The following is a 224,984-nucleotide window of genomic DNA, read 5'->3' as shown; positions in this document are numbered from 1 at the left end:
GAGCAGCGCGAGACGGCGAGCCAGGGTTTGCAACGCCTCCAGGAATTCTGCGGATCGAGCGGGGTCGAGGATCTTCTCGATGAAGTCGCGGATGCCGTTCTCATACGCTTCATGCGGATTGAGCCAGCTCGTCTCCTCCTTGCCCTCGCGCGCGGCCTTGAGCGCATAGGCCTGGATGCGCTCGACGAAGACGGCATCGATCGGCTCTTGCAGCGGCCAGGCGCCGAGCAGGGTCTGGTAGAGCATGTATTCGAATGTCGCAGACGGTGCGCGGAAATTGCCGTGATGTGTGAGATGCGGCGCGTTCAGCACTTTCCAGCGCGCCACCGCGCTGGTCCACTCGCCGGGAATCTCGCTGAGCGCCGCGATGCGCGTGCGGGCATCCTCACCACGCTTGGTGTCGTGGGTGGCCGTCGCGGTCATGCCGTGCGGCCACTCCCTGGCGCGGGTCTGCATGGCCTGGTGGAAGGCGGGAATGGTGAGGCCTGTGCTCGCGGGATCGCCGCCGACCTCGTTCAGCGCCAGCAGCCGGTGGAATTGATAGAACGCGGTGTCCTCCAGCGACTTCGCCATCATCGGCCCGGTGAATTGCTGCACCTTCAGCGCGAAGCGGCGCACGCGCGGCGTGCTGTGCGGGGGGCGGCCGGGCTTGAGCAGATCCATGGTCAGGGCATCGTGCAGGAAGTCGAAGATGCCTTCGTCCGCGGCGAACCATTCGGCGCGGGCGCGCGCGATGGTGTCCTCGATCAGCTTGCGGTCGTGCGCCGTCGCCCCGGCCGTGGTGAGATAGGTGCGATAGACCGGGAAATGCAGCACATAGAGCTCGAGCGCCTGTCGCAGGCTGTCGGCCGAGTAGTCGCGTGTCGAATAGTGCCCGTTGGCGATGCGCGCGAGCAGGCGCGTCAGCACGGTGAATTCGCTGGTGAGCAGCGTCTCCAGCACGCGCCGCTTGGCATCCTTCACGTAAGGCGCAAGCCGCGGCGGCCGGTTGCTGATCTGCCGCCAGGTCTCGTCCAGCGCCTCCAGCCCCTTGGCGTCGACCAGCACTTGGATGATGACGTTCATCCACTCGTAGCCCGTGGTGCCCTGGACGCCGGCGAAATGCGGCAGGCGCTCGTGCTCGCACAGGATCTTCTCGATCACCGTATAGAAGGGCTTTGTGTTGCCTTGGGCGTCGCGCACCAGCCGGCGCAATCGCTGGCAATATTGTGCGGGGTCACGCAGGCCGTCGATGTGATCGAGCCGGATTCCTTGCAGTCTGCCCTCTGCAACGAGTTGCTTCACCAGCCGGTGCGTAGCGGCGAATGTGCTCGCGTCCTCGACGCGCAGGCCGGCGAGGCCGTTGACGTCGAAGAAGCGGCGATAGTTGATGTCGCTGGAGGCAAGCCGCCAGTGGCCGAGCTTGTAGTGCTGGCGCTCCAGGAGATGATGCAGCGTCAGCGTCTGTGCCGGGCGGTCCTTGCCGGCGCGATAGGCGGCGAGGCCGCCACTGATGATGTCGGCGGCGCCTGCGATCTCCTTGAGCTCGGACTTGAAGCCGGGGGCTTCCTTGCGATTGGGACGGCGCAGTCCCGTGTAGCGGGTCGCGAGCGACAGCAGGCGCTTGCCGGGCTCCGTCTCCGCCGCGTCCGCCTCCTTGACGACCACCCGCAGCACCTCGCCATAGCGCTCCGGGGCGATGGGTAGACGATGCTCGAAATACCAGGCGGAAAGGCTTCCCTCGTCCGGATCGTAGCGTAGCTCGATGTCGCCGCGCTCCAGCGCCTCGCCGTAGGATGTGCCGAGGATCGGCAGCAGCACGCCGCCGCGGGCGCGGTAGGCCAGTTGATCCCAGTCGATGTCGAAGGAGGCCGCGTGCGGCGAGGCCTGGCCCCATTCCAGCACGTCGAGCCACCAGGGATTGTCGGCGAAATGCACGCCGACATGGTTGGGCACGAAATCGATGATGAGACCGAGATCGTGCTGCTGAAGCGCCTCGCTCAGCCGTGCAAAGCCAGGCTCGCCGCCGAGCTCGGGATTGAACTGGCTATGATCGACCGTGTCGTAGCCATGGGCCGAGCCCTTGCGCGCCTTCATCACCGGCGAGGCGTAGACATGCGTGATCCCCAACGCTTTCAGGTAAGGCACGACCGCGGCAGCCTTGTCGAAGTCGAAATCCGCGGTGAGCTGAAGCCGGTAGGTCGCGAGCGGAATCGCAGGAGGCATGTCAACCTCCGAGACGCCAGACCACCGACCAGGGCGGGAGCCGCTCGCCGGCCGCGCCGCCCCAGATCGGCGCGCCCGCGCTGGCATTGGACATGATCTCGTGGTCCGAGAGATTTGCCGTCAAGCGCAGAACCGTGCCGTCGCCCATGCGCCAATGCGCGGTGAGCAGGCCGTCGTCGGCCGCCTCGGCGTCACCGAAGCTCGCGCCCTTCAGCCGCGGCATGATCTCCCTGTGACGGAGTGCGAGCAGGTCCTTCACCAGCGCAAGCCGCGCGTCCTGTTGCGGTGTGCGGCCGGTCCAGTCGAGCACGGCTGACCGCAGCGTTGCCGGGTCGAGCGGATCGGGCACCTCGTCGCCGTATTTTTCGTAAGCCCAGGCATATTCCTGCTTGCGGCCCTTGCGCACGGCATCGGCGAGTCCGCCCTGGAAATCGCAGAAGAACGGGAAGGGGACCGTCGAGCCCCATTCCTCGCCCTGAAACAGCATCGGCACCATGGGCGCGAGCAGGGTCACTGCGAGCGCAGCCTCGATCTGCTTTGGCGATGCCAGGCTTTCCAGCCGCTCGCCAAGCGGACGGTTGCCGATCTGGTCGTGGTTCTGCAGGAAATTGACGAAGGTCGCCGGCGGCAGCGTGCCGCTCGGCTCGCCGCGCGGCTTCTTCCCCCAGAATTCCGAGATCTCGCCCTGGTAGACGAAGCCGGAGGCCAGCGCGCGCGCGAGGTCCATGCGCGGCGTCTGGTAATCGGCGTAGTAACCGGCGAGCTCGCCGGTCAGCATCACATGCCAGACGTGGTGATAGTCGTCATTCCACTGTCCGCGATATTTGCCGTTCGGCGGCTCCTGTGCGGCGTCGAGCAGGCTGGCGCGATTGTCGCCGTTCTCCAGCACGAGATGGATGTGGCGTCCCGTAGCCTTGGCGAGCTCGCCGGCGGCAACGCTGAGGTCCTGCAGCATGGACTGCTCGCCGGGGACAGCCATAATGTGGTTGGCGGCATCCAACCGCAGTCCGTCGAAACGGTAGTCGGTCAGCCAGGACAGCGCGTTCTCGACCGCGAACGCGCGCACCTGCGGCATGCGGTAGTCGATCGCACTGCCCCAGGGCGTATGCGCATCGGTGAAGAAGGTCGGCGCATAGCGGCCGAGGTAGTTTCCTTCCGGGCCGAAATGGTTGTAGACCACGTCGAGGAATACCATCAGCCCGCGCAGATGCGCCTCGTCGATCAGCGTCTTCAGGTCTTCGGGCCGGCCATAGGCGCTGTCGGGCGCATACCACAGCACGCCGTCATAGCCCCAGCCGCGGCGTCCTGCGAAATCGGCCAGCGGCATCAATTCCAGCGCAGTGATGCCGGCCGCTGCGAGATGATCGAGCTTGTCGATCATGGCGCGGTAGGTGCCCTCCGGCGTGAAGGTGCCGACATGGGTCTCGATCAGCACCGTCTCTTCCCAGGGACGGCCGCGCCATTCGCGCGCGCGCCAGGCGAAGGCGTCGTGATCGATCACCTCGCTCGGGCCGACCACGTCCTCGGGCTGGAACGCCGAAGCGGGATCCGGCACGTCGATCTCGTCGTCGATCCTGAACTTGTATTTGCTACCGGAGGGTAGGCCGGCAATGTCGGCGACGTACCAGCCATCCTGCCGGCGCTGCATCGCGTGCCTGCGGTCGAGCAGGAGGTCGACCCGGCGCGCGGCGGGCGCCCATAGCCGGAACGACACGCCGTCCTTCGTCGGCCTCGCCCCGAAGGATGGCCTCATGGCGCCCCCGCGAAGGCGAGCACGGAGCGCGGCGCCGCCTTGCTGTCGCTCCCGGGCAGGAAGTCGATCGTGTTCAGCTTGGCATCGGTCGTGTTCAGGATCTGCTGCCAGCTCTTGTATTCGGTCATTTGCGGCAATTTGAATGCGATCTCTTCGGGAGCGGCGTTCAGGACGATAAAGATCGCAGCCCCGCCCGGTTCCATCGGGCCCATCACATAGGAGAGAAATCGCCCATCCGGGAATGTCCAGTCGCTCTCCGTCATCTCGTTGCCTTCAGGCGTCAGCCACAACGCACCGTAGGAGGCGCCGTCCTTGGGCCGGCCACCGAGCCAGCGATGGCTGCGCAGCTGCGAGAACCGGCGGCGGATGTCGGCGAGATGGGCGACGAAGTCGACCATGTCGTCGCCCTCCTTGCCGAGATTGTCCCAGCCGACCCAGCCGACTTCGTTGTCCTGGCAATAGGCGTTGTTGTTGCCGGATTGCGAGTTGCTGACCTCGTCGCCGGCGAGGATCAGCGGAACGCCCTGCGCCAGCATCAGGCAGGCCAGCACGTTCTTGCGCAGCTGCCGGCGCAGGCTGATGATGTTGGGATCGTCGGACGGCCCCTCGACACCGCAATTGTTGCTGTGATTGTCGTTGGAGCCGTCGCGATTGTCCTCGCCATTGGCTTCGTTGTGCTTCTCGTTGTAGCTGAAGAGGTCGGCGAGCGTGAAGCCGTCATGGACGGTGATGTGGTTGATGCTGGCGCGCGGCCGCCGTCCGTCGTGGTTGAACAGGTCGGACGACGCGGTCATGCGGCTGGAAATGTCGCCGATCAGGCTGCCTTCGCCGCTCCAGTAGCGGCGCATGGCGCTGCGATAGCGGTCGTTCCATTCCGACCATTGCGAGGGGAATGCGCCGACCTGATAGCCGCCGAGGCCGAGGTCCCACGGCTCGGCGACGAGCTTGACGGTCGCCAGTACCGGATCCTGCCGGACCGCGGTCAGGAACGAGCTGCCGCGATCAAAGCCGTTCGGCCCGCCGCGCAAGCGTGGTGGCAAGGTCGAAGCGGAAGCCGTCGACATGGCAGACCTCGACCCAGTAGCGCAGGGAATCCATCACCATCTGCAGCACGCGCGGATGGGTGAGGTTCACCGACGAGCCGCAGCCGGTGAAGTCGTCGTAATAGCGCGGGTTCTCGCGGTTCAGCCAATAATAGGAGGCGTTGTCGATGCCGCGATAGCACAGCGTCGGGCCGAGGTGGTTGCCCTCGGCGGTGTGGTTGTAGACGACATCGAGCATCACTTCGATCCCGGCATCGTGCAGCCGCGCCACCGTGGTGCGGAAGGAATCGAGCGCGTTGTCCTGGGCGTAGCGCGGCTCGGGTGCGAAGAAGGAAAGCGTGTTGTAGCCCCAGTAATTGGCGAGCTTCTTTTCCACGAGGATGCGGTCGTCGACGAAGCTGTGGATCGGCAACAGCTCGACCGTGGTGACGCCGAGCTTCTTCAGGTGCTCGATCATCGCCGGCGAGGACAGGCCGCCATAGGTGCCGCGCAAATTCGGCGGCACGTCGTCGCGCTTCTGTGTCAGGCCTTTGACGTGGGCCTCGTAGATGATGGTGTCTTCCCAGGGGATGTTGGGACGGATCTCGCGGCGGCCCCAGTTGAAGGTCTCGTCGACCACGACGGCCTTGGGCATGCCGCGCGCATTGTCGCGCCGGTCGAAGGACAGGTCTTCACGCGGTGAGCCGGTGCGATAGGCAAAATGCGCATCGCTCCAGACCAGCCGCCCGGCGAGCCGCTTGGCATAGGGGTCGAGCAGCAGCTTGTTGGCGTTGAAGCGATGGCCGTGCTCGGGCTCGTAGGGGCCGTGCACGCGATAGCCGTAGAGCTGGCCGGGCGAGACGTCATTGAGATAGCCGTGCCAGACATCCTCGGTCTTCTCAGGCAGCTCGATACGCTCGAGCTCGCGGCGGCCTTGCGCGTCGAACAGGCAGAGCTCGACCTTCTGCGCGTTGGCGGAGAACAGCGCGAAATTGGTGCCGCGTCCGTCCCAGCTTGCGCCGAGCCGTGCGGGCGATCCAGCGGTCAGGCGCATCGATCAGCTTTCCGGAACGAGGAAGATCGCGGCGAGCGGCGGAATGGTGAGGCGGAGCTCGCCGCTTCCGGCATGAACTTCGCCGATATTACCGACGTTGCTGCCGCCGTAGTGGGCCGAATCCGAGTTGAGCACTTCTTTCCACTTGCCGCCGAACGGCACACGAACGCGATAGTTCTGGTAAACGTTCGGCGAGAAGTTGACGATGACGAGACACCGTGCGTGCTCGTCGAATCCCTTGCGCAGCCAGGCGAACACGTTGCGATTGGCATCATCCGTGATCAGCCATTCGAAACCGGCCTGGTCGCAATCCATCTGGTGCAGCGCCGGCACCGCGCGGTAGAGCCGGTTGAGATCGCGGATCAGCGCCTGGATGCCGGAATGGTATTTGTATTCGAGCAGGTGCCAGTCGAGCGACTGGTCGTGATTCCATTCCCGGCTCTGCGCGATTTCCGCGCCCATGAACAGCAGCTTCTTGCCGGGATGGCCGAACATGAAGCTGTAATAGGCGCGCAAATTGGCGAAGCGCTGCCACTCGTCGCCAGGCATGCGGCCGAGGATCGAGCGCTTGCCGTGCACGACCTCGTCATGCGACAGCGGCAGGATGAAATTTTCCGAGAACGCATAGTGCAGGCCGAACAGGATCTCGCCGTGGTGGTGCTTGCGGTAGATCGGATCCTTGCTGATGTAGCTCAGCGTGTCGTGCATCCAGCCCATGTTCCATTTGTAGCCGAAGCCGAGCCCGCCGAACTCGACCGGGCGCGAGACCTGCGGCCAGGCAGTGGACTCCTCAGCCGCGGTGGTCGCCTGCGGGAAGCGGGCGAACACTTCCGTGTTGAAGCGGCGCAGGAAGTTGATCGCCTCGATGTTCTCCCGCCCGCCATACTGGTTTGGAATCCACGCGCCGGGCGGCCGGCTGTAGTCGAGATAGAGCATGGACGCGACCGCATCGACGCGCAGGCCGTCGATGGCGTAGCGCTCCAGCCAGAACAGCGCATTCGACACCAGGAAGTTCGTTACTTCGGTGCGGCCATAATTGTAGATCAGCGTGCCCCAGTCGAGGTGGCGACCCTGGAGCGGATTGGCATGCTCATAGAGCGAGGTGCCGTCGAAATGGCCAAGTCCGTGCGGATCATCCGGGAAATGACCGGGCACCCAGTCCAGCAGCACGCCGATGCCTTCGCGGTGGCAGGCATCGACCAGTGTCGCAAATTCGTCGGGTGTGCCGAAGCGGCTGGTTGGCGCGTAGAGGCCGGTCGGCTGATAGCCCCAGGAGCCGTCGAAAGGATGCTCGCTCACTGGGAGGAATTCGAGATGGGTGAAGCCCATGTCGCGGGCATAGGCCGGCAGCTGCTCAGCCAGCTCGCGATAAGTCAGCCATTCATTGTTGCCCTTGCGCCGCCACGAGCCGAGATGGACCTCGTAGATCGACATCGGCGCCGACACGGCATTGATGCCATCAGGCGCCGGGCGCGGCCGCGCCAGATGCGCCTCGTCGAACACGATTGAAGCCGTCTTCGGCCGTAGCTCGCTGGCAAAGGCCAGCGGATCGGATTTCAGCGGAAGCAGGTGGCCGTGCGGGCCGATGATTTCGAACTTGTAGTGATCGCCGGCCTTCGCGTGCGGAATGAACAATTCCCAATAGCCGCTTCCGCGCACCCGCATGGGGTGACGCCGCCCATCCCAGAAGTTGAAATCGCCGACCACGGAGACGCGCCGCGCATTTGGCGCCAGCACGACGAAGCCGATGCCGTCGACGCCCTCGAGCCGCACCGGATGCGCGCCGAGCTTGTCGTAGAGGCGCTGATGGGTGCCTTCGCCGAGCAGGTAGAGATCGAAATCGGTCAGGATCGGTGGAAAACGGTAGGCATCCTCGAACTCGACGACGTTGTTGCCGAACTTTGCGCGCAGCTGATAGCGCTTCGAGCCATTGGGCAGGGCGCCGATGAACAGGCCCGCGTCGTGGACGCGGTCGAGCGAAGCGACCTCGCCCTGCTCGCCGACCGCCTCGACATTGGTGGCTTCGGGGAGAAAGGCACGCACCACGCTTCTGCCGCCCTCGGGATGCAGCCCGAGATAGTGGAAGGGATCGGAGTGGCGGCCCTCGATAATTGCATAGGCTTCGGCAGGCAGTTTAGGCATGGGCTTCGCTCTCGGCACTGGACAGAATGCGAAGCAGTCCGGTCAGCGGCGCATGGAGCCCCTCGGGCCGGTGGGACAGCTCGTACTCTACTTCGTCGAACGCTTGATCAAGCAGGAAAAATCTTAACAGGCCTTCCGCGGATGGCCGATCTTCCGGCCACAGCCTCCGATCGGTCATGGCTTCGCGGTAGGCGGACAGGAAGGTCGCGGTGGCGCGCTCGCGCCATTCGTCGAGCGCGGCCGCAAGCCGGTCTTGCTCGTCGGAGGCGCCCGTCAGCGCGCGGTTCAGCGCTGCGTTGACCGAAAGGTCAATCGAGCGGACGAGGCCGGCGACGTCGCGCGCGGCCGGCGCCTTGCGCCGCTTATTGGCCAGCGGCACACGCGGATCGCCGTCGAAGTCGATGATGAAGATATCGTCCTTCACGATCAGAGTTTGCCCGAGGCGGAAGTCGCCATGATGACGGATGTTCAACCCGCCGATCCCGGAAGGCAATAGCGCATTCAGGCGGTCGGACAGGGCCGCGCGGGTCTCCGTGAGCTGATCGATCAGCCGCCGGTCCGCCTCCCGCAGGCCGTCGCGGCTCTCGGTCAGCCGCTCGAAGATCCGCTCGGCACGTGCCTTGAGGTCGGATATCAGGCGCTGAACGTAGGCGGAGCCGATCGGCTCCGGAGCGAGATCGTCCGGCTTTGCCGCGGCCAGCGCGACATGCAGCTCGCCGAGCCGCCGGCCGATCTGCGCGATGAAGTGCAGGTAAGGCGCCTGCTCCTGGGTCTCGCGGAGCGTTTCGCCCGCCGGCAAGACGCGCTGCTCGTCGATATAGCGATCGAGATAGCCCGTCGTCACCGTCCAGCCGTCGCCCTGGTTCTCGACATAGGCATGCAGCACGCCGAGCGCGCTGCGCTGGTTGCCCTCGACCAGCTCGACGCTGCCGAGCAGCGCCGGTGTGTTGGCGAAGCGCGCGACTTCGGTGAGATAATGGCCGATCTCGATCTCGGGACTGACGCCGCTTTCGAGCCGGCGATAGATCTTGGCCACGTATTGATTGTCGACCAGCGCGGTGCTGTTCGACTGCTCGATCGCGCGGATGCGCCCGGGCTCCTTGATGATGTAATCGGCGAAGCGGCTGGTCGCCTTGAATTCCAGCCGCAGATTATTCTCTTCCACGGTCAGGTTCTGCGACAGGTTGCGCAGGAACAGGCCGATGAAGATCTGGTCGGTCGCAACATCGAGCAGCGTTCCTTCACGCGCGCCTTGACGCACGGCGGCGAGCGCCTTCGGGTTGAAGCGTTCGCGGTCGAAGCGCACCCACTCGATCTGTAGCGGCATCACATAGCGTGTCGTCGCCTCACCTTGCCTGGTCTCGAAGAACGCAATCCAGGGTCGGTTGTCGCCGATGTCGCAGAACGGCACCGCCGAGGTCAGCGCGGTCTTGATCTGCTTGGGATTGTGCTCGGGATACCACCGCGTCCGTGACAAGAATCCCGGCAGCACGTCGCGCTCGAACACGCCGCGCTCGCGGGCGAGCGACACCCAGTTCGAGTTCACCGGCACCACCAGCGTCTCGAATTCCGGCACCGCGCGCGGCGTCACCGGCTCGGACTTGTCGCGCTCCAGAAGCTGGAACCAGTAGAAGCCGTAGGGCCCCAGCGTGATCATGTAGGGCAGTTCGCCGATCGCGGGGAAGCGGGTGCGGCCGAGCATCTCCTGCGGGATGCGGTCCTTCCACGGCGACAGATCGAGCTCGGTCGCCTGCGCGGCGCGCGAGAGATTGGCGACGCAGAGGATCACCTCGTCGCGGTATTGCCGGACATAGGCGAGCACGGCGCGGTTGGCCGGGCGGATGAAGGTCATGGTGCCGCGGCCGAAGGCGAGCGTCGACTTGCGCACCGAGATCAGCCGCTTGGTAGCGCTGAGCAGCGAGGACAGGCTGCGCGATTGCGCCTCCACGTTCACGGACTCATAGCCGTAGACCGGGTCCATGATCAGCGGCGCGTAGAGACGGGCCGGGTCGCAGCGCGAGAAGCCGCCGTTGCGGTCCGGGCTCCACTGCATTGGCGTGCGCACGCCGTTGCGGTCGCCGAGATAGATGTTGTCGCCCATGCCGATCTCGTCGCCGTAATAGATGATCGGCGTGCCGGGGAACGACAGCAGCAGCGAGTTCATCAGCTCGATCTTACGGCGGTCGTTGTCCATCAGTGGCGCAAGGCGCCGGCGGATGCCGACATTGATGCGCGCACGGGGATCGTTGGCGTAGGTGGTCCAGAGATAGTCGCGCTCGACATCGGTGACCATCTCGAGCGTCAGCTCGTCGTGGTTGCGCAGGAACAGCGCCCATTGGCAGCTCGCCGGAATGTCCGGTGTCTGGCGCAGGATGTCGGTGATCGGGAAGCGGTCCTCCTGCGCGATCGCCATGTAGATGCGCGGCATCAGCGGGAAATGGTAGGCCATGTGGCACTCGTCGCCACGGCCGAAATATTCCTGCACGTCCTCCGGCCATTGATTGGCCTCGGCCAGCAGCAGCTTGCCCTTGGAATACGCGTCGAGCTCCTGGCGCAGGCGCTTGATGATCGCATGCGTCTCCGGCAGGTTCTCGTTCGAGGTGCCCTCGCGCTCGCACAGATAGGGAATGGCGTCGAGCCGGAAACCGTCGACACCGGCATCCAGCCAGCGCTTCATCACCTGGATGATGGCGCTGACCACGCGCGGATTGTCGAAATTGAGGTCCGGCTGGTGCGAGAAGAAGCGGTGCCAGTAGAACGCGCCGGCCTCGGGATCCCAGGTCCAGTTCGATTTCTCCGTGTCCGTGAAGATGATGCGCGTGCCCTGGTATTTCTGGTCGGTGTCGCTCCAGACGTACCAGTTGCGCGCGCTGGAGCCCGGATGGCTGCGCCGCGCGCGCTTGAACCATTTGTGCTGGTCCGAGGTGTGGTTGACGACGAGCTCGGTGATGACGCGCAGGCCGCGCTTCTGCGCCTCCTGGATGAAGCGCTTGAAATCCTTCATCGTCCCGAAATCGGGATTGACCGCGCCGTAATCGCCGATGTCGTAGCCGTCGTCGCGGCCGGGCGAGGGGTAGAACGGCAGCAGCCACAGCGCGGTGACGCCGAGCTCCTGGAGATAGGGCAGCTTCTCGGTCAGTCCGGCGAAGTCGCCGATACCGTCATTGTTGCTGTCGGCGAAGGCCTTGACGTGGAGCTGGTAGATGATGGCGTCCTTGTACCAGAGCTCATCCACGACCTCGGCAGCCTCAGCCTTCTTGGTATCGACGGAAGACAGAACGTTCATGGCGTGAACCCTTACGCCAGGCAGCGGAACAGAAGCGCCGGATCGCGGTCGGGATCGATACGCAACCTGATCCCGCCCCATTCGATGCGGGACTGTTCGCCGGTGAGGAGGTTTTCGAGTGTCGTCACATGGTGACGCTGTCCACCGGCGTCAACGGTGACGTCGCCGAGCGGGAGCCAGCATTCACGCACATGGCGCGAGAGCGCGATCACGATGACGACCGTGTTGGCCGGATCGGCCGCCTGCTTGGCGAAGGCGATCGTCGCGCCGTCCTCGATGCCGAGGAAGCGCAAATTCGCCGTCTGCTGGAGCGCCGCGTTCTCCTTGCGGATGCGATTGAGCGCGGCAATGTAGGGTTTGATGTTGCCGGGCTTGTCCCAGTCGCGCTGCCTGATCTGGTACTTCTCGGAATCGAGATATTCCTCGCGGCCGGGAATCGCCTCATGCTCCAGCAGCTCGAATCCGCCAAAGATGCCGTAATTGCCTGACAGCGTCGCCGCCAGCGCGATGCGCGACTTGAATGCCCAGGCCTCTCCGCTCTGGAGGTGATAGGGCAACAGGTCAGGCGTGTTGACGAACAGGTGCGGACGATAGAAATCGCGCTCGGGATAGCGCGTCAGCTCGCCGAGATATTGCTCCAGCTCCCACTTTTCCGTGCGCCAGGGGAAATAGGTGAAGGACTGCGCGAAGCCGAGCTTGGCGAGGCCCTTCATCAGCTTTGGCCGTGCATAGGTCTTGGAGAACAGGATCACCTCGGGGTGACGGTGGCGGATGTCGCGGATCAGCCACTCCCAGAACGCAAGCGGCGCGGTGTCGTGATTGTCGATGGCGAAGATGGTCACACCGTGGTCGATCCAGAGCAGCATGGCATCGCGAAGCGCGTTCCACAGGCCGACGCGATCGACCGAATTGAAATCGGGGATGATGATGTCGGAATAGGGGCCGTCCGCCGCCCGCACCGAGCGGTCCGGCCGCCATTTGAACCATTCCGGACGCTGCGTCAGCCAGGGATGGTCCGGCGAGCACTGCACCGCGAAGTCCAGCGCAAGCTCGAGCCCGTACTCGAGACAGGTGGCGACCAGCGCGCGAAAGTCCTCGATGGTGCCGAGCTCGGGATGCAGCGCATCGTGGCCGCCCTCGGCCGAGCCGATCGCATAGGGCGAGCCGGGCTCGCCCTCATTTGCCACCGGCGCGTTGTTACGGCCCTTGCGACTTGTGTGGCCGATGGGATGGATCGGCGTGAAGTAGAGCACGTCAAAGCCCATGGCGGCGATGTCAGGCACGCGCGCGATGCAGTCGCGCAGCGTGCCATGACGGCCCGGCAATGCGCTCTGGCTGCGCGGCATCATCTGATACCAGGCGCTAAAGCGCGCCTTGTCGCGGTCGGCGGTCAGCGGGAAAAGTGGCGAGCGGGTGAGGTCGGGCCGCGACTGGCTCTCGGCCATGGCTTCGCCGAGCTCGGCCGCGAGCAGCGATGTGACGTCGCCGTTCCGAAGATAGTCCTCGCACTGCCTGATGATGACCGCTGCGGCGTCCTGACGCGCGCCATGCGCCTTGGTCAAGAGGCCGGCGCCCTCGATCGCATCGAGGCTGACATCGGCTCCCGCGCGCCGTTTTCGCGCGACCGCGTGCGACCAGGTGGCGAACTCGTCGGTCCAGGCTTCGATCGCATAGACATATCGGCCCGGCTCGACGGGCGTGAACGCGCCGCACCAGCGGTCATTGCCGTGAAGGGTCATCGGCTCGCTCCGCCAGTCGCGGTCCTGCTCGCGGCGCCAGATCAGCGCGGCGGCGATCACCGCGTCGCCGTCGCGGTAGATGTCGGCCCAGACCTCGACCGGTTCGCCCGCGATCCGCTTCACGGCAAAGCGACCGCCGTCGATCAAGGGATAGACGTCCTCGATCAAGAAAGCGCTGCCGGCTGCGGCACTTTCGACAGTTTGAATTGTCTTGTTCACGGTGATGCCATTGACAAGAAAGCAGGAGCCCGTTTCCCTTGTCGGGAACCCACGCTTGGTACCATTATAGAAAGCCGCTTGTGTGTCATTGGTTCCCTTGGGAACGGCAAGCGCAGTTTGCGAGTTACCCCTGACTAACCTCTTCCGCGACCTCGTTAAAATCGATGCCCTTGGCCAAACAATGGCCTGCAAGCTGCGTGCCGAATGGATCTTTTAGCTCAAGCCCGGATCAAGGGCGTTCAGTCCGAATTCATCGATGCTCTCGGCAAGCTGCGGGTCACCGCGCCCGAGGCGCTCAAATCCATCCTCGACGCCCTGCCGGAGAAACGGGTCTATCGCTTCGTCAGCGGGCCGGTCGTGGTGCGTGCGCTCGGACATCCGCGCACGCAATTGGCGGCCATCGGCGCGCCACCGCTGCAATGGAAAATCCTCGGCAACGGCAATGTGATCGCCCAAGGCGAGACGCGCGAGCCCGTCATCGCCTGGCCCGCGGGCCTGGCGCTTGGATACCACCGCTTGACGCTGACCGATGCCGAAGGCGTGTCGGAAGAGGTGCCGATGATCGTGGCGCCCGAGCGCGCCTTCGGGGGCGATTTCGATCGCGGCTGGCTGCTGGCCGTCCAGCTCTACAGTGTCCGTTCGGACCGCAATTGGGGCATCGGCGATTTCACCGACCTCGCAGGTCTCGTCCGGCTTGCCAAGCAGCTCGGGGCCGACGGCGTCGGGCTCAATCCGCTGCATGTCCTGTTCGACGACCACCCGGCCGATTGCAGCCCCTATTCGCCGAACAGCCGGCTCTTCCTCAACCCGCTCTATATCGACGTCGAGGCGATCCCGGAATTTTCCTCCGATCTCGTCCCCGATGCAGCCGCGACCGCCGCGCGACTGCGTGAAGGCGACCGCGTGCCCTATGCCGACATGGCGGCGCTGAAGTGGTTGGCCTTGCGCGCTGCGTTCAACAGCTTCGTGACGAGCGCGAGCGAGGCGCGCCGCAAGGCGTTTGACGCCTTCCGCGCCGCCCGCGCGCCGCTGTTGTCCCGCTTCGCCTGCTTCGAGGTGCTGCGGCATCGCTTCAACGCACCCTGGTGGGAATGGCCGCTGGAATGGCAGCAGCCTAACGAGGCCAAGTGCGCCGAGCTGCGCAACGGTCCCGGCAGGCGCGAGGTCGAGTTCGTCGAATTCGTGCAATGGACGGCCGATAGCCAATTGCATGCCGCCAAGGAGCTCGCCAACCAGCTCGGCATGCGGGTCGGGCTCTATCTCGATGTCGCCGTCGGTGTGCAGTCCAACGGCTTCGATGCCTGGAACGAGCAGACGGCGATTTCCCGCCATCTCGCCGTCGGCGCGCCGCCCGACGTGCTCAACACCATCGGCCAGGACTGGGGTCTCGCCGGCTTCAACGCCGGCGGGCTGGAAGCGCAATCCTTCGTGCCGTTCGCCGACATGCTTGCGGCGTCGATGCGACATGCCGGCGCCATCCGGCTCGATCACGTGCTCGGCTTGAAGCGGCTTTATCTCGTGCCGCGCGGCTTCAAGCCCGACAACGGCGCCTATGTGCAGATGCCGTTCGAGGCGCTGCTGGCGGCGGTGGCACGCGAGAGTGCGGCCCATAAATGCATCGTGATCGGCGAGGATCTCGGCACCGTGCCCGAAGGCTTCCGCGAGATGATGCAGGATTTCGGCATCTGGTCCTATCTCGTCATGATGTTCGAGCGCGACGATGCCGGCCATTTCCGCAATGTCGACCACTACCGGCCCAATGCGCTGGTCACGCTGAACACGCACGATCTGTCGACCTATGCCGGCTGGCGCTCCTTCAGCGATCTCAAGATGAAGCGCTCGCTCGGGCTCGATCCCGGCGAGAACGACCAGGCGCGCTGGGATGCGCTCGGCAGGCTCGACGAGATCCTGAGCCAGAACGGCATCGCCGCCAACGACCTCTATTCGGTGCTCGCCTTCCTGTCGCGCACGCCGTCCCGGCTGCTCGCGGTATCTTTGGAAGATCTGCTGGGTGTGATCGACCAGCCCAACATTCCCGGCACGATCGACGAGCACCCGAACTGGCGCCAGCGGCTGCCGGTTGCGCTCGACAAGATCGCGTCCAAGATCGATCGCGCGGCTTTGAAGGCCGCGACGCGGGAACGTTCATTGCCCGGCGGGAGTTGACAGCCGGAATTCCTAGGCTCGCACCACATTGTCTCAGAGAATCGAGGACTATGCGCTGATCGGCGATTGCGAGACCGCGGCGCTGGTCGGGCGCAACGGCTCGATCGACTGGCTGTGCTGGCCTGCCTTCGATTCCGACGCTTGCTTTGCCGCCATCCTCGGCACCCACAAGAACGGTCGCTGGCTGATCGCACCGCACGGGGACGTGACCGGCATTTCGCGCAATTATCTCGGCAATACCCTGATCCTCGAGACGCGCTTCGAGACGAAGAGCGGTACCGTCGCGCTGATCGACTTCATGCCGCCGCGCGGCAAGGCCTCGGACATCGTGCGGCTGGTCCGAGGCGTCAGCGGCACGGTGAAGATGCGGATGGAGCTCGTTATCCGCTTCGGCTTCGGTGCCGACATTCCCTGGGTGCGCCGGATGGATCATTCGCTGCTGGCCATCTGCGGCCAGGACATGACGGTGCTGCGAACACCCGTCGAGACCCGCGGCGAGGATCTGACGACGATTGCCGAATTCGAGGTCGGGGCGGGCGAGACCGCGCCCTTCGTGCTGACCTACGGCCCCTCGCATATCGAGCCGCCCGGGCCGATCGATCCGGAGGTCGCTCTTCAGGAGACCGAGACATTCTGGCAGGACTGGTGCGGCCATTGCGCCCGCGATGGCGACTACCAAGACCTCGTCTTGCGCTCGCTGATCACGCTGAAGGCGCTGACCTTTGCTCCGACCGGCGGCATCGTCGCGGCGCCTACCACCTCCTTGCCGGAAAAGCTCGGGGGAAGCAGGAACTGGGATTACCGCTTCTGCTGGCTGCGCGACGCGACCTTCACGCTGCTGGCGCTGATGAACTCGGGCTACACCGAGGAAGCCTCGGCCTGGCACAATTGGCTGCTGCGTGCAGCCGCCGGCTCGCCGGCGAACATGCAGATCATGTATGGCATCTGGGGCCAGCGGCGGCTGCTGGAATGGGAGGCGGGCTGGCTCGACGGCTATGAGGGCGCCCGGCCGGTGCGCGTCGGCAATGCCGCGCATGCGCAGCTGCAGCTCGATGTCTACGGCGAGTTGATCGACGCATTCCACCAGTCGCGCATGGCCAAGCTCAAGCTCGACGAGGAGAACTGGGCTCTGGAATGCGCGGTGCTCAATCATCTCGCCGAGGTCTGGGATCGGCCCGACCACGGCATCTGGGAGCGCCGCGGGAAGCCCAAGCACTACGTGTTCTCCAAGGTGATGACCTGGGTCGCTTTCGACCGCGGCATCAAGAGCGCCGAGACCTTTGGCTTCAAGGCGCCGCTCTTGCACTGGCGCACCCTGCGCGAAGCCATTCATCGCGACGTCTGCAACAACGGTTTTGACGCAGAGGAGAATGCCTTCGTCGAGTCCTACGGCACGAAGCTGCTCGATGCCAGCGTGCTGTTGCTGCCGGCGGTCGGCTTCCTGCCGGCGTCGGACCCGCGCATCTGCGGCACCATCGCCGCCGTCGAGAGATGCCTGATGCGTGACGGTTTCGTGCTGCGGCACGACCCGCGCGAGCTGCCTGCCGGGCAGCCGCCGCTCGAAGGCGCGTTCCTGGCCTGTAGCCTGTGGCTCGCCGATGCCTATGTGCTGTCGGGCAATCTCGACAAGGCGCAACTCTTATTCGATCGTGTGGTGGGCGTTGCGAACGATGTCGGGCTGCTGGCGGAGGAATACGATTCCGAGGCGCGGCGCCAGACCGGAAACTTTCCGCAGGCGCTGACCCACATCGCCCTGATCAACACCGCACATAATTTGTCGGCAGCAAGGCTGCGCAGCGAGAAGCCGGCGGTGCAACGGTCGAAGTAAGGCGAGCGCGTAACAATGCCAAGTGTGATGAACAATGCCAAGTGTGATGAATGACGCTTGATCACTGCGACGACGGAGGTGCGCCCCCTCTCCCGCACGCGGGAGAGGGGAAGCAGCCTGCCGCCGCTCAGCCAGCCCCGTTCCGCTTCAAGATCATCTCCATCGCCTCGGCAAAACCGTCCTGCTCATTGCTCGCGGTGACGTGGGTCGCCTCATCCTTGACGTTGTCGGCAGCGTTGCCCATGGCGATCGAGGTGCCGCTGACGCGGAACATTGCGAGGTCGTTCTGCATGTCGCCGATGGTGGCGACGGCGTCGGTCGAGATGCCGAGGCGCTTGGCCATGGCCTCGACGAACGTGCCCTTGTTGAAGCCGGGCGGGGTGATGTCGAGATAATAGGTCTGCGAGCGGACCGCCATCGCCTCGCTGCCAAGTGCTTCTTGCATGACCTTTTCGCAGCGCTCGAGGCCCGCAGCATCGGCGCTGGCGCCGACGATCTTGCAGGCGCTCGTAAGATACGGCACGAAATCAGTGACGATGGTGGGGTCGGCGCGGATCGTGTGCTGCTCGTGGGCGACGTAGCTGCCGCGCGGATTGTCGATCAGCCATTTGTCGGTGGTGAACAGCCAGATGTCGGCGCCGTAGTCGCGGAGGATCTGCAGGGATCGCTCGGCCGCGCGCGGGGGAATCAGGTGCTGCTCGACCGGCCTCATCTCCGGATCGATGATCGAGGAGCCGTTGAAGGGGCCGACCGGCAGCCACAGCGCCAGTGGCTCGATCAGGAAGCGCATGCCGATCGCAGGGCGGCTGGAGGTGATGGTGAAGCCGATGCCGGCCCGGTGCAGTCGCTGCACCGCGCTCCTCGCGCGGTCGGTCAGCGTCTTGTCCTTGGTCAGCAGCGTGCCGTCGACGTCGGACACCACGAGTGAGATTTGCGTCATGGCAGGACCTTGGAATTCATCAGGTTGCCCCGAAAGATTTCTTGCCTCAGCGTTTCGCGCCGCCCAGTTTCAGCTGCCGCACGATTCCGTCCACGATCGCTTCGACGGTCTCGTCGATCGAGACCGTGATCACGTGCTCGCCCGCCTCCGGCGGCTCCAGCGTATTGAATTGGCTCGTCAGCAGCTCGGGCGGCATGAAGTGTCCTTTGCGCTGCGCCAGCCGTTCGGCGATCAGCTCCTTGGTGCCCTTCAGGAACACGAAGCGGACGTCGTCGCGTCCACGCAGCAGCACGTCGCGGTAGGCGTGCTTCAGCGCCGAGCAGGCGATGATGACGTGCTCGCCGCGCTGGCACACAAGCGCGATCTCGTCGGCGATGGCGTTGAGCCAGGGCCAGCGGTCCTCGTCGGTGAGCGGATGACCGGCCCGCATCTTCTCGACATTGCTGGCGGGATGAAAGCTGTCGCCGTCCTCGAAACGCCAGCCGAGCCGCTCGCCGAGTGCCTTCGCAACCGTGCTCTTGCCCGAACCCGACACGCCCATCACGATCAATGCACAAGGTGCTTCAGCGCGGCCCACGAATTTCCTCCGGAAGCGCGGCCCTATCGACCAGCCAGACGGTCTCGCCATTCGAGCGCGCGCGTAAGGCCGGCAGATTCTCGCCATTAAAGAGGCGCGTCAAGATCGGCCGCTTGTCGTGCCCGGCAATCTCGAACAGCATCTCGCGGCAGGAGGCCAGAACGGGCAGGGTGAGCGAGATCCGCGGCACGAACGGCGCGACATTGGCTTTGGGCACGCCAACGACCCAGCGTCGGGTTTCCTCGATCTCGGGATATCCGGGAAACAGCGAGGCGGTGTGCCCGTCCGGCCCCGCGCCCGTCAGAACGAGATCGAACAGCGGGCGCGCCGGATCGAGCTGGTCTGCGCCGTAGACGGCCTGCAGCTCGCGTGCATAGGCTTCCGCGCCGGCATCGGGATTCTCAGCCGTGGTCGGAATCGGGTGGATATGGCCGGCGGGCGCACTGCGGTCGAGAAACGCCGCGCGCGCGACCGCCATGTTGTTGAGGGGATCGGCTTCGGGCACGAAGCGCTCGTCGCCGATGAACCAGTGCACGCGGTCCCACGGAATCCTGCCGCGCCAGGACTCGCTCCCGAGCAATTGATAGAGCTTCTTCGGGCTGGAGCCGCCGGTGAGGCAGATCGCGATCCGTCCGGGATTGGCCGCGATCCGCGCCATCACCCGTTCGGCGGCGGTGTGGGCAAGCGCTTCGGCGTCGGCTTCGACGATCAGCTTCGGCTGGCGGGCCGCAATCACGAGTATTTCCGCCAGCTTCGCCCGTCGCGCCGGAGCAGTTCATCGGCGCAGGCGGGGCCGTCGCTGCCGGCTTCATAGGTCTCGATGCCGTTGGTGCCGGCTTGTTTCCAGGCGTCCAGGAACGGCTGCACCGCCTGCCAGCCGGCCTCGACGCCGTCGGCGCGCTGGAACAGGATGTTGTCGCCGATCATGCAGTCGTAGATCAGCGTCTCGTAGCCGGTCGAGGGATCGGCCCGGAAATAGTCGCCGTAGCGAAACTTCATCTCGACGCCGTCGATGGTGACGCTCGGACCCGGGACCTTGGCGTTGAACTGAAGCTCGATGGTTTCGGTCGGCGCGATGCCGATGGTGAGGAAGTTCTGCGACAGGCGGTCGACGTCGGTGCCCGAGAACATCGAGAGCGGCGCCTGCTTGAACTTGATCGCCACCTCGGTGCGCTTGTGCGCCAGCGCCTTGCCGGTGCGCAAGTAGAACGGCACGCCGGCCCAGCGCCAATTGTCGATCATCAGCTTCAGCGCGACATAGGTCTCGGTGGTGCTGCCCGGCTTGACGTCCGTGGCCTTGCGATAGTCCGGGATCTCCTCATCGCCGATGCGGCCCGCGAGATATTGCGCGCGCACCGAGCTCGTCAGTGCTTCCTCCCGGCTCGGCCGCTGGATCGCGGTGAGCACCTCGGCCTTCTCTGAGCGGACCGAATGGGCGTCGAAACGGCTCGGGGGCTCCATCGCCACCAGCGACATCAGCTGGAACAGATGGTTCGGCACCATGTCGCGCAACGCGCCGGTGGCATCATAGAAGCCGCCGCGATGCCCGACGCCGAGCTTCTCCTCGACGGTGATCTGGATGTGGTCGATGTGGTTGCGATTCCAGATCGGCTCGAACATGCCGTTGGCAAAGCGCAGCACCAGGATGTTCTGCACCGTCTCCTTGCCGAGATAATGATCGATCCGGTAAATCTGGTGCTCGTCCATGATCTTCAAGAGCTCGGCATTCAGCGCGCGCGCCGAGGCGAGGTCGGTGCCGAACGGTTTTTCGACGACTAGCCGCCGCCAGGCGCCGTTCTCCTTCATCATGCCGGTGCGGCCGAGCTCGCGCGCGGTCGGCGCGAAGGCGGCGGGCGGGGTGGCGAGATAGAACAGCCGGTTGCCGCCGGTCTCGTGCGCGCATTCCAGCGAATCCAGGTGCTTGCGCAGGCGGTCGAAGGAGGGCGGATCCTTTGCGTCGGCCTCGACGAAGGTCACGCACTCCAGCAGCTTCTTGGCGATGTCGTCGTCCACGGGCCGCGTCGCGAACTCGCGCAGGCCTTGCATCAGGCTGTCGCGCAGCTCGTCATCCGATTGGCCCCTGCGGGCCACGCCGACGACGCAGAATTTTTCCGGCAACAGGTGCTCGGCCGCCAGATTGTAGAGCGATGGCATCACCAGGCGATGGGTGAGATCGCCGGTGACACCAAAGATGACGAAGGCGCAATTTTCCGGCTTGCGCTTTGCTTGCGGGTCTTTTGTCACGAACTGTCGGCCTTCGCTTGGTTACGCTTACTTTGGCTTCGCCGCGCCCGGCTGCTTCGGCTCCTTGTGGCCGCCGAACCCTGCACGCATTGCAGAGAGAATTTTTTCGGCGAAGGTGTGTTCCTTGCGGGAACGGAAACGTGTGTAGAGCGCCGCGGTCAAGACTTCGGCCGGCACCGCCTCATCGATCGCGGCATTCACGGTCCAGCGGCCTTCGCCGGAATCCTCGACGAAGCCGGAATATTCCGACAGAAGCGGGCTGTCGGCGAGTGCGGTCGAGGTGAGGTCGAGCAGCCAGGAGGGGATCACGCTGCCGCGCCGCCACACTTCGGCGATGTCGGCGAGATCGAAATCGTAGCGATGATCTGCCGGCAAAGCCTCGATATTGGCATTCTTGAGGATGTCGAAGCCTTCGGCATAGGCCTGCATCAGGCCGTATTCGATGCCGTTGTGGATCATCTTGACGAAGTGCCCCGCGCCCACGGGGCCGGCATGGATGTAGCCTTGCTCGATACGGGGATCGCGCCCCTCGCGTCCTTCCGTACGTGGGATGTCGCCGGCGCCGGGCGCGAGCGCGGCGAAGATCGGATCGAGCCGGTCAACCACCTGCTTCTCGCCGCCGATCATCATGCAATAGCCGCGGTCGAGGCCCCAGACGCCGCCGGAGGTGCCGACATCGACATAGTGGATGCCGCGCTCTTTCAGCGCCTTGCCGCGGCGGACGTCGTCCTGCCAAAAGGTGTTGCCGCCGTCGATGATGACGTCGCCGTCCTGCATCACGGCGGCGATCGTCTCGATCGTGGTCTCGGTGATGCGCCCTGCCGGCAGCATCACCCAGGCCGTGCGCGGCCGCTCCAGCTTGGCGACGAACTCTTCCAGCGTCGCCGAGCCGACTGCGCCGTCTGCGGCAAGGCCGGCGACGGCCTTGGCGTCCTTGTCATAGACCACGGTCGAATGTCCCTGGCGCATCAGGCGGCGAACGATGTTGCCGCCCATTCGGCCGAGGCCGATCATGCCGAGTTGCATCTGCATTATTCCCTTAGTTCAGCGCGTCATTGAGCGCCGCGTTGAGGGCCGCGAGACCCTTCTTGAGCCCGCCCTTCAGGTGCACCCGCAGCGCACGCCGGCCCCGCTCGGTGAGCACGTCGAAATCGCCGCGCGCCTGCGCCGCCTTGATGACGCCGAAGCTCGCTTTCTGGCCCGGCACCTGCAGATCCTTGACATCGTCCGCCGTGATCTGGAGGAACACGCCGCTGTCGGGTCCGCCCTTGTAGGCCTGTCCCGTCGAGTGCAGGAAGCGCGGTCCGAACTCGGCGCAGGTCGCGACGTGCCGCTTCTCGCGTACCTCTAACCGCATGGCCTGCAGCGCGTCGGTCGTTGCCTTGTCACGCGCGATGTAGCCGAGCAGGGCGACATAGTCGCCATGGTTCGAGCGGGAGAGATGCGCCTTCAGCCAGGAGCTGAGATCGCCGTTGGCGCCGGCCGCGCGTAACGCCGTCGCGTTGGCTTCATCGGTGTAGAGGTCGGCCTCATCCGTGCTGACCACCGGCTGCTCATCCGGCAACGCGCCGGTCTTCTCGAACGCGGCAGTGAGCTCGCGGGTCTTGATCTTGGCCGCTTCCACGTCCGGCTGGTCGAATGGATTGATGCCGAGGATCGAGCCTGCAACCGCCGTCGCCATCTCGAAGCGGAAGAACTCCTGGCCCAGATGCTCGATCGACTTCATGACGATGCGCACCACGGGATGGCCGGCCGCTTCGATGGCGGCAAGCTTGGAGTCGTGGGCGGCGTCCGCTTCGCCCTCGATGCGGATGTCGATGAAGAAGCGATCATTGCCGTAGACCGAGGGATCGCCCAGCGGCTCGCCCTCGATCGGGATCAGGCCCTTGCCCTCCTTGCCGGTCGATTCCGCGATGAGCTGCTCGGCCCAGGCGCCGAAATCGGCGATCTTCTTCGACGCCAGGATCGTCACCTTGTCGCGGCCTTCCAGCCCGGCGAGGCCCATGGCAAGCCCGAGCTGCACGCCCGGGTTCTCGGATGGCGGCACGTCCGGCCCGCAGGAGCGCGCCATCGCGAGCGCATGCTTGATGAAGGCCTTGACGTCGATGCCCGCGGTTGCCGCCGGCACCAGACCGAACGGCGAGAGCACCGAATAGCGTCCGCCGATCGAGGGCTCGCCGTGGAAGATGCGGGCGTAGTTCAGCTTCTTTGCCGCCTTCTCCAGCGACGAGCCGGGGTCGGTCACGGCGATGAAGCGATGGCCGGTCTTCACCTTGGTCCCGACCGCCTTGGCAACCTGTTCATGGAAATAGTCCTTCATCGCGTTCGGCTCGGTGGTGCCGCCGGACTTGCTGGAGACGATGAAGACGGTGTTGGCGATGTCGATCTTCGCCTCCATCGCCCGCACCTGCGCGGGGTCGGTGGAGTCAAGCACATGCAGCTTCGGGAAACCGGGCTTCTTGCCAAAGGTCTCGGCCAGCACTTCGGGGCCGAGGCTCGATCCGCCCATGCCGAGCACGACGGCGTCGGAGAATTTCTGGCCCTTCACGCGGCCCGCATAGTCCTCGTAATCGGCAATGTCGGCCTTGGCCGGGCTGTCGAGCCAGCCCAGCCATTTGTCCTCGTCGGTGCCGGTCCACACTGACTTGTCGCGCTGCCAGAGCCTGCGAATCTTGGCGGAGGCGCGCCATTCCTCGGAGCTCTTGACCACGGCCTTGCCGAGCCCGTCGCCGAGCGAGAGCAGCTGGCGGTCGAGCGCGGGCCCCAGCACGGTGGCACGCTTGTGCGCGACCGCGCCGTAGAGCTTGTCGGCGGCGTCGGCGAACAGCTTGACGCCGTCCCTGACCAGCTCCTCGGTGATCGCATCGAGCGAGATGCCGGAGCGCTCCAGCTCCTCCAGCACGCGCCTGGCGTCATCGACATTCTCTTCCAGGCTGTCGCGCGGCTTGCCGTGGTCGCGAAACGCATCCAGCGTTGCCGGCGGCATGGTGTTGATGGTGTCGGGGCCGATCAGCTCCTCGACATAGAGGACGTCGCTGTAGTCCTTGTTCTTGGTGCCGGTGGAGGCCCACAGCATGCGCTGCGGCTTGGCGCCCTTGGCGGCGAGCTTCTCCCAGCGCGGACCTGTGAACAGGCGCTTGTAATCCTGATAGGCAAGCTTGGCATTGGCGATCGCGACCTTGCCCTTCAGCGCGGCAAGCCGCTCCTTCTCCGATGGATCGTTGGCGCGGGCGATCTTCTCGTCGAGCTGCTTGTCGACGGCCGAGTCGATCCGGCTGACGAAGAAGCTCGCCACGCTCGCGACATGCGACGGATCGCCGCCGCCGGCGACGTACTTCTCGAGGCCGGCGAGATAGGCTTCGGCGACCTCGAGATAGACTGCCTTCGAGAACAGCAGCGTGATGTTGATGCTGATGCCGTCGCCGATCAGCGTCTCGATCGCCGGCAAGCCCTCGCGCGTCGCCGGCACCTTCACCATCAGGTTCTTGCGACCCACGTCCTTCCACAGCCGGCGCGCCTCGGCGACCGTGCCGGCGGTATCCATCGCCAGATAGGGCGACACTTCCAGGCTCACGAAGCCGTCCTGGCCCTCGAGGCGATCATAGACCGGGCGCAGCACGTCGGCGGCGTTCTGGATGTCCTCGATTGCGACCGCCTCGAACAGGTCGGCCACGGTCCGGTCGCCGCGCTTCAGTGCCTTGCCGATCGAGGCGTCATATTCGTCGGAACTGCCGATCGCCTTCTCGAAGATCGACGGATTGGAGGTGACGCCCTTGACGCCATCGGTGTCGATCAGCCGCTTCAGGTCGCCCTTGGCGATGAAGCCACGGGCCAGGAAGTCCAGCCAGACCGCTTGTCCGTGCTTTTCCAGTTCTTTGAAGGGATTCATGATGTTTATTTCTCTCCAAGCCTGCGGACGAGGGGTTTTCGCGCCGGTCCTGACGCGCTATCCTCTAGCTTACATGCTCCCAGGAGGGAACCAATCAAGGTTATGGGAGTCATACTCTCCAGTGTAACTCCGTCGCGATCATGGCGATCCAGGCGGGCAGTGGCTGTGTTGCGTAAAAGTCGTCGGCCGGAGGGCGCGGCCGAAGTCTCGTTGCGTAATGTCAGGCATCGCGGCTCGTCAGCCTGTGGTTTCGTGGAGTGCCATCGGCGGATTCCGATCCGCGCTGCATCGTGATTAGGCCGCGAATGGCCATGCTGGGGGAAGAACATGCACGCCGATAAGAACGGTCTGGCCGTCGCCGACAGCCAGCAATGGGTTGCGTCGGTAAGCATCGACGCATGCCGCGATCTTGAAGTCGGTCGATGCGTGACGCAGATGCGGCTGCTGGTCGCGGCGGGCTTTGCCATGACCCTGCTGAGTGCAAGCCTTGCCTTCGACTGGTGGGACAGTCTCGGCGATTACGACACGACAGTCGGCTATGCCGGTGTCGTGGTGTTCGGCCTGGTGACCATCTGGCTGATCTGGATGCTTCCCGCCGAGCGAGGAGCGGTGGTGGTCGTCACCCCCTACGGCATCCGCGATCTCCGCATCGGCAAGGAATTTCTGCTGTGGGAGTCGATCGCGGAGATTTCCGCTGGAGAATACCGCGGCCACAAGACGATCGTGCTGACGCCGACGCCGGCATTGCGGCGCCAGCTGTGCGCCATCCCCACCTTGGCCCGTTGCGCGCAGGACGGTCGCATCATCATCCGGTTGGAAGGCTTGGCGACCGATTTTGATACACTGCTGTGCGCCTGTCGCGACTGCCACGCTGCCGGCCGCGCGGGCACCGCATTGCAGCAGGAAGATGAACGCGGCCCCCAAAGCTTCGCCGTACAAGTGTCATAAGATCGCCGCTCCCGGATCGCTATGCTGCATTGCCGGACAGTCACATCCCCGGGAACGCCCGGATGTTGCGACCAAGTGACATTTTCTGGAAATGAGCCAATATAGACAGAGATTCGCACAAATTACAGGCATGTGCCTGTTCGTAACTCATGGAGTGCCTACGTTGTGCGTTGCGTCGTGTTGGCACCCGGGTGTCCAATGATCGTCATGTGCTCACGCTGATTCGAAACGGCCTGAGGAACGGTCCGGTAACTGCTTTCGTTTCAGCTTGTAGCGGAACTCACGCGGAGAGGGATCATGTACAACGATTCTCTATTCAACGCTTTCGCTCGGTCGTTCGAGGCGAGAAGCCAGCACGACATGTCGATGGCGGAATATCTGGAATCGTGTCGAAGCGATCCCATGAAATACGCGAACGCGGCCGAACGACTGCTAGCGGCGATCGGTGAGCCCCAGACGATCGACACGCGCCAAGGACCCACGCCTTGGCCGTATTTTTTTGAACCGCACGATCCGCACCTATCCGGCCTTCGCCGGCTTCTACGGCATGGAAGAAACCATCGAGCGCATCGTCGGTTTCTTCCGCCACGCGGCGCAAGGCCTGGAGGAGCGCAAGCAGATTCTCTACCTGCTCGGCCCGGTCGGTGGCGGCAAGTCCTCGCTGGCCGAGCGGCTGAAGTCGCTGATGGAAGTGAATCCGATCTATGTGCTCAAGGCCGGCGACGAACTCTCGCCCGTGTTCGAGAGTCCGCTCAGCCTGTTCGATCCCGATCAGCTCGGCCCGATGCTGGAGGAGAAATACGGCATCCCGCGCCGACGTCTCACCGGCCTGATGAGCCCGTGGTGCTACAAGCGGCTGGAGGCCTTCGGCGGCGATATCTCGCAATTCCGCGTCGCCAAGATCCAGCCGTCGCGGCTGCGCCAGATCGCGATCGCCAAGACCGAGCCCGGTGACGAGAACAACCAGGACATCTCCTCGCTGGTCGGCAAGGTCGACATCCGCAAGCTCGAGACCTACGCCCAGAACGATCCCGACGCCTACAGCTATTCCGGCGGCCTCAACCGCGCCAACCAGGGCGTGCTCGAGTTCGTCGAGATGTTCAAGGCGCCGATCAAGATGCTGCATCCGTTGCTGACCGCGACGCAGGAAGGCAACTATATCGGCACCGAGAACATCGGCGCGATCCCGTTCACCGGGATCATCCTGGCGCACTCCAACGAAGCCGAGTGGGCGAGCTTCAAGGCCAACAAGAACAACGAAGCCTTCATCGACCGCATCTGCGTGATCAAGGTGCCCTACTGCCTCAGGGTTACCGAGGAGCAGAAGATCTACGAGAAGCTGATCCAGGGCTCCGAGCTCGCCTCCGCCCCTTGTGCGCCTTCGACGCTGGAGACGCTGGCGCGGTTCTCGGTGATGTCGCGCCTGCGCAAGCACGAGAATTCCACGGTGTTCGCCAAGATGCGGGTCTACGACGGCGAGAGCCTGAAGGAATCGGATCCCAAGGCGCGCAGCGTCCAGGAATATCGCGATGCCGCCGGCGTCGACGAGGGCATGGACGGTGCCTCCACCCGCTTCGCCTTCAAGGTGCTGGCTGCGACCTTCAACCACGATCCGCAGGAGGTCGCCGCCGATGCCGTGCATCTGATGTACGCGCTGGAGCAGGCGATCCGCCGCGAGCAGCTGCCGGAGGAAACCGAGAAACGCTATCTCGAATTCATCAAGGCGGAGCTGGCGCCGCGCTACGCCGAGTTCATCGGCAACGAGATCCAGAAGGCCTATCTGGAATCCTACTCGGATTATGGCCAGAACCTGTTCGATCGCTACGTCGACTATGCCGACGCCTGGATCGAGGACCAGGACTTCAAGGATCCCGACACCGGCCAGCTGCTCGATCGCGAGCTTTTGAACCAGGAGCTGACCAAAATCGAGAAGCCGGCGGGTATCGCCAACCCCAAGGACTTCCGCAACGAGGTCGTCAAATTCTCGTTACGGTCGCGGGCCCAGAACGGCGGCAAGAATCCGACCTGGACCTCCTATGAGAAGATTCGCGATGTGATCGAAAAGCGGATATTCTCCCAGGTCGAGGACCTGCTTCCGGTCATCTCCTTCGGGTCGAAGAAGGACGGCGAGACGGAGAAGAAGCACGGCGAGTTCGTCGCACGCATGGTGGAGCGCGGCTACACCGAGCGTCAGGTTCGCCGGCTCGTCGAATGGTACATGCGCGTGAAGCAGGCCGGTTGAGGCGGATGGAAAAGTGCCCATTCACATTATTGACAGGCGCCTGAATCCAGGCGGCAAGAGTCTTGAGAACCGCCAGCGGTTCTTGCGTCGGGCCAAATCCCTGGTGCAGGGCGCCGTCAAGAAGACCTCGCAGGAACGCGACATCAAGGACGTCCTGGAGGGTGGTGAGGTCACGATCCCGCTCGACGGCATGCACGAGCCGCGCTTCCGCCGTGAAGGCGGAACGCGGGACATGGTCCTGCCCGGTAACAAGAAGTTCGTCGAAGGCGATTACCTCCAGCGCTCCGGCCAGGGCAGCGCCAAGGATTCCGGCCCCGGCGAAGGCGACAGCGAGGACGCCTTCCGCTTCGTGCTGAGCCGTGACGAGTTCGTCGATCTGTTCCTCGACGACCTCGAGCTTCCGGATCTCGCCAAGCGCAAGATCGCGCAGACCGAGAGCGAAGGCATCCAGCGTGCCGGCTACACCATGTCCGGCTCGCCGGCCAACATCTCGGTGAGCCGGACGGTGAAGCTCGCGCTCGCCCGCCGCATCGCGCTCAAGCGTCCCCGCAAGGACGAGCTCGACGAGCTGGAAGCCGCGATCGACGCCTGCACGGACGAGGACGAGCGCGCGGAGCTGGTCGCCCAGCTCGAAAGGCTGAAGGCGAAGTCCAAGCGCATCCCCTTCATCGATCCGCTCGACATCCGCTACCGCCGCTTCGAGACGGTGCCGAAGCCCGTCGCGCAGGCCGTGATGTTCTGCCTGATGGACGTCTCCGGCTCGATGTCCGAGCACATGAAGGATCTGGCGAAACGCTTCTACATGCTGCTCTACGTGTTCCTGAAGCGGCGCTACAAGCATGTCGAGATCGTCTTCATCCGCCACACCGACCGCGCCGAGGAGGTGGACGAGCAGACCTTCTTCTACGGCCCCGCCTCGGGCGGCACGCTGGTCTCCAGCGCGCTGCAGGCGATGCACGAGATCGTGCGCGAGCGCTTCAACCCGTCGGACTGGAACATCTACGCCGCGCAAGCCTCCGACGGCGACAATTCCTATTCCGACGGCGAGCTCACGGGTCTGCTGCTGACCGACAAGATCCTGCCGGTCTGCCAGTTCTTTGCCTATCTCGAGGTCGGGGAATCCGGCGGCAGCGCCTTCGATCTCTCCGACTCCTCGCTCTGGGCCCTCTATGAGCGCCTGCGCAACAGCGGCGCACCGCTCTCGATGCGCAAGGTCTCGGAGCGTAGCGAGATCTTTCCGGTGTTCCACGATCTGTTCCAGCGCCGCGAAACTGCCCAGGAGAAGACCGCTCCATGACGGAACGATTGTTCGAAGGCGCCGATTGGGATTTTCACACCTTGCAGCGCATCACCGATGCCTGCGAGGAGGTGGCGTTGAAGGATCTCGGGCTCGACGTCTATCCGAACCAGATCGAGGTCATCACTGCCGAGCAGATGCTGGACGCCTATTCGTCGGTCGGCATGCCCTTGTTCTACAAGCACTGGTCGTTCGGCAAGCACTTTGCTTTCCACGAGGCGTCCTATCGCAAGGGTCTGATGGGGCTCGCCTATGAGATCGTGATCAACTCGTCGCCCTGCATCTCCTATCTGATGGAGGAGAACACGGCGACGATGCAGACGCTGGTGATCGCGCACGCCGCCTTCGGCCACAACCATTTCTTCAAGAACAATTATCTGTTCAAGCAGTGGACCGATGCCGACGGCATCCTGGACTATCTCGACTTTGCCAAGAACTACGTCATGCAATGCGAGGATCGCTACGGCCGCATCGAGGTCGAGCGCACGCTCGATGCCGCGCATGCGCTGATGTCGCACGGCATCGACCGCTATCCCGGCAAGAAGAAGCTCGATCTGCGCGCCGAGGAGAAGCGGGCAGGGCGCCGCCGCCAGCACGAGGAGGAGGTCTTCAACGATCTCTGGCGCACAGTCCCCAAGGGCGCGGCCAAGACCCGGTCCGCGCTCAGCATCGAACGCCGCCGCAAGCTGCTCGGCCTGCCGCAGGAGAATTTGCTCTATTTCCTGGAGAAGAGCGCGCCGCGGCTGGCGCCCTGGCAGCGCGAGCTGCTCCGCATCGTCCGCCACATCGCGCAATATTTCTATCCGCAGAGCCAGACCAAGGTCATGAACGAGGGGACGGCGACCTACGTCCACTATCGCATCATGACCAGGCTGCACGAGCAGGGTCGTATCAGCGACGGCAATTTCCTCGAATTCCTGGGATCGCACACCAACGTCGTGTTCCAGCCCGAATTCGACGACCCCCGCTTCTCCGGCTTCAACCCTTACGCGCTCGGCTTTGCCGTGATGCAGGACATCGAGCGCATCGTCACCAGGCCGGGCGACGAGGACCGCGAGTGGTTCCCCGACATCGCCGGCAAGGGCGATGTCATGGGCGTGCTGCGCGACGTATGGGCCAACTACCGGGACGAGAGCTTCATCGGCCAGTTCCTGAGTCCCAGATTGATGCGGCACTTCCGCATGTTCCATCTGCACGACGATCCCGAGGAGCGCGCCGGCATCCGCGTCGATGCCATCCATGACGAGCGCGGCTTCCGCCGCGTTCGCCGCGAGCTGGCGCGGCAGCACGACGTCGGCTTCATCGACGCCAACATCGAGGTGGTCGACGTCGATCTCTCCGGCGACCGCCGCCTGATCCTGCATCACCACGTCATCAAGGGCTCGCAGCTCAACGAGACCGATGCCAAGCGGGTGCTGCAGCATCTCGCCGATCTCTGGACCTACGACGTCGCGCTGATCGAGGTCGATGCCAACGACAAGGTCCTGCGCGAATACGTCGTCAGCCCGCGCCCGATCGCGGCGGCGGTGGCTTGAAGGCGCAGCAGATCAGGCTATGACGGCATTGAGAGACTAGCACTAGCCTCTCGCCGTCACCCTGAGGTGCGCGTTCAGCGGCGCAAATGCGCCGCTGAACAAGCCTCGAAGGGCGACGGCCCGGCTGCATCTCGGCCGTGCATCCTTCGAGGCTCTGCAAGCGGTGCTGCGCACCACTTGCTTCGCACCTCAGGATGACGGTGATGCTCCGTCATTGCGAGTGCAACGAAATCAATCCGGCGGCGCGCTAGTCCGATCGCTTGGCCGATTTGCCTTTCGCCTTCGACGCATTCAGCTCCACCGCCGCACGGATCAGCGCCTTCAACGCCTTCTCGTTGATCTTCTCGCCTTCGCGAATATCGATCGCGCGGCGCACGTTGCCATCGAGGCTGGAATTGAACAGGCCCGCGGGGTCGTCCAGCGCCGCGCCCTTGGCGAAGGTCAGCTTCACCACTTCCTTGTAGGTCTCGCCGGTGCAGATGATGCCGTCGTGCTCCCACACCGGAACGCCGCGCCATTTCCACTCCTCGACGACGTCAGGATCGGCCTGCTTGATCAGGCCGCGGACCCGCGCGAGCGTCTCGCCGCGCCAGTCGCCGAGCTCCATGATCCTACCGTCGATCAGTTTTGAGGGCGAGGCTGTGCCTGCTTCCTTCGCGCTGCTCTTCTTCACCGTCACGGCCTTCTTCATCATCGCCTCGTTCACGCGTTGCTGCGGCCAAGATAGGGCAACGCGAACAGATAGAGCCCGGTCGCAAGCAGCGGGATCAGCGGGACGAGCGCCAGGAAGCCGATCCACACGGCCTGGACCTGCATGGTCATCGCCACGATGTTGGCAATGACTGCGAGGGTGAAAGCCATCGACAGCCAGCGGTGAATCTGCCGAATCCACATATGCGTGCTCATTGGGACCTCCTTTGAGATTGATCGGAATGGACGCCGGCGGAGCTAGAGCATGATCCGGAAAAGTGTGCAGCGGCTTTCCGAAAAGATCATGCTCAAACGAGAACCTAAAGCGCGATGACGATTCATACTGATCTCATCGCACTTTAGCCTGTGCGCGCCAGCAACTCGTCCAGCTTGGCCAAGAACTGCTTCCAGCCGGCATGCGCGCCGCCGAAAGCCTGCTTCTGTGTCGGGCTGAAGCCCGCCTGCTCGACGCGCAGATGCGTGCCCGCGTCCGTCGGTGTCAGCGTGAAGGTCACCACGCTCTTGAGATCGAAGGCGGCGTCCTCATGCGAGAAATTCCAGGTGTAGGCGAGCGTCTTCTGCGGCTCGATGGTGAGCACCTCGCAGTCCAGAACGCCGCCCCATTCGCCGCGCAGGTTGAAGCGATGGCCGACCGTCGGCTTGAAGTCGTTCTTCATCAGCCATTCCTCCATCAGATGCGGCTGCGTCAGCGCGCGCCAGATCCGTTCAGCCGGAAAGGCAAATTCGCGCTCGATGACGACGGTGCGAGTCTCGGCAGGTTCGTTCATTGGTCCATCCTCTTCAGGAGATCGTCGAGGGCGTCGAGCCTTTTCTGCCAGAACCCGGCCATCTGACCGGTCCAGTCGATCAGCGGATTGAGCGCACCGGGCCGCGCGCTGTAGTGGGTCTGGCGTCCTTCATGGCGGTCGTGCACCAGGCCAGCCTGCTTCAAGGCGCCGAGATGCTTTGAGACCGCCGGCTGGGACACACCGGATCGCGCCGTCAATGCCCCGACGGTCTGCTCCCCCTCGCGGCACAGCCGCTCGAAGATCGCCCGCCGCGTCGGGTCGGCGAGCGTCCTGAACAGGAGATCGTGCGCGGCGGACATGGGGAATCCATAACTCGGAAGTTATGGATGAACTCATAACTGGAGGGTTATGGGTGAGTCAAGTGCAACGGGAGGAGATGGCGCTGGTTGGCGCAGCCCTCTCCACGTCATTGCGAGGAGCCCTTGCGACGAAGCAATCCAGCGTCTTTCCGCGGAAGGATTCTGGATTGCTTCGCTGCGCTCGCAATGACGGAGGAGATGGCGGTGCCTGGAGCGCTGCCCCTACGGCCGCAAATACAAGTACCCTTGCGACTGCAGCTCGGCCAAACGCACCACGCCGCCCTTCTCGGCGCCGACGAAGCCCGGCAGCAGCTCGTTGAGCGTGACGTTCTGCGCCTTCATCGTGTTGCCGCAGGCGGCGAACTCGATGCCGTCCTTGGAGAACTCGACCACGCGCTTGCTGATGTCGGGGTTGGCCTGCGCCGAGTGAAACGCCTTCAGCGCCGGGCCGTGGATCACCAGCGCGATCGTCACATGCTCGGGGCCGCCGACGCCGTCGATGTGGTTCTGGATGTTGCCGAGCACGAAATTGACCTTCTCGGCATCGCTGAGATGGTAGACGACCTTCAGCTTGTTGCTCGCGCCGGCTTCGGTCGCAGCTTTCGCGCTGGAGGCGCCGAGCGCCGCGCCAAGGACCGCGCCAAGGGCCGACACAGCGCTCCACAAGATATTCCGGCGGTTCATGGCGGTCTCCCTCGACTGACTGAGCTCGCGCGACAGATATCACTTGTGGCGCAGTGCGGCGAGTTCCTTGCGGTCAGTCACGAGTGAGGCGCATTCGCGGTTGTCGGTGCGGTCGAGCCGAAAGATCCTGTCGTCGGCGCCGCCCACCAGCGACTGTTCGGCGTCGTCATCGGGCTTGTTGTTCTGCCAGACCCTGACCCGTTCGAGCCGCACGATTGCCGACTTGTCGTCCTTTGACAGCGCCACGCCGATGCCGCCGCCTTCGCAGTCGACGCCGCAGCCGAGGCGGATTTCGGTGCCGTCCTTGGTGAACGCGGCGTGGTTACAGGAGCCGCTGGAATCGAAATCGCCGCTGCGATGGCGATACCTGAAGCCGAGGCGGAACGAGTTGTGGAGCTGCTTGTCCTCCTTGTCGACCTCCGCGGAGACCAGCAGCTTCATCGAGGCCACCTTCTGCTTGGGGTGGCGCGCCAGATGCTCGGCATCGTAGCGACGGACGAAGCAGGCATAGGCCTTGTCCGCGGGCGCCCCCGCATAGAGGCGCGCGTTGAATGCGTCGGCTTCGGCCTTGGTGGTCTCCCGGACCTTGTCCTCATCGGCGCGGGCGACGCCGGTCAGCGCAGCAAAAGTTAGAGCAGCAATGACAGTGCGCTTCATGACGGCCTCGGGCGCGCGATAATTTGACCGCAGCACAACAGTGCTGCTGTCTGTTAGACGCGAGCGAAGTGCAGCGCGTTCAACCTTCGCACGTCGCTCGCGTGACCATCGTGCAGGAGATACGGGCCAACGGCCCCGCGCCGGGCCTTAGTCACAGCTCGGATCAAGAAGGTTCAATGGGAGTGACGCCTTGATTTCTCCGGAACCCGATGCCGGCGATCGCTGCGACATTGTCTCGGTTCGTCAATGTGATAGCCTTCACAGACGACCGCCTTTGGCGGTCGTAGGCTGGGGCTGCCTTGCAAGTTTGTGGAGTCCCCCGCATGGGCGAAATTCGCAACTTCAGATCCGGAAATCAGGATGAGCCGCCGCCGCACAGCGGAATGCCTCGTCGTCTCGCTGCGATCATCGTCGGCGACATTGCCTCCTACAGCCGGTTGATGCAGGCCGACGAGGAAGGCACGCATGTTCGCGTCAAGCGGATCGAGCGGGATCTCATCCAGCCCAGCATCATCGAACACCATGGAAGCTTGGTGAAGACGACCGGCGACGGCTTCATCGCCATTTTCGAGAGTCCCGTGGAGGCCGTTCGATGCAGCATCGTCATCCAGCAAAATCTCGTCGGTCGCAACGCCTCGGTTCCCAGGCATTCCCGGCTCGAATATCGGATCGGCGTCAATCTCGGTGACGTCATCGTGGAGCCGGACGACATCTATGGCGACGGCGTCAACATCGCCACGCGCATCGAGGGCATCGCGGAGCCGGGGCAGGTCTACATCTCCGGCGCGATCTACGAGCAGATCAAGCACAAGATCGTGTGCGGCTATGAGTCGCTCGGCGACCGCAAGGTCAAGAACATCACCGATCCCGTGCGCGTCTATCGGGTGCTGCCGGATGCAGACGCCGTCGGCAGGACCAGAAGCCGGCGCGAAAACGTTCTGCTCTTTCTTCTGATCACGGCATTGCTGGTGATCGCGGGTTACGTGCTTTGGTACGTGCTGGTGCAGCACCGCAGCCGGGTGGGGCAACAGGCTGCCGCTCCTCCGATCGCGGCGCCGTCGGCTTCGCCGACGCCGCAATCCGTTCCCTCGCTACAGAGCCCGGCGGTACCGGCGCCACAAGCCGCACCCGCGGCTTCTCCGTTGCCCGCAACGGCGCCATCGCCCGCAGCATCGCCTTCACCATCTCCGGCATCCAGTCCATCGGCGACGGCGGTCCGAGAACCCGAGATGATCGCCATTCGCGGCGGCAGCTTCGCCATGGGAAGCAATGACGATCCGACCGAGCGTCCCGTCCACCAGGTCACGATCAAGCCGTTCTCGATCGGCAAATATCCGGTGACCGTGCAGGAGTGGAACGAATGCGCCGCCGCAAAGGCGTGCTCCTTCACGGCCACCGGCAAGGACGATGCGCCGGTCAGCAATGTGAGCTGGACCGACGCGCAACAATATGTGGCGTATCTCTCCCAGGCGACGAAAAAGCCGTACCGGCTTCCGAGCGAAGCCGAATGGGAGTATGCGGCGCGCGGTGGAACGCAGAGCAAGTACTGGTGGGGCGACAAGCTCCAGCCCGGTATGGCCGGCTGCAAGGATTGCGGCAATCTCGGGACCGACCAGCCGGCGAAGGTCGGCAGCTTCAAGCCAAACCCGTTCGGACTATACGACATGGGCGGCGCGATCGACCAGTGGGTCGAGGATTGCTGGCATAAGAGCTATCAAGGCGCGCCTGGCGACGGCTCAGCATGGACCGGCGGCGATTGCTCCTCGCACGTCCTGCGCTCGGGCTCCTGGAAGAACGATTCGCGATATGTGCGGCCATCCAACCGCGATGGTTACGACACCAATGTCCGTTACCCGACGCATGGATTCCGTGTCGCGCTCAGTCCTTAGAGCTGGAGTAGGTTTGATGAAAATCATTCGCTGCGCCGCGCTGACGGCGGCGCTCGCATTGCTGCCAGGTGTTTTGCTGCCAAGTGTTTTGCTGCCAAGTGTTTTGCTGCCAAGCGTTGCGTACTCTCAGGGCAAGACAGCTCCCAAAGATGCAAAGCTCTATTTCATCACCCCGCAGGAGGGGCAGAAGATCCGCGGCGGGTTTTGGGTCCGGTTCGGTCTACGCAACATGGGCGTGACGCATGCTGGCGACGACTACCAGAACGCCGGTCATCATCATCTGCTGGTCGACGTCAACGATCCCATCGATATCAAGGAGCCGATTCCGCAGGACAAGTCCCATCTGCATTTCGGAGCAGGGCAAACCGAAACGTTTCTCGAGCTTCCGCCCGGCACGCACACGCTGCAATTGGTGCTGGGCGATGCGAAGCACTATCCCTTCGATCCGCCCGTCGTGTCTGACAAGATCACCATACGAGTGAGGCAGCCCGGTTCAGTCCGGCGCCGTTGATCACCGCAGGCTGGCGTTGATCTTGTCCAGCACCGCCGAACCCGGGCACAGCGTGTCCGCTTCCAGCGTGTTGAGCGGGGTCTCGACCGTGTTGAGGTGCTCGTGCAGGTCTTCGGCGTCCGGATCGACGTACAGAAGCCCGGTGACGATCTGTCCCTTCGCGGCGTGCCGCGCGAGAAAGGTCTGAGCGCCGAGACGGTCATGCGGATCGTAGTCCGCATCGATCTTGCGCAGCGCGATCTTGCTGCCGTCATGCTGCTCGACCACCTGCACCGTGCCCGGCGCGTAGTCGACCGCGATCGGATCGCGGCCGACCAGCACGTCGAGCCGGTTCACGGCGTCATTGTGCTCGCGGACATAGTCGAAGCTCTTGGTCGAGCCGGCGTGGTTGTTGAAGGCGATGCACGGGCTGATGACGTCGATGAAGGACGCGCCCTTGTGGCGAATCGCGGCCGCGATCAGCGGCACCAGCTGGGTCTTGTCGCCAGAGAACGAGCGGGCGACGAAGGTCGCCCCCAGCTGCAGCGCGATCGCGACGAGGTCGATGGCGTTGTCGGTGTTGGTGACGCCCTTCTTGCTCTTCGAGCCGCGATCGGCGGTGGCCGAGAACTGGCCCTTGGTCAGGCCGTAGACGCCGTTGTTCTCGACGATATAGGTCATGTTGACGGCGCGCCGGATCGAATGAGCGAACTGGCCGAAGCCGATCGAGGCGGAATCGCCGTCGCCGGAGACACCGAGATAGATCAGGTCGCGGTTGGCGAGGTTGGCCCCGGTCAGCACGCTGGGCATGCGGCCGTGCACGGAGTTGAAGCCGTGCGAATTGCCGAGGAAATAGTCCGGCGTCTTCGACGAGCAGCCGATGCCGGAGATTTTTGCCACCCGATGCGGCTCGATCGAGAGCTCGTAGCAGGCCTCGATGATCGAGGCCGTGATGGAGTCGTGGCCGCAGCCGGCGCACAGCGTCGAGATCTTGCCCTCGTAGTCGCGGTGGGTGTAGCCGAGCTCGTTCTTCTTCAAGCCCGGATGATGGAACTTCGGCTTGGCAATATAGGTCATGACACGGCCTTGCGGAGCGGGGTCACCTTGAGGTGATCCTGGTGGTCGCCAATGGCTTTTGCGATGAAACGGGCGGTGATCGGGGTGCCGTCGTAATGCACGATCGGCACGAGCCGCACCGGATCGATGCCGTTCTCGTTGACGATGAGCTGGCGGAGCTGGCTGTCGCGGTTCTGCTCGACGACGTAGACGAAGTCGTGCTCGGCGAGGAAGCTCGCGACGCTGGAGTGGAACGGGAAGGCGCGGATGCGCAGGCGGTCGAGCTGATGCCCGCGTGCCTCTAACAGGCCGATCGCCTCGTCCATCGCCGGCGAGGTCGAGCCGAAATAGATCACGCCATATTTGGTCGGCCGTTCCGCATTGGCCTGCAGCGGCCGCGGCACCAGGTCCTGCGCGGTCTCGAACTTGCGCACCAGGCGCTGCATGTTGTCGGCATAGACGGTGCCTTCCTCGGAATAGCGCGCATAGCGGTCGCGCGAGGTGCCGCGGGTGAAATAGGAGCCTTTGGTCGGATGCGTGCCGGGATAGGTGCGGTAGGGGATACCGTCGCCGTCGACGTCGAGATAGCGCCCGAAGTCGCGGCCCTCCTCCAGCATCTCCGCCGTCATGATCTTGCCACGGTCATATTGCCGGGCGTCATCCCACTTCAGCGGGCGGCAGAGCCGGTGGTTCATGCCGATGTCGAGGTCGAGCATCAGGAAGATCGTGGTCTGCAGCCGCTCGGCGAGATCGAAGGCGGCAGCCGCGAACTCGAAGGCCTCGGCCGGATCTTCCGGGAACAGCAGCACATGCTTGGTGTCGCCATGGGAGGCATAGGCACAGGCGATGATGTCGCATTGCTGGGTGCGGGTCGGCATGCCTGTGGAGGGGCCGGCGCGCTGGATGTTCATGATCACCGCCGGGATCTCGGCGAAGTAGGAGAGGCCGATGAACTCCGTCATCAGCGAGATGCCGGGGCCTGAGGTCGCGGTGAAGGCGCGGGCGCCGTTCCAGGAGGCGCCGATGACGATGCCGATCGATGCCAGCTCGTCCTCGCCCTGCACGATGGCGTATTTCGCCTTGCCCGTCTCCGGATCGTGCCGGTACTTCTTGCAATGGGCGGTGAAGGCCTCCGCGACCGACGATGACGGCGTGATCGGATACCACGCGCACACGGTGGCGCCGCCATAGACGGCGCCGAGCGCCGCGGCGCTGTTGCCCTCGATGAAGATGCGGTCGCCGACCTTGTCGGACTTCTTCACCCTGAGCCCGATCGGACATTTCAGGTTCTGCAGCGCCCAGTCGCGGCCGAGATGCAGCGCGTGGACGTTGGAGGAGAGCAGCTTCTCCTTGCCCTTGTACTGCTCGCCGATCAGTTGCTCGATCAGCTTCGGGTCCATGTCGAGCAGCGCGCTGAGCGCGCCGAGATAGATGATGTTCTTGAACAGCTGGCGCTGGCGCGGATCGGTATAGGTCGAATTGGTGATGGCGGTCAGCGGCACGCCAATCACGGTGATGTCGTCGCGGAATTTGGTCGACGGCATCGGCTTGGTGGAATCGTAGAACAGATAGCCGCCCGGCTCGATGCCGGCGACGTCCTTGTCCCAGGTCTGCGGGTTCATCGCCACCATCATGTCGACGCCGCCGCGGGCGCCGAGATGGCCGGCTTCGGTGACCCGCACCTCGTACCAGGTCGGCAGGCCCTGGATGTTGGAGGGGAAGATGTTGCGTGGGGACACCGGCACGCCATGGCGCAGGATCGCGCGCGCGAACATCTCGTTGGCGCTGGCCGAGCCCGAGCCGTTGACGTTGGCGAAGCGGACGACAAAGTCGTTTACGCTGCTGATCGGCTTTTTGTCGGACATGTCGAACCCGCGTGAGTCATCTCGATGAAATATTTCTGCATGTCCCAGGCGCCGGTGGGACAACGCTCGGCGCACAGCCCGCAATGCAGGCAGACGTCCTCATCCTTCACCATCACGCGTCCGGTCTTGAGATCCGAGGAGACGTAGAGATCCTGGTCCGGATGCGCCGAGGGCGCTTTCAGCCGCTGGCGCAGATCGCTTTCCTCGCCGTTGCCCGTAAAGGTGATGCAATCCATCGGGCAGATATCGGCGCAGGCATCGCATTCGATGCAGAGCGAGGTCGAGAACACGGTCTGCACGTCGCAGTTCAGGCAGCGATGCGCCTCGCCGAGCGCGAGCTTGACGTCGTAGCCCAGCTCGACCTCGGCGCGGATGTCCTTCAGCGCGATCACCTTGTCGCGATGCGGCACCTTGAAGCGCTTGTCGTTGGAGATGTCGTTGTCATAGCTCCATTCGTGGATGCCCATCTTCTGCGAGGAAATTTGCACCTCCGGCAGTGGGCGCTCGGTGATGTCTTCGCCCGACAGCATCTTGTGGATCGACAGCGCGGCGTCATGGCCGTGCGCGACCGCCCAGATGATGTTCTTCGGCCCGAACGCAGCGTCGCCGCCAAAGAACACCTTTGGATTGGTCGAGGCGAAGGTCTTGGGATCGACCATAGGCATGTGCCATTTGTCGAACTCGATGCCGCAATCCTGCTCGATCCAGGGGAAGGCGTTCTCCTGGCCGACCGCGACCAGCACGTCGTCGCAGGGAATGGTCTGATCGGGATCGCCCGAAGGCACCAGATTGCGGCGGCCTTTGGCGTCGTATTCGGCTTTGACGTGCTGGAAGGTGACGCCGATCAGCTTGCCGGCGACATGCTTGAATGCCACCGGCACCATGTAGTTGAGGATCGGGATATCCTCGTGGAGCGCGTCTTCCTTCTCCCAGGGCGAGGCCTTCATCTCCTCGAAGCCGGAACGCACGACCACCGTGACTTTCTCGCCGCCGAGGCGGCGCGCGGTGCGGCAGCAGTCCATCGCGGTGTTGCCGCCGCCGAGCACGATGACGCGCTTGCCGATCTTGTCGGTGTGGCCGAACGACACGTTGGCCAGCCATTCGATGCCGATATGGATGTTGGCGGCTGCCTCTTTCCGGCCGGGAATGTCGAGCTCGCGGCCGCGCGGCGCGCCGGAGCCGACGAAGATCGCGTCGTATTTATCCGCGAGCAGCGACTTCATGCTCTCGATGCGGTGCCCGCCCTTGAAGTCGACGCCGAGACCCAGGATGTAGCCGGTCTCCTCGTCGATCACCGAATTGGGCAGGCGGAATTTCGGGATCTGCGTGCGCATCATGCCGCCGGCTTCGGGATCGGCATCGAACACCGTGCAATGATAGCCGAGCGGCGCGAGATCGCGTGCCACCGTCAGCGAGGCGGGGCCACCGCCAACCAGCGCAACGCGCTTGCCGTTCTTCGGCGAGGGGCGCGGCAGGCGCTGCCTGATGTCGTCCTTGAAATCGGCGGCGACGCGCTTGAGGCGGCAGATTGCGACAGGGGTTTCCTCGACCCGTCCGCGCCGGCACGCCGGCTCGCACGGACGGTCGCAGGTGCGTCCCAGAATTCCGGGAAACACGTTCGATTTCCAATTGATCATATAGGCGTCGCTGTAGCGGCCTTGTGCGATCAGTCGGATGTATTCGGGAACCGGGGTGTGCGCAGGACAGGCCCACTGGCAATCGACCACTTTGTGAAAGTAGTCGGGGGCCGCGATATCGGTCGGTTTCATTCCTACCCTGTCCGCGCAGGCCCAAAGACCCCGCGGCCTTTTCTTGAGCTTGGCGGACGCTTAATGCGTCTCGATCTGGTTTCTGAATGACGTCATTGGGTTAGCTTATTAGAACCGTTCCGAAGTACAACGGCAAATTTGCGCGCTTCCCCTCTTTCATGGGAGCCAAGCGCGCACGGCATTCATGCTCCGCGCAATGTGCGTGCGGTGCAGCATGTTGCGGTGCGGATGCTGGTTCAGCTGCGCGCGAGATCGCTCTTCGCGAGGTCCCACATCAGGCAGTAGGTGCCGACGGAGATGGGAAGCTGGAAGGGCGCCGCAGGCGGGCCGGTGAAGCGCTCGGCGATGACTGCGGAGACCGCGCCGACATGGGTGCCGTCGATCAGCACGAACCAGTCGCGCGCGCCCTCGTTGCGCGCCGCCGGTATGTCCGCCGTTGCGCCCGACAATTCGGGCTCGCTTTCGAGCAGGTGCATCGACATGATGCCGTCGCGCTTGTCCGGCGCGAGCCTGTCTTGCAGTGCATCACGCCAGGACGCGGCGTTGCCGGGCGTCGGCCGCAGCCGCACCACGCCGAGGGCAGCCCCGCGTCCGGTGCCCTTGCTGATGGTGATGCGCGCGACGACGCGCAGCATGTCCTTGAAGCGCGCCATGGTCTGCCGCGACCAGTCGGTCGGGTTGGCGAGCCGCGCCTTGTAGGCGGGACTGTCGAGCACCTCTAACGTCGCGGTTGAATACAGGCACAGATATCTGGGATTGGCGGCATGCGCGACATAGCGCCGCGCTTCAAGGAATCCGTCGATCGCGACACGCTCTTCCAGATGCTCGCGATCGTACCAGCGGTTGAAATCGGCTTCATCTGAAACGTCGATGTTCATCGACGTCAGCAGCATGCCCTTTCCGGCGAGCGGCATTCTTCTTGTCCTCTCATCGCCCGATCTTCGATGCGAGGTCAGCGATGGACTTCATCACCGCGTCCCTCACGCCGCCATCATAGAGCGAATGTCCGGCTTCTTCCACGATGCGGAGCTCGGAACCGGGCCAGACTTTCGCAAGGGCCTGGGATGTCGCAGGAGGACACAGCAGATCATAGCGCCCCTGCACGATGATACCGGGAATGCCGGCGAGTCTCCCCGCATTCTGCAGCAGCTGGTCAGCGGTCATGAAGCTGTCGTTGACGAAATAATGCGCCTCCATGAATGGCGTCGCCGGTAGCGTCCGCCACACGTTCAGCGAGGCCAGTTCCAGCCGTGTCTTTGCAGGCTTGTGCTCGGAGAGCGTGCGCTCGGTGTCGTGCCAGGCCTTCGCCGCTGGGCCATGCACGCTCGGGTCGGCATCGAGGATGCGGCGCCAATAGGCATCGACCGGCCGGTCGCGCTCCTCGGGCGGCAGCACGCTAAGGAAATCCTCGTAAAGCGCGGGATGGAATTGCGACAGGCGGGAGGTGAAGGCCGTCTCGACCTCGGCCCGCGTGCCGAGAAACGTCGCGCGCAGCGCGATGCCGGAAACGCGCTCGGGATGCGCTTCCGCATAAGCCAGCGCCAGCGTCGCGCCCCAGGAGCCGCCGACCACCATCCAGCGTGAGATGCCGAACTTTTCGCGGATCTTCTCCATGTCCGCGATCAGGTGCGCCGTGGTGTTGTGCTCGCGCGATCCCTTGGGACGGCTGCGTCCGCAGCCGCGCTGATCGAACAGCACCGCGCAGAAACGGTCGGGATCGAACAGCCGGCGATGATCGGGCTGGCAGCCGCTGCCGGGCCCGCCATGCAGATAGACCGCAGGGATTCCGTCGGCGCGGCCGACGCTCTCGACATAGAGCTCATGGCCGTCGCCGACATCGAGCATATCCGAGGTCAGCGGCGCAAAGGGATCGGCGCGCCTGACCGCTGTGCCTGCGTCGGCGTCAGGCGTCATTCTCGGATTCCAGGGTGCCGCCGGCGAAATTGCGGTAGAGGAAGCGGTTGGTCTCGCCCTCGGCCTCGCGCTCGGCCTGCTTGAAGATGGTCTCGTGCAGCGGCGACAGCGCGCAAGCGGGGTCGGTGTTGGCGGCATCGCCCGTCAGCGCAAAGGCCTGGCAGCGGCAGCCGCCGAAATCGATCTCGCGGAATTCGCAAGTCTTGCACGGCTCTTTCATCCAGCCGGTGCCGCGATAGCGGTTGAAGGCGTCCGAGTTCTGCCAGATCCAGGCGATCGAATGGTTGGAACGCACGGATTCGAACTCGAGCCCGGTGATGCTCTCGGCGGCATGGCACGGCAGCACCTTGCCGGCGGGCGAGATGTTGAAGAACTGCCGGCCCCAGCCGCCCATGCACTTCTTCGGCCGCAGTGCGTAATAATCCGGCACGACGTAGTCGATGGTCAGCCGGCCCTTCAGCCGTTCGCGCGCCTCCTCGACGAGTCGGGTGCATTCGTCGAGTTGCGCCACGGTCGGCATCAAGGCGGCGCGGTTCTTCAGCGCCCAGCCGTAATATTGCACATTGGCGACCTCGAGCCGGTCGGCGTCGAGATCGAGCGCCATCTGGATGATGTCGGGGAGCTGGTGCAAATTCTGCCGGTGCATCACCGCGTTCACGGTGAGCGGCAGATCGAGCTCGCGCGTCCATTTCGCGACCTCGAGCTTCTTGCGGTGAGCGTTCCTGTAGCCGGCGACGCGATCGGCAAGGCCTTCCTCGATGCCCTGGAAAGAGATCTGCACATGGCAGAGCCCGGCATCCGCGAGATCGCTGAGCTTCTCGCGCGTCAGCAACACGGCCGAGGTGATCAGATTGGTGTAGAGGCCGGCGTCGCTGGCATGCTTCACCAGCTCGACGAGGTCCTTGCGTGCGGTCGGCTCGCCGCCGGAGAAATGCACCTGCAACACGCCGATCTCGGCGAGCTCGCTCAAGACCTTCTTCCACTCGTCCGTGGTCAGCTCCTTGCCCGAGCGGTCGAGCTCGACCGGGTTGGAGCAGTAGGGACATTGCAGCGGGCAGCGATGGGTGATCTCGAGCAGCACGGCGAGCGGAATGCCGAACGTCTCCGCCGTCGAGCGCTGCTTCTCCAGCACCGCGAGGCTGTCGCTGGTCTCGGGCGGGATGGTGCCGAGCACGTCGCTCATGACGTCTTCTCCCGGGCTTCGGTGAGAAAGCCCTTATCGGCGAGATCCTGCAGCATGGCGATCACATCAGTGAGGATCGCATCGCGCGGCGCGGCGTATTTCGCCGCGAGCCGATCGGCGACGTCGCCGACGCTACGCTCGCCGTTGCAGAGCTGCAAGACCTCGACCGCGATCTCGTCGGGCGCCAGCACCCGCTCCGGCGCCAGGATCACCCAGACCTTCCGCGTCTCATCATATTTCAGCTTGGCATGCCGCGGCAGCACGGGGCGGCTTGCCTCGCTGACGCTGATGTTCCGCGGCCCGGCCATTGCTGTTCCTCGTTAGCTCGCTTTGGGCACGAACGCGCCCGGTGGAATGTGGCCTTCGACATAGGCATGCTGGAGCGCATCGAGCTGCACCCAAAGCACGTTGGTCTTGAAGATCAGCGCGTTGCAGACCTGCGCGCGCTGCTCCGGCGTCGTGGCATGCGTCTTGACATAATGAAGAGCGAAATTGGCATCGCGCGGCGCCTGGGTGAGGCGGCGCTTGAAGTAGCTCATGATGTCAGGATTGACGAAATCGTAATGCTCGAGCATGCCGGCGATGCGCTCTTCATGCAGGTTCGGCGCGAACAATTCGGTGAGCGAGGAGGCGATCGCCTCCAGCGGGCTCTTCTCGCGGCAAAAATGCACGTAGGCTTCCACGGCGAAGCGCGTCGCCGGCAAGATACCCTCGGTCGATTCCACGTAAGCCGTATCGAGCCCGAGCCCTTCGGTCAGCTTGAGCCAGCGCTCGATACCGCCCTCCGAGCCGACATCGCCGTCATGGTCCTCGATGCGATGGCGCCATTCCACGCGCGTGGCGCGGTCGCGGAAGCGCGAGATCACCACCGCGTCCTTGATCGGGATCGTGCTCTGGTAATAGTAGCGGTTGAGCGCCCAGGCCTGCACCTGGCCCTTGTTCAGCTTGCCGCCGTGCAGCAGCTTATGGAACGGATGCAGGCTGTGATAGCGCGTCGCCCCGATATGGCGCAGCGTCGCCTCGAGCTCCTCGGCCGAGTTGAGCCTTGAGTCCTTGCCGATCGAGAGCGCGGTCATTCCAGTCAGTGATGCGGCATTCACAGCACGATCTCCGTTCCGTCAGCGGGTATCTGCCAGCCCGCCTGCTCCGCGGCTTTGCGCTCAGGCGAGGCGGGCAGCAGCGCCGGATTCGAGTTATTGATATGCAGAAACAGCTTCCTGTCGATATTGAGGTCGGCCAGCCGCGCGATGGCGCCGTCGTCGCCGGACATGGCGACATGGCCCATGCTCTTGCCGGTCTTGTGGCCGAGGCCGGCCCTGATCATCTCGTCGTCGCGCCAGACCGTGCCGTCGAAGAACACCAGCGCGGCGCCGTCGATCTCGGACTTGAGTGCATCGGTCACCTCGGCGCAGGCGGCGATGAAGTAGAAGAACTTGCCCGTGGCCTTCTCGGTGATCTTCAGGCCCAGCGTGTCGCCGTCGCCGCTCTCGCCGCCCGGATGCACCTTGCCTTCAAGATACCAGGCCGACTTGCCCGGCACCGCGAAGGGCAGCACCTCCAGGCCGGAGCGCGCGCCATCCGGCAGGCGGGGGCTCGAACGGCTCGCGAAGTGCGATCGGCTGGCGCCGCACGTTCTTCTCGTTCAGCACGTTGAAGATGCTGTTGCTGGCAAGGATCGCCAGCACCTTCTCATGCGCATAGATCGTGAAGGGCGAACCTTCGCGCATCGACAGCAGGCCCGCCACCGCATCGACTTCGCTGTTGGTCAGAATCACGCCCGCAACCGGCGTGTGACGCAGCGCGCCCGCCTTGGGGTGCAGCTGTGGCGTGGCGTTCAATTGCTGCCGCAGGTCCGGAGAGGCGTTGATCAGGAACCAGTGCTCGCCGTCACCGCTGAAGGCGACCGAGGCTTGGGTCCTTTGAAGCTCGTGGCCGCCGCTACGGGCCGCTCGGCAGCCGTCGCAGCCGCAATTCCATTGCGGAACTCCGCCGCCGGCCCCGGCGCCCAGGACGACGACGCGAAGCATGATCCGTCTCCTGGAGGCAAATTCGCGAGGTGGATCTCAGGCCGACACAAATCCTGTCTTCCGGAAACGCATCGTGACCGAAAGAATGCGGGCCGAAAGATCCACCTGCGCAGAACGCAATCTCACCAACCGCTTACTTGCGGGTGGCGCTCACATACATGTTGATTTCCATGCCGCAGGGCACTTCGACGATCTTCGGGGCTTTCCAGGCCATTTCGGCTCTCCATCTTGCGAATTCGGGACGTATCCGCCCGCCCGTTAAACTAATGCTGGCGGAAAAGTTCGCCAGTGAAATTTTCCCGACCTAGGTAGTAGGCTGGCAGAATTGTTGCACTGCAAAGAGAGCGCATTGCAGCCGCAAAGATGAGCGAATGACATCCGCAAAATAGCCGATAGGTCGTGATCCCTGTCGGGATAAACCAGTTGTGAGTATGGAACGGCTTCTATTCGGCTACAGGCGACCCCATTGGATCAGGCATGCCCAGATATTTCTTCAACACCCGTATCGGCGACGAATTGATCGTGGATCCTGACGGCGAGGACCTGCGCAACCCCGATCGCGCCTGGGAGGTCGCGCGCCAGATGATCCTTGAAGTCGTCAAGTCGGAAGGCACCCAACGGGCCCTGCTGGAAGCAGTCATCGAGGTCACCGACGCCGAAGGCGAGATCGTGCTGGAGTTCCCCTTCACCGAGGCCCTGCTGGACCTGCCGGACCAGTCCGCAACAAGGCATTGAGCCCAGCTCTCTCCCCGTCATTGCGAGGAGCCCTTGCGACGAAGCCATCCAGACTGTCTCTGCGGAGGGACTCTGGATTGCTTCGCTGCGCTCGCAATGACGGCGAATGAGGCACCATCCGGCACCAAACCCGCCCTTCACCCCCGCGAAATCCGCATGGCTTTGCCGCGTTGCCGGCGCTAAAAGACGCCGGTTACACGGAGCAAGCCATGCAAGATCTCTGGCGCCTGTCGGCCGCCGACCTCGCCACCCTCGTCAAATCCAAAAAGGTGTCCGCCAGGGAGGCCGCCAAGGCCGGTCTCGCCCGGCTCGATGCCGTCAATCCCCAGCTCAACGCCGTGATCGACCACCGGCCGGAGGACGTGCTCAGGCAGGCCGACGCCGTCGATGCCGCCATCGCGCGGGGCGAGGATCCCGGGGTGCTCGCCGGCGTGCCCGTCACCATCAAGGCCAATGTCGACCAGGAAGGCTTTGCCACCACCAACGGCCTGAAGCTGCAGCGCGACGTGATCGCGCGTGAGGACAATCCGGTGGTCGCCAATTTCCGCAAGGCCGGCGCCGTCCTGCTCGGCCGCACCAATTGCCCGGCCTTCTCCTACCGCTGGTTCACCACCAACCTGATCCATGGCGACACCAAGAACCCGCGCGACGCTTCGCTGACGCCGGGCGGCTCCTCCGGCGGCGCCGGCTCGGCGGTCGCGGCCGGCATCGGCCACATCGCCCACGGCACCGACATCGCCGGCTCTATCCGGTATCCCGCCTATGCCTGCGGCGTGCACGGATTGCGCCCGACGCTCGGCCGCATTCCCGCCTTCAACCCGGCGCTGCCGGAGCGGCCGATCGGGCCGCAGATCATGGCGGTGTCAGGCCCCCTGGCGCGCGCGGTCAACGACATCAGAATTTCGCTCGAAGCGATGTCGGCCCGCGACATCCGTGATCCCTGGTTCGTGCCGGTGCCGCTGCAAGGCCCGGCACGGGACAAGCGCGCCGCGCTCTGCCTCAATCCGGGTGGCCTTGCCACCACGCCTGAGGTGAAGGCCGCGGTGAGCGATGCCGGCAAGCGGCTGGAGCGCGCCGGCTGGACCGTCGACATCATCGAGGACACGCCGCCGATGCGCGAAGCGGTGGAGTGGCAGATCAAGCTCTGGCTCGGCGACGGCTATGAGGCGCAGCTCGAGATGGCCGAGCGCGAGGGCGATCCCGGTGCGCTGGCCTGCCTGCGCGGCAACCGCAATAGGGTCACGCCGATGGACCAGGCGAACTACGCCAAGGCGCTGACCCGAAGAGCGACGCTGACGCGCGAGTGGATGCTGTTCTTCGAAAAATACGCCGTGCTGCTGACGCCGGTCTCCGGTGAATTGCCGTTCCCCGATCATCTCGACTGCAAGGACGACGACTCCTTCAAGCGGGTCTGGGAAGCGCAGCTGCCGCAGATCGCGATTCCCTTCATGGGCTTGCCGGGCCTCGTGGTCTCCACCGGTCTCGTCGGCAAGGCGCCGGTCGGCGTGCACGTCGTTTCGGGGCGCTATCGCGAGGACCTGTGCCTGCTCGCGGGCGAAGCGATCGAGGCCGGCGGCGTGCCGCCGTCGCCGATCGATCCCGTGGGCTAGCGATGACCGCCATCTACGACTTCAAGGCCAACTCGCTTGCCGGCGAGGAGGTGCCGATGCGCCGTTTCGAGAGGCAGGTGCTCTTGATCGTCAACACCGCGAGCAAATGCGGCTTCACGCCGCAATATCGGGGCCTTGAGGATCTCTATCGCGACCTCTCCCCGCGCGGCTTCTCGGTGCTCGGCTTTCCCTGCAACCAGTTCGGCGCGCAGGAGCCGGGGCAGGCGAGCGAGATCCAGGAATTCTGCTCGACCAATTACGACGTCACCTTTCCGCTGTTCGAGAAGATCGACGTCAACGGGCCGAAGGCGCATCCTTTGTATGAGTACCTGAAACGTCAGCAATCCGGCCTGTTAGGGGCGTCCATCAAATGGAATTTCACCAAATTCCTGGTGGACCGTGAGGGCCGCGTGGTCGCGCGCTACGCGCCGACCGCCCGTCCCGAAGGATTGCGGCAGCAAATCGAAACACTGTTGTGAGCGAGACAATCATGAGCGACGAATTTCCCGACCGTCTGTCGGTCGATCCGAACAGCCCCTATTACAACGCCGACATCCTGGCGCGCGACGTCGGCATCCGCTTCAAGGGCATCGAGAAGACCAATGTCGAGGAGTACTGCATCAGCGAAGGCTGGGTCCGTGTCACCGCCGGCAATGCCAAGGACCGCTACGGCAACCCGCTGACCATCAAGGTGCATGGTCCGGTCGAGCCGTATTTCAGGGATAAGAAATAGTGTGGGCTGAGTGCGCCGCTCTCTCGTCGTCATTGCGAGGAGCCCTTGCGACGAAGCAATCCAGGCTGTCTCCGCGGATGCATTCCTGGATTGCTTCGCTTCGCTCGCAATGACGAGCATAATCACCAGAGGCCACCCCATGTCCGTCCGCATCGTCGACGTCCGCGAGATCACCAAGCCGATCTCATCGCCGATCCGCAACGCCTATATCGACTTCACCAAGATGACGACCAGCCTGGTTGCCGTCGTCACCGACGTGGTGCGCGACGGCAAGCGCGTCATCGGCTACGGCTTCAACTCCAACGGCCGCTACGGGCAGGGCGGCCTCATCCGCGAGCGCTTTGCTGCGCGTATTCTCGAAGCCGATCCGAAGTCGTTGCTGAACGAGGCCGGCGACAATCTCGATCCCGATAAGGTCTGGGGCGCGATGATGACCAACGAGAAGCCGGGCGGCCATGGCGAGCGCTCGGTCGCGGTCGGCACCATCGACATGGCGGTGTGGGACGCGGTGGCGAAGATCGCCGGCAAGCCGCTGTTTCGCCTGCTCGCCGAACGCCACGGCGTCACCGCCAATCCGCGTGTGTTCGTCTACGCCGCCGGCGGCTACTATTATCCGGGCAAGGATCTCTCGATGCTGCGCGGCGAGATGCGCGGCTATCTCGACCGCGGCTACAACGTCGTCAAGATGAAGATCGGCGGCGCGGGAATCGAGGAAGACCGCACCCGCATCGAGGCGGTGCTGAAGGAGATCGGCAACGACGCGCAGCTCGCCGTCGATGCCAACGGCCGCTTCAACCTGGAGACGGCCATCGCCTACGCCAAGATGCTGCGCGACTATCCCTTGTTCTGGTACGAGGAGGCCGGCGATCCCCTCGACTACGCGCTGCAGGCCGCGCTCGCCGAATTCTATCCCGGCCCGATGGCCACAGGTGAAAACCTGTTCAGCCATCAGGACGCCCGCAATTTGATCCGCTACGGCAGCATGCGTCCCGACCGCGACTGGCTGCAATTCGACTGCGCGCTGTCCTATGGCCTGTGCGAATACCAGCGCACGCTCGAGGTGTTGAAGACCTACGGCTGGTCCCCCAGTCGCTGCATCCCCCACGGCGGCCACCAGATGTCGCTCAACATCGCCGCCGGCCTCGGCTTAGGGGGCAACGAAAGCTACCCCGACCTGTTCCAGCCCTATGGCGGCTTCCCCGACGGCGTCCGCGTCGAAAGCGGCCACATCACCATGCCCGAGCTTGCAGGCATCGGCTTCGAAGGCAAGTCCGATCTCTACAAGGAGATGAAGGCACTGGCGGAGTAGCCCTACTGTGGCGACACACTCCGTCATTGCGAGCGTAGCGCAGCAATCCAGAATCCCTCCGCGGACGCAGTCTGGATTGCTTCGTCGCAAGTGCTCCTCGCAATGACGACGTGGCGAAAGCCTCGCAATCATCTTTTGGTTGTGATATCGTAACGGCTGCCGTCAGCCGAGTACGATCATGAAGCAGCCCTGCGTGTACATGCTCGCCAATCGCCGCAATGGAACGATTTACACGGGCGTCACGTCCAATCCGCCGCGCCGCGCATTCGAACATCGCGAGGGTTGGTGAAGGGCTTCTCGTCAAAGTACGGTTGCAAGCTCCTTGTCTGGTACGAGCTGCACGCCACCATGACGGACGCGATTGCGCGCGAGAAGCAGATCAAGGGCGGCAGCCGAGCGAAGAAGCTTGCGCTGATCGAGAGCGTCAATCCGAACTGGGAAGATTTGTACCAGACGCTGATCTGACCGGCGGGAGTAAGTCGCGAGGCGTCGCCAAACCCTTCGTCATTGCGAGCGCAGCGAAGCAATCCAGGATATTCCCGCAGAGACAGTCTGGATTGCTTCGTCGCAAGGGCTCCTCGCAATGACGGTCGGGAGCGAGCGTTTGCTTACGACAACCGCATATCCAGCAACCTTCGTCCTTCACCCTTCAGCAGCTTCTTCACCGCGCTCGACGCCACCACCTCGCCGTCATTGGCGTAGGCCTCGTGGTTCTTCTCGATGTCGTCGAGGCGGTAGAGATAGTTGACCATCACGCCGGCGGACTCGCGCACGCCCTTGGGCGAGAGGTCGCCCATCCAGTTGATACGCTCCAGTCGCGCGCCGTTGCCGAGATGGAAGCGGGCGACGGAATCGATCAGCCGGCCCTTCGGCGTGCGCGCCCTCAGGAAATAGTGCGCCGCGAGCGGCTCGATCACGCCGCGGAGCAGAGCCGCCGTCTCGGGGCTTTCGAACCATTTGGGATCGTCGAGGCGCTTCAGCACCTCGCGGTCCTCGTCCGACAGCGGCAGGTCCTTGTCCTGCTTCACCCATGGCATGAAGCCGGGCACCGGCGACAGCGTGACGAAGCTGTCGAGCTTCGGCAATTCGCGGCGCAGCTCCTCCACCACCTGCTTGATCAGGAAGCTGCCGAAGGAGATGCCGCCAAGGCCGCGCTGGGTGTTGGAGATGGAATAGAACACGGCGGTGCGCGCCTTCGCGATGGGAAGGTGCTGGCGGTCGACCGCGAGCAGCGGCGCGATCGCGCCGGGAATCGTCTCGGTCAGCGCCACCTCGACGAAGATCAGCGGCTCGTCCACCATCGCAGGATGGAAGAAGGCGTAGCAGCGGCGGTCGACCGGGTCGATGCGGCGGCGCAGATCGTCCCAGTCGGAGATCTCATGCACGGCCTCGTAACGGATGATCTTTTCGAGGATGTTGGCCGGGGTCGACCAGTCGATCCTGCGCAGCACGAGAAACCCCCTGTTGAACCACGAAGAGAGAAGATGCGAGACGTCGCGATCGAGCGCGGCGAGATCGGTGTGTCCGTTCATCATTCCGAGCAGATCGGCGCGCATGTTGACGAGATCGCCGGTACCGCCCGGCGCGCGGTTGAGGCGGCGGATCAGCTCCTGCCGCCGCGGCTCGGAGGCGAAGTGCAGGGCGCTGGCATCCTCGTCGCTCGGTTTGGCGCGCCATTGCTCGATCGCCTTGGACAATCGTTCCCGGTCGGGGCCGAAAAAGCGCACCAGTCCTTCGAAGAAGGCGCGGCGTCCCTCCGCATCCAGCTCCTGATAGAGATCGAGCACCTCGCGCGCCATGGCGGTGCCGGACGCTTCGCCGCGGCCGGACAGCAGCGCGCCGCAAAGCTCGAGCAGTCCATCGGCATCTCGTTTGGTGTCCGAGGCATCGCCGCGGCGAAGCAACGTGCGGCCGCGCTCGGAGATGGTGGCGAGCAGGTCGGAGAAGAAGGCGTTGGCCATCTGGGCTTTCGTGTCAGGTTTGTGCGATGCGGGAGCTTACACGGGATTTGGGTGGAAACCGATCACAATCAAGCAGGCGAATGCGGCATCTTTCGTTGGGCCCTGCGTTTGGCGAATGCGGTCATGCCGGGCGGAGGCGGGAAGGGGCGGAGCGTGCGGTGGCATTTGGGAACGAGGCGGCAGCCACATTCTCCGTCATTGCGAGCGCAGCGAAGCAATCCAGAATCCCTCCGCGCCGGCATTCTGGATTGCTTCGTCGCTTCGCTCCTCGCAATGACGGGATTGGGGCTACCCCTTCCCCGCAAACTCCGTCGGCGTCCGCCCCGTCACCTGCCGGAACGCGGCCGAGAACGCCGGCACACTGGCATAACCCAGCGATGTGGCGAGCTGCTTCACCGAGACATTCGCATCCGTGGACAGCCGCTGGATCGCCGAGGCGATCCGCGCACGCTGGCACCAGCTCTTGAAGCTCAGCTGCGTCTCGCTCGGGAACAGCCGGGACAGTGTGCGCGCCGAGGTTCCGACCTCGCGCGCCAGCGTGTCGATGTCGTGTAGCCCCGTGGGATCGTCGAGCACGATCATCGCGGCGCGGCGGCAGCGCGGCTCGTGCGGCAGCGGCACGAAGGTCGCGGAATCCTCGGCCTGGTGCAATTCCAGCATCACGAGGCGGACCAGCAGCTCGGTGCGCTCCTCGGTGTTGCGCGCGTCGAACAGCGCCAGGATCGCCTGGTGCAGCAGCGGCGACACCCGCACCACGAATTCCCTGGTCAGGCCGTCGTAGCGCTGCTCGCGCTTCAGCCAAGCCAGGTCGAAATACAGCGTGCGCATCTCGATGTCGGCGAGCAGGTCGATGGCGTGCTCGAGCCCGGCCGGCACCCAGACGGCCCGGTCCGGCGGCACCAGCCAGCGTCCCCCCGGCGTCGTCACCTGCATCGTGCCCTTCGCGGCATAGATCAGCTGCGCCTCGCGATGCAGGTGCGGCTCGATCCGCATCCCCTTGGGATAATCGCGGGCGACCAGGTGTACGCCTGCGGGCGAACGGTGATTGCTCCGGACCTCCCGGAGGATTGGCGTTTCCAAGACAGTCATTGGCAGCATCCCGTCATGGGCAGGACATATAACTCATTTCGGAGCAGGAGAGGATTCGGGAATGAATAGCCCCAGTCGGGTCATCAGTTTCGTCAATGCAGGCCATTTCATCGACCATTACTCGATGCTGATCTTCGCCGCCGCCGTCATCATCATGGGCCCGGCGCTCGGCATGGCCTATTCGGAACTCCTGCCTTACGCGACGCCGGGCTTCGTTGCCTTCGGCGCGGGCTCGCTGCTCACCGGCTGGCTGGGGGACCGCTGGAGCCGCCGCCACATGATGCTGATCTTCTTCGTCGGCATCGGCGCCTCCATGATTGCGGTTGGTTTCGTGCAAACCCCCGTGCAGCTCGGTGCCGCGCTGCTCGCGATCGGCATCTTCGCCTCGATCTATCATCCCGTCGGCACCGCCATGATCGTGTCCTATGCCGACCGGCTCGGCCGCGAGATGGGCGTCAACGGCGTCTGGGGCAATCTCGGCGTGGCCTCGTCGGCCTTGGTCACCGGCGTGATCGGCCAATATCTCGGCTGGCGCTTTGCCTTCATCGTTCCCGGCGTGGTCACTGTCCTGATCGGCATCGGCTTCGCGATGACCGTCGTCCATGAGGACCGCAAGGGCTCGAAGCAGGCGGCAGCGCAGGCGCGGGTGGCAAAACAGGACATGTGGCGCGTGATCCTGGCGCTGCTGATCGTGGTGATCGCGATCTCGACGACGTTCAACGCCGTCACCGTGGCGCTGCCAAAGCTGTTCGCCGAGCGGCTCGCGGATCTCACCAAGAGCCCGGCGCTGCTCGGGGTCATCGCGGCCTGCGTCTACGTGTTCGGCGCGATGACGCAGTACACGATCGGCCGGCTGCTCGACCGCTATTCGCTGAAGACGGTGGCGCTGCCGCTGTCCTTCATGCTGGCGCCGTTCCTGTATCTGGCCGCGAGCCTGAACAATCTGCCGCTGATCCTGGTCTCGATCGGCATCGTCATGGGTGCATTCGGGCAGGTCACGGTGAACGATGCCATGGTCGGCAAGTACACCACCGAAGAGTGGCGCTCGCGCGCCTATGCCGTGCGCTATTTCGTCGGCTTCACCGCGGCCGGCGCGTCCGTCGGCCTCGTCGCCTGGCTCTACGAGCAGGGTGGCTTCGTCACCATGCTGCACGCCTTCGCCGCACTCTGCCTGCTCGCGATCGCCGCCGCGCTGATCCTGCCGCGCGAGATCAGGACGCCGCAGACGGTGTGAGGGGAGCGATCTCGTGTCCCGGACAAGCTGCAACGCGTGAGCGTTGCAGCGCAGAGCCGGGACCCAGAGGCCGCGAATTCGATCGAGAGATGGGCCCCGGCTCAGCAGCGCACCGTCGAAGACACGCTGCGCTGCGTCCGGGGCACGAGCGCGGCGCGTTCGCAGCAATGGCGCAGGACCTCGCGGCACATCACGCATGCCCCACCCACGATGCCATTCTGCCAGTGTTTTGCCCGACGGAGCAAGTCGTTTCGGCAAGTCAGAAATTTCTCAACCTTCTCAACGCCATCCCTACAGTGCATGGGGTTGTTTTCGCACTTTTTGTTTTTGCCCCGTCAATCCCAGCGCAAGCGAGAGGAACCCGTGTCGCCTTCCGCGGGTTCTATCCCTCGTGGCCCCGGTACCCGGGCCAGAGAAGGGGGAAAGACGCCTGCATGCAATGGACCCTGCTCCGACCGGTCGGCCTTGTCCCCGCGGCGCTTGTCCTCACCTCCATTGCGGCCGGGGCCGAAGGCGGCAAGTCGGCCGCACCCTTCGAGTCGCTCCTGATCCTGCAGATCGCGCTGCTGATGGCGGTCGGCCGCGGCCTCGGCGAGACCATGCAGCGGATTGGCCAGCCCTCGGTGATGGGCGAACTGCTCGCCGGCATCATCCTGGGGCCGTCGCTGTTCGGCTGGATCTGGCCGGAGGCGCAGCACGCGATCTTTCCCAAGACGCCCGAGCAGAAGGCGATGATCGACGGCATCGCGCAAGTGGGCATTCTGCTGCTGCTGTTGCTGACCGGCATGGAGACCGACCTCAAGCTGGTCCGGAAGGTTGGCAAGGCCGCGATCGCGATCTCGATTGCCGGCATCCTGGTGCCCTTCGCCTGTGGCTTCGCACTCGGCGAGTTCCTGCCGGATGCGCTGCTGCCCAATCCGCAAGAGCGCCTGGTGGCCTCGCTGTTCATGGGCACGGCGCTGTCGATCTCTTCGGTGAAGATCGTCGCCGTGGTGGTGCGCGAGATGAATTTCATGCGCCGCAATGTCGGGCAGATCATCGTTGCGACCGCCGTCATCGACGACACCATCGGCTGGATCATCATCGCCGTCATCTTCAGCCTGGCTTCGCACGGCACGCTGGATATCGCTTCCGTGGCGAAGGCCGTGCTGGGGACGCTCGCCTTCCTCGCCGTCAGCTTCACCATCGGCCGCCGTCTGGTGTTCCAGCTGATTCGCTGGGCCAACGACACGCTTGTCAGCGCGGCGGCTGTCATCACCGTGATCCTGCTGTTGATGAGCGTCATGGCATTGATCACGCATCTGATCGGCGTCCACACCGTGCTCGGTGCCTTCGTCGCCGGCATCCTGGTCGGCGAGTCCCCGATCCTGACGCGGCAGATCGACGAGCGCCTGCGCGGGCTGATCTCGAGCTTCTTCATGCCGGTGTTCTTCGGTCTGGCCGGGCTCAGCGCTGATCTCTCGGTGCTGCGCGATCCCAATCTCCTGATGCTCACCGGCGTCCTTGTCGTGATCGCCAGCGTCGGCAAGTTCGGCGGCGCTTTCATTGGCGGCACCGTGGGCGGGCTGAATGCCAGGGAGTCGCTGGCGCTCGCCAGCGGCATGAACGCGCGCGGCTCGACCGAGGTGATCATCGCCACCATCGGCCTTTCCATCGGCGTGCTCAGCCAGAACCTGTTCACGATGATCGTCACCATGGCGATCGTGACGACGATGGCGATGCCGCCGATGCTGCGTTCAGCGCTGGCCAAGCTGCCGATGAACGAGGAGGAGAAGGAGCGGCTGGAGCGGGAAGAATTCGAGAAGCGCGGCTTCATCGCCAATCTCGAGCGTCCCCTGCTGGCGGTGGACGAAAGCGTCAACGCCACCTTCGCCGCCCACATCGCGGGGCTGATTGTCGGCATGCGTGGCCTGCCGATCACCGTGCTGCATATCGGCGAGCGGCCTAAGGAGCGGGAGAAGGGGCGCGACGAGGATGGAAGCCACGAAGCCGTGGTAAAGAAGGCCGCCGCGACAGTGTCGGTCGACAATGATGGAGATGCCGGCAACGTCGATGTCGTCACCCGTACGAGGCAGGCGGAGCTCGGCGAGACGATCGCCGACGAAGCGCGCAAGGGCTTCGATCTCCTGGTCGTCGGCATCGACAAGGTGACCGCGACCAAGGACCGTTTCGATCGGAGGATCGACGACATCGCCACGCAGTTCGAAGGACCGCTCGCGATCGTCGTGGGCAAGGGCAAGCATCTGAAGCAGCCGATGCCCGATGCGCTCAACATTCTCGTTCCCGTTTCCGGCAGCGCTGTTTCCAAGCGCGGTGCCGAGGTCGCGGTGGCGCTGGCCGGCTCAGGCTCGCTCCGGGTGATCTATGTGGCGACGACGCGGGACAAGGGCGCACAGCGTGGGGTTTCCCGCGGACTGAGCCAGGAGACGGGCATCCTCAAGGACACCAGCGATCTCGCCGCCCGCTACGACGTCGACATCACCACCACGCTGCGGGTGAACCGGGCGCCGGAGGCCGCGATCCTGCGCGAGATCGACACCACCGACGTCGATCTCGTCGTCATGGGCGTCGACCGCATCCAGGCGGATCATCTCTCCTTCGGCGGCGTCGCCGACGCCGTGCTCAGGCAGTCGAAGGTCTCGGTGCTGCTGGTGTCGAGCGGCGAGGCGCGGCAGGCTCCCGCGGAGAAGGCTTAGCCCCGCCGTCATTGCGAGCGCAGCGAAGCAATCCAGACTGTCACCACGGAAAGATTCTGGATTGCTTCGCTGCGCTCGCAATGACGATTGGGGGCAGCCGTTGTCTACTTCACCGCCACAGTCTCCGCCTTCACCGCCTTCTTCGACGCCCGCCAGTTCTCGAAGCGCTGCACCACCACGAAGAAGGCCGGCACGAACAGCACCGCGAGGCAGGTCGAGGCCAGCATGCCCGAGAACACCGTGATGCCGATCGACTTGCGCGCGCTGGCGCCGGCGCCAGTCGCGAGCACCAGCGGCACCACCCCGAGGATGAAGGCGAACGAGGTCATCAGGATCGGGCGGAAGCGGGCGCGGGCTGCCTCGATCGCCGACTCCAGGATCGGCTTGCCGTCGCGGCCGTGCAGCTCGAGCCCGACCTCGACGATCAGGATCGCGTTCTTGGCCGACAGCGCGATCAGCAGGATCAGGCCGATCTGGCAATAGAGGTTGTTGTCGATCTTGAGAGCGCTGAGGATCAGCATCGGCCCGAGCAGCGACAGCGGCACCGCGAGGATCACCGAGATCGGCGCGTACCAGCTCTCATACTGGCCGGCCAGCACGAGATAGACCAGCAACATCGCAAGACCGAACACCCAGTAGATCTGGTTCGAGACCGCCTTCTCCTGATACGACATCGCGGTCCATTCATAGCCGGTGCCCGGCGGCAGTGTCTTGTCCGCGATCTCCTCCATCAGCTTCAGCGACTGGCCGGAGGAGTAGCCCTGCGCCGGCAGGCCGATCACCGTCGAGGACGGATAGAGGTTGTAGAGGCTGATCAGCGACGGGCCGGTGGCCGGCGTGATCTTGGCGACGGTGCCGATCGGGATCATGTCGCCGTTCGAGTTGCGCACCTGCATGTTGGCGATGTCGCGCTCGGTGACGCGGAAGGCCGGATCGGCCTGGGTGTAAACCTGGAACACGCGGCCGAACTTGTTGAACTGGTTGACATAGGACGAGCCGAGATAGGTCGACAGTGCCGAGAACACCTGATCCGTCGTGACGTGCAGGGTCTGGGTCTTGACGCGGTCGATCTCGACGTTGAATTGCGGCACCGACGAGCGGAACGAGGATTGCACCCGCTGCAGCGCGCTCTGGCTCTGCGCGTTAGAGACCATCGCACCGGTGACGGCCTGCAGCTTGGCGAAATCGCTGTTGCCGTCGCGCAGCTCGACCTGCATCGAGAAGCCGGCCGCGTTGCCGATGCCCTGGATCGGCGGCGGCGGCAACACGATGGTGCGCGCTTCCATGATGGTCGCGAGCTTGTCGTTCAGTCCGTACACCAGCGAGCGCAGATCCTCGCCGGGCCCTTTGCGCGCGTCCCAGTCCTTCAGGATGATGTAGGCGACGCCGGCATTGGCAAGGCTGGCGCTGTTGTCGAGCGCGGAGATGCCGGCGATGGTGATGACCTGTGCCACGCCGGGCGTGTCCTTGATCAGCCCGCTCGCCCTGTCGAGCACGGCTTGGGTCCGCTCCAGTGCGGCGCCGTCGGGCAGTTGCACGGCGGCGATCAGATAGCCCTGGTCCTCGATCGGCAGGAAGCCGGTCGGCACCCGCGACAGGCCGTAGCCGCTGGCTCCGATGACCAGCAGCGCGAACGCGACCGAGATGGTGGCGTGCTTCACGAGGAAGGTGATCAGCCTCGTGTAGCCGCGCTCGACGCGGTTATAGACGGCGTTGAAGCCGCGATAGAAGAAATTGCGCTGCTCCGGCGGCACCGCTGGCCGCAGCCAGAGCGCGCATTGCGTCGGCTTCAAGGTCGCGGCGTTGATGGCGGACAGCAGCGCGGTCGCGGCGATCACCAGCGCGAATTGCGAATAGATGCGTCCTGTGAGTCCTGCGAGGAACGACGCCGGCAGGAACACCGAGATCAGCACCAGGGTGATGCCGACGATCGGCGCGAACAGTTGGTCCATCGCCTTGATCGCGGCGTCGTGGCCGTTCATGCCCTGCTCGATGTTGTGGGCGGCGCCTTCGACCACGACGATGGCGTCGTCGACCACGATGCCGATCGCGAGCACGATCGCAAACAGCGTCGACATGTTGATGGTGAAGCCCAGCGCCGCCATCGCGGCAAAGGCGCCGATGATGGTCACCGGCACCGTCGTTGCCGGCACCAGCATCGCGCGCCAGTCCTGCAAGAACACCAGGATCACGACCAGCACCAGAAGGCCGGCCTCGATCAAGGTCATGTAGACCTCGTGCACCGAGGCTTCCACGAACTTGGTGGTGTCGAACGGCGTGTCGTATTTGACGCCTTCGGGGAAGCGCTTGGCGAGCTCGGCCATCTTCTTCTCGACGGCCTGCTCGACCTGCAGCGCGTTGGCGCCGGGAGACTGGAACACGCCGATGCCGACCGCCGGCTGCTTGTTGAGCGAGAAGATCTGGCTGTAGGTCTGCGCGCCGAGCTCGACCCAGCCGACGTCGCTCACCCGAGTGACGTCGCCGCTCGTGCCCGACTTGACGATGATGTTCTCGAACTGGCTGGCGTCGTCGAGCCGTCCATTGACGTTGAGCGTGTACTGGAACGCCTGTCCCGGCGGCGTCGGCGGCGCGCCGACCTGGCCGGCGGCGACCTGCTGGCTCTGCTGCTGGATCGCCTGGATCACGTCCTGCGGCACGAGGCCTCGGACTTGCAGCTTGTTGGGATCGAGCCAGATCCGCATCGAGTACTGGCCGGCGCCGAACACGGTGACGTTGCCGACGCCGGGCAGGCGCGAGAGCTCGTCGCGGATGTTGATGGTGGCGTAGTTGCTCAAGTAAAGGCTGTCGTACCTTGCATCCGGCGAGGTCAGCGTCACGAACAAGAGGATCGAGGTCGACCGCTTCTGCACGGTGACGCCCTGGTTCTGCACCGCCTGCGGCAATTGCGACAGCGCGCTGGAGACGCGGTTCTGCACCAGCACCTGTGCGAAGTTGAGGTCGGTGCCGATCTTGAAGGTCACGGTCAGCGTGTAGGTGCCGTCGGAGCCGCTGTAGGACTGCATGTACAGCATGTCCTCGACGCCGTTGACCTGCTGCTCGATCGGCAAGGCGACGGTATCGATCACGGTCTTGGCGCTGGCGCCGGGATAGCGCGTGGTGACCTGCACCGTCGGCGGCACCACGTCGGGGTATTGCGCGATGGCGAGATTGAACAGCGCGACGCCGCCGATCAGGATCATCAGGAGCGCGATGACGTTCGAGAGGACCGGCCGCTCGATGAAGAATTTTGAGATCATGGCTGGCGCCCCCTCACTTGGCGGATCTACTTGGCAGACGCCTGCGGCTGCTCGATCTTCGTCACTTGCGGGTCTATCTTCTGGCCCGGGATCACCCGCAGAAGTCCCGCGATCACCACGCGGTCCTCCGCCTTCAGGCCGCTCTCGATCACGCGCAGGCCGTTGTCGGCGGGGCCGATCTGCACCTTGCGCTGCTCGACGATGTTGTCGCCGTTGACCACCAGCAGATAGCGGCCGCCCTGGTCGCTGCCGAGCGCGGTATCAGGGACGAGCAGGGCGCTCTTCTCCTGCTCGAAGGGCACGCGGACCCGGACGAAATAACCGGGCAACAGCACTCGCTTGTCGTTGGGAACGAGGCCGCGCACCGCCAGCGTGCCGGTCGACTGGTTGAGGGTCGGCGAGACGTAGTCGAGCTTGCCTTCGTGCGGATAACCGGTCTCGGTCTGGAGGCCGATCTGGATCGGAAACTGCTTGAGATCGGTGGGCGTCAGTCCCCGGCGAGCCGCCTCGGCGCGGATGCGCAGCACATCCTGCTCGTTCACGGTGAAGTTCACGTAGATCGGGTCCATCGCGACGATGGTGGCGAGCTGGGTCGGCGAGGAAACGCCGACGAGCTCGCCGATCGAGACCATGTGCGCGCTGACGACGCCGTCGAACGGCGCCGTGACCTTCGTGTAGCCGTAATTGACCTCGGCGAGCCTGGTATTGACCTGGGCTTGCTGCAGATTGGCCTGCGCGTTGTCGCGGTTAGAGGTCGAGGTGTCGAGCGTGGCTTGCGAGACGGCCTGGCGCTGCACCAGCTCGGCCTGCCGCTTGTAGTCGGCCTCCGCCTGCCGGAGCGAGGCCTGCGCCCCGGTCTCGGCGGCCTGCGCCTGCTCGAGCTTGAGCTTGTAGGTCTCCGGCTCGATCGTGAACAGCTGGGTGCCCTGCTTGACGAAGGTGCCGTCCTGATAGTCGATCGTTTGCAAAAAGCCCTGCACGCGCGCGACCAGATCGACGCTCTTGATCGGGGCCGTGTTGCCGGTGGCCTCGATGTAGCGCGTCACAGGACGCTGCACCGGCGTCGCGACGTCCACCTTGGGCGGCGGCGGCGCCACGAACGTGTTCTTGTCCTCACAGCCGGCGAGCGCGATCACGGCGGTTGCCGTTGCCAAAGCCCGCCCGACATGTCTCCACGCTTGCTTACGTCGTGCGGGAGATGCGGGATTCGCGCGCGTCATTCGGTGGTCCCCGATTGCTGTCTGTCGGTGCGGCAGGCTACCAACAAATGCCCGGCCGTGGAACACCATAGCCATGGCAGTCAGAGGCCTTGCACTGCAAACGGCCGTGTGGCCTTTGACAGATTTGTCATGGTGCTTTTCACTGGGCGCACGATCGAGCACAATTGTATCAAAGGCGGTGCGACCACCACCAACGAAGCGCTGCGCAAGGCCTACGACAATAATGGCCTGAAGGACTCATCGATCCGGACGGACTAGTCTGTCGGCGCAATTGGCTAGATCCCGGTCGCAGCTGCCCCTCGCGCATGCCATGCTGCAAGCACGTCCCGCTCTTCATTGGCGGTAAGCCCGATTACCGGGCCGTTGCTGGCGTTGAGCCAATGCAGCGTATCGCGTGCGGTGACCGCGACCGGTCGCGAGGTCAGGCCCGCCGCGCGCGCCGGCGAGGTGTCGCGCGTCAGGAACCCGGCGTAGTCCGGCAATGGCAGCCACATCGGCAATGACCGCGGACCTGCCCAGCGCCTGGCGTCATGCGCTTCCAGAAAGGTGCGATCGACCCAGGTGAAGGTGCATGACGCATCCAGCGCGGATGCGCACTCGGCCAGGAATTCGCCGCGCGTGCGGATGGGCCCAATCCCGTCATAGATGCCGGTGAGACGGGTCTCTGCCGCATGCACGATCCACTGCGCGAGATCGCGCACGTCGATGAACTGGACCGCATCCTCCGGCGATCCCGGCGCCAGCACCTCGCCGCCGCGCGCCAGCCGCGCCGGCCAGTAGGCGAACCGTCCGGTCGGGTCCTCGGGCCCTGCGATCAGGCCGGCGCGGCAGATGAAGGCATCGCCGCCGACCGCCTGCTCGCAGGCGACCTTGGCGGCGCCATAGATCGCGTCGGTGCTGTGCTCGACGTCCTCGGCGATGGGCTCGCGCAACGGTGCCGTTTCGGCGCGTTGTCCCGGGATGCGATTGTCGGCATAGACGCTGATCGTGGAGACGAAGGTCCAATGCACGCCCGGCCGCTTCAGCGCGGCGACCGCACGACGGACCTGGCCGGGATGACGCGAGACGTCGACCACGGCGTCGAATGTCGCACCCGCGAGCGGCGCAAGCCCGTCGGCCGCGTCGCGGTCGATTCGCACGAAGCGTGCGCCCGCGGCAATCGGCCCGGCAAGGCCGCGGGCGGCGCAGGTCACGTCATGACCCCCAGCGCAAGCATGGCTTGCGATCGCACGCCCGAGAAACTGGCTGCCGCCGAGAACGAGAATGTGCATGGAACGGTCCGTGTCGCCGACGAGGTCGCGAGACTACAACCCTTACTGGCAGTTGCAACCGGTCCATCAGCGCGGCCTGATCTCCTCGTGTTTCGCCATCGCGCGCTCAAACTTCCGGTTGAACAGCCACATCGCAGCGAGGATCTCGCGGTAGCTTGCCGAGGTACGCGCCCGGTCGGCCTGTCCGAAAGCAAAAATGCTGTTGTTGCGCAGGTGCTTCATGATCGTGGGGCTGGACACCCTGTAGTTCAGGAGATCGCCCGATTTGAGCGCAGACCTGGTCGGGGTGGGAACGATCTGGATCAGCTCGAACAGCTTCATCTGGTCGATCGGGTCGGGCAGCGTCCTCACGATTCCAGGTATCTCGCGGAACAGGTCGGCATGCGCGTTCATCAGCCCGTCGCGCACGTTGGTCCAGTGGTTGAAGCGGTGATCGGTGCCGCGGGCCCGCGCCTCTTCCTTCTCGTCGCGCGCACTCAGCGCCGGATCGATCGCGGCGATGTCGTCCTTGATGGCCTCCCATTTCCTGCGGCCGTTGCGGTCTTCGGAGGGGCCGGTCTGGAAGCTGCCCATATAGGTGTTCGAGCGCGCATTGCGGACATTCTGCTTGCCGTTGGTCTCCGCAAAGAACAGCCCGAGGCTGATGCGCCCCGCAGCCTCGGCATGTTCAGGGGCAAGCCCCTTGGCGCGGGCGATCGCAACGGCGAGATCGACGACATCCCTAAACGGCGTCGGCGAGTCCTGCGCGCTGGCAGGCGGCGCCTCCATGATGTCGAACAGCTTGCCGTACTCGTCGACCAGCGGCTCGATGTCGGCATCGAAATAGGCCGGCGGAATCTCGAACTTGTTCGGCCGGCCGATCCGCGACGGCATGGCGTCGGTGAGGTCCTTGTAGCTGCTGATCACAGCGACGCGCGCGAGATAGAGCGCCTGTCCCGGCAGGTTCGGCAGCGGCTCCTTCGCCTCGATCTGGCGCCGCCGCTCGGCGAGGATGGATTTGAAGTCGGCGAGCGCCCGCTCGTAGGTGGCGAGCGCCTCGGATTGCCTTGGCGTCGGCGCGGCCTTCTGCGCAACGGCGGGCGCCGCGACGAAGAAGGCGGCAGCCGCAAAGGCCGCGGCGGCAAGTCGTCTCGATCCCATGGCTGGTTCCTGTCGATTCGAGGGCCAGCCGGATCGTAAACATCAGACGCGAGCAGCCGCAAATTCTCCTTTCATGCCGCCCGGTACTCCGGCGCCGTCGCCAGGAACTTCGCGTAAACATCCGCATCCGGCGGCAGGAAGCGGCCTGCGAGCCCGCCGCGCTTCTGGTTCTTCGCACCGATGTCGGCCATCAGCTCGTCGAAATGGCGGTAGTGATAGGGGGCGACGCAGAGGCCGCCATAGACGCCCGCGGCCGGCCGCTCGACGCGCTTGAAGTGCAGCATCATCTCGATGTTGTCGCGCATCGCTTGCGCCGTCGGCTGATTGGCGAGCTGGCCGTCGGCATAGCGCACCAGCCAGTTGGCAGCGAGGTCGGCGCAGAGCACGGTGCAGAACGAGGAGTTGAAGCCGACGAAGCCGAGCTCGGGTAGATCAGGGTTGGCGATCAGGCGATAGAGCCGGTACTGGCCGTCGGCATCGACCAGCTTCTGCTGATAGGCCGCGGGCAGGAACGGCACGCCGAGCTTGTAGCCGATCGCGAGCACCGCGACGTCGGCGCTGACGCGCTCGCCGCCGCTCATCACGATGCTGTCGCCCTCGTAATGATCGAACGTGCCGAACACCGCCTTGATACGGCCGTCGGCGACCATCGGATAGAAGCCCGGCGTTGCGATTGGCACCGAGCAGTTGACGCCGTCCTCGATCCGATCCGTCGGCACCATCTTGCACTGTTTGAGCTTGAGCTGCGCCTTCAGCAGGCTCTCCAGCCCGCGCCAATTGGCCCAGACCAGCGGCGCGGAGAGGCGATGAGCAAGCCTTGCCATCGCGCTCGCGCCCCAGCCCGGAAACATCTCCTCCTGCGCGCGGATGTAGAGGATGCGCTTGAAGTTGACGAGCCCGCCGATGAAATAGGGAATGCGCCAGACCGGTTCGCGCATCACGATCGTCACCTCGCGCGCGCCTGATTTCACCGCATTCACCGCGATGTCGGTCGCCGATTTCGAGCCGCCAAGCACGACGACACGACGTCCTTTCGCGAGCGTGGGATCGCCGTATTTCGACGAGTGCAGGATCTGGCCGCCCTGCGCCAGAAAGCCGTCCTCGCCGGGGCAATGCAGCTCGCGCGGCTCGTTGAACTGCCCGGTGCAGACCGCGACGAAATCGAAGTCTTCGTTCGTCGTGCCGTCCTTGCTCGTCAGGGTGAGGGTCCAGCCGGGCTTGCCGTCGGCGCGCCGCGCCATGTCGGCGACTTCGGTGTTGAGGCGCAGCATGTGGTCGAGTCCAAAACTCTTGGCGTAGTCGGCGAGATAGGCGTGGACCTGCGGCCCGGTCGGCCATTCCGGATAGGCGTCCGGCATGGCGCGGTCGGTGTAGCGGTAGAGTTCCTTGGGGCTCTGGGTCTGCACCTCAGGATAGGAGCGCGCCGGCTCCCAGACGCCGCCGAGATCGCTGCTGCGCTCGACGATGGTGACGCGGTGGCCGCGGCTGGAGAACGCTTTTGCGGCGGCAAGACCGGAGACGCCGGCGCCGATCACGCAGACATGTTTTGGGCTGACCATGGGGTTGCTCGCAATCGATGTGTTTCGCGCGCAAGCGGCCACGTTCGGCCGCAAGGCGCGGCCGGCCGAGCTGCTCGCAGATGAAAGTGGACGGGGTGGCGGGCTGCCTAGTCGTTGGCCTCGGGCGGCAGGAAGTCGACCTCATGCAGCGCCGAGATGCGCACGACTTCGGCAGGGTCGGTCAGATTGTGCAGCTGATTGAACAGCGCCTCCAGCTTCTGCATCGGCGAGACCCAGAACAGCGCGCGGCATGGCTTGTCGGATTTGTTGAAATAGCCGTGCGGAATGCCGCGCGGCATGCGCACGAGGTCGCCGGCATGAGCCTTGACCCATTGGCCGTCGAGCTTGAGGTCGAGCGTGCCTTCCTGCACCAGGATGAACTCGTCCTGGGTCGGATGGATGTGCACCGGCACGAACTGCCCGGGATCGCTGTTGGTCTCGAACGCGAACGTGGAATCGGTGACGGCCTTGGGGAAATAGACCTGGCCCAGGATGTTCCAGCTCTTTCCGCCATAGCCCGTGCCAACAGCGGTAATGCCCTTTTCGAGTGCAGTCATGGCTTGCTCCTCATGGATTCCGGCGGGGACGGAGCTTCCGCCAGCTGGTGGCCGGCTGTCTATCCGCTAAACGAATCCGGACGCGGCTATTGCCATGCAGCACGACGGTTTTGCGGGTTGCTGCCCTTTTCGCACCCGGGGAACTATTATAGGCTTAAAGCAATTCCGTGACGCGAAGCGTGGTCGAAGATGTCCGCAGCCGTGCTGGAAATGAGCGCAAGGGCGTCTGCAGCCGAACGGCTCGCGGATTTCGCCCGCGTCACCACTGACGATGTCGACGAGGCGGCCGAGCAGATCGGCCGCATCTTCTGCCCGCACGATCTCGAGCCGACACGGCCACGCGCGGCCGGTTTCTCGGCCCGGCACAATTGCGCGGCATTCGACGGCTTCTCCATCAACTACGTGGCCTATGGCGGATCGGTTGGTATCGATCCCGGCTGCCTCGAGCGCTTCTTCCTGGTGCAGATCCCGCTCGCGGGCGCCGCCCGCATTCGTGCCGGCCATCGTGAGCTCGATGCCGCGCCGGGCCGGACGGCGTCGCTGCTGTCGCCGACGATTCCGACCCGGATGATGTGGAGCGAGTGTGCGCAGGCGATCCTGCTGCTCGATCGCCGCATGGTCGAGCAGCGCGCCGCGGCGCTGTCGGGCAGGGCGGCAGGGGTAGTCGAGTTCGATCCGGTGATCGATTTGGACGCGCCCTCCGGGCGGGCCTTGCAGACCAGCCTTGCCGGGCTGATGACGCTCGCCGAGCGAGTCGGTCCCTCCGGCCGCCTGTCGCCGGTCGCAATGGCCGATTGGCGCGAGCTGCTGCTCGACCATCTCCTCAACGGACAGCGGCATGGCCTGTCGGATGCGATCAGGACGTTCTCAGGGCAGGCCGAGCGCCTGCCGCGCGCGCTCCGCGCCGCGCGCGACCATCTGGCGGACAATGCCGACGAGCCGCTCGACCTCGTGCAGCTCGCCCGCATCTCCGGCATCGGCATCCGTGCGCTCCAGCTCGGCTTCCGCCGTCACTTCGGCGTCTCGATCTCACAGATGCTGCTCGACATGCGCCTTGCGGGCCTGCATGCGCGCCTCGCGCAGGTCGCGCCCGATGCCTCCATCACCGAGATCGCCTTCGAACTCGGCTTCACCCATCTCGGCCGCATGGCCGGCGCCTACCGCGAAAAGTTCGGCGAGACGCCGTCGGCGACGTTGCGGCGAAGGATGAGCTAGCGCGGCCGCCTACTTCCGCGACCGCGTCGTGTTGTCTTCCGCCGCCTGCCTGCGCAGAAAAGCCTCGACATCGGCCTGTACCGAGTAGGGCGTCGGGATCGCATCGCCGGCGGAATCGACTGCGGTGTCGAGGCAGCGGCGCAGCAGGCGTGCCAGCTCGGCCTTGCGGTAGGGCTTTCGCAGCAGCGGCGCGCCCATCGTGGCGCGTCCCTGTGTATGCAGCGAGTCGTAGGCGTAACCGGAGGTGAACAGCACCCGTAAGGACGGCCGCGCGGCCACCATCTGCTCGGCGAGCTCGCGTCCGTTCATGCTGCCGGCCAGCACGATGTCGGTGAAGAGCAGATCGAACGGCGTGCCTTTGGCTGCGATGGTGAGGGCTTCGGTCGCATTGACGGCCGGGATGACCTTGTAGCCGAGGCTTTCGAGCTGGACCGTGACGTAGTGGCGAACGTCGCGGTCGTCCTCGACGCAGAGGACGGTTTCCTTGCCGCCCACGATCTTGCGATCGTCGTCGCCGGTCGGGCGCAGCGTGCTCGCCTCCGCCTTCGGCAGGTAGATCGTGAAGACCGTGCCGCGTCCTTCCTCGGACGCGACCTTGATGCCGCCGCCGGACTGCTTGACGAAACCGAACACCATGCTGAGCCCGAGCCCCGTGCCCTTGCCGACCTCCTTGGTCGAGAAGAACGGATCGAAGATGCGTTCGAGGATGGCCTGCGGGATGCCGGTGCCGGTGTCGGCGATCTCGATCTCGACATAGTCGCCGGCATAGCCGGCACCGACCGCGGCGGCCTCGCGCACGCCGAACACGACGTTGCGTGTCGTCAGCGTCAGCCTGCCGCCATCCAGCATCGCGTCGCGGGCATTGATCGCGAGGTTGAGCAGCGCCGAGCTCAGCTGGCTGCGATCAGCGTAGGCGAGCCAGACGCTGCCGCCTAACTTCGTCACGATCTCGATCTTCTTGTCGAAGGTTGCCAGCAGCAGCTTGGCGAGTTCTTCGATGAGCTCGTTGACATCGATCTCGGCCGGCTGCAGCGCCTGCTTGCGGGCAAAGGAGAGCAAGCTCGATGTCAGCGCGGCGCCGCGATCGGCGGCCTCGCTGATCAGCTTGGTGATGGTCGAAAGCGGCGGGTTGTCCTTGACGGCGTCGGCGAGGATCTCGATCGTGCCTGTTATCACCGTGAGCATATTGTTGAATTCATGCGCGATGCCGCCGGTGAGTTGCCCGACCGCCTCCATCTTCTGGGACTGGATCAGCTGCTCCTCGGCGGCTCGCTTCTGGGTGATATCCCTGACGAAGGCGTTGATGATGGAGCGTTCTCCGATCCGCGACACCGTGCTGGACGCCTCGACCAGAATGCGCTCGCCGTTCCTGTGCACCAGGGTGACTTCGAAGCGCATGCCGGCCGGCGTGTCGGACAATTCCGGAACGAGGCGCGCCATGCGTTGCCTGAAGGCGGCGCGCAGCGGCTCGGCGACGACGAGATCGACGACGTCGGCGCCGAGCGCCTCCTGGCGGGTCCATCCGGTCAGCGCCTCCGCCTGAAAGCTCCACTCCAGCACGGCGCCGCTTTCGTCGATCTGAATGAAGGCATCGAGCGCGGTCTTGATGACGGCTTGCATCATCTGCGCGTTGGCCTGCGCCTGCTCAGCCAGCTGCTCAGCGGTGCGTTTTTGCTGCGATGCCTCGATCGTGCGGGTGCAGAGATGGGCAAGCAACACCGCAACGGCGGCGCTTGCCAGCAGGGCGATGAGCCGGGCCGTGCCGAATTCCGCGGTGCCGGTCGCCAGATCGGAGGTCAGGAAGACTGCAGCAGTCACGACGACCTGTGCGGCCAACGCGAGTGTCAGAAGCCCCCTGAGTTTCATCGTCTCACACCAAAGACGCCAGCCGCGGACCGCCCGGCCGCCTTGTCGAGCGGCGGGCATCATGTGAGCTACAGACTCGGCGCGGCGGCGTCGAGGGGCAATTTCCGGTGGTGCGGAACGGGGCCGCCTTAACCGGCCGGCGATTCGGTCTGGCGCAGCGTCGTCACCCAGATCGCGCGCGCCACCTGCTGGGTCGGGTTGTCGAACATGTGCGGCACGATGCTCGGAAAACGAAAGCTGTCGCCGGCCTCCAGCAGGTGGGCCTGGTTGTCGAGCCACAGCCGCAGACTGCCCGAGAGGATGTAACCCGCCTTCTCGCCGGTGTGCTGCAGGAAGTCGGTGCCGGAGGAGGCGCCGGGATTGAGCGTGAGCTCGTAGAGCTCGAGCTGGCCTTTGCCTTCCGGGGTCAGCGCTTCCTTGACGACGCCGCTGGCGGTGAGCCGCAGCAGCCGCCGGTTGTTCTTGCGCACGATGTAACGCTGCCCGTCGGCGGGATCGCTGCTTTCGAAGAAGTAGGAGATGGGAACGTCGAGCGCGATGCTGAGCAGGCGCAGCGTGCGGATCGAGGGCATGGCGCGCGCGCGTTCGAGCTGGCTGATCATGCCGGTGGACAGGCCGGTCTTGTTGGCGACGTCCTGGATCGAGAGGCCGGCGCGCTGGCGCAGCAGCCGCACGGTTTCACCCAGCCGCTGGTCGACGGCGTCGTCGGCCTCGACCGTCGAGGCGTCCTTCGGACTATTCGTTTCGCCGCGACCATTCATGTCGCTCTCCCATGCATCATCTCAGCCTCGGACCGGATCCGTCCCATGGCTTCAGTCGGAGTGAAAAGGTCGCGCATACTAGCAATGCGATTGACAGCTGTATTTAGTCATGATGAAATTTTGGCTGAAAAATTTAGAAGCACTAAAGCCCACTCCTGTCCCTCTGCCGGGGTCTCGGGGGCGCGGGAGACGGTGCCGCGTGCGGAAACGGAGAGTGGGTCATGGCAGACGACACCGGCAAGCTCGGCGTTGGGGCACTGCATCTCGGCATTCCGAATCGCCGTCAATTCTTTCAGCTCGGCGCCGGAGCCGCGGCGGGATGGACGCTTTCGAGCAACGCCTTCGCCCAGACCGAACGCCCGACCAATCCGCCGGACAAGCCGCGCGGCCAGGTGATCGCGGCGCTGTCGCAGGAGCCGACCGTCTTTCATCCGCTGATGCCGGGCATCGAGGTCGACCAGGGCATTTGGTGGCAGGTGTTCTCGCTGCTCTGGTACATCGATCCCGCCGGCAATTTCGTTCCCGACCTCGCACGCGAGGTCCCGACCATCGAGAATGGAGGCCTCTCGGCCGACGGCCTGACCTGGAAGATCAAGCTGCGCAACGACGTGAAGTGGCACGATGGCACGCCTTTCACCGCCGAGGACGTGAAGTTCTCGCTCGAGCTGATCAACGACGCCAACTTCCGCGCGCGCAGCCGCGTCGGCCACAGTCTTGTGAAGGACATCAAGGTCGTCGCAGCCGACGAGATCCACTGGCGCATGGAAGCGCCCTATTCGCCCTACATGTCGATCCTGGGATCGCTGACCTTCATCGTGCCGAAACACATCCTGGAGAAGGTGTCAGATCCGAACGCCTCGCCGTTCCACAATGCGCCTGTCGGCACCGGGCCCTTCCGCTGGGGCGAACGCGTGCCCGGCGACCACATCCTGCTCAACGCCCACACCGGCTATCACGGCAAGGGGCCTTACGTCGAACGCGTGGTCTTCAAATACATTCCCGACCTTACCGTGCTCTACACCCAGTTCCGCACCGGCCAGGTCGACTACACCGGCCTGCAGGGCATCTTGCCGAACTTCGTGCAGGAGGCGAAGACGCTGAAGGGCCGCAAGATCGTGGTCTCCTCGACGTCCTCGGTGGAGCATATCGCGCCCAATCTGGAGTTCGGTCCCTTTGCCGACCGCGCGGTACGCGAGGCGCTCTATCTCGCCATCAACAAGCAGGCGATCATCGATGCGCTCTATTACGGCCTGCCGACGCAGACCGAGAGCTTCGTGCCGCAACAGGCCTGGTCGTTTCAGCAGGGACTGCCGCAGCATAAATACGATCCGGCCAAGGCCAACGCGCTGCTCGATGCCGCAGGATGGGTGCGCGGCTCCGGTGGCGTGCGCGAGAAGGACGGCGTCAAGCTCGAATTCACCAACTCGACCACATCGGGCAACGCGGTGCGCGAGCAGACCCAGCAGCTCCTGATCCAGGACTGGCGCGCGATCGGCGCTGCGATGCGCGTCAACAACATGCCGGCCGCGGTGATCTGGGGCGACTTCTGGCAGCAGTCGAAGTTCAACTCGGTGCTGGTGTCGGTGAACTTCATGCTGGGCAGTGATCCCGACGTGACGCCGCGCTTCGGCTCCGGCGCCATCCCTGCCAAGGGCGGCCGCGGCTACAACACCTATCAGTACAAGAACGCGGAAGCGGATCGTCTGCTCGCCGAAGGCGCCAGGCAGTTCGAGCTCGCACAGCGCAAGACCACCTATGGCGAGCTGCAGAAGCTGATCCGCAACGATTATGCGATCCTGCCGATGTTCCAGGGCTTCATCGCCGAAGGCGTGAAGGAAGGGCTGCAAGGCTTCCGTCCCAACATCAACACCTCGATCAACTGCTGGAACATCCGCGAATGGTACTGGGCCTGATGTCCTGGGCACGCTGGATCGCCTGAGATGGCCCGTTACGTCGTCAACCGCCTGGCGCAGGCGATCATGCTGCTGGTCATCGTCTCGGCGATCGGCTTTGCCATCCTGCATCTGGCGCCCGGCGGCCCGCTGTCGCAGTTTGCCATCTCCGGGCAGATGACGCAGGAGGATCTCGACCGCGTCACCAGGCAGCTCGGCCTCGATCGGCCGCTGCCGATCCAGTATCTCGACTGGTTCGGCCGCATGGTGAGAGGCGATTGGGGCCGCTCCTATCGTGACGGCGAGGCGGTGCTGTCGGTGATCTCCTCGCATCTCGGCGCCACGCTGGAGCTGATGGCGACGGCGACGATCATCGCGGTGCTGCTCGGCTGCTGGATCGGCGTGCTGGGTGCGCTGCGCCGCTATTCGCTGTTCGATACGCTCGCGACCGTGGGCGCCATGATCGCGCTGTCGATCCCGACCTTCTGGTTCGGCCTCGTCACCATCTACGTCTTCTCGGTGAAGCTCGGCTGGCTGCCGGCCGGCAACCGCCAGACCGTCGGCGACGGCTCCTTCCTCGACCTGCTGCATCACCTGATCGCGCCGGCTATGGTGCTGGCGCTGGTCGAGACCGCGATGTGGGGCCGCTTCATGCGTTCCTCGATGCTCGAGGTCATCAACCAGGATTACATCCGCACCGCGCGCGCCAAGGGCATGCCGGAATGGCGCATCCTCACGGTGCACGCGCTGCGCAACGCGCTGCTGCCGATGATCACGGTCGCGGGCCTGCAGTTTCCGACTCTGCTCGGCGGCGCGCTGGTTGCGGAGACCGTGTTCACCTGGCCCGGCATGGGCCGCCTGTTCCTCGATTCCATCGGCTACCGCGACTATCCGGTGGTGATGGGCATTCTGATGTTCTCGGCGACGATGGTGCTGATCGGCTCGCTGCTTGCCGACATCTTCTATGCCGTCGTCGATCCGCGCATCCGGGTGGGCTAGGCGATGGCGACCGCGACCCTTGCCACCGTCCAGCTCGCCCCCGGCCAGGCCGCGTGGCGGCGCTTCCGCCGGCACCGGCTCGCGCTCGCCGGCGCCGTGATCATCCTGGTGCTCGTGCTCGGCTCGGCGTTCGGTCCCTATCTGCTGCCGTTCGACGACACCTATATCGACATCATGAAGCGGTTCGCGCCGCCGCTGTCGGGCGCGCATATCCTCGGCACCGACGAGCTCGGCCGCGACGTGCTGGCGCGGCTGATGATGGGCGGGCGCGTGTCGCTCTCGATCGGCATCGTCGCGATGGTGATCGCGATGGCGGTCGGAATTGCCGTCGGCGCCTTCGCCGGCTTCTATGGCGGCGTGGTCGGCGCGGTCCTGATGCGGCTCGTCGACGCCGTGCTGTGCTTTCCGACGATCTTCCTCCTGCTCGCGCTCGCGGCGCTCACCGAGCCGGGGCTCGTCACCACCACCATGCTGATCGCGGCGACGGCGTGGATGGCCGTTGCCCGCGTCGTCGAGGCCCAGGTGCGGTCGTTGCGCGAGCGTGAGTTCGCGGTGGCCGCGCTCGCTTTCGGCTCGTCGAATCTGCGGATCATGTTCCGCGAGCTCGTGCCCAATGCGATCGCGCCGATCGTGGTCGCCGCGACGCTGAACGTTGCGAAAGCGATCCTGCTCGAATCCTATGTCAGCTATCTCGGCTATGGCATCCAGCCGCCGGCGGCGAGCTGGGGCAACATGCTCAACAATGCGCAGATCTATCTCACCAGCGCGCCCTGGCTCGCGATCGCGCCGGGCGTCGCCATCACGCTCGCGGTGACCAGCTTCAACTTTCTCGGTGACGGCCTGCGCGACGCGCTCGATCCGCGAATGAACATCCCGTGACGAGTAAGACCCGATCGAACTGAACTCCAGGAGTGCCCCATGTCCCCGCCGCTCAACCGTATCAACAGCGACGAACGCCTACCGGCGCAGGTGGATGTCGTCGTCATCGGTGGCGGCGTCATCGGCGTCTCGGCGGCCTATCATCTGGCGAAGAAGGGGCACTCCGTCGCCCTGGTCGAGAAGGGCCATGTCGGCGGCGAGCAGTCGAGCCGCAATTGGGGCTGGTGCCGCCAGCAGGGCCGCGCCCGCGAGGAGATCCCGCTCGCCCGCGAGGCGCTGCGGCTGTGGGAGGACATGCAGAACGACGCCGGCGTCGATGCCGGCTTCCGCCGCACCGGCGTCTTGTTTCTCACCAAGAGCAAGGACGAGCTTGCCGGTTGGGAGCGCTGGGCCGCGATCGCACGCGAGCAGCAGGTCCACTCCACCGTGCTGACGCCGGCCGAGGTCGCCGAGCGCATGCCTGATAATGCCGACACATGGGTCGGTGGCCTGCACACGCCGAGCGACGGTCGCGCCGAACCGTCGATGGCTGTCCCTGCGCTCGCCACCGCCGCGCGAAAGCACGGCGTCACCATTCATCAAGGCTGCGCCGCGCGTGGGCTGGAGACGACCGGCGGGCGGGTCAGCGCCGTCGTCACCGAGAAGGGCACCATTCGCACGCAATCGGTGCTGCTGGCGGGCGGCGCGTGGTCGTCGTTGTTCTGCCGCCGCCACGGCGTCGAGCTGCCGATCGGCCTCGTCAACGCCACCGCCTGCCGCACCACGCCGGGACCGGAGATCACCTCCGGCGCGCTCGGCACCGATTTCTACTGCATCCGCCGCCGCCTCGACGGCGGCTTCACGCTGGCGCTGCGCAACCGCGGCACAGTGGAGCTGTCGCCCGATCTGCTGCGGTATGCCTGGACATTCTTGCCGACCTATCAGCACCGCAAGAACGGCCTGAAACTGTCGTTCGGCAAGTCGTTCTTCGACCAGCTCATGCGCGGCACCAGCTGGAGCTTCGACAAGCCGTCGCCGTTCGAGGCCGAGCGTGTGCGTGATCCCGCGCCCGACATGTCGCTGGTCAATGCAGCGCTCGCGTCGCTGATCAAGTCGAATCCGGAATTGAAGGATATCGAGATCGCGGAAGCCTGGGGCGGCACCATCGACTGCACGCCCGATACGATCCCGGTGATCTCGCCGGTCGATGCGCTGCCGGGCTTCTTTCTCGCCACGGGCTTCTCCGGCCATGGCTTCGGCATCGGCCCGGCGGCCGGCAAGCTCGCCGCCGACATCGTGACCGGCGCGACGCCCCTGGTCGATCCCGCCGCCTACAGCCACAAGCGCATGATCGACGGCCGTCGGCTCGCGCCGGTCAGCCCGTTCTGAGGGCGGCATGACGGTTCTCTACAAGGCCAACATGGTGCGCGGCGCGGAGTGGGCGCGCTTCTTCGCGGAGCGCGCGCCCGACATTCCGTTCCGGCTCTGGCCCGACATCGGCAATCCCGCCGAAATCCGCCATCTGGTGGCCTGGGTGCCGCCGGATGACATCGCGACGACCTTTCCCAATCTCGAGCTGGTCTTCTCGGTTGGCGCGGGCGTCGATCAGTTCGACACCACGAAAGTCCCAGCGCACATTCCGCTGGTCCGCATGCTGGAGCCCGGCATCGCCGAGACCATGGTCGAATACGTCACCATGGTCGTGCTCGGCCTGCATCGCGATCTCCTCGACTTCATCAGCCAGCAGAAGCAGCAGGTCTGGCGCGAGATCCGGACCACGCCGGCCGGGCGTCGGCGCGTCGGCGTGATGGGGCTCGGCCAGCTCGGCCAGGCGGTGCTCGAACGGCTCAAGGCGTTCGGCTTTCCGCTATCGGGCTGGAATCGTTCGCCGCGCGAGATCGAAGGCGTCACCTGTTACGCGGGCGCTGACGCCCTGCCGAAATTTCTGGCGCAGGCCGACATTCTCGTCTGCCTGCTGCCGCTGACGGATCAGACGCGCGGCATTCTCAATGCCGACCTGTTCGCGCGCCTGCCGCGCGGCGCAGGGCTCGTCAATGTCGGGCGTGGCCCGCATCTCGTCGAAGCCGATTTCCTCGCAGCCCTCGACAGCGGCGCACTATCCGGCGCGGTGCTCGATGTCACCGATCCCGAGCCGCTGCCTGCAGGCCATCCGTTCTGGAGCCATCCGCGCATCCTGCTGACGCCGCACAATGCCAGCATGACGACGCCTGACACGGCGGTCGATTTCGTGCTCGACGTCATCGCCCGTCACCGCCGCGGCGAGGAGCTGCCGGGGCGCGTCGATCGTTCGCGGGGTTATTAGGGCAATCGCATGAGCATCGGCACAAAAAGATCCGACCAGGCCGTTGCCGAAGCGCGGGCTCCCGTACTCTCGGTCGCCGGCCTCACCACCTCCTTCATGCTCGAGCGGCGATGGATACCCGTCGTCCGCAACGTCTCGTTCGATATCGCGCCGCGCGAGACCGTCGCGATCGTCGGCGAGTCGGGCTCGGGCAAGAGCGTCACCGCGCTCTCGATCATGCGGCTGATTCCGCAGGAGATCGGCCGCGTCGAGGGCCGCGTCATGCTGGCGGGGCGCGATCTGCTCGCGCTGCCCGAAGCGAGCATGAAAGACATCCGCGGCAATGATGTCGCCATGATCTTCCAGGAGCCGATGACGAGCCTCAATCCGGTGCTCACCATCGGCTTCCAGATCGCGGAGGCGCTGATCCAGCATCGCGGCCTGACGCGCGCGGCGGCGGAGGTCGAGACCATCCGCCTGCTCGATCGCGTCCGCATCCCCGCGGCGACATCGCGCTTCCACGAGCATCCCCATCGTTTCTCCGGCGGCATGCGCCAGCGCGTGATGATCGCGATGGCGCTGGCCTGCAAGCCGAAGCTCCTGATCGCGGACGAGCCGACCACCGCGCTCGACGTCACCATCCAGGCCCAGATCCTGGAGCTCTTGAAGGAGCTCCAGCAGGAAGAGGGGATGTCGATCCTCTTCATCACCCACGATATGGGCGTGGTCGCCGAGATCGCCGACCGCACCGTGGTCATGTATGGCGGGCAGGCGGTGGAGCTTGACGCGACCTCGCGCATCTTCGCCGCGCCTTCGCATCCCTATACGCGCGCGCTGCTCGCAGCCGTGCCGCGCCTTGGCTCGATGGACGGGCGCGCGCGGCCGATGCGCTTTCCCATCGTCGACAAGGTGACGGGGACTTCGGACGAGCCGGCGGAAACGCCCGATACCGTCTCGCCGGCCGAGCGGCCGTTGCTGGAAGTCTCGGGCCTCACCACGCGCTTTCCGATCCGCTCCGGCTTGTTCGGCAAGGTCTCCGGCCGCGTCCATGCGGTCGAGAACGTCTCCTTCACCTTGCGCGCCGGCGAGACGCTGGCGCTGGTTGGCGAATCCGGTTGCGGCAAGTCGACCACGGGCCGCTCGATCCTGAAGCTGACGGAGCCCGACAGCGGCACGGTCCTGATCGACGGCCAGGATGTGCTGGCCATGAACGGCCGCACCTTGCGCGATGTCCGCAAGCACATGCAGATCGTGTTTCAGGATCCGTTCGCGAGCCTCAATCCGCGCATGTCGGTGGGAACGGCGATCGCAGCCCCGTTGCTGGCCAACGGGCTCGCCACTGCTGCGCAGGCCCATGACAAGGTCGCCGACCTGCTCGTCCGCGTCGGCCTCTCCGCCGACATGGCCGCGCGCTTCCCGCACGAATTCTCCGGCGGCCAGCGCCAGCGCATCTGCATCGCGCGTGCGCTTGCGCTCGGACCGAAGCTGATTGTCGCGGACGAAGCGGTCTCCGCGCTCGATGTCTCGGTCAAGGCGCAGGTCGTCAATTTGATGCTGGACCTCCAGGCCAGCATGGGCCTTGCCTATCTCTTTATCTCCCACGACATCGCCGTGGTCGAGCGCATGAGCCACCGCGTCGCGGTGATGTATCTCGGCGAGATCGTCGAAATTGGTCCGCGCGCTTCGGTGTTCGGCAATCCTCAGCATCCCTATACCAAGAAGCTGATGGCCGCCGTGCCGGTGCCAGATCCGTCGCGCCGCGGCACGCGCCGCCAGGCCTCGACCGACGAGATCAGAAGCCCGGTGCGCGCGCCGGATTACCAGCCGCCGGTGCGGCAATATCGCGACGTGTCGCCCGGTCACGTCGTGCAGGTCTGGGGCGAGGAGTGGTCCGCCTGATACTGCGAGCTTCACGAAGCCAAGTGCGGATCTCTGATCTCGGCAAGACGCGGGCATTTCGCTGACCAACCGCGCGTTGCAGCTCCAATTCGTTTCGCCGCCGGCTATCGAGACGATGCCGATGGGCCTCCGGAAATTGTGACCGGATGGAGCGACAGGAAAAGAGCAGTGTGTGAACCGCTTCATACTCAATCGCTCTCCTTCTGAACTACCACTGCGGCAAGAAATTGCCGCACCCGCACCATTTGGCATACACGGGTGAGATGCAGTGCCTGCGCAGCCGCGTGCGCGCAGCTTTGGATTGGCTCTCGTCTTGCTCACGAGCGAGCCAGCCCATCACTCCGCAAAGATCATTCAGAAATTGGAATGAAAGGGCATCGCGCAACTCACGCAGCTGCTGTTCGGGGTCGGCCGGTAGGCTGCTACTTACTGAGAAGGAGCCCCCCCCATGAAGATAAGCAGCGCAATTTCCAGCGCCTTCTCTTTAACGAGGCGCGTCAGCAATTTTCGGATCGCCCGTTCCAGTCTGATCAAATCGGCCCATCTTCTTGAAAGAATCGGGCTGGCAGCCATTGGGGCCTCTGGCGGCCTCTATGTTGGTGCGACCCTGTTGCGTCAGAAGGCCGGACTGTTTGAAAGCGGCTGGATCGTCTTGATAACGATGCTCTACGGAGCTCTTGGCTACTATGTCGGAATTGATCTGTCCGGCAATGTCGCACGCAGACCGACGTCGAGCATATCGGAAGAATGGAACGGTTCCGAGCCGGTCGAGATCATGAGTGCGGCCGGAACGTTCGGCGCGGCGATCGCCGCAACTCTGTCCGTCAGCATCCTTGTCCTTGATCAAAACCTGCCTAACGGCCTGATAGGCTTTGTTGCCGGCTGTTGGGTGGTTGGTTCTTCGCTTCAAGTTGCGGCGGGCACGATGGCTCGCAGCTATGACGTGCCGATCAGCGAGCAATGAAGCAACTGTGGTCACGGAAAACATCCGCTTGGCACCGTACGCCGCAGTGTTGGTTCGGTTCTGGTTTGGAGCGACCGCGACGACTGATCGCAACCTCTGCCGTCCAACGCTACGTGCCAACGATGCTTGGTAGCAAAGCCGTTCGCTTCGAGCCGCGTCACTGCTTGAAAGCGATATCGGTATTGAGAAACCTAAGTTATCGCGCAACAAACAAGACGTGCCATCATGGTGGCGTTGGTATATTGTCCGCGTGCCGTGGTCCAAAATTCTGCTAACCGCCAACCACACGATCGGTGGGAGCCATGCAGATTGCGGAGTGGCTCGAGAAGCTGGGGCTTGGGCAATACGCAGAGCCTTTTGCCCAAAATGGGATCGACATAGGCGTCCTTCCCGAACTGATGGACCAGGACTTTGAGAAGCTCGGAGTCCTGCTCGGCCATCGCCGCAGAATACTGCGTGCTATCGCCGACCTCGATCCAGCCGCATTGATCGCATCGCCCGCTCCCCCTCAGGACGCCGAGCGGCGCCACCTCACCGTTATGTTTTGCGATCTGGTCGGCTCCACCGCTCTCTCGGCGCGCCTCGATCCCGAGGATATGTGGGAAGTGATTCGGGCCTATCGCGCCGCCTGCGCGAGCGTGATCGCTGCTTATGACGGCAGGATAGCCAGATTCGTCGGTGACGGAATACTCGTCTATTTCGGCTATCCGCGTGCCCACGAAGATGACGCGGAGCGCGCGGTGCGCGCGGGCCTCGACATGATCTCCGCTATACGCCAGCTCAAAACAGGCGCCGGCGAACGGGCTGAGCTGCGGATCGCAATTGCGACCGGGCTTGTGGTGGTCGGCGACCTCATCAGCGGAGATGCGTCGGAGGAGCACGCGACCATCGGCGATACACCAAACCTCGCCGCCCGGCTCCAGAGCCTGGCGGAGCGCGGGGGTGGTCGTCGTTGCCTCGTCCACGCGCCGGCTGCTTGGCGATCTCTTCTCACTTCGCAATCTCGGCCGCCGGGAGGTCAAGGGAATAGCAGAACCCATCGCAGTCTGGGCGGTGGAAGGAGCGACCGCATCCGAGAGTCGCTTCGAGGCAGTCCGTGCCGCGCGCTCGATCGGCTTTGTCGGCCGCAAGAACGAGATCGAGTTCATCCTCTCGCGCCAGCGGGAGGCATGGCAGGGTCGGGGCCGGATCGTGTTGATTTCCGGCGAAGCGGGCATCGGCAAGTCGCGTATTGTGGCAACGCTGTCCGAAAGCCCCTCGTTGGGGACGCACCGTCGCGTGCGATATCAGTGTTCGCCTTACCACACCAACAGTGCGCTTCATCCCTTTGTCGCGCAGCTCGAGCGCGCCGCCGGAATCCGCTCGCACGACACGCCAGAACAGAAGCTCGATAAGCTCGAGGCAATGCTGGCAATAGGAACCCAGCAGGTCGCCCGGGTAACACCGCTCATTGCGGCTCTGCTTTCGATTCCCACCGGCGATCATTGCCCGCCGCTCGGCTTGAGCCCGGCGCAGCAGCGCCGACAGACATTTGCCGCCCTTCTCGATCAGCTTGAGGGATTGGCGCGAGACCAGCCGCTGCTGATCATCTGCGAGGATATGCATTGGGCCGATGCCACGACACTTGAACTGTTCGATCTCGCGGTCGATCGGATCAGGGGATTGCCGATACTCGTGCTCTTGACATCCCGGCCAGAGTTCGAGCCCTCCTGGTCGGGCCTTGCGAACGTCAGCCTGTTGCGGCTCGACCGGCTCGATCGGCAGGACACGCGCGCGCTGGTCGAGCAGGTGGTCGTCGGTCGCCAGCTGCCACGCGAGATGATGAAGCAGATCATCGACAAGACCGATGGCATCCCGCTATTCGTCGAAGAGTTGACCAAGATGGTGCTGGAGTCCGGGCTGCTCGTCGAAGATGCCGGGCGCTACCGCCTGAATAGTCCGCTCCCGCCGCTTGCGATTCCCGCGACGCTGCAGGATTCGCTGATGGCGCGGCTCGACCGGCTCGCTCCGGTCAAGGAGGTGGCGCAGATAGGCGCCGCCATTGGCCGCGACTTCTCGTACGCGCTGCTGAAAACCGTGGCGAGACGCGACGATCTGACGCTGAGCGCTGCGCTGGGACAACTTGAAGAGGCCGAACTGCTGTTGCGTCGTGGGACTCCGCCCGAAGCAAATTATAGTTTCAAGCACGCCCTTGTCCAGGAAGCGGCCTACGAGAGTCTGCTCAAGAGCAAACGGCAGGTGCTTCACACACGAATTGGCGATGTCCTGCGCGAGAAGTTTCCAGTCGTCGCCGAGACCGAGCCGGAAGTTCTGGCGCACCACTTCACAGAGGCGGGGCTGAGCGAAGTCGCCCTCGAATGGTGGCGCAAGGCGGGCCAGCAGGCGCTGAAGCGCTCGGCCTATTCCGAGGCGATTGCACATCTCGGCAAGGCCATTTGCCGCCGCCGATGAGTTGCCCGGTGATTCCGGCCGGATGATGAGCAGGCTTCATCTTCAAATTGCTTATGGCCGCGCATTGCGGGGTGGCCTCGGTCATAGCGCTCCCGAAACGGTCGCCGCATGGACGCGCGCGCGACAGTTCGCGGCCGGTATCGATGATCCCGTTGAACTTGCACCGGTCCATTCGGGTCTTTTCAACGCCTGCCTGACGCATGGCGAACTTGCTCCGATGCGGGAACTGGCGGATGCCATCAGGAGCGCCGCTGACCGACGGCCAGACTCGCCGGTTGCCGCCGTCGTGGCCCATTGGACTGGCGGCGTTACCTGCTGGTTCGGAGGCGACTTTTTGAACGCGCGAACGCATCTTGAGCGGGCGTTGGCGATCTATCGGGCCGAACCGGATCCCGCGACATTCAAGGCTTCGGCGCTGGATCTTCCGTTCGTGATCATGCGATTTCTCGCCCTGGTGCTCTGGCCGCTCGGCACCATCGCTCGCGCGCGCAGGCTCGCCGCAGAGGCGGTGAGTGCTTCAGGAGAAAAGCGGGCGCTTTCCCAGGCCAACGCGCTTGTTCATCGCGCCGTGTTCGACGGACTGTGCGGGGGCATGTTGCAGCAGACAGAGACGATCCTGGCGCTCGGTCTCGCACGCGACCACACGATGCCGCTGTACGTGGCCGCCGGCACCTACCTGAATGGCCTCGCCAAGTGGCGTGCCGGCGACCGAATGGCCGGGCTGGCGGACATGCGTCACGGCTGGACCTTGCTGCACGACAACGATTGCTACCTCTGCGAACCGTTTTGGGGAATGCATGTCGCCATGGCGGACGCAGAGGTGGGCCAGGTCGAAACCGGGCTGGAAATCTTGGGCGAGTTGATCGCCTGGACGGGACAATCCGGCCAGCATTGGCTTGATGCTGAGCTGCACCGCGTCCGGGGAGAACTTCTGTCGCGCCTCCCTTCGAACGAGTCCAGTGCCGAAGATGCCCTGAAGCGAGCGTTGGAAATCGCCCGACACCAACAGACGAAGACTTTCGAGTTGCGCAGTGCCCTCGGACTTGCGCGCCTGTACAAGACAAATGGCCGGACGGGCGCGGCATCCGAAGTGCTCGCTCCCGTGCTCGTTGAATTCGATGCGGAGCGACATCTTCCTGAAGTCGAGGAAGCGAAGCGGCTGCTCAGGCAAGAGCATTGACGACGTGCCGCGTCCCTGGCGGGACGGCCTGCGATTCAGGGGATGTTGGTCACGAATTGACGTGCACGAAATCCCGCAAGAGCGGATAGATCTCGTTGTTCCAGCGCTTGCCCGAGAACACGCCATAATGGCCGACGCCGGCCTGCATGTGGTGGACGCGGCGATAGGCGCGTACGCCGGTGCAGAGGTCCTGGGCGGCCAGGGTCTGGCCGATCGAGCAGATGTCGTCCTTCTCGCCCTCGACCGTCATCAGGCCCATGCGGCTGACCGCCCTGGTGTTCACCGGACGGCCGCGGTGCATCAGCTTGCCCTGCGGCAACAGGTGCTCCTGGAACACGTCGCGCACGGTCTCGATGTAGAACTCGGCCGGTAGGTCCATCACGGCGAAATATTCATCGTAGAACGTCTTGATGGTCGCGGCCTTCTCCTTCTCGCCCTTGGCGATGTGGTTGGCGAGGTCGAGATGCTGCTTGATGTGGCGCTCGAGATTCATCGAGACGAAGGCGGTGAGCTGCACGAAGCCGGGATAGACCTTGCGCAAGGCGCCGCGGCACTGCATCGGCACGTAGTTGATCAAATTGCGCTCGAACCACTCGATCGGCTTGCTCTTGGCGAACTCGTTGACCCTGGTCGGCTGGATCCGCGTGTCGATCGGGCCCGCCATCAGCGTCAGCGTCGCCGGGCGCGAGGGGTGGTTGTCCTCGCACATGATCGCCGCGGCCGCGAGCGCGGAGACGGAGGGCTGGCAGATCGCGACCATGTGCGGGCGCGGGCCAAGCTGTCCGAGGAAATCAATCAGGTGCTCGGTGTAGTCGTCGAGCCCGAAGCGGCCCTCGCTGCGCGGAATGTCGCGCGGATTGTGCCAGTCGGTGATGTAGACGTCGTGGTCCTGGAGCAGCGTCTTCACGGTGCCGCGCAGCAGCGTGGCGAAGTGTCCGGACATCGGCGCCACCAGCAGCATGCGCGGCTGCTCGCCCGCGCCGTCCTTGCGGAAATGCAGCAGCGAGCCGAATGGCGTCGCGTAGGCGATCTCCTCGCTGACGGCGATCTCGCGGTTGCCCACCATGACGCTGTCGATGCCGTAGGCGGGACGGTCATAGGTGAGGGTGGAGCGCGAGATCAGCTCCAGCGCGGCCGACAGCCGGCCGACGACCTGGTCCGATGAGCCCTGAGGCACCAGATTGAGGAATTTGAGTGCGGACGAAGCCCCCGCGCGCCATGGCGCCGTCAGGTCCATGTGGTTCTGAAAAGCCTGATAATACATCGACATCATACTGAAGCGCCCACCTGCCTCCTGTCGTGATGCAATATCGAAGCCAGACGGGAGCCGGACCGCCCGGAAAATTGGCACGTCGCTTGCTGCGCCCTGGGCGGGTAGGCACAGATCACGGGCACGCACGCGCGGGCGGTGCGTTGCCCAGGCGTGAGGGAAGGCTCTATGGCGAAGGCGACACTGACCATCAGCAGCAAGAACTACTCGTCCTGGTCGCTGCGCGGATGGCTGCTGACGAAATTCTCCGGGCTCGACTTCGAGGAGATCGTCACCGCGCCGGACGATCCGTCGGCGCGCGCCGAAATCCTGCTGCTGTCGTCGTCGATCCTGGTGCCGTGCCTGCGGCACGAGGGTGCCGTGGTCTGGGATACGCTGGCGATTGCCGAATATCTCAACGAGGTGATGCCGGATGCCGGCCTGTTGCCGGCCGACCGCATCCAGCGCGCCCATTGCCGCTCGATCTCGGGCGAAATCCACTCCGGCTTCACCACGCTGCGCGCCTCGCTGCCAGTCAACCTGAAGGGACACTTTCCCGGCTTCAAGATCTGGTCGCGGGCGCAGGCCGACATCGACCGGGTCTGGTTCATCTGGCGCGACTGCCTGGAGAAATCGGGCGGTCCCTTCCTGTTCGGCGCGCAGCGCACCATGGCGGATGCGATGTACGCCCCGGTGGTGACGCGCTTTGTGACCTACGACGTCAAGCTCGCGCCGCCGCTGAAGGCCTATGCCGAGACCATCATGGCCATGCCCGAGATGCAGGAATGGATCGCGGCGGCGAGGGAGGAGCCGGCCGAGATCGAGGAGCTCGAGGTCGAATATTAGGCAGATGTTGCGCGGCCCTGCCTGTTTCGGCGGCGGGGTCCCCTCGCTGGCGGCCTCACAGCTATGCCTTTGCCACCGTTAACCTTTGGCGCCGGTGCCAGGCCCAGGCCATCCGACACGCTGCCGAGATATTGTACACGCCAGCAGAGCCGCATCGACATCTAGCCGTGAACAGGTGCGTACACGGCGTTTCGGCTGATTCGGACGTGATTCGTTCGGGCCGCGTTCCGAAGGTTAAAGCGGAGCGCGGTCCCGTCGCATTTTGAAACAGAGACCGCCTTCAGGCGGCCCCGCGCTGCTTCAGGCGCGGAAGGCGCCAGCCGATCACGGTTGCTTCGACCGCAATGCCGGCCTCGTGGTTCTGCCAGCGTCCCTCGACATAGCGGCAGGCGAACGGCAATTGATATGTTCCGCTGTGATCCTCGCATAACACTTCGAGTGGCAGGCCCGGCGGTGGTTCTCCGGCGCCGTCGAATTCCGCCAAACGTCTATCGCGCGTTGCCATTCCAAAAATCTCCCCTAAACAAAGCCGCGGAGAGCGCCCACTTCCTCCGCGTGCGGTTCACTGCTCCCCGTCCCAGGGGAACGAGCCCAAGCTCAACGCGAGAATGCGGTGCGAGTGTGGTAGCCTCATGCGGCGGCGCGCAAACAGCGCACATTGATGTGATCGACTGGCCGAGGAACTTTCATGCTGCTTCGAAACGCCGGCGTTTGTTTCGCGATGTTGCTGCTCGCCACGCAGGCAGCCGTGCCGGTGCACGCGCAGGACGTGCCTGGCATCGAGATCTGCACCGTCGAGAAGACCATGGAGCGCCGCACCAGCTGTCTCCAGAGCAATGTCGACTTCCTGCAGAAGACGATCACCAAGCTCACCCTCGATCATCAGCAGAAGCTGGATGCCGCCAATCGCCAGATCGACGCATTGAAGACGAGCCTCGCCGCATTGCAGAAGACGCTCGGCGACCTTCAGGCCGCGCAGGCGAAGACCGCCGAGGATCTCAAGAAGAAGCAGGACGCGCCGCCGGCGAAGGACGCTGCCAAATAAGCGCGCCGATCACGCGACGCGGTATCGCTCCATCACGCCACGATCAGGCTCATAGCCGAGCCCGGGGCCCGAGGGCACCGCGACATGGCCGGTGGCATCGACATCGGCGCGGCCGTTCCAGAGGCAGGCCTCGCGCTTCAGATAGAACATCTCGACCAGCCCGTCGTCGCGCGCCGCGAGCAAATGCAGCGTCGCCAGCAGGCCCGGACCAAAGTAAGGAGAGTGCGGCACGATCTTGACGCCGGACCGATCGGCCAGGCCTGCGACCTTCAGGAATTCCGTGATGCCGCCGACCTTGATGACTGAAGGTTGGGCGTGGCTGACCGCGCCCGCCTCCATCATCTGGCGGAATTGATATTCGGTGCAGGCATTCTCGCCGGCGGCAACGCCGAGCCCGCCTTTGCTGCGCACCTCGGCAAGCGTGGCAAAGTCTTCCGGCGGCCAGACCGGCTCCTCCAGGAACATCGGTTCCGCGTCCCGGCATGCTTTCGCGAACGCGATCGCCTGCTCGCCGGTCAACGGGCAGTTCATGTCGACCATCAGCGGAATGTTCGGGCCGATCGCCTCGCGCGCGGCAAACACGGCCGGCGTCGTGGTCTCGTGCAGCTTGATCGCGCCATAGCCGAGCGCGAGCGCCTTCCTGCATTCCGCGGCGATGTTGTCGGGCGAGCCGATCCGCAACAGGCTCGCATAGGCGGGAATGGCCGTGCGCCTGACCTCTCCGAGCAAGCGATGCAGCGGCACAACCTCGATCTTCGCGGCGAGGTCCCACAGCGCGATATCGAGCCCGGAGATCGCGAACATGGTGATGCCGTAGCGGCCGAATAGATGCAGGTTGCGCTGGATCTGCTCCATGACCCCTGGAATGCCAGCCGCATCGGGCACCTTCAGCCGGCGCGCCTGCGGCGCGATCATCTCCTCGACGGCGCTGCGGGTGGTGCGCGGACAGACATAGGCGAAGGCATCGCCCCAGCCGGTCAGCCCGGCATCGGTCGTGACCTCGACGAGGACCATGTCGAGGGCCGTGATGGCGGAGGGGCCCTGGCGAAAGCTCGCGACACCGGCGTCATAGGGGATGCGGATATGGTGCGCCCGCACATCGGTGATTTCCATGACCCGGTTCCTCTTTCTCGTGAGCGGTTTCGACGAGTGTAGCCACGAACGCCAGGGCGTTGCCAGTGGCCATTGCCGGACTATTCTCACGTGAAGGACAGCAATGCCGATCAAGCAGACAGGTGCCGGCCGGCGCATCATCGCCGTGCTTCGAATGAGGGCCTGAACCGCCATGAATCCAGCCCAGCGCGCGCTCTGGTATATCGAGAGCCATCTGGCCGAGCCGATGACGCTCGACGAGATCGCGGAGATCTCCGGCGTGTCGCGGTTCCACATCGTGCGTGCGTTTGCCGCAGCTACCGGTCTTCCGGTGATGCGCTACGTGCGCGCACGGCGGCTGACGGAGGCCGCGCGCAGTCTGGCAAAGGGTGCGCCGGACATTCTGTCACTGGCACTGGAGGCGGATTACGGCTCGCACGAAGCCTTCACCCGCGCGTTCCGCGACCATTTCGGCACGACGCCCGAAGCGGTGAGAGCGGCAACGTGCGTCAGCCACCTCAAGCTTCAGGAGCCGATCCTCATGGACTCCACCATGCTCGACCATCTCGCCCCAACCGCGTTTCGAGACCGCAAAGGCGTTCCTCATCGCCGGTCCCGCCGAGCGCATCTCCTGCGACAACGGCGCCATGATCCCCGGTCTGTGGCACCGCTTCCATCAGGAGGTCGCCGACATCCCCGCCCGCATCGGTAACGTCGCCTATGGCGTCTGCTGCAACGGCGATGATGCCGGCAATTTCGACTACATCGCCGGCGTCGAGGTCGCCGACTTCTCCGACCTGCCGCGCCGCTTCGGCCGCATCCGCATCCCCGAGCAGCGCTATGCGGTCTTTACGCACACAGATCACGTCGCTGCGATCCGGCGCACGGTGAACACGATCTGGAATCAGTGGCTGCCGGCCTCGGGCCTCAAGGCCGCGGACGCGCCGAACTTCGAGCGCTACGATGAGACGTTCGATCCTGCAACCGGCAATGGCGGTTTCGAGATCTGGCTGCCGGTGAGGGAGTAGCCTGATCCGGACCCGAAGGGCCGCGTTCGCGCAAAGTGTGCAGCGGTTTTCCGAAAGGATCATGCTGAAACGATAACGCAAAGCGCGATGACCCTCATCGCGCTTTGCAGCGCAACGCTGGCATACCGTCCCGCTTGCTTGGCAAGCCCCGGCGACTTTGTCATAACCGCTGGCAAATCTTGCCTGCGGGGCCCGTGCCGGACATCCCGTGCAAGTCATAACAAGCAGCCGGGAGGGTCCCCACATGTCCAACGTCCGCGTTCTCGCCACCGACCTCGAATTTCCCGAAGGGCCGGTCGTGATGCCGGACGGCTCGGTGGTGCTGGTGGAGATCCGCGGCCAGCGCCTGACGCGCGTCTACCCTGATGGCCGCAAGGAGATCGTGGCGAAAATGCCGGGCGGCCCGAATGGCGCCGCGCTCGGGCCCGACGGCAAGATCTACATCTGCAACAATGGCGGCTTCTCCTGGATCCCGACCCGCAACATGATCATGCCGGGTCCGCAGCCGGACGATTATCTCGGCGGCTCGATCCAGCGCGTCGACCTGCAATCCGGCAAGGTCGAAACCGTCGTGTCCAAATGCGGCGCGCACGATCTGCGCGGGCCGAATGATCTCGTGTTCGACAGGCACGGCGGCCTCTGGTTCTCCGATCTCGGCAAGCGCCGCGCGCGCGAGATGGATGTCGGCGGCATGTATTACCTCAAACCCGGCATGACCGAACTCGTGGAGGTCGTGCATGGCGTGCTGCCGGCCAACGGCATCGGGCTGTCGCCGGACGAGAACACGGTCTACATCGCAGAGACGCCCACGGGTCGGCTCTGGGCCTATGAGCTCTCCGCGCCGGGCACGCTCAAGCCGCGCGATGCGATCTATCGCGGCGAGCGCGGCAAGCCGATCTGCGGCCTCGGCGGCTACCAGATGTTCGACTCGCTCGCCGTGGAGGGAGGCGGCAATGTCTGCGTTGCCACGCTCGTCTCCGGCTGCATCTCGGTGATCGCGCCCGACGGCACCCTGGTCGAGCAGGTTCCGACCGGCGACCGCGTCACCACCAATATCGCCTTCGGCGGCCCCGAGTTGAAGACCGCCTACATTACGCTGTCGGGCAAGGGCGAGCTGATCGCCATGGACTGGCCGCGGGGCGGTTTGCCGTTGAATTTTTTGAACAAGTGAGCCAAGCCGTCATTGCGAGGAGCCCTTGCGACGAAGCAATCCAGGCTGTCTACGCGGTAAGATTCTGGATTGCTTCGCTTCACTCGCAATGACAACGGAGAGAAACTTCAATGCCCTGGCCCGATCCCGTCACCCTGCGCGGACAGCACGCCCGGCTCGAGCCGCTGTCGCATGATCATCGCGAGGGGCTGGTCGAGGCCGTCAAGGACGGCGAGCTGTCGAAGCTTTGGTACACCGCGATCCCGCTGCCGGAGAACATGGGCGAGGAGATCGACCGCCGCCTCGGCTTGCAGGCCGCCGGCTCGATGCTGCCCTTCACCGTGTTCGATGCCGGCGGCAGGATCGTCGGCATGACCACCTATATGAACATCGATGCCGCCAACCGCCGCGTCGAGATCGGCTCGACCTGGTACGGCAAGAGCGCGCAGCGCGGCCCGCTCAACACGCAGTGCAAGCTGCTGCTGCTGCGCCATGCCTTCGAGACCCTGAACTGCATCGCGGTCGAGTTCCGCACGCATTTCTTCAACCACCAGAGCCGCCGCGCCATCGAGCGCCTGGGCGCCAAGCAGGACGGCATTCTGCGCAGCCACCAGATCGCGCCGAACGGCACCTTGCGCGACACCGTGGTCTACAGCATCACCGCCGCCGAATGGCCGACGGTGCAGGCGCATCTGGAATTTCAACTCAACGACAAGCCGCGCTAGGTGCGGCCGAGGGACCATGGACAGATTTGATTATGTGATCGTCGGCGCGGGCTCCGCCGGTTGCGTGCTCACCAGCCGGCTCAGCGAAGATCCCAACGTCAGCGTCTGCGTGCTCGAGGCCGGGCCCAGTGACTGGCATCCCTACATTCATCTGCCGGCGGGCTTCATCAAGACCTTCCACATGAAGAGCATCAACTGGGCCTATCAGCAGGAGCCCGGTCCGTGGACCGGCGGGCGTAGCATCTACGCGCCGCGCGGCAAGACGCTCGGCGGCTCGTCCTCGATCAACGGCCACATCTACAACCGCGGCCAGCGCATGGATTTCGACACCTGGGCGCAGATGGGCAATCGCGGCTGGGGCTATGCCGACGTGCTGCCATACTTCCGGCGGCTGGAGAAGCGGGTCGGCGAGGGCGAGGACACCTACCGTGGCCGCGATGGCAACCTCATCGTCACCACCATGAACTGGCGCGATCCGCTCTGCGAGGCCTTCATGGAAGGCGCGGTCTCGCTCGGCATTCCCCGCAACCCCGATTACAACGGCAAGACCCAGGAAGGCGTCTCCTACTGCCAGCGCACCATCAACAACGGCCTGCGCGTCTCCGGCTCGACCGCGTTCCTCAAGCCCGCGATGAAGCGGCCCAACGTGCATGTGCATACCCATGCGCACGCGACCGAGATCATCTTCGAGGGCAAGCGCGCCGTCGGCGTGCGCTACACCAAGGGCGGCCGCGGCGGCCAGCCGGTCGAGGTGCGCGCCAACAAGGAAGTGATCCTCTCCGGTGGCAGCTATAATTCGCCGCAGCTGCTGCAGCTCTCCGGCATCGGCTCGCCGGATCTGTTGCAGCAGCACGGCATCGCCGTCCGTCACGCGCTGCCGGTCGGCGAGGGGCTGCAGGACCACTATGCCCCGCGCACGGTGGCGCGCGTGAAAGACATCAAGACCATCAACGAGCTCCGCCGCGGCTTCTCGCTGTGGATCGAGGCGTTGAAATGGGCAACCGCGCGCCGCGGCCTGCTGTCGCTATCGCCGACCATGGTCTATTGCTTCTGGCACTCCGGCGAGAGCGCGGAAAGCTCCGACCTCCAGCTCACCTTCACGCCGGCGTCCTACAAGGAAGGCGTGCAGGGCCAGCTCGAGGACGAGCCCGGCATGACCGTGGCGTCCTGGCAGCAGCGCCCCGAGAGCCGTGGCTATGTCCACATCCGCTCATCCGATCCGTTCGCGCCGCCGATCATCCAGACCAATTATCTCGATGCCGAGCTCGACCGCCGCGTCATCGTCGGCGGCATGAAGCTCGCGCGGCGTCTTTTGAAGTCCGCGCCGCTGTCGCCCTATTACGCCTACGAGGATTTCCCCGGCCCCAACGTCAACACCGACGACGAATTCCTGCACGCCGCCACCGAGCGCGGCACCACCACCTTCCACCCCGGCTGCACCTGCCGCATGGGTCCGGCGGACTCGACCTGGGCGGTGGTCGACGACCAGCTCCGCGTCCACGGCCTCGAAGGCCTCCGCGTCATCGACGCCTCGGTGATGCCGCGCATGATCTCGGCGAACCTCAACGCCTCCACCATGATGATCGCCGACCGCGCCTCGGACCTCATCCGCGGCAAGGTGCCGATGGAAGCCGCAAGGATTCCGGACGCCGCGGTGGCGTAGGAAGATCCCGTGCCCCGGACGCAGCGCAGCGCTTCTTCAGCGCTGCGCTGCAGAGCCGGGGCCCATGTCGCCGCATTGTACCGTGTCGCTTCCTGGGTCCCGGCTCTCCGCAGCAGCGTTGCACGCTGCAGCGCGTCCGGGACACGCGCGTTCGTTCACCTGCCTTGCGAGATTTGCTGTGTCGCCCCCGTCAACCCCTCTCCGAAAAATATTCCACTTTACCGAAATTCGGAATTACGTCATAAGTCGAAACAGCCCGGCCCACGAAGAGGGGCGGTTCGCGAGTCGTTCGAAACGCGGGCCGGGTTGCGGTGGACGCGGCAGCGTCGTGTGCGAAAGCTAAGGGCAGGGCGGATTGCTCTCCGTGAGCCCAAGGTTTCGCGCGGACGAACGCCGCTGAAAGCGTACGGCAAAACCGTGTGGTCCTGGCCGTCGTTGCTGCGGTCAAGCCTTGGCGGATGCGGCAGTTGCGTCAACCGGCGCGGTGCCGGCGACTTTCGTCGGGGTGAGGGAGGCCAGAAGGAATTCGGCTCCCAGGAGAGCGCGGCATAAGCCGTCCGACCACTGCGCAGGGAAGGCCGTGTGTTCGGCACCACCTGTATGCTGCTGTGCGGTTTTCTGCGTGTGCCTTTTGCGCAGCAGACCGCGGGTGCGAGGTCAGCACCCGGCCTTCCCTGCGCCCTCTTTCTTCGGAGGAGCGAGGAGTTCAGCAAAGCTCGGGCGAGATGAGCCGCGAGGATGCGAAGGTGTGTCTGTAACGCAGATGCGACCTGGAGAACGGCGTCGTTGCCCCTTGCTCGTCATTGCGAGCGTAGCGAAGCAATCCAGAGTCTTTCCGCGGAGGGATTCTGGATTGCTTCGTCGCAAGGGCTCCTCGCAATGACGGCGCTGTATCAGCGCGGCCAAACCTATCCCCGTCACCCTGAGGTGGCCGCTTCTTCAGCGGCCCTCGAAGGGCGACGGCCCGGATGCATCGGGGCCGTGCATCCTTCGAGGCTCCCCATGGGACGCTTTGCGTCCCATGCCTCGCACCTCAGGATGACGGGACCAGAAAGTAGGATCGGTAGAGCGAGCGAACCCCATCAACTTCAACATCGCGGGAAGAGCTTGATGGGTTTCGCTTCGCTCTACCCATACAAGTCTTCCTACACTTCCCGTCGGCTCAAGAACGCCAGCCGCTCGAACAGGTGCACGTCCTGCTCGTTCTTGAGCAGCGCGCCGTGCAGTGGCGGGATCAGCTTGCGCGGGTCGCGCTCGCGCAGCTGCTCGGCGCTCATATCCTCGTTGAGCAGCAGCTTGAGCCAGTCCAGCAGCTCCGACGTCGATGGCTTCTTCTTCAACCCGGGCACCTCGCGCACCTCGAAGAAGATGCGCAAGGCTTCCTCGACCAGGCGCTTCTTGATGCCGGGGAAGTGGACGTCGACGATGCGGCCCATGGTGTCGGCGTCTGGGAACTTGATGTAGTGGAAGAAGCAGCGGCGAAGGAACGCGTCCGGCAGCTCCTTCTCGTTGTTGGAGGTGATCATCATGATCGGGCGCTGCTTGGCCTTGATCGTCTCGCCGGTCTCGTAGACATGGAATTCCATGCGGTCGAGCTCGAGCAGCAGGTCGTTGGGGAATTCGATGTCGGCCTTGTCGATCTCGTCGATCAGGAGCACCGGGCGCCGCTCGGCCGTGAAGGCCTCCCACAGCTTGCCGCGCTTGATGTAGTTCTTGATGTCCGACACGCGCGCATCGCCGAGCTGACTGTCGCGCAGGCGCGACACCGCGTCGTATTCGTAGAGGCCCTGCTGCGCCTTGGTGGTCGACTTGATGTGCCAGGTCAGGAGCGGCGCGTTCAGCGCCTTCGCCACTTCCTCCGCCAGCACCGTCTTGCCGGTGCCGGGCTCGCCCTTGATGAGCAGCGGGCGCTCCAGCACGATCGAGGCATTGACGGCGACCTTGAGATCGTCGGTCGCAACATAGTCCTTGGTGCCGGTAAATTTCATTGCGTGTCCTTGGGTAATCGTCGGCGCGAGGCGCGGGCCCCGGTCGCGACAAGGGAACGGCCGCTCGTGGCGGCCGTTCCTGGTTCGGTCAGGCTTTCAGACCCGTTTTATCAGCGAAAGGATGACGAGCACAATCACCGCGCCGATCGTGGCGTCCACGATGGCGCCGACCGTGCCCGTTGCCAGCTGGATGTGCAGCTGGGGCAACACCCAGCTTGCGACCCAGCGCGCCGATGATGCCGACGACGATGTTGCCGATCAGTCCAAATCCCGCCCCGTGGACAATCTTGCCCGCAAGCCAGCCCGCGATCGCGCCGATGATGAGCGCTGCGACAATTCCCATTGCAAACGTCCCCAAAACAACCCCGTGAGGCGGTCAATTCTAGAGCAAAATGTGATTGGGTCCATGTTGAATTGGCTCGCCGACGCGCGTGGTTCACCTCTCCCCGGCGGGGAGGGGTGAAGCGGCGCCCCTTGACGTCAGCCACCCGACGGGCAATCTGTCACCCATGTTCCTGCAATTCTTCACCTCTCTGCGCGATGCGCAGGTCCCCGTGACGCTGCGCGAATACCTCACGCTGATGGAGGCGCTCGACGCCGACCTCGCGGACTTCACGGTCGAGAATTTCTATTACCTGTCGCGCGCCTCGCTGGTGAAGGACGAGCGTAATCTCGACAAGTTCGACCGCGTCTTCGGCACGGTGTTCAAGGGGCTGGAGAGCCTCCTCGACGCCATGGAGAAGGCGGAGATCCCCGAGGAGTGGCTGAAGAAGCTCGCCGAGAAGTACCTGACGGAAGAAGAGAAGAAGCAGATCGAGGCCATGGGCTGGGACAAGCTCATGGAGACCCTGAAGAAGCGCCTTGAGGAGCAGAAGGGACGGCACCAGGGCGGCTCGAAGTGGATCGGCACCGCCGGCACCTCCCCGTTCGGCGCGCACGGCTATAACCCGGAAGGCGTGCGCATCGGCCAGGAGAAGAACCGCAACAACCGCGCCGTGAAGGTGTGGGACAAGCGCGAGTTCAAGGACCTCGACGGCAATGTCGAGCTCGGCATCCGCAACATCAAGGTGGCGCTGCGGCGCCTGCGCAAGTTCGCGCGCACCGGCGCGCCCGACGAGCTGGATCTCGACACCACGATCCGCGAGACCGCCAATCACGGCTATCTCGACGTCCACATGCGCCCCGAGCGGCGCAACGCGGTGAAGCTTTTGGTGTTCTTCGACATCGGCGGCTCGATGGATGCGCATATCGAGCAGGTCGAGGAGCTGTTCTCGGCGGCGAAGAGCGAGTTCAAGCACATGGAGTATTTCTACTTCCACAACTGCCTTTATGAAGGCGTGTGGAAGCAGAACAAGCGCCGCTTCACCGACCGCACGCCGACCTGGGACGTGCTGCACAAATATCCGCACGACTACAAGGTCGTGTTCGTCGGCGATGCCTCGATGTCGCCTTACGAGATCATGGTGCCGGGCGGCTCGGTCGAGCACGTCAACGAGGAGCCGGGCTCGGTCTGGCTCGATCGCATCATCCGCACCTATCCGCACGCGGTGTGGCTGAATCCGGTGCAGCAGAAGCACTGGGACTATTCGGAATCCACTACCATCATCAGACGCATTTTCGCCAACCGGATGTACCCGATCACGATCGAGGGGCTGGAAGGCGCGATGAAGGAATTGACGCACTGATGCTCCCCGTCGTCATTCCGGGGCGCGACGCAGTCGCGAACCCGGAATCCATCGGGCCGCAGCGCGTGTAGATGAATGGATTCCGGGTTCGATGCTGCGCATCGCCCCGGAATGACGAAAGAGAAGGGAACACTTATGCCCCAGACCATCACCCGCGGCATCAAGGCGCTGATCGACGAGGCCAATGCCGAGATCGAGACGCTCTCGGCCAAGGACGCCATCGAGATCTCCAAGAACGGCGACGTCGTCATCGTCGACATCCGCGATCCCCGCGAGATCGAGCGCGACGGCCGCATCCCCGGCGCCTTCGCCTGTACCCGCGGGATGCTCGAATTCTGGATCGATCCGCAGAGCCCGTATGCAAAGCCGATCTTCCAGGAGGACAAGAAATTCCTCTTCCACTGCGCCGGGGGCTTGCGCTCGGCGCTCGCGGCCAAGACCGCGCAGGATATGGGCCTCAAGCCCGTCGCCCACATCGCCGGCGGCTACGCCGCCTGGCGCGATGCCGGTGGCCCGACGGAGCAGTGGGTGCCGAAGAAGAAGGGGTGAGGTGAACTCCTTCCTCACCACATACTCCGTCATGCCCGGGCTTGACCCGGGCATCCACGTCTTTGCCGCGACGAAAAACGTGGATGGCCGGGACAAGCCCGGCCATGACGACTGAGACAATTGCCGGAGCATGCAATGACCACCGCCACCGACCCCCTCGTCTCCACCGAATGGCTCGCCGCCCGCATGGGCGACGCCAACGTCAAGATCCTCGACGCCAGCTTCAAGCTGCCGGGCGTGCTGCCGCTGCCGAAGGACGACTATCTCGCCGCGCACCTGCCGGGCGCGGTGTTCTTCGACGTCGATGCGGTGTCGGATCATTCCAACCCGCTGCCGCACATGTTTCCGAGCGCCGAGCAGTTCGGTCGCGACGTCGGCAATCTCGGCATCGGAAATAGCGATACCGTCGTGATCTACGATGCCGGCGGCTGGGTCGCAGCACCGCGTGCGTGGTGGATGTTCCTGTCCTACGGCCACAGCAATGTGCGCATCCTCAATGGCGGCCTGAAGAAGTGGCGCGCTGAAGGGCGGCCGGTCGAGAGCGGCGAGGTGAAGCCGAGGCCTGCGACGTTCAAGGCGAGCTATGATGGAAACCGCGTGCGCAGCATGCAGCAGCTGATCGCCAACGTCGAAAGCCGCACGGAGCAGGTGATCGACGCGCGCGCCGCCGACCGTTTCGAGGGCCGCGCGCCGGAGCCGCGGCCGGGCATCCGCTCCGGCCACATTCCCGGCGCCCGCAACGTGCCCTACAATCTGCTGTTCGATGCCGCGAGCGGCACCATGAAGCCGCTCGAGGACTTGCGCGCCGCCTTCACGAACGCCGGTGTCAAGCTCGACGCGCCGATCGTGACGAGCTGCGGCTCGGGCGTGTCGGCCGGCGTGCTGACGCTCGCGCTGTATCGGCTCGGCATCACCGACACCGCGCTGTATGACGGCTCCTGGTCGGAATGGGGCCAGGCCGGCGGCCCGCCGATCGCGACCGGGCCGGCGTGAGGCCACGATGGCAGTGCGCTCCCTCGCCCCGCTTGCGGGGAGAGGCGAAGAAGCGCGTCAGCGCGTGCGCGCCGTCGTTGTCGTCGCGAAGGCCGGCTGCGGCTGGCCGAACGGATCGAGCTGTTGCTGCAGCTGCTGAGGCTGCGGACGTCGTACCACGCGATGCCGCTTCTTCGCCTTCGCCTTGCGCTTGGTCGCCTTGCTGTCGGATGCGCCGCTGTCCGCCTTGCTGCTCTCGGTCTTGGCGTTCGCCGGCGCATCCTTCACGGCCGTGGTCGCGGGATCGTTCAGCGCGGCTACCTTGGCTGCGGCGACATCGATCGCTGGGGCGTCGAGGGCGGCACTGGGATCGGCGGCCGTCGGCTCGCTGACGCTTGCGGCAGGCTGAGTCTCGGAGATCGAAGCCGTGGTGTCGGCGGGGGTCAGCGTGTCGATGGAAGCCGGCGCTGCGGCCTCCGCGGTCGTTTCGGGCCTGGCTGGTTGGGCAGCCGGGACGTCGGCTGCGGGCGCGGCGTCCTGAGGCTGAGCGTCGGGCTCGCTCGCTACCGCGGCGACCTGCTGCGGCTCATTCGCCGGCAATCCAATGGTCGGCACCCGGTCACGCAGCGACGGCGCGGGCTCGGCGGGCACTTCCGGCTCGGTCTGCAACACCGCGAGCACCGGCGGGGCCGGCTCGGAAGCCTGCGCGAACACCTGCTCCTGCGGCCCGTTCCGCCAGGAGGGGTTGCTGACATACTGCTGATGGGTCGCCCGCAGCAGCGCGGCGGCCCCGAGGCCGAACACCAGGATGGAGGTTGACAGCAGGATCGCGGCAAACAGGAAGCGAAAGCCGGGAAGCATCGAGCGGTTGCGAATTTCCGCCCCGGCGGCGAGGAGGCCAGGGCCCAAGAGCCATCTGAACGCGGTGACGGTACTGCTTGCCGCGTTCGCCACGCGGAATCGGAGCTCAAAAAGGTGGCGAATCAGGCTGATTCGACCATATCGCAACGCTTCGGCATCGTTCTGTTAAAATCGCGGCCGAACAGAGCGGCAATTAATGGCGCGATACGATTTCAGCCCCGTGATGCAACGGGGCCACGGTCGTCTTGCGGATCACAAATCGGCAAATCCGGCGCAAATAGGCCTGATATGTCTTGAATGTGCCGCTATCTTCCGTCATCTGGCCGTTAACGGTCCGATCGGGCTTGGGGACTATACAAGAGCGATGATGATCAAACACTTTCTGACGATATGCGCTGCCGCAACAGTCGCTGCGGCGGGAACCTCGCTCGCTCAGGCTCAGAGCTATCCGGTCCAGCAGGCGCCGGGCTATGGCGCCCCGGCCGAATATCGGCCCGGTGACCGCACGCCGAATTTCGACGCGCTGGACGAAGACGACGAAGCGATGCCGCAGGCCTCGCTACCGCCGCCCGGTCCGGCTGACGATCCGCGCTACGGCCGCCCGGTCGGCGCGCCTCCGGTCTATTCGGCCGCCCCGCCGCAAGGGCCGGTGATGTCGCCGGATGATCCGCGCTATGGCCGTCCGGCTGGTGCTCCGCCGGTCTATTCGGCGGCGCCGCCGCAGGGCCCCGTGATGTCGCCGGACGATCCCCGCTACGGCCGCCCCGCCGGTCCGCCGCCGGTGATCTATGCCAACCGTCCGGGTCAGCAGGCCCCCGCCAATGATGGCCTGCGTCCGCCGGAGGCCGTGGGCGGTCTCGCCGCGACCGGGACGGTCCAGCCCGCGCAGCCGCCCGTCGGCGCCGATGGCCGGCCGATAACGCTGGCCTCGCTGCCGCCCGAGGAGCAGCCCGATGCTGCGCCGGTGCAGCTGCCGCCCAATCTGCGCCGCCAGGAGGTCGCGTTCCAGACCAAGGAGCCGGCCGGCACGCTCGTGGTCGATACCCCCAACACCTATCTCTATTACGTGCTCGGAGGCGGCCGTGCGATCCGCTACGGCGTCCGCGTCGGCCGCGACGGCTTCACCTGGACCGGCGTGCAGAAGATCACCCGCAAGGCCGAGTGGCCGGACTGGCATCCGCCGACCGAGATGATCGAGCGTCAGCCCTACCTGCCGCGCTTCATGGCCGGCGGCCCCGGCAATCCGCTTGGCGCCCGCGCGATGTATCTCGGCTCGACCGTCTACCGCATCCACGGCACCAATCAGCCTTCGACGATCGGCAAGTTCGTCTCCTCCGGCTGCATCGGCATGCTGAACGAGGACGTCTCGGACCTGTTCGATCGCGTCAAGGTCGGCACCCGCGTGGTGGTGATGCCGGGCGGCCCGCCGCCGGGAACGGCGACCGCCTCCGCTGCGCCGACACCCGGTGCTGCTCCTGGTCCGGCTCCGATGGCCGCCCAAGCTGGCCCGGTCCCGGGCACGCAGCCGACGGTGGTGCCGCCGCTGCCCGCGCCGGTCACCGTGCGCTAAGCTCCGAGAGACAATTCAGACTGCGAAGGGCGTGCCGTCGGCACGCCCCAATTTTTTAAGATCTGCGTCGTTTCAGGCCAGCTTCCGTGGCAGCTCTGCGCCCTTGGTGAAGGCATCGATCGCCTCGACCATCTGGCCGTAATGGATGCCCAGACCGTCCCTGGTGGCGTAGCCGAGATGCGGCGTCAGCACGAGATTGTCGAGCTTGCGGAAGGGGTGGTCGACCGGCAGCGGCTCGACCGAGAACACGTCGATGCCGGCGCCCGCGATCTTCCGCTGCTGCAACGCCTCGAGCAACGCCTGCTCGTCCACGATCGGCCCGCGCGCGGTGTTGACGAGAAAGGCGGTCGGCTTCATCCGCGCGAGATCGGCGCGGCTCACCAGGCCCCGCGAGCGCTCGCTCAGAACAACGTGGATGGTGACGATGTCGGCCTTGGCGAACAACTCCTCCTTGCTGGCGTAGCTGACGCCGGCCGCCGCGCACTTCTCCGGCGTCAGGTTCGGGCTCCAGGCGATCACGTTCATACCGAACGCTTTCGCGATCCCAGCCATCTTGCTGCCGAGCTTGCCGAGCCCGACGATGCCGAGCGTCAAGCCCTCGATCTCGACGCCGGCAAAGCTCTGCCAGGGCTCGCCCGCATGCATGCGCGCATTCTCGCGGCCGATGCCGCGGGTCAGCTCCAGGATCAGGCCCATGGTGAGCGGCGCGGTCGGATCGCGGGAATATTGCGTGCCGCCGATGGCGATGCCACGCGACTTCGCCGCCTCCATGTCGATCGCGGCGTTGCGCATACCTGAGGTCAGCAGCAGCTTCAGCTTCGGTAAGCTCTCGAACAGGCTCTTGGGGAAAGCGGTGCGCTCGCGCATCGCGCAGATGATATCGAAATCGGCCAGTGCGCTGGCTGCGGCCTGCTCCGAGGCGAAGGGATGGCTGAATACGATGACGTCAACACGGTCCGACAGCTTCGGCCAGTCCGCGACGTCGAGGGCGAGGTTGAAATAGTCGTCGAGAATTGCACAGCGCAGCCGGCTCATCGGCGTTCATCCATGGCGAGAGGTGGCGGCGCAAGCGGGAGCGCCCTCAGCGGAACCTGGCCATGGTTGCGCGCAATCAGCCTCGCGCGCAAGCAGCCTGCGGCTTCAAAAGTCCGATAGGAGACAGGGGTTCAGAGGTCGCGGGGCTTCAGTCGGAACGGCGCATCCATGCCGTGCTTGGCGCGCCAGGCCGGACCGGGTCCGCGCATGTAGTGCAGCTCAGGCCGGTAGGGATTGAAGGCGATGGCGAAGAAGCGCTTCCAGAAAGCCTTGATCTCCGAGACGAACCCGGAGACGTGGCCGGCTTCTGCCGGAACAGGAAGGGTGTTGGTCTCGATCAGAGCCATGGTCGGCCTCGCTGTGCTCCCGTTCATTCTGAGCGGGCGGCGCTGTTTCCGCGCGAAACCGAGCTTTGGCCTGCTTTATTAAAAAATGGTTTCAATTGTCCGGATCGGCGGCGAGATGGTGTCCGGACCGTATTCATCCGTGGTGAACGGACGGAAAACGTTGCCCTTTGGGGACGGGATCGTTACATCGGCGGCAAGCAAATTCCCTCAAATCGAAGGTTTCACGGGACCGATGGCGCGCCAGTTCATCTATTTCATGCAGGGCCTGACCAAGAGCTACCCGACCCGGAAGGTGCTCGATAACATCCATTTGTCGTTCTATCCGGACGCCAAGATCGGCGTGCTCGGCGTCAACGGCTCGGGCAAGTCGACGCTGCTCAGGATCATGGCCGGCCTGGACAAGGAATATACCGGCGAGGCCTGGGTCGCGGAGGGCGCCCGCGTCGGCTATCTCGAGCAGGAGCCGCAGCTCGATCCCAAGCTCTCCGTACGCGAGAACGTCATGCAGGGCGTCGCCAAGCAGAAGGCGATCCTCGACCGCTACAACGAGCTCGCGGTCAACTATTCGGACGAGACCGCCGACGAGATGACCAAGCTCCAGGACGAGATCGAGGCCCAGGGCCTGTGGGATCTCGACAGCAAGGTCGACCAGGCCATGGACGCGCTACGCTGCCCGCCCGACGATGCCGATGTGACGAAACTCTCCGGCGGTGAGCGCCGCCGCGTCGCGCTGTGCCGGCTCCTGCTCGACCAGCCCGAGCTGCTGCTGCTGGACGAGCCGACCAACCATCTCGACGCTGAGTCCGTGTCGTGGCTGGAAGGGCACCTGCGCAACTATCCCGGCGCGATCCTGATCGTCACCCACGACCGCTACTTCCTCGACAACGTCACGGGCTGGATCCTCGAGCTCGATCGCGGCCGCGGCATTCCCTATGAGGGCAATTACTCGTCCTGGCTGGTGCAGAAGCAGAAGCGTCTGGAGCAGGAAGGACGCGAGGACGCCGCGCACCAGAAGACGCTGGCCCGCGAGCAGGAATGGGTCGCGTCCTCGCCGAAAGCGCGTCAGGCCAAGTCGAAAGCGCGCTACCAGCGCTATGAGGAGCTGCTCAAGCAGGCGAGCGAGAAGCAGACCCAAACCGCGCAGATCATCATTCCGGTCGCCGAACGGCTCGGCGCCAACGTGGTCGATTTCGAAGTCCTCAGCAAAGGTTTCGGCGATCGTCTCCTGATCGACAATCTCACGTTCAAGCTGCCGCCCGGTGGCATCGTCGGCGTGATCGGCCCCAACGGCGCCGGCAAGACCACGCTGTTCAGGATGATCACCGGCCAGGAGAAGCCGGACTCCGGCTCGATCACGGTCGGCGAGACCGTGCATCTCGGCTATGTCGACCAGTCGCGCGATGCGCTCGACGGCAAGAAGACCGTGTGGGAGGAAATCTCCGGCGGCAACGAGCTGATCCTGCTCGGCAAGAAGGAAGTGAATTCGCGCGGCTATTGCTCGTCGTTCAACTTCAAGGGCGCGGACCAGCAGAAGAAGGTCGGCGCGCTCTCGGGCGGTGAACGCAACCGCGTGCATCTGGCAAAAATGCTGAAGTCTGGTTCGAACGTTCTGCTGCTCGACGAACCGACCAACGACCTCGACGTCGACACGCTGCGCGCACTCGAAGAGGCGCTGGAGGATTTCGCCGGCTGCGCCGTCATCATCAGCCATGATCGCTGGTTCCTCGACCGCATCGCGACCCACATCCTGGCCTTCGAAGGCGACAGCCATGTCGAATGGTTCGAGGGCAACTTCCAGGATTACGAGAAGGACAAGATGCGCCGGCTCGGTCAGGACAGCATCATTCCGCACCGCGTGAAGTACAAGAAGCTGACGCGGTGATGGCGGCATGATGCGGCGGGGGCTCATTGCTGCGGTGATCGCTTTCACCTGCGGCTGGTCGTCCGCCCGCGCCGCAGACGCCGCCTTCACGCAGTTCATCACCTCGCTCTGGCCGGAGGCGCAGGCCACGGGCGTCTCGCGCGCGACGTTCGACGAGCAGACGCGCGGGCTGGAGCCTGACTACAAGCTGCCCGATTTGATCCTGCCAGGACGGCCCGCAACTGGCGCCCCGTCGCAGGCCGAGTTCGTGCAGGTGCCGGCCGACTACGTCAAGGAAGCTTCGATCGCGCGGCTCGCCGGCGAAGGGCAGCGGCTGCTGCAGAAATATCGCACCGCGCTGACCGAGATCGAGAAAAGCTCCGGCGTGCCCGCGACCGTGATGCTCGCGATCTGGGGCCGCGAGACGGACTACGGCCGCTACACGCTTCCCTACGATCTCGTCCGTGTATTGGCGACGCAGGCCTATGTCGGCCGCCGCAAGGATCAGTATCGCAACGAGTTCATCCTCGCGCTGAAGATCCTGGGCGAGGGCGTGGTGACACGCAAGGACATGCGCTCCTCCTGGGCCGGCGCCACGGGGCTGACGCAGTTCCTGCCGTCGGAATATTACAAGCATGGCGTCGATTTCGACGGCGATGGCCGCATCGACATCTGGCACTCCGTGCCGGATGCGCTGGCCTCGGCCGCGCAGCAGCTCTTCAACAAGGGCTGGCAGAGTGGACTGCGCTGGGCCTACGAGGTGCAGGCGCCGGCGAAGGTCGATTGCACGACGGGCGTGCCCGAGGTGACGAAGCCGATCGGTCAATGGCTGCGCGAAGGCTTTGTGCCGGTGCGTGGCGCGAGGCTCAGCGCGGCCGAGCAGGCGCAGCCGGCCTCGCTGCTTCAGCCCGAAGGCATCTACGGCCCGTCGTTCCTGACCACGAAGAATTACTTCGTCATCAAGGAATACAATTTCTCCGATCTCTACGTGCTGTTCGTCGGCCATCTCAGCGACCGCATGACGAGCCCGCTGCCGTTCGCAACGCCCTGGTCGGCCTCCAAGCAGTTGCGCACCAAGGATGTCGAGACCATGCAGCGCGGGCTCACGCGCATCGGGCTCTACAAGGACAAGATCGACGGCAAGGCCGGCATGCTGACACGCGCGGCGCTCGGCGCCTACCAGAAGTCGGCAAGCCTCAAGGTCGATTGTTGGCCGAGCGAAGAGGTGCTGCGCTCGATCCAGGCGGCGCGATAGCAGGGGTTCAAATGAAAAAGCCCGGCCGAGTTGCTCGGCCGGGCTTCGATCGCGGTGCGGAGGTGCGCGTAGCGATCAGATCAGTAGCAAACGCGAACCGGACGGACGACCCAGCCGTAGCCGTCCCAATACCGCTCACGGCGCCAGTAGCAGGGCGGGGGCGGCGGGCCGGGCTCGGCGATATAGACGGGGCCGCCATAGGCGGGACGGCTCGACGCGATGGCGCCGCCGACGATCGCGCCGCCGATCAGGCCGGCCGCAATGCCGGCGCCGACGCCGTCGCCGGCTTTGGCGGACGGGGTGGCGGTCACCAGCGAACCGGCGACCGTTGCAACCGTAAGGGCAGCAACTAAAGTCTTCTTCATGCTCTTGGCTCTCCTGGGAGATGGACTTCCCCTTGTGAGGGGTGGCCCGGGTTTCAAAGGTTCACGCACACTCTGATGGAATTGGCCGTTGGGCTAGCAAGCGCGCAAATGGTCAATCCACGGTAAACGCACACGGAGCTGTGACGAGAAAAAGCGGTCTTTTTCAGGCTCCGAGATGAACGGCCCATCGTGTTGAACCGGCTTAGAGCGCCTCAGCCGCAGACTCGGACGCGGCGGACGCGCCAGGCATAGCCGTCCCAGAAGCGCTGCTTCTGCCAGACGCAGCCGCCGCCGTAATAGCCATCAGCGACGTAGCCGGGAGCCGGCGCGTAGTAGCGGGGCGGGTAATAGCCGGGTTCGTAATAGCCCGGACCGGGTCCGTAATAATACGGAGAGGCCAGCGCGCCGCCGACGATGGCACCGCCAATGATTCCCGCCGCGACGCCTGCCGCGACACCGCGCTGCGCATGAGCCGGCGTTCCGGCCGCAACGGCCAGGGTGGCGACGGCGGTGACCGCCAGGAGCGACTTCTTCATTGGCTTGACCTTTCAGACGAACCCGCGGGAACTGTTTGGGACATAAGGTTCCATACTTCGCTTGAATGATCAATGAACGGTACCGTTGCGAGCGACGACCAATCGGTATGAGCCCCAGCTTCACCGGGAGACGATGATGGGCAACGCGATGGTCAATGCATTGATCGCCGCCGGGATCGTTTTCGCGATCGGCTACGGTTGGATCGCACACCTCCAGAACCGCGGACGGCGCGCCCGCGCAACGGCCGGCAGCGACCCAGGGAGTAGCGGCGGCAGCAGCTATTCCGGAACGAGTGACGGCTTCTCGCTGGGAAGCTGGTTTTCCGGCGGCAGCTCGGGGAGCTCGACTGACGGCGGCAGCTGTTCGAGCGGCGATAGCGGCAGCAGCAGCGGCGGTGGAGATTGCGGAGGGGGTGGCGACGGTGGAGGAGGCGGTGGCGGCGACTAGTCCGGCCACAATCTTGATCCAGCGCAAAGGCTCGTTTTAGAGCCGTTCTAGGCTTTGATCGGGCCAGTTTGGAATAGCTTCAAATACCGGTTTTTCCTTTTGCATCCGGCCGGCCCGTTAAATATCGATGATGGTGCATCACCGAAGGGCCTGCCGCTTCCATGATCGTTTGTTCCTGTAACGTGCTGAGCGATGACGACATCCGCGCCGCCGTCGCCGAGTCCGACGATGCCGTGCGCCATGCCAAGCAGGTCTATGGATGTCTCGGCTGTAGTGCCGAATGCGGTCGCTGTGCCCGGACCATCAAGACCATCATCGACGAGGCGCTCGGTCCTTGCGCGCAGTCCTGCTGCGCTGGCTGTCCCCACAGCCACACCGTGGCCGCCAATGACGAGACGGTCGAACCCGCCGAGTTTGCCCTCGCGGCCTGCTAAGAACTTCAGCATCCCCGGCTGAGCTTTTCCCCGGCTTCGTCCGCGCAGCCGGTTGCCCTTGTCCATAAACTCATTTAGAAGCATTCTAAATTCGGTTGTGGCCGATTTGGACTGCGAGAGCTGGAGTGAACCATGCAGGGCGACGCAAAAGTCATCGACTATCTCAACAAGGCGCTGCGTCACGAGCTGACTGCGATCAATCAGTACTGGCTGCACTACCGCTTCCTCGACAACTGGGGCCTCCTGGACATGGCCAAGGTCTGGCGTAAGGAGTCTATCGAGGAGATGGAGCATGCCGACAAGCTCACGGCACGCATCCTGTTCCTGGACGGCTTCCCGAACATGCAGGTGCTCGATCCCCTGCGCATCGGCCAGAACGTCAAGGAGATCATCGAGTGCGACCTCGCCGCCGAGATGAGCGCGCGGGCGCTCTATCAGGAAGCGGCGACCTACTGCCACGGCGCCAAGGACTACGTCACGCGCGACCTGTTCGAGAAGCTGATGAGCGACGAAGAGCACCACATCGACTTCCTCGAAACCCAGCTCGACCTGATCGGTCGCATCGGCCTCGAGCTCTACACCCAGAAGCATGTCGGCGGGCTCGAGGGCGAGGGGCACTAATTCGACGCGCTAGCGTTGTCACATACTCGGTGTCGTTCCCGCGAACCGCGCGGACCCATAACTACAGGGAGCAGTTCGGGCGCGCGATGGTAACCACGAGTCTTCGCCAAACGACGTCCTGTGGTATGGGTCCCAGATTGCGCTGCGCTTGTCTGGGACGACGCTGTAATTGTCGCGCCAGCTGCACCTACAGCTGGGTTTTGTAGCGCGCTTCTATGACGTCCTGGCTCTCCGCTTCGCCCAAGCCCGTCTGGTCGTGAATGACCTCGCCGATGCTCGGCATCACCGAGCGCTGCACCTTCTCGGACGACCACAGCTTCGAGCGCATCAGCGCCTTGCCGCAATGGAAATAGACTTCGCTGACTGCGACGTTCAGCACAGCGCGCGGCGGCTTGCCGAATTCGACCATCGAGGCGAGCAGATCCGGATCGGCCGATAGCGTGCCGCGCCCGCCGACGCGCAGCGTCTCGTCGATCCCCGGCACGAAGAACAACAGATGCACGAAGCCCGAGCCTTCGACGACGTTACGAAAACTGTCGATGCGGTTGTTGCCGGAGCGGTCGGGCATCAACAGCTGGTTGGGACCGGCGACATGGACGAAGCCGATGCCGCCGCCGCGCGGCGAGGCGTCGACACTGCCGTCAGCGCCCGACGTCGCCAGCACGCAGAACGGCGACATCTCGATGAACTTCCTCGCATGTGCATCGATCGCGGGTCGCGCCTTCTCGATCACACGCGGACTCGGCTTGGCATAGATGGTGGCGAGGTCTTCGGCGCTAAGATCGGTCAACGGTGTGCCTCCGCTTCAGTTTGGGCCAAAGCTATCCGATCAGGCGTGTCCAGCCAACGAAATCCATCGCGCTAAACTGCATCCGCCGGGACGAAGCAGCTGATGATGACGGCGCCGCGGTGGTGAACATACCACACCACGGCCTGGCCTACCGGATTGCCGCGATCGCGGATGATGGCGCGTTCAGGCACCTCCATCCATTGTCCCTCGATCGGCACCCAATAGGTGCCGCCACGCACGTCGTAATCGGTGCGATGGCCGTCGGAGATGTCGCAGCAGGGCACGCCATTCGGCGCGATCACGCTCTTGAACCAGGCACGGATGTCGGGCGGGACGTGATCATATTGCCCGTTGTCGAAGGCGAATGCGGCGCTCGTCAGCGACGTCGTCGCAGCCAGCCAAACGCACAGTGCCAGCCTGTGCATGCGATCCTCCTCGTCGTGTGTCGATTCGTATCGTTGATACGGATTAAGCCCGAGCTTTCAGCGCAATGCATGCTCAAATAATATGCGGCGGGGCGCGACACATATGATGCGTTGCCATATCAAGACAGCGCTTAGCGTTCCTACGTCGTCCGCCGCGCTGCGGTCTGCTGCAATTGCCCGATCTGCTCGCTGTAGGACTTCGCATTGCTGCGGTGCCCGCGCGTCTCGGCGCTCGCGGGATCAGGGTTGCTGCCGAACTTAACAGAAGTGTGCAGAAGGATGTAGGATTTCGGCTCCGCCGATCGTCTTTCAGGCTGACACCGGAGATCCTGCATGTGCCGCAACATCAAGACGCTGTTCAACTTCGAGCCGCCGGCGACGGAGGATGAGATCCACGCCAGCGCCCTGCAGTTCGTGCGAAAGCTGTCGGGGTTCAACAAGCCGTCGCAGGTCAACGAGGCGGCGTTCGAGCGTGCGGTGGCCGAGGTCTCTGAGGCCGCACGAAAACTCCTGACGTCGCTGCATACGCATGCGCCGGCGCGCGACCGTGAAGTTGCGGCGGAAAAGGCGAAAGAGCGCTCGCGGCTCCGCTTCGGTTCGTGAGAGAGCTCAAGCAACGTGCTCCGTGATCTGGCTCACGGTGTCTGCTGCCTCAGCTTGCGATGGTGGCTGCCGGGGTTTTGATCGCCCGGAGCACGACCATGAGCCGCCCCCTTCTTCCCCTGAAAGCAGGTGCAATCGTCTTCACGCTGCTATGGACCGCGTGGATGATGTGGTGGAGCGGCTCGTTCTCGAGCGCGAATGTGATCATCCTCGCTCTGTGCGGCGCTGCGGTCGGCTATCTCTGGTATCGCGCCATGCGCTGGCAGTTCGAGCGCATGGGCATGTTGCCGCGGCGCGAGGATCGGCCGAAATAGGCGTTAGTCCTTGTGGTCGCGCTTCTTCTTTCTCTTCTTCTTGTTCTTGTGATCGTCGCCGTCATCGCTCCCGTCATCGACGATTGCCTCGTCAGTCTCCTGGACGGCGGCCTCGAGCGCTTCGCGCTCGGCGGCTTCGCGTTCGCGCTGGCGGCGACGTTCGTCCCAGGCGTCGAAGAGCTGGTCGAGCCACGGCAGCACTTGCTCGATCGACGGGCAATTGGCCGGGCGGACCCGGCTCGCCGCGCGGGCCTTGCGGCCCTGCGGGCCCCTGCGGTCCGGCAGGCCCCGGCGCGCCGGCTGCTCCGCGTGAGCCGGCTTCGCCCTGCTTGCCTTGCGGACCGGGCTTGCCAGGAGGGCCGGCCTTTCCGATCGGCCCCGGCTTGCCCTGCGGCCCCGGCTTGCCGCGCGCCCCGTCGGGGCCGCGCCGGCCCGGATGACCCTGCGGCCCCGGCCGTCCCGGCTCGCCTTGCCGCCCGCGCGGACCCTGAGGTCCCTGCCGTCGTCCCTGATCGTCTGCCACGCCACTGCTCCCTTCACCCGAAGAAGCTACTTAGCGGCGTTTGACGACAGCAGCAATTCTGCCCACGCATCGTGCCAAGCTTGATCAACATCAATCGGCCGGGCGAGCGGCCGTGTCATCGATCGCACGCGGCCACACCCCTCGCGAGGAGCGACCGATGCGCGCAGCGTGGAAGGTCTTTTGCCTGTTCGCTGTCATTCTCGCGGCCTCGCTCGGCCTCGATCACCTGCTGGTGCCTGACATCGTCCCGGTCGCATTCGCCGAGGAGCCGCAACCGTCATGGGCTGTCATGACGGCTTTCTTCCTCCGTGCGATCGAACTGATCGCCGGCTCGGTCGCGATGATCGCGCTTGCGGTCATCGTCGGCGGACTGATCCAGCGCGCGTCCTCACGCGCTAGTCTTGATAGGCAGGCACGTCGATGCCGGAGGCGGCATAGAGCCTGATCTTGTTGCGCAGCGTGCGCACCGACAGGCCGAGGACACGTGAGGCGCGCGTGCGGTTGCCGTCGCAGCGCGCCAGCGTCTGGAGCACGAGCTCACGCTCGACCTCGTCGACCGTGGCGCCGATCAGGAGCGGAACGATCTGGTTTGGAGCAAGGAATTGTGCGTCCGGCTCGGACGCAGCGACATGAACAGTGGTCATCAATACACCTCCCGACCAACGCCCGCTTCCATCGTTGGAAGCGGATCGAGAACCAACGACCCCCAAGCCGTAGATCCACGGTGGTCCGGTTTGGTTAATGAAGGGTTAACCGGGGGCGATCGCACCAATTGACCTCAGGAATGCCGCGAAGCCGCCGCGATTGCTGGGAGATGCGTATCGAGACGGTCCGATCTCGCTCGGCTAATTCATTGTCATGCCCCCGCCTAGTGCGCAATTGCGCACGGGGGCGGGGCATCCAGTACTCCGAGAAGCCCGATGTCCCACGAGGAGTCGCGGCGTACTGGATCGTCCGCCTTCGCGGACGATGACAGTGAGCGAGTGGTGACGGTAGCGCCCTCACACCGTCCGATACCCGCCGTCCACCATCACGATCGTTCCGGTGACAAAGGCCGACATGTCGGAGGCGAGGAAGATCGCGGGTCCCACGATATCCTCGGGCTTGCCGGTGCGGGCCAGCGGAGTGTGGTCGACGAAAGCCTGCACCAGCGCCGGATTGGTCGCGCGCACATTGGCGTTGATGTTGGTTTCGATGAAGCCGGGGCCGATTGCGTTGACGCGCACGCCTTCCTTGCCGAGCTCGACCGCGAGCGCCTTGGTGAAGCCGAGCACGCCGTGTTTCGAGGTGGTGTAGGCTGCCGAGCTCGGCGTGCGCAGATGCACGAAGGATTGGATCGAGCCGATATTGACGATGCGGCCTTTGCTCGCGCGCAGAGGGCCAAGGAACGCCTGCGTCATGTTGAAGACGCCGTTGAGGTTGAGCGAGATGATGTCGTTCCAGTCCTTCGCGACCGTTTCGGTCTCTGCGGTGAAGGCGTTGCGGCGGGTGATGCCGGCATTGTTGACGAGGATCGAGACCTGTCCGATCTTCTCGGCCACCTGCTTGGCCAGCGCAAAGCAATCCTCGCGCCTGATAACGTCGAGCGGAAAGCTCTCGGCCTTGCCGCCGGCTTGCCGGATCTCCTGCGCGGCCTCCGCAACGGTCTCGGCGTTGACGTCGAGCAGCACGACCTGTGCGCCCTCGCGCGCATAACCGGCGGCGATCGCCCGGCCGATTCCGGAACCGGCGCCGGTGACGACGGCAATGTGGTTCGCGAGCAACGCCATGACATATTCCTCCCATTTTCGTTTCGAAGTTTCACGAAAAGCTAACTCGAAATTAAGGGGTCGGAAACGGCGGCCTTGGCATACTGATCTTCATTGCTAAACGTTACGCGCATGATGGAACGGCTCGACTCCTGGAAACTCGCCCTGGAACGCCTGCGGTCGGTGCACTCGCCCGATTGGGCCGAGGCTGGCCGGCTGGTGGCGGAGATCGTGCGGATGAGCAGCGACGTCACGCTGCGCCAGGCCGCCGAGCAGGCGCTTCCGGTGCTGCGTCAGGCCGTGGACAATGACGACCGCGGTGTGACGCTGGCGGCCCAGCGCCGCCTCGGCGTGGTGCTCGAGGTCGTCCACGATCTGACTGCCCCGCGCTTCGGCCGTCGCAACGCCATGCCGAAACAGCTGTCCAGCGAGGACCGTGCCCGCAAGATACTCGGCCTGCCGCTCGCCGTGCAGCTCACCTGCGAGGACATCAACCAGGCCTATCGCCGTGCCGCCAAGGGCATGCATCCCGACCAGGGCGGCAGCGCGGAAGCCTTCATCGACCTCGCCGCCGCACGCGACATCCTGATCCATCCCGGCGCGCACAAGGACGCGTGAGGGCGCGTCAGCTTCTGCTCGCGCAACACAAAAACAAACCGGGCAGGACGCTGGCGTCCTGCCCGGCTCTTCGTCCGCCGATCGAATTGTTACCAGGTGCAATGGCCGTTCTTGAGCGCGGCATCCTTCACCGCGAGCGCGTCGAGGAAGGTCGGCACGGTCGCGCTGGCGCGGTGATAGCCGGCCGGCCACGGCGTCGTCGGGATGCTCTCGTCCCAGATCTGGCAGAAGCCGGTGTCCTGCCAGCGGATCAGATGATAGCTGGCTTCGGCAGGGCTCGCTGCGACGAAGGCAGTGACGGCAAGACCGGCGGCAGCGCACAGCACGGAAATACGACGCATGATCAGCTCCTCAAATGAAAGATGTGATGCGCCTCCCGACAATGAGGGGAGGGGTGGTGCGGGACGTTTTGGGGGATGCGCCCCGAACAAGATGTGAGTAGCTGCTTGCGCCGATCAGGTTCAAACAGAGCCCGTGAGAATTGACTGATTGCGGCCGGAGAACGAGCGGTCCTGCACAAAAAGACGAAGGCGGATCGCTCGCGCGACCCGCCCTCAAACGCGATCTCTCGCCGAGAGCTCAGAGCGTGCAGCGGCGATCCGCGCGCATCTTGATCTGGAGGTCGGACGCCTGCTGGAAGGTCGCGAGCGGCTTGCTGACGACCTTGTAGGTCGACACCCCAATTTGGAACGGCTTGTACTTGAGGTCCTCGTTCCAGACCTGGCAGATGCCGGTGTTGTCCCAGCGGATCACGTAATAGCCGACCGCCGCCGAGGCGGGCACGGCAAAGGCGGAACTAGCGAAGCCGGCAACGGCACAGAGCGCGAGAACGCGACGCATGAAGTATCTCTCCTTATCGGGGAAGTAGGATGTGAAAATTCGTGCGGTAAAAGCAGGTCCTTTGCAAGCCGGGGAGCTGCCATTCACGGACATGTCAGCTGCTCCCCAAGCATTTGGTTTGGCCGCGTGCCCGGCAAGCCACACGTGCTCACTTCGCAGGCGAGGCGACCGCCTCGATCTCGATCAGCATCTTCGGATCCGGCAGCGCGTGCACCACGCAAGTCGTCCGTGCCGGATAGGGCGGCGGGCCGAAGGCGCCGGCATAGAGCGCGTTCATGGCGGCGACATCAGAGGCGCGGGTCAGGAGCACGTTGACCTTGACGAGATCGTGCATGCCGGCGCCGGCCTCGCCCAGCACACGCTGGATGTTGACGACGACGTTGGCGAACTGCGCCTCGAAACCGTCGGGCAGCGCGCCGTTGGCATCGAAGCCGGGAATGCCGGAGATGAACAGGAGGTCGCCGACGCGCGTCGCAAAGGACAGCGGCGGCGCCTTGACGTGCGGCGGGGGCGCGAAATGCTGGATCGGCATGGGATCACCTCGTGGATGGTGGCTGACGCAGGAGCGTAGCGGCAGGCGCGGCGCACGCAAAACAAAAAGTGCGAAAACAACCCCATGCACAGTAGCGATCGTGCGGAGATCGTTAGGCTTTTTAGAATTCGGGAAGAGAGAAATATCCGCTTGCTCCGTCGGGCAAAACAGGGGCAGAATGGGCATGATGGCGGCGGTCGGTGCGCAGTGCTTCGCCTCTCCCCGCGTGCGGCCCGCGGGTGGTGAGAAGACGGGCCATCTACCCCGTCATTGCGAGGGGCTCTTGCGACGAAGCAATCCAGACTGTCTCCGCGGAGAGATTCTGGATTGCTTCGCTGCGCTCGCAATGACGGAGAATGAGGACTTTCCGAGCGCGCAGCCGCCGCCCCATCATGTTGCCGCCGCGATCGATCGGATAGATTCGCTGAGTCTGATTCGATTCCACCCTTGAAAAATAGCCCCCGGAGACACCCATGAAGATCGCATCCACCTTTCGCGCCGTGCTGGTCGCCATCGCCGCGCTGGCCGGCCTCTCGACCGCGGCGCAGGCCGACAGCGGCTTCGTGACGCTGACGATCTACAAGGCGGGCTGGATCATCGGCGGCTCGGGCGGAAGCGGCGTGCTCAACTTCCGTGGCCGCACCTATGGCCTCTCCACCGGCGGTCTCGACTACGGCCTCGTGTTCGGCGGCTCCAAGACCGTGCTGCGCGGCCGTGTCTCCAACATCAACCGCCCCTCCGACGTCGCCGGCGTCTACGGCGCCGCCGGCGCGGGCCTCGCGGTCGGTGCCGGCGCCCGAGCCATCGTGCTCACCAACCAGAAGGGCGCGGTGCTGGAGCTGACCGGCACGCAGGTCGGCCTGATGGCGAATGCGGATCTGAGCGGACTTGCGATCACGATGCGGTAGAAGAAGGTGCCGTAGGGTGGGCAAAGCGCGCAAGCGCGGTGCCCACCATCGCGCGCCGCCGCGCGGCTGATCGATCTTGCGAGCTACCGTGCTGCGGGCGGGGCCGCCAGCGCCCGCATCAACTCCGGAAACGGCGTGAGCGGCTCGCAGCGCTCCATTCCCATAGCCACCGGCCGCACCCGGTCGCCGTCGAAATCAAAGACGTAATTGTCGCGAACGACGATGCCAAAGGGATTGTCGCGGAAGATCGCCACGCAAAGGGCCGTGAACGTGCCGCCCTTGAACAGACCGCCCCACCGCTCATACGGCGCGGTGATCTTGGCGTCTCGAACTACATGGCGATTGCGGTCGCGGATGTAATCCGCAATCCGTACTCGATAGTCCCTTGGCAGGGACGACGTAGGCGATGCCGCCTGGCGCACCGTGCTCGGCGGACGGCTCTCGGCCGCACTGGCGGTGACGTCCATCACGAGCAGGGCAAGCGCGGCCGTGATGGTGGCTGATCGTCGCATCGGTCCTCTCAACGTCATAGGCCTCACTAGATGGGAGAGCGGAGCCCATCGCTCGCGCCGCGATTCGTCAAGTGCACGCGAGCGTTCGACGCGACGAAGGCCGGCCCATTCCAAATCGGCGAAGGTCTCGTTGCCGTAACTCTTCTCCGCGGCATCGCAACGGTGGCATGTCGGCAGCAGAGTGAGGTACGCTTCGTGTTCCACACCTTGGAGGATTGCGAGTGCTCGATAGCTTCGAGTGGCCGACGCCCGATGACGCAGCCGACGAACGGCTGTTCCGGAACGTTCGCGAGCACGGCTGCCATCTCATGGGCATTGCCGGTGACGCGAAGGGGCCGGGGTATGTGTTCTCGATCGGGCTCTATCTCAATTACGCCCATGCCGAGCTCGTCATGTTCGGTCTCGCTGGAAATGACGCCGCCAAGGTCATCAATGCGATCCGCGACCGCGCAGCCGCGGGACGGTCATACGCCGACGGCGATGTCTGCGATGACCTGCCGCTCGAGCGCAAGGTCTGCTTCGTCGAGGTGCCGCTCAGCGCATACCAGGCCTATCTTGGGACGGCGATCTGGTTCTACGCGAAACTGCCGCGGCCGTTTCCCTGTCTTCAGATCGTCTGGCCGGATCAGGAGGGACGATTTCCCTGGGAAACCGGCTGCGACCCGCGGCTGAAGATCCATCAGCCCGTGTTGCGACCGTTTTCATGAGCGCGGTTCGTAGCGCGGTCCAGCACCAACGGAACGAAGCAAGACCTAACCCACCACTTTCTGCATCCGCGGCGGCAGAAGCGGTGGGTTACGCTTCGGACAGCGCTCCGCGCAGCCCGAAGCTAACCCACCCTACGATTTTTCGACCGCAGCATGAATCCGCTCGCAATGCGCGACGAGGTTTGCGTGCGCTTCGACGAAGGCTTTCAACGGCGTCGGGATCGGAAAGTAATAAATGTTGGCGATGAAGCCGTAGATGCCGGCATCGACGCTCGTCGGCGCCGCGCCGTGCACGAAGCCTTGCGCTGGCACGATGTCCGCCAGCACCTGCAAGTCGGCGAGCCCCCGCGCATAGGCCTGCTCGGGCGTGTAGCGGCCGATGCCCTGGAAGTGATAGCGCTGCGCGTTGTAGGCCTTGGCCTTCTCGAACCCTTCGGCGCTCACTTGCGGATGCTGCGCGATGAAGGCGTCGCGGAACGCCGGATAGAAGCGCTCGTCCTTCCAGCGCGAATAGGACATCACCCAGTAGAGATCGTCCAGCATGCGCGTCACGAAATGGTTGGTGCGGCGCTGCTCTGGCGACAGACCGGCATCGATCGTCAGGCGATATTTCGCGATCGCATGCGCGATGATGGTCTCGCTGTCGCCGATGGTCTCGCCGTCGTCGACGATGTAAGGCAGCTGCCCGCGCGGTGCAGCGGAAGCATCGAAGACGTGCTCATGCACGAACGGCACGCCCGACAGCTTGAGGAAGGCGTAGACCTTGAGGCCGTAGCCGTTGTTGTCGGCGACGCCGAAGAGTTGCGGATAGGAATAGAGGGTCAGCATCGGCGGGCTCCTCCGTGGTGGTGGAGGCCAGCATGCAGGGGCGCGGAGATGGACGCAATGGCAGCCGCGTAGCCCGCATGAGCGACAGCGACAAGCGGGAATAGCGGCCCCGGATCTCGCTTGCGCTCATCCGGGCTGCGAACGCGCCGCTGCCGCAAAGACGGCGAGCTGCGCGTCGAACGCCCGCTTGAACGCCGGCCGCGCTTCGCCGCGCGCGACATAGGCGGCGATAACAGGGTATTCGTCCAGCAGGCTGGATGTGTTCAGCCGGCGCAGCACCGTCACCATCAGGAGATCGGCGGCGCTGAAGGCGCCGTCCAGCCAGTCGTCATTGCCGAGGCGGCGGGACAATTCGCCGAGCCTGACACGGACGCGCTCCTGCAGCATGGGCAGCCGCTCCGCGTACCAGCTCTGGTCGCGTTCGAAGAGCATGGCCATGGTGAGCTCGACGATCGGCGGCTCCACCGTGCTCAATGCGGCGAACATCCACGCGATGGCGCGGCTTCTTGCGTTCGGCTCGGTGGGCAGCAACCCGGCATGACGCTCGGCGATGTGAAGCACGATCGCGCCGGACTCGAACAGGACGAGATCGCCGTCCTCATAGGTCGGAATCTGCCCGAACGGATGCAGCGCAAGATGCGCCGGCTGCTTCATCGCCGCGAATGAGACGAGGCGGACGTCGTAGGGCTGACCGACTTCTTCCAGCGCCCAGCGAACGCGCATGTCGCGGGCCTGCCCGCGGCCGCGGTCGGGCGAGCTTTCGAAGGCCGTGATGGTCGGAGGCATGTGGAGGCTCCATGTGGGTCGCGCTCTGGTCCAGAGGACGAACGGGCGGTGCGGATTCCGACAATCGAGCTCTATCGATCCAAACAATGTCTGACATTGACTAACGCTCGCGCCTGCTGCTTCGCCGCCCGGTTCGCGAGATAACGGCCTTGACGGTGGATTGGAATCCGAACATTGTGATCGCGTTTAAGTAGTGGAATATTTTTGTCTCTCCCGTCAGTCATTGCAGGGATTTGACGTGAACAAGATTTTTGTCGCCTTCTCGTTTCGAGATCGCAACGAGCAACTGGTCAGGGATGTTGACCGGATCATCCGTAGCCACGGTCTCGTGTCTGTCAGTGGAGAAATTCTTGGCGGGCAAGATCTGACGCCGGAAGTCCAGGCCCGCATCCGAGATTGCGACGCCCTGGTCGCGCTGATGACGCGAGAGATGCAGGTGCAGGCGGAGGGGCAAAGCTATTGGCTGCCGACCCAATGGGTGTCCGGCGAATATGTATCTGCACGGGCCAGGAATCAGTTGGCCATAGCACTCATCGAGGACGGTGTCCGATTGAACGGGCCGTATGCGCAGAATGAGCATATCAAGCTCGATCGAGCTGCGCCCTCAGAAGCACTTCTTCGTCTCTCCGAAACGATCGGTTACTGGCGAGCGGAAGCGGGGCGGGCTCTCGAGATCAGGCTTGTGCCCAAGGAGGCGGCCGTCTTCGCAGCCAGCGGCAATGCGCGGTGCCAGTACAGGCTCGTCGCTCCGAACGCGATGGCGCCGAGTCCCTGGCTCGATGGGCGGGCGGCCCGCAAGCCGGGTGGCGTGTTTCTCGTCGTGCCGGGCGTCAAGCCGGATCACGCCATTGAGGTGCAGCTTCTCGAGGGCGCCAGTCCAAAGTGGAATTCGGTCGAGTCTCCGCAGTGGGTTCACATCGAGCTGGCGAGCGTGTGATGACAAACGTCAAGATTGCCCAGCTTTCCGAACAAATCGAGCCCGCATACTGGCGGTGGTCGGTCTGGCTCGAAGGAGAGGAGATCGCCGCGGTCGAGGAGGTGGTCTGGAAACTTCATCCGACGTTCTCGCCGCCCGAGGTGCGCGTGACGGATCGCGCGAGCAACTTTCGCCTGAACAGCAGTGGCTGGGGCGAGTTTCGGATTCAGGCGGACGTCCGCATGAACAACGGGCAGAACCTCGCGCTGAGTCACTGGCTGCGTCTCGGCCGGTCGGCGCCGACAAAGGAGGAGATGGTTGCGATCCAGGCCGGCGACGTCGCACCGCTTGCGCTCGAGCCCGGCGAACGCCAGCCGCGGGTGTTCCTCTCTTATACCAGCTCGGACGCCCGGCTGGCAGGCGCGGTCGCAAAGGAATTGAAGCGCAATCATGTCGACGTCGCCATCGACGTCGACATTCCTTCAGGCGTCAATCTCCGGGACTGGACTTCGGAAAAGATCGCCCAGAGCGATGCCACCGTGTTCCTGCTGCCAAACGCCGATTCCGCGATGCTGTCGAACAGCTTCACGGGCTATGAATTGCAGCTGGCGCAGAGATCGGACAGGCCGATCATTCCGATCCTGCGATCGGAGGCGGACGTGCCGGATCAGCTGAAAAGCTTCAAATCCATCACTGTCGAAGGGGGGCCATCCGCCGAGATCGACGTCCAGGCCATCGCCCGCTCCATCACCAATATCGTTCGTTGAACGAGGATCTCGTAGGGTGGGGTTAGCCGCCCACGACGACGACGGTCGCTCAACACGGAACGGCGCAAGGCGTAACCCACCACTTTAGCGTCCGCGGCGACAAGCGGTGGGCTACGCCGCACGGCCTGCGCTTCGCTTTGGCCGCCCAGCTACCCACCCTATGAAGCACGACCAATCCACGCCGCCAGCTCGCGCCAGGGCTCCAACGTCCAATGTCCGGATGCGGCACCCGACGGCGAGGGCAGCACGAATGTGTCCGGCCAGCTTCCATCCCGCGCCTGCCGCCCCAGCGCAATCGCAGCTGACGGCCTGCCGTAAAACAAGCTCGCCGCCTTCTTGCTCGTGAACGCGATCGTCCGCGGCCGGTACTTATCGATCTTGGCCTTGAATCCCGGCACGTCGATCGCCTCCGCCGCGATCTGGTGATCCATCCCGGCGCCCGTCTTGCAGAGATCGGTGAAGCCGATCCCGAGCGCGATCAGCGAAGCGAACTCGCTTGGCTGATAGCGCCGCGGCGTGATCCCTGCCTCATGGATCGCGCGCCAGAAGCGGTTGCCGGGATGGGCATAGTAGTGCCCGAGCTCGGCCGAGCGCGCCGAGGCGGCGGTGCCGACAAAGACGAGGCGTAGGCCCGCGCGGAGCTGGTCGGGGAGGCGGTGGTGGGAAGCGTTGAGCGAATCTTGTGTCGGAAGCAAAGCCGATCTCACGGAATCAACACACAATAGGGTCGCCGGCTAGTCACATAGATCGAGTCGCTGGCTTCACAATTCCTCTGCGCTCGAGAAATGACACACTATTGAACTGCTGGTTTGTAATTAGACTAAATCCTGGATTCTCATTTAGCCATCGCTTCCGCGCCTTAGTTCGAGCCTCGTTGTCTCGGATCGCCTTTAGCGCCGGGTAATGCGTGGTGATCGGATTGTCGACAGAGTCTGGATCATCGAGCGCCCGGCGTATTTGCGTCGCAATCTCAGACCGGTATGACTCGATCTTTGGAACAAGCGAGTAGATATCAGTATCGTCGATAACTATGGTCCGCATCTGATTAATGTCGAACGGTATCTTGTCGGCTGTCCGTATGATTTGCACCACTGGAAGGCGCATCATGTGACGGATCGCCAGTTCATAGAAAACATTCGGATTGTGATGCGAGAGATCAACGATCACCAAGCGAGCCTTGCCGCTTCCGACACGAAAGATAGCTTTTGCAAAGTCGAGTGCTTCTTCGAAAGAAGAAGCTGGGAAATTTCTTGAAACTCGCCGTCGCTCTTTTTGGGTTAGTGCTGTTTTCTTTCGCGCTTTCTTGCGCCCGAGCTTCTTCTTCGAGCGTGGCGGCGAAGAGCTTTCCAGAGATGCGCTGTCCGTATCTAACGGTTCTTCGATTTGCTTATCCATTTAAAAGCTCGCCCATAAATAGAAAGGATGCAGATAAGAACAAAGAGGGAACTTTGTCAAATTCAAAGATTAGAAATCCACATGGAAAGGCCGGGCTCTCGCCCGGCCTTTCGCTACGAATGGATCCCGCGTGCGCCCCCTCACAACACCCGATTACTCTCCTTCACCTTCTCCGCATCCAGATAAACGCTTGAGCCCATCTCCTTGAACTTCGCGCTCATCTTCGCCATGCCGTCCTCGGCCGTGCCCTGCATCGACATCCCCACCGAGTTCGGATCGTTCAGCGTCGCCGCATAATCCCGCACGTCCTGGGTGATCTTCATCGAGCAGAATTTTGGACCGCACATCGAGCAGAAATGGGCGACCTTGTGGGCTTCCTTCGGCAGGGTCTCGTCGTGGAAGTTTTTCGCGGTGTCCGGGTCGAGGCCGAGGTTGAACTGGTCGCTCCAGCGGAAGTCGAACCGCGCGCGGGAGAGGGCGTCGTCGCGCAGTTGCGCCGCCGGGTGGCCCTTGGCGAGGTCGGCGGCGTGGGCGGCGATCTTATAGGTGATGACGCCGGTCTTGACGTCGTTACGATCAGGGAGGCCGAGATGCTCCTTCGGCGTGACGTAGCAGAGCATGGCGCAGCCGAACCAGCCGATCATGGCGGCACCGATGCCCGACGTGATGTGGTCGTAGCCCGGCGCGATGTCGGTGGTCAGCGGCCCGAGCGTGTAGAACGGCGCCTCGCCGCATTCCTTGAGCTGCTTGTCCATGTTGATCTTGATCTTGTGCATCGGCACGTGGCCTGGGCCTTCGATCATGACCTGGCAGCCCTTGTCCCACGCGATCTTAGTGAGCTCGCCGAGCGTCTCCAGCTCCGCGAACTGCGCGCGGTCGTTGGCATCCGCGATCGAGCCCGGGCGCAGGCCGTCGCCGAGCGAGAACGAGACGTCATACTTGCGCATGAGGTCGCAGATCTCGTCGAAATGCGTATAGAGGAAGCTCTCCTTGTGATGCGCCAGGCACCACTTCGCCATGATCGAGCCGCCGCGCGACACGATGCCGGTGACGCGGTTGGCGGTGAGGTGGATGTATTGCAGGCGCACGCCGGCGTGGATGGTGAAATAGTCGACGCCCTGCTCACATTGCTCGATCAGGGTGTCCTTGTAGAGCTCCCAGGTCAGCGCCACCGGATCGCCGTTGCACTTCTCCAGCGCCTGGTAGATCGGCACGGTGCCGATCGGCACCGGGGAGTTGCGCAGGATCCACTCACGGGTGGTGTGGATGTTGCGGCCCGTCGAGAGGTCCATCACGGTGTCGGCGCCCCAGCGGATCGCCCACACCATCTTCTCGACCTCTTCCTCGACGGAGGACGTCACCGCCGAGTTGCCGATATTGGCGTTGATCTTGGTCAGGAAGTTGCGGCCGATGATCATCGGCTCGAGCTCGGAATGGTTGATGTTGGAGGGGATGATGGCGCGGCCGCGCGCGATCTCATCGCGCACGAATTCCGGCGTGATGAAGGCGGGCACCGAGGCGCCGAAGCTCTCGCCGTCGGCGAGGGCTGCTTCGGCGCGTTCGAGCTGTGCCTTGCGGCCGAGATTTTCGCGGGCGGCGACGTAGATCATCTCCTTGGTGACGATGCCGGCGCGGGCGAATTCGAGCTGGGTCACCTTGTGGCCGTCGAGGCCGCGCAGCGGCTTGTGATAGGCCGAGAAGGCGCGCGCGGCCTTGTCGGTGGAGACGCTGCCATTGTCCTCCGGCTTGATCTGCCGGCCCTCATATTCCTCGACGCCGCCGCGCTCCAGCACCCAGGCTTTGCGGTTGCGGGCAAGGCCGGCGTTGACGTCGATGGTCACGCTCGGGTCGGTGTAGGGGCCCGAGGTGTCGTAGACCGGCAGGTTCGGCTCGCCGGCGCCCTCGGAGAGGATGATCTCGCGCAAGGGCACGCGCAGATCGGGCGCGGCGTCGGGCGAGGCGAAGATCTTGCGCGAGGAGGGCAGCGGGCCGGTGGTGACGGCGGGGACGGTCTGTTGCGGGTTGGAGCGGATGTTCATGGGATCCTCCGGTTTAGTTCGTAATTCCTGGGTGCATCTCAATCTCGTCATCCTGAGGTGCGCGCACTTGCGCGCCTCGAAGGATGAAAGAGCCGGGCCGTCGCCCTTCGAGGGCCGCTGAAGAAGCGGCCACCTCAGGGTGACGGGGTGAAGAGGGTGTCTCCGTCATTGCGAGCGCAGCGAAGCAATCCAGGAATGCGTCCGCGGAAGCGGTCTGGATTGCTTCGTCGCAAGGGCTCCTCGCAATGACGCGTGGTGAGAGCGGAACATGCATCACGCCGCCTCCTTCGACAGGCCGAGCCATTGCCGCACGCGGGCATCGGGGTCGGCGTTCTGAGTGACGTCGCTGACGACAGCGATGGAGTCGGCGCCCGCTGCAAAGATCTCCGCGGCGTGCTCGAACTTGATGCCGCCGATGGCGACCAGCGGGATGGTGCCGATGCGCTGCTTCCATTCGGTAATCTTGGGAATGCCCTGCGGCTCGAAGCGCATCGATTTGAGCGTGGTGAAGAAGATCGGGCCGAGCGCGACGTAGTCCGGCTTGGCTTCGAGCGCGGTCGCAAGCTCGGCGTCGTCATGGGTGGAGATGCCGAGGAGAAGGCCCGCCTCGCGGATCGCCTTGAGGTCGGCCTCGGCGAGGTCTTCCTGGCCGAGATGCAGATATTTTGCACCCGCAACGATCGCGGCGCGCCAATAATCGTTCACCACCAGCTTGGCCGGCGTGTCCTTCGTGATCGCCAGCGCGTCGGTGATGATCTGCAGCGCATCGGCGTCGTTCAGCTCCTTGGCGCGCAGCTGGATGGTGCCGACGCCGAGCTTGGTCAGGCGTTCGACCCAAGCCAAGCTGTCGACGACAGGATAGAAGCGATCAGGATACGCGTGGCGATCAGGATACGGCATGCCAGAACGGGGTCCCAACGACAGGGGTGGAGGGGGAGGCGAAATCGCGGGCGTTCATCAGCCCGGCTTCAAAGGCGGTGCGGCCGGCATCACAGCCCAAGCGGAAGGCGTTCGCCATCGCGACGGGATCGGCGGCTTTGGCGATGGCGGTGTTGAGCAGCACGGCGTCATAGCCGAGCTCCAGCGCCTGCGCGGCGTGAGAAGGCGCCCCTAAGCCGGCGTCGACCACCAGCGTGATGTCGGGCAGCCGCTCGCGCAGCAGCTTCAGCGCGTCGCGATTGGTGATGCCCTTGGCGCTGCCGATCGGCGCGGCCCACGGCATCACCACCTTGCAGCCGGCGTCGACGAGACGGTTCGCAACCGAGAGATCTTCGGTGCAATAGGGGAACACTTCGAAGCCGTCCTTGATCAGGAGGCTTGCTGCTTCGACCAGGCCGACGACATCGGGCTGCAGCGTGTCGTTGTCGGCGATGACCTCCAGCTTGATCCAGCTGGTTCCGAACAATTCGCGTGCGAGCTTTGCCGTCGTCACAGCCTCGCGCACGGTGCGGCAGCCGGCGGTGTTCGGCAGCACGGTGACGTCGAGCTCGCGGATCAGATTCCAGAACGCGTCCCCAGTCTTGCCGCCGGCGGATTCGCGCCGCAGCGACACCGTGACGATGTTGGCGCCGGAAGCACGGATCGCGCTCTGCATGATCGCGGGCGAGGGATAGAGCGCGCTGCCGATCAAGAGGCGGGAGGCGAAGGTCTTGCCGTAGAAGGTCACCATGTTTTCAGCTTTCTTGCAGGCGACTTGCACGGACCGTCATCCTGAGGTGCGCGCACTTGCGCGCCTCGAAGGATGACAGCGCCGCTTGCGGCCATCCTTCGAGGCGAGCCGAAGGCGGCTCGCACCTCCAGCGACGAGCGCTATGCGCTCGCGCAGGTATGACGGCGGAGTTTGTGGCAGCATTCATCCTCACCCTCCCTGCCGCGGGGTGATGATCTCGATCTCGTCACCGGCCTTCAGAGCGGTTTCGGCCCAGCGGCTTTTCGGCACGACGTCGTAGTTCAGCGCGATGGCGAAATGGGTGCCTTCGTAGTCGAGCTCTGAGAGCAGCGCGTCGACGCTGGCCGAATTCACCTCGCGCTGCTCGCCGTTGACGATCACAAGCACTGCATCACCTCGTTGTCGATCTGGCCGCGCTGGACATAAGCGAGCGTCAGCTCGGCGAGAACAGGCGCGATCAGGAAGCCGTGGCGGTAGAGCCCGTTGACGCTGATCTTGCCGCCGCGAATGCCGATACGCGGCAGGTTGTCCGGATAGGCGGGACGAAGCCCCGAGCCGAATTCGACGATGCGCGCCTCGCCGAAGGCCGGATGCACCGTGTAGGCTGCACCCAAGAGCTCCAGCGCCGAGCGCACGCTGACGCCAGTGTCCTCCGCCTCGATCGAGGTCGCGCCCAGCATGAACAGGCCGTTCTCGCGCGGGATCACATAGAGCGGCCAACGCGGATGGATCAGCCGCACCGGGCGCGCCAGCTGCACCTCGTGGCTCTCGATCAGGATCATCTCGCCCTTGACGCCGCGCAACTCAGGCTGCTCGTCGCGGGCGCCAAGGCCGCGGCAGTCGATCACGATGCCTTTAGGATCCAGGTTTGCGAGATCGTTTGCGGTGACGTCGCTGCAAAACCTGATGGTGCCGCCGGCGGCGCGGATGCGCTCGTGCAGCTTCGGCAGCACGCGGCGCGGCTCGACATGGCCCTCGGCCGGGAAGAACAGCGCGTCGCGAAAGCGGCCCTCCAGCGACGGCTCGAGCTCGGCGAGGGCGGCGGCATCGAGCCGGCGGTGATCCTCGGTCATGCGCGCAAAGCGCTCGAAATCGTTGCGCTCGCGTGGGAGCGCAACGACGAGCGAGCCGTTGAAAGGCGTGTCGGGCAGCTCGCGCCGCCAGATATCGAGCGAGCGCAGCCCCAGGCGGCTGATGATGGGTTCTGCGACCTCGGCCTCGCAATAGGGCGCGAGCATGCCGCCGGCCCAATGGCTGGTGGCGTCCGTCATCGCCTCGTCACCGCGCTCGTGCAAGGTCACGGCGTGACCGGCCTGTGCGAACAGCAGGGCCTGCCAGGCGCCGGCAATGCCTGCGCCGATGATGGATACCGGTGAATCCGGTCGCTTGGTCGTTTGTGACATCCCTGTCCCTTCGCCGGCATGACCCGGATCAGGTTCAAAGGGTCACCGCGGTCCTGGGCGGTATTGCCCATTTAGCGGTATCTCAGCTCCTCCTCGGAGCACCCCTCGGAACGGCGCTAATGTATGCCAGCGGGGCGGGGTGGTCAACGCGTGTTGGCGGGAACCCAGGTGTGCCCCGGACGCGATGCAGCGCGCCGCCTCTTGGCGGTGTGATGCGTCGCCGAGCCGGGGCCCATTTTTGCGTGGAGCGCTGGGTCCCGGTTCAGCGCCGCGGCGCTTTTGCGCCGCAGCTTGCCCGGGACACGAAAACTACTTCAACGCCTGCGCCCGCGCGTTGCGCACGCGCTGGGCGAGCTTCCGGTGCGACGCAGTGCCGAACATCGGCTGCGGATTGCCGTTCGGCTCGAGCCACGGCTCGCCCATGGTGTCGCCCGCATTGGCGACCTGCACGGCCTCCTGGCGCTGGCGCTTTGCAGCGTAGTAATAGCCGCCCGCGAAATAACGCACGGCTCGGGCGTGGTCGCCATTGGCGGCGCGGTAGGCGCCGGCGAGGTATTTCACCGCATAAGTGAGGTTGGTGTTGGGATCGCGCAGGCCGGCGGCATCGCCGGTGTAGCCGAGGCCGCGGGCGGTCGCGAGCTTGATCTGCATCAGCCCGATGGTGCCGCCGCGGCCGACCAGGTGCGGCTGATAGCGGCTCTCGCGCATGATGACGCGATGCACCAGCGCCTCCGGCACGCCGTTGGCGCGGGCATGGGCCGCGACCATCTCGGCGTATTCGGCTTCGCCGGCTATAGCGGCCTGCGTCATCATCAGCCCTGCCGCAACGAGCACGGCAATACGTAATATTTTCATTGAATATTCCTCGGCAGAACGGACTTGCACCCTCGCGCGTTAGGCCGTGGGAACACGGCGATGATGTGGCGAAATGTCACCAGCGGCGATTTTCGCCGGGCCGTCGCTTTTACGACTTAAACATGGGTTAAGTTTGTAGCTGGTGGAGCGCCTTACGCGACAGCGGGTCTGTCCTTCGCGCATTCGCCCAAAATCGCTGATCAAAACCAGCACTCGGGAGGACGTCCATGACCCCAGCAGACATCGACGACATTCCCAAGCAGAACCCCTGTGCACAATGTGGCACACCGATCCCGTTCCCGGACTGGATCGAGCCGGGTGAAGGCCGCGTTTCCTATCTCTGGAAGTGCCAGGCCTGCGGCTACCGCTTCGAGGCAGTAGCGATATTCGATGAGCATGCGATCAAGCATCCGCCGCTCGCGGCTTGAATTGCTGGCTTAAGGGCGCATGATCTCTCCGGAAAACCGCTACACACTTTGCGCTAACGCGGCCCTTCGGGTCCGGATCATGCGCCAAGCCGCCAGCCGCGGCCCCTGCCACACCGGCAATTGCATCCGCACGATCAAGCCATGCGGCTTGCGGTCGTGCAGCGACAGCTCGCCGCCATGGGCGAGCGCGATCGCGCGCGCGATCGAGAGGCCGAGCCCGAAGCCGGTGGACTCGTCCATGGTGCGCGCGTCGTCGCCGCGCACGAACGGCTCCAGCACTTCCTGCTTGCGCGCATCCGAAATGCCGGGGCCGTCGTCCTCGACGTCGATGACGAGCGTGGTGTCCGAGACGTCGAGGCGGATCGTCACCTCGGCGCCGAACCGCACCGCGTTCTCGACCAGATTGGTGACGCCGCGATGCAGATCGTCGGGCCGCGCGGCGGCGGTCGCGGACGCCGGCCCATCGTAATGCACGACATGGCCCACGTCGCCGAACTGATCGGCGACCAGCTGCAGCGTGCTGGCGATGTCGACCAGCGTCACCGCCTCGATCTTGCGATCGTTGCGCAAGAGCGACAGCACCGATTCCAGCATCGCGCGCATCTGGTCGAGATCGATCAGCATGCGCTTGCGGTTGCCCTCGTCCTCGATGAACTCGGCACGCAGGCGCAGCCGCGTGATCGGCGTGCGCAGATCGTGGCTGATCGCGGCCAGCATCCTGGTGCGGTCCGACATCAGCCGCGCGATCCGCTCGTGCATGCGGTTGAGCGCGCGCGCCACTGAGCGGATCTCTTCCGGGCCGCGCTCGGGCAGCGGCTCGGCGGTGCCGTCGAGACTGAAGGTCTCCGCGGCCTTGGCGAAGGACGACAGCGGCCTCGTCAGCGCACGCGCCGCCCACAGGCCAAGCACGGTGACGCAGATGAAGGCGCTCATCAGCGCGGTCAGCCAGGGCCCGCCCCAGAACCACGGCCGCGGGCCGCCATCGACATGGCCCGCGATCACGGTCCCGTCGGGCAATTGCACGCCGATACGGGGCTCGATACTGCCTGATGCCAGCAGTCCGGTCTTGAAGGCGCGGCCGAGATGGCGGCGCATCGCGCGCAGATGCAGGCTGTCGCTCTCCTCGAGATTTGCCGTGCCGGGCGCCAGCACCTCGATGCCGAGCCTGGGGAAGGCGCGCGCGAGATCGGTGGCGAGGCGCGGACGCTCGCTCGCCTCCGCCGCGCCGAGCAGCAGCGCGGCATCGGCCAGTTGATGCGCCCTGTCCGGCGAGGCAACAGGGCGGTCCGGCCGGCTGATCAGGAAGGCGGTGGTGACGACGAGATGGAGCGCCACTGTCGAGGCCAGCACCAGTGCGGCGATCTGCCCGCCGATGCCCTTGAGGTGGAAGAACGAGAACGGCTTCATCGTCGGCCCGTCAGCTGCTCAGGGGCACTGCGACCGCTTCGGGGCTTGCTGCCTCAGTTCTGGCGACCTCGGTTCGGGGCGTGAACAGATAGCCGCCGGAGCGCACCGTCTTGATGAGGGTGGGATCGGCCGGATTGGGCTCGATCTTGCGGCGGATGCGGCTGACCAGCACGTCGATGGAGCGCTCGAACGAGCCGGTGGTGCGTCCTTGCGTGAGGTCGAGCAGGCTGTCGCGCGACAGCACGCGGCCGGGGCGCTCGCAGAACGTGCGCAAGAGATCGAACTCGGCGCTGGTCACCGCGACGCGCGCGCCTTCGGGATTGCGCAATTCGCGCAGGCGCAGATCGATGCGCCAGCCTTCGAAGGCGAGCGTGGAGGCGCCCGCGATCGTGCTCGCCGCCAGCGCCGCGGCCTGACGGCGCAGCACCGCGTTGATGCGGGCGAGCAGCTCGCGCGGATTGAACGGCTTCGGCAGATAGTCGTCCGCGCCCATTTCGAGGCCGACGATGCGATCGACGTCCTCGCCGCGCGCGGTCAGCATGATGATCGGCGTCTGCGATTCGGCGCGCACCTTGCGGCATAGGCTGAGGCCGTCCTCGCCAGGCAGCATGACATCGAGAATGATGAGGTCGACGCGGTGATCGGTCATGGCGCGAGACATCTCGCGGCCGTCGCTCACGGCGGTGACGTTGCAGGCGTTGTTGCGCAGATACTTCGCAATCAACGTCCGGGTCTCGCGGTCGTCCTCGACGACCAGGATATTGGGATTGGGAATGGCCATGCGCTTTGTTTGTCCAAGATTCAGGCCAAATGGCGAAGATTTTTGTTTCAGAGTGTTTCCATAAGTCCCGTCGCAATGCCGGGACATGACGGGCGGTGGAACGACAAGATCTCATTAAGGCCGCTAACCATACGGTGACGCCGTTCGCCACGAAACCCCGCAAGAATCACGGAGCCATCATGACCTCGATTTCGGCGGCCTCCGCCGGCAGCCACCAGTCGCCGTTGCAGCGGCTGCAGCAGGAATTGCAATCGCAAGTCTCCGCCGGCACGATCTCGTCGTCGGACCAGTCCGCGCTGTCGACGGCGTTGACCGACATCGACACCGCGCTCCAGCGGAGCCGGGCAGGCGGTCAGTCGAGCGGCACGCGTCCCTCCAAGGAGGAGATGCAGTCGAAGATCGACGATCTCATCTCGAACGAAGTCTCGAACGGGACGCTGACCTCCGACCAGGCCGAGGAGCTGAAGAGCGTGTTTCAGTCCGCCTTCGCGAGCGGTCCCGGCGGCGCGGGCGATCCGTCGCCGGACGACAATTCGTCGGATTCGTCGACGACCGACACGACCGGCAGCGCGTCGGCCGACGCGACGACCAAGGATATCCTCCAGCAATTCCTCCAGGCGCTCCAGCAATCGCAATCGTCTGCATCGTCGTATGGTGCCAACGGCAGCTCAACCGGCAATTCGAGCTTCTCCGCCCTTCTGATCGACTACGAGAGCTGACCCAGGCGACGTCAGGTCGGCGCGGTCCTCGCCGCGGTCATGCTTCACCCCAGGGCGCATGGTTGTCGGCGGGGAACCGTGCATCGCAAAATGTTCCTGAGTGACGCAGGAACAAGCCTTGTGAGTTCTCCGCTCGCGCATTGCGCGACGAAATTGCGGCGCGCACGGAACTGCGCGTGATCAGCGCTGTTTTCTCCGCACAAGGTTTTCGTTGAAGGAGAGGACACCATGATGAAATCGATCGTCGCCGGCCTTGCCGGCACAGCACTGCTCGCGACCGCTGCGTTCGCGCAAACGCCGCCCGCCACTACCGACAAGGCGCCGGCCGCGGCTACCGCCACGACGACGAGCGCGTCCGACCAGTGGCGTGTGTCGAAAATGTCGGGCGTGAAGGTCTATAACGAGGCCAAAGAGAACATCGGCTCGATCAACGATCTCCTGATGGACAAGAGCGGCGCCATCAAGATCGCCGTGATCGGCGTCGGCGGCTTCCTCGGCATGGGCGAGCATCTGGTTGCGGTGCCCTACGAGAAGCTGAAGTTCGTCAACGAGCCCGTCGCCTACAGCGGCACGGCGGCCACCAGCCCGCCCGGTCGGCCGGCCTCGACCACGACGACCGGCGCGGCGACCGGAACCGACAAGCCTGCGGCGACCACGACCTCGTCGAAGTGGTATCCGGACCACGCCGTGTTCAATGCGAGCAAGGACGAGCTGAAGAACATGCCCGAGTTCAAGTACTCGGAGTAATGCGGCTCGCGTAACCGCCTGAACGAAGCGCGCCCGGTTTTCACTGGGCGCGCTGTCGTGTCCTGTTCACCTCGCCGGATGCGGCGCTGCCGCTCAACTGCCGCTGCCCTTGAGCCGTTCGTTGCGCCGGCGCAGGCCTTCCAGGGTGGCGAGGAGGATGACCGAGATTGTCGTCAAAATCACCGCCGCTGCCGTGATGGTTGGGCTGATGTTCTCGCGGATGCCGCTGAACATCTCGCGCGGCAGGGTGCGCTGCTCGGGACCTGCCATGAACAGCACGATCACCACCTCATCGAAGCTGGTCGCGAAGGCGAACAGCGCGCCCGAGGCGAGGCCGGGCAGGATCAGCGGCAGGATCACGCGTCGGAACGCGTAGATTGGCGAGGCGCCGAGCGAGGCGGCGGCGCGCGCCAGATTGGTGTCGAAGCTTTGCAGCGTCGCGCCGACCGTGATCACCACGAAGGGTGTCGCCAGCGCGGTATGAGCCAGGATCAGGCCGAGATAGCTGCCGGTCAGTCCGATCGGTGCGAAAAAGAAATAAAGGCCGACCGCGGTGATGACCCCGGGCACGACGACCGGCGACAGCACGAAGGCCAGTACGAGCGGTTTGAACCGGCTCTTCCATTGCGCCAGCCCCAGCGCGGCCAGCGTGCCAAGGACCATGGACAGCAGCGTCGAGGCGACGCCGATGATCATGCTGTTCTTGAGCGAATTCATCCAGCGCGGCGAATTGATGAAGTCGTCGTACCAGCGCAAGGAAAGTCCCGGCAGTGGATACGTGAGGTACGAGCCCGAGCTGAAGGACAGCGGCATGATCGCAAGGATCGGCGCGATCAGGAAGATGAACACCAGCGTCGAAAGGACGATGGTCGCGGTCCAGGCGATGCGCTGGCTGGGCGTGCGGAGGGAGGAATTGTCGCTCAATTCTTCATGCCTCCCGTGACCTGCTGGCCCTGCACCAGCTTGCCGTAGACGAGGGCGAGCAGAAGCGTGGCCAGCAGCAGCACCGCTCCCAGTGCCGAAGCAAGGCCCCAATTGGCGGTCTCGGTCGTGTAGAGCGCGATGAAGTAGCTGATCATCTGGTCGGCGGCGCCGCCGACGAGGGCCGGCGTGATGTAGTAGCCGAGCGCCAGAATGAAGACGAGCAGGCTTCCGGCGCCGATGCCGGGCAGGGTTTGCGGCAGGTAGATCCGCAGGAAAGCGGTGAGAGGCGGCGCACCAAGCGAGGCGGCGGCACGCATGTAAGCAGGCGAGATCGCCTTCATGCTGCTGTACAGCGGCAGGATCATGAACGGCAGGAGCACGTGGGTCATGGCCACGCAGACGCCGAAGCGGTTGTAGATCAGGCGCAACGGCTCGTCGATGATGCCAAGCCAGTGCAGGCTGTCGTTCACGACGCCCTTGCTCTGCAACAGGACGATCCAGGCGCAGGTGCGGACCAGAAGCGAGGTCCAGAACGGCAGCAGGACGAAGATCATCAGCAGGTTCGAGCGGGCCGGCGGCAGCGTCGCCAAGAGGTAAGCGACGGGGAAGCCGAGGATCAGGCAGAGGGCCGTGACACTGATGCTGATGAGGAAGGTACGGGCGAAAATGTCACGGTAGATGGCTTGATCAGGCGGGGCTGCGACGATCGTGCCGTCCGCATTCCTGACAAGGTCGAGCGCGGCGAGAAGGTAGAAGCCGGTCACCGGGCCGCCGGCGTCCTTGATGGTCGTCCAGGTGGCGCGTTCGCGCCAGGCCGGATTGATCTTGCCCAATGTCTCCTTTGCCGTCCCTCGCTCCGGGGCCGCCTTCAGATTGCGCGCCGTGCTGGTCAGGATCGTGCGGAAGCCGTTCAGCGCGTAGTTGAGCCGCTTGGCCGCAATCGCGATCGTGCCGGCGGCGCGCGCGGCCAGGATATCGCTTGCCAGCGCCGCGTAGGCGGCCTCGTCCGGCAGGTCCCTGCCGTCCCAGCTGGCGAGAGCAGCTATGGTTTGGGGGAGGACTTGGCGTACCTCGCGGTCATCGACCGAGCGCCACAGCATGCCGGCAATGGGCCCAGCGAAGGTGAAGAGCAGGAAGACGAGCAGCGGCAGGACCAGCGCCAATGCCTTGACCTGGCGTGCCCGCTCTGCGCGCCTCAATCGGCGCTTGAGCGGCACCTCGGCCCTGGTATCGGCGCCGATCGCGGGCGCTGCTGTCATGGAGAAAGCCTCTTGGAGCAGCCTGAGCAAGCGCCTCGTCCTTCGAGACGACCGCTTCGCGGTCTCCTCATGATGAGGCTCATTGATAGCGGTGCCTGTAAAGACGTCGCCCCAACCTCCGTCCTCATCCTGAGGAGCCCGCCCAAGGCGGGCGTCTCGAAGGATGGCCGCAACGAGACGGCTTGCAATGCGCGCCGCACGCCGGTGCTGTCGCGCGTTATTTCGCGGCCCATTTGTTGAAGCGCTCGGTCAGGCGGTCGATGTTCTCGAGCCAGAAGGCAACGTTGATCTCGACCGCGTTCTTGATGTTGTCAGGCGCTGTCGGCAGGTCCTTCAGGACGGCGGGCGCGAGCCGGGCGGCTGCGTCCTTGTTCGAGGTGCCATAGGCAATGTTCTCCGATAGCTTTGACTGGTTCTCCGCCTTGCCGACGAAGTCGAGGAACTTGTAGGCAGCGTCCTTGTTCGGGCTCCCCTTCAGGATGACCCAGCTGTCGAGAGTGAACAGCGCGCCGTCCCACACCATGCCGAAGTTCTTCTTCTCGTTCTTGTTCGCGGTATCGATGCGTCCATTGTAGACCGAGGTCATCGCCACCTCGCCGGAGGCGAGCAATTGCGGCGGCTGGGCACCGGCCTTCCACCAGACGATGTCGCCCTTGATAGTGTCAAGCTTCTTGAAGGCGCGATCGACGCCTTCGTCGGTCGCCAGCACCTTGTAGACGTCCTTCGGTGCGACGCCGTCGGCCATGAGCGCGATCTCCAGCGTCGTCTTCGGGCCCTGACGCAAGGCGCGCTTGCCCGGAATCTTCTTGGTATCGAAGAAGTCGGCCCAGCCGTTAGGAGCCTGCTTCAGCTTGTCCTTGTCGTAGCCGAGCACGAAATCGTAGAGGATGGCGCCGACGCCGCAAGCGTTGACCGACGGCGGGATATAGGCGGCCTCGCCGCCGATCTTGGAATAGTCCAGCTTCTCGAACAGGCCTTCCTCGCAGCCGACCGCGAGCTCGTCGCTCTCGACCTGGACGACGTCCCAGGTGGCGGCACCTCCCTGCACCTTGGCGCGCAACACGCCGACGCCGCCGTCCCAGGATTCGTCGTTCATCGCAACGCCGGACGCCTTCTTGAACGGCTCGAAATAGACCTTCTTCTGGGCATCCTGATATGCGCCGCCCCACGAGACGACCGTGAGGTCACGCGCCTCTGCGATCGTAACCAGCGCAGCGCTGGCGCTGAACGCCGCGGCGAAACCCAGAGCAATCTTGCGCTTCAGCATGGTCTTCGTTCCTTCTTCATGTGAGTTGCATTGACATTGATTGTTTCAGCTCCGCTGTCGGTAGATCAGACGGGATCGAGGGCGAGGCAGTCCTCCGGGCGGAAGGTGATGAATACGGCCTCGCCATGTCTCAGGCTGTCATGCGCGCCCGGCTGAAGCTTCACCATGAACTCCCCGTTGCCGGCGACATCGAGCACGGCCAGCGCGTGGTCGCCGAGATAGATGGTGTTCTGCACTCTGGCCGCCAGCCGGTTCGGTCCTTCGCCGGAGGTGCCGTTCGGGACAATGGCGACACGCTCCGGCCGCACCGACAGGGAGGTCGATGCGCCCGCGCCTGACACGTTGACCGCCCGTGCGGTCACGGCGCCGCCACCGGCCAGCGCGACGCGGCAATAGTCCGTGTCGATCGTCTCGACGGTACCGGCCAGCACATTGTTCTCGCCGATGAAATGGGCGACGAAGCTGTTCACCGGATGCTCATACAGCGCGTCGGGCTTGTCGATCTGCTGCACGATGCCGTCGTTGAACACGGCGATGCGGTCCGACATGGTGAGCGCTTCGCTCTGATCGTGAGTGACGTAGACGATCGTGATGCCCATCGTCTCGTGCAGCTGCTTGATCTCCAGCTGCATCTGCTCCCGCAGGCGCTTGTCCAGGGCGCCCAGGGGCTCGTCCATCAGCACGAGCTGCGGATTGAAGACCAGCGCGCGGGCCAGCGCCACGCGCTGCTGCTGCCCGCCGGACAGTTGCCCGGGCCGCCGGTGGGCCAGGGTTTCCATCTTGATCATGCGCAACGCCGCAGCTACGCGCTCCTGCGTTTCCGCCTTGTTCGACTTGCGAACCGATAGCGGGAAGGCGATGTTTTCCGCGATCGTCAGGTGCGGAAACAGCGCGTAGTTCTGGAACACCATGCCGATGTCGCGCTTGTGCGGCGGCACGTTCTTGATCGGCCGGTCCGCGAGGTAGATCTCGCCATGCGTCGGAACCTCGAAGCCGGCCAGCATCATCAGCGTGGTCGTCTTGCCCGAGCCCGACGGGCCGAGCAGGGTGATGAACTCGCCCTTCCTGATGTCGAGATCGAGGTTTTTCACCACGAGATGCTCGCCATCATAGGTCTTCTGAATGCCGGAAAAACGCACCAGCGCCGGCGCGGGTGTGACCATGCCGGCTTTCATGTTGTCCTCGCGTTGTCCCCTAACAATGCCGTGCGAGATTAGCATCCTCCAGCGAGAATGCCAGCGGTGCAAGCAACGAAGAGGCGTGCGGGCCCGGCGAGTGGGCGCGCTACATCCCCGACAGCTTCGTCACATACACATTCAGCGAGCCGCCGGCTTCGGCGACCACGCGCAGCGTCTTGGAATCGAAGGCGATGTCGGCGAGAGTCAGGCTGTCGATCTTGGCCTCGACCTTGAGGCCGTCCTCGCTCTTCTGGTAGTCGGCGATTGCGGCCGCGATCTTCTCGCGGGCGTTCGCAGCGATAGGCTTCAGATCGAGCGTTGCCTTCTGCAGCAGCGCCTGCTGCATCTGCGGCACGACCGCGCGCGCCGCCGCTCCCAAGAGGCCGAAGGCCGCTTCGGACTCGACCGCGAGCTCGATGTCGGCGAGCCGCAGCATCTGCCGCGCCTGGTCGAGCATCGGCCGGCCCCAGATGTGCACGGTCGCCTCGGCGCCGAGGCCGAACCAGCTCTTCTTCTCCTTGGCGCGCACCAGAAGCGAGATCAGCAGCCGGTCGCCCGAGGGGACGACGTTGGCGCTCTTGACGGTGACGTCGACCGGGCCGGAGCCGTCCTCGGGATAGGTGCGGCCAACCATCTGGGCTGCGATCAGCTTGTTGATCTCGGTGAAGGGCACGTCGATCGGGACGCCGATGTTCACGCCTGTGCCGGTCGGCGGCACGATCGAGATCTTGTCGGGGAACGGACAGTCGGGCTTGGTCGATGTCGAGGTCACGCGTGTCTCGGCTTCGAGGCCGAGCAGCAGCGTCACGGCCTGCGCATCGACGCGCGGCTGCGCGGCGATGGCGCGGACCGGTTTCATCTCGAGCCAGAGCGGCGGCAGCGCGGCCGAGGAGCTAGATCCTTGCAGCGGGATCGAGCGGCAGGCCTTGGTCCATTGCGCCCTGGCGTTCTCCCGCAGCGATGGATCGTTGCGGATGCGCTCGGAGACGGCGTTGATCTGCTCGCCGACGGTCTTGTCGATCAGCGGCTTCACCTGCGCCGGCACGTTGACCTTGGCGCCGGCGACGTTGAGATTGGTATCGCCGAGATTGACCTGGGCGCCGAGATTGGGCTCCAGGTGCCAGGCGGCGGCGAGCTTCGGGCGCGAGGTGACGACCACGTTGCCCTTGATCTCGGCGCTGGCGTTCAAATTCTTGATGTTGACCGCGCCGATCCGTTTTGCCGCATCGCCACCGAGCACGCCGCCGAGCGCGTCGCCAAGCGCGCCTGTGGCTTTGGATGACAGCGAGCCGGTCACATTGAGCTTGCCTGTGAGCGGGGTCGAGATCGTCAGCACGTCATTGTCGCCAGTGGCCGCCATCGGCCCGCGCACGGCGGACCAGCCGATATCGGCGTTCTCCAGGATCTGCGAGATTGGGTTGTCGGCCTTCCCGGCGAAATTGCGCGGTGCAGCCTTCTCGGCCTGCTCACGGATCGCCGACAGCGCGATGGCGACCGGTGCGACCACGATCGAGCTCTTCGAAGCCGGCGGCAGCGGCGGCAATTGCGCGACGACCGGCGTCGCCGAATTCGTCGCGCGCGGCGACAGCAAGTCCATCGCCTTCAGGCTGATGAAGAACGACGCCGCGAGCACTGCGACGCCGATCAGGATGGTCTTCAAATTCCACGTAAGTCGCATCAATCCCCCAAGCCGCCCCGGCGGGGATTTTACAGGGCGGGCGAGGAGGGCGCTAGAGCGCACCGGTGGGGTGGAATTGGGGCGAACAGGTTAACGGCTGCGAATGCGCCGTGGCCGTCTTCTCAGGCCGTCAGCGCATCGAGCTGCGCCGGGGGCGGCGGACCGCTCTCACTTTGCCGGCACTGCCGCCACCGCAGAACAGGCGATCGCCGCCGTCCGACTCCAGTCCCGAGACCATCGTTCCTGCGGGCAGGTCGAGTTGCTCCAGCACCTTGCCGGTCTCGGGATCGACCCGCCTGATGTCGCTGTCCTCGCCTTCCCAGGTGCCATGCCAAAGCTCGCCGTCGACCCAGGTGACGCCGGTGACGAAGCGCTTGCTTTCGATGGTGCGGAGAACCTTCCCCGTGGCCGGATCGATCTGATGGATCTTGCGCTCCCGGTATTGACCGACCCAGAGCGAGCCTTCCGCCCAGGCCAAACCTGAATCGCCGCCACCGCCGGGCGCGGGAATGGTGGAGATTACCTTGCCCGTCGCGGCGTCGATCTTCTGGATGCGATCCTCGGCGATCTGGAATAGGTGGCGGCCGTCGAAGGCCGTCCCCGCATGCGCGGCGACGTCGATGGAGCGCGCGATCTTGCCGCTGGCGGGATCGACCGCGTTCAACTTGTCGCCGGATGCGAACCAGACATGGGTGCCGTCATAGGTGACACCATGCACGGCCTCGACGCCTGGAAAGGGCCCATACTCCGTGACGATCTCGGCGGCTGAACGTTTCATGTGCTCGATCCCTTTGAACTGGTGCACACCCTACGTCTTCAGGAGCGGCGTGGGGAGTAACAAGCCTGTCGGGAAACCCGGAATGGGCGGCGTCATCCAGCGGCGCGCCCGTCCATGTCCGAAGCACTGCACCTTGCCCGACCGCGCCAGCTCCTCGAGCGCGCGTTGCACGGTGCGCGGACTGTTCCCAAGCGCAAGTGCGAGGGCCGAGCTCGACCATGGCTCGCCGTCGGCGAGAAAGGCGAGGACGGCGGCATGCTTCTCCTCGACGGGCCGCGCCAGCACGAGGACGTCGCGCGTCTTCCGCGGCGCGAGCACAAAGCCCTGCTTCGTCGCGCTGACGTCGGCGAGAGGCTCGAGCTTGGTGCGGAGCCGTCCGATCTCGACGCGCAATCGCGCGCGGTGCGACTCGTCGGCGTGCCTCGCTTGGAACGCGCCTGATATCAACGTTTCTCGCAAGACATCTGCGGGCCATGCCTGCGCCAGCAGACGAGCGAGCGCGAACAGCACGGGACGCGTTCCGAGCGACACCATGACGCCTTGCCTGCGCACCACATGATGGAAGGTGTCCACGACGAGCGCTGTCGAGGTCGCCAGCCTCTCGACCTCTCCGAGGAGCAGCGGGTGTTCGCTGCCGCGCGCGATCAGGCGTGCCGCCGGCGTGTCGAGTATGAGGTTCGCGCTGTCGACCTCGGCCACGAGCGCCGGGATTTTCGCAAGGCGCGCTGCGTGAGCCGCGCGGCCGAGGGCCGTGCGCGCGTCTTTCGTTCTGAGCCGCCTGATTGCGATGCCGGCGACCACGAGCTCGCGGACGACTTGGGAGGCGGGCGGGAGCGGCGCAGGACGGACTTCGGCCAGCGTGCGCTCGGCCTCGTCAAGGCGCCCGACCAGAAGCAAGCGGCGCGCCTCGATATGGCCGGCATGGGCGGCGTTGGCGAGATCGCCGTGCTTTTCGAGCGTCGCTCGCGCTGCAGCGAGCGTCTTCACCGGCCAGCTCAGATCGCGCGAGACCAGCGCGATCTCGGCCTCGGCGACGATGCACCTTGCGCGCGCCACCGCCTCGCGCGGACCGAAAGCGCGCGCGGCGGTGCGCAGCAGCGCCTTTGCTTTGCCGAGATCACCGAGCTGCGCCATCGCGATGCCGCGCAACGCCAGCGACGGCGCGTCGTTGCGCAGCGCGACGCGGTTCAGCGCGCCGAGCGGATCGCCGGCCTCTAACGCGCGCGCGGCGGCGGTGATCAGCGACTCCATGTCAATCCCGCCACACTTGTTACTCCCACCGCGCAACCGCCTGGTGCCAGAAATCGTTGGCAGGACGTCAAGCAAGCAGTTTGGAGAACCATGATGACTTCAGCAGATAAAGCAGGGACTAACGGAAAGACCGCCATGCAGACCCCGCCGGTGGTGTCGCCGCAGGACTGGGAGGCGGCCCGTCTGCAACTGCTCGTGAAGGAAAAGGCGCATACCCGTGCCCGCGATGCCCTGGCCGCCGAGCGGCGTCGCATGCCGTGGATGGCGGTGGACAAAACCTATGCGTTCGAAGGCCCCGGCGGCAAGCTCAGTCTGCTCGACCTGTTCCAGGGCCGGCGGCAGCTGATCGTCTATCGGGCTTTCTTCGAACCCGGCGTGTTCGGCTGGGGGCCCGATCACGCCTGCCGCGGCTGCTCCATCGTGGCGGACCAGGTCGCCCATGTCGCGCATTTGAATGCCCGCGACACCACGCTCGTGTTCGCCTCGCGCGCGCCGCAGGCCGATATTGCGCAGCTGAAGCAGCGGATGGGCTGGACCATGCCCTGGGTCACCATCACCGACAGTTTCGACGCCGATTTCGGCGTGGACGAGTGGCACGGCACCAACGTGTTCTACCGCGACGGCAGCCGCATCTTCCGCACCTATTTCGTCAAGAGCCGCGGCGACGAGCAGATGGGCGGCACCTGGAACTATCTCGACATCACCCCGCTCGGCCGGCAGGAGGTGTGGGAGGACTCTCCCAAGGGCTATCCGCAGACGCCGACCTATAAATGGTGGAACTGGCACGACAGCTACACCGAAGGCGGTGCGCCCGATAAGAAATGGGTCGAGATCTCGGACGCCGGCGAGAAGGCGTTTCGCGAGGAGGCCGCAGGGGAGCGGAAATGACCTCTCCCGTCAGCGCGGTCCCCAGCGCCGGCCGCGACGGTATCGTGGCCGCGCGCCACCTCGCCAGATGGCTGGGGCTGGCGGCCACGCCGACCTTTGCGATCATGGCCGTTCTGACCGCCGCGCTCGGCGGCGGCCCGGCGGACATGCTGTGCGGCGCCGGGCAGGGGTCTCTGCTCGGCGGGATGGTGCCGATGTATCTCCTGATGAGCGCGTTTCATTCGGCCGCGTGGCTGAGGCTGATCGCGGAGCGGCGGAGCCGATGAGCGGCTTCCAGTGGTGTGCACGCCTCATCCTTCGAGACGACCGCTTCGCGAAGGACGACCCGGCGTGGCCTGGGTCGCTATTGCGACTGCGCCTGCAGATACGCAACCACCTTCGCCGCTTCCTCTGCCGAGACGCCGCCATAGGGCTGCATCTTGTGGCCGGATACGACGTCGTCAGGCTTGACCATGAAGCGGGTGAGCTTGTCCTGGTCCCAGACGAAGCCGGCTTCCTTCATTGACGAGGAGTAATTGTAGTTCGGCAGCGAGCCCGCCTTGCGTCCGACGATCTTGTTGAGGTTGGGACCGAGGCGATTGTCGCCCTCCTTCACGGAGTGGCAGGTGCGGCAGGAATTGTTGAAGGCCTGCTGGCCCGTGTCGTCACTCGCGGGTTGCTGCGCGAGCGAGGAGGGCGCGCACAAGAGCAGCGTCAGTGCTCCGGCGCCGGCCAGAGCGTGCAGCCATGGGCTCGGCGAGGATTGCAGGCGTGGTTGCATTTGCGCCTCCATCGGGGACCATGCCTGCAGCAGGCGCGCGTCGGCATGTCGGGGACAAACGAAAACGGCCCCGGTGAGTTCCGGGGCCGCTCGCGTCACGATGTCCTGTCGCTTTACCGCGTCGCGGCGCCGAGGTCTGCACGGCGCTCGGTCATCGGCAGCACGATCACCTTGGTGCCGACGTTGACGCGGGAATAGAGGTCGGTGACGTCCTCGTTGGTCATGCGGATACAGCCGGACGAGACGCGCTTGCCGATGGTCTCGGGGGCGTTGGTGCCGTGGATGCGGTAGATGGTGCCGCCGAGATACATGGCGCGCGCCCCTAACGGATTGCCGGGGCCGCCGGCCATGTGGCGCGGCAGATAGGGCTGGCGGGCGATCATCTCCGGCGGCGGAGTCCAGGCCGGCCACTCGGCCTTGCGGCTCACCGACTGGATGCCGGACCAGGTGAAGCCGTCGCGGCCGACGCCGATGCCGTAACGCAGCGCCTGGCCGCCTCCGAGCACGTAATAGAGATAGGTGTTGGGCGTATCGATGATGATGGTGCCCGGCGCTTCGCGCGTCGCGTAGGAAACGGTCTGGCGGCGGAAGCGGGCCGGCAATTCGACCGTATCCTGTTCTTCCGACGGCTCGGTCTGGTAGCTCGGCGCCTGATAGGGCTGATAGGGTTGATAGGGTTGGATCGGCTGCGGCGCGGCCATCGGCGGCAGCGGCTGGAAGAACGGGAAGAGCTGCACCGGCGCGGCATTGGCTGCACCCGCGAACGCGATTGCAGAGACCGCGACTGCGCCGAATGCAACGGCGCGCGAAAACGTCTTGAACGTGTCCAGATTGAACATGTGATCGCCCCTGTTTGCTCGGTGTTCTCTGCCACCGCGGCACCGTTTCGGTGCTCCGTTGCCCAAAGTCCTAACGGCAAAACGTTTCGGGACATTTGCGCGGAAAACCGAAAACGTTTCATGGCGGCAAGGATTGTTTCATGACGGTTTCGTGGCTCCGTGGGCCCGTTAACGAACAAAACAGCCGGCCGACACTTCTGTGACGTCACACGCCTGAAATATCCTTCGTTGATGGTCGATGCCTGAGAATCATCAAACTCTCGGGATTTTCCCATGCGGGTATTAATCGCGACCGATGCCTGGCATCCGCAGGTCAACGGTGTGGTCCGGACGCTGACCTCGCTGGCGAATGCGGCCAAGGCCCTCGATGTCGAGATCGACTTCCTCACCCCCGACGGTTTTCCGTCCTGGCCGCTGCCGACCTATCCGGGCCTGCGCATTGCGCTGCCGAGCGGGAAAGAGATCGCGCGGCGGATCGAGAAGGCCGCGCCGGAGGCGCTGCACATCGCGACCGAGGGCCCGATCGGCTGGGCCGCGCGGGCCTATTGCCGCCGCAACCGGCTCGCCTTCACCACCTCCTACACCACGCGCTTTCCCGAATATGTCTCGGTGCGGACCGGCATCCCGGCGAGCATCGGATACGCCGTGCTGCGCCATTTCCACGATGCCGCCGCCATGACCATGGTGGCGACGCCCTCGCTGCGGCAGGAGCTGTCCGAGCGCGGCTTCAAGCGGCTCGGCTTCTGGACGCGCGGCGTCGACACCGAGCTGTTCCATCCCGACGCTCCGGCCCAGCTCGACCTGCCGCGCCCGATCTTCATGACCATGGGGCGCGTGGCGGTGGAGAAGAATCTCGAAGCTTTCCTCTCGCTCGATCTGCCCGGCACCAAGGTCGTCGTCGGCGACGGTCCGCAGAAGGCGGCGCTCGAAAAGAAATATCCGGACGCGGTGTTCCTCGGCGAGAAGAAGGGCGCGGATCTCACCGCGCATCTCGCTGCAGCCGACGTCTTCGTGTTTCCGAGCCTCACCGACACCTTTGGCGTGGTGCAACTCGAAGCGCTCGCCTGCGGTACGCCGGTCGCGGCGTTTCCGGTGACGGGTCCGAAGGACGTCATCGCCGATCACCCGATCGGCGCGATCGATCACGATCTGCGTGCCGCGTGCCTGCGCGCGCTCGCCATGTCGCGCGAGACCTGCCGCAATTTCGCGCTGGAGCGTTCCTGGGAGAACAGCGCGCGCCAGTTCGTCGGCAATCTCACCTCACTTCAGCCCAGCCGCGCGTTGCGCGCCTCGCCTCGCATGGCGCGGCGGCCGGTGCGCGGTTGATCTTCAATTGGAACCACAGCGAGAACCTCATCGATGGCTAAGATCATGAACCTTGACGGCACCCAGCAGCTCGACCTCACCCGCGGCACGGTCGAGCAGGCCTATGACCGCTGGGCGCCCGTCTACGACCTCGTGTTCGGCGGCGTGTTCGCCAAGGGCCGGCAGGCCGCGATCGCTGCCACCAACAAGATCGGCGGCCGCGTGCTCGAGGTCGGCGTCGGCACCGGCATCTCGCTGCCGCTCTACGCGCCGAACCTGCGCATCTTCGGCACCGACATCTCGGAAGCGATGCTGGACAAGGCGCGCCGCCGCGTGAAAGAGCAGAAGCTGAAGAATGTCGAGGGCCTCGCGGTGATGGACGCCGAGAAGCTCGAATTTCCGGACAATTCCTTCGACGTCGTGATGGCGCAATACGTCGTCACTGCGGTGCCCAATCCGGAGAATGCGCTCGACGAATTCGCCCGCGTGCTGCGTCCGGGCGGCGAGCTGATCATTCTCACCCGCGTCAGTGCCGACACCGGCATGCGCCGCTTCATCGAGCAGAAGCTGCAGCCGGTGGTGCGTCCGCTCGGCTTCCGCACTGCCGAGTTCGCCTGGTCGCGCTATGCCAAATGGCTCGCCGGCGCGCATGGCATCGAGCTCGCCGAGCGCCGCTTGATCCCGCCGCTGGGGCACTTCTCGCTGGTGCGCTTCCGCAAGGTCGACGTCGCCAAGGCGGCTTGATCAGAAGCTCGCGCGTCGCGTGCGTCATCGCGCCGCTGCACATCGTCACATGACAAAATGATGATGTCACACGGCCTACATCGAATCCCTGTAATTCCGGACCCGAAAACATTTTGGGGGAGAGCATGATCAAGAATTATCTCGAGCAGCTGCGGATCCAGCGCTGGGACGACCATCGCTACTATCACCACAGCCGCATCAATCAGAGCCTGCACTTCGTCAGCGCGCTGAGCTTCCTCTTCGCCTATGTCTGGCTGTTCATCGATCCCGTGGTCTCCGCGCTGGTCGGCTGGCTGGTGTCGATGACCTCGCGCCAGGCCGGTCACTTCTTCTTCGAGCCGCACACCTACGACCACATCAACCAGGCGACGCACGAGTACAAGGAAGAAATCAAGGTCGGCTACAACCTGCAGCGCAAGGTGGTGCTGATGGCGATCTGGGCGCTGTCGCCGTTGGTGCTGGTCATCGATCCGACGCTGTTCGGCCTGTTCACGCCCTGGGCCAGCGCGACCGACTTCATGCGGCAGGTGGCGAAGATCTGGCTGGTGGTCGGCGGCGGCGGTCTCCTGTTCCGCACGGTGCACCTGTTCTTCATCCGCGACGTCGAGACCGGCCTCGTCTGGATGACCAAGATCCTGACCGACCCGTTCCACGATCTGATGCTCTATCGCAATGCCCCGCTCGCCCTGATGCGCGGCGAGCTGATGGATCCCGGCCTGCACCTCAACCCCGAGCATACGCTGGGCTTCATCGACGAGCCCGTGCTCGAAGAGCAGCACGCCTGAGCGCGGCGCGCACAACACACTCCGATGTCTGATGGCTACGTCATGCCCGGCCTCGCGCCGGGCATCCACGTCTGGGGGGCCTCTTCGCCTCTCCCCGCGTGCGGGGAGAGGCCGACGCGCGTAGCGCGGCGGGTGAGGGGGGCTCGCCGCGGGGGTCCAGTCAGCGGGGTGTCCGCTAGCACTCACCGCGTGCGTGGAGAGTCCCCCTCACCCCGACCCTCTCCCCGCAAGCGGGGAGAGGGGGAGGAGGGACCTCGCCCCGGAATGACGGTGGTTGTGTTGGGAGCGCAGACCTCAGCGCCCAAAACGCTTGGCCAGCATCTCTTTCAGTATCTGCCGCTTGATCTGCTTGTTGGTAAGCACGCCGTCGTGCCACCAGAAGCCGTCGGCCTTCATCTTCTGCGCGGCGCGGACGAAGCGTTCGGCGACCTCGGCGAAGTCGGCGTCGCTGTAGTTGAGGCTGAAGATCAGCCGGCCGGTGCCGACCCAGCTCAGCGCCAGGCCTTCGGCGCGCAGGTAATATTGCAGCATCCAGTTGTAGCGGGACGGGAGAGTGTATTTCACCGTCCAGATCGACGAGAAGTTGGCGAACCGCACCGGCAGGTCGGCGCCCTCCATCATCTGGTTGAGTTGTTGGACGCGGCCGTTCCAGGTCTCCTCGAGGCCCTCATAGACGGCACGAAAATTCGGGCTGGCGAGGCGGCTCAGGAACTCATCCATCGCCGTCATGACGTAGGGGTGCGAGTTGAAGGTGCCGCGGGCGAAACAGATGTCGGCGGGGCGGTCGTCGCGGAAGCGGCGCATCAATTCGCGCTTGCCGCAGACCACGCCGACCGGCAGGCCGCCGGCAAGACTCTTGCCGTAGGTCACCATGTCGGCGCGCACGCCGAAATATTCCTGGGCGCCACCGGCTGCGAGTCGGAAACCGACGAAGACCTCGTCGAAGATCAGGACGATGCCGCGTTGGTCGCAGACCTCGCGCAATTTCTTCAGCCACTCGGTGTAGGCCGCGCGATCGAAATTGCCGCCGCGCGAGGAATCGACCAGCGAGGAATCGCCGGGCGCATTGGCGTTGGGATGCAGGCCCTGCAGCGGATTGACCAGCACGCAGGCGACGTCCTTGCGCGTACGCAGCACGTGCAGGGTCTTCTCCGACGTCTCGGCGAGGGTGTAGGTCTCGTGCGCGGGAATTGGGTTGCCGACGCCCGGCTGCACGTCGCCCCACCAGCCGTGATAGGCGCCGGCGAAACGAACCAGATGCGTGCGCTTGGTGTGGTAGCGCGCCAGCCGCACCGCCTGCATCACGGCTTCGGTGCCGGACATGTGGAACGAGACCTCGTCGAGGCCCGAGATCTGGCAGAGCCGCTGCACGTTCTCGAGGATCACGGGATGGTAGGGACCGAGCACGGGCCCCAGCGCATGCGCGCGCTTCTCGGCGCCTTCGATGCATTCCTTGTAGAAGTCGTTGCCGAAGATGTTGACGCCGTAGGATCCCGTGAGATCGTAGAAGCTGTTGCCGTCGACATCCGTGACGGTGACGCCGCGCGAGGACTCCATGAAGGTCGAGGTGCCCAGATGCTCGCGAACGAGACGCGAGAACTGGAACGGGACACGATAGCTTTCGGTGAAATTCAGATCGGAGATTTTCTCCGCGGCCTCCTTCGTCATTGCGCGCCCCTTCGGGTAGCGCTGGGCGTAGAGGGCGGCGAGGCGGAAGAAGCCATCCTTGCGCTGCGCGGCGATGTTCGCCGGCGCGCCGTCGCAGGAGAAGTAATCGTTCTCTCCGAACTCGTAGAACGGGAGCAGCTTTGCCACCCGGCGCGACATCTTGGAGTGCCCGGCGAGCGAGTGGTGCTTGGCGCGGGACAATTCGACCCGCGCCTTGATCTTCGGGAGGACGGCGGCAGCGGAGGCTGCGGCGGCCACGGACATCGAGAGAATCGGGAGTGTCGTTTCCATGACAACAAGCGCTAACCCTGTGAGCTGACAGATTCATGACAGTCAAAGCCCTCATCGCCTCTTTCACCCAGCAGGAAGACCTCAACTTCCTGTTGACCAACCGCATCCCGCGCGCGGCCCTGACCCGCTTCATGGGCTGGTTCTCCAAGATCGAGAATCCCTTCGTGCGGGACTTCTCGATCGCGTTGTGGAGGCTGTTCTCCGATCTCGATCTGTCCGAGGCGCGCAAGGCGCATTTTAGCAGTCTGCACGACTGCTTCACCCGGGAGCTCAAGCCAGGCCTGCGGCCCTTTGATCCCGATCCTTCGGTCGTCGCCAGCCCCTCCGATGGCATCGTCGGCGCTCACGGCAAGATCGCCGATACCGAGCTGTTCCAGGTCAAGGGCGCGCCCTATTCGCTGCTCGATCTGCTCGGCGACTCCGCGCTGGTCGAGCAGCACCGCAACGGCTCCTTCGTCACGCTGCGGCTGACCTCCAGCATGTATCACCGCTTCCACGCGCCCTATGATGCCCATATCGAGCGCGTGACGCTGATCCATGGCGACGTCTGGAACGTCAATCCGATCGCGCTCAAGCGCGTCGAGCGGCTGTTCTGCAAGAACGAGCGCGCGGTGATCCGGACGCATCTTTCGACCGGTGAAGCCGTGACGCTGGTGCCGGTTGCCGCGATCCTGGTTGCGAGCATCCGCCTGCACTTCCTCGACATGGTGCTGAACGCGCAGACCCGCGGCCCGGTCAATTTCCCCTGCGACGTCAACGTGGCCAAGGGCGAGGAGCTCGGCTGGTTCGAGCACGGCTCGACCATCATCATCCTTGCGCCCGGCGATTTCACCTTCTGTGACGGCATCGCCGAGGGCACGCGTATTCGCGCCGGTCAAGCGTTGCTCAGAAGAAAGTAGCCTTCAATCCGCCGTCCCCGCTGTCTATACCGCGTTTCCGGGACGACGATATTGGATGTGAGCGATGGCACGGGCGCCGGTGATCGCAGCGGGTGGTATTGTGCTGCGGCGGGGTTCGACGCCGCTGGTTGCGGTGGTGCGCCAGCGCAAGCGCAATGAATGGGTCCTGCCCAAGGGCAAGCTCGATGACGGCGAGACGCCGAAGGAAGCCGCGCACCGCGAGGTGCTGGAGGAGACCGGCCACGACGTTGCCGTGCACGAGTTTCTGGGCACGCTGGTTTATCAGTCCGGCGGGCGCTCCAAGGTCGTGCATTTCTGGCGGATGGAGGCTGACGGCGGGCCGGTCCGTAAGCTGATGAACGACATCAAGGCGGTCGACTGGCTGACGCTGGACGATGCGATCGGGCGCCTGTCGCGCGAATATGAGCGCACGTTTCTCAACCAGGTTGGCCCGATCGCGCTCGCGGCGGCGGGGTTGGCGGCATCGCCGGCGCAAGAGCCGACGCCGTCGAGTGACGACGTCTATGCGGGGCTGCAGACGTTGACACCCGCCGAAGCGGCCTCCGTCGACGAATTGCGCCACGGCCTGTTGCAGAAGGTGAAGGCCTGGCTGCGCGGCGAGGCGTGAGTTGTCTTCACCTCGCCCCGCTTGCGGTCAGGGCAATCGCATATGGGAACGATTTCGCCTGTAGCCATCCTTCGAGACGTTCGATGCTCCGCATCGCCCCGGGATGACGCGCTCCGCGTGTCAGCTCACGCGCTTCCAGGTCTGGCCGCCGCAGAACATGCCGCCGAAGGCGCAGCCCTGCACGCGCATCGCATTCGGACCCTTCATCGAGATCGTGGAATCGTAGTTGCGGCCGGAATTGGGGTCGCGAATGCGGCCGCTCCACTTCGAGCCCTCGGACTTCATGTTGATCAGGATGCGCTCGTTGGTCTTCTCGGCGTAACCGCAGAGATTGGCGCCACATTGTTCGACGCGGACGTTGCCCTTGTTCTCTTCGGTCGCCCAGACGCCGATCGGCGAGTTCGCTGCCGCCACGGGCGCGGCAGCAACCGGAGCCGGGGCGCGAGCAGCAGCGACGGGCGCGGTAACGGGCGCGGGCGCCGCGACGGTCGGCAGCTGCGTGTTGCTGTCGAGGCCGACGGACGGAGCGGGGGCAACAGTTGCCGCCGGGGCGGCGGGAGCCTTCACGGCTGGTGCGGAGGGCGCAGCCTGCACCGGCGCTTGCGGCACTGGCTGCTGCTGCATCGGAGCCGGCGTGGGCTGCGCCGGTGTGGTCGCAGGTGCCGGCGTGGTGTCGACGTCATCGTCCTTGGAGCCGCCAAGGCCGTTGAGGTTGATGTTGTTCAGCTTGATCGGCTTGTCCGACAGGCCGGGCGCGACGATGGTCACGCAATTGAGCGAGGCGCAGTTGCGCGGCGTCTCGATGCGGATGTGCTGGCCCTCGATCTGGAACGAGATCGAATTGCCGGCATGCGCGGCGGCAGTCGAAGCGAGGAAGAGCGCGGTGGCGGCGATGGAGAGCTTGTTCATGACAACCTCCGAGAATTGCGTGGTCCCGATATGGACCGGTGTCGCTGGTGGATGAAGCGTGGTTCGACCCTACGCCGGGATGGTCAGGCGTTCTGTGATGGGCGTCACAACGAACGCGCGCCGCCTGGGTGATGCAGCGCACATTCAGCTGCAGTTGCTCTGGGTAAATTCGTCGCGACTCTGAAGGGAGACGCCGATGCAGCGGCTTGCGATCTGGCTTGGCATATTGATCGCACTGATGGCGATCGCGCCCGCAGCGCAGGCTGGCTCCTACTCCTTCTCGATTGGCGGCCATCGGCTCCATGTCGAGGCACCGCGCAATTGCCGATCCGCTTCCTGTGTCACGGTGTCCTCCAATCGCAGCCTCCGGCCGACGGAAGATGTCGGCACAGCACCGGCCTTGGCGCCGGCGCCCGCGCCGGTCGTCCAGGCGCCGCAGCCGGCTTGTCCGGCAGTTCCAGTTCGGCCGCCACAAGCGACTGTGGTCGTGCCGCCACCGGCGCCTCCTGTCCTTGCCGCGACGACGTCGCAGCCCATTGTGCCGCCGCCGGCGCCAAGATCGGAGACGTCAGGATTGGAGACGCTGAGCGCAAATCCGCCGCGTGTTGATCTGCAACGCATCGATCAGCCGAAGACCGTCGCGCTCGATCCGCCGCGCATCGAGCCGCCGGTCGTCGTCCCGAGGCCCGGAATCGAGCAGACCGCAACGGGTGCACAGCCTGGCGACGATGAGGGCTATAACCCGCTCGGCGAATGGGAGAGCCTAGGTGCCAAGGGCGCGGTCCGCATCGAGCGCTGCGGACCTGCACTGTGCGGTTACGCGCTCACTGAAGCATCGAGCAGGGGCGAGAGCGTGCTCGTCAACATGAAGCCGAAAAAGCATGATGTCTGGACCGGCAGCATCTACAGCCGCTCCAGCGGCAACACCTATTACGCGACGATGACGCTGAAGAGCTCCGGCAGGCTGCACGTGGAAGCCTGTGCGCTCGGCCACTTCTGGTGCTCCGGCAACGACTGGACGCGTGTCGAGGCGCCGCGGGAGAAGATGATCACCTCATCGCGGCAGTCGGGCGCAAGGTCGTAGCTCCTTGCGATGCGCATTGTTGTGCCCTCGCCCCTTGTGGGAGAGGGCAGCTCCGCTGGTCGACACGGGCTCATCGGGATGAGGGGTTTGTCTCCACGAGGGCGGCGCGCGAGGGTAGAACCCCTCATCCGTCGCGCTCAGGAGCGCAATTGCGCTCCAAAGCGCGCCACCTTCTCCCACAAGGGGAGAAGGGAAGAGGGTCACCGTGTACTTTGAGCCTCTAGATCATGCCGAGCACGATGGCGCCGACGAAGGCCATGGCGAGGTAGGCGGTGATAACGCTCAGTCTGCCGGCGAACGTCATGAGGTCGCTCCCGCTGGTCGCGCGCTTTGCCGCGACCGTCATGGTTAACAGAGAGTCTCCTCGCGAAAAAGTCAGCCTTGCTGTCGCTCATCGGCGGCAGCGTCCGAGCAAGCGCGGGCCGTCATGGTTAAGGAAGGCTGAAGTCAACACGTTGAAGAGTCTTTAAGTAAATTCACCGAACGTGCGTGCATGACGCGCGGAGTTCGTTTGTATCTCGTCGGCTCCATCGTCCTTGTCTCGCTAGCGGGTTGCGGTCGCGGCTTCTTTCAGGCCGAACGTGAACCGTGGCGGGCCGAGGCGGAAGCTGCATGCCTGAAATCGGGCGCGGTGAAGGAAAGTGCGGACATCGTCCGCATCGACCCGATTTCCGGGCCCGGCAGCTGCGGCGCCGAGTTTCCGCTCAAAGTCGCCGCCATCGGCGAAGCCTCCAGCAGCTATGGCTTTGCCGACGAGGAGCTGCGCCCGCCGGGCAGCATCGGCGGCCAGCCGCGCTGGCCGGTGACGCAGCCGCGATCGAATTATCCGCAGAGCCAGAATTATCCGGCATCGTCCTATCCGCAACGCTCGAACTATCCCGACAGCGCGGTGCGCCAGCCCTCCGGCTATGGCACTTCAACCGGGCCGATGTCGCTGAACGCGCCCGGCGTCGCGCCGCAGGAAGACGAGATCGACCTGCCGCCCGAGGGCACCGATGCCGCGGGCGCGGCGCGCTACATGAATGCGCCGAGCTATCCGGCGCGGCCCGCACCTTACTCGCAGGCGCCGGCGCAGCAGCCGCTGCCGCGTCTTGGCCCGGCGCAGGGCAGTCCCGTCACGGCCGTCGGTCCGGTTGCGATCAAGCCGACCGCGACGCTCGCCTGTCCGATCGTCTCCGAGCTCGACCGCTGGCTCGCCGACACCGTGCAGCCCTCGGCGATGCGCTGGTTCGGCGTCCGCGTCGCCGAGATCAAGCAGATCTCCGCCTATTCCTGCCGCGGCATGAACGGCAATCCGCACTCCCACATCTCCGAGCACGCCTTCGGCAATGCGCTCGACATTTCCGCCTTCGTGCTCGCCGACGGCCGCCGCGTCACGATCAAGGACGGCTGGCGCGGCATGCCGGAAGAGCAGGGATTTTTGCGCGACGTGCAGTCGGGCGCCTGTGCACATTTCACGACCGTGCTCGCGCCGGGCTCGAACGTCTACCACTACGATCACATTCACGTCGATCTGATGCGCCGCGCCAGCCGCCGCCTGATCTGCCAGCCCGCCGCGGTGTCCGGCGATGAGGTTGCCGCCCGTGCGCAATCGCGCAGACCCTATGCGAGCGCGCGCGAACCGTCGGTGACCGGTTCGCTCGGTGCGCGCAAGAGCACAGGGCGCAAGCGGGACGAAGACGAATACGCCGACGATTAGGCGAGCCTTTGCCTGCAGCCCGGATCGAGCCAACGGGTCGGCGCGAAGCGCCGCCCGATGACAGGCTCCGCGCAATCCGGGAAAGTGTCCCCGCATATCGCTGCGCTCATGCGGGCTACGATCTACGTCGGCTTCGACGATGCGGGGGCCAGTCCCATGCAGCGCTGCACCTCACCCGGGACGTTGTAGGTGCGCATGATATGGCGGCTGTCGCGCAGGCCGGACGCCTCACGCTGGACCACGAACATCCAAAGCGCGTAGCCGGCTTCCGTCACCAGCTTGCGTCTGGCCGGTTGCATCGAGGTCGGCACCTCCGAGGCTGCGTGGGCTGCGTCGAACTCACGCAAACGCGCCAGCGCCTGTTCGAGTGCGCGGCCCATCCGTCCAAGCGCCGAGGCCTGTTCCTGGACGATCTCGTAGTGGAGGATATCGACCGGCGGGCGAAGATCACGAGACATGGCCGCAATATAGTGCCGCCCGCCCCGCAGGCGCAACGCGCTGCTACTTCGTCTTGTAGGCCGCCAGGAACATCCGCGTTGCGCTGTCGACCACCTCGGCCATGCGCTCTTCCGACGGTGCCGGCGCGGCCTGGAACACGAAGGGCAGGAAGAGTGAAGCCTTGGCCAGTTCCATGAACTGCGAGGCGGCAAGATCGCAATCGTCGATCTCAAGATCGCCCGAGGCGACACGGGCCTTAAGATATCCGGAGAGGCGGTTGATGCTCTTGTCCAGCACGCGCGCATAGTAACGGCGGCCGACATCCGGCATGCGTTCGGCGATCGCCATCACGGTGCGGATCGCCGATCCACCACCGGGCCGGCAGATCAGGTGCAGGTAGGCGAGGCCGAACTCCTTCAGCGTGGTCTCGGCATCGCGGGCGGGATCGAAATTGAACACGACCTGGCCGTGCTGGAGCGCCTCCTGTTCGAGGATGGCTTCGAACAGCGCGCATTTGTCGGCGAAGTAGACGTAGAGCGTGCCCTTGGAGACCTGCGCGGCGCGCGCGATCTCGCCCATGCTGGCGCCATCGAAACCCAGAGCCATGAACACCTCGCGGGCACCTTCGAGGATCTGGCGGCGCTTGGAGCTGTCCTCCTCCTGGACGACGTGCAGATGTTCGTTGGCAGCTACAACCATTGGTTTAGTGTCTCGAAAGGTTTTTGGACGGATCAGGGTCACGAAACTCGAAAAAAGGATTCGCGGCAGTACGATCCTTCCGGGTGCATTGTCTATATTGACCGAACCGTTCGGTCAATGATATTTGAGGTCAGCGAGAGGAAACCGGCTGCTGCAGCGGCCGCCCTCGATCGCGCTTTTGGGGAGGCCTGTATGGCCGTATCGAGAGACCACACGGCTCGCGTCCTTCGCCAGGAAGCGGTGGACCAGGCGGGGCAGTGATGCTGCGTCCGAGACATCGGTCCCCCCTGCCGAGCAGTTGCGCGCTCATGTGGCCGAGGAAACGAGACGTCCGACCCGCGAAGCGCCAGAGAAGCCGGTGACCGACAAGCCCGGCACACAAGCGCCGGGCGCGCCCGCCGCCGCTGCGCCCAAGTCCGGCAAGCGCAAAGTCGTCCTGATGGGCGTCGGCCTCGTCCTCGCACTCGCTGTTGCGGGCTATGCCGGCTATTACACGCTGGTCGGCCGCTTCTACATCTCCACGGACGATGCCTATGTCCGCGCCAACAACACCATGCTCGGCGCGCGCGTTGCCGGCCACATCTCCTCGATCCTTGCCGGCGACAACACGCCGGTGCGTGCCGGCGACATCGTCTTCCGCATCGACGACGGCGACTACAGGATCGCGGTCGAAGCCGCCGCGACCAAGATCGCGACCCAGCAGGCCACCATCGATCGCATCGGCCGCCAGGTCGCGGCGCTCGACAGCCAGGTCGCGCAGGCCAAGGCGCAGCTCGTCTCCGCCGAAGCGGGCCTCAAGCGCGCCGACCTCGACTATGAGCGCCAGCAGGCGCTGAGCAGCAAAGGCTTTGCCTCGCGCGCCACCTTCGAGAGCTCGGAAGCCGGACGCGATCAGGGCGCCGCCGCGGTCAAGGCCGCGCAGGCCGCCTACGACGTTGCCGTCAGCAATGTCGATGTCGCAAGGGCGCAGCAGGCCGAAGCACAGGCGCAGCTCGCCGAGCTCAAGACCTCGCTCGCCAAGGCCGAGCGCGACCTCGGCTTCACCGCGGTGCGCGCGCCCGTGAACGGCACGTTCTCCAATCGGCTGGTGAACACCGGCGACTTCGTCGCGGTCGGCCAGCGCCTCGGCAACATCGTGCCGCTGGACGACGTCTATATCGACGCGAACTTCAAGGAGACGCAGCTCAAGCGCATCCGTCCCGGCCAGCCGGTGACGATCAAGGTCGATGCCTACGGCATGCGCAAGTTCTCCGGCGTGGTCGACAGCATCGCGGCGGGCGCGGGCTCGGTGTTCACGCTGCTGCCGCCGGATAACGCCACGGGCAACTTCACCAAGATCGTGCAGCGCGTGCCGGTCCGCATCCGCGTGCCCAAATCGGTGGCGAGGCAGAACCTGCTCCGCGCCGGCATGTCGGTCTACGCGACCGTCGACACCAACAAGGGCGCCGCCGACGCCGACAGCGAGGTCGATCTCGACGATCCCACCGCGGTTCACCCGCAGTAGCCGGAAGCTGAGCGCTGCGAGATCGGCCCATGGCCAACGCCACCACCGCTTCCCCTGCCATGATGGCGGATCCTGCTTCGGAGCGCATCGCGCCGAAGCGGCTGTTCGCGTTCATCATCATGGTGTTCGGGATGTTCATGTCGATCCTGGACATCCAGATCGTCTCGGCCTCCTTGAGCGAAATCCAGGCCGGGCTGTCGGCCAGCTCCAGCGAAGTCTCCTGGGTTCAGACCGCCTACCTGATCGCCGAGGTGATCGCGATTCCGCTCTCGGGATTCCTGTCGCGCGCCTTCGGCACGCGGCTGTTGTTCGCGATCTCGGCGGCGGGCTTCACCTTCTCGAGCCTGCTCTGCGGCTTCGCCACGACGATCGAGGAGATGATCCTTTGGCGCGCGCTGCAGGGCTTTCTCGGCGCCGGCATGATCCCGACGGTGTTCGCCTCGGCCTACACCGTCTTCCCGCGCACGAAATTCCACATCGTCGGTCCCATCATCGGCCTCGTCGCGACGCTGGCGCCGACCATCGGGCCGACGGTCGGCGGCTACATCACCGACCTGATGTCGTGGAACTGGCTGTTCTTCATCAACGTCGTGCCCGGCATCGGCATCACCCTGGGCGTGCTGGCGCTGGTCGATTTCGACGAGCCGCATTTCGAGCTGCTCGACCGCTTCGACTGGTGGGGCCTGTTGTTCATGGCCGGCTTCCTCGGCACGCTGGAATATGTGCTGGAGGAAGGTCCGCAATATGGGTGGATGCAGGACACGTCGGTCGCGATCTGCGCCTGGATCTGCGCGATCTCGGCGATCGCCTTCTTCTGGCGCGTGTTCACGGCGGCCGAGCCGATCGTCAATTTGCGCACGTTCTCCGATCGTAATTTCGCCGTCGGATGCACGCTGCAATTCTGCATCGGCATCGGCCTCTACGGCCTGACCTACATCTATCCGCGCTATCTCGCCGAAGTGCGCGGCTACAGCGCGCTGATGATCGGCGAGACCATGTTCGTCTCCGGCATCACCATGTTCCTGGTCGCGCCGCTGGTCGGCCGGCTCATGGCCAAGCTCGACATGCGCTACATGATCGCGTTCGGCCTCATCGTGTTCGCGATCGGCTCCTACCAGATGACCTGGATCACCCGCGACTACGATTTCTACGAGCTGCTGGTGCCTCAGATCCTGCGCGGGATCGGCATGATGTTCGCGATGGTGCCGACCAACAACATCGCGCTCGGCACGCTGGCGCCAGACCGGGTGAAGAATGCGAGCGGCCTGTTCAACCTGATGCGCAATCTCGGCGGCGCGGTCGGCCTTGCGGTCATCAACACCGCGCTCAACGACCGCACCGACCTGCACATCACCCGCCTGCAGGAGCGCGTGACCTGGGGCAACGCGAACGCGACCGAAACCCTGACCATGTTCATGCAGAAGTTCCAGGGGCTCGGCGATTCCGCGCTGATGGCGATGAAGCAGCTCAGCCAGATCGTGCATCGCCAGGCCGTGGTGATGAGCTTCGGCGACGTCTTTCTCATGCTGGCGCTGTTCTATCTCGGCCTCAGCCTGCTGGTGGCGCTGCTGAACAAGCCGGCTTCGCCGTTCGGCGCCGGTGGCGACGCGCATTAGGCCAGCCACATACTTGGTGTCGTCGCCTGGCCTCGACCGGGCCATCCAGTACGCCGAGACAGTTGTGATTGAGCAGACGGGCCGCGGCGTACTGGATTCCCCGCTTTCGCGGGGAATGACGGCGGAGTAGGCATCGCGCACCAAATTGCAACACTCGTGCGTGATCTCGCGCGGGCCCCGTTGCAATTCACGAGCGACACATCTATAAAGCGCACCTCATTCAATCGAGCCGGGAGGGATTTGCATGATTTCGTCGCATTCGCAGATCGTACGCCCGCGCTCGATGATCTCCTGGTTCGGTATGTACGCGGCCTGTTAGAGGCCTCTTCCGCCAGCTTCGATTGGGCCAAGGTTTCGACCAAGCGTCCCGATCGCTCCGCTTCCCAAGTCAAAATCAGTCTTACGTGACGCCGGCGCGGCCTTCGGGCCGACTTGCGTCCACCGATGGAGCCGGCCCGCGCGAAGCGGCCGGATGATGCCATGACCGCACTGTCAAAAAAGCCTGCGGCGATACGCGTGGTGCTGCCCTTCGTGTTCCGGCACTGGCTGAAGCAGCCGGGGCGGGGGCTCATCGTGGCTGGCGGCCTGCTGGGCGCCACCGTCGCCGACCTGTTCATGCCGGTTTTCTCCGGCCGGCTGGTCGATGCGCTGACGCGTGGCCCGTCCGATCCGGATGCGCGGCATGCCGCCCTGGTTGCCTTCGGCGCCATCGTGGCGCTGGGCGCAGCCTCCGTGGCGCTGCGGCTGGCCGGCCTGCAGGCGATCGTGCCGTTCACGCTCAAGACGATGTCGGACGTCGCACAGGAGGCCTTCATCCGTGTGCAGCGCTTCTCCACCGACTGGCACGCAAACTCCTTCGCGGGCTCCACCGTGCGCAAGATCACGCGCGGCATGTGGGCGCTCGACCTGCTCAACGACACCATCCTGATGGCATTGGCGCCCTCGCTGCTGGTGTTGATCGGTTCGATGGTCCTGATCGGAATGCACTGGACCTCGCTCGGCGTGGTGATCGCGGTCGGCGCGTTCTTCTACGTCACCATCACCGTCGTGTTCTCGACCCGCTACATCGCGCCGGCCGCCCGAGTCTCCAATGCCTGGGACACCAAGGTTGGCGGCACGCTTGCGGATGCCCTGACGTGCAACGCGGTGGTGAAGTCGTTCGGCGCCGAAGCGCGCGAGGATACGCGGCTCGCCCGCGTCATCAACCGATGGCGCGTGCGGGTGCGGCGGACCTGGCTGCGCTACAACTACACGGCCATGGCGCAGCTCTCGCTGCTGCTCTGCCTCCGCACGTCAGTGATTGGCGGCGCGGTGCTGTTGTGGATGTCTGGACGCGCCTCGCCTGGCGACGTGACCTATGTGCTGACCAGCTACTACATCATCCACGCCTATTTGCGCGACGTCGGCATGCACATCAACAACCTCCAGCGCTCGGTCAACGACATGGACGAGCTGGTGGCGATCCATGCCGAGCCCATCGGCATCGCCGATGCGGCCGGCGCGCGGCCGATCGCAATCGAGGGCGGCGAGATCGTGTTCGACGATGTCACCTTCCATTATGGCGGTCATCGCGCGCCGCTGTACGACGGACTATCGGTCAGGATCCGCGCCGGCGAGCGGGTCGGCCTCGTCGGCCGCTCCGGCTCCGGCAAGACCACTTTCGTCAAGCTGGTGCAGCGGCTCTACGACGTCACCGGCGGCCACGTGCTGATCGATGGGCAGGACATCGCGCTCGCCACGCAGCAATCGCTGCGCAGCCAGATCGCGATCGTGCAGCAGGAGCCGATCCTGTTTCACCGCTCGCTTGCCGAGAACATCGCCTATGGCCGGCCCGGCGCCAGCTTTGATGCGATCGAGCAGGCAGCGCGGCTCGCCAATGCGCACGACTTCATCCTGCGCCTGCCGAAGGGGTACGGCACCCTCGTCGGCGAGCGCGGCGTCAAGCTGTCGGGCGGCGAGCGGCAGCGCGTGGCGCTGGCACGCGCGTTCCTGGCGGACGCGCCGGTGCTGATCCTGGACGAGGCGACCTCGAGCCTCGATTCGGAATCGGAGGCGCTGATCCAGCAGGCGATGGAGCGGCTGATGAAGGGGCGCACCTCGATCGTGATCGCGCACCGGCTGTCGACGGTGCGCAGCCTCGATCGGATCCTGGTGTTCGACCGCGGCGAGATCGTCGAGCAGGGCACCCACGCCGTGCTGGCGGCAAAGCCCGGCGGCATCTATCGCGGCCTGTTCGAGCGCCAGGTGGTGGAGTTCGGGCATATCGCAGCAGCGGAATGACGCGCGCGGCAGCGGGGCGAACGTCCCGCTGTCACGCCGCCAAGGAATCCGTCAAGGATGGAATGACATGAAAGACCTGACGAACGGCTCCATCACGATGCACATCTTGCATATGGCACCGCCAATCATGGTCGGCATGATCACGATCATGATCTGCCAGTTGGTCGATCTGTACTTCGTGTCGGGACTGGGCGATGCCGGCGTCGCCGGCGTCGCCGCGGCCGGCAACGCCGGCTTTCTCATCAACGGGCTCATGCAGGTGCTGGGCGTCGGCACGGTGGCGCTGATCGCGCATGCCGTGGGGCGCAAGGATCGGCCGGATGCCAACCTGATCTTCAACCAGGCGATCGTGCTGTCGGTGCTGTTTGGACTGTTGACCCTGGCGATGGGCGCGGTGCTGTCGCGCCCCTATATGCGTTCGATCGCTGCGGACCAGGCCACGATCGAGGCCGGGACGACTTACCTGTTGTGGTTCATGCCGGCGCTCGCGCTGGAATTCGCCATGCAAGTGCTGGCATCCGCGCTGCGTGCGACCGGCATTGTGCGCCCCGCGATGCTTGTGCGGGTGCTCGCGGTCACGATAAATATTGCACTGGCGCCAGTGCTGATCTCGGGCTGGGGCACCGGCTGTCCACTCGGCGTTGCCGGCGCGGGGCTGGCGAGCTCGATCGCGGTCGCCATCGGCGCGCTGATGCTGCTGGCGTATTTCCGCAAGGTCGAGCGCTATGTCGTCTTCAATCCGGCGCAGTGGCGTCCGCAGCCGCACCACTTGAAGCGCATCCTCAACGTCGGCCTGCCGGCCGGCGGCGAGTTCGCGATGATGTTCATCTTCATGGCGGTGGTCTATTACGTGCTGCGCGATTTCGGCGCCGCAGCGCAGGCGGGATTCGGCATAGGACAGCGGGTGCTCGGCCTGATCAACATGCCGGCGCTTGCGGTCGGGCTGGCGGCCGGACCGATCGCCGGCCAGAACGTCGGCGCAGCCAACGCTGCGCGCGTGCGGGAAACCTTCGTCAAGGCCGCTTTGATCGTCACGATCGTGATGACCGGCTTCATGATTCTTGCGCAAGTGAAGCCGGAGCTGCTGCTCGCCGGATTCTCGAGCGACCGCGAGGCCATGGAGATCGCCTACCTGTTCCTGCGGATCATATCGCTCAACATGGTCGCGCAGGGGCTGATCTTCACCTGCTCGAGCATGTTCCAGGCCCTCGGCAACACCGGGCCGGTGCTCTTGAGCTCGGCGACGCGCGTGTTCACCTATTCGCTGCCGGCGATCTGGCTCTCGACGCAGCCGGGCTTTCGCATGGAGTACGTCTGGTATTTGTCGGTCGCGACGACAACATTGCAGGCGGGCTTGAGCCTGTGGCTGCTGCGCCGCGAGTTCAGGAAGCGCTTCACACTGCCACCGAAGGAAAAGGTCGCGGAGCAGGTGGCCTCCGAGCCGGTCACGCCTCCCGCGCGTGCGCCGGCGTAGCGACAGTGACTTCCTTCCCACGGCTCCTGCCAATCGGCGTCGCCGTGGGGCTAATGCGCGCCAATGCTATTCCAGACGAGCGTGAGGCCCGACAGGAACAAGAGGCCGAGCACGGCATCGCCGAACTGCTTGTCGTTCAGCGCGTGATAGACGCGCGCGCCGGCCCAGGCACCGATCAGTGTGCCGGGAAAGGCCACAGCTGCGAGCCAGACCACCTTGAAGGCGACGAGGCCCGATGCGGTCTGCAGCACCAGCGCGGTCGCGAGCACCGTGAAATTGAATAGCTGGAAGATGCCGCGCCGCTCATGCTTGTTCCAGCCGCGAATGTTGGCCCACAGGATCGGCAGCGGCCCCGAAAGTCCGGCGAGGCCGCCAAGAATGCCGCCGGCAAAGCCGATCGCGCCGTCGGCGATCCGGCCGCCGAGCTTGAAGGCGAGCGGCTTCTTGTTGAGATACAGCGCGCTCGAGAAGATCAGGATCAGTACGCCGACGCTCAGCTTGAACACTTTTGGATCGGCGGAGGCGACCATCATGGTCCCGAGCGGGACGCCGATCAGTCCGCCGACCAGGAACGGCCAGACCAGCGACAGATCAAAGCTCTTCCACATCGAGGGCAGCGTCGAGGTCTGCGCGATCACCGAGCAGATCAGCACAAGGGGGACCGCGAGCGAGGGCGGCAGGACGTAGAGCCAGATGCCGAGCGCCATCAGCGCCGTGCCGAATCCGGCAAGGCCCGAGACGAAGCCGCCTGCCAGCGCGCCGAACAGCAGCAGGACGTAGGTGAGCGTTTCCAACAGATCATCCTTGTCGCAAGGGGCGATCCCGAACTGTTGATCGCCATCGCTCGCATAACATGCTTGCTGCCTTGCAGGTCAATCCATGCCGCACGCAAGCGTGATCTGCGGCATTCGGGCTTTCGCGGAAGACACGCCTACATGATCGCCGTACTTCCACCCTGGGGCCGCCCGACGCAATCATGCGCTTCGATCGGTCAGTCCTGAATGCGATGATGGAGAATGACCATGACCCGCACCAAGATTGCCGTTGCAGCCGCGCTGCTGGCCGTGGCGTTGACGCCGACAATGGCCCAGGCGCAGTTCTCCGAGCCTGCGGCCTATCAGGCCGCCCATCCTGACCGCGATGTGCTGAATGGCGGCCAGCTCACGCCTGCCGGGCGCGCGGCTCTCGGTCAGCGGGCAACGCCTGATGATGCGTATGCATCGCAGGCCTATACGTCACCGACGGCACCGGTCGTGCGCTCCGGCCATCGCCGCCATCGTCGATGATCTAGACGATCTGCCTGGTGTCGGCAGGCTTCTGCAGTGCGCCGACCAGGATACGCAGCGCTTCCGACAATTCCGATCTGTTCCGTGCCGCTCCCAGCGAAACACGTGCCGCGTGCGGCGGTGCCCCATCGACCGTGAAGGCTTCGCCGGCGACGACCGCCAGTCCGTTCCGCAGGAGATGGGCCGCGATATCGGGCCGGCCCTCCGGCAGCCGCAGCCAGAGATGATGGGCAGTCGGCTTCGCCAGAAACTGAAAACCCTTCAGCGTGCGTTGCGCGAGCTGCTGGCGGCCGACCGCTTCGTTTCGGATGGCGCTGATGATGCGATCGGCAATGCCGGTTTCGATCCAATGCGTCACCAGCGCGACCATCAGTGGCGCCGGCATCTGCACGGTTGCCTGCAAGGACGTGCGCATGTCTCGCTGCGCGCCGCTGTCGGGCGTCACCAGGTAGGCAACGCGCAGCGCCGGCGCGATGCATTTTGACAGCGTGGTCGCGAGATAAGTCCGCTCCGGAATGAGATTGGCGATCGGCGAAGCCGAGCGGTCGAGCAGCCCGTAGGCGTCGTCCTCGATCAGGATCGTGTCGGCATCGCGGATGATCTTTGCGATGGCGCTGCGCCGCTCGGCGGAAAGCGTTGCGGTGGTCGGATTGTGCAGCGTCGGAATCAGATAGACGGCCTTGGGCCGGTGCAGACGACACGCCCTTGCCAGCGCATCGGGCAGGATGCCGCTATCGTCCATGGCAACGCCGACGAACTTGACGCCGAGCCGTGCCGCGGCGGCCTTGATGCCGGGGAAGGTGAGGGCTTCGGTCAGCACGGTTTCGCCGGGCCGCGCAAGACGGGCCAGCAGGTTGAAAAGGATCGTCTGTGCGCCCGGAAAGATCACGAGCCTGTCGGCCTGCGCATGCGGAACGCGTGCGCGCATCCAGCGCGCCGCGACCTCGCGCTCATGCGCGCTGCCGCCGGGCGGCTGGTAATTGAGATATGCCGTCAGGCCCGATTGTGCGCGGATAGCTTCCATTCCGGCGATGATGCGCTCGTCGAGCTGCGCCTCCAGCGGATGCGGCGGCACGTTCATCGAAAGATCGATCGCGACCGGATGGGGCAGGTCGACGGCGCGGCGCGCGCTTGTCTCCGACACGAACGAGCCTTGTCCGACGCGGGCCTCCATGATGCCGCGGCGCCGCGCCTCGGTATAGGCGCGCGTGACCGTGGTGAGGTCGATGCCGAGTGCCCTGGCCAGCGCGCGCTGCGTCGGCAGTTGCTGGCCACGCACCAGCCGGCCGGCGGCGATATCGGCCTCCATGGCCTCGACGATGCGCTGGTAGCGCGGCCCTGATAGCTCCGAGATTGTAGGGATCCAAGCCATGCAATTTAGGCCATATTCTTTGAATGTATGGATGCAAGACATTATTGTATGGATCGTTGAAAAGGAAGAGGTGTGGTCATGGCGACGGTCTCTCTGGCAAAGGCGATGTGGCGCGGCTTCAGCGGCAAATGTCTCAATTGCGGGGAAGGGCACATGTTCGGCCGCTTCCTGAAAGTGGCCAACGCTTGCGACCATTGCGGCGAGGAGCTGTTTCACCAGCGCGCCGACGACTTTCCCGCCTATCTCGTGATGGTCGTGGTCGGCCATCTCGTGGTGCCGGCGATCCTCGCGATCGAGACCGCCTATGCGCCTGCGGTGTGGCTGCAGCTCGCGCTGTGGCTGCCAGTGACGCTGTTCGCCTCGCTCGCGCTGCTGCAACCGACCAAAGGCGCCATCGTCGGGTTGCAGTGGCAGCTCGGCATGCACGGTTTCGAGGCGAGCAAGCTGCGGCGCGAGGCCGGCGAGCTTGCGCCGGTGCTCGTGAAGGACACGCGCGCGGCCTGAGCGGCGTTTACATCGCGCGGCCGGCCGCTACACTCCATCGTATCAAGCAAGCAAGAACGATGGAAACGCCGATGGCCCGCGCGAAGACCTTCCTGCTCTGTCATGGCGCCTGGTCCGGCGGATGGGCCTGGAAGAAGATGCACCCGCTGATGGCACAGGCCGGCCACCGCTTGGTGGCGCCGACCTACACTGGGCTCGGCGAGCGAGCGCATCTGGCCAATCCCTCGATCGATCTCGCCACCCATATCCAGGACATCCTCAACGTCATCGCCTTCGAGGACCTCAGCGACATCGTTCTGCTCGGCCACAGCTATGGCGGCATGGTCGCGACCGGCGTCGCCGACCGCGCGCGCGAGCGCGTGACGCAACTGATCTATCTCGACGCCTTCGTGCCGCGTGACAGCCAGTCGCTGTTCGACCTCAACGAGGGCGGGCGCGAGCCGATGCGCAACGCGGCCGCTGCCGGCGACGGCTACCGCATCCCGCCGAACCCGCCGCCACCGGATACGCCGCAGGCCGATCTCGACTGGCTCAACGCGCGCCGCGTCCCAATGCCGATCAAGTGCTTCGAGGCGCGCTTGAGGCTCGAACACGGCGAGCCGGCGGTGCCGCGCAGCTACATCTACTGCACGCGCATTCCGCCAGGCGATGTGTTCGGGCAGTTTGCGCAGCGCACGAGGAGCGAGGAGGGCTGGCGCTATTTCGAGCTCGACGCCAGCCATGCGCCGAACGTGACCGCGCCGGGGGCGCTCATGGCAGTGTTGAACGAGATCGTCGCGTAGCCCACACGCGTCATTCCGGAGCGTGCGCAGCACGAACTACGATGCGCAATTGCGCATCTGAGAATCCATTTCTCCTCCGCCTCTGCCGCCCGATAGATTCCGGGTTCTCCCTTCGCGAGCCCCGGAATGACACCATTTGAATGGTTGCCGGCTCCGCCAAAGTGGTGAGGGGCCCGATGCGATCAGCATCGAACCCCTCATTGCAAGATATCAGCCGGCCTGTAAGCCGGGTTCTGTAGGGCACCGTCCGCTTGCGCGAACGATACGTGACGGCCATTCCTCTGGAACCATGTTTGCACATGGCCTCGAGCAACCTACCCGGACGGCGGGCCTGACATCGCCCCGCGGCGTTATCGCTTTCGCGAACAGCCCGCTATGCCGTCCCTATTCGGTTTTGCTCCCGGTGGGGTTTGCCATGCCGGCTCCGTTGCCGGAACCGCGGTGCGCTCTTACCGCACCTTTTCACCCTTACCCCGCGAAGCCGAAGGCGAAGCGGGGCGGTTCGTTCTCTGTGGCACTTTCCCTGGGGTCACCCCCGCCGGACGTTATCCGGCACCGCATGTCAAGGGAGCCCGGACTTTCCTCCCCGGCGGCCTTTCGGCACCTGCCGGAGCGACCGTCCGGCCGACTGACGGGTCTACGCATGGGCATTTATGACGGTTTCGTCAAGCCGATATGGCGACGCACGATCCGCCCGGAATAATTTATCCTGAAGATGTCGTTTGGTGCATGCGCCGTTCGACTGGATGTCGGCGAGCGAGCCGAACAACAGGAGTGAAGCAATGCAATATCTGCTGATGATCTACCAGAATGAGGTCGAGTACGCGAAGAACGACGCGGCGACCAGCCAGAAGATGCTGGCCGAATACCAGGCCTTCACGCAATCCATCATCCAGAGCGGCAACTTCAAGGCCGGTGACCGCCTGCAGCCGACCACGACTGCAACGACCGTGCGCGTGCGCGACGGCAAGACGCTGACGACCGATGGTCCGTTCGCGGAAACGCGCGAGCAGCTCGGCGGTTATTACCTGATCGAAGCCAAGGATCTCAACGCGGCGATCGAGATCGCGGCGCGGATTCCCAGCGCACGCATCGGCTCGATCGAGGTGCGGCCGATCTGGGTTTACGACAAGTGATGGCGAAGCCGCGAGCCGCATGACCCCCGGCGAGATCGACAAAATCTTCCGTGACGAGGCGGGGCGGGCGACGGCCACGCTGATCCGCCTCGTCGGCGATTTCGATCTCGCCGAGGACGCGCTTCAGGATGCGTTTGCCGTCGCGCTGGAACGCTGGGCGGCGGGCGAAATCCCCGACAATCCGCGCGCCTGGCTCGTCAATGTCGCCAAGCACAAGGCGATCGACCGCATCCGCCGCCAGGCCGTCTTCCGCGGCAAGCAGCAGGCGCTGGTGCATGAGCTCGAGCTGAACGCGCAAGCGCCCGACGAGCCGCCGGTGATGCTCGACGATGACATGCTGCGGCTGATCTTCACCTGCTGCCATCCCGCGTTCGCGCCCGAGGTCCAGGTCGCGCTGACGCTGCGCACGGTGTGCGGGCTGTCGACGGCGCAGGTCGCGCGCGCCTTTCTCGTGGGCGAGGAGGCGATGGCGCAGCGGCTCGTCCGCGCCAAACAGAAGATCAGGCTTGCCGGCATTCCCTATGAGGTGCCGGAGCACGAGATGCTGGCGCCGCGGCTCGATGGCGTGCTCGCCGTGATCTATCTCGTCTTCACCGAGGGTTATGTCGCGACCGAGGGCACGGACCTGATGCGGCCCGATCTCGCCGTCGAGGCCATCCGGCTCGGCCGCTTGCTGGACCGGTTGATGGCCGATCGCGCCGGCATCAAGGGCCTGCTGGCGTTGATGCTGCTGCACGACGCGCGCCGCGCCGGGCGCGCGACGCCGGCCGGCGACATCGTGCTGCTCGAAGAGCAGGACCGCTCGCTGTGGGACCGGGCGCAGATCGACGAGGGCCTGCGTCTGGTCGGCGATGCGCTGCGCGTGCCCGGCCGGCCGCAACCCTATGCGGTGCAAGCCGCGATCGCCGCGCTGCATGCGCGTGCGCCGAGCTTCGAGCAGACCGATTGGCCGCAGATTGCGGGGCTCTACCAAGTGCTGCTGCGTATCAGCCCTTCGCCGGTGATCGAGCTCAACCACGCGGCGGCGGTGTCGATGGTCGATGGGCCGGCACGAGCGCTCGATCTCGTCGATGCGATCGCCGCGCGCGGCGGGCTTCGCGGCTATGAGCTGTTGCCCGCCGTGCGCGCGGATCTGTTGCGGCGATTGGGGCGGAAGGAGGAGGCGATGGAGGCGTATGTCGCGGCTGCGGCTGCGACACAGTTGGAGCCGTTGCGGAGGCTCTATGCGCGAAGGATGAGGGAGATGGGGTAAGGCTCTCGTGCCCCGGACGCAGCGCAGCGCCCCCGGCGATGCGAAGCATCGTCCGGTGCGGTGCGCTGCAGAGCCGGGGCCCAACCTATCGCCTCGGGCCGTGTCGCCGACTGGGTCCCGGCTCGCGCTTCGCGCGTCCGGGACACGAGAGCACCCTCACTTCGACGCGACCGTCGTTCCTTCCGCTGGCAAGCTCGCCAGCAGCGCCTGCAAGGTCGACAGCGTCGAATGATCCGCGACACCATCGAGGCGTGCCGGACGGAAATGGCGCTGGAAGGCGGTGACGACTTCCATCGTCGCGGCGTCGTATTTGCCGTTCAGGGGCACGCCATAGCCGTACCTTGCGAGCGCCTGCTGCATGCTCAGCACCGCGTCGCTGATGGTGCCGAGCATCAGAGTCTCGCCTCGAACGATCGGCGCGGGCGTCACCCAGTGACCGACGCCGGAATTGGCCAGCGAATGCCACGGAAACTTCTCGCCGGGGTCCTTCTTGCGGGCGGGCGCGACGTCGGAATGGCCGAGCACCCGGTGCGCCGGCACCTTGCGGCGGAGCATGATGCCGCGGCACAGCGCGATCACGGCGGCGATCTGGCGCAGCGGAAACTCCGGATAGCCCCAGTCATGGCCTCGATTGATGATCTCGATGCCGATCGAGCAGGAGTTGATGTCGTCCTCGCCGGCCCAGGAGGAGACGCCCGCGTGCCAGGCACGCTTGGCCTCGGGCACGCATTGCACGATGCGGCCGTCCTCCAGCACGACATAATGCGCCGAGACTTCGGTGCCGGCCGTGCAGAGGCGCGCCAGCGCGCCCTCGACATCGGGCATGCCGGTGTAGTGCAGCACGATCATGTCCGGCTGTCGTCCCTTGCTGCGCTCGCCATAATTGGGCGAGGGGATGATGTCCGAGACGATCGAGGAATCGGGCTCGAACGTCCGCAGGCTCGCCACGGTCTTGGGAACCGGGAGAACACGGTGACGCTTCGAATCAGATCCAGACGGCGTGGACGAACCGGAGGGCATGAGCAGCTCGAACGGACGGAGAGTGGGGCAAGCCCTTCTCTTTACTATTCCTTTACCCTCCACCGCGCGCAATCGCGCGGCGCGGTTAACAGATTCATTTTGGCGATGTGTGTGGATGAAGCATCACCCCCTCACCACCTTTTCCACTTGTCAGGAGCCGAGCAACGCTTTCTTAACGCTAAGGGCCGTTACTGAGGGATGAAGAGCCGACCCGCGTCCGGAGGCGGCCAAAGCGTATTTTGGCTCGAAATCCCATGGCTGCCCGACAAATTCCACTGGGAACACTGGGTTTGTGGCCCGGGACGACCGGGCTCGGTAACCATGCTGGACAGAGGCTTTGTCGTGGAACCGCCGCGACGCGCAATGATTCGAGGCGTAATGGGCTTGTTCGACCCCGATCTCGCTTGGGTGCCAGGCTGGGCGGTCGGCAGGCGTCGCGCATGAGCTCGGCTCCGCATATCCCCGTTCTCGGCCGTGAGGCCATCGCGCATCTCGCCCCGCGCGAGGGCGGCGTCTATGTCGACGCCACTTTTGGTGCCGGCGGCTATAGCCGCGCGATCCTGGAGGTGCCGGGAACCCGACTCATCGCCATTGATCGCGACCGCACCGCGATTGCCGGCGGTGCCGAACTGGTCGAACGCTCCGCGGGCCGGCTGACGCTGGTCGAGGACCGCTTCTCCAACCTTGCCGAGGTCTGCGCGGCGCAAGGTGTCGAGACGATCGACGGCGTCGTGATGGATGTCGGCGTGTCCTCGATGCAGCTCGACCAAGCAGGCCGCGGCTTCTCCTTCCGCCTCGACGGCCCGCTCGACATGCGGATGGGGCAGGCAGGCCCGACTGCGGCGGACGTCGTCGCGCGCGCCTCCGAAGGCGATCTCGCCGACATCATCTATCTCTTCGGCGAGGAGCGGCATTCGCGCCGCATCGCCCGCGCCATCGTCGCGGACCGGCAGGAGACCCCGTTCACGACCACGCGCGCGCTCGCCGATCTCGTCGGCAGGGTCGTGCGATCGAAGCCTGGGGACATTCACCCGGCGACTCGGACCTTCCAGGCGCTGCGCATCTTCGTCAACGAAGAGCTCGAGGAACTCCAGACGGCGCTCGCTGCGGCCGAGCGCGTGCTCAAGCCCGGCGGCCGCCTCGTCGTCGTCTCGTTCCATTCGCTGGAAGACCGCATCGTCAAGAATTTCCTCTCCGAGCGGTCCAAGACAGGCGGCGGTTCGCGGCATCTGCCGGAAGTCGCGCAAAGTCCGCCGAGCTTCCAGCTGCTGACGCGGCGGCCGGTCGTCGCCGGTGAGGACGAAGTGGCGCATAATCCGCGCGCGCGCTCGGCAAAGCTGCGCGCCGCCGAGCGCACCTCGGCCCCGGCGCATGCGATCGATGAGGCATCGTCCTGGCCAAAGCTCTCCGACGTGATGAGGGGCGGCTAGCGCATGCGCATCATCCACCTCCTCGTCATCGGTGCGCTGATCTTCGCAGCCGCCCATGTCTACCGGATCAAGATGGACTCCACGGCGCGCACCGAAAAGGTGCTGCGGCTGCATGCGGAGATCCGCGAACAGCGCGACGCGATCGCCTCGCTGCGCGCCGAATGGGCCAAGCTCGATGCGCCCTTGCGCCTGCAAGGACTGTCCGACCGGCATCTGTCGCTGAAGCCGGTTAACGGCACGCAATATGATTCGCTGAAGAACCTGCCGGAGCGTCCGCCGCGGATGTTCAGGCCGGGTGAGCCCGATCCGATCGGGGCCATGCTCAAGACCATCGAAGCCGCGAGCGACCCCGACACGGTGACGGGTTCCGTATCTCAGCCCGAGGACAAGCAATGAGCCCGGCGACGCCTGCAAGACCAACCGGAAAGTCGACCGAGCGGTCAGTTGAACCTTGGCGGCAGCGGCTGATCCGAAGCCTGCTCTACGGGCGCAACGTCGATCGCGCCGCGAAGGCGCGCGCGCGCGTCGGCCTCGCCATGCTCGCCTTCGCTTCGGTCTACGCCCTGATCGGCGGACGGCTCGTGATGTTTGCGATCGGTGCGGACGCCCACAGTGCGCGCCGCGCCGCGGCGCAGGAGGTGGTTGCGACCGCGCGGCCCGACATCGTCGACCGCAACGGAGCGATCCTTGCGACCGACGTCAAGGCGGCGAGCCTGTTCGGCGAGCCGCGCCGCATCATCGACAAGGACGAGGCGATCGAGCTCTTGACCGCGACCATTCCCGACCTCGACGAGGCCGAAGTGCGCGAGCGCCTGAAGTCGCGCAAGGGTTTCGCCTGGCTCAAGCGCGAGGTCACGCCGGCGCAGCAGCAGGCCATTCACAAGCTCGGCATTCCCGGCATCGGCTTCCTGCGCGAGAACAAGCGCGTCTATCCGACCGGCAACGAGGTCGCCCACCTCATCGGGCTCGTCAACATCGACAACCAGGGCATCGCCGGTCTCGAGAAGTGGCTCGACAACCAGGGACTCGCCGATCTCCATCGCGCTGGCTTTGCCACCGACCGGCTGCAAAAGCCGATCGAGCTCTCGGTCGATCTGCGCGTCGAGCACGCGCTGCGCGACGAGCTCTTGAAGGCCAAAAACAAGTTCCATGCCAAGGCCGCTTCCGGCATCGTCTCCAACGTCAAGACCGGCGAGATCGTGGCGATGGTCTCGCTTCCGGACTTCGATCCCAACAATCCGAAGGAAGCGCACGACCCCGACCGCATCAACCGCCTGACCACCGGCGTCTACGAGATGGGCTCGACCTTCAAGGCCTTCACGCTGGCGATGGGGCTCGATTCCGGCAAGATCAATCTCAACTCGATGTGGGACGCACGCGGGAACCTGCACTATGGCAAGTTCACGATTCACGACAGCCATCCGCTCGGGCGCTTCATCAACACCAAGGAAGTGTTCACTTACTCGTCCAACATCGGTGCGGCACGGATCGCGCTAAATCAGGGCGTCGAGGCGCACAAGGCGTTCCTCGCCAAGATGGGCCAGTTGACGCGGCTGCGCACCGAATTGCCGGAGAGCGCGGCGCCGCTGATCCCGCGCCGCTGGGGTGAGCTGAACACGGTCACCATCGCGTTCGGCCAGGGCATGTCGGTGGCACCGCTGCAGGCGGTGATGGGCATCAACGCGCTGGTGAACGGCGGCTATCTGATTCCGCCAACATTCATGAAGCGCAGCGAAGCCGAAGCGACGGCGATGGCCAAGCGCGTCATCAAGCCGGAGACCAGCGACAAGATGCGGTTCCTGATGCGGCTCAATGCCGAAATCGGTACCGCCAAGACCGCGGACATCAAGGGCTATTACGTCGGCGGCAAGACCGGCACGTCCGAAAAGGTCATCAACGGCCGCTACGCCAAGAAGCGCGTGCTCAACTCGTTCACCGCCATCATGCCCTGCGACGATCCGAAATATCAGATCCTGATCATGCTGGATGAGCCGCAGGCGATTCCTGAGACGAAGGGCTTCATCACCTCGGGCTGGAACGCGGTGCCGACCGGCGGCAAGGTAATCGAGCGGATCGCGCCGCTTCTGGGTGTCGAGCCACGGTTCGACCTGCCGCCGTCCGAGCGCCTTATTCTTGCAGCATCCAGGACAACCCAGTAATCAACCGGGTGGGCCATCGCCGTGCTGAGTCGGGATTTTCCCTAAGGATTCGGCTTTCCGGCAGGGCATGTCGACTGGAAGACCATGAAGCTGCGCGACCTCTTAGGTCAGGATGTTCTGGGCAATGATGCCGCGATCGAGCCCGCCGTCGCGGCGCTCGAGGTGAGCGGCGTTGCGCTCGACAGCCGCGTGGTCAAGCCGGGCGATCTCTTCTTCGCGCTCGCAGGGAGCAAGACCGACGGCGCACGCTTCGTCGATGCTGCGGTTGCCGCGGGCGCGATCGCGGTTGTCGGCGACCATGCGCCGGCAGCATGCAACGTGCCGTTCGTCGCGGCCGCCAATCCGCGCCGCGCCCTGGCGCTCGCCGCCGCAAGAATCTTCCCTGCACAGCCCGCGACGATCGCCGCCGTGACCGGAACCAGCGGCAAGACCTCGGTTGCCGCCTTCACACGTCAGATCTGGGAGCGGTTGGGACATGCCTCCGCCAGCATCGGCACCATCGGCCTGGTCTCGCCCAAGCGCACCGTCTACGGCTCGCTGACGACGCCCGATCCGATCGGCCTGCACCGGCAGTTGGATGAGATCGCGCGCGAGGGCGTCACGCATCTCGCCTTCGAGGCCTCCTCGCACGGGCTCGACCAGTACCGCCTCGACGGCGTGCGTATCTCGGCCGGCGGCTTCACGAATCTCTCGCGCGACCACATGGATTACCATCCGACCGTTGCGCATTACCTCGCGGCAAAGCTGCGCCTGTTCCGCGAGCTGGTGCCGCCGGGTGGCGCCGCAGTGATCTCGGCCGATCATGATTGCTCGGCGGAAGCAATCGATGCGGCGAAGTCGCGCGGCCTGCGCGTCATGGCGGTCGGCCGTAACGGCGATGGCGCAGGCGAGGGTATCCGCCTCACGGAGGCCGTGGTCGAAGCCTTCTCGCAGAAGCTCATGGTCGAACATCGCGGCAAGGGTTACGCGATCCGGCTGCCGCTGGTCGGCGAATTCCAGATCGAGAACGCGCTGGTGTCGGCCGGCCTTGCGATCGGCACCGGCAGCGACGCTGCAAACGTGTTCGCAAGCCTCGAGCATCTCGAAGGCGCCAAGGGCCGGCTCGAGCGTGTGGGCGAGCGCAACGGCGCGCCGATCTTCGTCGACTACGCACATAAGCCCGACGCGCTGGCGAAGGCGCTGCAGGCGCTGCGGCCCTATGCGAAGCGCAGGCTGGTCGTCGTGTTCGGCGCCGGCGGCGACCGCGATGCCGGCAAGCGTCCGATCATGGGCGAGATCGCGGCCGAGAATGCCGACGCCGTCATCGTCACCGACGACAATCCGCGCAGCGAGAAGCCCGAGGCCATTCGTGCGGAGATCCTCGCCACCGCGAAGGGCGCCCGCGAGATCGGCGATCGCGCCAAGGCGATTCGCGCGGCGATCGAGGAGCTGGAAGACGGCGATGCACTGCTCATCGCCGGCAAGGGCCACGAGACCGGGCAGATCGTCGGCAGCGAGGTTTTGCCCTTCAGTGATCACGAGGCGGTCGCCGCCGCATTAGCGTCGAGGGTTGCATGAGCGCGCCAATATGGACGGTTGCCGAGGTCGCGCGTGCGCTTGGCGTTGCCGGATCGTTCCCGGACTCGGGAATCGACTTCGTCACGCAGGACAGCCGTCTGGTGAAGCCGGGCAGCCTGTTCGTTGCGCTCAGCGGCACGCCGAGCGGCGGCTTCGTCTCGGCCTTCGCCAGCGCGCGCGACGGCTGGGAGTTCGCGGACAAGGCGGAGGCTTCGGGCGCGGTCGCGATGATCGTGCCGCACGAGATCGCAGGCATCCGCATTCCCCAGATCGTCGTCAAGGACACGCTGATCGACGGTCTCTGGGGCCTCGCGCGCGCCGCGCGCGCCCGGTTCAACGGTCCGGTGATCGGTCTCACCGGCAGCGCCGGCAAGACCAGCACCAAGGAATTTCTCGCCGCCTATCCGAATGCCTATGCGAGCCCCTCGAGCTTCAACAATTTCTGGGGCGTGCCGCTGACGCTGTGCAACGCGAAGCCGGACGCCAGCCTCTGGGTCGTCGAGATGGGCATGAACCAGCAAGGTGAGATCGGCCGGCTCAGCGAATTGACGCGGCCGACGGTCGCGCTCGTCGTCAACGTCCAGCCGGTGCATCTGGAAAAGCTCGGCTCGCTCGACGCCATCAGGCACGAGAAGGTGTCGATCGCGCTCGGCCTGCCCGAGGACGGGGTGCTGGTGCTGCCCGCCGGGATCAAGGCGCCCGAGTGGAAGGGCAAGGTCGTGCGCTTTGGCAGCGAGCATGCCGAGGTGCACGAGGTCGCGCACGCGCCTCACGGCGAGAGCTGGCAGATCGTGGCCGCGATCGGCAAGAAGGAGATCGCCTTCAGCCTCACCCCTGGTGCGCCGCACCGGGTGCACAATGCGCTGGCCGCGCTTGCCTCCGTTCATGCCGCGCATCTCGACGTCGCGACGCTCGCGATCAAGCTCGACCGCGTCGGCATCATGACCGGACGCGGCGTCGAGCAGGCGGTCGGCGACGTCACCGTGATCGACGACAGCTTCAACGGCAATCCGGCCAGCGTGGCGGCGGCGCTGCAAAGCCTGCAGGCGCGCCACATGACCGGCGGCCGCCGCATAGCGGTGCTCGGCGACATGCTCGAGCTCGGCGATGACGCACCGAGCTATCACACCGGCCTCGCCAGGCATCTCGAAGGCATCGACGGCGTCTATTGCGTCGGGCCGCTGATGCGCCACCTCTACGACCTGCTGCCATCGGGCAAGGGCCTCGGCTGGCACGATGATCCCGCCACGCTGAAGCCGAGCGAGGTTGCGCGCCTGCTGAAGGCAGGCGACGTCGTGGTTGTCAAGGGCAGCAAGAAGATGTTCTGGGTCAACAAGTTTGTGCCGGGCCTGGTGGCCGCCTTGCAGGCAAAGGCGTAAACTGCTTGGAAGGCGCTGTTCCCGAATCCCACCCTTTGCGGCAGGAAGCCGTCCGTTTTCCCCGAGGTCGTGCCCGACCCGATGATGAAGACCAGCGAATGCGCGTGAGGCACATTGAGGCCGAGAACAAGGCCAAGGCTGCGTGTGCAAAGGCGCCATAGGACCGTCTGAATGTTTTACTGGCTGATCGAGCTCTCCAACACATTTCCGGGCTTCGGTGCGTTTCGCACCTTCCTGAACGTCTTCCGCTACATCACCTTCCGCACCGGCGGCGCCGTCGTCACCGGCGCGCTGTTCGTGTTCCTGTTCGGACCCTGGATCATCGATCATTTGCGCATCCGCCAGGGCAAGGGCCAGCCGATCCGCACCGACGGTCCGCAATCGCATCTGAGCAAGAAGGGCACGCCCACCATGGGCGGCCTGATGATCCTGTCCGGCCTCACGGTGGGTACGGTGCTGTGGGCCAATCCGCTCAACCCCTATGTCTGGATCGTGCTGGCGGTGACGCTCGGCTTCGGCTTCGTCGGCTTCTATGACGATTACCTGAAGGTGACCAAGCAGACCACGACCGGGTTCGGCGGCAAGCTTCGCCTGCTGATCGAGGCGGTGATCGCGCTGGTCGCCTGCTACGCGCTGGTGCGGCTGAACCGCGATCCAGCCTCGACCGCGCTGACGATTCCGTTCCTGAAGGATACCGTGCTGCATTTCGGCTGGTTCTTCGTCATCTTCGGCGCCTTCGTCATCGTCGGGGCCGGCAATGCGGTGAACCTCACCGACGGTCTCGACGGCCTCGCCATCGTGCCCGTGATGATTGCGACCGCGAGCTTCGCGATGATCGCCTATCTCACCGGCAACTTGGTCTTCGCCGACTACCTCCAGATCAAATATGTCGCCGGCACCGGCGAGCTCGCGGTGCTCTGCGGCGCGTTGCTCGGCGCCGGTCTCGGCTTCCTCTGGTTCAACGCGCCGCCCGCCTCGATCTTCATGGGCGACACCGGCTCGCTCGCGCTCGGCGGCATGCTGGGGGCCATCGCGGTCGCGGTGAAGCACGAGATCGTGCTCGCCGTGATCGGCGGATTGTTCGTGCTCGAGGCGGTTTCGGTCATCGTGCAGGTCGTGTCCTTTAAGCTCACCGGCAAGCGCGTGTTCCGGATGGCGCCGATCCATCACCACTTCGAGCAGAAGGGCTGGACCGAGCCGCAGATCGTGATCCGCTTCTGGATCATCTCGGTGATGCTGGCGCTTGCCGGCCTTTCGACGCTGAAGCTGCGGTGATGGTCCAAGATCGTCATTCCGGACGACGCGGAGCGGCGATCCGGAATCTCGAGATTCCGGGTTCTCGCTTCGCGAGCCCCGGAATGACGGAGAAGAAATCATGATCCCGATCACCTCCTTCGCCGGCAAGACCGTTGCGGTGTTCGGCCTCGGCGGCTCGGGGCTCGCCTCCTGCCACGCTTTGAAGGCGGGCGGTGCCGAGGTGGTCGCGGCCGACGACAATGCCGACAATGTCGCCAAGGCCGCGCAGGCCGGCTTCATCACCGCGGATCTGCGCGATGTCTCCTGGGCGAATTTCGCAGCGCTGGTGCTCGCGCCCGGCGTGCCGCTGACCCATCCGGTGCCGCATTGGAGCGTGCTCAAGGCGCGCGAGGCGGGTGTCGAGGTGATCGGCGACATCGAGCTGTTCTGCCGCGAGCGGCGGCGCCATGCGCCGGATGCGCCGTTCGTCGCCATCACCGGCACCAACGGCAAGTCGACCACGACGGCGCTGATCGCGCACCTGACAAAGGTCGCCGGCTACGACACCCAGATGGGCGGCAATATCGGCACCGCGATCCTGTCGCTGGAGCCGCCGCGCATGGGCCGCGTCCACGTCATCGAGATGTCGTCCTACCAGATCGACCTCACGCCATCGCTCGATCCGTCCGTCGGCATTTTGCTCAATGTCAGCGAGGACCATATCGACCGCCACGGCACCATCGAACATTATGCCGCGTTGAAGGAGCGCCTCGTTGCGGGCGTGCAGGACGGCGGCACCGCGATCGTCGGCGTCGACGACGGCTTTTGTCGCGACATCGCCGACCGGCTCGACCGCGCCGGCAAGGACGTGGTGCGCATCTCCGTCAAGAACCCGCTGGCCTCAGGTATCCATGTCGAGCACGGCAATATCGTGCGCACCGCGGGCGGCGCCCGCAGCGAGGTCGCCGCGCTCGGCGGCATCGGTTCGCTACGCGGCCTGCACAATGCGCAGAATGCGGCCTGTGCCGCCGCCGCCGCGCTGGCAATGGGCATCAGCCTCGATGTGCTCCAGAACGGCCTGCGCAGCTTTCCCGGCCTTGCGCACCGCATGGAGCAGGTCGGCCGCCGCGGCAACGTGCTTTTCGTCAACGACTCCAAGGGCACCAACGCGGACGCCACCGCGCATGCGCTGTCGTCGTTCGCCGATATCTTCTGGATCGCCGGCGGCAAGCCCAAGGCCGGCGGCATCACGAGTCTAACGGGCTTCTTCCCGCGCATCCGAAAAGCCTATCTGATCGGCGAAGCTGCGCAGGAGTTTTCGGGAACGCTGGGCACGGTCGCGCACGAGATCAGCGAGACCCTGGATGTTGCCGTCGAGCACGCCGCGCGCGATGCGGAAGCCTCGGGGCTTACGGATGCGGTCGTGCTGCTGTCGCCGGCTTGCGCCTCGTTCGACCAGTACCGCAATTTCGAGATCCGCGGCACCAAGTTCCGCGAACTGGTGCAGGCGCTGCCGGGCGTGAAGCCGGTGGTGTAAGGATGTCGCGGCGACGCTGGATCTGGATTGTCGGCGCTGCCCTCGCCGTTCCGGTCGCTGCGGGTTTCCTTTTTGTTGTCCTCATTGACAGTGTCATGCACGAGTTTGGCGCATGCCGTGTCGTTCGCCAGCGAGCATTCGCCTCTCCAAGCGGCAGCCAGTTGGTCGTCGTGGTCTGGAAGTCGTGCGGAGCGACGGTGCCCGACAGCACGCAAGCCAGCATCATCGCGCGCGGCCGGACGTTCTCGCCTGAGAGCACGCCGACCTTCCTTAGCGTGCGCGGGCATCTTGATCCTGTCGTCGCCTGGAGTAGTGAGCGGGCGGTCAGGATCGGATTCATTCCCGGCCCCGATCAGGTCTACAAGCGCGATCAGCGCGCGGGGGACGTCACGATCGGCTACGACTAGACTCTCGTGTCCCGGACGCGCGTAGCGCGAGCCGGGACCCAGACGCCACACAATGAGCCCCGGCTCTGCAGCGCACTACGCCGCTAAGGAGCGGCGCATTGCGCTGCGTCCGGGGCACGAGACTGCCCACAACTTCATCCACTTCATTAACCCCCCGGTAACCAACCTCGGCGACCAATGGACGGACCTCTGTCCGAAAGCGGCCGCCCATGCTCTCCCGTGAAGAACGCACCCCCTTTTCCGAGTGGTGGTGGACCGTCGACAAGCCGCTGATGGGCGCCATCCTGGCCTTGATGCTGACCGGCGTGATCCTGTCGCTGGCGGCGAGCCCGCCGGTTGCGACCCGTATCGGGCTCGATCCCTTCCATTTCTTCGGCCGCCACGTGCTGTTCCTGGTGCCGTCCTGCATCGTGCTCGTCGGCGTGTCCTTCCTGTCGCCGCGCGCGATCCGCCGCTGGGCCCTGATCATCTTTGCGGCCAGCATCATCCTGATCGTGCTGACGCTCGCGATCGGCCCCGAGGTGAAGGGCTCGCGGCGCTGGATCACGCTGCTCGGCGTCAACATCCAGGCCTCCGAAATCGCCAAGCCGTCGTTCGTCGTCATTGCCGCCTGGCTGTTCGCGGAATCGACCAAGCGGCCGGAGATGCCGGCAACCTCGATGGCGCTGGTGCTGCTCCTGATGCTGGTCGCGCTGCTGGTGATGGAGCCCGACTTCGGTCAGACCATGCTGATCCTGATGGTGTGGGGCTCGCTGTTCTTCATCGCGGGCATGCGCATGATCTGGGTGTTCGGCCTCGCAGGTCTCGGCGCGGCCGGCCTGTTCAGCGCCTATCTGTTCGTTCCCCACGTCGCCGGCCGCATCAAGCGCTTCATGAACCCGGCCTCCGGCGACACCTTCCAGGTCGATACCGCCATGGAAGCCTTCTACAACGGCGGCTGGTTCGGCCTCGGACCCGGCGAAGGCATCGCCAAGCGCAGCCTGCCGGACAGCCACACCGACTTCGTGTTTGCGGTCGCGGCCGAAGAGTTCGGCATCATCCTGTGCCTTGCCATGTTGGCGCTGTTCGCCTTCGTCGTCATCCGCACGCTGTCGCGTGCCTATGCCAATGAGGACATGTTCTCGCGCTTTGCGGCCTCTGGGCTAGCGATCCTGTTCGGCGTGCAGGCGGCGATCAACATGTCGGTGAACCTGCAGCTCATCCCCGCCAAGGGCATGACGCTACCGTTCATCTCCTATGGCGGCTCCTCGATCGTGTCGCTGGCCTATGGTGTCGGCATGATGCTGGCCCTGACGCGGCTGCGCCCGCGCACCGAGGTCGAAGCGAGCGGTCACGCCGAGGCGATGCGCAGCTACGCTTAGCCTTTGTCATTGCGAGCGAAGCGAAGCAATCCAGAATCCCTCCGCGGCTACAGTCTGGATTGCTTCGCTTCGCTCGCAATGACGAGAAAGACCCTGTAAAACTCCCCGCCATGGACACGTCCCCCCTGATTCTTCTCGCCGCGGGCGGCACTGGCGGCCATCTGTTCCCCGCCGAGGCGCTCGGCGTCGAATTGATCCGGCGCGGCTTTCGCGTCCGCCTCGTCACCGACGAGCGCGCGCTGCGCTATAGCGGGCTGTTCAGCAAGGACATGATCGACGTCGTCAGAAGCGAGACCGCGCGCGGCCGCAATCCGTTCCAGCTCGCTTATGCCGGCCTCACGCTCGCCGTCGGCACGCTCTCCGCCTTTGGCTTGATCAAGCGATTGAAGCCGGTTGCCGTCGTCGGCTTCGGCGGGTATCCGACGCTGCCGCCGCTGGTCGCTGCGAAATTCGCCGGCGTGCCCGGGATCATCCACGACGCCAATGCCGTGCTCGGCCGCGCCAACCGGTTCCTGTCGAGCCGCGTGCGCGCCATCGCGACGTCCTTGCCCGGAGTGCTCGACCGCGATCCGGCGCTGTCGGGCAAGACCACGACCGTCGGCACGCCGATGCGTCCGGCGATCCTCGCGGCGGCTGCGGTGAAATATGCGGCACCTGACGTGAACGGACCGCTGCGCCTGCTTGTCGTCGGCGGCAGCCAGGGTGCGCGCATCATGGCCGATATCGTGCCGGGCGCGATCGAGCGGCTCGAGCCTGCATTATGGAGCCGCCTCGTTCTCACCCAGCAGGTGCGCGAAGAGGACATGAGCCGCGTGCGCGCGGTCTATGACAAGCTCAAGATCAAGGCGGAGCTGGCGCCGTTCTTCACGGATCTACCGGCGCGGCTGGCCGCCAACCATCTGGTGGTGTCGCGCTCCGGTGCCGGCACCGTCGCCGAGCTCGCGGCAATCGGCCGGCCCTCGATCCTGGTGCCGCTGCCCGGCTCGATCGATCAGGACCAGTTCGCCAATGCCGGTGTGCTGGCCAAGGTCGACGGCGCGATCCGTATTCCGCAGACCGAGTTCACCTCCGACCGCCTCGCCGCCGAGATCTCCGCCTTTGCCGCCGAGCCCGCGCGCCTTGCCGCCATGGCAGCGGCTGCGAAGGGGGCAGGGCGGCTCGATGCCGCCGAGCGGCTGGCCGATCTGGTGGTCAAGGTCGCGGGACTCTGACGCGAAAAAGCCCTTGTCTTCGCGTTCCAAAGCGGGGCATCCAGTAGGAAAGGCGCGCGGCTGATTTGGCCGTGACCTTCGCCAGATGCCGCCTTTCCGGCGGCAAGGTCAGGGAACTGAGCATGAGACTGCCGCGCGAGATCGGACCCATCCACTTCGTCGGGATCGGCGGGATCGGCATGAGCGGCATCGCCGAGGTGCTGGTCAATCTCGGCTACGCCGTGCAGGGCTCGGACGCCGCCGACAATTACAATCTCGACCGTCTGCGCAAGAAGGGCGCGAAGGTCTCGGTCGGCCATAAGGCCGAGAATATCGACGGTGCCGAGGTCGTGGTGGTGTCCTCCGCGATCAAGCGCGACAATCCGGAATTGATGGCGGCGCGCGAGAAACGCATTCCCGTGGTGCGTCGCGCCGAGATGCTGGCCGAATTGATGCGGCTGAAGAGCTGCGTCGCCATCGCCGGCACGCACGGCAAGACCACGACGACCACGATGGTCGCAACACTGCTCGATGCCGGCGGGCTCGATCCCACCGTCATCAACGGCGGCATCATCAACGCCTATGGATCCAACGCGCGTCTCGGCGCCGGCGACTGGATGGTGGTGGAGGCCGATGAGAGCGACGGCACGTTCCTGAAGCTGCCGACCGATGTCGCGATCGTCACCAATGTCGACCCCGAGCATCTCGATCACTTCAAGACCTTCGAGGCCGTGCAGGACGCCTTCCGTCACTTCGTCGAGAACCTGCCGTTCTACGGCTTCGCCGTGATGTGCATCGATCATCCCGTGGTGCAGAGCCTCGTCGGCAGCATCGAGGATCGCCGCATCATCACCTATGGCGAGAATCCGCAGGCCGATGCGCGGCTGGTCGACCTCACCGCGGGCGGCGGGGGCTCGAAGTTCAAGGTCGTGATCCGCGACCGTAAGACCGGCACCACGCACGAGATCGCCGACCTCGCGCTGCCGATGCCGGGCCGGCACAACGCCTCCAATGCGACAGCCGCGATCGCGGTCGCGCACACGCTCGGCGTTTCCGACGACAAGATCCGCAGTGCCCTTGCAGGCTTCGGCGGCGTCAAGCGTCGCTTCACCAAGACCGGCGAATGGAACGGCGTCACCGTGATCGACGATTACGGCCATCACCCCGTGGAGATCGCGGCGGTGCTGAAAGCGGCGCGCGATTCCTACACGGGCAAGGTGATCGCCGTGGTGCAGCCGCATCGCTACACCCGCCTGCAATCGCTGTTCGAGGAGTTCTGCACCTGTTTCAACGATGCCGATGCGGTTGTTGTCGCCGACGTCTATGCCGCCGGCGAAGCGCCGATCGACGGCATCGACCGCGACCATTTCGTCGCGGGCTTGCGCACCCACGGCCACCGCGAGGTGATCCCGCTGCCGGCGGCGTCTGAGCTCGCGGGCATCGTCAAGGGATTGGCGAAGCCCGGCGATCTCGTCGTGTGCTTAGGGGCCGGCAACATCACGCAATGGGCGTATGCGCTGCCTGGCGAATTGAAGGCGCTGGGGTGAAGTCGTGAGCTTCCCCGACATCACCCCCTCGCTCAAAGCCGCGATGCCTGAACTGCGGGGCCGGCTGCTGGCCAACCAGTCGCTCGCTGAACTGACCTGGTTTCGCGTCGGCGGGCCCGCGCAAGTGCTGTTCACGCCGGCGGACGAGGACGATCTCGCTTATTTCCTCGCGCATCTTGCCGCCGATATTCCCGTCTATGTCATCGGTGTCGGCTCCAACCTGATCGTGCGCGATGGCGGCATTACCGGCGTGGTGATCCGTCTTGCACCGCGCGCCTTCGGCGAGGCGACCGCGAGTGGAGACATCGTCGCCGCCGGCGCTGCCGCGCTCGACAAGCGCGTGGCGGAAGTCGCCGCGTCCGCCAATATCGGCGGGCTCGAATTCTTCTTCGGCATTCCCGGCACGATCGGCGGCGCGCTGCGCATGAATGCCGGCGCCAATGGCGGCGAGACCAAGGATGTGCTGATCGAAGCGCGCGGTGTCGGGCGCGATGGCACCAAGCACGTCTTTTCCAACGCCGACATGAAATTCGTCTATCGCAATAGCGGCGTCGATCCCTCCATCATCTTCACCTCCGCGCGGTTTCGCGGCGAGATCAGGGATAGTGATGCCATCCGCGCACGGATGGCGGATGTGCAAGCGCATCGCGAGACCGCGCAGCCGATCCGCGAGAAGACCGGCGGCTCGACCTTCAAGAATCCGCCCGGCCATTCCGCCTGGAAGCTGGTCGATGCCGCCGGCTGTCGCGGCCTGCGCGTCGGCGGTGCGCAGGTCTCGGAGATGCACTGCAACTTCCTGATCAACACCGGCGATGCCACCGCGCGCGATATCGAGACGCTGGGCGAGACCGTGCGCGAACGCGTGAAGGCAAATTCGGGAATTGAGCTACACTGGGAAATCAAGCGGATCGGGGTTTCCGCGTGAATGTCATCCCGGGGCGAGCGGAGCGCGAACTATGGTGCGCAATTGCGCACCTGAGAATCTCGAGATTCCGGGTTCGATGCTGCGCACCGCCCCGGAATGACGAAATGTGAGGACACGAATGCGCATCACCATCCTCTTCGGCGGCTCCAACAGAGAGCGTCTTGTATCGGTCGCCTCGGCCCAGGCGCTGCATCAGGCATTGCCTGAGGCTGACCTCTGGTGGTGGGACGTCGAGGACAAGGTGCACGTCGTGCAGTCCAGGCAGCTGCTCGAACATGCCCGTCCGTTCGAGGACGAGTTCAAGCCGGGCACATCAGGCATTCCGCTGATGCAGGCGCTCGATCAGGCCAAGGCGGAAGATCGCGTGCTGGTGCTCGGCCTGCATGGCGGACGTGCGGAGAATGGCGAATTGCAGGTGATGTGCGAGGCGCGCGGCGTGCCTTTCACCGGCTCGGGCTCGGCCTCCTCGCATCTCGCCTTCGACAAGATCGCGGCCAAGCGGTTCGCCGCGCTCGGCGGCGTGACGCCGCCGGCAAACGTTGCGCTTGATGACATCGACAAGGCCTTCGCCGAATACGGCAGGCTGATCGCAAAGCCGGCGCGCGACGGGTCGAGCTACGGACTGATCTTCGTCAACGCCAAGCAGGATCTCGTCGCCGTCCGCAACGCGGCGAAGCATGAAGAGTACGTGATCGAGCCTTACATCGCCGGTGTCGAGGCAACTTGCGGCGTGCTGGAGCGCACCGATGGCTCGATCATCTCACTGCCGCCGATCGAGATCATTCCGGGCGAGGGCAATTTCGATTACGCCGCCAAATATCTCCTGAAGTCGACCCAGGAGATCTGCCCCGGTCGTTTCGCACCCGAGATCGCCGCCGCGCTGAAGGAGCAGGCGATGCTGGCCCATCGGGCGATGTCCTGCACCGGCTATTCCCGCTCGGACTTCATCGTCTCGGCAAGGGGTCTCGTCTATCTCGAGACCAACACGCTGCCCGGGCTGACCAAGTCATCGCTCTACCCCAAGGCGCTGAAAGCCGAAGGCATCGAATTCGTCGACTTCCTGCGGGGCCTGGTCGAGCTCGCCGGGCAGCGCGTGCGGAAATAATTAGGACTGGTTAACGGCCGGATCGGCGAATCGGCCGGGTTTGGTGACCAAAACCGGTAAAATGCCGGACATCGCGGCACAAATGCCTCACATCGCGGGGCAAAATGCGCAAGTCGTTAACGAAGTTTACCTTTTGTTTACCAGGACGTCCGAAGGTTAACGCTGGCGGCGCATATGGCGCTTTGGCTGCCGGTGCGTGAGCTGTCGCGGGTGATGTCACCCCCAGCGAACGCTTTGAAGGGGAGAGGTTTTCTTCTGCTGAAGACCAGCACCCGGCCCGGCACGTCCGAGACGTCATGTTCGCCAGGATCCGCGCGATGTCGCGGGCAAACTGTTGACGAGCTCGTGCAATGGATGGAGCAGGAAGCCTCACCCGATCGCTGTTCAGATCGCTGAGGCCCCAAGCTGACCTGAAGGCGGCCGCGATCGGAGCGGTCGTGCTTTTGCGCGAGTGGGTGCAGGACAAGCACGCTGAGGCGCGTGCTGCGGCCAAGGCCAAAGCCAAAGCCAATGCCGTCGTCGAGCGTGAGCCGCCGCCGCGCGTGGTTGCGCTGGTCGAGCGCTATCTGCCGCGCCGGGTCGGCATCAGCATGACCGTGATGCTCTTGATCGGAAGCTGCGGCTTCGGCATCGTCAAGGGCGGCCATCTCCAGGATTTCATCACCGCGGTCAGCGACGCCCGCAATGCGCTGGCCAATTCAGCCGGCTTCCGCATCACCTCCGTCGTGATCAACGGCCGCAAGCAGCTGACCCAGGACGAAATCCTCGCGATCGGCGGCGTCAGCGGCCGCTCCTCGCTGCTGTTCCTCGACGCCGACGCGGTGCGCGACAAGCTCAAGGCCAATCCCTGGATCGCGGATGCGACCGTGCTGAAGCTCTATCCGGGCCAGCTCATGATCGAGCTCACCGAGCGCAAGGCGTTCGCGCTGTGGCAGGAGGCCGGCCGTCTCTCGGTCATCGCCGATGACGGCGCCGTGCTCGAGCCCTACGTCTCGCGCCGCTTCCTGACGTTGCCGCTCGTGGTCGGCAAGGGAGCCGATACGCAGGCCCGGGATTTCCTGGCGCTGCTGGCACGTTATCCGCAGGTCAATTCGGTGACCAAAGCCGCGATCTTCGTCGGCGAGCGGCGCTGGAATCTGAGGCTCAAGGACGGCCTCGACATCCGCCTGCCCGAGCAGGACGTCGGCAACGCGCTTGCGATGCTGTCGAAGCTCGACAAGGAAGACAGGCTGTTCTCCCGCGATATCGTCGCCGTCGACATGCGCCTGCCCGATCGCCTGGTGGTGCAGCTGTCTGAGGACGCTGCCAAGGCGCGCGAGGAGCAGTTCAAGGACAAGAAGAAAAAGAAGGCCGGGGATTCCGCATGACCGGCCTTGATCGCACCCAGACGCCGAAGACGCGCCCGATGCCGCACAAGCGCGGCGGCCTCGTCGCCTGCCTCGACATCGGCACCAGCAAGATCGCCTGCATGATCGCACGGCTGAAGCCGTCGCCGCCGAGCGATGCGCTGCGCGGCCGGACCCACGCGGTGGAGCTGGTCGGCTACAGCCAGATCCAGGCGCGCGGCATGAAGGCCGGCGCGGTGATCGATCTCGGCGAATGCGAGCAGGCGGTGCGCCAGGCCGTCGGGCTTGCGGAGAAGATGGCCAAGGTGCGGGTCGAGTCGGTGCTGCTGTCGGTCTCCGGCGGCCGGCCGGCCGGTCAGCTGGTCGAAGCCGCCGCCGACATCCGCGGCGGCGCCGTGACGCCGGCCGATGTCAGCCGCGTCACCTCCACCGGCATGCGCCACGCCACCGGCGAAGGCCGCACCGTGCTGCATGCGCTGCCGGTCGGCTACACGCTCGACGGAGTCAAGGGCATCCGCGATCCCCGCGGCATGGTCGCTCACCAGTTCGGCGTCGACATGAACGTCGTCACCTGCGACGCCACTGTGGCGCGGAACCTGATGCTGGCGGTGGAACGCTGCCACATCAATGTCGAAGCCATGGCGGCGAGCCCCTATGTCGCCGGCCTGTCGGTGCTGACCGACGACGAGGCTGATCTCGGCGCCGCCGTCGTCGAGATGGGCGCCGGCACCACCACGATTGCCGTTTATTCAGGCGGCCGCTTCGTGCATGCGGCGGGTTTTGCGGTCGGCGGGCAACATATCACGATGGATCTAGCGCGCGGACTCTCGGCGACCATTGCCGATGCCGAGCGAATCAAGACCTTATACGGGACCGTCATCACCGGCGGATCGGACTCGCGTGAGCTGATGTCTGTGCCGACAGCCGGTGACGAGCAGGATCTGCCGCAGATCGTTTCCCGCGCCACCATAGCGAACATCGTCAAGCACCGTGCCGAGGAAGTCTTCGAAATGGTTCGGGACAAGCTGAAGGATTCGCCCTTCGCCTCAGAGCCCAACGGCCGCGTCGTGCTTTCGGGGGGCGCCTCGCAGCTGACCGGTCTCGTCGAGCTCGGCACCCAGATTCTCGGCCGGCCCGTGCGGGTCGGCCGTCCGCTCGGTTTCGGCCGGCTGCCCAACGAGGCGAAGAACGCCGCGTTCGCGGTGCCGACCGGACTCCTCGTCTACCCGCAATATGTTCACCTCGAACATGTCGAACCGCGGCATACGCGGCAGCAGGTCAAGACAGGGACCGGCGGATATTTCGGAAAGGTCGGACGATGGCTACGCGAGGGCTTCTGATGACTGCTTTCCGCAATCTTCGATTTTCACCAACTCCCGCGGCCGCCGGCCGGGGCGAACCCACGCGCGCGTGATCGAGAGGCAACCATGACCATCAGCATCAATGTTCCTGATATTCACGAACTGAAGCCCCGGATCACCGTGTTCGGCGTCGGCGGCGCCGGTGGCAACGCCGTCAACAACATGATCACGGCGGGCCTGCAGGGCGTCGACTTCGTGGTCGCCAACACCGACGCGCAGGCGCTGACGATGTCGAAGGCGCAGCGCATCGTGCAGATGGGCACGGCGGTCACGCAAGGGCTCGGCGCGGGCTCGCAGCCGAACGTCGGCGCGGCGGCGGCGGAAGAGGTGATCGACGAGCTGCGCGACCATCTCTCGGGCGCCAACATGGTGTTCGTCACCGCCGGCATGGGCGGCGGCACCGGCACCGGTGCAGCGCCCGTGATCGCCAAGACCGCGCGCGACATGGGCATCCTCACCGTGGGCGTCGTGACCAAGCCGTTCCACTTCGAAGGCGGCCGCCGCATGCGCACCGCCGAAGCCGGCATCAACGAGCTGCACAAGGTCGTCGATACGCTCCTGATCATCCCGAACCAGAACCTGTTCCGGGTCGCCAACGAGAAGACCACCTTCGCCGACGCCTTCGCGATGGCCGACCAGGTGCTCTACTCGGGCGTCGCCTGCATCACCGACCTGATGGTCAAGGAAGGCCTGATCAACCTCGACTTCGCCGACGTGAGAGCGGTGATGAGGGAAATGGGCAAGGCGATGATGGGCACCGGCGAAGCCTCCGGCGACAAGCGCGCGCTGACCGCCGCGGAAGCCGCGATCGCCAACCCGCTGATCGACGATTCGTCGATGAAGGGCGCCAAGGGCCTCCTCATCTCCATCACCGGCGGCAAGGACCTCACGCTGTTCGAGGTCGATGAGGCCGCGACCCGCATCCGCGAGGAAGTCGACCAGGACGCCAACATCATCGTCGGCGCGACCTTCGACGAAGCGCTCGACGGCCTGATCCGCGTGTCGGTGGTCGCCACCGGCATCGAGCAGGCCGCGATCGCCCGCAACAGCCAGGCGACCTCCGCTCCCGTCGCGAACCCGGCACCGCAGGTGCAGCAGGCTGCCGCACCGGCCGCCGCTGCCGAGAGCCGTCTCGCCGACCTCACCGCGCGGCTCCGTGCCGACAACCAGCGTCTGGCCGAACGCGCCCAGAAGCTGGAAGCCCAGCCCCCGGCCGCCGCGCAGGCTCCGGCTGCTGCCGCGCCCCGTCCGAACGTCGAGCGGGCTGCGCTCGCCGCGATCGCCGCTGCCGTTGCTGAAGCCCCGCAGGCGCCCGCGCCGCAGACCTATGGCGACGTCACCGTGCGCCCGATCGCGCAGAAGCCGACCCTGTTCCCGGAGCCGGACATGACCCCGGTCGCGATGCAGGAGCCAATGACGCCGGAAAACTTCATTCCGCCCCAGGCCGAACGTCCGCCGGTCCGTGCGCCGCGGATGCCGCGCATTGAGGATCTGCCGATGCCGGCCCAGGCCGAGATTCGTCAGGCCCGCGGCGAGGTTGAAGAAGAGACCCCGCAGAAGACCCGCCTGTCGCTGCTGCAGCGCCTCGCCAATGTCGGGCTCGGCCGTCGCGACGAGGAGGCTGAGCCGCCGGTCGCGGCCCGCACCGCCGGTCCCGCGATGCCGCCGCTGCCTGAGCGCCGGCCGCAAAAAACCGTGGCGCAGCAGATCGCGGCCAGCGAACCGGTGTCGGAGTATGCTCGCCGTCCCGCGCCGCAGGGCTTGGACATGCATGGCCGCCCCGCACCTGTTGCGCCGGCGCCACAGGGCGACGACCATCTTGATATCCCGGCCTTCCTGCGGCGGCAGGCGACCTGAGGATTGTTACAATAAGGCAGACGAAAAAAGGTCCCGGCGAGAAGCTTGCCGGGACCTTTCCTTTTGCCCCGCGCATACCCGGATTGCGCAACCAAGCAACTGATTTTAAATGATTAATTACGCATTCGATGGTTCAGTAAAACTGCCGGTAGCAGCCCCAAACCTCGGCGCAATTTGGTTAAGCCTTGGCGCGAATACGGCAGGTTTGGGGTAACAATCGGTAAAAAAGCGTGAGTTGGCGCTGTTTGAGGCAGTGACTATGGTTTGCCGTGACTTGGGGATACGGATTCGCGGGAACGTCGGCACTGGCCGGCTAGGTGGGTCTCGTATAAGTCGTAGTGGGGCGGGTTCCTGATGAAATTTAGCCGGCAAACAACGCTTCGTGCGCAAGCCTCTGTGGCAGGCGTGGGCGTTCATTCCGGTCTTCCCGTTACTCTCACGCTTGGGCCTGCGCCTGTCGACGCGGGTTTTATTTTTGTCCGCACCGGACTTGAGGGAAGTGACCGCGAAGTCCAGGCGACCGCCGAGCAGGTGATCGCGACCGACTTCGCCACTGTCCTCGGCGACCACGATGGCCCGCTGGTGTCCACCGCCGAGCACGTGCTTGCTGCTTTGCGGGGCATGGGCGTCGACAACGCCACCATTGAGATCGACGGTCCCGAAGTCCCGATCATGGACGGCAGCGCTGCGGCCTTCATTGCGGCAATCGACCAGGCCGGCATCGTCACCCAGCCGGCGCAGCGCCGCTTCATTCAGATTTTGAAGCCGATCTCGGTCAAGATCGGCGACTCCTTCGGCGAGATCAGGCCCCACGCCAGCGGGTTCCGCGTCGAGGTCGAGATCGACTTCACCAATCCCGTCATCGGCCAGCAGAGCTACGCCTTCGACCTCAACCCGGAAGGTTTCCGCCGCGAAGTCGGCCGGGCCCGGACTTTCGGCCTGATGTGCGATGTCGCGCGGCTCTGGAGCGCGGGCTATGCCCTCGGCGCCTCCTTCGACAACACCGTCGTGTTCGATGACGAGCGGCTCCTCAATACCGAGGGTCTGCGCTACGCCGACGAATGCGCCCGCCACAAGGTGCTGGATGTGATCGGCGACCTCTCGCTGGCCGGCCTGCCGCTGCTTGGCGCCTACCGCTCGGTGCGTGGCGGCCACAAGCTCAACCACGCTGTCCTGACCGCGCTGCTCGCCGACCGGACCGCCTGGCGGGTGGTCGAGGGCGAGGCTGCCCGCCGCACCACGCGTCCCGTGGGCGAGGTCGGCCGCGGCATCGTCGGCGGCCGGATCGCCGCGGCGTTCGGACCGGATGTGTCCTGAAGAGACCTGTCGCCCTGGCGTTTGGTTGGCGGCTCCCCCGGGGAAACTCCTGGTAACCATGATCGGCTAGCATTGCGGCACGTTCGCCTTAATCCGGGCGGAATGGCTGCCTATCCGGTAGGTTAACGATCGTTTTTCGGATACATCGGCGTGGTCGCATGGCAGGCACCACGGTTACATTTCGCGCCCATGACGGGGTTCGTGGGCTGGCGGGCACCGCATCACAGGGCGTCAGGGCTTAAACTCATGTCGGCACAGCGTATGACGCGCGGATATTTCTCGGTCTCGTCGCGAGCCCGTGGGCTGCTTCAGGCCGTCACCTTCGTCATGCTCGCGCTGCCGCTCGCCGGTTGCGGCACGGGAGCGCTCTGGGACAAGTTCACCGCCAAGGACGACACCTTCGTCGAGGAGCCCGCCGACAAGATCTACAATGAGGGCCTGTACCTCATGAACGAGAAGAAGGACATGAAGGCGGCGAACAAGAAGTTCGAAGAGGTCGACCGCCAGCATCCTTATTCCGACTGGGCCCGCAAATCGCTGCTGATGTCGGCCTATGCGTCCTATCAGGGCGGCGACTATGACGGCTGCATCGGCGCCGCCACCCGCTATGTCACGCTGCATCCCGGCAGCCCGGACGCGGCCTATGCGCAATACCTGATTGCCGCCTCCCATTACGACCAGATTCCCGACATCAGCCGCGACCAGGCCCGCACCGAAAAGGCGATCGCCGCGCTGGAAGAGGTGGTGCGCAAATATCCAACTTCCGAATATGCGACTTCGGCCAAGGCCAAGATCGAGGGCGCGCGCGACCAGCTCGCCGGCAAGGAAATGAATGTCGGCCGCTACTACGCCCAGAAGCGCGACTACACGGCCGCGATCAACCGTTACAAGACCGTCGTAACGCAGTACCAGACGACCCGCCATGTCGAGGAGGCGCTGTTCCGGCTCACCGAAGCCTATATGGCGATCGGCATCGTCGGCGAGGCGCAGACCGCGGCGGCCGTGCTTGGGCACAATTTTCCTGACAGCCGCTGGTACAAGGACGCCTATAATCTTGTAAAATCCGGCGGTCTCGAGCCGAGCGAGAATCAGGGGTCCTGGATCAGCCGGACCTTCAAGAAGATGGGCCTCGGCTAGGAAGTTTTGGGGTTCCATGCTGGCGCGTCTGTCGATCCGTGACATCGTCCTGATCGAACGGCTCGATATCGAATTCGCCACCGGCCTTGCGGTTTTGACCGGCGAGACTGGGGCGGGCAAGTCCATCCTGCTCGATGCCTTCGCACTGGCGCTCGGCGGCCGCGGCGACGCCGGGCTCGTGCGCCACGGCGCGGAGCAGGGGCAGGTCACCGCCGTGTTCGATGTCCCGAAGAATCACCCTGCGACCAAGATTCTGGCCGAGAATGGCCTAGACGACACCGGGGAGATGATTCTCCGCCGCGTGCAGCTCGCCGACGGCCGCACCCGTGCCTTCATCAACGACCAGTCGATCAGCGTGCAGACGCTGAAGGCGGTCGGCGCCGCCCTGGTCGAGATCCACGGCCAGCATGACGAGCGCGCGCTGGTCGATGCCGCCACCCACCGCCGCCTGCTCGACGCATTTGCCGGCCTGGAAAAGGACGTCGCGGCGGTCGAAGCGCTCTGGGACGAGCGCCGCACCGCCAACACCGCGCTGGAGCAGCATCGCGCCGCCATGGAGCATGCCGCACGCGAGGCCGATTATCTGCGCCATGCCTCCGACGAGCTGAAGCAGCTCGCGCCCAAGGACGGCGAGGAGACTGCACTGGCTTCGCGCCGCACCACCATGATGCAGGGCGAGAAGATCGCCTCGGACCTGCGCGAGGCGCAGGAGGCGGTCGGCGGCAATCATTCGCCGGTCGCGGCGCTGTCGGCGGCGGTGCGCCGGCTGGAGCGCCGCGGCGTCAACTCGCCGGCGCTGGTCGAGCCTGCGGTGAGGGCGATCGACGCTGCGATCAACGCGCTCGAGGAAGCCGATCAGCACCTCCAGGCGGCGTTGGCCGCAACCGATTTCGATCCGGCCGAGCTCGAACGCATCGAGGAGCGGCTTTTTGCTTTGCGTGCGGCGTCTCGCAAATATTCGACGCCGGTCGACGGTCTCGCCGCGCTGGCCGCCAAATATGCCGCCGACGTCGTCCTGATCGATGCCGGCGCTTCGCGGCTCAAGAAGCTGGAGCAGGCCGCGATCGAGGCAGATAGCCGCTATGCCGCCGCCGCCAAGAAGCTGTCGCTGGCGCGGCAGAAGTCGGCGGAGAAGCTCAACAAGGCGGTCAATGCCGAGCTGGCGCCGCTCAAGCTCGAACGCGCAAGATTCATGACCCAGGTCGAGACCGACGAGGCCGCGCCGGGGCCGCAAGGGTTCGATCGCGTCGAGTTCTGGGTGCAGACCAATCCGGGCACCAAGCCGGGTCCGCTGATGAAGGTCGCCTCCGGCGGTGAGCTGTCGCGCTTCCTCCTGGCGCTCAAGGTCGTGCTGTCCGACCGCGGTTCGGCGCCGACGCTCGTCTTCGACGAGATCGACACCGGCGTCGGCGGCGCGGTTGCGGACGCCATCGGCGGGCGCTTGGCGCGGCTTGCCGGCAAGGTCCAGGTCATGGCCGTGACCCACGCCCCGCAGGTCGCCGCCCGCGCCGACCAGCACCTCCTCATCTCCAAGGACGCCCTCGACAAGGGCAAGCGCGTCGCCACCCGCGTCAATGCGCTCGCCGCGGACCACCGCCGCGAGGAAATCGCCCGGATGCTGGCGGGTGCCGAGATCACGGCGGAGGCGAGGGCGGCGGCGGAGAGGTTGCTCAAGGCGGCGACGGCTTAGGTTTCGTGTCCCGGACGCGCGCAGCGCGAGCCGGGACCCAGACTACCGCCACATGGGCCCCGGCTCGGCAGCGCATCGCTTCGCGCTGCGCTGCGTCCGGGGCACGAAAGTCAACCGCCTTTACCCTTCCGCCCGCTCCGTCGTATCCAAGCACCATGGCCAGAGCAGCAAAATCCAAAGCAACACCGCTTCGCGACGTCGCCGACCTCACCAAGGCGCAGGCCAAGGTCGAGCACATGCGGCTCGCGCTCGAGATCGAGGGGCACAACGAGCGCTACTATCAGGAGGACGCGCCCACCGTCACCGACGCCGAGTACGACGCGCTGCGTCGTCGCTTCGATGCGATCGAAAAACGCTTTCCCGAGTTCGTCAGCGCGGACTCGCCCTCGCAGAAGGTCGGCGCGGCGCCGTCGGGCCGCTTCAAGAAAGTCCGGCATGCCGTGCCCATGCTGTCGCTCGACAATGCCTTTGCCGAAGAGGACGTGCGCGACTTCGTCGGCCGCATCGTGCGGTTCCTGAAGCTCGACGACGACAAGGTCAATTTCTCCGCCGAGCCGAAGATCGACGGGCTCTCGATGTCGCTGCGCTACGAGGGCGGCGAACTCGTCACCGCTGCGACGCGCGGCGACGGTGCGGTCGGCGAGGACGTCACCGCCAACATCCGCACGCTCGAAGACGTGCCGCAGAAGCTGAAGGGACGCAACGTCCCCGACATCTGCGAGGTGCGCGGCGAGGTCTACATGACCAAGAAGGCGTTCCTCGCGCTCAACGAGCGGCAGAAGGCGGAAGGCGGCACCATTTTCGCCAATCCGCGCAATTCGGCCGCAGGCTCCTTGCGGCAGAAGGACCCGACCATCACCGCCTCCCGTCCCCTCGGCTTCTTCGCCTATGCGTGGGGGCAGATGAGCGCGATGCCGGAGGATACGCAGAGCGGCATGATCGGCTGGTTCGAGGGCTGCGGCTTCAAGACCAATCCGCTGACCAAGCTCTGTCACTCCGTCGAGGAGCTGCTCGCTTTTCATCATGCGATCGAGGAGCAGCGCGCACGGCTCGACTACGACATCGACGGCGTCGTCTACAAGGTCGACCGCATCGACTGGCAGGAGCGGCTCGGCTTCGTCTCGCGCACGCCGCGCTGGGGCATCGCGCACAAATTCCCGGCCGAGCGCGCCATGACGGTGCTGCGCGACATCGAGATCCAGGTTGGCCGCACCGGCTCGTTCACGCCGGTCGGCAAGCTCGAGCCGGTCGGCGTCGGCGGCGTGATCGTGCAAAACGTCACGCTGCACAACGAGGACTACATCAAGGGCATCGGCAACAAGGGCGAGGTGCTGCGCGAGGGCCGCGATATCAGGATCGGCGACACCGTCGTGATCCAGCGCGCCGGCGACGTCATCCCGCAGGTGGTCGATGTCGTCCTCGACAAGCGCCCGAAGACGGCCAAGGAATTCCACTTCCCGAAGAAGTGCCCGTGTCCGCTGCACACCGACGTCGTGCGCGAGGAGACGGCGGCGGGCGAGGAGGGCTCGCGCGCCCGCTGCACCGGCGAGTTCGCCTGTCCCTATCAGAAGATCGAGCATCTCAAGCTGTTCGTGTCGCGGCGGGCCTTCGACATCGACGGTCTTGGCGAGAAGCAGCTCCAGTATTTCTACGACGAGGGGTGGGTGAAGGAGCCCGCCGACATCTTCACGCTGGAGAAACGCAACGCGAAGCTGAGGCTCGAGGAGGTCGAGGGCTACGGCGCGACCTCGGTGCGCAACCTGTTCGGCGCCATCGAGAACCGGCGAAAAATTGCGCTGGAGCGCTTCATCTATGCGCTCGGCATGCGCCATGTCGGCGAGACCACGGCGCTGGCGCTGGCGCGCGGCTATGGCTCGTGGGACGCCTTCCACGATGCCTGCCTCAAGGTCGCCAAGGGCGACGAGGAGGCGATGGCAGACATGGACGCGCTCGACCAGATCGGCGACACCGTGATCAAGAGCATCGCCGATTATTTCGGCGAGAGCCACAACCGCGGCATCGTCGAACGGCTGACCAGCGAGGTCGAGATCGTCGACGCCGAGAAGCCGAAGAGCAATTCGGCCGTCGCCGGCAAGACCGTGGTGTTCACGGGCTCGCTGGAGAAGATGACGCGGGATGAAGCCAAGGCGACGGCTGAGCGTTTAGGGGCAAAGGTGTCGGGCTCGGTATCGAAAAAGACCGATCTCGTCATCGCCGGCCCCGGCGCAGGCTCGAAGCTCGCGGAAGCCAACAAGCACGGCGTCAAGGTGCTGACCGAGGACGAGTGGCTGAAGCTGATCGGGGAGTGAAGGTTTCTTCCGTCATTGCGAGCGGAGCGAAGCAATCCGGAATCTTTCCGCGGTGACAGTCTGGATTGCTTCGCTGCGCTCGCAATGACGGGGAAGGGCGTCATGCCCCCCTCACATCATCCCCGTCTCTTCCTCCTCGGCCTGCTCGATCAGCGCCTCGCTCACCACGACCTCGCGGCGGGGCACGACGAAGATCATCACGCAGGCGCAGAGCAGCGAGACCGCGAGGACCGCAGAGGTGAGCGGCAGCGTCGTTGCGGAGTGGCCGCCGAGATAGGCGCCGAATTGCGACATCAGCGCGCCGATACCTTGCTGCAGGAAGCCCATCGCGCCTGAGGCGGTACCGGCGGCTTCAGGGCGGATGCTGATCGCGCCGGCGGCGGAATTGGCCATCACGAAGGCATTGCCGGCCATCACGATCATCTGGGTGCCGAACAGCCAGGCGGGGGCTTCATTCCAGCCGATCAAGCTCCACAGCAGGTTCGCAAGGCTGCCGGCGAGCTGCAGCGCGAGGCCGAACCAGATCAGCTTCTCCAGCGAATGCCGCGGCGCAAAGCGCACGCAGAGCAGATTACCGACGAGAAACGCAAAGCCCGTTGTCGCAAACCACGCGCCATATTCGGCGCTGCTGCGTCCCATCTGCGTCACCACGATGTAGGGGCCGCCGCCTGCGAAGGTGAAGATGATCTGCGAGGCTAGCACCTGGCACATCACATAGCCGACGAAGGCACGATTGCGGATCAGCATGCCGACATCGCGGCGGAAGCCGCTGCCGGCAGCCCGGCTGCGGCGCGTCTCCGGCAACGCCACGGCGATACCGACGGCGACAATGATCGCGGCGATGGTGATGGCGTAGAAGATCGCGCGCCAGCCGAACGCGGTCTCGATCAGGCCGCCGGTGAGCGGCGAGACCATCTGGCCGATCATCAGCGCCGCGACCACGAGGCTGATCATCGAGGCGACGCGATCGCGCTCGTAGATGTCGCGGATGATGGCGCGGCTTACCACCATGCCGGCGGCGCCGCCCAGCGCCTGGAAGAAGCGCGCGGCGATCAGCTGCGGCAGGTTCTGCGCGAAGATGCAGGCGATGCTGGCCGCCACCATCAGCGCCAGTCCTCCGAGCAGCACCGGACGCCGTCCGAACCGGTCCGACAGCGGACCCATGATCAGCTGCGACAGCGCGATGCCGACCATGTAGAGCGACACCGTCATCTGCGCGATCGAGATGTCGCTGCCGAAATTCGTCGCCAGCACCGGCAGCGCCGGAACCAGCATGTAGAGCGAGATCGGCGCGATGCCGGTCATGACGACCAGCAGCAGCAACACCACGCGCGATGTCGCGATGTCGGTGGCCGCTCCCGGCGGCTTGCTGATCATGCCGTGCATCGCCGGACACTAGCCGCATCGCATTGCGAGCGAATACGGCCATTTCGGCATACGGCTATGCGCAAGGCGTCAAGGCGCAGGGCCTGTAGGGTGGGCAAAGACGCGCTCTTTGCGGCGGCGTGCCCACCGTTGCTGCCGTCACGCGGAGATGGATGGTGGGCACGCATCCGCCTCCGCTCTTCGAGCGGCAGCGGATGCTTTGCCCACCCTACGCGGGCGGTCTTATGACGGATTTAGAGCTTCAAGTCCGCGGTCGCCTGATCGAGCCAGGCCTTCGTCGCCTCGTCCAGCGCCGGCCGCACCTCGGCCTTCACGCGCGCATGATACGCGTTCAGCCAGTCGAGCTCATCGCGGCTCAGCATCGCCACATCGATCAGGTGCCGGTCGATCGGCGCCAAGGTCAGCGTCTCGAACGCGTTCATCGGCTTTTCGGCGCCCTTGATGTCGGCCGCGACCACCAGTTCGAGATTCTCGATGCGGATGCCGAAGCGGTCGGTCTTGTAGTAGCCGGGCTCGTTGGAGAGGATCATGCCGCGCTTCAGCGGCGTGGTGCCGAGCTTCGAGATTCGCGCCGGTCCTTCGTGCACCGAGAGATAGCTGCCGACGCCGTGGCCGGTGCCGTGCTCGAAATCAAGGCCGACGGACCAGAGATATTGCCGCGCCAGCGTATCGAGTTGCGCGCCCGTGGTGCCGTCCGGAAAGATGGCGCGCGCAATCGCGATATGGCCGCGCAGCACGCGGGTGAAGCGGTCGCGCATCTCGTCCGTGGGCTCACCGACCGCCATGGTGCGCGTGACGTCGGTGGTGCCGTCCTCATATTGCGCGCCGGAATCGATCAGCAGGAGATCGCCAGGCGCGATCCGCCGGTTGCTCTTGCGGGTGACGCGGTAGTGCACGATGGCGCCGTTCGGACCGGTGCCGGAGATGGTCGGAAACGACACGTCCCTGAGTGCGCCGGTGTCGCGGCGGAAAGTCTCCAGCGCCTCGACTGCGTCGATCTCGGTGAGCTTGCCGCTTGGCGCCTCGCGATCGATCCATGCGAGGAAGCGCGCCAGCGCCACGGCATCGCGCACATGGGCGGTTTTGGTGCCCTTGATCTCGGTTGCGTTCTTGACCGCTTTGAGCAGTGCAACCGGATCGCTGCCGCGCACCGGCTTGCCGCCGGCGCCTGCGATCAGCCGGCTGAGTGCGTCGGCCGCAGTGGCGTTGTCGAGCGTGATCGCCGCACCGCTCTTGGCGAGCGCCATCAGCGTCGGCGCCATGGCGTCCGGTTCGCGCACGTCGGCCGACTGCTCGAGATGATCGCGTGTGAGGTTGGAGAGCTTGCGGTGGTCGATGAAGATGGTGGGACGGCCGTCCTTCGGCACCAGGGCGTAGGATAGTGGCAGCGGGGTATGGGCGACGTCGGCGCCGCGGATGTTGAAGGTCCAGGCCACCGCGTGGCTGTCCGACAGCACCAGCGCATCGGTGCCGAGCTTGGCGATCTCGCCCCTGATCTGCGTCAGCTTCTCGGCCTCGCCGACACCCGCATGCTGGAGGCTGTGCACGGCGACGGGGGCGAGCGGCGGCTGCGGCCGGTCCTGCCAGACTGCGTCGATCGGGTTGCTGTCGACGGCCACGAGCTCGGCGCCGGCCTTGGCGCAGGCGGCAGACAGGCGTTCGGCTGCCGAAAAAGTGTGCAGCCACGGGTCAAATCCGAGGCGATCGCCGGCCTTCAGATGCGCCGACACCCAGCTTTCCGGCGGCGGGTCGATCAGCGATTCCACCGCCCAGGCCTTGGCGTCGACCTGCTTGGCGGCTTGCAGCGTGTAGCGGCCGTCGACGAACACCGCGGCTTCCTGCGTCAGCACCACCGCCATCCCGGCCGAGCCCGTGAAGCCGGTCAGCCAGGCCAGCCGCTCTTCCGATGGCGGCACATATTCGTTCTGCTGCTGATCGGCGCGCGGAACGACTAAGCCGGTCAGCTTGCGCCGGGCAAGTTCTTCGCGAAGTGCGGCCAGCCGCGCCGTCAATGCGACGCCGGCCTCCGGCTCCTCGAATGTCTGGAAGTGTGCTTCGAACATGTGGATCACTCTAGGATCATGGGCATCGGTCCGCAATCTAGACGCATTTGCGTCGCATCTGGCATGGACTGTGCTTGAAATAGTTCCATTCGAGTTGAGTGGAGTAAAGGATGCGGCAGTTGCGCTTCGTCCGGATAACAGGGAAATTCGAGCAGGTGGTTCATCTCAACGGCGAGGGGACACACGATGCCAGCGTTCACGTTTGAGAAGATTTCGCCGCCGGTGCGTCGCGCCCCGGCTGCGGCGGCACCGAAGAAGCCGCGCGGCCTGATCAGCCAGATGATCGACCGTTTCGCCGAGCGCCGCGCGCGGCGCACCTTGCAGAACGATCGCGCGATACGCCGCGACGAGAAGCCGGCGGAGTAGCTGCATTGATGATGCCGTAGGGTGGGCAAAGGCGCGAAGCGCCGTGCCCACCGTCTGTCGGCTATGGCGGCGAAATGGTGGGCACGCTTTCGCTATGCCCACCCTACAGCACCTCGCTCACCCCACCTTCCGCAGCAACAGACTGCTCCACCCCTCGATCCGCAGATGCTTCAACGGCACCAGGCCGCGGGCGCGGTAGGCGGCGATCACGGCGGGAGCCTGGTGCGTCAGCAGGCCGGAGAGGATGACACGGGCGCCGGGCGCGAGGTGCCGCGTCATCGGGCTCGCCAACTGCCGCAGCGGATTGGCAAGGATGTTGGCGAGCACCAGGTCGAACGGGCCCGCGCGTGCAAAATCCGGCGCGGCAAAGCCGGTGGCGCGGATCACCCGCACATGGTTACCAGCTTCATTGAGCGAGGCGTTCTCAGCCGCCACCCGCACCGAGGGTGGATCGATGTCGGAGGCAAGCACTGCGCGGTGCAACGCCTTCGCGGCTGCGATCGCCAGCACGCCGGTCCCGGTCCCGAGGTCGAGCACGTTGCGCGGCCGGGAACTCTTCAGGACATGGTCAAGCAGCAGTAAACAGCCGCGCGTCGTGCCGTGGTGACCGGTGCCGAAGGCGAGCGCCGCCTCGATCTCGATGGCGAGCTTGTTCGGCGCCACACGGTCACGGTCATGGCTGCCGTGCACGACGAAGCGCCCGGCCGGGACCGGGATGAGATCTTCAAGGCTGGCCTTGACCCAGTCCTTGGCCTCGATGGTGTCGAAGGCGAGCGTTGCGGCGATCCCATTTCCTGCCGAAGTTGCAACGAGTTCGCGCAGCCATGCCTGATCAGGCGCCTCGACGAAATGGAGCGTGACGTCCCATTGTCCGTCCGGACGCTCGAACGCGGCGACCGCCGCATCGCCCTCGAAAAACACCTCGGTGAGCAGGTCGACGACACGCCTGGCGTCGGCCTCGCTGCCGATCGAAAAGCTGGCGCGATGGGTGGGGGAAGGCTCCATTCAGGGTTCCGTTGAGTTCAATTTTGGGAACTTTTGGTGCCAATTATCCGGATAATTTGCGGTTCCCTGGTTAATGCGCCTGTAGCTTGTCTCCCGTACATTTTCGGATGTTGAAGCAAGTCAATACAGCTTGGAATTGAAACGGAGGCGAGTCTTGAAGCGCATGGTTCAGAAGTTCTGGTCGGACGAGTCCGGTGCAACTGCGATCGAGTACGGTCTGATTGCTGCGGGCATCGCCCTGGCGATCATCACCGTGGTGAACAGCCTGGGCACCACCATGAACGAGAAGTTCACTTCGATTAGCACCTCCTTGAAGTAATTTCCGCCTGCATTTCCCAGCGGGGGCCATTTTTCTTCACCGGCTATTCCTGATCACCGCCCGCTAGGGATTACCCTGGCGGGCGGGGTCGTTTTGGGGCTCGCAGGAATGCCCGGCAATGCCTCAGTTCGAATTTGGCGGCCTAAAGCCAGAGACTAGCTGGATATGAATGTCTTGGGCGACTATTTGGCGCGCCCACCCAGCCTGATCTTCCGCTATCAGTTTCGCGACCAGCAGCTCATCTACGATCGAAGCGGCAATTTGCTCGCTCCAGCGGATATCTGCTGCGTTTCTCTTCTCGTCGGTCATGCGAGCACTACTCGACATCCACAGCCCCTCCGCTCTTCATTCGGAGGCCATCCACTGTCTTATACCTTACTTATCCCGCGTCTTTTCCACAGCCTGATCCGGGCTTGTACTGAGAAGCCGTCCCGGTTTCGCCACAGACTATTCGACAGACTGTCCACAGCCCATCCACAGACCTATCCACGGCTTCCGAACAGCGACCGGTGATCCCGCAGGATCACCTGCGCCGCGTTGTGGCCGGGGGCCCCGGTGACGCCGCCGCCGGGATGGGCGCCGGAGCCGCAATGGTAGAGGCCCCTCAGCGGCCCGCGATAATCGGCGTGGCCCAGCATCGGCCGCGCCGAGAACAGCTGGTTCAGCGTCAGCGCGCCGTGGAAGATGTCGCCTCCGAGCAGACCGAACTGCCGTTCGAGATCGAGCGGGGACAGGATCTGACGGCCGAGCACGCTCGCCGCAAAACCCGGGGCATATTTGTCGACGGTCGCGATCATGAGATCGGCAACCTCTTCGCGATGATCGTCCCAGGACTTTCCATCGGGAAGCCTTGGTGCGACATGCTGGCAGAACAGGCTCGCGACATGCTTGCCGGCGGGGGCCAGCGTGTCGTCGAGCGTCGAGGGGATCAGCATCTCCACCACTGGCTCTCGGCTCCAGCCCTGCGCCCGCGCATCGAGATAGGCGCGGTCCATATAGTCGAGGCTCGGCGCCAGGATGATGCCGGAGCTGAGGTGATCGCCATCGCCCGGCAGCGCCGTGAAGGAGGGCAGGCGGTCCAGTGCCACGTTCATGCGGAAAGTGCCGGAGCCGTTCTTCCAGTGCCGGATGCGGGCGAGGAAGTCCGCAGGCAGAGCGTCCGCCGCGATCAGCCGCGTGTAGAGCAGCTTTGGATTGACATTGGCCGCGACATACTTTGCGCGGATGACAGAGCCGTTCTCTAGCACGACGCCGACGGCGCGCCCGCGCTCGACGATGATCTCACGGACGCCGGCATCCGTCTCGATCACGACGCCACGGTCGCGTGCCGCGCGTGCCATCGCCTGCGTAATCGCGCCCATGCCGCCGATGGCGTGGCCCCAGACGCCCTTCTTGCCGTTCACCTCGCCGAAGGCGTGATGCAGCATCACATAAGCCGAGCCGGCGGCGTAGGGGCTGGCATAGTTGCCGACGATGGCGTCGAAGCCGAACAGCGCCTTCACCAGATCATGTTCGAAACGTTCGTCCAGCATTTCGCCCGGCCGAACGGGTGAAGAGATCGAGCAGGCTGCGGCTCTGTTCCAGCGTGAGGCCGCGCAGGATATTGGCGCTCTGGAGCGCGTTCACGGCTTCGCGGATCGCGTTCGTGCCAAATCCGTCGAGCAGGTTCGGGGGCGCGCGCAGCACGAACTGCCTGAGCACGTCGGCGATGTCCTCCAGCTCGCGCGCAAAGCCGTCGAGGGCCTCCGCATCATGCGCGCTGAGCCGCGCGACCGACGCTTTCGTCCGCCCCTCGCCGGTGAGGAGATAGCTGGCATCTAGTGCGGGTAGAAAATTCTGCGCGCGCCGCTCGACGATGCGCAGGCCCTGCTCGGCGAGCTTGAGATCACGGATCACCTGCGGATTGAGCAGGCTCACGGTGTAGGCCGCGACCGAATTGCGGAAACCGGGGTGAAACTCCTCCGTCACCGCGGCGCCGCCGACCACCTTGCGCCGCTCGACCACGCGCACCCGCAGGCCCGCCATCGCGAGATAGGCCGCGCAGGTGAGGCCGTTATGGCCAGCGCCGATGATGACGACGTCGGTTTCGCTCATGATTCCCTTGGCGTCATTCCGGGGCTCGCGAAGCGAGAACTATGGTGCGGGCTCCGCACCGGAGAATCTCGGGGTTCCGGGTTCGATGCTTTGCATCGCGCCGGAACGACCCTCCTTATATCAAGCATTCCTCGCCGCAACATCACGCCACACTTTATTGCCCGTTCCGGCGCCTTGTGCTCCATTGCGCGCGGTCCGGCGCCAGCCGGGGTTTGAGCCGGAGCTTCCATGGATTCGATCGTGCAACCCGCCGCGACGGAGCAGCCTTCGTCGTCGCGCAACCGGCTGGTGCTGACGGTCTACACCGCCGCGATCTTCGTCAGTGCGCTGCTGCTGTTCTCGGTGCAGCCGCTGTTCACGAAGATGGTGCTGCCGCGGCTCGGCGGCTCGCCCGCGGTGTGGTCGGTGGCCATGGTGTTCTTCCAGTCGCTGCTGCTGGCCGGCTATGCCTACGCGCATCTGCTGATGCAGGCGAGGAACCGGATCGTTCCGGTCGCGGTGCATCTGGTGCTGCTGATCGCGGCCTTCGCCACGCTGCCGCTCGCAATCGCCTCCGCCTATGGCGAGCCGCCTGCTTCGGGCTATGCATTCTGGCTGCTTGGCCTGTTTATGATCTCGATTGGATTGCCGTTCTTCGCGCTCGCCGCCAACAATCCGCTGCTGCAGGCCTGGTTCGTCCGCACCGGCCATCCCGCCGCCCACGATCCCTATTTTCTCTATGCCTCCTCCAACATCGGCAGCTTCCTCGCGCTGCTGTCCTATCCGTTCCTGCTCGAGCCGGTGTTCACGCTGCAGATGCAGAACCGGTTTTGGACCGGCGGCTATGGCCTGCTGATCCTTCTCATCGGCGCCTGCGGCATGTTGTTGCTGCGTTCGCCGAGGCTGGCGGTGGCCGATGTGCGGACCGAGGACATGAATGCGCCGGCGCCCGGCCCGCTGACGCGGTTGCGCTGGATCTTCCTCGCCGCGGTGCCGTCGGGCCTGCTCATCGCCGTCACCGCGCACATCTCGACCGACGTCGCGGCGGCGCCGCTGCTGTGGGTGCTGCCGCTGTCGCTGTATCTGCTGACCTGGGTCGTGGTGTTCCAGTCACGGCCGCTGCTGCCGCACAAATGGATGCTGATGCTCCAGCCGGTTGCGATCGCGGGCGTGGTCTTCCTGCTCGCATTCGGCGGCGAGCAGAATTTGCTGCTCACGCTCGGCGGCCATCAGCTGTGCTTCTTCATCATCGCCATGGCCTGCCACGGCGAACTGGCGCGGACGCGGCCGGCGGCCAGATATCTCACCGGGTTTTATGTCGCGCTATCGTTCGGCGGCATGGTCGGCGGCCTGTTCGCAGGGCTCGTTGCGCCCTTCACCTTCTCGTGGATCGCCGAATATCCGATCCTGATCGCGCTCGCCGCGCTGTGCCGTCCGTCTGCGAACGAACGCCTTGCCGGCATCGTGAAATGGTACTGGCTGGCGCTCGCCGCGCTCGCGGTGGCGCTCGTTGTGCCCTCCACCGCGACGGGCGACCTCTCGACCTGGTTCGTGGATCATCGCGTCTGGGTCGCCGGCAGCGTCGGCGTGCTCGCCGCGCTGCTCGCGCTGATCCTCAATGCCGGACGCTGGAAGATCTTCGCCACCGTCGCGCTCGCGCTGGCCTTGATCCGCGTTTATCCCGCAGACGAGGGCCGCGTCACGACGGTGCGCAGCTTCTTCGGCGTGCACAAGATCGTGGTGACGCCGGGCGGCTATTTCCACGTGCTGATGCACGGCACCACCATCCACGGCGCCGAGCGCTTCCGCGACAATGATGGGACGCCTGTCGCAGGCCGGCCCGAGCCGATCACCTACTATCACAAGGACGGTGGTATCGGTCAGGCCGTCAGCGCGATCCGCGAGCGCAAGGGCGCGCCGCTCAAGGTCGCCGCGATCGGCGTCGGCTCCGGCACGCTCGCCTGCGCCGCCGAGCCAGGGGAGAGCTGGACCTTCTTCGAGATCGACCAATCCATGGTCGACGCGGCGCGTGACCCCAGGAATTTCCGCTACATCTCCAGTTGCATGCCGGACATGAAGCCCGTCATCGGCGATGCACGCCTCACCTTCGCCAAGGAGCCCGATGGCGCCTATGATCTCGTCATCGTGGATGCCTATTCGTCCGATGCGATCCCGATCCATCTTGCGACCGAAGAGGCGATGAAGATCTACAAGGACAAGCTCGCACCGCACGGCGCCGTGGTGATGCACGTCTCCAATCGGCATCTCGATCTCGAGACCGTCGTGGTCGGCATTGCCGACGCCAACGATCTCAAGAGCTGGGTCTTCAACGAGGATTCAGGCCGCGATTCCGACTACATCTTCTCGACCGACGTCGTCATCTCCGCGCGGGAGGAGGCCGACATCGGCAGGCTCGCGTCCTCCAAGCAATGGGAACAGACCGAAGCCGATGACAGGGCGCGGGTCTGGACGGACGATTATTCCAACATCTTGGGCGCGCTGTATCGGCGATTGAAAGATGGGGAGTAGGGGCGACGCGATGTCTCGTGCCCCGGACGCTGCGCAGCACCATAAGCGCGTTCACGCGCGTCTTCGACGCGCTATGGTGATGCGCTGCAGAGCCGGGGCCCACAATTCTGGATCCCGGCTCTGCGTCGCGTCATTTCATGCCGCGCCGCGTCCGGGACACGGAACCTAAGGCGCCACCGGCGTCCCCGCCGGCAACGCGATCGCCTTCTCGCCGGCGATCTGCCGCAACAGGTCCGGCCTGTCCGAGATGATCCCGTCGACGCCGAGCTCGATCATGCGCGCCATGTCGTCTCGCTTGTTGACCGTCCAGACCACGACGCGCAGCCCGAGCGCGTGAGCCTCCGAGACGAGCGCCGCGGTGACGTCGCCGAAATGAGGCGACCAGATCGCGCCGCCCGCGGCCTTGATCGTCCGCGGCAGCGAGCCGCCGTGATCGGCCGGGCTGAAGCCGGCCGTCCAGCTCGTTGCCTTGTCGAGCGCCACCGTCGGAGCCGAGCCGCGCTGGAGCGTCAGGTATACGGTCGGGATGTTGGGCGCCTGCTGCTGCACGAGAAGCAGGGTTCGCCAGTCGAACGACTGGACCATGACGCGGTCGGAGAATCCTTCGGTCTCGATCACTCCGAGCAGCTTCACGACGAAGGCCTGCGGATCTGGCGCTTCATCCGGATGGTTCGGGTCGATCTTGGTCTCGATGTTGAAATGCACCTGCGTGTTGCCGGACTTGCGCACCAGCGCGAACAGCTCCTTCAAGGTGGGAATGCGCGTCCCCGGCACCGAACGCTGGTCGGGGAATTGCTTTGCGTAGGCACTGTCCGGCCGGATCTGGCCGACGTCATAGGTCCTGACCTCGTCGAGCCGCAGTTTGACGAAAGGCGTGCCGGGCGGAGTGATGTAGACCCCATCGGGCCTGCGTGCGAGATCGGGATTGAGCCCGCGCTCATGCGATAAGATCACTTCGCCTTCGGCGGTGACGCCGACGTCGAGCTCCAGCGTGTCGACGCCCATCGACAGCGAATTGGCGAAGGCGGGCAGGGTGTTTTCCGGCAACAGCGCCCGCCCGCCGCGATGCGCCTCGAGGTCAAAGGCCACATCAGATCCCATGGCCCGTCCCGCGATCAGAACCCAGAGCACAGTCAGAATGGTCGTGGCACGTGACGGCATGGTGCCTCGGCCGGCGAGGGCGGTTGAGGGCGATCGCGTCAGTTCTGATAGTAATAGTCGCGCGGCTGATAAACTTGGCGGGGCTGCGGCTGATAATAATAGCCCTGCTGGCCGTAGCCCTGATTGTAATATGGCTGCGGCTGCTGCTGATAGACCTGTGCGTCATAAAGCGGGCGGCCGGCCGAACGCGGTGCCGGATAGCGTGCGCCGGTGTCGCTGCCGTCGGCCGGATAGATGTAGTTGTCGTCCTGCGGCATGTAGCGGCGCGCGGGCTGCGCCGGCGGCGTCAAGTTCACGGGATCGCCCGTGGTGGCGTACTGCTCCTCGGCCGGCTGCTGCGGAGCGCGGGCCACCGCAGTGGTGTTGCGGCCGCGCGGATTGCGCGCCAGCGCCACCTGCGCCGAGCCGGTCAGCGTCACCGTGGTGTTGAGCACGCCCTGCTGCTGCACCAGTGCATAGAGCGTCGTGGCATTCTGACGCGACAACCGCACGCAGCCATGGGACGCCGGCGAGCCGAGCCGGCCAACGGAGTCCGTGCCGTGGATGGCGTGCCCGACCTTGGTGAAGAAGATCGCGTGCGGCATCGGCGCGTCGTCGAATTCCTTGGAGTAGTGATCCTCTTCCATGCGGAAGGCGCGGAACGCGCCGTTCGGCGTCTCGCGCGAGGGGATGCCTGTTGACACCGGCCAGTGATAGCGCGCGACACCGTCGACGGCGACGGTCATCTGCTGATTGTCCTTGTCGACGGTGATCTCGACCTTGGCCTGCGCGGTACCCGCGCTCAAGAGCAGCAATGAGGTGAAAGCAATGAAAAACGAACGCATCTGGAAACGCATTTGAATCTTGGCCTCCGGCCTGTTCACGCTAGGCGCCGCGGCTCTCCGTCCCCGGCGTGCAATATGCCTGCAATCCGGCTTTCGTTCCAGCGAGCTGCCCGCCCATCGTTAACGTGATGTCCGACGTAAGCAAGGCCGCTTTGTGCCGCGCCGCCAGCTGCGATGCTGACTTTTTCGCGAGCGGACATGCGTTCACATCGCCGACAATTCGTCACAAAGGCGCAACCATTCGGCCGTTCGGTGCGTTGATGATGTCCTGCCGATCGGTGGCTTTCGCCGCCGCTTTTGCCCCTTGGGACTGAAGATGAACAAATCCCGTGTCAACGCCGCCGTCCTGCCGGCCGGCTTCCCCATCCGCCTGCTGTTCGCAGCCGCCGCCCTTCTCGCGCTGTTGTCCTTGCCGGAAGCCGGTCACGCGCAGGGCATCGTGCGCGGCGCCCAGGAAGGGTCCTATGAAGGTAACCGGATCGCCGGCCCCGTAGGAGGTGTCGTCGGTGGCGCGGTCGGCGCCGGTGTCGGCGGCGCTGTGGGTGCGGTGGAGGGCGTGTTCGGCATTCCCCACCGCCACTATCGCCACCGCTGCCGCGGGTATTACGACAGGTATCACCGCTTCCATTGCTATCGGTGAGTCTACCGCCGTCATTCCGGGGCGCCCGAAGGGCGAGCCCGGAATCCATTCATCCACCAAGTCTGCCGCACAATGGATTCTCAGATGCGCAATTGCGCATCATAGCTCTTCGTCGCGCCCCGGAATGACAGCTCAATTCTTCAGCCGATATCCCGTGCGGAAAATCCACCAGATCACGGCCAGGCAAATCATCAGGAATGCCAGCGTCATGCCGATGCTGACGGATACGCTGACGTCGGCGATCTCGTAGAAGCTCCAGCGGAAGCCCGAGATCAGATAGACGACCGGGTTGAGCAGCGCGACCGTGCGCCAGCCCGCCGGCAGCATGTCGATGGAATAGAAGCTGCCGCCGAGGAAAGTCAGCGGCGTCACCACCAGCATCGGGATCATCTGCAGCTTCTCGAAGCCGTCGGCCCAGATGCCGATGATGAAGCCGAACAGGCTGAAGGTCACCGCGGTCAGCACCAGAAACGCCAGCATCCAGACCGGATGATGGATGTGCAGCGGTACGAACAGGCCGGCTGTTGCGAGGATGATGAGGCCCAAGATGATCGACTTGGTCGCCGCGGCGCCGACATAGCCGAGCACGATCTCGAAATAGGAGATCGGCGCCGACAGGATCTCGTAGATCGTGCCGGTGAATTTCGGGAAGTAGATGCCGAACGAGGCGTTGGCGATGCTCTGCGTCAGCACCGAGAGCATGATCAGGCCGGGCACGATGAAGGTGCCGTAGCTGACACCCTCGACCTGGCTGATGCGCGAGCCGATCGCGGCACCGAACACCACGAAATAGAGCGAAGTGGAGACCACCGGCGAGACGATGCTTTGCAGCAGCGTGCGCCAGGTGCGCGCCATTTCGAACAGGTAGATGGCGCGGATGGCGCGATGATTCATGACGTCCTCACGAGGTCGACGAAGATGTCCTCGAGCGACGACTGCGTCGTGTCGAGATCGTTGAAGCGGATGCCGGCGGTGCGGAGATCGCCGAGCAGGCTGGTGATGCCGGTGCGCTCGCCCTTGGTGTCGTAATCGTAGACCAGGGTCGCGCCGCTATCGCAGAGCTCGAGCTCGTAATGAGCGAGGCTCTCCGGCAGCGAGGCGATCTTGCCCTGCAAATGCAGTGTCAGCCGCTTCTTGCCGAGCTTCTGCATCAAGGTCGCCTTGTCCTCGACCAGCACGATCTCGCCCTTGTTGATGACGCCGATGCGGTCGGCCATCTCCTCGGCTTCCTCGATGTAATGCGTGGTGAGGATGATGGTGACGCCGGACTGCTGCAAGCCGCGCACCACCTCCCACATGCCCTTGCGCAGCTCGACGTCGACGCCGGCGGTGGGCTCGTCCAGGAACAGGATCTGCGGCTCGTGCGACAGCGCCTTGGCGATCATCACGCGGCGCTTCATGCCGCCGGAGAGTGTGATGATCTTGTTGTCCTTCTTGTCCCACAGCGAGAGGTCCTTCAGCACCTTCTCGATATGATCGGGATTCTTCGGCTTGCCGAACAGGCCGCGGGAGAAGCTCACGGTCGCCCACACGCTCTCGAAGGCGTCGGTGTGCAATTCCTGCGGCACGAGGCCGATCAGCGAGCGCGCCTTGCGGTAGGAGGTCTGGATGTCCTCGCCGCCGACCAGAACCTTGCCTTCGCTCGGGTTGGCGATGCCGCAGATGATCGAGATCAGCGTGGTCTTGCCGGCACCGTTCGGGCCGAGCAGTGCGAAGATTTCGCCGCGCTTGATGTCAAGATTGACGTTCTTGAGCGCCTTGAAGCCGGACCCATAGGTCTTCGACAAATTGGCGACGGAGATGATGGAGGACATGATGGCCGCAAGGCTGGGGAGCAAAGGCTGGGGAGGGAGGCTGGAACCTGCCGGGAAGGGCGGGTCAGCGGAGCCCTGAGATAGGAATGCCCTTGCCCGGTCGCAATTGGCCGGAGAAAAATGGCCTCAAAACAGGCCGTTCTTTGGCAGGTTCCAGGCAAGTGTTGCGCAACCGCCACGGCTTGCTGCTAAGATTGTCGCTCACGCGGCTCTTTGTTGCGTGTGCGAGCGGGCCATGGCTACGATTCCGGCCATCGCGAAGCGTATCGTCTCCAGGGAAAAGATCGATGAGACCGAACGGCCGTCACACCGCCGGCGCCAGCCAGTTGTCCGCCCTCCGTATGTGGGCGGTGGGCCTACTCCTGCTGTCAGCTGTTGCCATCAGCCCGACCACCGCCACAGCCGCGCCGAGCCAGGCCGCGGCGGCGACCACGCATGTCTACCTGCTCCGCGGCGTGCTCAACATCTTCTCGCTCGGACTCGACACGATCGGCGCCCGACTCCAGGCGCAGGGCATCCCAGTGACCGTCGCCAACTTCGTCTCCTGGTCCTCGCTCGCCGATGAAGCGGCGACCGCCTACAAGGCCGGCCGGCTCAAGACCATCGTCCTGGTCGGCCATTCCTCCGGCGCGACCGCGCTGCCGGACATGATCGCCAAGCTCAATCAGCTCGGCGTGCCCGTGAAGCTCGCGATCGGCCTCGACTCCGTGTTCAAGACCAAGCTCTCGACCGGCGCGGAGCGCTACATCAACATCTATATCGGCGACGGCCCCGGCGAGCCGGTGCGGGCTGCGTCGGGTTTCCGTGGCAAGCTCGACAATGTCGACGTGCGCGGCACCGGCGTCGGCCACATCTCGATCGACAAGAACGAGGCGATCCAGCGCCGCGTCATCGCCGAGATCAACGCCGCGATCATGCGCACGCGCGCACCGGCTGCTCCCGTTGCCGAACCCGGCGCACCGCGGCCCGCGCGCGCTGCGGCGGCCGCGGCTCCGGCGAGGAACTGAGCACGTCGTCGATCGGAAGCGCGGACGACCGACGACCGAGCTCAATCTCATCGCGCTTTAGGCGGCGGTCACCCGCACCGGCATGCTCGCTAGGCCGCGCAGCGAATTGTTGAGCCTGCGTTTCGGCTCAGCCGTGAGCTCGATGGTCTTCACGCGCCTTGCGAGCTCGCCGAAGACCAATTCGCCTTCCAGGCGCGCGATCATCTGACCGACGCAGGCATGGATGCCTGCGCCGAAGCCGACATGCCCGGTCGCAACCCGCTCCACGTCGAACCGGTCCGGCTTGTCCCAACGCGCGGGATCGCGGTTCGCGGAGGCCATGAACAGCAGCACCTTGCGATGCGCCGGGATCACGCCACCGCCGATCTCGACATCGCGTGAGGTGGTGCGAAAGAACGTCTGCACCGGTGAATCGTAACGCAGGCCTTCCTCGAACGCGTTGCGCGCCAGCTCCGGCTTGTGATGCAGCTTGCGGTATTCATCCGGATGCGTGGCGAGCGCGAGCAGGGTGTTGCCGATGCCGTTGACGGTGGTGTCGATCCCGGCGGTCAGGAACGGCCGGACGAGATGCGTTGCCTCGTGCTCGGTGATCTCGCCCTCATCGGCCGCCTGGTAGATCATCATGCCGAGGCTGTCGGGCCGTAGCGCATCTCGCGCACAGCATTCCATGATCCAGCTCTGCGCGGCGAGACCCGCCTTGCGCGATGCCGCCAGCATCTCGTTGTCCGGGCCGAAGCTGTCGAACACGAACGTGCTCCAGGCGAGCAGCTTCTCGCGGCCGTCCGGCCGGATGCCGATCGCATCCGGAAACACCTTCATCGGATAGGCTTCCGCAAGATCGCTCACGGCATCGAACGTGCCCTTGTCGATCAGCTCCGCGACCTTCTTCTCCGCTTCGCGCTGAAACGTCTCGCGCAGCTTCCTTGCGACGCCCGGAGACAGCGTGCGGCCGAGCACGCGGCGGCCCTTGTCATGGTCGGGCGGATCGATCTGCAGTGTCAGCGGCTTTGGCAGCGCCGGGTTCATGCCGTGGAGGCCGACGCCTTCGCCGCTGATGAAGGTTTTCCAGTCTTTCAGGGCCGGCTCCACCTCGGCATAGCCGGCCATCGCCCACACGCCGTAACGCTCCAATGCGAATGCGGGCCCGAGCGCGCGTAGCGCCGCATAGGCAGGGTAGGGGTCGATCAGGAAGTCGGGCGCGAACGGGTCGACCGGGCTGGATGCAATGCCGCTCATGGTCAGCTCCGCCTTATTGCTTGCTAAGCGGGCACTGGCCTTCGCTCTCGGCGCGGAATGCGTCCTCGCCCTTGATGGTGGTGACGACCTTCAGCAGATCCCAAGCCGAGGTCGATTGCTCCGGTGCCTTGACCTGCAGCAGGTAGAGCGGATGGATCTTGCGGCCGTCCTTGCGGATATAGCCCTTGCCGAACAGCGGATCGTCAGTCGGCATCGCCTTCATCATCGCGACCACGGCTTTGCCGTCCTTGGCGCTACCAGCCTTGTCGATGGCCTTGAGGTAGTGGATGACCGAGGCATAGACGCCGGCCTGCATGTCATTCGGGTAGGCCTTCGACGGAATGCGCTCGGCGAAACGCTTGGCGAACGCACGCGTGCCGTCGTTCAGGTCCCAGTAGAACGGGTTCATGATCTGCGCGCCCTGCGCAAATTTGAGGCCCAGCGCGGGAAGGCCGTTCATGCCCAGGATCAATCCGACCAGCTTGTGATCCCTGGTCAGCCCGAACTCGGCGGCCTGCTTCATCGAGGTGATGGTGTCGTCCCCGGCATTGGCGAAGCCGATGACGTTCGCGCCTGACGCCTGGGCCTGGAGCAGGAACGAGGCGTAGTCGGCCGTTCCCAGCGGATGCCGCACGCTGCCGAGCACCTCGCCGCCCGACGCCTTCACGGCCTCCGCGGCCTGCTTCTCCAGATCGTGACCGAAGGCGTAGTCGGCTGTGATGAAGAACCACTTCTTGCCGCCCTGCTGCACGATCGCCTTGCCGAGACCGCGACCATAGGCATAGGTGTCGTAAGTCCAGTGCACGGTGTTCGGCGTGCACTTCTCGCCGGTCAGGAGCACCGTGCCGGCGCCCGATCCGACGAACACCTTGTTCTTCTCGGCGCTCATGCCGGCCACCGCGAGCGCGATCGACGAGTTCGGGATGTCGAAGATCGCATCGACGCTCTCGTTCTCGTACCAGCGCCGGGCGATGCCAATCCCGATATCGGTCTTGTTCTGGTGATCCGCCGCGACGACTTCCACCGGCTTGCCGGCAGCCTTTCCGCCATAGTCTTCGACCGCCATCTTGGCGGCGACGACCGAGCCGATGCCCTGATAGCTCGCGAACGGACCGGATTGGTCGTTGAGGATGCCGATCTTCACCACGTCCTGGGCGAATGCCGGCGCCGCGGTCAGCATTGCGGCAAGCATGCATAATTTATGCAGGAATTTGCTGTTCATTGTGTCCCTCCCATGCGCGGTCTTGGTGCCGCTGAATAATAGTTATATTTTATAGCTATTTTTGAGAGTGTCAATTCGGCCGAGTTGGGGCCGCGGATTGAGGATCATGAGCTCGAAAACCGTCAGACCTGGAGCAAAGTCCGCCGAGCAGCCGGAGAGTTCGCTGGACCTGCGCGCGCTCCAGCGCACGCCCGGCTTCATGCTGCGCCTCGCCCAGCTGAGGTTCTTCGAAGGCTTTTACGAGGAGTTCGCCGCCTTGGGCCTGACGCCGGCGACCTATGCGATCTTCGTCGTCATTCGCGACAATCCCGGCGTGCCGCCGAGCAGCCTCGCCAGCCTGCTTCGGTTGCGGCTGCCGAACTTGATCAAGATCCTGAACGAGCTCGAATCCTCCGGCTTCATCAAGCGCAACCGCTCCAAGGCGGACCGCCGTGCGGTCGAGCTCATGCTCACGCCAAAGGGTGCAAAGCTCATTGCCGAGGGGGCAAGGCTGACGGAGCCGTATAATCGGAAGATGCTGGCCCCGCTCGCCGAGGCCGAGCAGCGCACGCTGCTCGACCTATTGAATCGGATGCTGCCGCTTTAGTCTTTTTCGAGGCCGGCCTGAGGCCGATCGTCGCAAGACCCCGTCGATGCGCGCGGCGGCGCGTTGCGCCCCGGTTCCCGTGCCCCAAAATCCACCCAATCGGTGGTCACTAAGCCGATTGGGAGAGGCCCTTGCCTCCCGTGGCGGGACTGCTGGACTGATGATGAATTCGAGGCGACTAGTCGCGCTGGCAGCAGTCGTGCTGCTCGCCTTGAGCAGCGGCATGGCCGCTGCTTCACCGCCCAAGTCCAAGGCCACCGCGGTCGCCCCCGCCGCGCCGCCGCCCCCGCCGTTCGAGCCATTGCCGCCGCCGAAGGTCTACCTGTTTCGCGGCGCCATGGGCCCGATCTTCTCGACCGGCATGGATCGGCTCGGCGAGAAGCTGACGCAGGCCGGCTTCGTAGCCGACGTCTATGAATTCACCCTGTGCCGGCTGATCGGCAACCGCGCCATCGCCAGCTACAAGGAGAAGGCGGCGCCGATCGTGCTGATCGGCCACTCCATGGGTGGCCTGTGCTCGATCGTCATCTCCGAGATGGCGGCCAAGGAGAGCATCCCGATCAGCCTCGTCATCGCCATCGATCCCGCGCATGCGACCGGCGACGTGCCGCTCAATGTCGAGCGCTTCATCAACATCTTCCTGTCCGACAGCGTGCTCGGCGGCGGCGACGTCGTGGCGGTGCCCGGCTTTCGCGGCCATTACGCGAGCTACGACCTCAAGGAAAACGCGCGCGTCAGCCACATCAACATCGAGAAATCCGACGACATCCACCGCCAGATCGTCGAGATGGTGACGCAGCTGCCGCGCATTCCGCCGCAGACCCAGGCCGATGCCGTGCCGCTGCGCTATCTCGTGCCTGCGGATACGCTGGTCGAATTGTGGGATAGCGGCGTGCGCGTGCCGGTGCGCCGCGGCGATACCCTGGAGAGCATCGCCGCAGCCAACCGCGTGCCGCTGTGGACGCTCGCGCAGAGCAATTCATTGCCCGAGAACGCGCAGCTCACCCCGGGCCAGACCATCATCGTCCCGCGTCATCTGACACCGCCCGAGCCGGCCGCCGCGATGGTGACGCCGCCGGCAGCTCCGGCGAAACGGAGGTAGGGACGTTCTTCGCCTCTCCTCGCAAGCGGACCGCAAGCGGCGTAAGAGAGAGCTACACATTCGACCCGTTGATCGCGTCGATCACGGCATCCGTCACGTCCTTCGTCGTGGCCTTGCCGCCAACGTCCGGCGTCAGCACGCCGGCCGCGCAGACGCGCTCGACTGCTGCCATCAATCTTCCCGCCGCGTCCTTCTCGCCGAGATGCTCGAGCATCTGCGCGCCGGTCCAGAACGTCGCGACCGGGTTGGCGATGCCCTTGCCGGTGATGTCGAAGGCCGAGCCGTGGATCGGCTCGAACATCGAGGGGAAGCGGCGCTGCGGGTCGATGTTCCCGGTCGGCGCGACGCCGAGGCTTCCCGCAAGTGCGCCGGCGAGGTCCGAGAGGATGTCGGCGTGGAGATTGGTCGCTACGATCGTATCGAGGCTCTTCGGATGCAGCGTCATGCGCACGGTCATGGCGTCGACCAGCATCTTGTCCCAGCTGACGTCGGAGAACTCGTCGGCGACCTCGGCTGCGATCTCGTCCCACATCACCATGCCATGGCGCTGCGCATTCGATTTGGTCACCACGGTCAGCAGCTTGCGCGGACGCGACTGCGCGAGCTGGAACGCATAGCGCATGATCCGCGTGACGCCGACGCGGGTGAAGACGGCGACTTCAGTGCCGACCTCTTCCGGCAGGCCCTTGTGGGCACGGCCGCCCATGCCGGCATATTCGCCTTCCGAATTCTCGCGCACGATCACCCAATCGAGATCGCCGACGCCGACATTGCGCAGTGGCGAGGCGACACCCGGCAAGATCTTGGTCGGCCGCACATTGGCATATTGGTCAAAGCCCTGGCAGATCGGCAGACGCAGGCCCCACAGCGTGATGTGATCGGGCACATCGGGGGCGCCGACCGCGCCGAAATAGATCGCATCGAACTTTTTCAGTTCGCTGAGGCCGTCGGCCGGCATCATCACGCCGTGCTTCTTGTAATAGTCCGAACCCCAGTCGAACGTCTTGACGTTGAACGCGAGGTCGCCGCTGCGTTTGGCCAGAGCCTCCAGCACGCGGACGCCCGCCGAGATCACCTCGGGGCCGATGCCGTCGGCGGGGATTGCTGCGATCGAATGGGTGCGCATGGGGAAGGCTCCGTGTGAGAGATCGCGCCGGCCTGTCTGACCGTCTGCGTAGGCGGCGAATCTAGATGGGAGTGCAGGCCGGATTCAATTGGCGCTGGTTTATACAAAAAAATGATATAATCCTCGGGAGGGGGAGGGCCGGCGGAATGGAATTGCATCAGCTCCGATGCTTCGTGGCGGCGGCCGAGCAACTGCATTTCGGCCGCGCGGCGCAGCAGCTCCAGATGCTGCCCTCCGCGCTCGGCCGGCAGATCAGGCTGCTGGAGGAAGATCTGGGCACGCGGCTATTTGCGCGAACCACGCGCGTGGTGTCGCTCACCGAGGATGGCACGACGCTGCTGCGCGATGCCCGGGCCATCCTCGCCAAGGTCGAGGCGGTCGAGAACAATCTGCGCAACCGCTCGCGGGCGGGGGCCGCAAGGCGGCTGCGGGTCGGTGCCATCGACAGCGCGGCGGCGGGATTGCTGCCGCCGCTCCTGCGCGATTTTCGCGCCAGGCACCCGGAGATTGCGGTGCAGCTGCTCGAGGACAAGACCGTCCGGCTGCTGCCGAAGATCTTGACCGGCGCGCTCGATCTCGCCTTCGTCCGCCCGCCCGATCGCGCCGACAAGCGGCTGGAATTCCGCGACCTGCTCCAGGAGACCGCCATCGTGGCGTTCCCGCGGCGGCACGCGCTGGCCGGGCGCAAATCGGTCTCGCTGGCGGATATCGCCGAAGAGGCAATGCTGGTGCCGGACCGCCGCTCGCGGCCGCACAGCCACGACCTTACGGTGAAGCTGTTCGAGCAGGCCGACCTGACACCGCGTATCGTGCAGGTCGCCGACGAGAAGCAGACCATCATCAATCTGGTGGCAGCCAAGCTCGGGGTTGCGATCGTGCCGCGCTGGACCGCGCGGATGGCGGTCTCGGGCGTGCGCTTCGTGCCGCTCCGACCGAAGCAGACTGGCCCCGGCCGCCTGCCGCTCGCCGCCGCCTGGCTGCGCGGCTCGCGCGATCCGGCCCGCGATGCCATGCTGGCCGTGCTGGAGTCCCGGCTGCGCAGCTATGCGCGGGAGGCGTGAGCGGCTATGACATCGGCCAGGACAGAGGGAAGGTGATGACGGATCAGAAGGCTTCGAGCGAATTGCGGGTGGCCATTGCAGGGTTGGGCTCGATCGGCACCAAGATCGCGACCGCGCTCGACCAGGGCATCGAAGGTCTGACGCTGTCCGCCGTCGCCGTGCGCGATCCTGCAAAGCATCAGGCCTTTCTCGCCGGCCTGCGCCGCCCGCCGCAAATCCTGCCGATCGACCAGCTTGGCGAGGCCGCCGACATCGTGGTCGAGTGTGCGCCGAGCAGCCAACTGCGCGCGATCGTCGAGCCCGCGGTGAGGCGCGGCAAGTCCGCGGTCGTGGTCAGCGTCGGCGGGCTGCTCGACAATTTCGATCTCGTCGATCTCGCCTGCGCCAATGGCGGCCGCATCATCGTGCCGACAGGCGCGCTGATCGGGCTCGATGCCGTCAACGCTGCCGCCGTCGGCACTATTCATTCGGTGAAGATGGTGACGCGCAAGCCGATCGACGGGCTGAAGGGCGCACCGTTCATCGTCCAGAACAACATCGACATCGACAATCTGCGCGAGCCGCTGAAACTGTTCGAGGGCAGCGCGCGCGAGGCGGTGAAGGGCTTTCCGGCGAACGTCAATGTCGCTGTTGCGCTGTCGCTGGCGGGCATCGGACCCGATAGCACCCAGATCCAGGTTTGGGCCGACCCCACCGTGACGCGCAATGTTCATCGCATCGAGGTCGAGGCGGATTCGGCGCGGTTCTCGATGGGCATCGAGAACATCCCGTCCGAAAATCCCAAGACGGGCCTGATCACCGCGCTGTCCGTGATCGCGCTGCTCCGCAAGCAGCGCGCCACGCTGTGTGTGGGGACGTGACGGGTCGAGGCTTAATTAGCCTAGACGTACCGCGCTCTATCACCGTCATCCTGAGGTGCTTGCATTGCGGCGCGGATGCGCCGCCGCAGAGCAAGCCTCGAAGGACGACGGCCCGGCTGCATCCCGGCCGTTCATCCTTCGAGGCTCCCCTTGCGACGCGTTCGCATCGCAAGCCTCGCACCTCAGGATGACGGAACGCATAGTGATCGCTACGGCACCTACTTACGCCCCCGTCACGCGCCAGATCACGTTGCCGACGTCGTCGGCCATCAGCAGCGACTTCTTGTCGGGGCCGACCACGACGCCGACCGGGCGGCCGTAGGATTCCTTCTCGTCGGGGGACAGGAAGCCCGACAGGATGTCGCGACCGGGGCCGGACGGCTTGCCGTTCTCGAACGGAATGAACACCAGCCTGTAGCCGGACAGCTTGCTGCGATTCCACGAGCCGTGCTGGCCGATCACCATGCCGTCGCCGAAGCCGGGCAGGGTGCCTGCGGGCATCCAGCACAGGCCGAGCGAGGCGGTGTGGCCGCCGAGCGCGTAGTCCGGTGGAAGCGCCTTGGCGACCATCGCCGGATCCTGCGGCACGCGGTCGTCGACGGTCTTGCCCCAGTAGCAATAGGGCCAGCCGTAGAAGCCGCCGTCGCGCACCGAGGTGAGATAGTCGGGCGGCGTCTCGTCGCCGAGGCCGTCGCGTTCGTTGACGACGGTCCAGAGCACGCCCGTGTTCGGCTCCCAGGCAAGTCCAACCGGATTGCGCAGGCCGGCGCCGAAGATGCGATGCGTGCCGGCGATGAGGTTGAGCTCGTAAATCGCGGCACGGCCTTCCTCGACCCCCATGCCCATTTCGGCGATGTTGCTGAGCGAGCCGACGCCGGCATAGAGCTTCCTGCCGTCGGGGCTAGCGAGCAGGCTGCGCGTCCAGTGTCCGCCCGGCTTGAAAGTCGTGAGCCGTTTGCCCGGTGCATTGATGCGATCGGCGCCCGCGACATAAGGAAACGCCATCACGCCGTCAGTGTTGCCGACGTAAAAGGTGTCGCCGACCAGCGCCATGCCGAAGGGCTGGCTGAGGTTTTCCATGAACGCGCCGCGATGTTCGGCGACGCCGTCGCCGTCCTTGTCGCGCAGCAGCGTGATGCGGTTGGCGGACACGCCGAGCGCCGCGGCACGCCGCATCGTCGCCTGCATCGCATAGTGGAACACGGTGCGCGGGGGACCTGCGATCTGCGTCGCTTCCGCGATCAGCACGTCGCCGTTGGGCAGCACCTCGATCCAGCGCGGATGGTCGAGGCCGGTCGCGAACGCGTTGACCTTGAGCCCGGGCGCAGCCGTCGGCTTCTGACCCTCGCGCCAGCCGCGCGCGGTCGGCATCTTCAAGGTCGGGATCGCGCCTTGCGGCTTGGCTTCGGGAATAGCCGGCTTCTCGCCCCATGCGGGCGCGGGCTCGGTGCCCGACAGTTTTCGCCATTGCAGCGCGATGCCGCCGATGAACGCGACGAACTGCGCGAAGATGCTGGAAAACGTCATGAGAAGCCCCTGTGTGCGCGCGCATCCAACTGGCTGACGGGGCAGACGTCAACCTGTGCGGCGTGCTGCCGGGGCCTATTCCCGCGGAATGGCAGCCGATCAAATTTGCATGGAGGGAGTTCAGCGGCCGATCTGCCGCTCCAGCCGCCGCGCCGCGCGAAAATCATCCAGGTGATGGATGTTCGGGGCCAGCGCGGCCTCCCTGGACAGCAGATGATAGACCCGCGCCACCGTGCGCTGCTTCTGCTTGGTCGGGCCGCGCGGCAACGCCCGCGCCTTGCGGACGGCGGCAATCGCGTGCGCGCGAAAATAATCGTAGGCGTCCGACATGGATCGATGCTCTGCGGTCGGCGCAGGTGTCGAGGGCAACGGGCGAGCGGAGGGGCGGTTCCTTGCGATATCCGCGCGTTCTCTCTCCCCGTCATCCTGAGGTGCCGGAGCGCAGCGGAGGCCTCGAAGGATGAACGGCCCAGCTGCATCGGGGCCGTGCATCCTTCGAGGCTCAGCTTGCGATGCATTCGCATCGCAAACCTCGCACCTCAGGATGACGGGATCAGCAGTAGCGTTGCGCGGAGAAAGCAGTAGGTGGAAGCCGCCTCACCGCGGCGACAGGAACGGAATGATCATCGGAACGCGGCGGCAATAGGCGCCGTAGGCGTCCTCGCCGAGCTCCTTCGACAAAAACACCTCTTCCATCCGGCCCTTCTGCCACATGCCGAGCGAGATCAGGATGGCGCCGAGGATCGCGGTCACCGTGCCGACCGCGATGCCGGTCGCGAGCATGCCCGCGATCAGGCCGGTGTAGATCGGATGACGGACGATGCCGTACGGGCCGGTGTCGATGACGCGATGGTCTTCCTTGTGGGTGATGGTGTTGGACCAGAATTTACCGAGATGCAGCCGTCCCCACCAGGTGAAGGAGATGCCGGCGAGCACGATCAGCGCCGTAATGTAGACGCCCGTATTGCTGAACACCCAGAGCGGCTTCTCGTTCAGCACTTCCGCGGTCCACGGCGTGAACAGGATGCCGCCGACCAGGATCGGAATGCGATAGCGGCCGGACTCCAGCGTCATCACCTGCTTCTGCGTGCGCCCTTGCCAGAACGAGGCGCCGACCCAGCTGGCGAGCCAAGCGAGCCAGATCAGGGCGAGCAGTTGCGTCGGCCAGGTCGTGGTCCAACCACCCCAGGCGACAGAGAGAAGTTTGCTGAAATCGAAGGACATGAAGGTTCTTTGCGTTAGGCGGCGGCTTCAGCCCGCGCGCGAGGAGAGCGCGTGATGCTTGATGGCGCCGGAGGGCTGCTGGCCGTTGCGGGCGAGCAGATGGGTGATGGTTTCGCGCAAGACCGGCTCGATCGGACGCGGCGCATAGCCGAGCTCGGTGCGCGCCTTGCCGATCGAGAGGTCGCTCGCGGCGAGCGCGATGCGCACGCCCTCGGCGGTGCCGTTGGGCGGCCGGCGGGTGACGTGATCGGCGATGTATTCGAGCATGATGGCGGAGAGTTCGGCGATCTTTCCGGGCACGACGACCGGAAACTGCCGGCGGCCGCTCATCGCCGACATCATGCGCAGGATGCGCCCGAGCGGGACGCAGTCGCCGCCGAGGATGTAGCGCTGGCCGAGGCGGCCGCGTTCCATGGTCAGCAGGAGGCCCATGGCGACGTCGCGGACATCGACCAGATTGACCAGGAAGTTGAGATGCGGCTGCACCTTCTTCTGCAGGAAGTACCAGAGCATCGCGGTCGGCGGCGTCAGATTGTGGTCGGCAGCGCCGATCGGCATGGTCGGCGTGCCGATCACGAGAGGGAAGCCCGCGGCCGCCGCCTTGGCGGCATGATGCTCGGCGAGCGATTTCGACCGCGTATAGGCACCGGGCATCGCGTCGGCCGGCTGCAGCGCCTCTTCGGCGGGAACGCCGTTGAGGTCGGAATAGGGGAACAGGATCGATTCGGTCGAGCAGTGCAGGAAGCGCGAGACGCCGCGCTTCATTGCCGCCGCGAGCACGATTTCGGTGCCGCGGCAATTGACCTCGTGGAAGTCCTGCTTGTTGGCGACCCACATGCCGGGCAGGCCGGCGAGATGATAGACCTGATCGGCCCCGGCGATCGCAGCATCGACCGCGGCGCCGTCCAGCACCGAACCCTGGACGTGTTCTACATCCGCGTTCGCCGCGGCCGGCGCACGGACATCGAGAACACGAACCTGCTGCCCACGGGCGCAGAGCGCTTCTACGAGGTGATGTCCGATGAAGCCACTGCCACCGGTAACCAGGACGAGAGCCATGCAGAAGGTTGCTGTTTCGCTTTTGGAGTTATCGGGTTGAAAGGGAATTGGCCGGAAGAGGCGCCAGAATCGCGGCAAGGTCGCGACGGAAGCCCAGTGCGATGAATAATTTTGCCATCACGAACATCGGTCCAAGCAAAAGATGCGAGGGAAAAGTGAACAACGAGGCTTCGCGGCCCTCAAAAACCTTGTGGCCGATGGCCTGCGCGGCCAGGCCGAGCACCACCAGCGTGGCGAAAATCGCCCACATCGTCGCGGTGCTGACTTGCGCCGCAATGGTCGTCGCAACCGAAAACAGCACGACGGAGACGGCCAGAATGCCGAGCCCGAGCGCCGCGTCGAGCAGCAGCCAATAGATCAATACCGGCAAGGCCAGGATCACCGCCAGGCTGACGTTGAAACCGAGCAGCGGAAGCTTGACCAGCGTCAGCGGCAGCACGGCGCCGGTGAACAGCAGCAGGATGCCGACCACATGCATCGCCGTGTTCCGGGGATCGCGATGGTACTCGACGTAGACGGCAAGTTGGCGCTGAAAAAAGCCACCCATTTCGGTCTCATGCAGCACGGGGTCGGGAAGGGCGAACAGAGGCTATAGCACTGGACCGGGCGGTGCACAAACCGGCGCTTTTGTCGCGTGAGACCGTGTTGGCGCGCCCGGGACAGGCTGCAAAATGGTCAGCACTTCAAGGGGTTCCGTCAGTCGCGAAGCCGCGTTCGCTCAGCGCTTCTTGGCGGGTTTTTTCGCCGCAGGCGCAGGGGCCGCGGCCGGATGCGGCGCCTCCTCCGGCAGCTTGGCATAGGTCAGGATCTGCAACTGGCCGTTGACGGCCGAGGTCGGCTTGGCCCGGTCGAGAAACTGCTCCTCGCCGAGGCCGATCGGATGCAGCCGCTTGGTCGAGATCTTGAACGTGTTCACCAGCACGTCGCGGATCGCATCCGCCCGGCGCTGACTCAGGATCGCATTGGCCTCGCGCGTCTTCGAATTTGATTCGACATGGCCGACGATCAGGAAGGTGTAGGGCAGCAGCGAGGAGTGAACCAGCGCGTCCGCAATCCGGCCGACGGTCTGATAGGAGGCCGGCTGGATGATCGGCGTGTCGGCGTCGAACTGGATCTGTGCGTTGAAGGCCGGCAGCTTGGCAAGCTCAGGCGCGATCAGCGGCCGGTTCACGGGGCCCGGATCGTTCTTGATCCTGGTCTTGGCGCGCTCCATCACCTGCTGCTTCAGCGCGGGCAGGTCGATCTCGGCGGCTTGCTCGAACTGGTTCAGCTTGCCGACGATGTCGTCGCGGGTCGGTGCCGCCGTCTGCGCGCGTGCGACGCTCGCGAGCAGCACGAAGCCCAGCGCGATGCCTAGTCGTGCGGTGGCGAGCCCCTTCGCGCGCATCAGCGATACCCCGCGTCGTCGACGGCCTTGAGGCAGTTGTTGCTGATGCCCTTGGGCGTCGAGACCAGGCAGGGGACCGACTTGCTGGTCTCCTTGGTCGAGCCGCCGCAGACCTTGACGATCTCGCGCTGGCAGGCGTTCGCCACCGTGACACGCGCGGCGACGCGCTTCTGGATAGCATCGAACACGCCGAGATAGTCGCTCGCGCATTGCGGGGAGAGCACGTCGCGGTTGCGCGACAGGCACTCCTTCAGGCGGCTCGAATCCGGATTGACGCCACGGCAATTGGCGACGATTTCCGCCCCGCAGCTCGCCGCCAGCTTTCCGATCGAATCGCCAAAGCTCATGGTCTCAGCCACCGCAAGCGACGGCATCCCCAATGCAAGCACGATCAATGTGATGGAGCCCCGGACCATGGCTTTATCTGATACGGGGAAGTTCGCGGTGGTCAAGGGGCGTTCGGGCGAGAACTGTCGAGAGTCCGGCGAGTGCGGCGAACAGTCCTCACTCGGCCTCAGTGAGGGGCGGCCAGTCGATCAGGGCGACGGTATGGTTCCTGAGGTCGTCGGCCACATCAGGGTCGGACTTGAGCTGGTCCAATGTCCGTGGCGGGGGAAGCTGGCGACCGTCCGCGATCAGCTCCTGCGCATAGAGCGCGAGCGCCTCGGGCGCATTCTCCAGGGCTTCGTCGAAATCGTCGCCGCCGGAGATGCAACCCGGCAGGTCGGGAAACCACAACCCGACGGCCTCGTCCGGGCCGGCGTCCTCGATGATGGCGATGTAGTGAGGCATGTCGCGCCTCACGCCCGCTGCACGAAACTGTCCACGACCTTCTTCTCGCCGGCCTTGTCGAAGGCGATGGTGAGCTTGTTGCCGTCGATCTTGGTGACGCGGCCGTAGCCGAACTTCTGGTGGAAGACGCGGTCGGACAGCGAGAATTCCGAGGTCGTGCCGGTGGACTTGGCGACCAGCTCACCCTCGATGGTCAGGGGACCGCGGCGGCGCGAGGAGAAGCTGCCGAAATCGGGGCCTGATGATGAGGAGGATGAGAACGTCGCGGTTTCTTCCTCGAAACCGCCGCTTCTGCCGCCACCACGATTTCGGTTGGCCTGCGCGCGCTGCCAGCCCGGCGTCGAATAGCTGGAGCCGAACGCCTCCATGTCGTCGAAGCGCGAGGCGCCGTAGCCGCCGGTGCCGCCCCAGGCCGAGCCGCCCTTGGATTCCGTGATCTCGACATTGGCTGCCGGCAATTCATCGAGGAAGCGCGACGGGATCGTGGTCGACCAGGTGCCATGGATGCGCCGGTTGGTCGCGAAATAGATTTTGGCGCGGCGGCGCGCGCGGGTCAGGCCGACATGGCCGAGCCGGCGCTCTTCCTCAAGACCGGCGCGGCCCTGCTCGTCCAGCGTGCGCTGGCTTGGGAACAGACCTTCCTCCCAGCCCGGCAGGAACACGTTGTCGAATTCGAGGCCCTTGGCCGAATGCAGCGTCATCAGCGACACGGCGTCGTCCTCGGCGCCGCCCTCGCGGTCCATCACGAGGGAGATGTGCTCCAGGAATCCTTGCAGGTTCTCGAACTCCTCCATCGAGCGCACGAGTTCTTTCAGGTTCTCCAGCCGGCCGGCGGCGTCGGCCGAACGGTCCTTCTGCCACATCTCGGTATAGCCGCTCTCGTCGAGCACGATCTGGGCGAGGTCGGTATGAGCGGTGACCTCGCGCTGGGCGCGCCAGCGGTCGAACTGCGTGATGAGATCGCGAAGCGAGCCGCGCGCCTTCGGCTTCAGCTCGTCGGTCTCGACCACCGCGCGCGCCGCCTCGAACAAGGGGATGCGGCGCTTGCGGGCGTGGTCGTGCAGCATCTGCACGGTGGCATCGCCAAGCCCGCGCTTGGGCGTATTGACGATGCGCTCGAAGGCGAGATCGTCGGCCGGCGAATTGATGACGCGCAAGTACGCCAGGGCGTCGCGGATTTCGGCGCGCTCATAGAAGCGCGGACCGCCGATGACGCGATAGGGCAGGCCGAGCGTGACGAAACGGTCTTCGAATTCGCGCATCTGGTAGGAGGCGCGCACGAGAATGGCGATCTCGTTGAGCTTCTCGCCCTGGCGCTGCAGCTGCTCGATCTCCTCGCCGATGCCGCGCGCTTCCTCTTCCGAATCCCAGGAGCCCGTGACCGTGACCTTCTCGCCGTCCTGGTCCTCGGTGCGCAGTGTCTTGCCGAGCCGGCCTTCATTGTGCGCGATCAGATGCGAGGCGGCGGCGAGGATGTGGCCGGTCGAACGGTAATTACGCTCCAGGCGAATGACCTTGGCGCCGGGGAAATCGTGCTCGAAGCGCAGGATGTTGTCGACCTCGGCGCCGCGCCAGCCATAGATCGACTGGTCGTCGTCGCCGACACAGCAGATGTTTTTGGTGGGCGCCGCAGAAGCAGCCGCGATCGCCGCGCGCTCCGTCATTCCGGGGCGATGCGCAGCATCGAACTCCGGTGCGCGATTGCGCACCTGAGAATCTCGAGATTCCGGGTTCGCGTCTTCGACGCGCCCCGGAATGACGGCTTTGGTTGACGCCGGCGCCTGCGACAGCAGCCGCAGCCATAGATATTGCGCGACGTTCGTATCCTGATACTCGTCCACCAGGATGAACTTGAAGCGCTGCTGGTACTGCCTGAGGATATCAGGGTGCTCGCGGAAGACACGGATGTTCTCGAGCAGCAGATCGCCGAAATCGGCGGCGTTCAAAATCTTCAGCCGCTCCTGGTAGCTCGCATAGAGCTTGCCGCCTTTGCCGTTGGCGAAGACAGCGGCCTCGCCCGAGGGCACCTGCGACGGCGTCAGGCCGCGGTTCTTCCAGCCGTCGATCAGGCCGGCCAGCATGCGTGCCGGCCAGCGCTTCTCGTCGATGTTCTCGGCCTGCAGCAGCTGCTTGAGCAGCCGGACCTGGTCGTCGACATCGAGCACCGTGAAGTTCGACTTGAGCTGCGCCAGCTCGGCATGGATGCGCAGGATGCGGCCGCCGATGGAGTGGAAGGTGCCGAGCCACGGCATGCCTTCGACGGCGTGGCCGAGCATCTGGCCGAGCCGGTGCTTCATCTCGCGCGCGGCCTTGTTGGTGAAGGTCACCGACAGGATCTCGGCGGGGCGGGCGCGGCCCTGGCTCAGGATGTGGGCGATGCGCGTGGTCAAGACGCGCGTCTTGCCGGTGCCGGCGCCGGCGAGCACGAGGACCGGGCCGTCCAGAGTCTCCACCGCCTCGCGCTGCTCCGGATTGAGCCCGGAGAGGTATTTCGGGCCCACCGAGGCGCGCGCACGCGCGGCAATGCCGCCGGCTGCGGGCTGGTGGTCGGGTACGGCTGTGATCTTGCTCGGCTCTGTCATGCGAATCATTGGCCCCACGATGGCACCGCGGGGTGACGGAAGGGAGCCTTCTTAACAGGGATTGGTGCCTATATGGGGCGCCGGCGGCGGTTTTCCACGTGCACGACAGCCCGATTTGTTCCAGTGGCAGGCGCGAATTTCGCCGTTGTACGTGCCGGAACCATCGTTTCCACGTCGAGATTGTCTGGGCAGGTGGCGCGGCCAGCCGTGCCGAGACACATCAAGACGAGGGTTTGACCATGCTAGGCTGGGTTGTGACGTTTCTGGTTATCGCACTGATCGCCGGCATCCTGGGCTTCGGCGGCATCGCCGGCGCCTCGATCGAGATCGCCAAGATCATCTTCTTCATCGCGGTCGTCCTGTTCCTGGTCTCGGCCGTGATCGGCTTGGCACGCGGCCGCACCAGGATATAACGCCTACCGCTTCGAGGGCATCGCCACATTCCGGCCGATGCCCTCGGGCCGTGGCACGGCGCTGTGGGCCTTGGTGACCGCCGCGATACGCTCACGGATGTCGGGCGGAAACGGCGCAACGCGCCGCGCATTCATGTCCATGTGCAGCGACATGTTCTCGGACGTCGCCGACAGCCAGCCCTCGGTGCCGTGCCGCATTTCCTCGAACGTGTGCAGCCGCTTGTCGTCGGCTTCGAGCAGCCACACCAGGATCTGCACGGGATCGCCGAGATGGATCTCGCGCAGATACCGCACATGGCATTCGGCGGTGAAGCTCGAGCCGCCTCGCTCCTTCATGTAGCCAGGCCCCATCCCGAGCTCGAGCCAGAGCTGGTCGATCGCGCGGTCGAACATCACGTTGTAGTAGGCCATGTTGAGATGGCCGTTGTAGTCGATCCATTGCGGCTCGACCTGCATGATCGAGGAGCGGAACGGCTCTGCGTTAAGCGCTGTGGCGGCGGTCTCCGGCATGTGTCCTTCCCAGCTATGCGTCCGGTCCCTTGACTTGACCGGTTATATGTCCTTTGCCACGGTCTCTTCTCGTCGGGAGGAATTTCCGTGGGTACGACCATCACCAATAATCCGCCGCGGCCGGAGCCGAAAGCCCTCGCAAGCGCGCTGGAACAGCTTGCCGCACGCTTCGGTAACCGCCTGATCACCTCGCAGGCCGTGCGCGAGCAGCACGGCCATACCACCACGTGGATCGTCAACCAGCCGCCTGATGGCGTGGTGATGGCGCAGGAGACCGCCGACATCCAGGACGTGGTGCGGAT

General features: G+C 65.0%; 199 protein-coding genes, 1 other RNA gene, 11 pseudogenes and 1 riboswitch (1 of these 212 running past the window's edge). Of the genes and pseudogenes, 101 read left to right on the top strand and 110 right to left on the bottom strand.

The features are described 5' to 3' along the window. From treY to ACVIIV_RS01030, 6 genes and pseudogenes are all read right to left on the bottom strand, one after another. Window positions 1–2,205: the 5' portion of a malto-oligosyltrehalose synthase gene (treY, locus tag ACVIIV_RS01055; RefSeq protein ID WP_456742506.1), read on the bottom strand. It extends 582 nt beyond the left edge of the window; the window shows 2,205 of its 2,787 coding nt (coding positions 1–2,205); its start codon is at window positions 2,203–2,205; its stop codon lies beyond the left edge, outside the window. Window position 2,206: 1 nt separating this feature from the next. Continuing rightward, window positions 2,207–3,958, bottom strand: a complete 1,752-nt coding sequence (gene treZ / locus ACVIIV_RS01050) for a malto-oligosyltrehalose trehalohydrolase (RefSeq protein WP_456742505.1) — start codon at window positions 3,956–3,958, stop codon at window positions 2,207–2,209. After that, window positions 3,955–6,034, bottom strand: a pseudogene (gene glgX, locus ACVIIV_RS01045) (glycogen debranching protein GlgX). Before glgX ends, treZ begins: the two are co-directional and overlap by 4 nt. A gap of 3 nt (window positions 6,035–6,037) precedes the next feature. Beyond that, window positions 6,038–8,176 (bottom strand): 1,4-alpha-glucan branching protein GlgB, encoded by a 2,139-nt coding sequence (glgB, locus tag ACVIIV_RS01040; protein ID WP_456742504.1) that lies wholly within the window; start codon window positions 8,174–8,176, stop codon window positions 6,038–6,040. Further along, the gene (treS, locus tag ACVIIV_RS01035; RefSeq protein WP_456742503.1) at window positions 8,169–11,462 is read right to left on the bottom strand and encodes a maltose alpha-D-glucosyltransferase; all 3,294 of its coding nucleotides are present in this window, start codon (window positions 11,460–11,462) and stop codon (window positions 8,169–8,171) included. Before treS ends, glgB begins: the two co-directional genes overlap by 8 nt. An 11-nt stretch (window positions 11,463–11,473) precedes the next feature. Further along, window positions 11,474–13,420 (bottom strand): maltotransferase domain-containing protein, encoded by a 1,947-nt coding sequence (locus ACVIIV_RS01030; RefSeq protein WP_456742502.1) that lies wholly within the window; start codon window positions 13,418–13,420, stop codon window positions 11,474–11,476. A gap of 204 nt (window positions 13,421–13,624) precedes the next feature. On the opposite strand from ACVIIV_RS01030, the gene malQ reads away from it, so the two are divergent. Both malQ and ACVIIV_RS01020 read left to right on the top strand, forming a co-directional pair. Further along, window positions 13,625–15,586, top strand: a complete 1,962-nt coding sequence (malQ, locus tag ACVIIV_RS01025) for a 4-alpha-glucanotransferase (RefSeq protein WP_456742501.1) — start codon at window positions 13,625–13,627, stop codon at window positions 15,584–15,586. Between the two features lie 28 nt (window positions 15,587–15,614). Continuing rightward, window positions 15,615–17,414: a glycoside hydrolase family 15 protein gene (locus ACVIIV_RS01020; RefSeq protein WP_456742500.1), complete on the top strand. Its 1,800-nt coding sequence runs from the start codon at window positions 15,615–15,617 to the stop codon at window positions 17,412–17,414. A gap of 127 nt (window positions 17,415–17,541) precedes the next feature. Here the strand turns inward: ACVIIV_RS01020 and ACVIIV_RS01015 are convergent, their stop codons facing one another. Genes ACVIIV_RS01015 through ACVIIV_RS00990 form a run of 6 tightly spaced genes read right to left on the bottom strand, consistent with a single transcriptional unit; the run spans window position 17,542 to window position 25,064 of the window. Beyond that, window positions 17,542–18,354 (bottom strand): HAD family hydrolase, encoded by an 813-nt coding sequence (locus tag ACVIIV_RS01015; protein WP_456742499.1) that lies wholly within the window; start codon window positions 18,352–18,354, stop codon window positions 17,542–17,544. A 46-nt stretch (window positions 18,355–18,400) separates the two neighbouring features. Beyond that, window positions 18,401–18,931, bottom strand: a complete 531-nt coding sequence (locus tag ACVIIV_RS01010; protein ID WP_456742498.1) for a gluconokinase — start codon at window positions 18,929–18,931, stop codon at window positions 18,401–18,403. After that, window positions 18,918–19,667: a 6-phosphogluconolactonase gene (gene pgl, locus ACVIIV_RS01005; RefSeq protein WP_456742497.1), complete on the bottom strand. Its 750-nt coding sequence runs from the start codon at window positions 19,665–19,667 to the stop codon at window positions 18,918–18,920. The genes ACVIIV_RS01010 and pgl overlap by 14 nt, the downstream gene beginning before the upstream one ends. Beyond that, window positions 19,664–21,175 (bottom strand): glucose-6-phosphate dehydrogenase, encoded by a 1,512-nt coding sequence (zwf, locus tag ACVIIV_RS01000; protein ID WP_456742496.1) that lies wholly within the window; start codon window positions 21,173–21,175, stop codon window positions 19,664–19,666. The genes pgl and zwf overlap by 4 nt, the downstream gene beginning before the upstream one ends. A gap of 27 nt (window positions 21,176–21,202) precedes the next feature. Next, window positions 21,203–22,201 carry a phosphogluconate dehydrogenase (NAD(+)-dependent, decarboxylating) gene (gene gnd / locus ACVIIV_RS00995; RefSeq protein WP_456742495.1) on the bottom strand — a complete coding sequence of 333 codons (999 nt, stop codon included), beginning with the start codon at window positions 22,199–22,201 and terminating at the stop codon, window positions 21,203–21,205. Between the two features lie 13 nt (window positions 22,202–22,214). Next, window positions 22,215–25,064, bottom strand: a complete 2,850-nt coding sequence (locus ACVIIV_RS00990) for a bifunctional transaldolase/phosoglucose isomerase (RefSeq protein WP_456742494.1) — start codon at window positions 25,062–25,064, stop codon at window positions 22,215–22,217. 327 nt (window positions 25,065–25,391) lie between these two features. Between ACVIIV_RS00990 and ACVIIV_RS00985 the strand changes: the two genes are divergently transcribed. From ACVIIV_RS00985 to ACVIIV_RS00970, 4 genes and pseudogenes are all read left to right on the top strand, one after another. Then, window positions 25,392–26,012 (top strand): STM3941 family protein, encoded by a 621-nt coding sequence (locus ACVIIV_RS00985; protein ID WP_456742493.1) that lies wholly within the window; start codon window positions 25,392–25,394, stop codon window positions 26,010–26,012. A 297-nt stretch (window positions 26,013–26,309) separates the two neighbouring features. Further along, window positions 26,310–28,254: pseudogene (locus ACVIIV_RS00980) on the top strand (PrkA family serine protein kinase). 19 nt (window positions 28,255–28,273) lie between these two features. Next, a complete protein-coding gene (locus ACVIIV_RS00975) occupies window positions 28,274–29,551 on the top strand; it encodes a YeaH/YhbH family protein (protein ID WP_456748643.1) in 1,278 nt (425 codons plus the stop codon). Then, on the top strand, window positions 29,548–31,086 hold the full coding sequence (locus ACVIIV_RS00970; RefSeq protein WP_456742492.1) for a SpoVR family protein: 1,539 nt from the start codon (window positions 29,548–29,550) through the stop codon (window positions 31,084–31,086). Before ACVIIV_RS00975 ends, ACVIIV_RS00970 begins: the two co-directional genes overlap by 4 nt. 247 nt (window positions 31,087–31,333) lie before the next feature. On the opposite strand, the gene ACVIIV_RS00965 is transcribed toward ACVIIV_RS00970, so the two are convergent. From ACVIIV_RS00965 to ACVIIV_RS00940, 6 genes are all read right to left on the bottom strand, one after another. Continuing rightward, complete coding sequence (locus tag ACVIIV_RS00965; protein WP_456748642.1) at window positions 31,334–31,777, bottom strand: DUF1801 domain-containing protein; 444 nt, start codon at window positions 31,775–31,777, stop codon at window positions 31,334–31,336. 11 nt (window positions 31,778–31,788) lie between these two features. Next, window positions 31,789–31,992: a hypothetical protein gene (locus ACVIIV_RS00960; RefSeq protein WP_456742491.1), complete on the bottom strand. Its 204-nt coding sequence runs from the start codon at window positions 31,990–31,992 to the stop codon at window positions 31,789–31,791. 143 nt (window positions 31,993–32,135) lie between these two features. Continuing rightward, the gene (locus ACVIIV_RS00955; RefSeq protein ID WP_456742490.1) at window positions 32,136–32,564 is read right to left on the bottom strand and encodes an SRPBCC family protein; all 429 of its coding nucleotides are present in this window, start codon (window positions 32,562–32,564) and stop codon (window positions 32,136–32,138) included. Next, a complete protein-coding gene (locus tag ACVIIV_RS00950) occupies window positions 32,561–32,884 on the bottom strand; it encodes an ArsR/SmtB family transcription factor (protein ID WP_456742489.1) in 324 nt (107 codons plus the stop codon). Before ACVIIV_RS00950 ends, ACVIIV_RS00955 begins: the two co-directional genes overlap by 4 nt. Before the next feature lie 222 nt (window positions 32,885–33,106). Then, a complete protein-coding gene (locus ACVIIV_RS00945; protein WP_456742488.1) occupies window positions 33,107–33,568 on the bottom strand; it encodes a DsrE family protein in 462 nt (153 codons plus the stop codon). A gap of 39 nt (window positions 33,569–33,607) precedes the next feature. Next, entirely contained in the window at window positions 33,608–34,225 is a 618-nt protein-coding gene (locus ACVIIV_RS00940; RefSeq protein ID WP_456742487.1) for a hypothetical protein, read from the bottom strand. Between the two features lie 323 nt (window positions 34,226–34,548). Between ACVIIV_RS00940 and ACVIIV_RS00935 the strand changes: the two genes are divergently transcribed. Both ACVIIV_RS00935 and ACVIIV_RS00930 read left to right on the top strand, forming a co-directional pair. Further along, window positions 34,549–36,114: an SUMF1/EgtB/PvdO family nonheme iron enzyme gene (locus ACVIIV_RS00935; protein ID WP_456742486.1), complete on the top strand. Its 1,566-nt coding sequence runs from the start codon at window positions 34,549–34,551 to the stop codon at window positions 36,112–36,114. 16 nt (window positions 36,115–36,130) lie between these two features. Continuing rightward, complete coding sequence (locus ACVIIV_RS00930) at window positions 36,131–36,625, top strand: DUF4399 domain-containing protein (RefSeq protein WP_456742485.1); 495 nt, start codon at window positions 36,131–36,133, stop codon at window positions 36,623–36,625. On the opposite strand, the gene ACVIIV_RS00925 is transcribed toward ACVIIV_RS00930, so the two are convergent. From ACVIIV_RS00925 to pqqA, 10 genes and pseudogenes are all read right to left on the bottom strand, one after another. After that, on the bottom strand, window positions 36,626–37,681 hold the full coding sequence (locus ACVIIV_RS00925; protein ID WP_456742484.1) for a 2-oxoacid:ferredoxin oxidoreductase subunit beta: 1,056 nt from the start codon (window positions 37,679–37,681) through the stop codon (window positions 36,626–36,628). Continuing rightward, window positions 37,678–39,525, bottom strand: a complete 1,848-nt coding sequence (locus ACVIIV_RS00920) for a 2-oxoacid:acceptor oxidoreductase subunit alpha (RefSeq protein ID WP_197962800.1) — start codon at window positions 39,523–39,525, stop codon at window positions 37,678–37,680. The genes ACVIIV_RS00925 and ACVIIV_RS00920 overlap by 4 nt, the downstream gene beginning before the upstream one ends. Further along, window positions 39,495–41,294: an FAD-dependent oxidoreductase gene (locus ACVIIV_RS00915; RefSeq protein ID WP_456742483.1), complete on the bottom strand. Its 1,800-nt coding sequence runs from the start codon at window positions 41,292–41,294 to the stop codon at window positions 39,495–39,497. The genes ACVIIV_RS00920 and ACVIIV_RS00915 overlap by 31 nt, the downstream gene beginning before the upstream one ends. Before the next feature lie 236 nt (window positions 41,295–41,530). After that, window positions 41,531–42,208 carry a hypothetical protein gene (locus ACVIIV_RS00910; RefSeq protein WP_456742482.1) on the bottom strand — a complete coding sequence of 226 codons (678 nt, stop codon included), beginning with the start codon at window positions 42,206–42,208 and terminating at the stop codon, window positions 41,531–41,533. Window positions 42,209–42,221: 13 nt separating this feature from the next. Further along, the gene (gene pip, locus ACVIIV_RS00905) at window positions 42,222–43,208 is read right to left on the bottom strand and encodes a prolyl aminopeptidase (protein WP_456742481.1); all 987 of its coding nucleotides are present in this window, start codon (window positions 43,206–43,208) and stop codon (window positions 42,222–42,224) included. Further along, entirely contained in the window at window positions 43,198–44,391 is a 1,194-nt protein-coding gene (pqqE, locus tag ACVIIV_RS00900) for a pyrroloquinoline quinone biosynthesis protein PqqE (RefSeq protein WP_456742480.1), read from the bottom strand. Before pqqE ends, pip begins: the two co-directional genes overlap by 11 nt. Beyond that, entirely contained in the window at window positions 44,388–44,699 is a 312-nt protein-coding gene (pqqD, locus tag ACVIIV_RS00895; protein WP_456742479.1) for a pyrroloquinoline quinone biosynthesis peptide chaperone PqqD, read from the bottom strand. The genes pqqE and pqqD overlap by 4 nt, the downstream gene beginning before the upstream one ends. Window positions 44,700–44,711: 12 nt before the next feature. Further along, window positions 44,712–45,491, bottom strand: a complete 780-nt coding sequence (gene pqqC / locus ACVIIV_RS00890) for a pyrroloquinoline-quinone synthase PqqC (RefSeq protein WP_456742478.1) — start codon at window positions 45,489–45,491, stop codon at window positions 44,712–44,714. Next, a pseudogene (pqqB, locus tag ACVIIV_RS00885) lies at window positions 45,488–46,418 on the bottom strand (pyrroloquinoline quinone biosynthesis protein PqqB). The gene pqqC and the pseudogene pqqB overlap by 4 nt, the downstream one beginning before the upstream one ends. 133 nt (window positions 46,419–46,551) lie before the next feature. Next, window positions 46,552–46,632, bottom strand: a complete 81-nt coding sequence (gene pqqA / locus ACVIIV_RS00880) for a pyrroloquinoline quinone precursor peptide PqqA (RefSeq protein WP_007595659.1) — start codon at window positions 46,630–46,632, stop codon at window positions 46,552–46,554. A 263-nt stretch (window positions 46,633–46,895) separates the two neighbouring features. Here pqqA and ACVIIV_RS00875 point away from each other — a divergent pair, with 263 nt between their 5' ends. From ACVIIV_RS00875 to ACVIIV_RS00850, 6 genes and pseudogenes are all read left to right on the top strand, one after another. Continuing rightward, window positions 46,896–47,153 carry a DUF6894 family protein gene (locus ACVIIV_RS00875; RefSeq protein WP_456742477.1) on the top strand — a complete coding sequence of 86 codons (258 nt, stop codon included), beginning with the start codon at window positions 46,896–46,898 and terminating at the stop codon, window positions 47,151–47,153. A 209-nt stretch (window positions 47,154–47,362) separates the two neighbouring features. Beyond that, window positions 47,363–48,763 (top strand): amidase family protein, encoded by a 1,401-nt coding sequence (locus ACVIIV_RS00870; RefSeq protein WP_456742476.1) that lies wholly within the window; start codon window positions 47,363–47,365, stop codon window positions 48,761–48,763. A gap of 2 nt (window positions 48,764–48,765) precedes the next feature. Next, on the top strand, window positions 48,766–49,242 hold the full coding sequence (locus ACVIIV_RS00865; protein WP_456742475.1) for a glutathione peroxidase: 477 nt from the start codon (window positions 48,766–48,768) through the stop codon (window positions 49,240–49,242). An 11-nt stretch (window positions 49,243–49,253) separates the two neighbouring features. Next, window positions 49,254–49,496: a DUF3297 family protein gene (locus ACVIIV_RS00860; protein ID WP_035730878.1), complete on the top strand. Its 243-nt coding sequence runs from the start codon at window positions 49,254–49,256 to the stop codon at window positions 49,494–49,496. A gap of 139 nt (window positions 49,497–49,635) precedes the next feature. Further along, window positions 49,636–50,805, top strand: coding sequence for a D(-)-tartrate dehydratase (tarD, locus tag ACVIIV_RS00855; RefSeq protein WP_456742474.1), 1,170 nt, complete (start codon window positions 49,636–49,638; stop codon window positions 50,803–50,805). Window positions 50,806–50,983: 178 nt separating this feature from the next. Continuing rightward, window positions 50,984–51,270, top strand: a pseudogene (locus tag ACVIIV_RS00850) (GIY-YIG nuclease family protein). Between the two features lie 143 nt (window positions 51,271–51,413). Here the strand turns inward: ACVIIV_RS00850 and ACVIIV_RS00845 are convergent. Both ACVIIV_RS00845 and ACVIIV_RS00840 read right to left on the bottom strand, forming a co-directional pair. Next, a complete protein-coding gene (locus ACVIIV_RS00845) occupies window positions 51,414–52,766 on the bottom strand; it encodes a malonyl-CoA decarboxylase (RefSeq protein ID WP_456742473.1) in 1,353 nt (450 codons plus the stop codon). A gap of 288 nt (window positions 52,767–53,054) precedes the next feature. Continuing rightward, window positions 53,055–53,855 (bottom strand): AraC family transcriptional regulator, encoded by an 801-nt coding sequence (locus ACVIIV_RS00840; protein ID WP_456742472.1) that lies wholly within the window; start codon window positions 53,853–53,855, stop codon window positions 53,055–53,057. Between the two features lie 61 nt (window positions 53,856–53,916). Between ACVIIV_RS00840 and ACVIIV_RS00835 the strand changes: the two genes are divergently transcribed. Beyond that, window positions 53,917–55,089 (top strand): MFS transporter, encoded by a 1,173-nt coding sequence (locus ACVIIV_RS00835; protein ID WP_456742471.1) that lies wholly within the window; start codon window positions 53,917–53,919, stop codon window positions 55,087–55,089. A gap of 434 nt (window positions 55,090–55,523) precedes the next feature. Continuing rightward, window positions 55,524–57,785 carry a cation:proton antiporter domain-containing protein gene (locus ACVIIV_RS00830; RefSeq protein ID WP_456742470.1) on the top strand — a complete coding sequence of 754 codons (2,262 nt, stop codon included), beginning with the start codon at window positions 55,524–55,526 and terminating at the stop codon, window positions 57,783–57,785. Window positions 57,786–57,889: 104 nt separating this feature from the next. Here the strand turns inward: ACVIIV_RS00830 and ACVIIV_RS00825 are convergent, their stop codons facing one another. Both ACVIIV_RS00825 and ACVIIV_RS00820 read right to left on the bottom strand, forming a co-directional pair. Beyond that, a complete protein-coding gene (locus ACVIIV_RS00825) occupies window positions 57,890–61,042 on the bottom strand; it encodes an efflux RND transporter permease subunit (RefSeq protein WP_456742469.1) in 3,153 nt (1,050 codons plus the stop codon). A 26-nt stretch (window positions 61,043–61,068) separates the two neighbouring features. Continuing rightward, window positions 61,069–62,262: an efflux RND transporter periplasmic adaptor subunit gene (locus tag ACVIIV_RS00820; RefSeq protein ID WP_456742468.1), complete on the bottom strand. Its 1,194-nt coding sequence runs from the start codon at window positions 62,260–62,262 to the stop codon at window positions 61,069–61,071. Between the two features lie 129 nt (window positions 62,263–62,391). Here ACVIIV_RS00820 and ACVIIV_RS00815 point away from each other — a divergent pair, with 129 nt between their 5' ends. Further along, window positions 62,392–62,520: a hypothetical protein gene (locus ACVIIV_RS00815; protein ID WP_456742467.1), complete on the top strand. Its 129-nt coding sequence runs from the start codon at window positions 62,392–62,394 to the stop codon at window positions 62,518–62,520. Window positions 62,521–62,537: 17 nt separating this feature from the next. Here the strand turns inward: ACVIIV_RS00815 and ACVIIV_RS00810 are convergent, their stop codons facing one another. The 4 genes from ACVIIV_RS00810 to ACVIIV_RS00795 all read right to left on the bottom strand — a co-directional run bounded on the left by ACVIIV_RS00810 (window position 62,538) and on the right by ACVIIV_RS00795 (window position 66,789). Then, window positions 62,538–63,533, bottom strand: coding sequence for an NAD-dependent epimerase/dehydratase family protein (locus tag ACVIIV_RS00810; protein WP_456742466.1), 996 nt, complete (start codon window positions 63,531–63,533; stop codon window positions 62,538–62,540). A gap of 66 nt (window positions 63,534–63,599) precedes the next feature. Continuing rightward, window positions 63,600–64,673 (bottom strand): hypothetical protein, encoded by a 1,074-nt coding sequence (locus ACVIIV_RS00805; protein WP_456742465.1) that lies wholly within the window; start codon window positions 64,671–64,673, stop codon window positions 63,600–63,602. Between the two features lie 71 nt (window positions 64,674–64,744). After that, the gene (locus tag ACVIIV_RS00800; protein ID WP_456742464.1) at window positions 64,745–66,232 is read right to left on the bottom strand and encodes a flavin-containing monooxygenase; all 1,488 of its coding nucleotides are present in this window, start codon (window positions 66,230–66,232) and stop codon (window positions 64,745–64,747) included. Between the two features lie 107 nt (window positions 66,233–66,339). Then, window positions 66,340–66,789, bottom strand: a complete 450-nt coding sequence (locus tag ACVIIV_RS00795) for a cupin domain-containing protein (RefSeq protein WP_092184980.1) — start codon at window positions 66,787–66,789, stop codon at window positions 66,340–66,342. 189 nt (window positions 66,790–66,978) lie between these two features. Between ACVIIV_RS00795 and ACVIIV_RS00790 the strand changes: the two genes are divergently transcribed. After that, complete coding sequence (locus ACVIIV_RS00790) at window positions 66,979–68,004, top strand: AraC family transcriptional regulator (RefSeq protein WP_456742463.1); 1,026 nt, start codon at window positions 66,979–66,981, stop codon at window positions 68,002–68,004. Window positions 68,005–68,013: 9 nt separating this feature from the next. Here the strand turns inward: ACVIIV_RS00790 and ACVIIV_RS00785 are convergent, their stop codons facing one another. Together ACVIIV_RS00785 and ACVIIV_RS00780 are read right to left on the bottom strand one after the other, a co-directional pair. Beyond that, a complete protein-coding gene (locus ACVIIV_RS00785) occupies window positions 68,014–69,870 on the bottom strand; it encodes an ATP-binding protein (RefSeq protein ID WP_456742462.1) in 1,857 nt (618 codons plus the stop codon). Between the two features lie 128 nt (window positions 69,871–69,998). Beyond that, complete coding sequence (locus tag ACVIIV_RS00780; RefSeq protein ID WP_456742461.1) at window positions 69,999–70,631, bottom strand: cupin domain-containing protein; 633 nt, start codon at window positions 70,629–70,631, stop codon at window positions 69,999–70,001. A 221-nt stretch (window positions 70,632–70,852) separates the two neighbouring features. Here ACVIIV_RS00780 and ACVIIV_RS00775 point away from each other — a divergent pair, with 221 nt between their 5' ends. The 8 genes and pseudogenes from ACVIIV_RS00775 to ACVIIV_RS00740 all read left to right on the top strand — a co-directional run bounded on the left by ACVIIV_RS00775 (window position 70,853) and on the right by ACVIIV_RS00740 (window position 83,176). Then, window positions 70,853–72,544 carry a peptide ABC transporter substrate-binding protein gene (locus tag ACVIIV_RS00775; RefSeq protein WP_456742460.1) on the top strand — a complete coding sequence of 564 codons (1,692 nt, stop codon included), beginning with the start codon at window positions 70,853–70,855 and terminating at the stop codon, window positions 72,542–72,544. Window positions 72,545–72,571: 27 nt separating this feature from the next. Continuing rightward, window positions 72,572–73,522, top strand: a complete 951-nt coding sequence (locus ACVIIV_RS00770; RefSeq protein WP_456742459.1) for an ABC transporter permease — start codon at window positions 72,572–72,574, stop codon at window positions 73,520–73,522. Between the two features lie 3 nt (window positions 73,523–73,525). Next, the gene (locus tag ACVIIV_RS00765) at window positions 73,526–74,401 is read left to right on the top strand and encodes an ABC transporter permease (protein ID WP_456742458.1); all 876 of its coding nucleotides are present in this window, start codon (window positions 73,526–73,528) and stop codon (window positions 74,399–74,401) included. Window positions 74,402–74,440: 39 nt separating this feature from the next. Beyond that, window positions 74,441–75,769, top strand: coding sequence for an NAD(P)/FAD-dependent oxidoreductase (locus tag ACVIIV_RS00760; protein ID WP_456742457.1), 1,329 nt, complete (start codon window positions 74,441–74,443; stop codon window positions 75,767–75,769). A 7-nt stretch (window positions 75,770–75,776) separates the two neighbouring features. After that, a complete protein-coding gene (locus ACVIIV_RS00755) occupies window positions 75,777–76,703 on the top strand; it encodes a 2-hydroxyacid dehydrogenase (RefSeq protein WP_456742456.1) in 927 nt (308 codons plus the stop codon). A gap of 9 nt (window positions 76,704–76,712) precedes the next feature. Beyond that, window positions 76,713–78,581: an ABC transporter ATP-binding protein gene (locus ACVIIV_RS00750; RefSeq protein ID WP_456742455.1), complete on the top strand. Its 1,869-nt coding sequence runs from the start codon at window positions 76,713–76,715 to the stop codon at window positions 78,579–78,581. 448 nt (window positions 78,582–79,029) lie between these two features. Further along, the gene (locus tag ACVIIV_RS00745; RefSeq protein WP_456742454.1) at window positions 79,030–79,545 is read left to right on the top strand and encodes a hypothetical protein; all 516 of its coding nucleotides are present in this window, start codon (window positions 79,030–79,032) and stop codon (window positions 79,543–79,545) included. Between the two features lie 302 nt (window positions 79,546–79,847). Next, window positions 79,848–83,176 (top strand): annotated as a pseudogene (locus tag ACVIIV_RS00740) (adenylate/guanylate cyclase domain-containing protein). Window positions 83,177–83,225: 49 nt separating this feature from the next. On the opposite strand, the gene ACVIIV_RS00735 reads toward ACVIIV_RS00740, so the two are convergent. Beyond that, window positions 83,226–84,449, bottom strand: coding sequence for a polyhydroxyalkanoate depolymerase (locus ACVIIV_RS00735; RefSeq protein ID WP_456742453.1), 1,224 nt, complete (start codon window positions 84,447–84,449; stop codon window positions 83,226–83,228). 165 nt (window positions 84,450–84,614) lie between these two features. Here ACVIIV_RS00735 and ACVIIV_RS00730 point away from each other — a divergent pair, with 165 nt between their 5' ends. Next, the gene (locus ACVIIV_RS00730; protein ID WP_456742452.1) at window positions 84,615–85,271 is read left to right on the top strand and encodes a glutathione S-transferase family protein; all 657 of its coding nucleotides are present in this window, start codon (window positions 84,615–84,617) and stop codon (window positions 85,269–85,271) included. A gap of 280 nt (window positions 85,272–85,551) precedes the next feature. Here the strand turns inward: ACVIIV_RS00730 and ACVIIV_RS00725 are convergent, their stop codons facing one another. Further along, a complete protein-coding gene (locus ACVIIV_RS00725) occupies window positions 85,552–85,776 on the bottom strand; it encodes a hypothetical protein (protein WP_036028537.1) in 225 nt (74 codons plus the stop codon). Window positions 85,777–85,959: 183 nt separating this feature from the next. Here ACVIIV_RS00725 and ACVIIV_RS00720 point away from each other — a divergent pair, with 183 nt between their 5' ends. Beyond that, window positions 85,960–86,316 (top strand): hypothetical protein, encoded by a 357-nt coding sequence (locus ACVIIV_RS00720; protein ID WP_456742451.1) that lies wholly within the window; start codon window positions 85,960–85,962, stop codon window positions 86,314–86,316. Window positions 86,317–86,325: 9 nt separating this feature from the next. Here the strand turns inward: ACVIIV_RS00720 and ACVIIV_RS00715 are convergent, their stop codons facing one another. Next, the gene (locus ACVIIV_RS00715) at window positions 86,326–87,429 is read right to left on the bottom strand and encodes a mandelate racemase/muconate lactonizing enzyme family protein (RefSeq protein ID WP_456742450.1); all 1,104 of its coding nucleotides are present in this window, start codon (window positions 87,427–87,429) and stop codon (window positions 86,326–86,328) included. A gap of 172 nt (window positions 87,430–87,601) precedes the next feature. On the opposite strand from ACVIIV_RS00715, the pseudogene ACVIIV_RS00710 reads away from it, so the two are divergent. The 4 genes and pseudogenes from ACVIIV_RS00710 (at window position 87,602) to ACVIIV_RS00695 (ending at window position 91,974) form a co-directional block, all read left to right on the top strand. After that, window positions 87,602–88,436 (top strand): annotated as a pseudogene (locus ACVIIV_RS00710) (GyrI-like domain-containing protein). Between the two features lie 244 nt (window positions 88,437–88,680). Beyond that, on the top strand, window positions 88,681–89,607 hold the full coding sequence (locus ACVIIV_RS00705) for an SMP-30/gluconolactonase/LRE family protein (RefSeq protein ID WP_456742449.1): 927 nt from the start codon (window positions 88,681–88,683) through the stop codon (window positions 89,605–89,607). A gap of 110 nt (window positions 89,608–89,717) precedes the next feature. Further along, window positions 89,718–90,311, top strand: coding sequence for a GNAT family N-acetyltransferase (locus ACVIIV_RS00700; RefSeq protein WP_456742448.1), 594 nt, complete (start codon window positions 89,718–89,720; stop codon window positions 90,309–90,311). A gap of 16 nt (window positions 90,312–90,327) precedes the next feature. Then, the gene (locus ACVIIV_RS00695) at window positions 90,328–91,974 is read left to right on the top strand and encodes a GMC family oxidoreductase (RefSeq protein WP_456742447.1); all 1,647 of its coding nucleotides are present in this window, start codon (window positions 90,328–90,330) and stop codon (window positions 91,972–91,974) included. Between the two features lie 1,145 nt (window positions 91,975–93,119). On the opposite strand, the gene ACVIIV_RS00690 is transcribed toward ACVIIV_RS00695, so the two are convergent. Together ACVIIV_RS00690 and ACVIIV_RS00685 are read right to left on the bottom strand one after the other, a co-directional pair. Continuing rightward, window positions 93,120–93,962, bottom strand: coding sequence for an AAA family ATPase (locus tag ACVIIV_RS00690; protein ID WP_456742446.1), 843 nt, complete (start codon window positions 93,960–93,962; stop codon window positions 93,120–93,122). 96 nt (window positions 93,963–94,058) lie between these two features. Continuing rightward, window positions 94,059–94,305 (bottom strand): annotated as a pseudogene (locus ACVIIV_RS00685) (GlsB/YeaQ/YmgE family stress response membrane protein). A gap of 166 nt (window positions 94,306–94,471) precedes the next feature. Here ACVIIV_RS00685 and ACVIIV_RS00680 point away from each other — a divergent pair. The 3 genes from ACVIIV_RS00680 to sseA all read left to right on the top strand — a co-directional run bounded on the left by ACVIIV_RS00680 (window position 94,472) and on the right by sseA (window position 97,189). After that, on the top strand, window positions 94,472–95,647 hold the full coding sequence (locus tag ACVIIV_RS00680) for a vWA domain-containing protein (protein ID WP_456742445.1): 1,176 nt from the start codon (window positions 94,472–94,474) through the stop codon (window positions 95,645–95,647). A 135-nt stretch (window positions 95,648–95,782) separates the two neighbouring features. Next, window positions 95,783–96,196, top strand: coding sequence for a rhodanese-like domain-containing protein (locus ACVIIV_RS00675; RefSeq protein ID WP_456742444.1), 414 nt, complete (start codon window positions 95,783–95,785; stop codon window positions 96,194–96,196). Window positions 96,197–96,331: 135 nt separating this feature from the next. After that, window positions 96,332–97,189 (top strand): 3-mercaptopyruvate sulfurtransferase, encoded by an 858-nt coding sequence (sseA, locus tag ACVIIV_RS00670; RefSeq protein ID WP_456742443.1) that lies wholly within the window; start codon window positions 96,332–96,334, stop codon window positions 97,187–97,189. A 57-nt stretch (window positions 97,190–97,246) separates the two neighbouring features. Here the strand turns inward: sseA and ACVIIV_RS00665 are convergent, their stop codons facing one another. After that, window positions 97,247–98,029 carry a hypothetical protein gene (locus tag ACVIIV_RS00665; RefSeq protein ID WP_456748641.1) on the bottom strand — a complete coding sequence of 261 codons (783 nt, stop codon included), beginning with the start codon at window positions 98,027–98,029 and terminating at the stop codon, window positions 97,247–97,249. 367 nt (window positions 98,030–98,396) lie between these two features. On the opposite strand from ACVIIV_RS00665, the gene ACVIIV_RS00660 reads away from it, so the two are divergent. Further along, window positions 98,397–99,599: a L,D-transpeptidase family protein gene (locus ACVIIV_RS00660; protein WP_456742442.1), complete on the top strand. Its 1,203-nt coding sequence runs from the start codon at window positions 98,397–98,399 to the stop codon at window positions 99,597–99,599. A 72-nt stretch (window positions 99,600–99,671) separates the two neighbouring features. Here ACVIIV_RS00660 and ACVIIV_RS00655 read toward each other — a convergent pair whose 3' ends face one another. Together ACVIIV_RS00655 and ACVIIV_RS00650 are read right to left on the bottom strand one after the other, a co-directional pair. Further along, window positions 99,672–100,634, bottom strand: a complete 963-nt coding sequence (locus tag ACVIIV_RS00655; protein ID WP_456742441.1) for a D-2-hydroxyacid dehydrogenase family protein — start codon at window positions 100,632–100,634, stop codon at window positions 99,672–99,674. A 131-nt stretch (window positions 100,635–100,765) separates the two neighbouring features. Then, the gene (locus tag ACVIIV_RS00650) at window positions 100,766–100,981 is read right to left on the bottom strand and encodes a hypothetical protein (RefSeq protein WP_456742440.1); all 216 of its coding nucleotides are present in this window, start codon (window positions 100,979–100,981) and stop codon (window positions 100,766–100,768) included. A 232-nt stretch (window positions 100,982–101,213) separates the two neighbouring features. Here ACVIIV_RS00650 and ettA point away from each other — a divergent pair, with 232 nt between their 5' ends. Both ettA and ACVIIV_RS00640 read left to right on the top strand, forming a co-directional pair. Beyond that, window positions 101,214–102,863: an energy-dependent translational throttle protein EttA gene (gene ettA / locus ACVIIV_RS00645; RefSeq protein WP_456742439.1), complete on the top strand. Its 1,650-nt coding sequence runs from the start codon at window positions 101,214–101,216 to the stop codon at window positions 102,861–102,863. 7 nt (window positions 102,864–102,870) lie between these two features. Further along, window positions 102,871–104,097, top strand: coding sequence for a lytic murein transglycosylase (locus ACVIIV_RS00640; protein ID WP_456742438.1), 1,227 nt, complete (start codon window positions 102,871–102,873; stop codon window positions 104,095–104,097). Window positions 104,098–104,177: 80 nt separating this feature from the next. On the opposite strand, the gene ACVIIV_RS00635 is transcribed toward ACVIIV_RS00640, so the two are convergent. Next, a complete protein-coding gene (locus ACVIIV_RS00635) occupies window positions 104,178–104,462 on the bottom strand; it encodes a hypothetical protein (RefSeq protein WP_456742437.1) in 285 nt (94 codons plus the stop codon). Between the two features lie 212 nt (window positions 104,463–104,674). After that, window positions 104,675–104,998 carry a hypothetical protein gene (locus tag ACVIIV_RS00630; RefSeq protein ID WP_456742436.1) on the bottom strand — a complete coding sequence of 108 codons (324 nt, stop codon included), beginning with the start codon at window positions 104,996–104,998 and terminating at the stop codon, window positions 104,675–104,677. 133 nt (window positions 104,999–105,131) lie between these two features. On the opposite strand from ACVIIV_RS00630, the gene ACVIIV_RS00625 reads away from it, so the two are divergent. The 3 genes from ACVIIV_RS00625 (at window position 105,132) to bfr (ending at window position 106,501) form a co-directional block, all read left to right on the top strand. Then, window positions 105,132–105,446, top strand: coding sequence for a hypothetical protein (locus ACVIIV_RS00625; protein ID WP_456742435.1), 315 nt, complete (start codon window positions 105,132–105,134; stop codon window positions 105,444–105,446). Between the two features lie 161 nt (window positions 105,447–105,607). Then, window positions 105,608–105,880 (top strand): (2Fe-2S)-binding protein, encoded by a 273-nt coding sequence (locus ACVIIV_RS00620; protein ID WP_194466561.1) that lies wholly within the window; start codon window positions 105,608–105,610, stop codon window positions 105,878–105,880. A 132-nt stretch (window positions 105,881–106,012) separates the two neighbouring features. Next, a complete protein-coding gene (gene bfr / locus ACVIIV_RS00615; RefSeq protein ID WP_024339472.1) occupies window positions 106,013–106,501 on the top strand; it encodes a bacterioferritin in 489 nt (162 codons plus the stop codon). 187 nt (window positions 106,502–106,688) lie between these two features. Here the strand turns inward: bfr and ACVIIV_RS00610 are convergent, their stop codons facing one another. The 3 genes from ACVIIV_RS00610 to ACVIIV_RS00600 form a co-directional block, all read right to left on the bottom strand. Then, window positions 106,689–107,291 (bottom strand): pyridoxamine 5'-phosphate oxidase family protein, encoded by a 603-nt coding sequence (locus tag ACVIIV_RS00610; protein ID WP_456742434.1) that lies wholly within the window; start codon window positions 107,289–107,291, stop codon window positions 106,689–106,691. Window positions 107,292–107,362: 71 nt separating this feature from the next. Beyond that, window positions 107,363–107,716: a hypothetical protein gene (locus ACVIIV_RS00605; protein ID WP_456742433.1), complete on the bottom strand. Its 354-nt coding sequence runs from the start codon at window positions 107,714–107,716 to the stop codon at window positions 107,363–107,365. A 140-nt stretch (window positions 107,717–107,856) separates the two neighbouring features. Next, window positions 107,857–108,051: a hypothetical protein gene (locus ACVIIV_RS00600; RefSeq protein ID WP_456742432.1), complete on the bottom strand. Its 195-nt coding sequence runs from the start codon at window positions 108,049–108,051 to the stop codon at window positions 107,857–107,859. Between ACVIIV_RS00600 and ACVIIV_RS00595 the strand changes: the two genes are divergently transcribed. Next, entirely contained in the window at window positions 108,050–108,319 is a 270-nt protein-coding gene (locus tag ACVIIV_RS00595; RefSeq protein ID WP_456742431.1) for a DUF2277 domain-containing protein, read from the top strand. The genes ACVIIV_RS00600 and ACVIIV_RS00595 overlap by 2 nt on opposite strands. A gap of 98 nt (window positions 108,320–108,417) precedes the next feature. Beyond that, window positions 108,418–108,633, top strand: coding sequence for a hypothetical protein (locus tag ACVIIV_RS00590; protein WP_456742430.1), 216 nt, complete (start codon window positions 108,418–108,420; stop codon window positions 108,631–108,633). Between the two features lie 3 nt (window positions 108,634–108,636). Here ACVIIV_RS00590 and ACVIIV_RS00585 read toward each other — a convergent pair. Further along, a pseudogene (locus ACVIIV_RS00585) lies at window positions 108,637–109,156 on the bottom strand (collagen-like triple helix repeat-containing protein). 157 nt (window positions 109,157–109,313) lie between these two features. Here ACVIIV_RS00585 and ACVIIV_RS00580 point away from each other — a divergent pair. Next, window positions 109,314–109,601, top strand: a complete 288-nt coding sequence (locus ACVIIV_RS00580) for a hypothetical protein (protein WP_456742429.1) — start codon at window positions 109,314–109,316, stop codon at window positions 109,599–109,601. Here ACVIIV_RS00580 and ACVIIV_RS00575 read toward each other — a convergent pair. Continuing rightward, window positions 109,552–109,800: a helix-turn-helix domain-containing protein gene (locus ACVIIV_RS00575; RefSeq protein WP_027572640.1), complete on the bottom strand. Its 249-nt coding sequence runs from the start codon at window positions 109,798–109,800 to the stop codon at window positions 109,552–109,554. The genes ACVIIV_RS00580 and ACVIIV_RS00575 overlap by 50 nt on opposite strands. A gap of 357 nt (window positions 109,801–110,157) precedes the next feature. Continuing rightward, window positions 110,158–110,925 carry an SDR family NAD(P)-dependent oxidoreductase gene (locus ACVIIV_RS00570; RefSeq protein WP_456742428.1) on the bottom strand — a complete coding sequence of 256 codons (768 nt, stop codon included), beginning with the start codon at window positions 110,923–110,925 and terminating at the stop codon, window positions 110,158–110,160. Between the two features lie 111 nt (window positions 110,926–111,036). Between ACVIIV_RS00570 and ACVIIV_RS00565 the strand changes: the two genes are divergently transcribed. Further along, window positions 111,037–111,522, top strand: a complete 486-nt coding sequence (locus ACVIIV_RS00565) for a J domain-containing protein (RefSeq protein WP_456742427.1) — start codon at window positions 111,037–111,039, stop codon at window positions 111,520–111,522. An 89-nt stretch (window positions 111,523–111,611) separates the two neighbouring features. Here the strand turns inward: ACVIIV_RS00565 and ACVIIV_RS00560 are convergent, their stop codons facing one another. The 3 genes from ACVIIV_RS00560 to ACVIIV_RS00550 form a co-directional block, all read right to left on the bottom strand. Then, window positions 111,612–111,863 (bottom strand): hypothetical protein, encoded by a 252-nt coding sequence (locus ACVIIV_RS00560; protein WP_456742426.1) that lies wholly within the window; start codon window positions 111,861–111,863, stop codon window positions 111,612–111,614. Between the two features lie 238 nt (window positions 111,864–112,101). Beyond that, window positions 112,102–112,362, bottom strand: coding sequence for a hypothetical protein (locus tag ACVIIV_RS00555; protein WP_456742425.1), 261 nt, complete (start codon window positions 112,360–112,362; stop codon window positions 112,102–112,104). Window positions 112,363–112,510: 148 nt separating this feature from the next. Next, window positions 112,511–112,894: a RidA family protein gene (locus tag ACVIIV_RS00550; RefSeq protein WP_456742424.1), complete on the bottom strand. Its 384-nt coding sequence runs from the start codon at window positions 112,892–112,894 to the stop codon at window positions 112,511–112,513. Window positions 112,895–113,367: 473 nt separating this feature from the next. Here ACVIIV_RS00550 and ACVIIV_RS00545 point away from each other — a divergent pair, with 473 nt between their 5' ends. Then, entirely contained in the window at window positions 113,368–113,802 is a 435-nt protein-coding gene (locus ACVIIV_RS00545) for a hypothetical protein (RefSeq protein WP_456742423.1), read from the top strand. Between the two features lie 83 nt (window positions 113,803–113,885). Here ACVIIV_RS00545 and ACVIIV_RS00540 read toward each other — a convergent pair whose 3' ends face one another. Next, the gene (locus tag ACVIIV_RS00540; protein WP_456742422.1) at window positions 113,886–114,314 is read right to left on the bottom strand and encodes a hypothetical protein; all 429 of its coding nucleotides are present in this window, start codon (window positions 114,312–114,314) and stop codon (window positions 113,886–113,888) included. A 221-nt stretch (window positions 114,315–114,535) separates the two neighbouring features. Here ACVIIV_RS00540 and ACVIIV_RS00535 point away from each other — a divergent pair, with 221 nt between their 5' ends. Beyond that, window positions 114,536–115,021 (top strand): DUF4262 domain-containing protein, encoded by a 486-nt coding sequence (locus tag ACVIIV_RS00535; RefSeq protein ID WP_456742421.1) that lies wholly within the window; start codon window positions 114,536–114,538, stop codon window positions 115,019–115,021. Window positions 115,022–115,153: 132 nt separating this feature from the next. On the opposite strand, the gene ACVIIV_RS00530 is transcribed toward ACVIIV_RS00535, so the two are convergent. After that, window positions 115,154–115,849: a glutathione S-transferase family protein gene (locus ACVIIV_RS00530; protein WP_456742420.1), complete on the bottom strand. Its 696-nt coding sequence runs from the start codon at window positions 115,847–115,849 to the stop codon at window positions 115,154–115,156. 126 nt (window positions 115,850–115,975) lie between these two features. After that, window positions 115,976–116,635 (bottom strand): glutathione S-transferase family protein, encoded by a 660-nt coding sequence (locus tag ACVIIV_RS00525; protein ID WP_456742419.1) that lies wholly within the window; start codon window positions 116,633–116,635, stop codon window positions 115,976–115,978. 238 nt (window positions 116,636–116,873) lie between these two features. Here ACVIIV_RS00525 and ACVIIV_RS00520 point away from each other — a divergent pair, with 238 nt between their 5' ends. Beyond that, on the top strand, window positions 116,874–117,572 hold the full coding sequence (locus ACVIIV_RS00520) for a hypothetical protein (protein ID WP_456742418.1): 699 nt from the start codon (window positions 116,874–116,876) through the stop codon (window positions 117,570–117,572). Beyond that, window positions 117,572–118,318 (top strand): pYEATS domain-containing protein, encoded by a 747-nt coding sequence (locus tag ACVIIV_RS00515; RefSeq protein ID WP_456742417.1) that lies wholly within the window; start codon window positions 117,572–117,574, stop codon window positions 118,316–118,318. The genes ACVIIV_RS00520 and ACVIIV_RS00515 overlap by 1 nt, the downstream gene beginning before the upstream one ends. Window positions 118,319–118,476: 158 nt before the next feature. Here the strand turns inward: ACVIIV_RS00515 and ACVIIV_RS00510 are convergent, their stop codons facing one another. The 8 genes from ACVIIV_RS00510 to ACVIIV_RS00475 all read right to left on the bottom strand — a co-directional run bounded on the left by ACVIIV_RS00510 (window position 118,477) and on the right by ACVIIV_RS00475 (window position 125,679). Then, entirely contained in the window at window positions 118,477–119,013 is a 537-nt protein-coding gene (locus tag ACVIIV_RS00510; RefSeq protein ID WP_456742416.1) for a mismatch-specific DNA-glycosylase, read from the bottom strand. Window positions 119,014–119,056: 43 nt separating this feature from the next. Then, window positions 119,057–119,713 (bottom strand): hypothetical protein, encoded by a 657-nt coding sequence (locus ACVIIV_RS00505; protein WP_456742415.1) that lies wholly within the window; start codon window positions 119,711–119,713, stop codon window positions 119,057–119,059. A 140-nt stretch (window positions 119,714–119,853) separates the two neighbouring features. After that, window positions 119,854–121,752, bottom strand: a complete 1,899-nt coding sequence (gene thiC, locus ACVIIV_RS00500) for a phosphomethylpyrimidine synthase ThiC (protein ID WP_456742414.1) — start codon at window positions 121,750–121,752, stop codon at window positions 119,854–119,856. A 273-nt stretch (window positions 121,753–122,025) separates the two neighbouring features. After that, a complete protein-coding gene (locus ACVIIV_RS00495; protein WP_456742413.1) occupies window positions 122,026–122,652 on the bottom strand; it encodes a thiamine phosphate synthase in 627 nt (208 codons plus the stop codon). Continuing rightward, window positions 122,639–123,421 (bottom strand): thiazole synthase, encoded by a 783-nt coding sequence (locus ACVIIV_RS00490; RefSeq protein WP_456748640.1) that lies wholly within the window; start codon window positions 123,419–123,421, stop codon window positions 122,639–122,641. The genes ACVIIV_RS00495 and ACVIIV_RS00490 overlap by 14 nt, the downstream gene beginning before the upstream one ends. Window positions 123,422–123,610: 189 nt before the next feature. Further along, window positions 123,611–123,808, bottom strand: coding sequence for a sulfur carrier protein ThiS (thiS, locus tag ACVIIV_RS00485; protein ID WP_014492903.1), 198 nt, complete (start codon window positions 123,806–123,808; stop codon window positions 123,611–123,613). Further along, the gene (locus ACVIIV_RS00480; RefSeq protein ID WP_456742412.1) at window positions 123,799–124,824 is read right to left on the bottom strand and encodes an FAD-dependent oxidoreductase; all 1,026 of its coding nucleotides are present in this window, start codon (window positions 124,822–124,824) and stop codon (window positions 123,799–123,801) included. Before ACVIIV_RS00480 ends, thiS begins: the two co-directional genes overlap by 10 nt. Then, window positions 124,813–124,940: riboswitch (TPP riboswitch) on the bottom strand. It overlaps the preceding gene by 12 nt. Window positions 124,941–125,133: 193 nt before the next feature. Continuing rightward, window positions 125,134–125,679, bottom strand: coding sequence for a transglycosylase SLT domain-containing protein (locus ACVIIV_RS00475; protein WP_456742411.1), 546 nt, complete (start codon window positions 125,677–125,679; stop codon window positions 125,134–125,136). Between the two features lie 227 nt (window positions 125,680–125,906). On the opposite strand from ACVIIV_RS00475, the gene ACVIIV_RS00470 reads away from it, so the two are divergent. Then, window positions 125,907–126,107 carry a hypothetical protein gene (locus ACVIIV_RS00470; protein ID WP_456742410.1) on the top strand — a complete coding sequence of 67 codons (201 nt, stop codon included), beginning with the start codon at window positions 125,907–125,909 and terminating at the stop codon, window positions 126,105–126,107. A gap of 39 nt (window positions 126,108–126,146) precedes the next feature. On the opposite strand, the gene ACVIIV_RS00465 is transcribed toward ACVIIV_RS00470, so the two are convergent. Further along, window positions 126,147–127,514 (bottom strand): ATP-binding protein, encoded by a 1,368-nt coding sequence (locus ACVIIV_RS00465; RefSeq protein ID WP_456742409.1) that lies wholly within the window; start codon window positions 127,512–127,514, stop codon window positions 126,147–126,149. A 10-nt stretch (window positions 127,515–127,524) separates the two neighbouring features. Further along, complete coding sequence (locus ACVIIV_RS00460) at window positions 127,525–128,295, bottom strand: response regulator (RefSeq protein WP_456742408.1); 771 nt, start codon at window positions 128,293–128,295, stop codon at window positions 127,525–127,527. A 179-nt stretch (window positions 128,296–128,474) separates the two neighbouring features. Between ACVIIV_RS00460 and ACVIIV_RS00455 the strand changes: the two genes are divergently transcribed. Both ACVIIV_RS00455 and ACVIIV_RS00450 read left to right on the top strand, forming a co-directional pair. Next, window positions 128,475–129,014, top strand: a complete 540-nt coding sequence (locus tag ACVIIV_RS00455) for a hypothetical protein (protein WP_456742407.1) — start codon at window positions 128,475–128,477, stop codon at window positions 129,012–129,014. A gap of 228 nt (window positions 129,015–129,242) precedes the next feature. Continuing rightward, complete coding sequence (locus ACVIIV_RS00450; protein WP_456742406.1) at window positions 129,243–129,761, top strand: PRC-barrel domain-containing protein; 519 nt, start codon at window positions 129,243–129,245, stop codon at window positions 129,759–129,761. Between the two features lie 93 nt (window positions 129,762–129,854). Here the strand turns inward: ACVIIV_RS00450 and ACVIIV_RS00445 are convergent, their stop codons facing one another. From ACVIIV_RS00445 to ACVIIV_RS00415, 7 genes are all read right to left on the bottom strand, one after another. After that, window positions 129,855–130,685, bottom strand: coding sequence for an ABC transporter permease (locus ACVIIV_RS00445; protein WP_456742405.1), 831 nt, complete (start codon window positions 130,683–130,685; stop codon window positions 129,855–129,857). Further along, window positions 130,682–131,944, bottom strand: a complete 1,263-nt coding sequence (locus ACVIIV_RS00440; protein WP_456742404.1) for an ABC transporter permease — start codon at window positions 131,942–131,944, stop codon at window positions 130,682–130,684. Before ACVIIV_RS00440 ends, ACVIIV_RS00445 begins: the two co-directional genes overlap by 4 nt. Before the next feature lie 217 nt (window positions 131,945–132,161). Then, entirely contained in the window at window positions 132,162–133,211 is a 1,050-nt protein-coding gene (locus tag ACVIIV_RS00435; protein ID WP_456742403.1) for an ABC transporter substrate-binding protein, read from the bottom strand. A 65-nt stretch (window positions 133,212–133,276) separates the two neighbouring features. Beyond that, the gene (locus ACVIIV_RS00430) at window positions 133,277–134,386 is read right to left on the bottom strand and encodes an ABC transporter ATP-binding protein (protein ID WP_456742402.1); all 1,110 of its coding nucleotides are present in this window, start codon (window positions 134,384–134,386) and stop codon (window positions 133,277–133,279) included. 109 nt (window positions 134,387–134,495) lie between these two features. Continuing rightward, complete coding sequence (locus ACVIIV_RS00425) at window positions 134,496–136,067, bottom strand: DUF4403 family protein (protein WP_456742401.1); 1,572 nt, start codon at window positions 136,065–136,067, stop codon at window positions 134,496–134,498. Window positions 136,068–136,197: 130 nt separating this feature from the next. After that, window positions 136,198–136,845, bottom strand: coding sequence for a Vgb family protein (locus ACVIIV_RS00420; RefSeq protein ID WP_456742400.1), 648 nt, complete (start codon window positions 136,843–136,845; stop codon window positions 136,198–136,200). 30 nt (window positions 136,846–136,875) lie between these two features. Continuing rightward, the gene (locus tag ACVIIV_RS00415) at window positions 136,876–138,096 is read right to left on the bottom strand and encodes a helix-turn-helix domain-containing protein (RefSeq protein WP_456742399.1); all 1,221 of its coding nucleotides are present in this window, start codon (window positions 138,094–138,096) and stop codon (window positions 136,876–136,878) included. A gap of 90 nt (window positions 138,097–138,186) precedes the next feature. Here ACVIIV_RS00415 and ACVIIV_RS00410 point away from each other — a divergent pair, with 90 nt between their 5' ends. Further along, entirely contained in the window at window positions 138,187–138,984 is a 798-nt protein-coding gene (locus tag ACVIIV_RS00410; protein ID WP_456742398.1) for a DUF899 domain-containing protein, read from the top strand. Beyond that, entirely contained in the window at window positions 138,981–139,250 is a 270-nt protein-coding gene (locus ACVIIV_RS00405; RefSeq protein ID WP_456742397.1) for a hypothetical protein, read from the top strand. Before ACVIIV_RS00410 ends, ACVIIV_RS00405 begins: the two co-directional genes overlap by 4 nt. Window positions 139,251–139,327: 77 nt before the next feature. Here the strand turns inward: ACVIIV_RS00405 and ACVIIV_RS00400 are convergent, their stop codons facing one another. Next, on the bottom strand, window positions 139,328–139,744 hold the full coding sequence (locus ACVIIV_RS00400) for a c-type cytochrome (protein ID WP_456742396.1): 417 nt from the start codon (window positions 139,742–139,744) through the stop codon (window positions 139,328–139,330). A gap of 113 nt (window positions 139,745–139,857) precedes the next feature. Continuing rightward, window positions 139,858–140,583: a L,D-transpeptidase gene (locus ACVIIV_RS00395; RefSeq protein WP_456742395.1), complete on the bottom strand. Its 726-nt coding sequence runs from the start codon at window positions 140,581–140,583 to the stop codon at window positions 139,858–139,860. A 273-nt stretch (window positions 140,584–140,856) separates the two neighbouring features. Here ACVIIV_RS00395 and ACVIIV_RS00390 point away from each other — a divergent pair, with 273 nt between their 5' ends. The 3 genes from ACVIIV_RS00390 (at window position 140,857) to ACVIIV_RS00380 (ending at window position 143,417) form a co-directional block, all read left to right on the top strand. Beyond that, window positions 140,857–141,909, top strand: coding sequence for a glycosyltransferase family 4 protein (locus ACVIIV_RS00390; protein WP_456742394.1), 1,053 nt, complete (start codon window positions 140,857–140,859; stop codon window positions 141,907–141,909). A gap of 33 nt (window positions 141,910–141,942) precedes the next feature. After that, complete coding sequence (locus tag ACVIIV_RS00385) at window positions 141,943–142,632, top strand: methyltransferase domain-containing protein (protein ID WP_456742393.1); 690 nt, start codon at window positions 141,943–141,945, stop codon at window positions 142,630–142,632. A 125-nt stretch (window positions 142,633–142,757) separates the two neighbouring features. Further along, window positions 142,758–143,417 (top strand): hypothetical protein, encoded by a 660-nt coding sequence (locus ACVIIV_RS00380; protein WP_456742392.1) that lies wholly within the window; start codon window positions 142,758–142,760, stop codon window positions 143,415–143,417. A 294-nt stretch (window positions 143,418–143,711) separates the two neighbouring features. Here the strand turns inward: ACVIIV_RS00380 and ACVIIV_RS00375 are convergent, their stop codons facing one another. After that, window positions 143,712–145,376, bottom strand: coding sequence for an aminotransferase class III-fold pyridoxal phosphate-dependent enzyme (locus ACVIIV_RS00375; protein ID WP_456742391.1), 1,665 nt, complete (start codon window positions 145,374–145,376; stop codon window positions 143,712–143,714). A gap of 35 nt (window positions 145,377–145,411) precedes the next feature. Between ACVIIV_RS00375 and asd the strand changes: the two genes are divergently transcribed. Both asd and ACVIIV_RS00365 read left to right on the top strand, forming a co-directional pair. Next, on the top strand, window positions 145,412–146,275 hold the full coding sequence (gene asd, locus ACVIIV_RS00370) for an archaetidylserine decarboxylase (protein ID WP_456742390.1): 864 nt from the start codon (window positions 145,412–145,414) through the stop codon (window positions 146,273–146,275). Between the two features lie 64 nt (window positions 146,276–146,339). After that, window positions 146,340–146,903 (top strand): NUDIX hydrolase, encoded by a 564-nt coding sequence (locus ACVIIV_RS00365; protein ID WP_456742389.1) that lies wholly within the window; start codon window positions 146,340–146,342, stop codon window positions 146,901–146,903. A gap of 120 nt (window positions 146,904–147,023) precedes the next feature. Here ACVIIV_RS00365 and ACVIIV_RS00360 read toward each other — a convergent pair whose 3' ends face one another. Beyond that, a complete protein-coding gene (locus ACVIIV_RS00360) occupies window positions 147,024–147,812 on the bottom strand; it encodes a DUF2147 domain-containing protein (RefSeq protein WP_456742388.1) in 789 nt (262 codons plus the stop codon). 196 nt (window positions 147,813–148,008) lie between these two features. On the opposite strand from ACVIIV_RS00360, the gene ACVIIV_RS00355 reads away from it, so the two are divergent. Beyond that, window positions 148,009–148,896 (top strand): DUF2147 domain-containing protein, encoded by an 888-nt coding sequence (locus ACVIIV_RS00355; protein ID WP_456742387.1) that lies wholly within the window; start codon window positions 148,009–148,011, stop codon window positions 148,894–148,896. A 220-nt stretch (window positions 148,897–149,116) separates the two neighbouring features. On the opposite strand, the gene ACVIIV_RS00350 is transcribed toward ACVIIV_RS00355, so the two are convergent. Continuing rightward, a complete protein-coding gene (locus ACVIIV_RS00350; RefSeq protein ID WP_456742386.1) occupies window positions 149,117–149,242 on the bottom strand; it encodes a hypothetical protein in 126 nt (41 codons plus the stop codon). 147 nt (window positions 149,243–149,389) lie between these two features. Between ACVIIV_RS00350 and ACVIIV_RS00345 the strand changes: the two genes are divergently transcribed. Continuing rightward, a complete protein-coding gene (locus ACVIIV_RS00345) occupies window positions 149,390–150,595 on the top strand; it encodes an extensin family protein (protein WP_456742385.1) in 1,206 nt (401 codons plus the stop codon). 122 nt (window positions 150,596–150,717) lie between these two features. On the opposite strand, the gene ACVIIV_RS00340 is transcribed toward ACVIIV_RS00345, so the two are convergent. Both ACVIIV_RS00340 and ACVIIV_RS00335 read right to left on the bottom strand, forming a co-directional pair. Further along, window positions 150,718–151,053 (bottom strand): DUF6665 family protein, encoded by a 336-nt coding sequence (locus ACVIIV_RS00340; RefSeq protein ID WP_456742384.1) that lies wholly within the window; start codon window positions 151,051–151,053, stop codon window positions 150,718–150,720. A 43-nt stretch (window positions 151,054–151,096) separates the two neighbouring features. Next, entirely contained in the window at window positions 151,097–151,732 is a 636-nt protein-coding gene (locus ACVIIV_RS00335; protein WP_456742383.1) for a TetR/AcrR family transcriptional regulator, read from the bottom strand. A gap of 192 nt (window positions 151,733–151,924) precedes the next feature. Between ACVIIV_RS00335 and ACVIIV_RS00330 the strand changes: the two are divergent. From ACVIIV_RS00330 to ACVIIV_RS00315, 4 genes and pseudogenes are all read left to right on the top strand, one after another. Beyond that, a pseudogene (locus ACVIIV_RS00330) lies at window positions 151,925–153,236 on the top strand (HlyD family efflux transporter periplasmic adaptor subunit). A 29-nt stretch (window positions 153,237–153,265) separates the two neighbouring features. Further along, a complete protein-coding gene (locus tag ACVIIV_RS00325) occupies window positions 153,266–154,852 on the top strand; it encodes a DHA2 family efflux MFS transporter permease subunit (protein WP_456742382.1) in 1,587 nt (528 codons plus the stop codon). Between the two features lie 480 nt (window positions 154,853–155,332). After that, on the top strand, window positions 155,333–157,132 hold the full coding sequence (locus ACVIIV_RS00320) for an ABC transporter ATP-binding protein (protein WP_456742381.1): 1,800 nt from the start codon (window positions 155,333–155,335) through the stop codon (window positions 157,130–157,132). A 67-nt stretch (window positions 157,133–157,199) separates the two neighbouring features. After that, window positions 157,200–158,606 carry an MATE family efflux transporter gene (locus tag ACVIIV_RS00315; protein ID WP_456742380.1) on the top strand — a complete coding sequence of 469 codons (1,407 nt, stop codon included), beginning with the start codon at window positions 157,200–157,202 and terminating at the stop codon, window positions 158,604–158,606. A gap of 50 nt (window positions 158,607–158,656) precedes the next feature. Here the strand turns inward: ACVIIV_RS00315 and ACVIIV_RS00310 are convergent, their stop codons facing one another. Beyond that, entirely contained in the window at window positions 158,657–159,400 is a 744-nt protein-coding gene (locus ACVIIV_RS00310) for a sulfite exporter TauE/SafE family protein (RefSeq protein ID WP_456742379.1), read from the bottom strand. Between the two features lie 228 nt (window positions 159,401–159,628). On the opposite strand from ACVIIV_RS00310, the gene ACVIIV_RS00305 reads away from it, so the two are divergent. After that, window positions 159,629–159,892, top strand: a complete 264-nt coding sequence (locus ACVIIV_RS00305) for a hypothetical protein (protein ID WP_456742378.1) — start codon at window positions 159,629–159,631, stop codon at window positions 159,890–159,892. 1 nt (window position 159,893) lies between these two features. Here ACVIIV_RS00305 and ACVIIV_RS00300 read toward each other — a convergent pair whose 3' ends face one another. After that, complete coding sequence (locus tag ACVIIV_RS00300; RefSeq protein WP_456742377.1) at window positions 159,894–161,264, bottom strand: aminotransferase-like domain-containing protein; 1,371 nt, start codon at window positions 161,262–161,264, stop codon at window positions 159,894–159,896. A gap of 78 nt (window positions 161,265–161,342) precedes the next feature. Between ACVIIV_RS00300 and ACVIIV_RS00295 the strand changes: the two genes are divergently transcribed. Together ACVIIV_RS00295 and ACVIIV_RS00290 are read left to right on the top strand one after the other, a co-directional pair. After that, entirely contained in the window at window positions 161,343–161,768 is a 426-nt protein-coding gene (locus tag ACVIIV_RS00295) for a DUF983 domain-containing protein (RefSeq protein ID WP_456742376.1), read from the top strand. A gap of 59 nt (window positions 161,769–161,827) precedes the next feature. Further along, the gene (locus tag ACVIIV_RS00290; protein ID WP_456742375.1) at window positions 161,828–162,550 is read left to right on the top strand and encodes an alpha/beta fold hydrolase; all 723 of its coding nucleotides are present in this window, start codon (window positions 161,828–161,830) and stop codon (window positions 162,548–162,550) included. A 206-nt stretch (window positions 162,551–162,756) separates the two neighbouring features. Here ACVIIV_RS00290 and rnpB read toward each other — a convergent pair. Then, window positions 162,757–163,182, bottom strand: an RNA gene (gene rnpB, locus ACVIIV_RS00285) — RNase P RNA component class A. 150 nt (window positions 163,183–163,332) lie between these two features. Between rnpB and ACVIIV_RS00280 the strand changes: the two genes are divergently transcribed. Both ACVIIV_RS00280 and ACVIIV_RS00275 read left to right on the top strand, forming a co-directional pair. Next, on the top strand, window positions 163,333–163,686 hold the full coding sequence (locus tag ACVIIV_RS00280) for a YciI family protein (protein WP_456742374.1): 354 nt from the start codon (window positions 163,333–163,335) through the stop codon (window positions 163,684–163,686). A 19-nt stretch (window positions 163,687–163,705) separates the two neighbouring features. Beyond that, window positions 163,706–164,938: an RNA polymerase sigma factor gene (locus ACVIIV_RS00275; protein ID WP_456742373.1), complete on the top strand. Its 1,233-nt coding sequence runs from the start codon at window positions 163,706–163,708 to the stop codon at window positions 164,936–164,938. A 156-nt stretch (window positions 164,939–165,094) separates the two neighbouring features. On the opposite strand, the gene ACVIIV_RS00270 is transcribed toward ACVIIV_RS00275, so the two are convergent. Further along, window positions 165,095–165,958: an N-acetylmuramoyl-L-alanine amidase gene (locus tag ACVIIV_RS00270; RefSeq protein ID WP_456742372.1), complete on the bottom strand. Its 864-nt coding sequence runs from the start codon at window positions 165,956–165,958 to the stop codon at window positions 165,095–165,097. A gap of 440 nt (window positions 165,959–166,398) precedes the next feature. On the opposite strand from ACVIIV_RS00270, the gene rsmH reads away from it, so the two are divergent. From rsmH to ligA, 20 genes are all read left to right on the top strand, one after another. Beyond that, entirely contained in the window at window positions 166,399–167,388 is a 990-nt protein-coding gene (rsmH, locus tag ACVIIV_RS00265) for a 16S rRNA (cytosine(1402)-N(4))-methyltransferase RsmH (RefSeq protein WP_456742371.1), read from the top strand. A gap of 3 nt (window positions 167,389–167,391) precedes the next feature. Further along, window positions 167,392–167,784, top strand: coding sequence for a cell division protein FtsL (gene ftsL / locus ACVIIV_RS00260; RefSeq protein ID WP_456742370.1), 393 nt, complete (start codon window positions 167,392–167,394; stop codon window positions 167,782–167,784). Further along, window positions 167,781–169,547: a peptidoglycan D,D-transpeptidase FtsI family protein gene (locus ACVIIV_RS00255; RefSeq protein WP_456742369.1), complete on the top strand. Its 1,767-nt coding sequence runs from the start codon at window positions 167,781–167,783 to the stop codon at window positions 169,545–169,547. The genes ftsL and ACVIIV_RS00255 overlap by 4 nt, the downstream gene beginning before the upstream one ends. 84 nt (window positions 169,548–169,631) lie before the next feature. Next, complete coding sequence (locus ACVIIV_RS00250) at window positions 169,632–171,104, top strand: UDP-N-acetylmuramoyl-L-alanyl-D-glutamate--2,6-diaminopimelate ligase (protein WP_456742368.1); 1,473 nt, start codon at window positions 169,632–169,634, stop codon at window positions 171,102–171,104. Further along, on the top strand, window positions 171,101–172,483 hold the full coding sequence (locus ACVIIV_RS00245; RefSeq protein ID WP_456742367.1) for a UDP-N-acetylmuramoyl-tripeptide--D-alanyl-D-alanine ligase: 1,383 nt from the start codon (window positions 171,101–171,103) through the stop codon (window positions 172,481–172,483). The genes ACVIIV_RS00250 and ACVIIV_RS00245 overlap by 4 nt, the downstream gene beginning before the upstream one ends. 171 nt (window positions 172,484–172,654) lie before the next feature. Next, on the top strand, window positions 172,655–173,758 hold the full coding sequence (gene mraY, locus ACVIIV_RS00240) for a phospho-N-acetylmuramoyl-pentapeptide-transferase (RefSeq protein ID WP_456742366.1): 1,104 nt from the start codon (window positions 172,655–172,657) through the stop codon (window positions 173,756–173,758). 100 nt (window positions 173,759–173,858) lie between these two features. Further along, the gene (gene murD, locus ACVIIV_RS00235) at window positions 173,859–175,256 is read left to right on the top strand and encodes a UDP-N-acetylmuramoyl-L-alanine--D-glutamate ligase (RefSeq protein WP_456742365.1); all 1,398 of its coding nucleotides are present in this window, start codon (window positions 173,859–173,861) and stop codon (window positions 175,254–175,256) included. A 2-nt stretch (window positions 175,257–175,258) separates the two neighbouring features. Next, a complete protein-coding gene (locus tag ACVIIV_RS00230) occupies window positions 175,259–175,663 on the top strand; it encodes a hypothetical protein (RefSeq protein ID WP_456742364.1) in 405 nt (134 codons plus the stop codon). 209 nt (window positions 175,664–175,872) lie between these two features. After that, on the top strand, window positions 175,873–177,024 hold the full coding sequence (gene ftsW, locus ACVIIV_RS00225) for a putative lipid II flippase FtsW (protein WP_456742363.1): 1,152 nt from the start codon (window positions 175,873–175,875) through the stop codon (window positions 177,022–177,024). A gap of 110 nt (window positions 177,025–177,134) precedes the next feature. After that, window positions 177,135–178,235: an undecaprenyldiphospho-muramoylpentapeptide beta-N-acetylglucosaminyltransferase gene (gene murG, locus ACVIIV_RS00220; protein WP_456742362.1), complete on the top strand. Its 1,101-nt coding sequence runs from the start codon at window positions 177,135–177,137 to the stop codon at window positions 178,233–178,235. A gap of 122 nt (window positions 178,236–178,357) precedes the next feature. Next, a complete protein-coding gene (gene murC / locus ACVIIV_RS00215) occupies window positions 178,358–179,761 on the top strand; it encodes a UDP-N-acetylmuramate--L-alanine ligase (protein ID WP_456742361.1) in 1,404 nt (467 codons plus the stop codon). A 4-nt stretch (window positions 179,762–179,765) separates the two neighbouring features. Beyond that, window positions 179,766–180,686, top strand: coding sequence for a UDP-N-acetylmuramate dehydrogenase (gene murB / locus ACVIIV_RS00210; protein ID WP_456742360.1), 921 nt, complete (start codon window positions 179,766–179,768; stop codon window positions 180,684–180,686). A 118-nt stretch (window positions 180,687–180,804) separates the two neighbouring features. Beyond that, on the top strand, window positions 180,805–181,791 hold the full coding sequence (locus ACVIIV_RS00205; protein WP_456742359.1) for a D-alanine--D-alanine ligase family protein: 987 nt from the start codon (window positions 180,805–180,807) through the stop codon (window positions 181,789–181,791). A gap of 350 nt (window positions 181,792–182,141) precedes the next feature. Continuing rightward, entirely contained in the window at window positions 182,142–183,158 is a 1,017-nt protein-coding gene (locus tag ACVIIV_RS00200) for a cell division protein FtsQ/DivIB (protein WP_456742358.1), read from the top strand. Beyond that, a complete protein-coding gene (ftsA, locus tag ACVIIV_RS00195) occupies window positions 183,155–184,477 on the top strand; it encodes a cell division protein FtsA (RefSeq protein WP_212376135.1) in 1,323 nt (440 codons plus the stop codon). The genes ACVIIV_RS00200 and ftsA overlap by 4 nt, the downstream gene beginning before the upstream one ends. Before the next feature lie 87 nt (window positions 184,478–184,564). Further along, window positions 184,565–186,355: a cell division protein FtsZ gene (gene ftsZ / locus ACVIIV_RS00190; RefSeq protein ID WP_456742357.1), complete on the top strand. Its 1,791-nt coding sequence runs from the start codon at window positions 184,565–184,567 to the stop codon at window positions 186,353–186,355. A 354-nt stretch (window positions 186,356–186,709) separates the two neighbouring features. After that, complete coding sequence (gene lpxC, locus ACVIIV_RS00185; protein ID WP_456742356.1) at window positions 186,710–187,672, top strand: UDP-3-O-acyl-N-acetylglucosamine deacetylase; 963 nt, start codon at window positions 186,710–186,712, stop codon at window positions 187,670–187,672. A 246-nt stretch (window positions 187,673–187,918) separates the two neighbouring features. Continuing rightward, complete coding sequence (locus tag ACVIIV_RS00180) at window positions 187,919–188,809, top strand: outer membrane protein assembly factor BamD (protein WP_456742355.1); 891 nt, start codon at window positions 187,919–187,921, stop codon at window positions 188,807–188,809. Between the two features lie 16 nt (window positions 188,810–188,825). Continuing rightward, the gene (gene recN, locus ACVIIV_RS00175) at window positions 188,826–190,499 is read left to right on the top strand and encodes a DNA repair protein RecN (protein WP_456742354.1); all 1,674 of its coding nucleotides are present in this window, start codon (window positions 188,826–188,828) and stop codon (window positions 190,497–190,499) included. Between the two features lie 155 nt (window positions 190,500–190,654). Next, complete coding sequence (gene ligA / locus ACVIIV_RS00170; RefSeq protein WP_456742353.1) at window positions 190,655–192,808, top strand: NAD-dependent DNA ligase LigA; 2,154 nt, start codon at window positions 190,655–190,657, stop codon at window positions 192,806–192,808. A gap of 111 nt (window positions 192,809–192,919) precedes the next feature. On the opposite strand, the gene ACVIIV_RS00165 is transcribed toward ligA, so the two are convergent. Then, a complete protein-coding gene (locus ACVIIV_RS00165; RefSeq protein ID WP_456742352.1) occupies window positions 192,920–194,194 on the bottom strand; it encodes a multidrug effflux MFS transporter in 1,275 nt (424 codons plus the stop codon). A gap of 233 nt (window positions 194,195–194,427) precedes the next feature. Next, window positions 194,428–196,257: an aminopeptidase P family protein gene (locus ACVIIV_RS00160; protein WP_456742351.1), complete on the bottom strand. Its 1,830-nt coding sequence runs from the start codon at window positions 196,255–196,257 to the stop codon at window positions 194,428–194,430. 186 nt (window positions 196,258–196,443) lie between these two features. Here ACVIIV_RS00160 and ACVIIV_RS00155 point away from each other — a divergent pair, with 186 nt between their 5' ends. Continuing rightward, window positions 196,444–196,623: a hypothetical protein gene (locus ACVIIV_RS00155; RefSeq protein ID WP_456742350.1), complete on the top strand. Its 180-nt coding sequence runs from the start codon at window positions 196,444–196,446 to the stop codon at window positions 196,621–196,623. A 117-nt stretch (window positions 196,624–196,740) separates the two neighbouring features. Here ACVIIV_RS00155 and ACVIIV_RS00150 read toward each other — a convergent pair whose 3' ends face one another. Beyond that, window positions 196,741–197,628: a 50S ribosomal protein L11 methyltransferase gene (locus ACVIIV_RS00150; protein ID WP_456742349.1), complete on the bottom strand. Its 888-nt coding sequence runs from the start codon at window positions 197,626–197,628 to the stop codon at window positions 196,741–196,743. Window positions 197,629–197,791: 163 nt separating this feature from the next. Between ACVIIV_RS00150 and ACVIIV_RS00145 the strand changes: the two genes are divergently transcribed. Then, entirely contained in the window at window positions 197,792–197,947 is a 156-nt protein-coding gene (locus tag ACVIIV_RS00145) for a Flp family type IVb pilin (protein WP_155248464.1), read from the top strand. Window positions 197,948–198,070: 123 nt separating this feature from the next. Here ACVIIV_RS00145 and ACVIIV_RS00140 read toward each other — a convergent pair whose 3' ends face one another. Both ACVIIV_RS00140 and ACVIIV_RS00135 read right to left on the bottom strand, forming a co-directional pair. Continuing rightward, the gene (locus tag ACVIIV_RS00140) at window positions 198,071–198,256 is read right to left on the bottom strand and encodes a hypothetical protein (protein ID WP_456742348.1); all 186 of its coding nucleotides are present in this window, start codon (window positions 198,254–198,256) and stop codon (window positions 198,071–198,073) included. Window positions 198,257–198,429: 173 nt separating this feature from the next. Further along, window positions 198,430–200,041: pseudogene (locus tag ACVIIV_RS00135) on the bottom strand (phytoene desaturase family protein). 228 nt (window positions 200,042–200,269) lie between these two features. Between ACVIIV_RS00135 and ACVIIV_RS00130 the strand changes: the two are divergent. Continuing rightward, the gene (locus ACVIIV_RS00130; protein WP_456742347.1) at window positions 200,270–202,549 is read left to right on the top strand and encodes a fused MFS/spermidine synthase; all 2,280 of its coding nucleotides are present in this window, start codon (window positions 200,270–200,272) and stop codon (window positions 202,547–202,549) included. A 165-nt stretch (window positions 202,550–202,714) separates the two neighbouring features. On the opposite strand, the gene ACVIIV_RS00125 is transcribed toward ACVIIV_RS00130, so the two are convergent. Beyond that, window positions 202,715–203,710 (bottom strand): glycerophosphodiester phosphodiesterase, encoded by a 996-nt coding sequence (locus tag ACVIIV_RS00125; RefSeq protein WP_456742346.1) that lies wholly within the window; start codon window positions 203,708–203,710, stop codon window positions 202,715–202,717. A gap of 38 nt (window positions 203,711–203,748) precedes the next feature. Beyond that, window positions 203,749–204,546, bottom strand: coding sequence for a L,D-transpeptidase (locus ACVIIV_RS00120; RefSeq protein ID WP_456742345.1), 798 nt, complete (start codon window positions 204,544–204,546; stop codon window positions 203,749–203,751). A gap of 304 nt (window positions 204,547–204,850) precedes the next feature. Here ACVIIV_RS00120 and ACVIIV_RS00115 point away from each other — a divergent pair, with 304 nt between their 5' ends. Further along, entirely contained in the window at window positions 204,851–205,174 is a 324-nt protein-coding gene (locus ACVIIV_RS00115; protein ID WP_456742344.1) for a hypothetical protein, read from the top strand. A 132-nt stretch (window positions 205,175–205,306) separates the two neighbouring features. On the opposite strand, the gene ACVIIV_RS00110 is transcribed toward ACVIIV_RS00115, so the two are convergent. Both ACVIIV_RS00110 and ACVIIV_RS00105 read right to left on the bottom strand, forming a co-directional pair. After that, window positions 205,307–206,068: an ABC transporter permease gene (locus ACVIIV_RS00110; protein WP_456742343.1), complete on the bottom strand. Its 762-nt coding sequence runs from the start codon at window positions 206,066–206,068 to the stop codon at window positions 205,307–205,309. Beyond that, the gene (locus ACVIIV_RS00105; protein WP_456742342.1) at window positions 206,065–206,988 is read right to left on the bottom strand and encodes an ABC transporter ATP-binding protein; all 924 of its coding nucleotides are present in this window, start codon (window positions 206,986–206,988) and stop codon (window positions 206,065–206,067) included. The genes ACVIIV_RS00110 and ACVIIV_RS00105 overlap by 4 nt, the downstream gene beginning before the upstream one ends. Before the next feature lie 287 nt (window positions 206,989–207,275). Between ACVIIV_RS00105 and ACVIIV_RS00100 the strand changes: the two genes are divergently transcribed. Continuing rightward, window positions 207,276–207,995 (top strand): hypothetical protein, encoded by a 720-nt coding sequence (locus tag ACVIIV_RS00100; protein WP_456742341.1) that lies wholly within the window; start codon window positions 207,276–207,278, stop codon window positions 207,993–207,995. A 57-nt stretch (window positions 207,996–208,052) separates the two neighbouring features. Here the strand turns inward: ACVIIV_RS00100 and ACVIIV_RS00095 are convergent, their stop codons facing one another. Both ACVIIV_RS00095 and ACVIIV_RS00090 read right to left on the bottom strand, forming a co-directional pair. Beyond that, window positions 208,053–209,231: a cytochrome P450 gene (locus ACVIIV_RS00095; protein WP_456742340.1), complete on the bottom strand. Its 1,179-nt coding sequence runs from the start codon at window positions 209,229–209,231 to the stop codon at window positions 208,053–208,055. A gap of 13 nt (window positions 209,232–209,244) precedes the next feature. Continuing rightward, window positions 209,245–210,453, bottom strand: a complete 1,209-nt coding sequence (locus ACVIIV_RS00090) for an ABC transporter substrate-binding protein (protein WP_456742339.1) — start codon at window positions 210,451–210,453, stop codon at window positions 209,245–209,247. A 106-nt stretch (window positions 210,454–210,559) separates the two neighbouring features. Here ACVIIV_RS00090 and ACVIIV_RS00085 point away from each other — a divergent pair, with 106 nt between their 5' ends. Together ACVIIV_RS00085 and ACVIIV_RS00080 are read left to right on the top strand one after the other, a co-directional pair. After that, a complete protein-coding gene (locus ACVIIV_RS00085) occupies window positions 210,560–211,039 on the top strand; it encodes a MarR family winged helix-turn-helix transcriptional regulator (protein WP_456742338.1) in 480 nt (159 codons plus the stop codon). A 160-nt stretch (window positions 211,040–211,199) separates the two neighbouring features. After that, complete coding sequence (locus ACVIIV_RS00080) at window positions 211,200–212,141, top strand: LysM peptidoglycan-binding domain-containing protein (RefSeq protein WP_456742337.1); 942 nt, start codon at window positions 211,200–211,202, stop codon at window positions 212,139–212,141. A gap of 52 nt (window positions 212,142–212,193) precedes the next feature. On the opposite strand, the gene ACVIIV_RS00075 is transcribed toward ACVIIV_RS00080, so the two are convergent. Next, the gene (locus ACVIIV_RS00075) at window positions 212,194–213,267 is read right to left on the bottom strand and encodes a tartrate dehydrogenase (RefSeq protein WP_456742336.1); all 1,074 of its coding nucleotides are present in this window, start codon (window positions 213,265–213,267) and stop codon (window positions 212,194–212,196) included. Between the two features lie 146 nt (window positions 213,268–213,413). Here ACVIIV_RS00075 and ACVIIV_RS00070 point away from each other — a divergent pair, with 146 nt between their 5' ends. Further along, window positions 213,414–214,328, top strand: coding sequence for a LysR substrate-binding domain-containing protein (locus ACVIIV_RS00070; protein ID WP_456742335.1), 915 nt, complete (start codon window positions 213,414–213,416; stop codon window positions 214,326–214,328). Window positions 214,329–214,363: 35 nt separating this feature from the next. Then, window positions 214,364–215,188 (top strand): aspartate dehydrogenase, encoded by an 825-nt coding sequence (locus ACVIIV_RS00065; protein ID WP_456742334.1) that lies wholly within the window; start codon window positions 214,364–214,366, stop codon window positions 215,186–215,188. Between the two features lie 222 nt (window positions 215,189–215,410). Here ACVIIV_RS00065 and ACVIIV_RS00060 read toward each other — a convergent pair whose 3' ends face one another. The 9 genes from ACVIIV_RS00060 to ACVIIV_RS00020 all read right to left on the bottom strand — a co-directional run bounded on the left by ACVIIV_RS00060 (window position 215,411) and on the right by ACVIIV_RS00020 (window position 223,768). Further along, complete coding sequence (locus ACVIIV_RS00060) at window positions 215,411–216,715, bottom strand: PQQ-dependent sugar dehydrogenase (protein ID WP_456742333.1); 1,305 nt, start codon at window positions 216,713–216,715, stop codon at window positions 215,411–215,413. Window positions 216,716–216,835: 120 nt separating this feature from the next. Continuing rightward, window positions 216,836–217,045 (bottom strand): hypothetical protein, encoded by a 210-nt coding sequence (locus ACVIIV_RS00055; RefSeq protein WP_456742332.1) that lies wholly within the window; start codon window positions 217,043–217,045, stop codon window positions 216,836–216,838. 267 nt (window positions 217,046–217,312) lie between these two features. Then, the gene (locus ACVIIV_RS00050; RefSeq protein WP_091879119.1) at window positions 217,313–217,939 is read right to left on the bottom strand and encodes a methyltransferase family protein; all 627 of its coding nucleotides are present in this window, start codon (window positions 217,937–217,939) and stop codon (window positions 217,313–217,315) included. A gap of 27 nt (window positions 217,940–217,966) precedes the next feature. After that, a complete protein-coding gene (locus ACVIIV_RS00045) occupies window positions 217,967–218,998 on the bottom strand; it encodes an NAD-dependent epimerase/dehydratase family protein (protein WP_456742331.1) in 1,032 nt (343 codons plus the stop codon). A gap of 28 nt (window positions 218,999–219,026) precedes the next feature. Then, the gene (locus tag ACVIIV_RS00040) at window positions 219,027–219,545 is read right to left on the bottom strand and encodes an Mpo1 family 2-hydroxy fatty acid dioxygenase (RefSeq protein WP_456748639.1); all 519 of its coding nucleotides are present in this window, start codon (window positions 219,543–219,545) and stop codon (window positions 219,027–219,029) included. Window positions 219,546–219,716: 171 nt separating this feature from the next. Continuing rightward, entirely contained in the window at window positions 219,717–220,385 is a 669-nt protein-coding gene (locus ACVIIV_RS00035) for an OmpA family protein (RefSeq protein WP_456742330.1), read from the bottom strand. Next, entirely contained in the window at window positions 220,385–220,801 is a 417-nt protein-coding gene (locus tag ACVIIV_RS00030; RefSeq protein ID WP_456742329.1) for a hypothetical protein, read from the bottom strand. Before ACVIIV_RS00030 ends, ACVIIV_RS00035 begins: the two co-directional genes overlap by 1 nt. 88 nt (window positions 220,802–220,889) lie before the next feature. Beyond that, a complete protein-coding gene (locus tag ACVIIV_RS00025; RefSeq protein ID WP_456742328.1) occupies window positions 220,890–221,177 on the bottom strand; it encodes a type II toxin-antitoxin system HicB family antitoxin in 288 nt (95 codons plus the stop codon). 8 nt (window positions 221,178–221,185) lie between these two features. Further along, window positions 221,186–223,768, bottom strand: coding sequence for an ATP-dependent helicase (locus tag ACVIIV_RS00020; protein WP_456742327.1), 2,583 nt, complete (start codon window positions 223,766–223,768; stop codon window positions 221,186–221,188). 230 nt (window positions 223,769–223,998) lie between these two features. Between ACVIIV_RS00020 and ACVIIV_RS00015 the strand changes: the two genes are divergently transcribed. Then, window positions 223,999–224,172, top strand: a complete 174-nt coding sequence (locus ACVIIV_RS00015; protein WP_212339620.1) for a DUF1328 domain-containing protein — start codon at window positions 223,999–224,001, stop codon at window positions 224,170–224,172. 3 nt (window positions 224,173–224,175) lie between these two features. On the opposite strand, the gene ACVIIV_RS00010 is transcribed toward ACVIIV_RS00015, so the two are convergent. Next, window positions 224,176–224,682, bottom strand: coding sequence for a thioesterase family protein (locus tag ACVIIV_RS00010; protein WP_456742326.1), 507 nt, complete (start codon window positions 224,680–224,682; stop codon window positions 224,176–224,178). An 87-nt stretch (window positions 224,683–224,769) separates the two neighbouring features. Between ACVIIV_RS00010 and ACVIIV_RS00005 the strand changes: the two are divergent. Continuing rightward, window positions 224,770–224,984: pseudogene (locus tag ACVIIV_RS00005) on the top strand (FAD-binding oxidoreductase); the annotation flags it as partial.

Source organism: Bradyrhizobium sp. USDA 4354 (genome assembly GCF_054060315.1).
This window is presented reverse-complemented; position numbering and strand designations above follow the sequence as displayed.

What these genes read in the sequence shown, in the direction of transcription:
- ACVIIV_RS00985 (WP_456742493.1), top strand. Translation starts at nt 25,392, where the DNA reads ATGCACGCCGATAAGAACGGTCTGGCCGTCGCCGACAGCCAGCAATGG.
- ACVIIV_RS00045 (WP_456742331.1), bottom strand. Translation starts at nt 218,998, where the DNA reads ATGGCTCTCGTCCTGGTTACCGGTGGCAGTGGCTTCATCGGACATCAC.
- murC (WP_456742361.1), top strand. Translation starts at nt 178,358, where the DNA reads ATGAGACTGCCGCGCGAGATCGGACCCATCCACTTCGTCGGGATCGGC.
- ACVIIV_RS00810 (WP_456742466.1), bottom strand. Translation starts at nt 63,533, where the DNA reads ATGCACATTCTCGTTCTCGGCGGCAGCCAGTTTCTCGGGCGTGCGATC.
- glgB (WP_456742504.1), bottom strand. Translation starts at nt 8,176, where the DNA reads ATGCCTAAACTGCCTGCCGAAGCCTATGCAATTATCGAGGGCCGCCAC.
- ACVIIV_RS00675 (WP_456742444.1), top strand. Translation starts at nt 95,783, where the DNA reads ATGCCCCAGACCATCACCCGCGGCATCAAGGCGCTGATCGACGAGGCC.
- ACVIIV_RS00590 (WP_456742430.1), top strand. Translation starts at nt 108,418, where the DNA reads ATGAGCCGCCCCCTTCTTCCCCTGAAAGCAGGTGCAATCGTCTTCACG.
- ACVIIV_RS00625 (WP_456742435.1), top strand. Translation starts at nt 105,132, where the DNA reads ATGATGGGCAACGCGATGGTCAATGCATTGATCGCCGCCGGGATCGTT.
- ACVIIV_RS00540 (WP_456742422.1), bottom strand. Translation starts at nt 114,314, where the DNA reads ATGCGACGATCAGCCACCATCACGGCCGCGCTTGCCCTGCTCGTGATG.
- ACVIIV_RS00205 (WP_456742359.1), top strand. Translation starts at nt 180,805, where the DNA reads ATGCGCATCACCATCCTCTTCGGCGGCTCCAACAGAGAGCGTCTTGTA.
- ACVIIV_RS00690 (WP_456742446.1), bottom strand. Translation starts at nt 93,962, where the DNA reads ATGAAATTTACCGGCACCAAGGACTATGTTGCGACCGACGATCTCAAG.
- ACVIIV_RS00150 (WP_456742349.1), bottom strand. Translation starts at nt 197,628, where the DNA reads ATGGAGCCTTCCCCCACCCATCGCGCCAGCTTTTCGATCGGCAGCGAG.
- ACVIIV_RS00730 (WP_456742452.1), top strand. Translation starts at nt 84,615, where the DNA reads ATGGCGAAGGCGACACTGACCATCAGCAGCAAGAACTACTCGTCCTGG.
- ACVIIV_RS00075 (WP_456742336.1), bottom strand. Translation starts at nt 213,267, where the DNA reads ATGCGCACCCATTCGATCGCAGCAATCCCCGCCGACGGCATCGGCCCC.
- ACVIIV_RS00770 (WP_456742459.1), top strand. Translation starts at nt 72,572, where the DNA reads ATGGCCCGTTACGTCGTCAACCGCCTGGCGCAGGCGATCATGCTGCTG.
- pqqD (WP_456742479.1), bottom strand. Translation starts at nt 44,699, where the DNA reads ATGGCCGGGCCGCGGAACATCAGCGTCAGCGAGGCAAGCCGCCCCGTG.
- pqqE (WP_456742480.1), bottom strand. Translation starts at nt 44,391, where the DNA reads ATGAGCGACGTGCTCGGCACCATCCCGCCCGAGACCAGCGACAGCCTC.
- ACVIIV_RS00275 (WP_456742373.1), top strand. Translation starts at nt 163,706, where the DNA reads ATGACCCCCGGCGAGATCGACAAAATCTTCCGTGACGAGGCGGGGCGG.
- ACVIIV_RS00840 (WP_456742472.1), bottom strand. Translation starts at nt 53,855, where the DNA reads ATGACTGTCTTGGAAACGCCAATCCTCCGGGAGGTCCGGAGCAATCAC.
- pip (WP_456742481.1), bottom strand. Translation starts at nt 43,208, where the DNA reads ATGACGCCTGACGCCGACGCAGGCACAGCGGTCAGGCGCGCCGATCCC.
- ACVIIV_RS00145 (WP_155248464.1), top strand. Translation starts at nt 197,792, where the DNA reads ATGGTTCAGAAGTTCTGGTCGGACGAGTCCGGTGCAACTGCGATCGAG.
- ACVIIV_RS00595 (WP_456742431.1), top strand. Translation starts at nt 108,050, where the DNA reads ATGTGCCGCAACATCAAGACGCTGTTCAACTTCGAGCCGCCGGCGACG.
- ACVIIV_RS00550 (WP_456742424.1), bottom strand. Translation starts at nt 112,894, where the DNA reads ATGCCGATCCAGCATTTCGCGCCCCCGCCGCACGTCAAGGCGCCGCCG.
- ACVIIV_RS00365 (WP_456742389.1), top strand. Translation starts at nt 146,340, where the DNA reads ATGGCACGGGCGCCGGTGATCGCAGCGGGTGGTATTGTGCTGCGGCGG.
- ACVIIV_RS00400 (WP_456742396.1), bottom strand. Translation starts at nt 139,744, where the DNA reads ATGCAACCACGCCTGCAATCCTCGCCGAGCCCATGGCTGCACGCTCTG.
- ACVIIV_RS00785 (WP_456742462.1), bottom strand. Translation starts at nt 69,870, where the DNA reads ATGAAACTCAGGGGGCTTCTGACACTCGCGTTGGCCGCACAGGTCGTC.
- ACVIIV_RS00350 (WP_456742386.1), bottom strand. Translation starts at nt 149,242, where the DNA reads ATGACGGTCGCGGCAAAGCGCGCGACCAGCGGGAGCGACCTCATGACG.
- ACVIIV_RS00935 (WP_456742486.1), top strand. Translation starts at nt 34,549, where the DNA reads ATGGGCGAAATTCGCAACTTCAGATCCGGAAATCAGGATGAGCCGCCG.
- ACVIIV_RS00825 (WP_456742469.1), bottom strand. Translation starts at nt 61,042, where the DNA reads ATGATCTCAAAATTCTTCATCGAGCGGCCGGTCCTCTCGAACGTCATC.
- ACVIIV_RS00095 (WP_456742340.1), bottom strand. Translation starts at nt 209,231, where the DNA reads ATGAGCGGCATTGCATCCAGCCCGGTCGACCCGTTCGCGCCCGACTTC.
- ACVIIV_RS00865 (WP_456742475.1), top strand. Translation starts at nt 48,766, where the DNA reads ATGACCGCCATCTACGACTTCAAGGCCAACTCGCTTGCCGGCGAGGAG.
- ACVIIV_RS00390 (WP_456742394.1), top strand. Translation starts at nt 140,857, where the DNA reads ATGCGGGTATTAATCGCGACCGATGCCTGGCATCCGCAGGTCAACGGT.
- recN (WP_456742354.1), top strand. Translation starts at nt 188,826, where the DNA reads ATGCTGGCGCGTCTGTCGATCCGTGACATCGTCCTGATCGAACGGCTC.
- ACVIIV_RS00295 (WP_456742376.1), top strand. Translation starts at nt 161,343, where the DNA reads ATGGCGACGGTCTCTCTGGCAAAGGCGATGTGGCGCGGCTTCAGCGGC.
- ACVIIV_RS00950 (WP_456742489.1), bottom strand. Translation starts at nt 32,884, where the DNA reads ATGTCCGCCGCGCACGATCTCCTGTTCAGGACGCTCGCCGACCCGACG.
- ACVIIV_RS00475 (WP_456742411.1), bottom strand. Translation starts at nt 125,679, where the DNA reads ATGAAAATATTACGTATTGCCGTGCTCGTTGCGGCAGGGCTGATGATG.
- ACVIIV_RS00440 (WP_456742404.1), bottom strand. Translation starts at nt 131,944, where the DNA reads ATGACAGCAGCGCCCGCGATCGGCGCCGATACCAGGGCCGAGGTGCCG.
- ACVIIV_RS00720 (WP_456742451.1), top strand. Translation starts at nt 85,960, where the DNA reads ATGCTGCTTCGAAACGCCGGCGTTTGTTTCGCGATGTTGCTGCTCGCC.
- ftsW (WP_456742363.1), top strand. Translation starts at nt 175,873, where the DNA reads ATGCTCTCCCGTGAAGAACGCACCCCCTTTTCCGAGTGGTGGTGGACC.
- ACVIIV_RS00065 (WP_456742334.1), top strand. Translation starts at nt 214,364, where the DNA reads ATGACGGATCAGAAGGCTTCGAGCGAATTGCGGGTGGCCATTGCAGGG.
- ACVIIV_RS00600 (WP_456742432.1), bottom strand. Translation starts at nt 108,051, where the DNA reads ATGCAGGATCTCCGGTGTCAGCCTGAAAGACGATCGGCGGAGCCGAAA.
- ACVIIV_RS00655 (WP_456742441.1), bottom strand. Translation starts at nt 100,634, where the DNA reads ATGAGCCGGCTGCGCTGTGCAATTCTCGACGACTATTTCAACCTCGCC.
- ACVIIV_RS00110 (WP_456742343.1), bottom strand. Translation starts at nt 206,068, where the DNA reads ATGAATCATCGCGCCATCCGCGCCATCTACCTGTTCGAAATGGCGCGC.
- ACVIIV_RS00165 (WP_456742352.1), bottom strand. Translation starts at nt 194,194, where the DNA reads ATGCACGGCATGATCAGCAAGCCGCCGGGAGCGGCCACCGACATCGCG.
- ACVIIV_RS00760 (WP_456742457.1), top strand. Translation starts at nt 74,441, where the DNA reads ATGTCCCCGCCGCTCAACCGTATCAACAGCGACGAACGCCTACCGGCG.
- ACVIIV_RS00795 (WP_092184980.1), bottom strand. Translation starts at nt 66,789, where the DNA reads ATGACTGCACTCGAAAAGGGCATTACCGCTGTTGGCACGGGCTATGGC.
- ACVIIV_RS00545 (WP_456742423.1), top strand. Translation starts at nt 113,368, where the DNA reads ATGAAGATCGCATCCACCTTTCGCGCCGTGCTGGTCGCCATCGCCGCG.
- ACVIIV_RS00775 (WP_456742460.1), top strand. Translation starts at nt 70,853, where the DNA reads ATGGCAGACGACACCGGCAAGCTCGGCGTTGGGGCACTGCATCTCGGC.
- lpxC (WP_456742356.1), top strand. Translation starts at nt 186,710, where the DNA reads ATGAAATTTAGCCGGCAAACAACGCTTCGTGCGCAAGCCTCTGTGGCA.
- ACVIIV_RS00335 (WP_456742383.1), bottom strand. Translation starts at nt 151,732, where the DNA reads ATGGTTGTAGCTGCCAACGAACATCTGCACGTCGTCCAGGAGGAGGAC.
- tarD (WP_456742474.1), top strand. Translation starts at nt 49,636, where the DNA reads ATGTCCGTCCGCATCGTCGACGTCCGCGAGATCACCAAGCCGATCTCA.
- ACVIIV_RS00300 (WP_456742377.1), bottom strand. Translation starts at nt 161,264, where the DNA reads ATGGCTTGGATCCCTACAATCTCGGAGCTATCAGGGCCGCGCTACCAG.
- ACVIIV_RS00250 (WP_456742368.1), top strand. Translation starts at nt 169,632, where the DNA reads ATGAAGCTGCGCGACCTCTTAGGTCAGGATGTTCTGGGCAATGATGCC.
- ACVIIV_RS00735 (WP_456742453.1), bottom strand. Translation starts at nt 84,449, where the DNA reads ATGATGTCGATGTATTATCAGGCTTTTCAGAACCACATGGACCTGACG.
- ACVIIV_RS00680 (WP_456742445.1), top strand. Translation starts at nt 94,472, where the DNA reads ATGTTCCTGCAATTCTTCACCTCTCTGCGCGATGCGCAGGTCCCCGTG.
- ACVIIV_RS00990 (WP_456742494.1), bottom strand. Translation starts at nt 25,064, where the DNA reads ATGAATCCCTTCAAAGAACTGGAAAAGCACGGACAAGCGGTCTGGCTG.
- ACVIIV_RS00120 (WP_456742345.1), bottom strand. Translation starts at nt 204,546, where the DNA reads ATGCGTTTCCAGATGCGTTCGTTTTTCATTGCTTTCACCTCATTGCTG.
- ACVIIV_RS00280 (WP_456742374.1), top strand. Translation starts at nt 163,333, where the DNA reads ATGCAATATCTGCTGATGATCTACCAGAATGAGGTCGAGTACGCGAAG.
- ACVIIV_RS00525 (WP_456742419.1), bottom strand. Translation starts at nt 116,635, where the DNA reads ATGCCTCCGACCATCACGGCCTTCGAAAGCTCGCCCGACCGCGGCCGC.
- ACVIIV_RS00020 (WP_456742327.1), bottom strand. Translation starts at nt 223,768, where the DNA reads ATGATTCGCATGACAGAGCCGAGCAAGATCACAGCCGTACCCGACCAC.
- pqqA (WP_007595659.1), bottom strand. Translation starts at nt 46,632, where the DNA reads ATGGCCTGGAAAGCCCCGAAGATCGTCGAAGTGCCCTGCGGCATGGAA.
- ACVIIV_RS00015 (WP_212339620.1), top strand. Translation starts at nt 223,999, where the DNA reads ATGCTAGGCTGGGTTGTGACGTTTCTGGTTATCGCACTGATCGCCGGC.
- ACVIIV_RS00650 (WP_456742440.1), bottom strand. Translation starts at nt 100,981, where the DNA reads ATGGCTCTGATCGAGACCAACACCCTTCCTGTTCCGGCAGAAGCCGGC.
- ACVIIV_RS00505 (WP_456742415.1), bottom strand. Translation starts at nt 119,713, where the DNA reads ATGGATAAGCAAATCGAAGAACCGTTAGATACGGACAGCGCATCTCTG.
- ACVIIV_RS00305 (WP_456742378.1), top strand. Translation starts at nt 159,629, where the DNA reads ATGACCCGCACCAAGATTGCCGTTGCAGCCGCGCTGCTGGCCGTGGCG.
- ACVIIV_RS00030 (WP_456742329.1), bottom strand. Translation starts at nt 220,801, where the DNA reads ATGGTCCGGGGCTCCATCACATTGATCGTGCTTGCATTGGGGATGCCG.
- ACVIIV_RS00355 (WP_456742387.1), top strand. Translation starts at nt 148,009, where the DNA reads ATGCAGCGGCTTGCGATCTGGCTTGGCATATTGATCGCACTGATGGCG.
- ACVIIV_RS00105 (WP_456742342.1), bottom strand. Translation starts at nt 206,988, where the DNA reads ATGTCCTCCATCATCTCCGTCGCCAATTTGTCGAAGACCTATGGGTCC.
- ACVIIV_RS00450 (WP_456742406.1), top strand. Translation starts at nt 129,243, where the DNA reads ATGATGAAATCGATCGTCGCCGGCCTTGCCGGCACAGCACTGCTCGCG.
- ACVIIV_RS00580 (WP_456742429.1), top strand. Translation starts at nt 109,314, where the DNA reads ATGCGCGCAGCGTGGAAGGTCTTTTGCCTGTTCGCTGTCATTCTCGCG.
- ACVIIV_RS00460 (WP_456742408.1), bottom strand. Translation starts at nt 128,295, where the DNA reads ATGGCCATTCCCAATCCCAATATCCTGGTCGTCGAGGACGACCGCGAG.
- ACVIIV_RS00060 (WP_456742333.1), bottom strand. Translation starts at nt 216,715, where the DNA reads ATGACGTTTTCCAGCATCTTCGCGCAGTTCGTCGCGTTCATCGGCGGC.
- ACVIIV_RS00955 (WP_456742490.1), bottom strand. Translation starts at nt 32,564, where the DNA reads ATGAACGAACCTGCCGAGACTCGCACCGTCGTCATCGAGCGCGAATTT.
- ACVIIV_RS00465 (WP_456742409.1), bottom strand. Translation starts at nt 127,514, where the DNA reads ATGAAGCCGTTCTCGTTCTTCCACCTCAAGGGCATCGGCGGGCAGATC.
- ACVIIV_RS00575 (WP_027572640.1), bottom strand. Translation starts at nt 109,800, where the DNA reads ATGACCACTGTTCATGTCGCTGCGTCCGAGCCGGACGCACAATTCCTT.
- ACVIIV_RS00340 (WP_456742384.1), bottom strand. Translation starts at nt 151,053, where the DNA reads ATGTCTCGTGATCTTCGCCCGCCGGTCGATATCCTCCACTACGAGATC.
- ftsL (WP_456742370.1), top strand. Translation starts at nt 167,392, where the DNA reads ATGCGCATCATCCACCTCCTCGTCATCGGTGCGCTGATCTTCGCAGCC.
- ACVIIV_RS00970 (WP_456742492.1), top strand. Translation starts at nt 29,548, where the DNA reads ATGACGGAACGATTGTTCGAAGGCGCCGATTGGGATTTTCACACCTTG.
- ACVIIV_RS00090 (WP_456742339.1), bottom strand. Translation starts at nt 210,453, where the DNA reads ATGAACAGCAAATTCCTGCATAAATTATGCATGCTTGCCGCAATGCTG.
- ACVIIV_RS00765 (WP_456742458.1), top strand. Translation starts at nt 73,526, where the DNA reads ATGGCGACCGCGACCCTTGCCACCGTCCAGCTCGCCCCCGGCCAGGCC.
- rsmH (WP_456742371.1), top strand. Translation starts at nt 166,399, where the DNA reads ATGAGCTCGGCTCCGCATATCCCCGTTCTCGGCCGTGAGGCCATCGCG.
- gnd (WP_456742495.1), bottom strand. Translation starts at nt 22,201, where the DNA reads ATGCAACTCGGCATGATCGGCCTCGGCCGAATGGGCGGCAACATCGTT.
- ACVIIV_RS00830 (WP_456742470.1), top strand. Translation starts at nt 55,524, where the DNA reads ATGCAATGGACCCTGCTCCGACCGGTCGGCCTTGTCCCCGCGGCGCTT.
- ftsA (WP_212376135.1), top strand. Translation starts at nt 183,155, where the DNA reads ATGACCGGCCTTGATCGCACCCAGACGCCGAAGACGCGCCCGATGCCG.
- ACVIIV_RS00480 (WP_456742412.1), bottom strand. Translation starts at nt 124,824, where the DNA reads ATGTCACAAACGACCAAGCGACCGGATTCACCGGTATCCATCATCGGC.
- ACVIIV_RS00375 (WP_456742391.1), bottom strand. Translation starts at nt 145,376, where the DNA reads ATGGAAACGACACTCCCGATTCTCTCGATGTCCGTGGCCGCCGCAGCC.
- ACVIIV_RS00745 (WP_456742454.1), top strand. Translation starts at nt 79,030, where the DNA reads ATGAAGATAAGCAGCGCAATTTCCAGCGCCTTCTCTTTAACGAGGCGC.
- ACVIIV_RS00415 (WP_456742399.1), bottom strand. Translation starts at nt 138,096, where the DNA reads ATGGAGTCGCTGATCACCGCCGCCGCGCGCGCGTTAGAGGCCGGCGAT.
- ACVIIV_RS00345 (WP_456742385.1), top strand. Translation starts at nt 149,390, where the DNA reads ATGACGCGCGGAGTTCGTTTGTATCTCGTCGGCTCCATCGTCCTTGTC.
- ACVIIV_RS00360 (WP_456742388.1), bottom strand. Translation starts at nt 147,812, where the DNA reads ATGAACAAGCTCTCCATCGCCGCCACCGCGCTCTTCCTCGCTTCGACT.
- ACVIIV_RS00945 (WP_456742488.1), bottom strand. Translation starts at nt 33,568, where the DNA reads ATGAACCGCCGGAATATCTTGTGGAGCGCTGTGTCGGCCCTTGGCGCG.
- ACVIIV_RS00960 (WP_456742491.1), bottom strand. Translation starts at nt 31,992, where the DNA reads ATGAGCACGCATATGTGGATTCGGCAGATTCACCGCTGGCTGTCGATG.
- ACVIIV_RS00155 (WP_456742350.1), top strand. Translation starts at nt 196,444, where the DNA reads ATGCCAGCGTTCACGTTTGAGAAGATTTCGCCGCCGGTGCGTCGCGCC.
- ACVIIV_RS00715 (WP_456742450.1), bottom strand. Translation starts at nt 87,429, where the DNA reads ATGGAAATCACCGATGTGCGGGCGCACCATATCCGCATCCCCTATGAC.
- ACVIIV_RS00570 (WP_456742428.1), bottom strand. Translation starts at nt 110,925, where the DNA reads ATGGCGTTGCTCGCGAACCACATTGCCGTCGTCACCGGCGCCGGTTCC.
- ACVIIV_RS00025 (WP_456742328.1), bottom strand. Translation starts at nt 221,177, where the DNA reads ATGCCTCACTACATCGCCATCATCGAGGACGCCGGCCCGGACGAGGCC.
- ACVIIV_RS00800 (WP_456742464.1), bottom strand. Translation starts at nt 66,232, where the DNA reads ATGGTCAGCCCAAAACATGTCTGCGTGATCGGCGCCGGCGTCTCCGGT.
- ACVIIV_RS00755 (WP_456742456.1), top strand. Translation starts at nt 75,777, where the DNA reads ATGACGGTTCTCTACAAGGCCAACATGGTGCGCGGCGCGGAGTGGGCG.
- ACVIIV_RS00925 (WP_456742484.1), bottom strand. Translation starts at nt 37,681, where the DNA reads ATGACCTATATTGCCAAGCCGAAGTTCCATCATCCGGGCTTGAAGAAG.
- ligA (WP_456742353.1), top strand. Translation starts at nt 190,655, where the DNA reads ATGGCCAGAGCAGCAAAATCCAAAGCAACACCGCTTCGCGACGTCGCC.
- ACVIIV_RS00230 (WP_456742364.1), top strand. Translation starts at nt 175,259, where the DNA reads ATGTCGCGGCGACGCTGGATCTGGATTGTCGGCGCTGCCCTCGCCGTT.
- ACVIIV_RS00915 (WP_456742483.1), bottom strand. Translation starts at nt 41,294, where the DNA reads ATGAAACCGACCGATATCGCGGCCCCCGACTACTTTCACAAAGTGGTC.
- ACVIIV_RS00660 (WP_456742442.1), top strand. Translation starts at nt 98,397, where the DNA reads ATGATCAAACACTTTCTGACGATATGCGCTGCCGCAACAGTCGCTGCG.
- ACVIIV_RS00860 (WP_035730878.1), top strand. Translation starts at nt 49,254, where the DNA reads ATGAGCGACGAATTTCCCGACCGTCTGTCGGTCGATCCGAACAGCCCC.
- ACVIIV_RS00870 (WP_456742476.1), top strand. Translation starts at nt 47,363, where the DNA reads ATGCAAGATCTCTGGCGCCTGTCGGCCGCCGACCTCGCCACCCTCGTC.
- ACVIIV_RS00085 (WP_456742338.1), top strand. Translation starts at nt 210,560, where the DNA reads ATGAGCTCGAAAACCGTCAGACCTGGAGCAAAGTCCGCCGAGCAGCCG.
- ACVIIV_RS00200 (WP_456742358.1), top strand. Translation starts at nt 182,142, where the DNA reads ATGGATGGAGCAGGAAGCCTCACCCGATCGCTGTTCAGATCGCTGAGG.
- ACVIIV_RS00125 (WP_456742346.1), bottom strand. Translation starts at nt 203,710, where the DNA reads ATGCCGTCACGTGCCACGACCATTCTGACTGTGCTCTGGGTTCTGATC.
- ACVIIV_RS00080 (WP_456742337.1), top strand. Translation starts at nt 211,200, where the DNA reads ATGATGAATTCGAGGCGACTAGTCGCGCTGGCAGCAGTCGTGCTGCTC.
- ACVIIV_RS00140 (WP_456742348.1), bottom strand. Translation starts at nt 198,256, where the DNA reads ATGACCGACGAGAAGAGAAACGCAGCAGATATCCGCTGGAGCGAGCAA.
- ACVIIV_RS00635 (WP_456742437.1), bottom strand. Translation starts at nt 104,462, where the DNA reads ATGAAGAAGACTTTAGTTGCTGCCCTTACGGTTGCAACGGTCGCCGGT.
- ACVIIV_RS00290 (WP_456742375.1), top strand. Translation starts at nt 161,828, where the DNA reads ATGGAAACGCCGATGGCCCGCGCGAAGACCTTCCTGCTCTGTCATGGC.
- ACVIIV_RS00490 (WP_456748640.1), bottom strand. Translation starts at nt 123,421, where the DNA reads ATGGTGACCTTCTACGGCAAGACCTTCGCCTCCCGCCTCTTGATCGGC.
- ACVIIV_RS00070 (WP_456742335.1), top strand. Translation starts at nt 213,414, where the DNA reads ATGGAATTGCATCAGCTCCGATGCTTCGTGGCGGCGGCCGAGCAACTG.
- ACVIIV_RS00100 (WP_456742341.1), top strand. Translation starts at nt 207,276, where the DNA reads ATGAGACCGAACGGCCGTCACACCGCCGGCGCCAGCCAGTTGTCCGCC.
- treS (WP_456742503.1), bottom strand. Translation starts at nt 11,462, where the DNA reads ATGAACGTTCTGTCTTCCGTCGATACCAAGAAGGCTGAGGCTGCCGAG.
- ACVIIV_RS00040 (WP_456748639.1), bottom strand. Translation starts at nt 219,545, where the DNA reads ATGGGTGGCTTTTTTCAGCGCCAACTTGCCGTCTACGTCGAGTACCAT.
- ACVIIV_RS00420 (WP_456742400.1), bottom strand. Translation starts at nt 136,845, where the DNA reads ATGAAACGTTCAGCCGCCGAGATCGTCACGGAGTATGGGCCCTTTCCA.
- ACVIIV_RS00050 (WP_091879119.1), bottom strand. Translation starts at nt 217,939, where the DNA reads ATGTCCTTCGATTTCAGCAAACTTCTCTCTGTCGCCTGGGGTGGTTGG.
- ACVIIV_RS00815 (WP_456742467.1), top strand. Translation starts at nt 62,392, where the DNA reads ATGGTGCTTTTCACTGGGCGCACGATCGAGCACAATTGTATCAAAGGC.
- ACVIIV_RS00820 (WP_456742468.1), bottom strand. Translation starts at nt 62,262, where the DNA reads ATGACGCGCGCGAATCCCGCATCTCCCGCACGACGTAAGCAAGCGTGG.
- ACVIIV_RS00315 (WP_456742380.1), top strand. Translation starts at nt 157,200, where the DNA reads ATGAAAGACCTGACGAACGGCTCCATCACGATGCACATCTTGCATATG.
- ACVIIV_RS00790 (WP_456742463.1), top strand. Translation starts at nt 66,979, where the DNA reads ATGTCCGCAGCCGTGCTGGAAATGAGCGCAAGGGCGTCTGCAGCCGAA.
- ACVIIV_RS00405 (WP_456742397.1), top strand. Translation starts at nt 138,981, where the DNA reads ATGACCTCTCCCGTCAGCGCGGTCCCCAGCGCCGGCCGCGACGGTATC.
- ACVIIV_RS00245 (WP_456742367.1), top strand. Translation starts at nt 171,101, where the DNA reads ATGAGCGCGCCAATATGGACGGTTGCCGAGGTCGCGCGTGCGCTTGGC.
- thiC (WP_456742414.1), bottom strand. Translation starts at nt 121,752, where the DNA reads ATGAACATCCGCTCCAACCCGCAACAGACCGTCCCCGCCGTCACCACC.
- ACVIIV_RS00780 (WP_456742461.1), bottom strand. Translation starts at nt 70,631, where the DNA reads ATGAATGGTCGCGGCGAAACGAATAGTCCGAAGGACGCCTCGACGGTC.
- ACVIIV_RS00725 (WP_036028537.1), bottom strand. Translation starts at nt 85,776, where the DNA reads ATGGCAACGCGCGATAGACGTTTGGCGGAATTCGACGGCGCCGGAGAA.
- ACVIIV_RS00835 (WP_456742471.1), top strand. Translation starts at nt 53,917, where the DNA reads ATGAATAGCCCCAGTCGGGTCATCAGTTTCGTCAATGCAGGCCATTTC.
- ACVIIV_RS00700 (WP_456742448.1), top strand. Translation starts at nt 89,718, where the DNA reads ATGCCCTGGCCCGATCCCGTCACCCTGCGCGGACAGCACGCCCGGCTC.
- ACVIIV_RS00380 (WP_456742392.1), top strand. Translation starts at nt 142,758, where the DNA reads ATGATCAAGAATTATCTCGAGCAGCTGCGGATCCAGCGCTGGGACGAC.
- ACVIIV_RS00395 (WP_456742395.1), bottom strand. Translation starts at nt 140,583, where the DNA reads ATGTTCAATCTGGACACGTTCAAGACGTTTTCGCGCGCCGTTGCATTC.
- ACVIIV_RS00130 (WP_456742347.1), top strand. Translation starts at nt 200,270, where the DNA reads ATGGATTCGATCGTGCAACCCGCCGCGACGGAGCAGCCTTCGTCGTCG.
- ACVIIV_RS00325 (WP_456742382.1), top strand. Translation starts at nt 153,266, where the DNA reads ATGGCCAACGCCACCACCGCTTCCCCTGCCATGATGGCGGATCCTGCT.
- ACVIIV_RS00805 (WP_456742465.1), bottom strand. Translation starts at nt 64,673, where the DNA reads ATGGGATCGAGACGACTTGCCGCCGCGGCCTTTGCGGCTGCCGCCTTC.
- ACVIIV_RS00845 (WP_456742473.1), bottom strand. Translation starts at nt 52,766, where the DNA reads ATGGCCAACGCCTTCTTCTCCGACCTGCTCGCCACCATCTCCGAGCGC.
- ACVIIV_RS00470 (WP_456742410.1), top strand. Translation starts at nt 125,907, where the DNA reads ATGACCCCAGCAGACATCGACGACATTCCCAAGCAGAACCCCTGTGCA.
- ACVIIV_RS01015 (WP_456742499.1), bottom strand. Translation starts at nt 18,354, where the DNA reads ATGACGCAAATCTCACTCGTGGTGTCCGACGTCGACGGCACGCTGCTG.
- ACVIIV_RS00640 (WP_456742438.1), top strand. Translation starts at nt 102,871, where the DNA reads ATGATGCGGCGGGGGCTCATTGCTGCGGTGATCGCTTTCACCTGCGGC.
- ACVIIV_RS00560 (WP_456742426.1), bottom strand. Translation starts at nt 111,863, where the DNA reads ATGCGTCGTATTTCCGTGCTGTGCGCTGCCGCCGGTCTTGCCGTCACT.
- ACVIIV_RS00055 (WP_456742332.1), bottom strand. Translation starts at nt 217,045, where the DNA reads ATGTCGGACGCCTACGATTATTTTCGCGCGCACGCGATTGCCGCCGTC.
- ACVIIV_RS00180 (WP_456742355.1), top strand. Translation starts at nt 187,919, where the DNA reads ATGTCGGCACAGCGTATGACGCGCGGATATTTCTCGGTCTCGTCGCGA.
- ACVIIV_RS00515 (WP_456742417.1), top strand. Translation starts at nt 117,572, where the DNA reads ATGACAAACGTCAAGATTGCCCAGCTTTCCGAACAAATCGAGCCCGCA.
- ACVIIV_RS00530 (WP_456742420.1), bottom strand. Translation starts at nt 115,849, where the DNA reads ATGCTGACCCTCTATTCCTATCCGCAACTCTTCGGCGTCGCCGACAAC.
- ACVIIV_RS00875 (WP_456742477.1), top strand. Translation starts at nt 46,896, where the DNA reads ATGCCCAGATATTTCTTCAACACCCGTATCGGCGACGAATTGATCGTG.
- ACVIIV_RS00115 (WP_456742344.1), top strand. Translation starts at nt 204,851, where the DNA reads ATGAACAAATCCCGTGTCAACGCCGCCGTCCTGCCGGCCGGCTTCCCC.
- ACVIIV_RS00035 (WP_456742330.1), bottom strand. Translation starts at nt 220,385, where the DNA reads ATGCGCGCGAAGGGGCTCGCCACCGCACGACTAGGCATCGCGCTGGGC.
- murG (WP_456742362.1), top strand. Translation starts at nt 177,135, where the DNA reads ATGGACACGTCCCCCCTGATTCTTCTCGCCGCGGGCGGCACTGGCGGC.
- ACVIIV_RS00455 (WP_456742407.1), top strand. Translation starts at nt 128,475, where the DNA reads ATGACCTCGATTTCGGCGGCCTCCGCCGGCAGCCACCAGTCGCCGTTG.
- ACVIIV_RS00555 (WP_456742425.1), bottom strand. Translation starts at nt 112,362, where the DNA reads ATGCGTCGCGTTCTCGCGCTCTGTGCCGTTGCCGGCTTCGCTAGTTCC.
- ACVIIV_RS00910 (WP_456742482.1), bottom strand. Translation starts at nt 42,208, where the DNA reads ATGCCGCTCGCCGGAAAGGGCATGCTGCTGACGTCGATGAACATCGAC.
- ACVIIV_RS00435 (WP_456742403.1), bottom strand. Translation starts at nt 133,211, where the DNA reads ATGCTGAAGCGCAAGATTGCTCTGGGTTTCGCCGCGGCGTTCAGCGCC.
- ACVIIV_RS00410 (WP_456742398.1), top strand. Translation starts at nt 138,187, where the DNA reads ATGATGACTTCAGCAGATAAAGCAGGGACTAACGGAAAGACCGCCATG.
- sseA (WP_456742443.1), top strand. Translation starts at nt 96,332, where the DNA reads ATGACCACCGCCACCGACCCCCTCGTCTCCACCGAATGGCTCGCCGCC.
- ACVIIV_RS00695 (WP_456742447.1), top strand. Translation starts at nt 90,328, where the DNA reads ATGGACAGATTTGATTATGTGATCGTCGGCGCGGGCTCCGCCGGTTGC.
- ACVIIV_RS00565 (WP_456742427.1), top strand. Translation starts at nt 111,037, where the DNA reads ATGATGGAACGGCTCGACTCCTGGAAACTCGCCCTGGAACGCCTGCGG.
- ACVIIV_RS00940 (WP_456742487.1), bottom strand. Translation starts at nt 34,225, where the DNA reads ATGAAGCGCACTGTCATTGCTGCTCTAACTTTTGCTGCGCTGACCGGC.
- ACVIIV_RS00495 (WP_456742413.1), bottom strand. Translation starts at nt 122,652, where the DNA reads ATGCCGTATCCTGATCGCCACGCGTATCCTGATCGCTTCTATCCTGTC.
- ACVIIV_RS00270 (WP_456742372.1), bottom strand. Translation starts at nt 165,958, where the DNA reads ATGCCCTCCGGTTCGTCCACGCCGTCTGGATCTGATTCGAAGCGTCAC.
- murD (WP_456742365.1), top strand. Translation starts at nt 173,859, where the DNA reads ATGATCCCGATCACCTCCTTCGCCGGCAAGACCGTTGCGGTGTTCGGC.
- ACVIIV_RS00605 (WP_456742433.1), bottom strand. Translation starts at nt 107,716, where the DNA reads ATGCACAGGCTGGCACTGTGCGTTTGGCTGGCTGCGACGACGTCGCTG.
- ACVIIV_RS00930 (WP_456742485.1), top strand. Translation starts at nt 36,131, where the DNA reads ATGAAAATCATTCGCTGCGCCGCGCTGACGGCGGCGCTCGCATTGCTG.
- ACVIIV_RS00160 (WP_456742351.1), bottom strand. Translation starts at nt 196,257, where the DNA reads ATGTTCGAAGCACACTTCCAGACATTCGAGGAGCCGGAGGCCGGCGTC.
- malQ (WP_456742501.1), top strand. Translation starts at nt 13,625, where the DNA reads ATGGATCTTTTAGCTCAAGCCCGGATCAAGGGCGTTCAGTCCGAATTC.
- mraY (WP_456742366.1), top strand. Translation starts at nt 172,655, where the DNA reads ATGTTTTACTGGCTGATCGAGCTCTCCAACACATTTCCGGGCTTCGGT.
- ettA (WP_456742439.1), top strand. Translation starts at nt 101,214, where the DNA reads ATGGCGCGCCAGTTCATCTATTTCATGCAGGGCCTGACCAAGAGCTAC.
- ACVIIV_RS00010 (WP_456742326.1), bottom strand. Translation starts at nt 224,682, where the DNA reads ATGCCGGAGACCGCCGCCACAGCGCTTAACGCAGAGCCGTTCCGCTCC.
- ACVIIV_RS00665 (WP_456748641.1), bottom strand. Translation starts at nt 98,029, where the DNA reads ATGCTTCCCGGCTTTCGCTTCCTGTTTGCCGCGATCCTGCTGTCAACC.
- asd (WP_456742390.1), top strand. Translation starts at nt 145,412, where the DNA reads ATGACAGTCAAAGCCCTCATCGCCTCTTTCACCCAGCAGGAAGACCTC.
- ACVIIV_RS00430 (WP_456742402.1), bottom strand. Translation starts at nt 134,386, where the DNA reads ATGAAAGCCGGCATGGTCACACCCGCGCCGGCGCTGGTGCGTTTTTCC.
- ACVIIV_RS00620 (WP_194466561.1), top strand. Translation starts at nt 105,608, where the DNA reads ATGATCGTTTGTTCCTGTAACGTGCTGAGCGATGACGACATCCGCGCC.
- ACVIIV_RS00750 (WP_456742455.1), top strand. Translation starts at nt 76,713, where the DNA reads ATGAGCATCGGCACAAAAAGATCCGACCAGGCCGTTGCCGAAGCGCGG.
- ACVIIV_RS00320 (WP_456742381.1), top strand. Translation starts at nt 155,333, where the DNA reads ATGACCGCACTGTCAAAAAAGCCTGCGGCGATACGCGTGGTGCTGCCC.
- ACVIIV_RS00630 (WP_456742436.1), bottom strand. Translation starts at nt 104,998, where the DNA reads ATGAAGAAGTCGCTCCTGGCGGTCACCGCCGTCGCCACCCTGGCCGTT.
- ACVIIV_RS00920 (WP_197962800.1), bottom strand. Translation starts at nt 39,525, where the DNA reads ATGTCCGACAAAAAGCCGATCAGCAGCGTAAACGACTTTGTCGTCCGC.
- bfr (WP_024339472.1), top strand. Translation starts at nt 106,013, where the DNA reads ATGCAGGGCGACGCAAAAGTCATCGACTATCTCAACAAGGCGCTGCGT.
- ACVIIV_RS00705 (WP_456742449.1), top strand. Translation starts at nt 88,681, where the DNA reads ATGTCCAACGTCCGCGTTCTCGCCACCGACCTCGAATTTCCCGAAGGG.
- ftsZ (WP_456742357.1), top strand. Translation starts at nt 184,565, where the DNA reads ATGACCATCAGCATCAATGTTCCTGATATTCACGAACTGAAGCCCCGG.
- treZ (WP_456742505.1), bottom strand. Translation starts at nt 3,958, where the DNA reads ATGAGGCCATCCTTCGGGGCGAGGCCGACGAAGGACGGCGTGTCGTTC.
- ACVIIV_RS00385 (WP_456742393.1), top strand. Translation starts at nt 141,943, where the DNA reads ATGGCTAAGATCATGAACCTTGACGGCACCCAGCAGCTCGACCTCACC.
- ACVIIV_RS00965 (WP_456748642.1), bottom strand. Translation starts at nt 31,777, where the DNA reads ATGAAGAAGGCCGTGACGGTGAAGAAGAGCAGCGCGAAGGAAGCAGGC.
- ACVIIV_RS00425 (WP_456742401.1), bottom strand. Translation starts at nt 136,067, where the DNA reads ATGCGACTTACGTGGAATTTGAAGACCATCCTGATCGGCGTCGCAGTG.
- ACVIIV_RS00255 (WP_456742369.1), top strand. Translation starts at nt 167,781, where the DNA reads ATGAGCCCGGCGACGCCTGCAAGACCAACCGGAAAGTCGACCGAGCGG.